Here is a 224,819-nt window from a genome sequence, read left to right as displayed (position 1 = left end):
GGGTGACGCCCATCTCCTCGACATGGCGATCGCTCAGGGAGGGGATCACGGGAGTCGTTGCGATCGCTTGGTTTTGACTGCGCCACGCTTCAAAATCCTCTGGGGTATGCACGATCACCTGCGTGCGCATGGCACCGTGGTAGCCACCACAGAGTTCAGCACAGACGACGGGGTATGTCCCGACCTTGGTAGCCTTAAAGCGCAGTTCAGTGGGCACACCCGGAATCGCATCCTGCTTCAAGCGAAACTGCGGCACCCAAAAGGAATGGATCACATCCCGTGCGGAGAGGTTCAATTGGACATCCTTGCCCACTGGGATATGCAATTCGCCGGAGACAATGCCACTGTCGGGGTAGGTGAAAATCCATGCATACTGCATACCCGCCACATCCACCACTACGTCTGGGGCTTTGCCTTGAACATCGGGGCTGGCACCAATGCCAATTTCAGGGGTTGGCGCTGCTGCTAAAAGGGTAGTTGCATCGCTGGTGGTTTTTGAGGGGGCTTCGGCAACAACCGCCACTGCTGGTTTAGGGGTGTGCATGGAGTGCAGAGCATGATCCCCCGGATTCAGTCCCCCCATGCGCTGGAAAATATCCACGCTGTAGATACCAAGGAAAATCACAATCAGGGCAGGAATGGCCGTCCAGAAGGCCTCTAGGGGTAAGTTGCCCTCTATGGGTAGGCCATCCCCTTCCTCACCGGCACGGCGGCGATAGCGAATCACAAAGAGGATGATCGCACCCTGTACCACCAAAAAGAGAGCGGTACCAATTGTGAGCATAATGTCAAAGAAGTTATCCACCAAGGGAGCCTGCTCAGAGGCCTGTTCCGGCAGGAGGCCATGGTGATGACCAACCCAGAAGCTAATCAGGGTAACAACAATGCCAGCGGTGAGTGTCCAAATTGAAGCGGGTATTTGTTCCATGGTGCCAAAGCGTCCAGAAAATCCCACCCTGATCCTAGGCAGATTCCCCAAGGATGTGGGTTAAAAGAACCTAAAGATTTATGTTGATTTATTCACTATCCTTAAAGCAGCTTGGGGACAGAATCATCTGTTTTTGCGTCCTAGGTTAGAGATAGCCCACCGAAACTGAAGGCTGTGCTGGAGGAAAATAGATGCTGAGTGTGTTGCCTTGGGTTGGCCTCTCATTAGCCACTCTTCAGTACTCGACCCATAGAGTGGATCAAACGCAGGTATATATGGTGGCTGCGCCGATGGCGGATTATCGGGTGGTCATGACAGAACCTGCCCCCAATGGCCAAGATACCTATTTAGAAACGACAGCGGCTTTTGCGCGGCGGACGGGAGCTGTGGCAGCGATGAATACGAATTTCTTCCGCTGGTTAAATGCGAATTCCCTGCGTTCCTTTCAGGACTATCAGAAATGGGTTATGGGGGAATTAAAGCCTGAGGGTATTGACTATGGGGCACTACGGCAGACCTGCTTAAGCGGTCGAGGCACGATTCCAGCGGGGGTTCTCGGAGCCTACATCGTGAATGGTCAGGTGGTGCGTCCCTATGAGGGGGGCTATTTAGCGATTGTGCATTTCCCGGCTCAAGGGGGGATGGAGTTTTACCGAGGCAGCTTACCTGCGCAGCCGTTTCATGTGGTGAGTGGCTCGCAGCAGCTTTTAGAGGGCGGCAGGAAGCTACCTGTGGATGACAGCGATCGCACTTCTCCTAAGGCGATTCTCGGCAGACGGGGCAATGAATATATTTTCGTCGTCAGCGATGGGCGGGGCAATGGTGGTTCGCCGGGGCTCTCCTTTCCACAGCTTCAGGCGTTTTTACTGGAGCAGGGCGTCACTGATGCAACGGCGGTGGATGGTGGCGAATCGACGACGTTGGTGGTGCAGGGACAAGTAAAAAATCATCCCCGCGATCGCTATTGCGAACTGGCGCGTTGGCTACCCGCTCCCACCCTCACGTTTATTCCTCCTAGAGAAGAGGCTCGCGAAGCGGCGATGGCCATGGGGCGATCGCTCAGACCGGTCGGGGCAAATATCGGCTTAGTCCCACGAGAGCAATCCCGAGGCGTCCTTTCCTTTGCGTTTTGGGAACGCCTTCAGCAGCGGCTACTGACGCGACTCCGAGCTTGGCGACACTGGGTCTAATAGCAGCGAAGCCAGATTTTGTTAAAATCCTAGTGTTCACTTTGACCTGCAAGCAACAGCCATGATTCATTCTGCGTACCCTCTACTGTTGACCATTACCCCTTCTCTTAAAGGTTTCTTTATTGGGCTATTGTCCGGCGCGGTGGTGCTGGGTTTAACCTTCGCTGCTTTGATCACCATTAGTCAAATTGATAAAGTGCAGCGTTCTTCATAGGCAGCCAAGCAGCTGGTGGGCTTTGCAATCATCGCTAAAATAGAGTCATGGCCATAGCGCTGTGACTCTGTGTTTTATTTTGCCCTTTCAATCAACCGGTTAAATGACGTATCTTTCCTTTTCCCCCCTCCTTGGTCAAATTGTTAATGTCGGGCTTGGGCCTGCTGGTATTTTGGGCATTGGCCTAGCGGTTGCGGGGGCGCTCCTCTATTTTCTGCGCTCGATTCAGCCAGAGTTAGCGCGAGATCACGATATTTTCTTCGCCGCAGTGGCTCTTCTGTGCGGTGGGATTCTCTTTTTCCAAGGGTGGCGCCTCGATCCAATTCTGCTGTTTGGCCAGTTTCTACTAACAGGCACCGCTGCCTTTTTTGCCTACGAGAGTATTCGGCTACGACGGGTGGCCACCGAGCAGGCGCGGCGAAATACCCCGATTGTGGATGAAGAGCGACCCGTGAGCCGTAGCTACACCTATCGAGCGGAGCTGGAGGAACTCGAGCCCTACGAGGATGAAGAGGAAGAGGAGGAGGATTACCCACCCCTGCGGCGAATTCGGGGCAGTCGTGAGGTGTCGCGATCGCGCTATGAAGACGAGGATGTAGAGGATGCCCCCCCGGTCGGACGTTTACCCTCACGCCGCAGTAGCCCACCCCCTAGCCGCCCCAGTGTTCGGCGTCCCCCTTCAAGGCGTCCGCGACCGACCCCACCACCGGCAGATGAGATTGTCGATGAACCCTATCGTCCACCAACACCGACAACCCGCCGGCCAACCCGCCGACCGCCGCCGCCGATTACGGAAACTGCGGAAGTGAGCGATCGCCCTGTGCGACGGCGACCCCCCCGCCCCCGTCCGGAAGGCACAACGGATGGCAGTGAATATGTGCCCTATCAACCCTTGGATCGTCCTCCCACTGACGAGCAAGATAACTCCGCCAATTTTGATGAATAGACCTTAATGGCAAACGAGTCGCAAAGGCAGTGAATGATGCGTCGCTCTTTTTTGGTTTCAGTTCTTGGCTTGGCAGTGATCTGTGGGGGGATACAGGAGCAGACTTGGGCGGCTCCCCTCGCGCAAGCCACTCCGGCTGCTCTGCCAGAATCGTTGCAATCCCTCCTTAACGGGTTGGATACAGCAGCCAGTCAAAAGAATCTAGAGGCAGTGCTAGCCTTTTATGACCCTGAGTTCAAAACAGGGGACGGCCTCACCCTTGAAATCTTGCGCAAACAACTGCCGACGTTTTGGCAACCCTACCGTGACATCCGCTACCGCACGACGGTGAACCGTTGGCAACAGCAGGGAAATGAGTGGATTCTAGAGATTAGTACAACCATTGAGGGAACCGGCGGCACGAGCGATCGCCCGCAAAACATTCGTGGCAACCTGCAAGCCACCCAAGTCATCCGCAACGGCAAAATCATCCGCCAAGACATTACCAGCGAAAAAACTACGATCACGATTGGTGCGACACCGCCTACGGTGCAATTCTCCCTCCCCCAAGCCGTGCGTGCGGGTGAAGAGTTTAGCCTTGATGCGATTGTGCAAGAACCCATTGGCAATGCCATTCTCCTTGGCGCCGCCAGCGATCAGCCCATCAACGCCCAAACCTACGCCAATCCTAGCCCCGTCAAATTGGAACTCCTCTCTGCGGGCGGGATTTTTAAGGTGGGACGTGCGCCTCAAGAAGCCGGTAATCGCTGGGTCTCTGTGGCCTTAATTCGCGATACGGGCATGGTTCTGATTACACAGCGACTGCGAGTGGAAAAACCATGAGTGAGTCTGAGTCAACCCCCGTAGAGGAACCTGCTGAAAGCCCTGCGGTAACTCTTGAGGTGGAGCAAAGCACACCCATTGTCAGCGGCCTTGCTTTAGAACACTGTGGAGGGCGCTACCGACTCACGTTGCCGGCCGATTTAGACTGGATTGACCTGTGGCCGCAGTTGCAACTTTACCTTGTCGGTCAAGAACACCTCTGGTCAGAGACCTTACCCGTAGATTGTGCCTGCGGACAGCGGCTTTTAGATCAGTCACAGCTTCAACAGTTGGCCGAGGCTCTCAGCGAGCATCAGTTGCGACTGGACAAGATTATTACCGAACGCCGCCAGACGGCGATCGCTGCCGCTACCCTTGGCTACAGTGTCCAGCAGGGGGAACTGCCACCCTTAATTGCAAAAGAGACTGAGGGGGACTCAGACCCCATGGCCAACCCCCTTTACTTGAAAACAACCCTGCGATCAGGCATGGAAATTCACCATGACGCCACTGTGGTGATTGTTGGCGATGTCAATGCAGGAGCCAGTATCATTGCTGCCGGCGATATTATCGTCTGGGGGCGATTACGCGGTATCGCCCACGCCGGTGCCAAGGGCAATCGGGGGGCACGGATTATGACCCTTGAAATGGCAGCCACACAGTTACGGATTGCTGATCTGTTGGCACGTACCCCAGAGCCGCCAAACCCGCCTTATCCAGAGGTGGCCTACGCCACAGACCAAGGGATTCAGATTGCCCCCGCCGATACTTGGGGGCGAGCCTTCGCCGTATCCGAGGCACCTTGAGATAATCTATTCTAGTAAGCCAATTCCTAGGGAGTTCAATGGGGCGCACGATTGTCATTACCTCGGGCAAAGGGGGCGTGGGGAAAACAACCGCCAGTGCCAATATTGGTGTGGCTTTGGCCAAATTGGGGCGATCGGTGGTGCTCATTGACGCCGACTTTGGCTTGCGTAACCTTGACCTACTACTCGGCTTGGAAAATCGCGTGGTTTACACCGCCATTGATGTGCTGACTGGGCAGTGTCGCTTGGATCAAGCCCTTGTGCGCGATAAACGCCTGAATAGGCTGGTGTTGCTGCCCGCAGCCCAAAGCCGCAATAAGGATGCCATTACCCCAGAACAGATGCGACAGTTGGCCTCAGCCCTGAGCAAGCACTATGATTACGTGCTCATTGATTGTCCAGCGGGGATCGAGGCGGGATTTCGCAATGCCATTGCCCCTGCGCAGGAAGCCTTGGTGGTGACCACGCCAGAAATTGCCGCTGTACGGGATGCCGATCGCGTGATTGGCCTGCTGGAGGCCTACCGCATTCGCAATAGCCATCTCATTTTGAATCGCTTACGCCCAGCAATGGTGGCTGCCAACGATATGATGTCCGTCGAAGATGTCCAAGAAATTCTCTCGATTCCCCTGATTGGCATTGTCCCCGAGGATGAGAAGGTGATTGTTTCCACCAACAAAGGGGAACCCTTGGTCTTGGCAGAGTCGCTGTCCCTAGCGGGGCAGGCCTTTATGAATATTGCCCGTCGCTTGGAGGGGGAAAAGGTTGAGTTTCTTGATTTAGAGGCGGCAAGCGGTGGACTCTTTGGTCGCATTCGACGCTTGTTTGGGGCAAAGGGATGATCAGTGAACTTTTAGAGCGGCTGTTTACCCGTACTCCCCCCAGTCGCACCACTGCCAAGGAGCGTTTAAAGTTAGTTCTTGCCCACGATCGCACGGCCCTGACACCGCAAATTTTGGACAATCTGCGGCGCGATATTTTAGAGGTGGTCTCCCGCTATGTGGAGCTAGAAACGGAGGGGCTAGCGGTTTCCCTAGAGTCGGATCAGCGGACAACGGCTTTGATTGCCAATTTACCGATTAAACGGCTGAAACTGTCTCCAGAGGATGTTCCGCCCCCCGAAAATTCGCCAGCAGAGGACGAGGCAGAAGAAAATTGAGTACCGTTGCAGTTGGCATAGCAGCGATCGCCAGCGCCGCGATCCTGGCACAGGCACCTTGGGCGGCTGTTTTAATCGCCCGTTTAGGATCAGGTTGGCGACGACCGACTCCCTTAACCCCCCAGCCCTCCCGCCCAGAGAACTTAGCCAAAGTCTCAATTGTTGTCCCCACCCTCAATGAGGCACAGCGGTTGCAACCCTGTTTAGAGGGCTTAATGCGTCAAGGCTATGAGGTGCGGGAAATTCTGATTGTTGATAGTCATTCCCAAGATGGCACGGCTGAAATCGTGCACGCGGCACAACACCGCGATCCGCGTCTGCGACTGGAGTTTGATCCCCCCTTACCGCCGGGGTGGGTGGGGCGGCCTTGGGCTTTACATACGGGCTTTTGTCGTGCCCATCCCGATAGTGAGTGGATTTTGGGCATTGATGCGGATACCCAACCGCAACCCGGCCTTGTAGCTAGTCTTTTGGCGACAGCAGAGCAGGAGCAACTGGATCTGATTTCTCTCTCGCCTCGCTTTATCCTCAAGACCGGCGGTGAATGGTGGCTGCAACCGGCGTTGCTCTTGACGCTGATCTACCGCTTTGGCGCAGCGCGCGCTGTGGAAACTCAGCCGGAGCGGATTCTGGCCAATGGTCAGTGCCTACTCATTCGGCGATCGCGCCTCGAGGCAATGGGCGGCTACCAAGTTGCCGCTTCCTCCTTTTGTGATGATGTAACGTTAGTGCGGGCGGCAGCAGCTAGGGGAGCACGGGTGGCCTTTCGCGATGGCTCCAAGGTGCTCAAGGTGCGGATGTATGAGGGCATGGCGGAGACATGGCGAGAATGGGGGCGATCGCTGGATCTCAAGGATGCCACCCCCGCCGCCCAGCTCTGGGGCGATGCCTATTTCCTCTGGGCAGTACAGGGATTACCGTTGCCCCTGTTGATTTTGGGCTTGATGGCACTGGCAATGACTACTCCCAGCCTTCCTTTAGAGATGGCGACACTGCTCAATGGCTTGCTGGTGCTGATCCGCTGCGGCATGACACTGGCGATCGCCCCTGTCTATGATTGGCAGACGGGTCAAGGGCACTGGCTCTTTTGGCTGTCTCCCCTTGCGGATCCCCTCGCCGCCCTGCGAATTACCCTCTCCTCTTGGCAACGCCCTAAGCAGTGGCGAGGACGCATTTATCCTGCCAAGACTCACAATTTTGAAAGTGATAGCAAAAGAAATAATCAGTAATATTCAATAATATTTATTGAAGAATTTTTATGGAGAATACCATATTAAATTTGATTAAGTACAAGATTTTTGTGCTATAATGATTGGTAAGGAATCGGATCTTGCTGTTATCAAGGAAGAATGTTAGAATCTAAACTAGATATTAAAAGAGATATTAAAGTTCTTCAAAAGCGTTACGAAGAATTAGTCAATCTAGCTAAAGAATGGAATATACATGATTTTAATTCTTGTCATGAAACTATATGCAGTAGCTTTTCAAAGATAAAAGATCACCTAGAAGAACTAGAAAACAATGTAAAGCAGAAAGAAGAATTATTTATAAGCCCAGAGTATGCAGCTATTATAGAAAGACTGTTCGGAGAACATAATATTGGATTTTTGGGTCGCTTCCCTGTATACGAAATTTTTCCCTACAGACTAATCTTTAATATAAAAAAGAAGCAGGCAAAAATCGTAGGCGATAAAATACGAGAGAAAAACTACAACTTAAATCCAGAAAGCATAGTACGATGGGTTAGTGAAAAATACAATGCCATTTGGTCAAGGCGATTCGATGAAGATGAAATTTGTCAAGAACTACTTACCGCTTATCAATACATCGTTGGGTTTAATAATGATCAGAAAGTAAGATGGGGTAGAAACATTTTAATCAGAGAGATTTATAATCTATGGACAATCAAGTCAATAGCAAAAGAGAAATATACTGAATCAATGTTTTTGGTCGACCTATCAAAGCTTTTGAGAAAAAATAGCATAGAATATAAGGATTATATTTTTATATTTTCTTCTCATAGAGATTCAAAAAATAATTATAGATTTCAATCACCAAATAATACTAGGTCTTTTGGTATCTTAGCAATTCACAAGAAGTCAGAATATAGAGCATAACTAGATTGATTATTTGGAGTTTTGGCAAGGTGAATATTAATCGCAATGATATTGAATTACTAAGTAATGGACAACCACCTGAATCTGAAGAGTTGCTTCAAAAAATGACCGTTGGTCGAGAAATATGGCTTGATTTTTTTAAGAAATATCAACTTGATTATTTTATTGCAAATGGTGGCAGTAAAGTCAAAATTTTAGTTGGGGATAAAGGAACAGGGAAAACCCATTTGATTCGTTCGATTATGCTTGATGCAAAGTCATCTGGCTATGTAACTGTTTATTTATCTGCTAAGAACTTCCGGCCAAACAACTTAGTTGACTTCTATCAATCAATACTTAAAAAAATTGACTTGGAGCTTGTTGTAAGAGGAATTTGCTGCACAGTTTCTCAGGAATTTTCTATTGATGATCAATATGATGGTTCAGAAGTGTTCATTCCTAGGATTAGAGATCAATATCCCAATACGCAAATTGCAACTAGTGAAATCAAAAAAGCAATTTCCAAAATAATTAAAAAATATGATTTTACCCCATCATTTCAGTCATTTGTTTATCAAGTTGTATACAATAGGATGATTGCTAATCAGCAGGATGCTATAGAAAAAGCAAAGAAGTGGCTTTCTGCAACCAATGACATTACTAAAGAAGAAAAAAAAGAATTTAAGTCCTTACTTCTTTTTGAAGAAATTAGAAAGTTTAATGCTCGAGACTGGATTAACTCTCTTGTTCAACTAATAAGACTTGCAGGTAATAAAGGTTTAGTTATTAGTGTGGATGATCTTGAAGTTCTAACTGAGAAAAATCCTGAAACTCACAGATATAGTTATACTAAAAATGCTATTTCGGATGTTTATGAAATTATTCGACAGCTTATTGATGATACTGAAGTATTAGAATATTGCTTATTCATTTTTGCTGGCAACTCTGATCTTGTTACAAATCATGAGCGTGGTTTTCGTTCTTATGATGCTCTTTGGATACGTTTACAAAATGGATTCAAGGAATGCGATAGATTTAATCCTTTTTCTGATTTGCTTGACATTAATAAACATCTAAAGGAATTACAAAGCAAGTATCTTCCTGAGATTAATCAAAAAACTTATAGCCTCTTACAACAAGCTTCATTAAGGGATGATCAACTTGATTTTCCTAGCAACTATCTAAAGAACTTTTCTCAACTTCAACAAGTGGTAATAGAGGCAGTAGTAAAGGCAGTAAAGGATCAAAAAAAGCGTGAATTATGAATAAAAATTGATTTATGGAGATACAGGATTTTGAGTGATATATGGTTACTAATTTAGATAAAAACACGGCAATTGCTATTATTGAGTCTCTTCGTGCTGGTATTCCTACCAGAGTCTCAATACGTGAACTTCCTGATTTAAGACCTGATCTAACAACAAAAATTATTCGAGATTTAGAACAGCTGGCTGTAGGTAATAAACAAAAGGGTAGATTTATATGGGGTGGCTACGGTCAAGGAAAAACCCACGAATTAACCAATATTGAATATAAAGCTCTGGAGATGGGTTTTGCCGTTAGTAGAGTTACTCTTAGTCGTGAATTATCTGGTCAGCATATGTTGCGTTTGTATGCAAAGCTGGCCTCATCTATCAGAACTCCAGATTCTAAACTGTTTGGTATTCAGCATAAGTTGAATACTAAAAGAGCAGATGATTTAAATGATATTTATATTCATGCCCAAAATAGATACACCCATGAATTACCACTGATTGTTCTTGAAAATTATTTTTACGCTAATGAAGAAGAAAGTGAGTTGCTGTATGGTGATTTGATTGGATGCCGATTACCAATATCTGAGATTAAAAGAGTTCATAAAAAAAGAGGCCAAGATTTTCCAAAATTACCTGTTTTTAAAATTGCAAATCATAGTCGTGCTTACTGTGAGCTAATGTCCGATGTATTAACTTGGTGTGGTTATAAAGGTTGGGTTATCCTAATTGACGAAGTTGAGCTTATTGCACGTTTAGGTAAGGTGGCTAGGTTGAATGCTTACAGAAATTTAAATTGGCTTTTAAACTGGTCAAATGACAATTTATTCCCTATCTACTGCGTTTGTGCAGCAGCCGATCCCCTCCAAACTCGTTGGATCAACACTGAGTTAAAGAAAGAGACTTCATCTCAAATTAAAGTCTTTGATAAGACTTTAATACCTAATTTAGCAAGAGAAAAGTTTGATGAGACTGATGAAAGAAAAATGATTAACTTTTTTGAGCAGGCATTAGATGAAAATCAATGTCCTAAGCTCCTTCCAGTAGAATCAAGACAGCTAGAGCAAATAATGCACTTCTTGGTCAATATTCATGCTTCATGCTATGAATGGATCCCTAAATTAGATATCCCTAGTTTTATTGAATCTCTAGGTTACGTCTCATTGAGAATCTATATTCGTGCTTTGCTTGAATCACTAGATATTGACTTTTTATACAATTTTGATTTCAAACCCAAACTTGATGATCTGGTTGATGGCTTGGATGTTAATCTAGAAGATAATGAGTTTTTCAGTGAGGATTCATAGTTAGTCGTGATTCCCTTGCATATTCTTTTACATGAATAGCTGATTTCTTCTTTGCGCGTGACGAATCTACTCTTAACTACTGCCCAAGAGGCACTTGCCCCAACGTTTAACGAAATTGATGGCCGCGTTAAGGAAAATTTGGATCGGGTTCTAGGGGCGTTTCGGCAGCAGCGGCTGGGGGTGCATCACTTCAGTAGCATGACGGGCTATGGTCATGGCGACCTAGGGCGTGAGGTGCTGGATCGCGTTTTTGCGCAGGTGATGGGGGCTGAGGCGGCCTTGGTGCGGGTGCAATTTGTTTCTGGTACCCACGCGATCGCCACGGCGCTATTTGGTGTGCTCCGCCCTGGGGATGAACTGATTTCCCTTGCGGGTGCCCCCTACGACACCCTAGAAGAGGTGATTGGCCTGCGGGGTCGCGGCCAAGGTTCCCTCAAGGACTTTGGGATTCACTATCGCCAGATTCCCCTCCTGAGTACGGGCGAACCGGATTGGGGGGCGATCGCCACCTGTGTCCAACCTCAAACCCGCATGGTGCTCATTCAACGCTCCTGTGGCTATACATGGCGGCCGAGCCTCAGCCTTGAGGACATTGGCAAAATGATCCAACTGATCAAGGGGCAAAATCCCAATGTGGTTTGTTTTGTGGATAATTGCTACGGCGAATTTGTCGAGACCCAAGAACCGCCCCATGTTGGCGCCGATTTGATTGCGGGTTCTCTGATTAAAAATCCCGGCGGCACGATCGCCACCGCGGGGGGCTACTTAGCAGGACGCGCTGATCTCATTGAGCAAGCCAGTTATCGCCTCACGGCACCGGGGATTGGCCACGAAGGGGGTGCCACATTTGATCAACATCGTCTGCTCTTTCAAGGGCTGTTCTTAGCACCGCAAATGGTCGGCGAAGCCCTCAAGTGCGCCCATCTCTTGGCCTATGTCTTTGACCAATTGGGTTATCCCGTCAACCCCGCCCCCCTTGCCCCCCGCCGCGATGTCATTCAAGCGATCCAATTGGGCAGTCCTGAAAAGCTGATTGCCTTTTGCCGTACGTTGCAACGTTACTCCCCGGTGGGTTCCTATCTTGATCCTGTACCTGCGCCCATGCCCGGCTATGCCGATGATCTAGTGATGGCTGGGGGCACGTTTATTGACGGCAGCACGTCGGAACTGTCTGCCGATGGCCCTTTGCGTCCACCCTATATTGTCTTTTGTCAGGGGGGAACCCACTGGACCCATATGGCCTTGATTTTAGAGGCTCTCCTAGAGGATCAGGCTTTTTGAGGCCAGCCGTAGGCTTGGGCAACCGCTTCCCATTGGCACAAAATGCTCTGCTCAAAGGCGTCCTGCCACGTGGGGCACGTTGCTTGGGTGATCTGGTGTGCCTGTGTTCCCATCCGCTGGCGATAGTGGGCATCATCTAACAGCGGGGTAATGGCGGCTGCCCAATCTTGGGGGTCGCGACTGTAAACCACCACCCCATCCTCCCCTGAGGTTTGGACATATTTGCGCCCGCCATCAAACCCAGAAATGACAACGGGTAATCCTGCCGCTCGTGCTTCCACCACCACATTGGGCCCTGTTTCCGACTCTGAGGGAAAGACGAATAGATCACTGCTGGCATAAATTGCCCCTAATTTTTCCTGGGGTACCTTGCCTGTGAGGGTGACGCGATCGCCCAAAAGGTCTTTGACAAGGGTAGCCTGTGCCCCTTCGCCAACAATCAACACATGGAATGCCTTTCCTTGATTGGTTAACACTTGAGCTGCCTGCGCTAACAGGAGCACATTTTTACTGGCATCTACCCGACCGACAAAAAGCGCGATCGGCACCTCTGGCAGGTGATACTCCTCCCGTAGCCATTGGGGATTGCGAAATCGCGGATGAAAGCGATCGCGATCGATGCCCCGCTGAAACCACGCCACCCGCTCAGGGGGCAAAAACGTGAGCAGCCAATCGGCATCCTGCTGCCGCGAGACCAAGACGCGATCGCTAGCACGCATAAAGCCCGCTAATTTACGTTCGGCTCGGTAACCAAACCACTGATCCACTTGTAATTTCTCCAGCCATAGCCACCGCCAAAATTCTCGCCCCCAACTGCGGCCACTCATGCGCCAAATAATTTCCCGCGAATAGGTGCGGGTCAATAAGGGCAAATCCGTGTGAATCGAACTGAGGAGAGGACGATGGTACTGGCGACAAAAGCGGCGCACCGTTTGAGCAAAGCTAAAAGTATCCGTAATGTGAAACACCTGATGTTGGGGTAAATAACGGCGCAATCCCCAATGCAAGGGAGCTACATCGGTCACGCCTGCCCCTTGGCGCATAATTTCCAGTGAGTGCGTGCTGAACTGGGGCGGTAGCAATTGGTAGCGAACATTGGCTGCTACCTCTAGGGTTTGCTGTTTGGCACCAAGGAAGTAAATGGTCAGGTCAACGCGGTCTGGGTAGTGGCTGGCAGCTGCCGCAAAACGTTCCCAACATTTGACGTGTCCCCCGGCATTGGGTTGCCATTCTAGGCAAATAAAGACAGCAACAGATAGTGGTTGTGGCAATCCAGACTCCTCAAGGTTGCGTTTTGCTAAAGATTAACTGAATATCGCATTTAGAGTCATTCACAGTGAGCAATAATGGGCTACCGTAATCGCGCGATCGCCATTCTCTTAGCCTTGGCCGGCATCTTTCTCCCCGGACTCCATAAGTTTTATTTGCGCCAACCCCTGTGGGGTGGCGTTTACCTCATGCTGGGGCTACTCTTTTCGACGGTGCCCTACGGTTCTCTGGGTAGCATTGCTCGCATTGCCTGTGTGATTGAGGCCGTGTGGTATTTGTTTCAGGGAGCCGATGCCTTTGATGTCACCTTCAATCCTGAGATTAGTGCCGTCGTTCCGAAGCTCCCTGCGTCTCGTCTTGAGGAAGCGAATTAATACCGCCAGTAGCGACGACCCTGCCAAAAAATCCCCACGGCTGTGCCAATCAGGAACACCTCTGTGAGTGGAAAAAATAGGGGGCGCAGTCCCAAGGTACCGCTAAAAAAGCTCAAGAACACACTGGCCATTAGGACACACAGAAATAACGCCCAGAGGGTGCCGCTATAGATCGGCGCTGGGTTAAACCACACCTCCAAAGAGATCACTGCCACCATTCCAAGGCCAATGCTCAGACCAAGGCGGACTAACAGACCCAAAGGAGGCTGAAGTAGGATGATCAACGCCTCGCCGACAGATGCGACGGCACCGGCAATATAGTAAAGCCCCGTATCAAACAGCGCTGCAAGCAGGGCAACAAGAAGACCTGTGGGCACCAGCGATCGCCAAGGCAGTGCCTTAAACTGTTGCCAAGGATCGGACACAAGCAAGACTCACAATAAGTATGTGGGTAGAACCTAGGGCATAGGTAAATCGCCGAGGCTCATTTCCAGTTCCATGCGCTGTTCTATCTGGCGCAGAAAATACCCCGTCATCATGGCTGAGGCCAATAACCCCGCAAGGTTGTCGCGATCGGTGGCAATTTGGACATTAAAATCCTCGGAGGGAAGGCCGCCCACGAGACCTTGGACATTCTGGCTGATAATTTGGCGAATTTCTGGACTGACGGAACGGGCAATACGGGTCAAAACTTCTGGCGATTGGCTTTGCAGGTACTTCAGGAGCAGATTGGGCTGCCCATCATCCGTAGAAGACTGGTAGAAATTAGCGTTTCCGGGATCAAAAACCATAGGCAGTGCTCGTTAGTTATGTTAACTATATGTTACCAAACCAAAATGCGCTACTAGAGCGAAGACTCCCGTGCTACCTGCTCTACCTGTAGAATAGACCTCAGCACTCGGTGAGACTGAATACACAAGGATTCTTGCATGACCGCCCTCGATCAGCTTCAGCCTGCCAACCCCCGGGAAGTCAATATCTTTGCCCCCTATATGCGTGCTGAGAAACGTCCGCTGCTGCCCTTGGGCATCGCCCTCTACCGTTTGGGGAAGTTGGAGGGACAACGGGGGATTGAAGGCGGTAACAATGTTGATTTTATTGCCACATGGACAATCGCCAATTTGCCGGCGGATTTATCCCGTTGTACGGTGACCTTTGATAATTCGCCTGATCTCCAGTACGAAATGTCCATCACCACGTTTGAACTGGTGGATCATCTCATTGATGTAATTATTAACTATAAAAAACATCGTATTGCCGATTTTTCAAAAGCGTTTTATCGTAAGCTGTTACGGCTTGACTAAGGATAGCGTGTTCAGGGTTGGGGTTGTGGGAGGAGTAACTAAACGGTGGCGAAGCATTTATTAATTGGTTCCATTGTGCCCTATAGCGGTAAGTCGGCAACGGTTTTAGGCTTGGCCAAGCTCTGTCGCGATCGCCATCTGCGCATTGCCTATGGTAAGCCCTTGGGCACCTACCAACCCGCTACCGAGAGTGAAGACACTGAAGCCGATGTCAGTTTTTTACAGCAAACCCTCAACCTAGAGAATGTGCGACCCACATTGCTCACGCTGACGCCAGAAGTGATCAAGGCACGGCTGATGGGCACAGATCAGCAGGATTATCGCCAAGCCCTAGCAGCCTATCACACTATCAATAGTGAAGACTTGGTGCTTCTCGAAGGGCCAGCCACATTAGCCGAGGGGCGGCTGTTTGATTTGGGGTTAGCTCAGATGGCAGCGGTGTTGGATGCACCCATTTTACTGGTGGTGCGCTACGAGTCCCCCTTGGTGGTGGAATCGCTCCTCCTCGCCAAGTCGGAATTGGGCGATCGCCTATTGGGGGTGATCATCAACGATATTCCCCAACCCGAGGCCCAACCCTTGCCTGCCATTCGCCACTATCTGGAGACCCATCAGATCCCCGTTTTTGGGATGTTGCCCCGCAGTCAGCTGCTGCGCAGTGTCAGTGTCAGGGAATTGGTACGCCAGTTAAATGCGGAAGTGTTGTGCCGCCCGGATCGCTTGGATTTGCTGGTAGAAGAACTCACCATTGGGGCAATGAACGTCAGTGCTGCCTTGAAGTATTTCCGTAAAGCAAACAATATGGCGGTGATTACCGGGGGCGATCGCACCGATATTCAATGGGCGGCCTTGGAGACCTCCACCCACTGTCTGATCCTCACGGGGCATTTGCCGCCTTCCCCTGCGATTCTTGCCCGTGCCGAAGAGTTGGAAATTCCCATTCTCTCGGTGGACTTAGACACCCTAACAGCCGTGGAAATTGTGGATCGTGCCTTTGGTCAGGTGCGCCTCCATGAAATCGCTAAAGTCAAATGCGTCGAACAAATGATGCAGGAGCATGTGGAGGGCGATCGCCTGTTAGCACAACTGGGACTCTTGACCGTTGAGGCCTAGCGCTGGAAGGTTAAGGCAAAAATCAGGACTTGGGTCGGCGTCTTGCCATCAAAGTTGTTGTCGCCAATGATGTAGAGCGATCGCGCCCCATCGGCCAAGGGGGGACCCAAGCTCATCCCCTCCAAATTGGTCAAGGGAATCCCCAGCGTCTTGAAATCCAAAATCAGCCGTTTCTGCACAGGGCGGAGAGTGCGCAGATCAACCGGTAACGTGGCCATGCCAAGGGTATCTGTCGCCCCTGCCAAGGATACTTCAAAGAGCTTGATGCCATGCCCTGCTCCCGGACTATAGGTGCGCTCCAAGCTCAGAAAATGGCCACCATTGTCAAGGGCAAGTAGCTCCACGAGGCCATTAAACACGGCCTCTGAGGGTTCCAAGGGATAGAGATGCTCCGCCACCAACACAGGGGCAACATCCCCCCGCAGGTAATGGAGCAGGCGGCAGTAAATGGGGATATTGGGGCGGACATCTTGGGCAAGGGCCGATTCAACGCCGACAAACAGGCGATCGCCCGCCGGCGAAAGCGTCAGTGCCTCAAAACCGAGATTATTGCGAATGCCCTGCTGACCATTGGCGAGATAGTACTTGGGCATAGGGAGAGCTGCAATGGTTCGTCCATTCGCGCGCTCAAACTCTTTGATCCAAGGGGGGCTAGCCGTGGCCGTTACCCCTTCACTGCTAATTACAAGGTGCCCCTCAGGCGTCAGCGCAATCCCCTCAGTGTCGGCAGTGTTGGGCGGATACACCTCACCATTAGGCTGCTGGAGAAAGGTTACGTCCTTGGGGGTAATGGTTTCGGGAGTGATTTCGAGGGTGTAAAACCGAGGTTGCTGGCGATCGTCACTAATGGCATAGAACTGCTGTTGACGCGGATCGTAGATCAAACCCGACAGCCCCCCCACCTCGGTATTCTGCCACTGGCTGCCAACGGCTAATTGCACTTCGCCACGAAATTCCACCCCGACATTCAGAAACAGGCGCTCCTCTGCTCGCACTTGAGGCAGGGCACATCCCCACAGGAAGCCAAGGAGCAGAATTGCCGTTAGCAGGTGTCGCCAGGGCATGGGTGTGTCTTAGCGGTTGCGGTTTGTGCCTTGACCGCCCCCCTGTTGATTTGGGCGCTGGGGAGACGCGGGTTGATTCGCTTGATTGGGTCGCTGGGCATTATTGCCACCGCTCTGTTGCACGGCAAACTGAATCGCCTCAGGGGTTTGTACCAGTTGAATTTGACCCGCCACAGGATCGTTGGTGCTCAACATGGTTGCCACCAAATTATCCAGCATGACGACGCGAATCCCGGTATCCTTGGCCAGTTCAGGACGCTGCTGGCGGGCTTGATCCACTTCCCGTTGGAGTTGGGTTTTATCAAAGTAAAAGGGAATAAACCGCTGGGTGCGGGTCTGGCCGTTTTCGCGCATTTGGGCTTCAATGGCAATGGGGTTGCCTGTTTTGCTATCTGCTAGGAAAAAGAGGGGGGTACCGCCCATGAACGGCCTACCATCCTTGGTGAGAATTTTGCCATCGCGTTCCACTAGATCGCCACTTTGTTTGAGCAGATTCACCGCTGCTTCCAGTTGTGGTCTGGAGGGGATAATGTCCACACCAATGGCAGGATTTTTTTGGCTTTCGAGGGCAATTTTCACCGCCCCACTGAGAGCGGCTGCCGAGACCCGCGCCACGCGACCCACATCCGGTTGCTGGGTTTTAATGGTGTTCAGGGCAGTTTGGGCATCCTGCTGATTGACAAAGAAGGTAAAAACTTGAATTTTCTTGCTTTGATCTTGGGGATTGGGCATCTCAAAGGTCAGCGGTTCCCCCTTATCATTGGTGATCATAAAAATGGGCACATTGTTGAGGATGCGCAACACTTGTTCTTCGGGCAAGGCAGTGGCAATGTCATAGCGGCTGATGGCGGGTGCTAGCCATAGGCTACTCACTAACCCTGCCAAAACACCCAAGTGTGCCAATCTTTTCATACAGTCTCCTAATTCATGCTTGATTGCAGTCGGTTAACTCTCCCAATCCCATTCTTCACGTGTGGAGAGAGGGGCGATCGCCCTGTAGTACCTAACTCACACCAAAACTTATGCACGTAACAAGTGAGTATTTTTACATATGAAGTACTCCCTTTGCTTTCCCACCCTAAGCCAATTTGACGCAAGGGACAAGGGGCAAGTTTCTAAAGTCGATGGGGAACTAGCGTTCAGTATCTAGGGAGCCTATACTGGTGCTGCTTTGGAACCAGCCCTTGCGCCAGAAAAAGAAAAATAAACTGCCCGCCACGGTAAGCATGACCGCCCAGCAGGCTGGATAGCCCCAATACCACTCCAGTTCAGGCATATTCCAAGGGGAGGTATCGGGATCAAAGTTCATGCCATAGATACCGACAATAAAGGTCAGCGGTATGAAAATGGTCGAAATGATCGTCAGAATTTTCATAATTTCGTTCATTTTATTGCCAACGGAAGAAAGATACACATCCATCAAACTGGCCGCCAGTTCACGGTAGGTTTCCACCATATCTAGCACTTGAATGGCATGGTCATAGCAATCTCGTAGGTAGATGCGCACTTCCTCGGAGAGAAGGGGGCTGGGATCGCGAATCATGGCATTGATGGCATCCCGTTGTGGCCAAATGGCACGGCGCAGCGCCAGTAATTCGCGGCGCACTTGGTGGACTTCTTCGAGAATGGCGCGACTAGGACGGGTAACTACGGCATCTTCTAATTCCTCAATGCGCTCGCCGTAGTCTTCTAGAACCGGGTAAAAGCCATCAATAATGGCATCCAAAAGGGCATAGGCTAAATAATCGGGGCCATAGCGACGAATGATGCCGCGACTGGTGCGAATCCGCTGCCGAACCATGTCAAAACAATCCCGTTCGGGTTCTTCTTGTACTGTGAGCAAGAAATGCGGCCCCAAGACAAAGCTCACTTGTTCAGTATAAAAGCCGTGTTCATTTTCCTTGGGGGTGACCATGCGGGTAATCAGCACAAGGTAATCGTCATGATCCTCAACTTTGGGGCGCTGGGGGACATTGACAATATCTTCAAGGACAATGGGGTGCAGGTGAAAAACTTGGCCAAGTCGCCGCATCACGTCTTCATCGCCAATCCCTTGAACATCTATCCAACTGACGGAGGGACTGCTGAGGTAGGGGCCACATTCTTCCGGCGTTTCTAAAACGCGACGGCTGGCCTGATCCGGCTGATAGTCAATGAGAATAATTGTCGGCGGTGGCGCATCGGCCTCAATACTGAGGGTACCGGGCATGGCGCCGGGTTCATCAAAGAAGTAATCTTCGAGATAGTTATCTTCTTCCTCGGCGGGGGGTGTGGGGTCTGGCGGGGCAGCACTACGGAAAAAGTGAAAGGGTTTTCTGGCCATAAAAGGGGAAATCGACAGAGTGCAAACGGGCTAACTAGAAACCTAGGGCAAATGGGGCGGCAACGTCCCAAAATCGCCTGAAAAGTTAAGATTTTTAAGTGTAGTGGCATTCACGGTGGGAGCGGTGTGGTGAATTCTCAAGTTTCGAGAACCTCAGTGCCAACTTGGGTGGCCATTGCCCAACTGTTGCGGTGGCATAAGCCTGCGGGTCGTTTGATTCTCCTCATTCCGGCGCTGTGGTCCTTAACTTTGGCGAGTGAGGGCTTGCCGTCGTTGCAGTTGCTGCTGATTATCACGGTGGGGGCGATCGCCACCAGTGCGGCGGGCTGCATTGTCAATGACTGCTGGGACCGCAATATTGACCCCCATGTGCAGCGGACTCAAAACCGCCCCCTAGCCAGTCGCCGCCTTTCCCTCAGTGTGGCCTTGGGCTTGATGGTGATTGCCTTCCTCTGTGCTTGGGGATTGACGTTTTACCTCACTCCCTTGGGGTATTGGCTGGCGGTGGCCGCAGTGCCGGTGATTCTGCTCTATCCCTTGGCGAAGCGAGTCTTTCCCATTCCGCAACTCGTTTTGGCAGTGGCTTGGGGGTTTGCTGTCCTCATTCCTTGGGCAGCGGTACAGGGACGCTTAACCTTGACCACCGCGTGGTTGTGGGTGGCAGTGGTGATGTGGACATTGGCCTTTGATACGGTGTATGCCATGCCCGATCGCCCCGACGATCGCCGACTGGGGGTAAATTCCAGTGCCTTATTTTTCGGTGCCTATGCGCCCTTGGCGATCGCGCTATTTTATGGGCTGACGGTGGTGTTCCTGATCATTGTTGGCTGGAGTGCGGGACTCACTTGGCGATTTTGGCTGGCCTTGGCCGTGACCACCTACTTTTGGCTGCGGCAATCTCTACAAATTTATACCCACGAACGCCGTGACACCCAAACCACAACGCTCCCCATTCAGACCTATGGTCGTTACTTCAATGAAAATGTCTGGTTGGGCTTTTTGCTCTGGGTGGGGATGTGGTGCCCTAGGCCTTAGTCAAGAGCTTGGGGGAAACCTGCCACGGCACAATGGCCAGAATATCCACTTGGGCACAATATTTGAGATCGGCTTCATTGCCAAGGTTGAGCAGGCGCTGCCCGTGGCTGGAATGGTGAAAGAGGGTCAATAGATCATCTTGGTAGTAGCGGTACAAAGCAGTGGCAGCAATAGTTTCGTCATTACCCGCAAGGGCTTCGAGGGGGGCATCCTGCTGACCCCAGAGGTGATGAATCAGCGCGCCAGCACAGACGGTATCTTCGAGGGAATAGCTACCTTCCCAGCCCGAACCAACAATCCAGATGGTTTCCGGTTGATGTTTTTGGACAAACTCGGCAACGGCAGCACGGTTGACAAGGGCGGCGGCAAGAACGAGGGGACTGGCTTGAATTCGCTCAAGGGAACGGGTGCCATTGGTGGTGCTCATAAAGAGGCGACATCCTTTTACCCGCTCTGGCAAGCATTCAGCAGGAGAGTTGCCCATGTCAAAGCCAGCAACTTTTTTCCCACCCCGTTCACCAACGCGAATCCGCTTGGCTGCCGGCCACTGCTGACTCACTTGTTCTAGCTCTGCTAGATCACTAAAGACTTGAACGGCTTCTGCCCCAGCCGCAAGAGCAGTGGCGATCGTAGTGGTTGCCCGCAGGACATCAACAGCAATGGCACAGTCGGGTTGCCAGTCGGCTGGTACACGCTCTGGTGTGTGGTAGGTATAGATTTTCATAAATGGAAGGGGAGCTTGGCTACGATGATCCTTGATACATAAAGTATGTCACCATTGGGATCACTGTAGCGGCGATTAGCAGGGCAACGACGATAATTGTGGCGGAGCGATCGTCGGTTTCCTCTTTGCTCTTGTAGGTTTTCTCGACAACCACTTCGCGTACTACGGGCGGGCCTGGATCCGGTTCGCCTTTGAGGACTTTCGCAAGGCGATCGACGGTGTCAAGGACTGATTGATTGTAGTTGCCATCCCGTAGGGGCACCCGCATCGTTTCTTGGACAATACTTTCGGCAGTTTCAGGATTCAAGCGTTCGGCCACGGCCTCGCCATAGTGAATCGCTGTGCCATTGGTAACGGTATCGAGGGCAATGATCACCTGATTGGCTTGGGACTCAGGATCGGGAAACCACTGGTTAAAGAGGTCATCCACAAAGCTCTGGGGGGTTTCACCATAGTCGAGGCGGTGCAGTGTAACTACATGAACATTGATGCCCGCTGCCTCGGAGAGGTCTTGGAGCGATCGCCCGACACTGCCTTGGGTGACGGCACTAAGCACATTACCTTCATCAACGACCCCGGCCGCTGTTTCCGGCAAAGGGATATCGATCGCGCTGGTTGCCCAGACGGGGGTGACCCACAACGTACTAGCGAGTAGTGCCAGCAAAAGATAGCGAATGCCGTTTTTCCAAGCCACTTGCCAATGCATCTGTGCTTAATCCTGTATCTCTCAATGCAATTTTCTCAGATGTTGCTTGCAAAAATAAATTTTCTTCTAACAAATCTTAAAACGATGGCCAGAAAATTGCTTTACCAAGGAGCGCCCACGAGTGTAAAGCCTGCCCAAAAATAAGGTGCTTGGAATCTTGAATATCTCAGAAGGTGTAATTGAGCCTTTTGCAGAGCAGCAACTTTACTAGCAGTGTGGTGCAGATGGCTATAGAAGTGTTCCATGAGTTCTAGGGTACCCGCATCACTCACTTGCCAGAGGCTAGCGACGGCACTTTTGGCACCCGATTGAAGGGCAAGACCCGCAAAGCCTAACTCCGCGCGATCGTCTCCCAGAGCGGTTTGACAGGCACTCAAAACCAGCAGTTCGAGAGGGGGTTGCTCTAGATTAAGTTGGGGGAGGTTTTGCAGCGTGACTGTTTCACTGCCCCACAGTTGAATAAAGGACTCTTGGGCTTGACCGGGGCGAAACAAGGCATGGGTAGCCAGATGAACGATGCCATCAGATCAGCTTGCGACACTGCTGGCACAGTCAGCAACAGTGGCTCTCCCTGTAGAGAGGTAACTAAGAGCTTAATCTCGTTGGCCGTTGGTACCAAGTGCAAAAGAGCTGTGCGCCGACCCGTACGCTTGGACATTTGCCTGAGAATGCGCTGAATGGCAGAGGGATTGAGTCGCCGACTAGTAAATTGATTTTGAAAATAAACTTCATATTCCCGTTGCCAAGTGGCCTCGCGACCTGTGAGAAATTCCCCTGCACCAGCGGGTAAGGCACTTTGAGCAATGGACTGAAGAGACAGCACCAACACCAGAGCAATACAGATTCGGAGGAGGTGTCGGTGCATCTTTAGTGTTCCAAGAAAGTGTTGTCGCTCTAGCCAAGCTATATCTTAGCCAATGCACCATTCAAGTGTTTTTTTCAGAGGAGAGACAGTGACTGCCAATGCAGAATTCAACACTGGACGATAGACATTGAGCCAGCGAGTAATGGTGGACTCGTTGCGATGGAGCAACTAGGCAATTTGTGGACGGCTTTTGGATGGATAGTCCCCTCGTTTAAGACCTATAAGCTTAATGTTACAAAGAGCTGGCAAAAATCATTTTTCATTGGCATAGCTATAGGCTCGATGCCACGCTTTTGCCTGACTAGGGCGGGTGATCCGCATCCAGTGACGACTCAGGGGAGGCGAGATGAGAGTGTGCAGAAGCAGCCACAGGGTTTGTAATTCACTGGGGGCTTTTTGCCATTGCCAACGGTTGGGTTCACAAAAAAGTAAGGTGACCAATTGGCGGTATTGAGCCAAGGTCAGGGGGTCAAAGTAAATCTCTAGGGTCGTTGGATTGGGCATATCAACAACTTGGCCGCTGAGGTCAATGCCTGCCTCCAAAAGCCGACAGGTGAGGGGTACACCCATTGCGGAGGGGGGGAGGGGTTGATGCAGATGCACGATCGCCCCCCCTTCAGAAAGGCGAATTGTCGTGCCCCACAGGGCAGTGGTTTGATCCCAAGCGAGATGGAGTTCAACGGTTTGCTGGACATTGAGCCAATCATAGGGATCGGGGCGGGGGCGTTCGATGAGGCTGTAGAGGGCAAGGGCGAGAATTACCAGATTGTAGAGGTTCCAGACCCAAGCCAATAGTAGCCCCTTGGTGTGTAATGCCTGCCAATTTAATACAGCAGCCGCCACAGAGAGAAGAAAAAGCACGAGGAGCGGTGTCGCTAGGTGCCACTGAAAATGGTAGCGATCGCGATAACTCCCCTTGGGAGTCACCCAAAAGCCGCGACCAAAGGGACGCAACAACGTGTCAATCACTGTCAATGTCAACGGCACACATTGAAGAACCGCATAAATATCAGATACCAAGGCAGAGCGACTTTGACCATTGAGCCAGCGGAATGTACTCAACAGCAGCCAGTAGTAGGGCACAAAATAGTAGAGCCACTGCCGCAGGGTGGTTTCAAGGGGGACGACACCCCAAAAGGCGGCAATCAAGGGCAACAGCAGCAACAGCAAACGCATGGGACTGTGAAACCATTGCGTGATCCCCTCTAGGTGGGCAAGGCGCTGAAGCCCAGTGAGATTGGGTACCCGCAGTGGACTTGCCACAATGAATAATCCTTGGAGGGTGCCCCGTGCCCAGCGTTGACGTTGACGAATATGCGCCGTCATGTCCTCTGCACACAAGCCCGCACTGAGACTTTCATTCAGGTAAATCAACCGATGACCTGCTGCCGCCAATTGAATTCCTGTGTAGTAGTCCTCGCTGAGGGATTCAGTAACAAAGCCGCCAATGGCATCGAGGGCCGATCGCCGCACCACAAAGGAACTGCCGTAGCACAGCGCTGTTTCAATGCCATCCCGCAGGACTTGATAATGACGGGAGAAGATTTCCACCTCTTGGGGTAGGTGATCCTCGAGGCCAAGGTTACGGGCAATGGGATCGGGATTGTAAAAGCTCTGGTAGGTTTGGACAAGGCCAATATCAGCGGTCTGGAAAAAGCCCACAGTGCGGGTGAGAAAATTTCGAGTGGGAACAAAGTCAGCATCAAAGACCGCAATCAGTTCACCCTTGGTCTGCGTAAGGGCATGGTTCAGGTTGCCCGCTTTGGCATGGCGATTGTCTGGACGGCTGAGGTACTCACAGCCCAGTTCACAGGCCAATTCCCGTAGGGCAGGGCGACGGGTATCGTCAAGAACATAGATACGTTTGTGGGGATAGTCGAGGGCTTGGCAGCCAACAATCGTGCGTCGCAAAATCGTCAGGGGTTCATTGTAGGTCGGAATAAAAATATCCACCCAAGGCTGATAGTGGCCACTTTTGACCGCAAGGGCAGCAGCATCGGCTTCAGGGCGACGGTTTTTAATGTGCAAGAGGAGGTAGAGTTGCAGGCCATAGCCCGCCATCATAAAACCTTCAATCGCCAGTAGGAGTAGGCTAAAGGTGGCCTCTAGGGGAGTGCGTAGATTGAGGGTAGCCAGCGATCGCCACAGCAGATAATGCAGCATCACGGCCATTAAACTGCCAACGACAATGACCCGCGCCCACTGCTGCTGCACTTTCCCCCAGCGCAAAACAATACTGCTGAGAAGCACCATCAAGCACAATGGCCAAAAAATCCACGGCTTGTCCAAGTGTTCAATGGCGAGCCAAGCAGGGACAGGGGGCATCGCTGGAGCCTCAAGCAACTGAATAGTAATGTAACGAAATGTAAACCAACCATTGGACAGGGACAATATTTCCAAGGTTCCCCGCAGTAGCGATCGATCGCCCCCAGCCGTATGTCAGGATCAAAATCACCAAATGCTGATCTAATGCTGATCTAATACTATGACCGATGCCCAAGAGGGGACAAAGCTACCCCCCTTTATTTTTCACAACCAATTCCAAGGCTGGATGGAAGTCTATGCGCCCGTTCAACGCTACGAGACCTATTTGAACAATCACCAAGAATGGTTTCACCGCTGCGCCCATCCCATGAAAACAGAACCTGTGGGCAAGCATGGCTACATTCTCACCATTGGCCGCTATGGTTCCCATGGCTATGAAGTGGAACCCAAAATTGGACTGCACCTACTGCCCCAAGAGCAGGGGGTCTATCGCATTGAAACAATTCCTGTGCCCGAACAGCCGTTTTTGAACTATGAGGTGAATTTTCAAGCGGCCATGGCCTTGGTACCGATGCGAGCCACCCCTGAGACGGATAGCGACCTGTTGGCGCTGAATGTCATTGATTACACGCGGGTCAATTGGGAATTGGATTTGCGGGTGGAAATGTACTTTCCTCGGTTTATCTACCGTTTGCCCCATGGCCTGATTCAAGGGACAGGCAATCGCGTCTTGGCTCAAATTGTCCGCCAAGTGTCCTACCGCCTCACGGCAAAGGTGCAGGATGATTTCCACAAAACCATTGGCCTCGATTTGGGCAAACGCTGGCGCCGCAAACGGTTCCATGCTGAGCGGGTGCGCACCCTTACCCCTGCGCCAGTGCCTGATACGCCTGACGAGCCTGAGCCACCTGCTGCTTGAGGCCTGCTACATCCGTGCTGAGTTGACTGCCCATACCAATGGCGATCGCCCCCGCTTTCCAGAGGGGTACCACATCCCCCCAACCAATACCGCCACAGGGAATCAGGGGAATCTCAGCCAACAAGGGTCGCAAGGCGCGTAGATAGCTCGCCCCCCCCACCGCCATCACTGGAAAAACCTTCACTGCCGTTGCCCCGGCTTGCCAAGCGTGGAGAATTTCCGTTGGTGTCAATGCCCCCAAAATCAGAGGACAATTGGCCGCCTTTGCGAGGGGCACCACCTCTATCGCTGTATGGGGGGTCACTAAAAATTGTGCGCCAGCAGCGATCGCTCCTTTAACCATTTCTGGGTTTTGCAGGCTCGCAGCGCCAATGGTGCAGTGGGGAGCGTCTTGACGGAGTTGTTGCAAGACGCCAGCAGCATCGGGGGTTGTCCAAGTCACCTCTAGGCAGGTGAAGCCCGCTTGAATATACACTTGAGCGTGGGCGATCGCTGCAGTAGGATGAGCAGCACGCACCACTGCAATCAAGGGCAGGCCTTGCAGAAACGCTAACTGCTGCGGCTTGGGCATAGCGTCATAACCATTGAGCAGGGGGGTGGGAGGGCAGTGATAAGATGAAAATTTCCCCTACCCCTAAACTACGGTATATTGGCAATACCCTTGCGGAGTTTTTGATGGGCGATAGCATCAAAGTCCTGAGTGAAAATCGCCAAGCGCGCTTCCAATACGAAATTCTGGAAACCTATGAATGTGGTCTCGTGTTGCTCGGCACTGAGGTCAAGTCCATTCGCGCTGGCAAGGTGAATTTACGGGATGGCTTTGCCCGCATCCGCAATGGTGAAGTTTGGTTGATGAATGTGCACATTTCGCCCCATGAGAGCACTAACCAATCCTACAACCATGACCCCCTGCGCGATCGCAAGCTCCTTCTCCACAAGCAGGAAATCCGTAAGCTAGTGGGCAAGGTGGAACAAAAAGGACTCACCCTTGTGCCCCTGAAGCTTTACCTGAAAAATGGGCGGGTCAAGGTTTCCCTAGGGCTGGCGCGTGGTAAGAAGCTCCACGACAAACGCCAAGACCTCAAGCAGCGCCAAGATAAACGGGAGATGGAGCGGGCAATGAAGCAGCGGTAAACCTAGCTTTGGGGAGTGGGTATGGGATCAATGTTGGTTTCCGTGCCGATGGGCGTTGCAGGGGCAGGGATACTCCCGGTTGCTGCTTCCCAAGAGTCATTGGTGAAATACACATGACCCAGCACTTGCCCCTCATAGGTGCGCCGCGTTAGCCGCCAAGTGGGTTCCAGATGAAACTTGAGAAATTGCCCTTCCTGCATACCGTGGGTGCGGCCAATGACCATACGTGGGCCACCGCGATTGCTGCTGCCAACAAGGAGTAACTCGCCATCCCCCTGTTCAATGCGCAGACCATACTGCAACCCTAAATCCTGTTGCGCCACCCGAATCGAGTAGCCATTGCTATCCGTAGCCCGCCCACAAATGCCCGTAAAGTCAAACGTCGTCAACAGTGGGTCAATCACCACGGGGTTGCTGCCCGACTCACTCCAGCAGGGACGAGTATCCTTAATTTGCTCCACCACTAAGAGGCGATAGCCACCGCGGGCAAGGGGCACAGCCATCACCACATAGCGGCTTTGATCCACTTCCGTTTGTGTAAACATATTGGCTTGGGCAGGTCGAGGGGCAATTGTTCCCAAACAGGCCACCGTCAGTAAGCTCAGGCCAAATTTTTGCCAGTATTTCATAGGGACACTCCTCAGCAGAACTTCGAGGTTTTGACAGTTAAATGGATTCTACTGTTCCTCTACGATCCACGCCGATCAACTATCGAAAATCTAGGAATTATTTTTCAGCCACCGTTAGGCATCAATGGTGAGCGGTCAAATCGAGGCCAATCACTTGGGTATGTTGACCCCGCGCTTGGGTGACGCCAATCGTGCGCTGAGCCGCTTCAATCATTGGTCGCCGCAGACTGACAACAATAAACTGTGCCTCTTGGCTCTGCTGCTGAATCATTTTGGCAAGGCGCTCAACATTGGCACCATCGAGAAACATATCCACCTCATCAAAGGCATAGAAGGGGGAAGGGCGATAGCGTTGTAGGGCAAAGATAAAACTGAGGGCCGTGAGGGATTTTTCTCCCCCCGACATTGAGGCCAAGCGTTGTACGGGTTTCCCCTTGGGATGTGCCACCAGATTCAGACCCCCGGCAAAGGGATCCTCAGGACTTTCCAGTTGCAGATAGCCATCACCCTCGGAGAGGGTGGCAAAAATGGTTTGGAAGTTGGCATTGACGGCATCAAAAGCTTCACGGAAGGACTGCTGACGCAGGGTGGTGAAGTTCTCAATCCGCAGTAGGATCTCCGTGCGCTCCGCTTCTAGAACGGCGAGCTTCTCCTGTAGCTCATTAAGCCGCCCTTGTGTTTCCTCAAATTCCTGAATCGCCAACATATTGACGGGTTCCATGGCACGCAGCTGTTTTTCGAGGGCTTGGCACTGCTGTTGAATGTCGCTGAGGGAGAGATTGGCGGGCACTTCCGGCCATGGCTGGGGTAAAGGGGGTGCCTCGATGGTGCTGAATTCCTGAAGTTGGGCTTGCAGCGTGGTGAGGGTGTCGCTGGCTTTTTGGTATTGCCATTCCAGTTGTTGGTAGTCCTTTTGCTGCTGTCGTAGTTGGTAGTCTTGGCGATCGCGATCGCCCTTGAGGTGGCCAAGGCGGGCGTCCAATTCCCTCAAGGCAGTTTGCGTGCTTTGAGTTTGCGTCGCTAAGTCCCCAAGCATCTGATCGAGGGCTTGCTGCTGACAAAGCGTCTCCTGTTGGGCTTGGTGCAGTCGCTGAATTTCCTGTTCTGTTTGTTTTAGGTCTCGTGCTAGTTGCTCGAGTTGACGGTGGCGATCGCCCAAGGCTTGATCCACCGCTTGCAGGGCGGCCACATGGTCGGCGTGAATTTTTTCCTGTGCCTGAAGCTGTTCCTGAAGCTGCTGCCACTGCTGATGGCTGGGATTGGCTTCAAGGGCATTGAGGGCAAGGCGTTCGGCGGCGAGTTCTGCTTCGAGTTCAGGAAGACGAGCCTCTAGGTGCGCGAGTTCAGTCTCTGCGGCGGTTAACTCTTGGCTAAGGTGCTGCTGTTGGCGCGCTAAGTCTGCTTGCTGGCGGTTGAGGTGCTGCTGTTGCTGCTGAAGTTGCTCCCATTGCCGCTGGCGATCGCGATGGCTTTGGCGGGCGTCACTCAGGGCTTGGCTCAGCTCATTCACTCTCCCCTGTTTTTGCGTGCGCTCTTGAATGAGGCGATCTAACAGGCGTTCCAGTTCCCCAAGGCGATCGCGCACCTGTTGGACTTCTGCCGATTCTTGGGGGGTGGCCCCCTGACCAAAACGGAGGGTATTTGTCCGACTATAGCTACCCCCGGTCATTGCCCCTGAGGGTTCTAGCAAGTCTCCCTCTAGGGTGACCATCCGATATTGCCCTAGGTAGGGTCGCGCCGCCTCAAGGCTCTCAAAGACCAGGGTACTGCCAAACACGTAGGCAAAAATGGGGGCATATTGCGGCTCAAAGGTCACAAGATTCAAGGCATAGTCAATACAGCCTGCCAAGGAGATAAGGGGTAGGGTCTTGGGACGTGCCATCTTGTTCAGGGGCAAAAATGTCGCTCTACCAGCCCGTTCCCGCTTCAGGATGGCGATCGCTGCTGCCGCCACACTGTCATCCGCCACAACGATATTGCCTAGGCGTGCCCCGGCCGCAATTTCCAAGGCCAGTTGATAGCGGGGTTCCACTTGACCGAGCTGTGCCACCAGCCCAAACACGCCGGGGAGATCAGCACTTAAAATGAGCCGCGCCGCAAAACTCCCTTGGCTTTCCTGAACCGCCTGTTGCCGTGCTTCCAGTTGATCCAGTTCTCGCTGCTTTTGGCGCTGTTCTCGCTCAAGGCGTTGATAGGTTTCTTCTGTTAAGCTCAATTGTTGCTGAGCTGTGGCCAGTTGTTGGGCGAGGTTTTGTAGTTGCTGCTCCTCTTGTTGGACTGCTGCTGCAGCTTTTGTGAGCGCGTCTTGCAATTCCAATTGTTGAGCTTCTAAACTGGTGGCCGCTTGGTGCAATTCCCCCTGCCGTTGCCGCAATTGTTGCGATCGCTCCTGAAGGCGAGAGAGTTCACTGCGACTCGGTTCCAGTTCGTGGATCAGGGCATCAATCCGCTGCCGTCGCCGACTGTGCTCCTGAAACCAAGCTTGGGCTGCCGTATTCAACTCCTGAGCTTGCTGCCGTAGGGCGTCGAGGGTGGCTTGGCTGGTGGCAACCGCTGTCACTAAGGGGGGGCGATCGCCCTGTTGCTGTTCTAACTCTTGAGTAAGTTGCTGTTGCTGCAACCGTTGACTGTGGTACTGGGCTTGCCGTTGCTGGAGTTGTTCTGCCAACTGTGCCTGCTGCTGTTGGTAGGCTGTTTGCTGGCGTTGACACTGCCGCTGTTGGGCGTGGAGAGCCGCCAACGCTGCTTGCAGGCGGAGGTACGTTTCTTCGCCGAGGGCTTTCACCTGTTGATTGAGTTGTTCTAGCGTAACCGTTGCCGCTGCCATCTCCCGTGCCTTTTGTTGCAGTTGCTCTTGGCGTTGGGCTTGTTCTTTTTGTAGCGTCTGAATCTGTGTTTGTAGTTGCACCTTTTGCGCTTCCTGGGCTTGCCATTGGCGCACCAACAGCCATTGCTCTCGCTCTTGCAGTTCTAGCCGTAGGGCTTGATATTTTTCCGCTTGCAGGCGATCCCGTTGCAGGCGATCGCGCTGTTGAATCAATTCCTGCTCAACAATGCGAAAGCGTTCTTCGCGCTCCTTGACTGTATCTAATTTTTCGCGAGCTTGGGCAATCTTGCGGTCAAAATCCGCCACCCCCGCCAATTCGTCAATAATTTCCCGCCGTGCCTTGGCATTCATAGAAATGATACTGGTGACGTCCCCCTGCAAGACCACGTTATACCCTTGGGGATAAATACAAAATGCCTGCAACTGGTCGTGCAGTTCATTCAGCGTGCAGGGTTGATCATTCACCGCGTAGGTCGAGGTATAGGTGCCCTGCTTGGTTACCCGCAGTCGCCGCGTCACGCGCCATTCCGTTTCAGCATCTAGTGCAAAGGTCACCGTGACTCGCGTTTCGACCACACTATGGCCACGCCGCGTTTGGCTATGGTTCACCAAATCTGGCAATCGTTCTGCCCGCATCCCCTTAGACCCCGCAAGGCCAAGGGCAAACAGCAACGCATCCAAGAGGTTCGACTTCCCTGAGCCATTGGGGCCTGAAATGACCGTAAACCCCGGCAGCAGCGGAATCACGGTTGTGCCGCCAAAGGACTTAAAATTCGTGAGTTCTAACTGCTTGATATACACAGCCAAGGAGCGTGCCTAACCGTTTCATTATGCCCAAAGATGCTTCCCTTGTTTGCCACGGAAAATCAAGCTAAAATCAAATAACTCATAGTCGTTTCGAGTTTGTTTTAGCCATGACACCGCCACGGATTGAAAACGTTGTCATTATTGGTTCTGGCCCTGCGGGCTACACAGCAGCCATCTATGCCGCTCGCGCCAACCTCAAGCCCTTTATGTTTGAAGGCTATCAAATTGGGGGGCTGCCGGGGGGACAACTCATGACCACCACCGAAGTGGAAAACTTTCCCGGCTTTCCGGAAGGCATTCAAGGGCCGCAACTGATGGCACGGATGAAGGCGCAAGCAGAGCGCTGGGGCACAGAAATGGTCACTGAAGATGTGATTCAGGTGGATTTTAGTCAACGCCCCTTTCTCATTAGCTCAGCAGAGCGGCAGGTCTATGCCCACAGCGTCATTATCTGTACGGGTGCCACGGCCAAACGACTCCATCTCCCCGGCGAAGAGCAGTATTGGACTAAGGGGGTCTCCGCCTGTGCCATTTGTGATGGGGCAACGCCGATTTTCAAGGATGTCGAGTTGGCGGTGATTGGCGGCGGTGATAGTGCAGCGGAGGAAGCAGTCTATCTCACTAAATATGGCTCCCACGTCCATCTTCTTGTGCGTAGTGACAAAATGCGCGCTAGTAAGGCGATGCAGGATCGCGTGTTTGCCAATCCTAAAATTACGGTTCACTGGCAAACTGAAGCACGGGAAATCCTTGGCGATGGCAATTTAATGACGGGTCTGCGGATTATCAATAAAGCCACAGGGGAAGAATCCGTCCTGCCGGTGCGCGGCCTATTCTACGCCATTGGTCATACCCCCAACACCCAACTCTTCAAAGATTTTCTGGAATTGGATAGTGTGGGCTATATCGTCACCCACCACGGGACACAAACGAATGTGGCAGGGGTCTTTGCCGCAGGGGATGTTCAAGACCATGAATACCGCCAAGCAGTAACAGCGGCAGGCAGTGGCTGTATGGCCGCCCTTGATGCCGAACGCTGGCTCTCGGCGCGGGGGCTAATTCAGGAGTTCCACCAAACGGAAACCGAGACCAAACCCGCAGAAACGGCGAAGCCTACGACATCTCCAGAACAGGCGTTTGATCCCAATGCCATTAAGCATCGGGGTAGCTATGCCTTGCGCAAGCTTTTCCACGAGAGCGATCGCCTGCTGCTGGTGAAATATGTCTCGCCCACCTGTGGCCCGTGCCACACCCTCAAGCCGATTTTGGATCGCCTAGTCGAGGAGTTCGATGGCAGGGTGCAGCTGATTGAAATTGACATTACTGAAGATAGCGCGATCGCCGAGCAAGCAGGGGTTACCAGTACACCCACGATTCAACTCTTCAAAAACAAAGAACTCCTAGAAGTGATCGTGGGGATGAAACCCAAGAGTCAGTACCGCGAGACCATCCAACGCTACCTTGCTTAGGCTCTAGCTAGTCAGGGGCATGATCAGCGGGATCGGACTGCTGACCGTTGCAGGTCTGGCGGCGGGCTTTGTCAATGCCATTGCCGGTGGGGGAACACTGATTAGTTTTCCTGCCTTGGTGGCGATCGGCTTGCCGCCAGTGGTTGCCAATCTCACCAGCACGGTGGCTTTGGTACCCGGTTACTTGGGAGCGACAGTGGCGCAACGGCAGGAGCTAAAGGGTCAGCAACGGCGCCTTGGTTGGCTCTTTCCCAGTGCGGTGGCCGGGGGCATCACAGGGGCGATGTTACTCTTGCACACCAACGAGGCACTCTTTAATGCCTTGATTCCCTATTTGCTGCTTTTGGCCGCTGTCCTCTTGGGGGTTCAGGAGCAGGTGCGGGCTTGGTTGCTGCAGCGGATCAGTACGCCAGCCGTATCTGAAGTGGGAGCCATTCCTCTTGTGTTTCTAGCGGCGGTCTATGGCGGCTATTTTGGCGCGGGGGTGAGTGTGATTCTACTCGCCGTGCTGGGCATTGTTCTCGGGGAAAGCTTGACGCGCCTCAATGGCTTGAAGCACATTTTGGCCTTTGGAATCAATGTTGCCGCTGCCGCGTTTTTTGTTGTATCGGGGGAGGTGGTGTGGCCCGTTGCCTTGGGGATGGCGATCGCTGCCATTGTTGGCGGACTTTTGGGGGGTAAATTTGCCCGTGCGGTTAACCCGCTGCTGTTACGCCGTACAGTGGTTCTTTTGGCCGTCGTACTGGCACTCATTTACTGGCAGCGACAGCGATAAATGCCCCCACTCGCGATGGCAACTTCCATGAGATTTGCCCAACAAAGCCCGTGACGAGGATTGAACTCGTGACCTCACCCTTACCAAGGGTGTGCTCTACCACTGAGCTACACGGGCAAAAATTCCCAGAGCTTTATCATAGCCCATTGGGGGAGCAATTGCACAGCGGGGCGGTGGGTTTTTCTTAAAAATTGCGACGGGAGAAAATCCAAGTGGCGATCGCCAGCAGTGCTACCGTATAAATCACGCCATAGAAGGCATTGGCCACGAGTTCTGGTACAGAGGGCAGCATGCCATAGACCGCTGTATTCTTAAAATCCAAGCGGGATAAATCGGGAAAGATCAGATAGAGAAACTGCATCAGTTGCCGTACGGCATCACTCTCCATCTTTTGGCTGAGGATCACCAAGTTTTGACTAAAGTGCCCCATAAAGTACAGTGCCACCGTTAACAGCGTGGCAATCAGGGAACTGGTGAAACTGCCAAAGAGCAAAGCGGCTGCCGTCAAGAGGGCGAGTTGCAGCGCAATGTAGAAAGAGGTCACCATCAAAGGTCCTGCGGGATAGGCAAACTGATTCAAGCTCATCAGAATAAACAGAATCAGCGTCATCAGTGCTACCAGTACCAGCAGAACCGCCGATAGACCCAAATGTTTGCCAATAATAAATTCCGCGCGACTGATGGGTTTCGCCAACATCACTAAGATCGTGCGCTTTTCTATCTCTTTATTGAGCAGACCACCCCCGACAAAGGCCGCAATCAGCAAGCCAAAGAGGGAAATTCCTGCCATCCCCACATCAAGGCTAATTTTGTCTTGGGTGCCTGCTGACACCTGTCCCAAAATCACAACCGCCAAGGCGAGGCCAATGGCAAAAACAGCAGTGACGTAAAGAACCCGCTCCCGCAGGGTTTCATTGAAAACATTACGGCTAATTGTCCAGAGGCGACTCACCGTTAACGGCAACATGTCTGGTACCCCTTGAATTTACTCTCCTCTCAAAGAATACCCAATTTTGCTTTTTCGATAGCCTCGGCGTTCATAGGGAGAGCCGCTTGCCGTTTCACGGAGCAGTGGTATCTACGGCGGGGGCAGAGAGGTCAACGTCTTCATAAAACTGTTCAATAGGCACTTTGAGGTCAATGCTCCTCAACTCAACGCGATCGCCCGCGCGGTAGCAGCGCAGCAACCAATCCCCCACTTCATTTTTCTGGTAAATGTCGATCGCCATTTCCTCTGAGCTAGCGAGCACATAATCCACGAGGTTGGGGTTACGACGGTAGAGATCAAACTTTTTGCCGCGATCGTAGGCTTCGGTGGCGGGTGAGAGCACTTCCACAATGAGACAGGGATAAGTGATGAAAAAGGGACTCTGGCGATCGCGATCGTCACAGGTGACACTCAGATCGGGATAGGTAAAATTCGATGTCTCAAAAATATTCACGCGACAATCAGAAGTATAGGTTTTGCAGCCTTTACCCCGTAAGTGGGATTTAATAATTAACAAAAAGTTACCAGCAATATCGCTGTGGTTTCTTGTACCACCCGCCATCGCATACACGTAACCATCAATCAACTCATGCTTTTCTAACTGCTGCTCTTCCCACGCGAAGTATTCTTCTGGTGTGAAATAGCGATCGCCCGTCTCCTTGGCAGTCACCATTCTCTGTATTTCTCGTGAAAACCTCACTTCTTTAGGATAGCTCGCCCTTTCCCTGACATCGCAAAGCCAACGTGCCACAATAGGCGGTGGGGACGCAGTTAGGAGATTGAACGTAGTCCTTTTTGGAGAGGGTGCGACGTGTCCCTAAGTTCAAGTGTTGATTCTCACGCCCCTGAGGTAGCCATCCTGCGGGTGAGCGGCTTGCGTTGTGCTGGCTGCGTGCGATCGCTGGAAAATCAGTTAAAAGAGCAGCCGGGCGTAGATGCTGCGGCAGTCAATCTGGTCACGGGAACCGCCGTTGTCACCTATTCCCCCGCTGAGACGACCCCCAGCGCCATTGTCGAGAGCCTGAACCAAGGTCGCTTTCAAGCCACCCTCGCAGAAGCCAATGCCCTTTTGGAACTGCCCACGGCCTCTGAGGAAACCTCTTTGCCAAGGTTGGCGATCGCCCTTGTGCTCCTTGTTCTCTCCAGTGTCGGCCACGGGATTGATCTGCTGCCGGGGCACTGGCCCATGTTAGAGGCAATGATCTGGCATTGGGGGCTAGCAACCATTGCCCTTGTCCTACCGGGGTGGGAAATTCTGCGGGAAGGAATGATGGGCCTGTTCCAACGTCGCCCGAATATGAATACGCTGGTGGCTCTTGGCGCCTTGGGGGCTTACCTCACGAGTACGGTGGCGTGGCTCTGGCCGGCCTTGGGCTGGGCGTGTTTCTTTGATGAACCGGTGATGATCCTTGGCTTTATTTTGCTGGGGCGATCGCTGGAGCAACGGGTACGTCAACAGGCACAACGGGACTTGCGATCCCTCCTTGCGCTTCAGCCACAACAGGCGCTATGGCAACCCAGTTTGACCGCTAGCGATCGCTGGCCCATTCCCGTCAGTCGTATCCAAGTCGGGGACTGGCTGTGGGTAGATGCTGGAGAACCCTTTCCTGCCGATGGCACGATTGTGACCGGGGAAACCCTGGTGGATGAATCCATGCTCACAGGGGAATCTCTACCGGTGGCCAAGGGGGTGGGGGCATCCGTTCTGGCGGGCAGTCGCAATGTTGGTGCTGCCGTTACCCTACGGGTGGAACGCTGTGGTCGTGCCTCATTTTTGGGGCAGATTCTAGACCTCGTGGTGCAGGCACAAAATCGCAAAGCACCGGTGCAGCAAATGGCGGATGGGGTGGCCGGCTATTTTGGCTATGGGGTGCTAGCCTTGGCGGCAGCAACGGCTCTCTTTTGGAGCGCGATCGCCCCCCATTTCTTCCCAGAAATGACCAATAGCACACCCCTATTGCCCTTAAAGCTAGCCTTGAGTGTTCTGGTGATTGCCTGTCCCTGTGCCCTTGGCCTTGCCACCCCGATCGCGCTGCTTGTGGGCACCAGTCACGCGGCTGCCAAAGGCTTAATTATTCGAGGTGGTGATGTTCTTGAGCGCAGTCAGCAGTTGGACACAATTGTGTTTGATAAGACGGGCACACTGACGACCGGTGAACTGGCAGTGGCCGAGATCAACCTCTATGGCGATCACTCCTCTCAAGAGGTGCTGTATCTGCTAGCCAGTTTAGAGCGCGAGAGTCGCCATCCCCTTGCAGTGGCGATTCAGAAGGCGTGGGCTGCGACCGGCCAGACAACAGAGCTAGCAACGGTGACAGAGGTGGAAACTGCCCTCGGACTGGGGATCAGCGGTTGGATTGAGGGGCATTACTATCAGGCGGGTCGCCTCAGTTGGCTGCGTGATCAGGGGGTTGACTGCCCCTCCCTAGAAGTGGAAACCCATGTGGCCTTGGCCTGCGATCGCCAGTTGATTGCCGTTGTGACCTTTCGCGATCGCCTGCGCCCAGAGGCAGTGAGCACCGTTCAAGCCCTGCAAGCCCAAGGCTATGCGATCCATGTGCTGACGGGAGACACGGCCAAAGCCGCACAGCAACTCCTAGAACCACTAGGCTTACCCACAACCCATCTTCACACAGACCTCCAACCGCAACAAAAGCTGGCTCTTATTGAAGGTTGGCAAGCCCAAGGCAAAACCGTTGCCATGGTCGGGGATGGCATGAATGATGCGCCAGCTCTAACGGCAGCTCAGGTGGGGATTAGCCTTGGTACGGGTACAGAGGTGGCCATTGAAGCAGCGGATATTATCCTCACCCGCAATCATCTAGAGGATGTGCTCGCTGTGCTAAGCCTTAGCCGCACCACCTTCCGCAAAATTCAGCAGAATCTTCTTTGGGCAGTGGCCTACAATATCGTCGGTTTACCCCTTGCAGCCGGTGTTGGATTACCCCTATGGGGTCTTAGTCTCACCCCCGGAATTGCTGCCGCTTGTATGGCTGTGAGTTCGATTGCCGTTGTCCTGAATTCCCTAAGCCTCAGTCGAGCAAACTAGCTCGCGAATCTGTTGGGCATTGGCGCGGGTCAGCCGTTTCTTGTGGGGCAGGACAACCACCGCGGGTCCCCGTTTGCATTCCCCCATACAGCCCGTCGCCTTCAGGGCAATGGGGAGCTGTTGTGCCTCTAGTTCTTGCCAGAGTTCCTTGGCACCCCGCCGACAGCAGGAGGATTTTTGACAAATGAGCACCTTACAGGGCTGAGAACGCTTTGCCGCTGCGGGTTGAGCCGTTGCTAAAAATTCTAAATGACTGGCCTTGTATTGCTTGACCCAGCCATCGTACTTATCGCTGATCATTCCCTCTAACCGCAGGCGATCGCCCACCTTGGGGGGTTGCGCTAACTCACGGCGCAGAGACTTTTCTAGCTTAACCCAGACCGTTCCTGTGGCGGTTTTTAGAATCACGACTTTGGGTCGCCCCTTCTTATAAAAGACCGCTTCGACAGTGCCCTCAAGGGAAAATGTCGGCAAATCAATAACACCCAGACCCATGAACGTCAAACCTTGTTAGAAATTTTTCTCAACAAATTGAGTCTAGCATACAAGGGACGGTCTTGGGGGCATCCCAGATCGTTGTGAGATTCACCTGTGGAAAAATAATCTTAGCTGGAGAGAATCCGCTCCCACTCTGCCAGTAGGTTATCAATACTAGCGTCCGTCGGGTTACTCTCAAGGTGGGTGCCCACTTCCTCAACGCTATTGGGAAAGAGTTCTTCGAGAGTGGGTTGAACGGTGGGGGGTTCCTCTGAAGCGAGATCGGGCATTAAGTAAATTTGGCGAATATCCGGCGGCAGATACTCCGCGATGCGTACTAGCCCCTCTTCTAAATGCTGGTTGAGTTCCTCAAGGCTGTAGGTTTCCCCTTGAACTTCTAAATAGGCGCGCACGCGCTCAAGGTTCCAGTGAAAGGTTTGGGTGGTCACTAGCACGAGACGGCTCAGGGGACTCAAGTAGGCAAGGCTGGCTTCTAAGTAGCACCAAAGGGGCGGTGGCGCATCCTGCAGGACATAGGTAATGTGCTCAATGCCGGGGAGTTCCTCTTGAATCAGGGTAGCGGTGCGGTTGATAATCCAATTGCGCAGGGAGCGAGCTTCCTCATCGCCAATTTTCACCCCTTCAGGAGTAAATTCCAAACGGTCAAGGCTAAAAAATAGCCCATGCCACACCTTAGCAAACAGATAGTCCACTTGTACGGGCGATCGCCCGTGGTGTTGCAGCACACTATAGACAAGGGCGGCATAGCGACAATACAGGGCAACAAAGTAGCAGCCGCGATCGCGCTCCTCCTGAAAGGCTTTGATCAGTGCTTCATCAGACCAAGTGAGTAGCGGCTGAATTAAAGGATGTTGCCGCTCCGCCATCATCGGAAAGGAAAGTGCCTTGACCATCTCACTGCCACTGAACTAGACGAACTGTCCTACGCCTTGGCCAATTGGCCTATGCAGAATTCATTCTTTCTTCAGCCTTGGGTGCGATCGCGAAACAGGGGCAGGTAATCGCGGCTCTCTGTCCCCAGCCAGCGATCCCAAAAGGTGAAATAGAGGCCATAGTTACAGCGAAACTGACTATGGTGCAAACTGTGGTGGGTGGCGCCAATCAACCACTGTCCCAACCAATGCTCGGCAAAGCCACAGGGATAAATCTCTAAATTCAGGTGGTTGATCACACTGGAGACCGTCATCAGGCTGAGCTGAATCACGATCGCGTAGGGGTGCAGCGGCACAAGCACAATAATCAGCGGCAGGAAAATGGCCTGTAGAAGCGCTTCCCACGGGTGAAATGAAAAGGCCGTCCAAGGCGAGGCCACAATGCTATGGTGATGCACCCGATGGACACGGCGATAAATTTTCGGTTGGTGCATCCAGCGATGGAGCCAATAGTAATAGGTCTCGTGAAGCAGCAGCACAAGGCCAATGCTCAAGGGAAAGTAAATGTAGTCCCAAAGGGAATTTAACTCTAGATAAACCGCTGTCCAGCCCCGCTGCCACATCACTGCGGCGATCGCCCCCGCCAACGCAAAAATAGCCGCTGTCACCAACGACCAGCCAAACTCCTGCCAAAACTGTCCCCGCTGGTAGGGGCGCAAATTGACCCGCCGTTTCCTCAGGGGCGTCCAGCGAGCCACCACATATACAAGCGAAAAAAAGCCGGCCACCAGAACGAGGCGGCTGACCACCATCAAAAACATGACCCCAACCATAATGCCAAAGAGGCGGGGGTCACTGAGGTTGTAGGGAATCATGCAAAAAAGTGCTAAATGCGTCCCCTAGACCCAGCCCAACCAGTGGAGCAAGCCCTCTCCTGTCCAATATTCCCATAACAAAAGAGCCACAAGACCAACCATAGCAGCACGACCATTGATCCGCTCAGCAAAAGTATTAAAGCCGTACTTGGGGGTTTCCAGTTTTGGGGTGCGGCTTGGCTCCGTGGGAGTGGCCATGGATTACTCCTGTTCGTCTTCGTTTTCTTCTTCAGCTTCAGGGAAGTAGAAGCCTTGGGCGCGCTCGGTCAAAATAGACTTGCCAATGGAAAGGGCACGTTGCGCTTGAAGGGCAGCTTGGCGCTTCCAGACCGCACGACGCATACTGCGCTTGGACTTCGAGGTTTTCTTCTTGGGGCAGGCCATGATGATCCCTAGGACTAACTTTCGCAATCTACTAGTGTATCCCAAACGCTTCCCTAGGGCAACCACCGCTCCCCCCTATGGAGGGCAATGTTCCTCTTTTTGACCAAAAAACTATCACAGAGGGACACCACCCTTGTAATATCAGTAAGGGAATACTGAACCACCCCATCAGGGGATGTCCACTTCTACGAGCAAAGGGAATCGTCAGCTATGAGCAGTAAGCCAGACCGTGTGGTTCTCATCGGCGTTGCTGGAGACTCCGGCTGTGGTAAATCAACGTTTTTGCGCCGACTGGCCGATCTGTTTGGCGAAGAGTTTATGACTGTGATTTGCTTGGATGACTATCACAGTCTGGATCGCAAGCAGCGGAAAGAAACGGGGATTACGGCTCTTGATCCCCGTGCCAACAACTTTGATCTGATGTATGAGCAGATCAAGGCTCTCAAAAATGGCGAATCAATCATGAAACCCATCTACAACCACGAAACGGGGACGATTGACCCGCCAGAGAGGGTTGATCCTAACCACGTGATTGTGATTGAAGGGCTGCATCCCCTTTACGATGAACGGGTGCGATCGCTGATTGACTTTAGTGTCTATCTCGACATCAGCGACGATGTAAAAATTGCTTGGAAGATCAAGCGCGACATGGCCGAGCGGGGTCACAGCTACGAAGACGTGATTGCCTCCATCAATGCCCGTCGACCCGACTTCATGGCCTATATCGATCCCCAAAAGCAGTACGCTGACGTGGTCTTGCAAATTCTGCCGACCCAGTTGGTCAAAGAGGAAAAAGTCGGCAATATCCTGCGGGTACGGATGCTGCAACGGGAAGGCATCCCCGGCTTTGAGCCAGTCTATCTTTTTGATGAAGGCTCCACGATTACTTGGATTCCCTGCGGTCGTAAGCTCACCTGCTCTTATCCGGGCATCCGCCTCAGCTACGGGCCTGATGAATACTATGGTCACCCCGTTTCGGTGTTAGAAGTGGACGGTCGCTTTGAAAAACTCGATGAACTGATCTACATCGAAAGCCACCTGAGCAACACCTCCACCAAGCACTATGGTGAAATGACGGAACTGCTGCTGAAGCACCGTGACTATCCGGGTTCCGATAATGGTTCGGGTCTGTTCCAAGTGCTGACGGGGCTGAAAATGCGGGCGACCTATGAGCGCTTGACCTCGCGGGATGTGGCCACTGTCACCAACCGCTAATTTGGCCTGCCACATTGAGGGCACTGATGCAACCGCACCATCGATCGCTATGGTCATCGTTTTTGGTCTTTATCCTCTGCTGGTTGGTTCTCACCTGTGGCCAGCCAGCCTTCGCTGCCGATAGCGATGACCTGATCTTTGTCCCCCGCCAAGCCCAGAGTGTCCTCAGGCTCAATCAACGTCCCAGTAGCGATCCGTTGCGTTTTTTGTGGGAGCGTTTTGGGGTATCCCAACTGGCTGATTGGGGCTGGTCGTGGTCTGAGGTCAGTACTTGGGTGGGAGAGGGGGTGACGGTTGCCCAGTTCCCCTGTCCTGAAGTGTGTCCATCCCCGCGGCAGTTGTGGATTCTGCCCCTGAAGCGGCCAGATGCAGCAACGGCTTTCTTAGAGACCTACTGGCAAAGCCATCCTTTTGAGGCGCAAGTCTATCAAAATATCCCCCTCCAAGTGGGTAAGGACTTGGTGACGGCACGACTGGGCGATCGCCTGCTCCTTGCTGCCGATGTGGAGACCATGATCGCTAGCTTGGGGTCAGCGGTGACTGGGGATGGCAATCTGGCGGGTTTGAGCTTTTATCAAGCGGCGCGATCTCAATTAGACGCTCAACCTACGGCCCTCTACTATGCCAACCTGCAATCCCTAAGTCGTGAGGATCGTGAACTGGCACCCACCTACGATCGCCTGCTGTTGGCCGTGAAGGCGCAAAACAACGAGCTGCATCTGGAAACGCTGCTGCACCGCACCAGTGATCCGACACTAGCTGCTGATCCCCTTGACCTTGAGTTCCGCCGTGCCCAAGAACCGCTGCCGACGGTGGTGGTTGCGGGTTCCCACTTGCCAGAGGGCTATAGCCAACTCACCAAGGCTTTGGCAGACTACCGCTTTGGCAGAACGCCCCAAGGGGATGAGATTGCCAGCCAACTGCTGCGGGATTTGACAGGAGAGATACCCTTGGACGTGACGAGGCAAATTTTTCCCTTGGCCAGCGATCGCTTTAGCCTTGCCCTTTGGCACCAAGGCGATGAACAGTGGCAATGGTGGTGGCAGACGCGCAATACCCCAGAGGCGGCAACTGTGCTGCAACAATTGGATGATCTTGCCCGCGCCAATGGCTATGAGGTGAATCGCTTGGTCTTGAATAAAGAACCCGTCACTGCTTGGGTGAAATTAATTCTTGACCCGCAGACCAGTGAAGGCTTGGTCTCTGATGTGGCCGCGGCCTATGAGCAACGGGGCGATCGCCTGATCTTGGCCTCCTCCCTATCGGTACTGTTCCCTAGCCAGCATAAAAAGGTGTCTTGGCTGCCGGAGAACCTCCTGCGACAGCGGCAAGGGATTCGTGGGTTGGTCTATGCCCGTTGGCCAGAGCTATTTGCTCCCTTGAGCCAGCGTTGGCCGCTACTTCAGTATCTCAATGGCATCAGTGCCGGCTGGCTGGAACGTCTGCAAAGCATGACTTTGGTGAATTATGGCGTGCGCGATCGCTTGCAACACCTAGAACTGATTCTCAGCAGCAAAAAAGATTAGAACTGTTAACAAATCCTTAATACGCCTGTTATCAATTGTTGTACTGCCCTGGCTCAGGATTGGGTAAAGTAGGGAGTATTATGTTTGCAGACTGGGGTAAATATGACATCAGTCCTCGATGCGACCACTCGCGATCGCTTGATTGAAAGTGAAAGTTTAGCAGCCCGCACCCTACAGGCACGTTTGCGACTGGTGGAAGAGGTCTTGGTAGATGTCTTGGCGGCAGAATCCGGTCAAGAATTGGTTGATCTATTGCGGCGCTTGGGTGCTCTCTCTTCGCCAGAAGGCCATGCGCTCCATGCCCCAGAAGGGGAACTGCTCAAGGTCATTGAATCCCTCGAACTCAATCAAGCGATCAGAGCAGCGCGTGCTTTTAACCTCTACTTTCAAATTATCAACATTGTCGAGCAGCACTACGAGCAACAATACAATCGCGAACGAGCTGCCCAAGAGGGACTGTGCCGCCGCAGTGTCATGAGTGAACCGATTTCCGGTGTCAGTGGTGAAGGCTTTCCCTTGCCCCATCATGCTGCCAATGCAACGGACGTGCGCAGTGGACCGAGTGAACGCCTAGAGCATAGTCTCTACGAAGCCATTCCCGCCACTCAGCAGTATGGTTCCTTTGCTTGGCTTTTTCCGCGGCTGCATACACTGAATGTACCGCCGCGCCATATTCAAAAGCTGCTGGATCAACTGGACATTAAGCTGGTCTTCACCGCTCACCCGACAGAGATTGTGCGGCAAACGATTCGTGATAAGCAGCGGCGGGTTGCCCGCTTACTCGAGCAACTGGATGTGCTAGAGGGAGCCTCTCCCCACCTGACGGATTGGGATGCCCAAACCCTGCGGGCACAACTGATGGAGGAAATTCGCCTCTGGTGGCGCACCGATGAGCTGCACCAATTTAAGCCCGAAGTGCTCGACGAGGTGGAATACACCCTGCACTACTTTAAGGAGGTGATTTTTGCTGTTATTCCCAAGCTCTATCGCCGCCTTGGGCAAGCCCTACAGGAAACCTTTCCCCAGCTACAGCCACCCCGCTGCAGCTTCTGTCGCTTTGGCTCTTGGGTGGGGGGCGATCGCGATGGCAATCCCTACGTCAAACCAGAAGTAACGTGGCAAACCGCCTGCTATCAGCGCAACCTAGTTCTTGAGGAATATATTAAGTCCGTTGAGCGGTTGATCAATCTGCTGAGTTTGTCCCTGCACTGGTGTGATGTGCTGCCGGATTTACTGGATTCCCTTGAGCAGGATCAACGGCAACTCCCTAGCGTCTATGACCAGTATGCCGTGCGCTATCGGCAGGAACCCTACCGTCTGAAACTCACCTATGTGCTCAAACGGCTGCAAAATACCCGCGATCGCAACCGAGCGCTGCAAACCTACTGTATTCGCCGCCATGAGGCCGAAGATCTCAACAGCGGTCAATTTTATCGCCATGGTCAAGATTTTTTAGCGGAGCTGCTGCTAATTCAGCGCAACCTCAAGGAAACGGGACTGGCCTGCCGCGAACTGGATGATTTGATTTGCCAAGTCGAGGTTTTTGGCTTTAATTTGGCAGCCTTGGATATTCGCCAAGAAAGCACCTGTCACGCTGAGGCGCTTAATGAAATTACCGCCTATTTGGGCATTCTCCCCTGTCCCTATACGGAATTGTCGGAAACGGAGCGCACTCGCTGGCTCCTCAGTGAACTCTCAACCCGTCGCCCCTTGATTCCGGGGGAACTCCCCTTTAGCGATCGCACCAATGAAATCATTGAAACGTTCCGCATGGTGCGGCAACTTCAGCAAGAGTTTGGCACGGATTTGTGCAATACCTACATCATCAGCATGAGCCACGAGGTCAGCGATCTGTTGGAGGTGCTCCTCTTTGCCAAGGAGGCGGGGCTATTCGACCCAGCCACCGGGACAAGTACCCTTCAGGCCATTCCCTTGTTTGAAACCGTTGAGGATCTCAAGCACGCCCCAGCGGTGTTGACGGAATTATTTTCTCTCCCCTTTTGCCACAGCTATCTAGGCAGTCATAGCACTCCCTTTTTACAGGAAGTGATGCTGGGGTATTCCGACAGCAACAAAGATTCGGGCTTCCTCAGCAGCAACTGGGAAATTTATAAAGCACAGCAACGGCTACAAAAAATTGCTGAAAACTTTGGCTTCCAACTGCGGATTTTCCACGGCCGGGGTGGCTCTGTGGGACGGGGGGGTGGGCCTGCCTACGCAGCCATTTTGGCACAGCCAGAGCAAACGATCAAAGGACGAATCAAGATTACGGAGCAGGGCGAGGTGCTGGCTTCTAAATACTCGTTGCCGGAATTGGCGCTCTTTAACCTCGAAACAGTGGCGACAGCGGTGATCCAAGCGAGTTTGCTGCGCAGTAGTATTGATGAAATTGAGCCTTGGCACGAGATTATGGAGGAGTTGGCCACGCGATCGCGCCAATGCTATCGCCATCTCATCTATGAGCAGCCAGAATTCATTGAATTCTTTAACGAAGTTACTCCGATTCAAGAAATTAGCCAACTGCAAATTAGCTCCCGACCCACGCGGCGGGGAGGTAAGAAAACCCTTGAGAGTTTGCGGGCAATTCCTTGGGTCTTTAGTTGGACGCAAACCCGTTTCCTGCTGCCGGCTTGGTATGGTGTGGGCACTGCCCTGAAGGAATTCCTTGAGGAAAAACCCGCTGAGCATCTCTCCCTGTTGCGCTACTTCTACTACAAATGGCCCTTTTTCCGCATGGTGATCTCCAAAGTTGAGATGACCCTTGCCAAAGTGGATCTAGAGATTGCCCGCTACTATGTCCAAGAACTCAGCCAACCCCAAAACCGTGAAGCCTTTTTCCGCCTCTACGATCAGATTGCTCAGGAACATCGCCTGACCACGGAACTGGTGCTCACGATTACTGGCCATCAGCGGCTACTCGATGGCGATCCCGCCCTGCAGCGATCGGTGCAACTGCGCAATCGCACCATTGTTCCCTTGGGGTTCCTGCAAGTATCTCTCCTGAAACGGCTACGCCAGCACAACAGCCAAACCACCTCTGGGGCGATTCTCCGCTCCCGCTATGGCCGGGGTGAGTTGCTGCGGGGCGCTCTCTTGACGATCAATGGTGTGGCGGCAGGTATGCGCAATACGGGCTAAACAATCATGAACCCGACGACTCGCACATTAACACCATCCCCGCTGCACTTCCGCATTGAGGACTATCACCGTTTAGCTGAACTCGGCTTTTTGGGCGAGGATGATCCCATCGAATTAGTGCGGGGGGAACTGATTAAGATGGCGGCTAAGGGGACAGCCCACGAAACCTGTATCACCCGACTCCTGCGGGTCTTAATGCCAATGGTGGGTGAGCGGGCAACCCTACGCTGTCAATCGCCGATTGTAATTGCAGATCACAGTGAACCTGAGCCAGACATTACCCTTGTTGACAATCGGGAGGATGATTACGCCACGGCGCATCCGACAGCAGCGGCAGTGCAATTGCTAATTGAGGTGGCGGACTCTTCCCTAGAGTACGATCGCACTGTGAAATTGATGCTCTATGCCGAGGCAGGGATTCCCCACTACTGGCTTTTTAACTTGGTGGATCGCACTCTCGAAGCCTATAGTGAACCAGCGCAAATTACACCGACAACCTTTGGGTATTTGAATCGGCGAATTGTGCCCGCGACGGGAGCGATCGCCCTGCCGATCACTGAACAACGGCTCCCCTTGAGTCGTATCTTCCCCTAGACTTCTGCAAAAACCGTTAATAGTGGCTGTTTTGGGAAAGACCCTTGATATAATCGCAACGATTCTCTTATTGACGACGCTATGAGCCACTGGCAACAGATTACGGGTGGTGTGACTGCCGCCAAAGGCTATCGAGCTGCGGGCATTGCGGCAGGACTGAAGGCTTCGGGGGCACTGGATTTGGCCTTGATTGTTTCCGATGTGCCGGCGATCGCCGCTGGGGTATTTACGACGAACCACATGTGTGCGGCACCTGTCACCTACTGTCGTCAGCGGTTACAAACGAAGGGAACAGCGCAGGCGATTTTGTGTAATTCCGGTCAGGCCAATGCGGCTACGGGAGAACAGGGCTGGCAGGCGGTTTTCGCCCAAGCAGATATGGTGGCAACGGCCTTGGGGGTAAGTCCAGAGATGGTGCTCGTGGCTTCGACGGGGGTCATTGGTCAACCCATTCCTCTTGAGAAAATGCGCCAAGCTCTACCAACACTGACAGCGAACTTGAGTGATGCAGGTGGAGATGCCGCGGCGCGGGCAATTATGACCACAGACTTGGTGCCCAAGCAAATTGCCCTCGAAGCCGAGTGGGAGGGGCAGCCCATTCGCATTGGTGGCATGGCCAAGGGGTCAGGGATGATTCACCCGAATCTGGCGACGATGCTGGCCTTTATTACCTGTGATGCTGCTGTGTCGCCCCCTCTGTGGCAGGAGATGCTGCAACGTGCCTGCGATCGCTCCTTCAATCAAATTACCGTTGATGGCGATACCAGCACCAATGACAGTGTGATTGCTTTGGCCAATGGACAATCGCGCACCCCTGCGATTACGGCGCCGGGCGCAGCAGCCAGCCGCCTTGAGGAAATGTTAACGGCGGTCTGTGTCCATTTAGCCAAGGCGATCGCCCGTGATGGCGAGGGGGCGACCTGTCTCATTGAAGTTCAGGTGAGTGGTGCTAGTGATGATGCCGCTGCCCGTCAAGTGGCCAGAACCATTGCGGGTTCAATGCTCGTCAAATCAGCCATCTATGGACGGGATCCCAACTGGGGACGCATTGCCGCCGCTGCTGGCCGCGCTGGGGTGCCCTTTGATGCCAGTAATCTGGCCATTTCCCTTGGGGGGATTGCCATGATGCGCCAAGGTCAACCCTTACCCTTCGATCGCGCCGCTGCCAATGCCTACTTAGTCAATCAAGCCGCCGCTAGTAGCGATCCCAGTGGCCAGCAGTCCCTCGAACAGCCGGTGGTGATTGAAGTCAGTATTGGTCATGGCAGTGGTCGAGGTGTCGCTTGGGGCTGTGACCTCAGCTATGATTACGTTAAAATTAATGCCGAGTACACCACCTAGTCCTACAGCTGGGCAACGAACACAGGGGTGTCCCCACGCCGCCGGCCTTAATGAAGATTTTAATTGTTGAAGACGATCAAACCATCGCCAACTTAATTGCCGAATCCCTAGCCCATCAGCGCTACACCCCTGAAGTGGTACATGATGCCGAATCAGCTCTTGAGTATTTAGAGGCCACTGCCTTTGACCTACTGATTTTAGATCTGGGCTTACCGCGCATGGACGGCCTAAGACTATGCCAAATCCTTCGCCAGAGAGCCTACCAGCTGCCTATTTTGATCCTAACGGCTCGAGATACCAGTACTGACAAAGTCATGGGTCTTGATGCCGGCGCCGATGACTACCTAGTCAAGCCCTTTGATCTGGCTGAACTGTTGGCCAGGGTACGTGCCCTACTGAGGCGTCAGTCGTTACCATTTTCCTCTGTTCTTAGGTGGGGCGCCCTCACCCTGTATCTAGACAAAGCCAAAGTCACCTATAACAACCAAGAGCTCCAGCTGACCCCCAAAGAGTATGCCATTTTGGAGGTGTTGTTGCGTAACGGCAGTCGCATCCTTAGCCGCTCAGCAATTATCGATCATGCGTGGTCATTGGAGGAAGTGCCAGGGGAAGAAGCCGTTAAAGTACACTTAAAGAGACTGCGGCACAAACTGAACGCAGGCGGGGCTCCTCCTAATTTTATTGAAACTGTCTATGGTTTTGGCTATCGGCTTAATCCCAACTTTGAATCGCCGAGTTAGCAATCTGCGGCATCGCCTATTTTTTATATACTTTTTGGTGATTACTGGAATTTTATCTATCTCTTCATTCTCAATTTACTCTCTGATTGTTTATCACCGCTACAATCAACTCGACGATCATCTAAAAGAAGTAGGCACCCAGTCTGCAAATATCTTGGAAATCCTGCAGCACGAGTATGAAGAGTTAAAGAAAGAACCAAAATATAAAGGGTATGTTCCTAAAAATGTTTCAGGAGACTTGCAACCAATTACAGTTTCTCAATTAATGGGCAAGTATTATTTTGAGTCTGTCTATGAAGTCATGACAAACTTCCCCAGTCATTTTTCTCAGAGTGTTCAATGGTATGACAAGGATAGGAAATTAATTGTTTATGAAGGCAGAAGGATGGACAAAGTGAGTATACCGAATCATCTTTCTGACGCTGGAACAATTGTCAAAGAAGATCAATATCGCTATTTCTTTCTGCCGGTATATGCCAGAGCAAACAAAATGGAGCCTCATCGCCAAGCCATTGGCTATGTCTGTGTCATAGAATCAACCGCTGAGTTAGATCGGGAGCTAGAATACTTAAAATCTATCTTTCTATTGAATATCCTCGGCATTAGTATGATTACCCTTTTGGCAGCATTTTGGTTAACTAATCAAAGTCTTCAACCGATTCTCATTTCACTCAATCAATTAAAACAATTCACTGCAGATGCCTCCCATCAATTGCGACATCCCCTAACGGCAATTCAATCTTCGATTTCCTTGCTAGAGCAATACTCCAAGAATCTTGAACCATCCCAATCAAATAAATTCAAAGTAATTTTATCCGCCTGTTACCAGATGAATACCTTGATCAATCAGCTATTGTTCCTAGCGCGTATGGATCATCATAAACTTGATCAGAGTCAATGGGTCAATGTTGACTTGGATGAGCTATTGGAGTCACTCGTTGAGCTACAGTACGATCGCGCTAAGAAGAAACAGATTCATCTGACCTATCACTGTGATACCAATGCCTATGTCTATGGCAATCCTGAACAAATTTATGAGATTTTTAGCAATCTTTTGGATAATGCGCTTCACTATACCCCTAGCCATGGGGCTGTAACCATTAACCTCAAAAAAAGGGGGGCGTTTGCGATTGTTGAGGTTCAGGATACTGGCATCGGTATTCCTCCCGAAGACATCTGCCAAGTGTTTAATCGCTTTTGGCGTTCTCAGGAGGCACAGTTGTACCATGCCCAAGGCTCAGGGTTAGGTTTAGCAGTGGTGAAGGCGCTGGTTGAGCACTATGGGGGCACGGTAGACGTCCAGAGTCAGCGGCATCAGGGAACCACCTTTACAGTCAAGCTCCTCGCCCGCTCCTAAGTACAGCAACCTTCCCTAGATTGTTACTTTTCTTGAGCACAATCATAGAGTAAAAGCCCATTGAACAAGGAGCAACCTATGAATAGTTACGGTTCAAAAGCCCTCTGCCTATTTGTCTCCCTAGGATTGGCAAGCACAATGGCGAGTTGCAGCAATCTCAGTGCCGGTAATGAAGAGGGAGGGGTGTCCTATGAGTTTCCAGCGCCGGCTGCCAGCGCTTCTGCTGTCGCTGCTACGAAAAACCGAACCATTGGCTCCAGCATTTACCTGATGGCCGAAGGAGGTGAATGGGGCGAAGGCGAGGAAGGTGGAGAGGGTCGTTATCGACGCCGACGCTGGTGGTCCTATTCCCATTCGTAAAGTTAGAGCAGGAAGTCCGAATTCCGAGGTGAGGAATCTACAACCTTCAGGCCGGGGAGGATGTCAACCTTGTTTTTCCTCCCCCCAAGTTGTTGTCTTTATGGGTCAGTCCCTAGGAAAGCAAGCCAATGCTACTGCAAGTCCATCAAGTCTTAACCTCTGAAGAACTGCATCGCCTAAATGCCATCCTTGAGTCAGGGGTCTTTGTAGATGGCAAATTGACTGCCGGGCTCTATGCAAGAACGGTTAAAGACAATCAACAATTGGCGCAAGACAGTGAGGCGTATGCGCTGGCTTCAGAAATCGTGCTTGCAGCCTTAACAAGAAATCATCTCTTCCAAGCCTATGTACAACCTAAGGTCATCCGTCCCATCCTTTTTAGCCGCTACGAACCTGGCATGGTCTATGGCAGCCATATGGATAATGCCCTAATGGGTAGCGGTGAGCAGTTGAGTCGCTCTGATGTGTCCCTCACCCTCTTTCTGAGTGATCCTTGTACCTATGAAGGGGGAGCCTTGGTTCTCGATACCAGTTTGGGCGAACAGTCCTTTAGGTTGCCTGCGGGCTCAATGATTGCGTATCCAGCCATCTTTTTGCATCGAGTGGAACCGCTGAGTCAGGGTGTTCGCCTTGTAGCAGTCACATGGGTGCAAAGTTTAATTCGCGATCCCTTGGAACGAGAACTGCTGTTTGAACTGGATACTGTTCGCCGCAGCATTTTTGAAAAACAGGGGAAAACCATTGAGTTTGACCTGCTCTGCAAGGTGCACGCCAATTTACTGCGCAAATGGGCAGATGTTTAAGCCAAGGTATTCCTTTCAGGAATCTACTGAGTTGAATGGAGACGGGCGAGAATGAAAATACGTCAACTGCATCGTCAAGTCGCGATCGCGCTGTGGCTGCCCTTGGGGTTAACGATGTGTACCGGATTGGCCTATCGGTTGGGTCGCAGTTGGTTAGGACTATCCAAAGACTTTGGCAAATTGATGATGACAATCCATACGGGCGCCTTTTTGGGGGAGTCCTTCAGTTTGCTCTATGTGCTCTGCTTGGGGTTAGGGGTGGTCGTACTGACCGTCAGTGGTTTTAGGTTAATCAATTCCAGACGGCTCAAGCAGTACCGCAGGCTAGCTCAGCCAAGCAGCACCCTGAGACTCATCCATCAGTATGGAGCTACTGTTGTCTTGCTGCCGCTTTTGGTGAGTGCCATCACAGGAGTTGCTTACCACTTGAGTCAACAGTGGCTGCATTTGCCAAAACAGCAGCTGGCTGTCTTACTCCAGATCCATGAAGGAGCCTATTTGGGTGTCGCCTTCAAGCCTCTCTACATCTTGGCGCTCAGTGGCGTCTTGCTCCTGATGTTTTTAACGGGTTGGAAAATGCGCGGTCAGCGCTTCGGGTGATCTCGCCAGCAGCACCGCCTAGATGGTGGGGATCGCTTACTCAGATTCCTAAGAACCTTCTGCCCTTGGTTGGCCTCTTGACCATAGCTGCTTCAGGACAAGGGAGCTTTGATTGCCAACTGCGACGACTCCATTGAGGGCACAATCGGTGCTGAACAGAGGCTCGAAATTTTTGGACGATCAACAGCGAGTCTTCTAAAACAGGTTTCCAGTTGAAATAAATTTGCAATAATAAATAGGGGAGCACGACAGTGTTCACAGGCTCCCCAATCCTGCCGATCGCCCCAGAACCTCCAAGGAGAACGCCGGCAAACAATTCTTACGGGGATGTTATCGATGGCAACAATTGGCTTATTTTATGGAACCCAAACTGGCAACACCCAGATGATTGCAGAGAAAATCCAGTCCGCCTTTGCCAATGCTGCGGTGGTAGAACTGCATGATATAGCATCAGCAAGTCCCTCTGACTTTGAGGCCTATGATCGTCTGATTATCGGCTGTCCAACGTGGAATGTGGGCGAACTTCAAGCCGACTGGGAGGGCTTTTACGAGGAGCTAGACAGCATTGATTTCACTGGCAAACAAGTGGCCTACTTTGGCGCAGGAGATCAAGTGGGCTACGCTGACAACTTTGGCGATGCCATTGGTATTCTTGAGGCAAAAATCAGTGAACGGGGTGGTGAGACGGTAGGATACTGGTCGACGGCGGGGTATGAATTCAATGCCTCCCAAGCGCTGCGGGGAGATCGGTTTGTGGGTCTACTCATTGATGAAGACAACCAGTCCGATCTTACGGATCAACGCGTTCAGCAGTGGGTCGCACAACTCAAGCAAGAGTTTGGTCTCTAGACGGTTTTGGGGCAACTCAGTGAATGCGGGGTTGCCTCTCTTTTGAATTTTGATAATAGTAATCATTCCGTTTTTGGGTATGGGAATGATGTCCGTCCCCCTCTATACACCTATTGATCCAGCCACAACTGTGGCGAAAGCCTACCCAGCTTCTGAACTAGGCCGCAACGCATCCCTCGTGCTGCGGGAGCGTGTTTGGCTGATTCAAACAGGGATTATTGAGATCAACCTCGTCGACAGCGACGGCAACCTCTGTTTTATTGGGTTAGGGACGGCGGGAATGGCCGTTTGTGGCTCCCCTGATCTTTGCTATGAAATACAGGCGCTAAGCCCAAGTCGCCTCCTCTCATTTACGGCCGCTGAGGTACACGCATCTGCACACTTACCACGCCTCATTTGCGAGGGGCAACAGTATCGGCAGTACTACAGTGATCTGTTACTGAAGGCCGGTCATTATCCCACTGCTGTGCAGCGATTGTATGAAGTTTTAGTGGTTTTGGGGCAAATGATTGGGGTCAGCACCCCCGCGGGTGTTCGCCTCCCTGTGCGGCTCACCCATGCCCAACTGTCCCGCTACACAGGCATTACTCGGGTGACCGTAACCCGCTTACTCCACCAACTGCGTCAGCAACAGCGGCTCCGCTGGGGGCGCGATCGCCACCTGATTCTTCTTGGCCAAGATTCATGCTGCCCAAAGAACAGGGGTTAGTGTAGCTTAGCCAAGAGCGCTTCTTCAATTTCCTGCCGCAGGGGGTCTGGCTCAATGTCCACCAGTTGCTCAAGGGCAAAGGCCTTCACCAGTAAATCGCGCGCTTGGTGCTCATCAAGGCCACGACTGCGCAGATAGAACAGATCCTCGCTAGCCAGTTGACTGACAGTGGCACCGTGGGAGCACTTGACGTTATCAGCCACAATTTCTAGTTGGGGCTTGGTATCCACGCGGGCTTTGTCGGAGAGCAGCAGCGTGCGATTGAGTTGGCTAGCATCCGTGAGCTGCGCCACTTGGGGCACAACAACGCGACCATTAAAAATACCGTGGGCGCGATCGCCAAGAATGCACTTGTGAATCTGTTCACTGCCGCTATGGGGAGCATTAAAGAACACTGCCGAGTGGGTGTCCATAATTTGGCTATCCATGGCGATCGCCAGTCCCTTCAGGATTGTCTGGCTGCCACTGCCTTGGATCTGCACCTGCCAATTGTGGCAGCTCAAGCATCCCCCCAAATCAACGGCGTGCCCCTCGTAGTCACTGTCTTGGGCTTGGCACACCGCTGTACAGCCAATGTGAATCGCCGTTGGTGATTGGTGTTGAATCCGCACATGGCGCAGGCGGGCACTGGCTCCTAGGGAGAGTTCCGTGACACTGTTGGTGAACTGTTGATCGCCCGTGAGGGACAAAAAGCGTTCAATTAGGGTAGCTTGACCGTGGGCAGCCACTTCAACCGAGAGGCGCGGTGAAACAACGCTCTGCTGCTGCCGACTACTGACACAGAACACCTCCACAGGTTCAGGGAGAGTCCCCGATAGACGCAGACAAACCCGATCCGCAAGCATGGCGGTATTGAGATCACTAAAGACCTCTGGGGGCGCGATCGCTGGCAGGGAAGGGGGCAATAGCTCAACCCCAGCGGCATTCACACGGGAGAGTTCTCCGCAAAAATAGCCATCAATCAGAACAATTTGGGCAACGGTTGGAAAGCTGCGCTCGCACAGCAGATGCCGCACTTCGGCAACAATTTCTGGATTGAGGGGGGCAATGGGGGCTTGGAAGGATCGCGTCCGTAAAGCCGATAAATCCGTAAAGCGCCAATCCTCATCGCGGGGGGTGGGCAAGGTTTGCTCATGGAGGCGATCGCGGGCCGCTTGCCGCAGGGATTCTAACCCAGCATGGCGCGGGGGCGGTGCGCAGTTCAATAGATCATTGAGTTCATTCGTGCGACTGGCCTTGGGCAGATCCGCTTGATCGGAATTGGCGTTGACTGTAATGGTCATGATACAGCCCCCTCCTCTTCGCGAACCCAGTCATAACCGCGCGCTTCCAGTTCTAGGGCCAGTTCCTTCGACCCTGTGAGGATAATCCGACCCCCCTCCATCACATGGACATAATCCGGCACGATGTAGTCCAGCAGCCGTTGATAGTGGGTAATCAGGAGAATGCAGTTATCGGGACGAGTCAGTTGGTTGACCCCATTGGCAACAATGCGCAGGGCATCAATATCAAGCCCAGAGTCGGTTTCATCAAGAATGGCAAGGGTTGGCTCCAAGAGCGCCATTTGCAGAATTTCGTTGCGCTTTTTCTCACCGCCGGAGAAACCCTCATTCACCCCGCGATTGAGGAAGCCTTCATCCAACTTCACCAGTTCAATTTTCTGTCGCACGAGATCATCAAAGTCAAAGGCATCCAGTTCCTCGAGACCTTGATGCTTGCGCTTGGCGTTGTAGGCCACCCGCAAAAAGTCGAGATTGCTCACCCCCGGAATTTCAAGGGGGTATTGAAACGCCAAAAAGACGCCTTCGCGAGCACGTTCCTCTGGGGGCAAGTCCAAGAGATTTTTGCCTTTGTAGAGCACTTCGCCACCAGTTACGGTGTAGTCGGGATGACCCGCGAGAATTTTGGAGAAGGTGCTTTTGCCGGAGCCATTGGGACCCATGATGGCGTGAATTTCCCCAGCGCGAATCGTCAAGTTCAGGCCTTTGAGAATGGGGGTGTCCTCCACACTGGCCGTGAGATCACGCACCTCTAAAATGACTTCGCTGTCGGGACGAATCACGCCTTACCTCCCTTGCATCGTTCATAATTTTTTAATGTAGCGCAGCAGGCTGGCGATCGCGATTGAGTTTCTTGGCAGAGGAGTATTGACGACAACAGTACACCGGCACCGCTGTCAAACCATGCCCACAGGAGAAAATCAACCACCTTTTATGACACTCTCAACAACCACCATTCCCGAACTGGAACGCCTCCATCAGCAGGCCAGCCGCTGGCAATGCCTCGCACCGCGAGAGCGCATGGGCTATCTTCAAGCCATGAAGACCCTTGCCCGTCGCCATGCTCCAGAATGGGTGACCTTGGCCTGTCAAATCAAAGGTATTGACCCCCAGGGGGTTTGGGCAGGGGAAGAATGGACAACAGGCCCTTTGGGCTTAATTCTCAAGCTCGATCACTATCTCCATGCCCTGCGTCACGAGGCAACTCCTCCAGTGCCGCGCTGTCGAACTGCCCCCAGTGGTCAGGCGATCGCTGACATTCTGCCGCGCAATTGGCAAGAGCGTTTACTTTGGTTTGGGGTGAAAGCCGAAGTTTGGCTCCAACCCGATCAACCCCCAAGTCAGGGCAGTGCTTACCGTAACCCACCGCCGCCGGGGGTCGCTGTGGTGCTGGGGGCGGGCAATATCACATCATTGTGCTTGGCGGATGCCCTCTATCAACTGGTGGCGGCCAATCGAGTGGCACTACTGAAGATGAATCCCCTCTTGGCGCCTTTGACGGAGTGTTTTCGCAAGATTTGTGCGCCCTTAATTGAGGCGGGTTTCCTTGAGATTGTGGAAGGAGATGCCGCCCTAGGGGAAGCCCTCTGCCATCATCCATTGACGCAGCACATTCATATTACTGGGTCCCACCACACCTACAATCGTCTAGTTTGGGGGGAAACCGCTGCAGAACAGGCCATCCGCAAAGCCCGCCAACAACGGAAGCTAACCAAACCCGTGACAGCAGAATTGGGAAATGTCACTCCCCTGTTGATCGTTCCCGGCGAATGGACAGCAGCAGAACTGACCTACCAAGCCCGCCAAGTGGCCGGTGCCCTTGTCCATAACGCCAGCTTTAACTGCATTGGGGCGCAAATCCTCGTCACGGCTGCGGGATGGTCCCAGCGAGAGGCATTCCTCAACACCCTGAAGGCACAACTGCAAGCGATTCCCCCTCGCCCTGCCTATTATCCGGGGGCGATCGCCCGCTATGAGTCGTTTCTGGCGGATTATCCCCAAGCCACAGTGCTGAGTCCCGCTGTCGAAGGCACGATTCCCTGGACCCTGATTGAAGGCCTCACCCCCACGGCCAATCCCCGCATTTTCCAAGAGGAGGTCTTCTGTGGTCTGTTGGCAGAGGTGCAATTGCCCGTTAGCGATGCCGCCGCCTACCTCACCACTGCCGTGCCCTTTGTCAATGAGCGGCTCTGGGGTACCCTCGGCTGTAGTCTAATCGTTGATCCGCGTACTGAGGCCAGCTATGCAGACGTGCTGGAACAGGCGATCGCCCAATTGCGCTATGGTTCTATTGCCATCAATGCATGGGTTTCCTTGGCCTATGGGTTGGGCTGTACCCCTTGGGGAGCCTTTCCTGGACATACACCAGCGGCCATTGGTTCTGGGGTGGGCGTGGTTCACAATAGCTTCCTGTTTGACTATCCCGAAAAAGCCGTGGTTCGTGTTCCCTTCCAGTTACCGGTCACGCCCCCTTGGTTCTATGGCCATCGCAGCCTACCCCAACTGGCGCAGGCGGTCATGGACATTTACGCTGGCGGCAATCCCTTGGGTTGGCTGTCCCTCTTGATGGCGGCGATGCGGGGCTAGGCTCATAGCCGAACGGTGACGGTTTTCCCCCCTTGAGGCAGTGTCAACTCCTGTGTGCGGGTTTGGCCTTGGGCTGTCACTGTTAAGCGATAGCGACCAAGATAGCCGCGTCCTTGCCATTGGCCTTGGGCATTGGTTTGACCCGTCACCCTTGTCCACCAGTCCTCAAAAAGGAGTTTGCGGTAGGCGATCGCCGCTGGCTTGGCGGAAAAGTCTTGGCGATAGAGTCCGGCTTGGGGACGCCAATGGTTCCCCGCCCAAAAGCCCCAAAGCAAAATTTCCTTGACTGCGGGGTGGGCAAAACCAATGCGGTAAATTTGGCGCAGGGTCTGGGCCTGCTGTTGTTCGTCCGCCAAACTCACACTCACTTCCGTAATTTTCAAGGGCAGATTGAACTGGGCGAGGGTATCGAGGGCACGCTGCATTTTGGCCTCATCCAAGGGATATTCCAGATGGGCTTGAATACCGATCCCGCCAAGGGGAACCCCTTGCGCCAAGAGACGACGAATCTGCTCAACATAGTCATTCAGGCGATCGCCCTCAATGATGCCGTAGTCGTTGACATAGAGAATCGCATCGGGATTGCCCTCACGGCACCATGCAAACATCTCTTTGACAATGCCCTCACCCAAGCGACTGCGGAAAAAATTGCCATGGAGCATCTCATTGTTGACATCAAATTCGTTGATCCGACCGCGATAGTGGCGACACACGGCAATGGCATGGTTTTTCACCGCTGCGCGCAATTGCTCTGGTGGCAGTGTTTTCAGCCATGGGGGATTAAACTGCTCTACTTCCCAAAAAAGGGTATGCCCCCGCATTGGCCAGCCTTGGGCCTGCACCCAGCTGAAAATGGTGTCAGCCATGGTAAAGTCCAGCTTGCCCTGCTCTGGCTCCAATTGATACCACTTGAGGGCATTTTCATGAACCGCCGCATTGAAGTTTGCCTGAGCCGTTTGTTTGTACCAAGGCGCAGCCGCGGGTGGGGAGGGGCGAAACATCTCGGTGTCAAGGGCAATGCCAAAGGGAAAGGCATGGCTTTGCTGCAGCAGTTGGATGCGGGCATGGGGAATCGGACGGCCTTGGCCATTCTCAACAACGACGGTGAGGGGCGCCTGTCGCAATTGATCAATTTGCTGGCTGAGGGCATCAGTGGCCACAGAAGAGGCAGAGGTACCACAGGCAACCACCAAAAGAGCAGCTAGGCAACTCAACCAGAGAAAACGGCGCCAGTTCAGCATGAATCAACCCTTAGATCACTAGAGCTTCAGACGGATTGTCGCTATCCCAAGCTCCCTAATGGGTCACTTGAATCCCCTGTTGACGCAGTTGTTCGACAAAAAACTCTTCGAGGGTGGGGCGCGCAAGGCGCAGTTGGAGGATGTTGCCGCCCATCTCTTCCACGAGGGTGAGGAAGCGTTGGAGGGGAATTTTGATCACGCCTTGCCAGCGATCGCCCTGAATTTCTAAGGAATAGAGCCATTCCTGAAGGCCGTCCACATGACCGCCTTTGCCCACCACGTGATAAGCTTCGCTACTGCCAAGGAGTTCATCCACACCGCCTGCGCAAATCAATTGCCCTTGCGCCAAAATACCAATGCGATCGCAAATGGCCTCGACATCCGCCAGCACATGGCTATTAAAGAAGATCGTCTTGCCCTGCTGTTTTAAAGAAAGAATGATCTCGCGAATTTGGTAGCGGCCAAGGGGGTCGAGACCCGACATGGGTTCGTCCAAAAAGACCACTTCGGGATCGTTAATCAGGGCTTGCGCCAATCCTACCCGCTGCACCATCCCCTTCGAGTAGCGGCGCATTTGCTTTTTGCGGGCGTCCTTGAGGTTGAGGCCCACCATTTCCAACAGCAGAGGAATGCGTTCCTTGCGGGTGGCAGCACTGAGGCCAAAGAGTCCCGCCGTAAACTCTAGAAACTCCCAAGCGGTTAAATAGTCGTAAAAGTAGGGATTTTCCGGCAGGTAACCAATCCGCTGTCGCACAGCGCGATCGCCCAAGGGATGTCCCAGCAGCGTACCCTGCCCTGCACTGGGTTGCACTAGCCCCAAGAGAATCTTCAGCAGGGTGGTTTTACCGGCACCATTGGGTCCCAGCAGGCCAAAGGTTTCCCCTTGGTGCACTTGCAGCGAGACAGACTTGAGGGGCGTGAGCACCGCCCGCAGCCAAAATCCGCTACGGTAGGACTTTTGTAAGTTCTCAACCGCCACCACAGGGGGGCGATCGCCCGCAGCGTCAGCCAGCATATCGGAGATTCACCTCAGGAAGAACGAGGGCGATGGAAATGCAAACCCACCAAAGCATCATAGAGAAAGGGCAAGAAATTCCCTGGTTCCAATATACCAAGGGTTTGTTTGCAGCCGTGGGCATCGAGAAGCGGTTTAACGGCGTAGTAGGCCGGCTGCACTTTGTACCAAGGAATATTCGGCCAGAGGTGATGGATGAGGTGATAGTTTTGGCCAAAAATGAGAATGTTCAGGAGGCGACTGGGATAGACCCGCGCATTGTGCCAGCGATCGCGCTCGGTATGGGGACGATGGGGAAAATAGTCAAAAAATAGCCCCAACATCAGACCCACCACCCCAGCGGGCAAAAACCAATAGTTGAGCACGTAGTCTAAATAGCCATTAAGCGCCGCAAAGGTGACAATGCCCACCAGCGTCAAGCGACTAAGAAACCACTCTAGGAGTTCGTACTTCCGCCAAAGCTGCCGCTTAAAAAAGAAAACCTCGTGGTAGAAAAAGCGGGGCGCGATTAGCCACAGGGGACCCCCTTTGGAAACATAATGGTCGGGATCGTTTTCGGGATCATTGACATGGGCATGGTGCTGCATGTGCACCCGCGTAAAGACAGGGAAAACAAAGCCCAACATCAGGGCACTGCCATGACCCATAATTGCATTCATGATGCGGTTACTGTGGGCAACATTGTGGGAGGCATCGTGGATTACTGTGCCCATGAGGTGCAAGGCCAGCATATTGGCCACAAATGAGACCCAGCCCGGCCAGTGACCCTGAAAGTAGCCCCAAGTGGATAGAATGGCGATCGCAAATGCGGCAAAAAACATCACTAAAGTGGGATTAAAGCCCACTGGTGGACCTAAAAATTCCTTGGGAACCGTGGCCGGGATCGCTGCCTCCGTGATCATCCGCGCGGTCGCTCCTCACATTGTTGCAAAATGTTACCTTCATACTATGTAGGCTAATCAGCGGTACAAAATCAAGTCGCACGATCCCAAAAGTGGGTCACCGCCCTTTGCTCAAGGATGGCCCTAGAACCGTTGCTCTAGTGGAGCCACAATGCTACAAACGCTGCGGATTCAGAACTTTGCCCTCGTTGCGGAGCTAGAGGTGACCTTTCAGCGGGGGTTGAATGTCCTCACGGGGGAAACGGGGGCAGGCAAGTCGATTCTCCTCGATGCCATTGATGCTCTCCTTGGGGGGAAGCTCTCGGCGCGGCAATTGCGATCGGGGACAGAGCAGGGCTGTATCGAAGCTATTTTCACCCTGACCCCCCCAGTGAGAGACTGGCTGGCCACCCTAGAAATTGATGCTGAAGGGGATGAGGTGATCTGTAGCCGCGAGTTTAGTCTCAAGGGGGAAACCTTTCGCAGTCGCAGCCGGGTCAATGGTGTGCTAGTGAATCGCCAGCAACTTCAGGAATTGCGGCGGCACCTTGTGCGCCTGACAGCTCAAGGACAGGCAGTGCAACTGGCCAGCGCTTCTCAACAGCGGGATTGGCTCGATCGCTATGGGGGCGAGGCCTTAATGAGCCAGCGGCAGCGGGTGGCAGACGCCTACCGAGTATGGCAACAACGGCAACGGGAATTGCAGAATTTTGCCGCTCAGGAACAGCAACGGCTCCAGCGACTCGACTTACTGCACTTTCAACTGCAAGAACTGCTGCCGGCTGCCCTAGACGACCCTGAAGAACTGACCCAATTGCAACAGGATTACCAACGCCTCAGCCATGTGCAGGAACTGCAAAGCCAAAGCCAACAGGCCTATCACCTCCTCTACGAAGGGGAACCCAGTGTGGTGACGTTGCTGGCGCAAGCCCAAGGGGCACTGCAATCCATTGCCGACTGGGATCCAGCGCTTCAGCCGATGAGCGAATTGTTAGAGGGGGCGATCGCCCACACCGAAGAAGCCGCCCGCCAACTGCGCAGTTATGCTGATCGCCTCGATGCGGATCCAGCTACGCTCGATGCCCTAGGTCAGCGCATTCACCAATTACAACGCTTGTGTCGCAAGTATGGCCCTGATTTGGCCAGTGTTATTGCCTATCGCGATCGCATCCAAGCAGAATTAGCAGCCCTGAGTCAACAATCCATCAGCCAAGAGCGCCTAGCGGCAGAAGTTGCCCAACTGCGGCAGGCCCTTGAACAAGCCAGTGCTGAACTTCACGAATTACGACTAAGGGCGGCAGAACGCCTCGAACAAGACCTCCTTACCCACCTTTGCCCCCTTGGACTTCCCCAAGCCCGTTTTACTGTGCAGTTGACGACCACAGAAGCCAGTAGTAGCGGCAGTGATGAGATTACCTTTCTCTGGAGCGCCAACCCCGGTCAACCCCTGCAACCCCTTGGGGAGGTGGCCTCTGGCGGTGAAATGAGCCGATTTTTACTGGCGTTGGAGACCTGCTTGACGACACAGCAAACACCGAAAACGCTAATTTTTGATGAAATTGATGTCGGGGTCTCTGGCCGCGTCGCGGGGGCGATCGCCGAGAGTTTAAGCCGATTGGGGCAAACCCATCAGGTGTTGTGCGTTACCCATCAATCCTTGATTGCGGCAGCGGCTGATCATCACTATTTGGTGCAAAAGGACATTGATCCCAGTACCGCCACAACGGTAATTCGTGTGCAATACTTAACCAGTGAGGCACGTGTCCAAGCCCTTGCGGATTTAGCGGGGGGCGATCGCTCGGCAATGGCACTGTCATTTGCCAGTGGCCTATTGGCACAGCAACAACGCCCCTTTCCGCCTAACGCCAAAGGAATTAGCATGAAAACCTAACCATTTGATGTCCATATCCTTACAGTAAAATAAGTTTGATAGCAACATTACCGTTTGGCCGTTCTCAATGCAGCGTTCTTCCTATCCTGCGGGCGGGGATGAGTTAATGACCATTGATCAAGTGCAGCAAACTCTCCGCCGCTCCCGTGCGTCTATTTATCGTTATGTCAACACCAATCATGAAACCATGAATCCCCCCTTTGATCCCCAACGCCTCAATCCAGAGCATCGCAAAAGCCGTCGTGAACCGCTGCTGTTTCACCCCAATGAAGTGGCTCGTTTTGCCCGTGACGTGATGGGCATTACCACCCTCCAAGTGGAATTAAAAACCACGCCCCCCAATCCGACAGATGATCTCCTCAAGGAAATTCTCGGGGAATTAAAGCACATTCGCGAGGTTCTAGAGCGGGTGGAGAAGTTACTAGGAAGCTAGGCAGGTATAATACGTCTGTTTCATTTGCGCATTGACCACACATGGGTTTGCAAGCACCACGGGGAACTCGCGATATTTTGCCCGCTGAGCGGGTCTATTGGCAGTATTTAGAAACCATTGCTCGCCAGATTTTAGATCGCGCTGCCTACCGCGAAATTTGCACTCCCATTTTTGAGCAAACCCCTCTGTTTGAGCGGGGCATTGGCGAAGCCACCGATATTGTCAGTAAGGAAATGTACACCTTTAGCGATCGCGCTCAACGGTCGCTGACGCTGCGGCCAGAGGGCACGGCGGGGGTGGTGCGCGCCTATATTGAACATGGTTTGCACAGCCAAGGGGGCGTCCAACGCCTGTGGTACCTAGGGCCCATGTTTCGCTACGAGCGGCCACAGTCCGGTCGCTATCGCCAGTTTCACCAGTTGGGGGTGGAAGTTTTAGGCAGTGCCGATCCCCGTGCCGATGCCGAAGTCATTGCTGTGGCTTTAGATATTTTGCAGGCCTTGGGACTGAAGGAGTTAACCCTGATGCTCAACTCCGTGGGCGATCGCGAGGATCGCAGTGCCTATCGCCAGGCCTTGGTGGATTACCTCACCCCCTACAAAGCAGAGTTAGACCCCGATTCCCAAGAGCGTCTGCACCGCAACCCCCTGCGCATTCTCGATAGCAAAGACCCTCACACCCAAGCGATTGTGAAGGAAGCGCCGCGGCTGTTGGACTATCTCAGTCCGCGATCGCGCGACCATTTTGAGCAGGTGCAATCCCTCTTGCAGGATCTGGGTATCCGCTACCAGATAAATCCTGCCCTTGTGCGCGGCCTCGACTACTATACCCATACCGCCTTTGAATTTCAGGATTTGCGTTTGGGCAACGAGGGAACCGTCTGTGGAGGGGGGCGCTACGATCACCTTGTCGAGGAATTAGGGGGACCTGCCACCCCCGCCATTGGTTGGGCGATGGGACTGGAACGGTTGATTTTACTCCTGCGCGATCGCCCGTTGCCGCCGCGTGATCAACCCTACCTTTATATGGTGACCCGTGGCAAAGCTGCCGAACGCCAAGGCCTGATTTTGGCACAGCAATTGCGGCATCAAGGCTATACCGTAGAAATGGATCTCAGCGGCAGTGCCTTTGGTAAACAGGTGAAACGCGCCGATCGCGTCGGTGCCACCGTTTGTTTGGTGATTGGCGAGAGCGAAGCGGCCGATGGCACAGTACAGCTGAAGTGGCTGGCCTCTGGGGAACAGGTCTTGGTACCGCAACAGGAACTGTTGAGCGAAACTTGGCGATCGCGCCTTTCTGCCCCATCATGATGGCCTATTTTCTCATTAGCCACGGCAGTCCTGCCCCTGAGCCACAGGCGGCAATGGCCTTTTTGTGTCAGCAACTCACCCGCCTAGGAATGGTGGGCTGGGGCACCCTTGAGGAAGAACCACTACCTAACAAGATTCAGGAATTCAGTGGCCAAGCGCAACGTCAAGGCGCTCAGCGGGTAGTCATCCTACCCCTGTTTTTACTACCGGGCAACCATGTGGTGGTGGATCTGCCACAGGCGATCGCGAGTACTGACTCGCCTTTACCTTTAGAACTATTGACCTTCTTAGGGGGGCAACCCCTGTTTCAAGCGTGGTTACGGCAGGCGATCGCCGATGCAGCCGCCGATATTCTCCTTGGCCACGGCAGTCGTCGGCCTGAAGTTCACCCTTGGTTTGAGGAACTGTGTCAGACCTGTGGTGTGCGTCCAGCGCTGCTGACCGAAGTGGGAAGTTTAGACCATGCCCTTGAGACGCGGATGGCTCAGGGGTATACCAGTAGCAAAATTTATGGCTACTTTCTCTTTGGCGGTAAAACCGTTGATCAGGTTCACAGCCAACTGGCGACATTGCAAGTCAGGTATCCCCACCACGCTGTTTCCTTGGTGCCAGCCATTCAACCCACCTCCGCCTTGATCAACGTTCTTCAAGACATTCTTCAGGCAGTGCCGCTAGTGGAGCCTGTCGCATGAGTCAAGTCTTTCTCTGTGGCTACTACGGCTATGGCAATGCCGGGGATGAAGCCCTCTTGGCAACGCTCCTCGAACAGTTGCCGCCCCACGTTTCACCGGTTGTCCTCAGCGGCAATCCTACAGCCACAGCAGCCCGCTATGGCGTTGCTACCTGCGATCGCCGCCAGTGGCCAAAGGTGCTGCGCACCCTACAACAGAGCCAAGCCTTCATTTGGGGTGGTGGGAGCCTCATTCAGGATGTCACCAGTTGGCGCAGCCCCCTCTATTACCTTGGTTTGATGACCCTTGCACAGCGCTTTGGCTGTCGCACTATTGCTTGGGCACAGGGGATTGGCCCTCTGCGATCGCCTTTCTATCGTTGGTGGACACGGGCCCTTCTGCGGCGTTGTCTTGCAGTCACGGTGCGCGATTCTGGGTCAGCGGCTCTCTTGCGGCAGTGGGGCATTCCCCATCAACAGGGTGCCGATCCCGTGTGGCTGATGTCAGCCCGTCCTGTGCTACCTCCCAAGGACAAGGCGCCCATTGCTGTGTGTTTACGTCCCCATCGACACCTCACGGGCGATCGCTGGCAGCTTCTGAAAATGGCCTTGCGGCAGTGGCAGGCAGAGACGGGGGTACCGCTTTTGCTGTTGCCCTTTCAGCCCCAACAGGATTTGCCCTTGGCTGAGGATCTCTATGGGGCATTAGTCCCTGAGCAGACGCAACTCGTGTCCTGTGAGGATCCCCGCGAGATGAAGGGACTGTTGGCGACAACGGCGGGGGCGATCGCCATGCGCCTCCATGCCCTGATCATGGCGGCTAGTGTGGGTTGTCGCTGTTTTGCCCTCAGTTATGATCCCAAGGTGAGTTACCTCATGGCCGATACGGGTATGGCGGGGGTTGAACTAGCAGCATTGCCCCCTGACCCCACTGCCTTGATCCACCAATGGCAACACACCTTCACAGCCCCCGTGCCCGACTATCAACCCTACCTGCAATCGGCTGCGGTTCACAAGGCAGTACTGAATCTCCTCTAGGCCAGCCCTTCAGCAAGGATAGGATAAGATCAACTCGATGCGTCGTTTTATTGCGGCAACCCCATGAGCGAATTCCACCGCCGCTATCCCACCGGCAGCATTGTCAGTGATTTATTGCAAATCCATGACGGCCTCTTTATTGTCAAAACCACCCTCCTTGTGGGCGACACGATTCTAGCCACGGGGATGGCTGCTGCCCCCACCCTAGAACAGGCGGAAGATAGTGCTCGCCAGCGTGCCCTGCAACTTCTCGGTATTCACCTCCCTGTGCAAACGGAGGCGGAACTGATTCCCCGCACCCCCGCAGTCCTCGAGGCAGCTCCTTGGTCAGAGGCCAGCAATACTGATCTGCTCTTGGAACCCACCACTCCTGCCAATTCCCGCCGCAGTAAGCCAGCGGTCAAACCGGCTAGCGAGAAGCCCCCCCCTAAGCGCGAACCCGTGGATTTAGCGGATGAAATTGCCCAAACTACCGTGGAAATGAAACGCTTGGGATGGACAGAAGCCCAAGGGCGGGCTTGTTTGCTGCAACGCTATGGCAAGCGATCGCGCCAGCAACTGAGCGATGAAGAACTGTTGGATTTTCTCCACTTTTTGCAGCGTCAACCCAGTGCCGGAGAGCCATCGTTTTAGACCTTCAAACTCGGCAATCAAATGCAAGAAAAATTTATACTCTAGCGAAAACTTAAAGAAAAGCTATAGATTTTCACGCCAGCCCTGATCCCCCCCTTAGCTTCTTTACCATGAAGAAGTTGTTGCTGTCGAGGAAAAATCCGTGCTGGGGCCCTTTCATGTCTCACCCTTGACCCTAGGCAGTGATCCCAGTGTCCGTCGCCAGTGGATTTTTCGCCTCGTGCTGCTGATGACGGTCTTTACCCTCTTTTTGATGGCGGTGGGCAGTGCCACACGGGTGATGGATGCCGGTTTAGCCTGTCCCGATTGGCCGTTGTGCTTTGGCACCCTAGTACCGCAAATGGATTTGCAGATCTTCCTAGAGTGGTTTCACCGCCTGCTGGCCACCAGTTTAGGGCTGATGGCGATCGCCTTTGTAGGATTGAGTGTGGCTTGGCGGCAAGCTCTGCCCCCTTGGGTGCCCTCTGCTGCTGCGGCGGCACTGTGCCTTGTGATTGTGCAGGGGATTCTCGGTGGCCTGACGGTGACTGAGTTGCTGCGCTTTGAAATTGTTACCGCTCACCTGGGCACAGGACTGCTCTTCTTTTGCCTTTTGGCAGCCATCACCGTTGGTTTAGCTCCCTTTCGGGGTACGGGGAGCGCCCGTTGGTTGCGGATTGCCGCAGTGATTGCCGCGCTATGTGTCTATGGCCAAAGTTTGTTAGGGGGCTTGGTGTCTTCGCAGTGGGCAGTGCATCAGTGCCTCTATGGCGATCGCCTGTGTGTAGTCCTCAATAGCCATCTGATCGGTGTTGTCCCAGCCACCCTGAGCGTTTTAGGGGTGGTGATGGTGGCGTGGCGTAGCCCAGCTTTGGCTCCCCTCTTGCGGCAACTGAGTTTCTCGCTTCTGCCGGTGGTGGCTCTGCAAGTGGCCTTGGGCTGGAGCACCCTACAACTAAAGCTACAGGTGCCGGCACTCACCGTTGCCCATCAAATGGTTGGCGCCACCCTTTTGGGGGTGTTGGTTGCCATTTCCACATTGGCATGGCGCGATCGCCAAGCTGGTTCCCTGAAGCATGAATTTTGAACGATCTTGAGGCTCGCATGACATTCCTAGCCAGACTTTCCTCCTCAACGGGGGATCTCTCGACAAAATTAGTGGACTATGTCCAACTCACCAAACCGCGCTTAATTCTGCTCTTTTTGATTACAACTGCAGCAGCAATGGAAGTAGCAAGCCAAGGTCGGGTGGCTCCCCAATTGCTCCTGATAACCCTTGTCAGTGGTGCCTGTGCAGCGGCGGCAGCGAATACGATCAACTGTCTCTATGACCGCGATATTGATGCCATTATGGAGCGGACGCGCCATCGCCCTTTGCCAGCGGGTCGGGTGGCTCCTTGGGAAGCGGTGTTTCTAGCAGTGCTCTTGGCAACAACGGCCTTTAGCCTCTTGGCGGTCTTTGCCAATCTCCTGAGTGCCTGCCTTGCTATGGCCGGAATTGCGGTGTATGTGGGAGTCTATACCCACTGGCTGAAGCGGTCTTCGCCGCAAAATATCGTGATTGGCGGTGCGGCTGGGGCGATTCCCCCCTTGGTGGGTTGGGCAGCGGTGACGGGAGAACTGAGTTGGGCAGCTTGGGTGCTGTTTGCCATTATCTTTATCTGGACGCCGCCCCATTTTTGGCCGTTGGCGATGCTGATTCAAGAGGACTATGCCCGTGTGCGGGTGCCGATGCTGCCGGTGGTTAACGGCGATCGCGTCACGGCACGGCAGATTTTTCTCTACACCTTGGCACTGGTGCCCACCAGTCTGCTGTTAATCTACCCCTGTGGTGTCGTGGGCTGGGGCTATGGTGTGGTGGCGATCGCCCTTGGTAGTTGGTTTATTTACCGCGCGTGGCAGTTGACCCAAGCCCCAGAGGACAAAGAACAGGCACGCAGCCTCTTTAAGTTCTCGATTCTCTATATGATGCTGCTGTGTGCTGCCATGGTCGGCGATCGCATTCTCTTGCCCCAGTTGCCAGAAAGCCTCGATGCCCTTGCTTGCCTCTTGAGTTAGGCGTGTCCCAACTGTTGCAACCACTCAATGAGGATCGGGTTCACCAGCTCCGGGCGATCGTCATGGGGGCAGTGGCCAGTATTGGGCAGTCGCTCAATGCGAATCGGCAAGCGATCTTGATGGGCTGCAAAGTGCTGAGTCCCCGACACCGGCGTCCAAGGATCCACCTCACCCCAGAGCACCAGAATCGGCACTTGAATTTCTGGCAGCAAATCCACAATTTTCGGTCCCGGCGGTGCTGAAATCACACGGGCAAACACTTCCTTGGCGCCGGCATCCATGGCGGGTCGATGCAGTAGTTCCACCAATTCATCGGTAATGGCGTCGGGATTGGCATAGACTTGGGTCAGGGTTTTGCGGATGCGCTCCGGCTGCCGAATCTGGTTAAAGATCAAATGACCAATGCCGGGAGAGGCAACCAAGGTGCGAAAGATGGCCGTAAAGAGGCTTTGCATCCAATTCAGTTCATTGGGACGGTGGTTGAGTCCCCCGGCACAGTTGAGAACACTCACCGCACGGCAGGTGTGGCCATAGCGAGCCGCCATCATCAGACACAGCAGACCACCAATGGAATTCCCTACCCAAACCACGGGTTCCCCAATGTGGGCTTGCCAAAAGTCCGCCAGTAGCTCGGTCCACAGATCCAAACTGTAGGTTAAATCCGGCTTTGCCGAAGCACCAAAACCCAGTAAATCAAGGGCATAAACACGGTAACCTGCGGCGGTGAGGGCAGGGATATTTTTGCGCCAGTGACCAATAGAGGCACCAAAACCATGAACCAACACCACTGGGGCACCACTGCCATTGACGCTGTAGCGAATGTGATGGCCACGCCAAGTCCAATCTGCGGTGGGAAAAGCTGCGGTGGCTGAAAGCGTAGAGGTCATTCTGCCCATTCCCGAAATGTATTACTTTTAGAATAGCGATCTTTAAGTTTCGTAACAATTTTATTTTATGGCAACCGCACTGATTACGGGGGCAACGGGGGGATTAGGGCAGGCCTTTGCCCAAGCCTTGGCCGATCGCCAGCACGCTTTGATTCTCACTGGTCGCCACCTCGACACCCTAGAAAAGCTAAAGACGCAGCTCAGCACCCAAGTACCGGTTGTAGGTATTCCCCAAGACCTTAGCGAACCCAATGCGGCGCTCCGCCTCTATGAACAGATTCAATCCCTAGGACTAACGGTGGATGTATTAGTCAATAATGCTGGTTTTGGCGATTATGGGGCCTTTGACGAGCGCGATCGCCAGCAATTGACAGCCATGCTCCAAGTGAACATCACAGCGCTAGTAGAACTCACCCATCTCGTGCTCCAAGAAATGCGCCCCCGTCGTCAAGGCACGATTATCAACGTTAGCTCCATTGCTGCCTTTCAGCCCCTGCCCTATCTCGCCGTCTATGCCGCCAGCAAAGCCTTTGTTCGCCACTTCAGCGAAGCCCTGTGGGCAGAAGTTAAACCCTTGGGTATTCGGGTACTTGCCGTCTGTCCCGGACCCACTGCCACCAACTTCTTTGAGCGTGCCGATATGACCCGCAACTCGGCTCTCATTGCCCGGCAGGACACTCCCGAACAGGTGGTTGCCGAAACCCTTGCGGCGTTGCAAACCGATGTGGCCACGGTCATTCCCGGTCAGCCCGCCAATCGCTTCCTTGCCCTTGCTGGTCGGTTGGTGCCCCGCCAGTGGTTGGTGCAGCAGTTAGAACCCCGCTTCCGTCCCGCCGCTCAATAGGAGCAAGCCCAAAAAGGAGCCACTGTTCCAGATGCTGTGGAGAATCATGGCTGCACCGATATTTTGCGATCGCCAGTAGATGTAGCTGAGCACGGTTCCCAAAACTGTCAAGGGCAATAGATCGGCTAAATTCAGGTGGGCAATGGCAAAGAGGAGTCCCGTCACCCCCATGGCAGTGCCGAGGGGCAAATAGGATTGCACCGAACGAAAGAAGAATCCCCGAAAGAGAATCTCCTCAAAGAAGGGCGCCATCACTGCCACCATGACATAGAGTAGGGCAAAGGTGGTGTAATCGCGGCTTTGTAAAATAATTTCCAGTAAAGGATTGCCGCCCCCTTGATTTTTCAGCAGGGCTTGACTAATCAGCGAACTGACCACGACTAAGGGCAGTGCCGCCAAATAACCGCCGACCCCCCAACGCAAGGCACCCCCTAACCCCCCTTGCCAACATAACCAATCCGCAGGGCGCTTACCAAAGGGACGCAGAAAGTACCACAGCCAGCCCAAGCCAGCAACCATCATCATCCCGTAGCTCACTAAGGCATACAGCGTTTGAGCCATCGCAGAGCGCAGCGGCAGTCCCATGCCAATCAGGGAGCGCACCAAGGGCATGAGCACCAAGCTAATGGCAAAAAAGAGAGTAAACCAGATTACCATGCCTTCCCAGAGGGTTTCCCAGCCCCATGTCACGGGGGTCAGGGGTGGCAGAGTGTTCCCGTGCTGGCGGCGGCGCAGGTGTTGATAGATCCAGACAATCCAAAGAACAATCCCAATCAAACTTCCTAGCAGAGGAGTTGTGCCAATCAGGGCAAGGCGATAGAAGGCTGCTTGGGCGCGCTGCTGTTCTGCACGGGTCAAGGTCATCAGGGCGTCGGATCGCTGTTGCAGTTCATAGAGGCGTTCGAGGGCGCGATCGCGAAACCAGCCTTGGAGTGTATTTTTAATCAATGGTTCGGCATCTGGCAGCAATTGTGGGGGATCGGTCCACAATCCCATCAGCACTTCTGCGGTACTGCGGGTTGTCCCTTGAGCCTCATTAATGAGGAGTTGCCATGTGTTGAGGGCGCGATCGCGCTGGCCGGCATCGGCATAGAGCAGTCCCAATTGAAGACGCAGCGGTTGGTTTTGTGGTGTGGGTGTGGCCAGTACCTCTTCATAGGCTTTGATTGCGCTTTCCACATTCCCCACAAGGCGATCGCGGGTTGTGGCATCTCCCAGACCCTGCCATTCTCGGGCTTGTAGTGACAAATTGGTCTGAAATAGGTTAATTTGCCCTTGGGCTTGGGGTTCTAAATAACTGCCCAGCAACGACACCGTCATGAGGGCAGCGACCACGACACTGAGGGCTGCAAGCACCAACCGCTTTAGAGACATAGGGCAAAGCTGACAAGGGACTCCCCAAAACCTTAGCGGAAAGCGACCCAAGGGATCAATTCAGTGCTTGCTTCAATGTCCCGATCTCGATTAAATGGAGACTTGTTGCGTGAACATGATTCTATGGGTATTGATCTGAGCCGTATTCCTGCCCAACCCAAGCCGGGTGTTGTCAATGTGCTGGTGGAAATTGCGGGGGGCAGTCGGAATAAATATGAGTTTGACAAGGAAATGAACGTCTTTGCCCTCGATCGCGTGCTCTATTCGGCGGTGACCTATCCCTATGATTATGGGTTCATTCCCAATACACTGGCGGATGATGGCGATCCCCTCGATGGTCTAGTGATTATGGATGAGCCGACGTTTCCGGGATGTGTGATTCCTGCCCGTCCCATTGGCATGCTGGAGATGATTGACAGTGGCGATCGCGACGAGAAAATTCTCTGTGTGCCTGTTGATGATCCTCGCTATGCTGAGGTGACGTCCCTCAAGGACATTGCGCCCCACCGCCTCGAAGAAATCGCTGAGTTCTTCCGTACCTACAAGAATCTGCAAAAGAAAGTGACTGAAATTCTTGGCTGGCAGGATGTGGATGCGGTGCAGCCCCTTGTTGAAAAATGCATCAAGGCCTATAAAGGCTAGTGCCTAAGCAGCACACGCTCTAAAAAGAGGCGGGTTCGCTCCTGTTGCGGACGACGAAACAGTTCTTGGGGCGATCCTTCCTCAATAATTTGGCCATCGGCAAGAAAGACAACGCGGCAAGAGACTTCACGGGCAAAAAAACCGTTATGCTGACTAAACAGATTCTCCGCATCGCCTATTGGTTAGGCTAGGGTTATCAATATAAGAAGTGCTTCTCCTTGCTCCCCATGATACGGTGGGAGAACACAATTCTATGATCGATCGCTAAACTTGAGAGTGCCGAAAAACCCATCCCGCAGCATCTGCTATGTCCACCCTTGTCATCGTTGAATCCCCGACAAAAGCCCGTACCATTCGCAAATTTCTGCCCCCGGACTATCGCGTTGAAGCCTCGATGGGTCATGTTCGTGATCTGCCCCGCAGCGCTGCTGATGTGCCCCCTGAACTCAAGGGGGAGGAGTGGGCAACCCTAGGGGTGAATGTCGCTGCTGGCTTTGAACCCCTCTACATTGTGCCTAAGGACAAGCAAAAAGTTGTCAAAGACCTGAAAACCGCACTGAAAACTGCTGACGAACTCCTGCTTGCGACCGATGAAGACCGCGAAGGGGAAAGTATTAGTTGGCACTTGCTGCAACTGTTGGAGCCAAAGGTGCCCGTGCGGCGCATGGTCTTCCATGAAATTACGGAAGAGGCCATCCAAGAAGCGCTGCGCAATTGCCGCGATGTCAATCAACAACTGGTGCGTGCCCAAGAAACCCGGCGTATCCTCGATCGCCTGGTGGGCTATACCCTGTCGCCCCTGCTGTGGCGGAAAATTGCTCCCCATCTGTCGGCGGGGCGGGTGCAGTCGGTGGCAGTGCGTCTATTGGTGCAACGGGAGCGGGAACGGCTGGCCTTCCGCAAGGGGCAATTTTGGGATCTCAAGGCCACGCTGGATCAACGGGGAACCCTCTTTCCAGCCCGTTTGGTGAGTGTCGGCGGTCAACGCTTGGCCACGGGCAATGATTTTGATCCTGCTACAGGACAGGTGCGCAACCCTGAGGCGGTCTTGCTTTTGGATGAGGCGGCGGCCAATGCCCTGCGCGATCGCCTGCTGACGGAAACATGGACGGTCACTGAACAGGAGGAGCGCCAACAAACCCGCAAACCGGCTCCCCCCTTTACCACCTCGACGCTGCAACAGGAAGCCAACCGCAAACTGCACCTCTCGGCGCGGGATACGATGCGCATTGCCCAAAAGCTCTATGAAGAGGGCTATATCACCTATATGCGCACGGACTCGGTGCATCTGTCGGAACAGGCGATCGCTGCCGCTCGCAGTTGTGTGGAAGCCATGTATGGCAAAGCCTTTTTGTCGCCCCAGCCGCGCCAATACACCACCAAAACCAAGGGCGCCCAAGAAGCCCACGAAGCGATTCGCCCTGCGGGTAGTCAGTTTCGCACCCCCCAAGAAACTGGCCTTAAGGATCGGGAACTGGAACTCTACGACCTGATCTGGAAGCGCACAGTGGCCTCACAAATGGCCGATGCCCGCGTCACCCTGCTAACGGTCTCGATTACGGCAGGGGATGCCCTCTTCCGTGCCCACGGTAAACGCATTGATTTTCCCGGCTTTTTCCGTGCCTATGTGGAAGGGTCGGATGATCCCGATGCCGCCCTTGAAAGCCAAGAGGTGATGCTGCCCCTGATGCAGGTGGGGGATATTCTCCGCTGCCAAGCCCTTGAAAGTGTCGGTCACGAAACCCAGCCGCCGCCACGCTACACCGAAGCCAGCCTGGTCAAAGCCCTCGAGCAAGCCGGCATTGGGCGTCCCAGCACCTACGCCACGATCATCAGCACGATCCAAGACCGCGAGTATGCCATTCGGCGGGGCAATGCCCTTGAACCCACCTTTACTGCCTTTGCGGTTACGGCACTGCTGGAGAAATACTTCCCCGACTTAGTGGACATTAACTTCACGGCGCGGATGGAGCAAACCCTTGATGATATTTCCACGGGGGAGGTGCAGTGGCAGCCCTACCTTGAATCCTTCTACTTGGGTGAAAATGGCCTTGAGCAGCAGGTCAAAGAGCGGGAGCGCACAATTGAGTCCACAGAAGCCCGGGCGATCGCCCTGCCAGAACTGAATGCCGAAGTGGTGGTGGGTCGCTTTGGTCCTTTTGTCGTCTATCAAAATGGCAATGGCAGCGAACCCATTAAAGCCTCCTTGCCCCAAGATGCCACTCCCGGTAGCCTCACCCGCGAACAAGTGGAGCAATTAATTCGCCAAAAACTAGAGGGTCCCGACAAGCTGGGCGTGCATCCTGAAACCGGGGAACCGATCTTCTTACTCACGGGACGCTTTGGCCCCTATGTACAGTTGGGGGAAGCCACAGCGGCCAATCCAAAACCCAAACGAGCTTCTCTACCCAAGGGGGTCAGTCCCGACGAAGTTACCCTAGACTTGGCGATTACGCTGTTGTCGCTGCCCCGCACATTGGGAGTTCATCCCGAAACGGGCAAGCTGATTCAGGCCAATCAAGGTCGCTTTGGCCCCTACATTGTCCATGACCCCGACGGTGAGAAGGACTATCGTTCCCTCAAGGGGGAGGATGATGTCTATACGATTACCCTAGAGCGTGCCCTAGAGCTACTGGCAACCCCAAAATCCAGTCGTGGCCGTGCCAAGAAGCAGGTGCTCGCGGTGTTGGGGACTCACCCAGAGGATGGCGAGCCAGTGCAAGTCTTTGATGGTCCCTATGGTCTTTATGTCAACCACGGTAAGGTGAATGCCTCACTACCGGAGGGGGTGAGTCCAGAGACCATGACCCTTGAGCAAGCCCTGCCCCTCTTGGCGGAGAAAGCACCGAAGAAAACCCGCCGCAGCGCAACAGCCACTGCCCCGAAACCAAAATCAACCACCAAAAAGACCAGTACAAAGACGGCCACCAAGACCGCAAAAACCAGCCGCCGTAAGTCAACGGAAACCTAGGTGAATTCCCCCTTTACTGCTGAAACCCTCCTTTTTGAGCGATCCCGCCCGCGGCCAGAGGCACTGCGGGTCATCTACGGCTTTCCCAATACCTACAGCGTTGGCATTACCAGCTTAGGGTATCAACTAGTGTGGGCACAACTGGCCAGCCGTCCTGATGTGGCCGTGAGTCGCCTCTTTACCGATGTGCAGGAGCCACTGCCTCGGGATCCGCAGTTGGTGGGCTTTTCCTTCTCGTGGGAGTTGGACTACGCCAATCTATTGGCCCTCTTGGAGCAGTTGGGCATTCCCATTTGGCAGCGCGATCGCCACGATCGCCATCCTTTGGTCTTTGGCGGTGGTTCAGTGCTGACGGCCAATCCCGAACCCTTTGCCGACTTTTTCGATGTGATTTTACTGGGGGATGCCGAACCCCTCCTTGAGCCGTTTTTGACGACCATGGCACAGGTGCGCGCTGCCCCGCGATCGCAACAGTTGGAAGCCCTTGCCCAAGTGCCCGGCCTCTATGTCCCCAGTCTTTATGCCGTCAGTTATGCCAGTGCCACAGGCCCGATTCAAGGAATTGAACCCCGAAAGCCCACGGTACCCGCCACAGTGACCAAACAAGTCCATCGCGGCAATACCCTTGCTGCCTCAACGGTGGTCACCCCCCTCGCCGCTTGGGAAAAGATTTACATGGTGGAGGTGGTGCGTAGTTGTCCAGAGCTATGTCGCTTTTGTTTGGCCAGTTATTTGACCTTGCCCTTTCGCACGCCCAGTCTCGAAACACTGATTCCTGCCATTGAGCGGGGGCTAGCGGTCACCGATCGCCTAGGGCTTTTGGGTGCCTCAATTACCCAGCATCCCGAATTTCCCGCCTTGATTGAGCATCTAGGCCAACCACAATTTGACCATGTGCGGGTGAGTTTAGCGTCTGTGCGCACAAATACGGTCACTGAATCCCTTGCCCAACTCTTGAGTCAACGGGGCAGTCAATCCCTGACGATCGCCATCGAAACGGGGTCTGAGCGGCTGCGCCAAGTGATCAACAAAAAGCTTGAGACTGAGGAGATTCTTGCCGCTGCCAGCCATGCCCAAGCCGGCGGCCTCAAGGGGCTAAAGTTTTATGGCATGGTGGGACTGCCCACAGAAACCGATGCCGATGTTGCAGCTACGGTGGATCTCTTTCGCCAATTGAAAAAAACAGCGCCGCGCCTGCGACTCACCCTTGGCTGTAGTACCTTTGTGCCCAAGGCCCATACTCCTTTTCAGTGGTGGGGCGTGCAACCCGTGGCCGAAAAACGCCTGAAGTTCCTGAAAAAAGAATTGGCCAAATTGGGGATTGAGTTTCGTCCTGAATCCTATAATGACTCGCTGATTCAAGCTTTAATTTCGCGGGGCGATCGCCGGCTTGCTCCCCTGCTTGAGCAGGTACGCCACTACGGCACTTCCTTGGGCAGTTATCGGCGGGCATTTAAGGAACTGCAAGGCCAGTTGCCCGACTTTGAAGCCTACGTCACTGCCCATTGGCCAGAGGAGACGATCTTACCGTGGCAGCATCTCCAGAGTGGCCTGCCCACTCAAACCTTGCAAAATCATCTGCAGCGCGCGATCGCCTAGGCCGGTCTGCGCTGATACCCCTCTTTAGTGACTTTAGGCGGATGAAAAGACACGTTGTTGGTTCCACTGATGCACAAGTGGGCAAATATAGTTATTCCAATAAAGAATAAGACATTATCCAGCACAACAATTGCCAATCACCTCATCAATCGAACTGTTTGACCCTGCATACATCCGCGATCGCTTCAACGCACTGAAGTCGTGCTTAATCACATTCAAATCAGGAGAGTATTTCGGTAAAAATAACACCTCGTGACCCGCCGCTTTCACCACTGCCTGAATCGCCCCTTTTGGATGAATTGGTGCATTATCCATCATCAACAACGAAGGTCTCTTTAATGCCGGCAAACAGTACTGACTCAGCCAGCTCACAAACCCTACCGCATTCAAATATCCTGAAAACAGGATTGGGGCGATGAAGTCTTTCTGGTGTCTATACCGTCCTGCGACTCAACTCTCTCTTTTCTGACGCTTCCCCGCTCGCTCTCCATCAATTCGTTGGCCTTGCGCTGACCACCCATACTCACACTCCACTCGAGAGTCAAACCCCCTCTCATCGATAGACACCAGCGTTTCCTTGCCGTGGCTCTCTACCCATGTGTTCCTAGATTCCGATACTGAAAGCCCCCGACTTTAGTCGGTGGGAAGTTTACTATAGCCAAGCTGCCAAGAGTGTGACCACGCCCAAGCCCGTGAGGGCAAGCCAGATGAAGGCATTCGGTAAAGGCGTAGCAGGGGGCGGTGGTTCTTGGGGTTTTGGGGTGGCAGCCGATGGCTTTTTCGGGGAACGGCTGTAGGGGGACGTGTAGGCGCGATCGCCCACATGGGATAGGTCGGGAATTTCGCTGTACCATTCCGGACGGCGTTTGAGTTGGGGAGCCTCCAAAATCGCCAGCAAGCGACGACTTTCCTGCCGCGTGTGATGATCTGGGTGTCGTTGGAGTTGACGGCAGAGGCTGACGGCAGCCCCTTGATCGCCAGCAGCACTATAGGCCGTGACTAACCAGAGGCTAATTTCCCCCGATCGCACCGCATTTCCCTCCGCCAGCGCCGCCGCCTGTCCTAAAAGAGCAATCGATTGTTGGTAGTTTCCCCGCTCGAAGGCCTGTTGCCCTTGCTGAAAGAGGGCAGCGACTGCATCCGTCATGGCCTATGAGCTGACCCCCACGTCTTCGACCACAATAAGCCCCTTTTTGAGCAGCGCTTGCAGGTCAGCATTGTGGGTTTTGCAGTTGCGCCAGCGCCGCTCATCGACATTTTCATTGCGACCGGGCTGCAGGGTCACAGGTCCAAAGAAACTATCAAAGGTCATGGGCTGTTCGAGGTAGCTAATCACAGTCAGCATGCCAGCAGAGGTTCGACAAACTCACTATTTTCAGGATAAGGCTAGAGTGGATCTGCTGCCGAGTTGAGTTGAGTATGGTTCGTACACGGTTGAGTCTCGTTGGGATGGCGATCGCCCTTGTGGCACTGACGGGCTGTCCATTGCGTTTGCCCGATCGCAACTCCCCCACCCCTAATACGGAGGCGTCTCTGCCTCCCCTTGCCCCCACGGAGCGACCCAATGCGGGGGAGAATTTCATTGCCAAGGTGGTTGCTGAGGCAGGGCCAGCGGTGGTGAGCATTGATACCCTACGACTGCCCCGCAGTCAAGAGGATAGTTTTCTCAATCCTTTTCCAATACCAGATGTGCCGCTGCGCCAAGGTCAAGGCTCTGGGTTTATATTTACCCCCGATGGCAAGATTATGACCAATGCCCATGTGGTGGAAGGCGCCAGTGCCGTGCGAGTCACGCTCCCCGATGGTCGCCAATATGACGGCAAGGTGGTGGGTGCTGATTCCCTGACGGATGTGGCTGTTATTCAAATTGATGCCGAAAATTTACCCACCGTACAGCTGGGGAATTCGGATACCCTTGTCCCGGGCGAGTGGGCGATCGCCATCGGTAACCCCTTGGGGCTAAGTAACACCGTAACCGCCGGCATTATTAGTGCAACGGGGCGTGCCAGTAATGAAATTGGCGCTGCCGATAAGCGGGTGAACTTCATTCAAACGGATGCGGCGATTAATCCGGGCAATTCCGGGGGCCCCCTTCTGAATGCTGCTGGTCAAGTGGTGGGCGTCAATACGGCGGTGATTTCCCAAGCGCAGGGTCTGGGCTTTGCCATTCCCATCAATACGGCCTATCGCATTGCTGAACAGATTATTACTACGGGGCGCGCCCAGCACCTCTATCTGGGGATTCGCATGGTGCAATTGACGCCAGAAGTGGCTGCCCAAATCCGTCAAGATCAGCCCAACTGGACACTGAATCAAACCCAAGGGACGCTAATCGTTGGTATTGCCCCCAATTCGCCGGCGGCTAAAGCGGGTCTGCAAGTGGGAGATTGGATTGCCAAAATTAACGATCTCAATCAACCCACCCCGCAACAGGTGCAAAGCGTGGTTGAGCAAACAAAGCTAGGGCAGACCATTACCTTAGAGATTCAACGGGGCGATCGCCGGCAAACCGTGAGCCTGCAACCGGAGCCAATGCCACCAGAATTGTATCCCTCTTCGCAGCCAGAATAAGTTAGCGTCGAGGCTCCGACAGTACTGCTTCCCCCGTGAACCACCGACCGCAGTCACTGAGGCGCCCATTAAAGATGCGGCAGGTGCGATAGAAGTTGTTCTGCAACAGCACCGTTTCCCCTGTGAACCAACAGCCACAATAACTGAGGCGTCCATTAAAGATGCGGCAGGTGCGATAGAAGTTGTTCTGCAACAGCACCGTTTCCCCTGTGAACCAACGGCCACAATAGCTAAGGCGTCCGTTAAAAATGCGGCAAACCCGATAAACATCACTGCGGGGCGTTTGGCTGAGCCATGTCGGCACCCCTTGAGCCTGTTCCAGCCCGATGAGAAGGGCGGCAAGAATCTGAGCAACCATCAGAAAATCCCCAATTATGGGACGAGTACCACCTTACCCTGCACCAAGCGTTGGCTGAGATAGCGATGGGCATCCGCCGCTGCACCGAGGGGAAAGGTTTTATCGACAACAACCTCTAGTTCGCCGCGATCCACGAGGGTGGCCACCTGCTCAAGGATTTTTCCCTGATGGGCAAGGGCATCACTCAACCCCATGAGTTGCGGCGTCAGCATCAGTGTGAGTTGGATCAAGAGGTTGCGTTGGCGGGCAATTTTCCACGGCGTATCGGCGGCGGGTTCCAAGAGGGTGGCGAGGGTGCCATAGGGACGCACCGCTTTGAAGGTGTCGCTAAAGGTGGTACCACCAACGGTATCAAGGGCAAAATCAACTCCTTTGCCCTCTGTCCAGTCCAAGACTGCCTGTACCCAATCACTGGTGGTGTAGTTAATGGCAAGGGTGGCTCCGAGACGTTCAGCAAAACGGGCTTTGGCTGCGGAACTAATCGTTGTGGCAACTGTTGCCCCCGATCGCCGCGCCAGTTGAATAGCGAGATGCCCCACCCCGCCCGCCCCGGCATGGATGAGAACGGTTTTTGCGGTGGAGAGGACATTCAAAGGTGGGACTGCCCCGCGATCGCCCAAGGCTTCCCAAGCCGTAATCACTGCTAGGGGCAAGGCAGCGGCCTGAGTAAAGGAAAGGGTTTTGGGCTTGTGGGCAACGGCAACTTCAGGAACAACGGTGTATTCGGCATAGCAGCCGCCGCGATCGCCCAAGCCCCCATAGCAAAAATAAACTTCATCCCCTACGCGAAACCGCTGCACCGCTGCACCCACAGCCACGACCACCCCTGCGCCATCACAGCCGAGAATGGCGGGCCGGCGATCGGGAAAAAATGTTCCCCGCTGTCGCAGCTTTGTATCAATGGGGTTCACACTGGCCGCCCGCAGTTGAATTTTCACCTCATTGGCAGCTTGAATCTGCGGCTCAGGCATCTCCCGCAGCGCTAAAACATCGGGGTCACCAAATTCTGTGATGGCAACGGCTTTCATTGTTGCTGCGTTTCCGTTGACTCCGCTGGGTGCACGACTTAACACCAATTTTGACACACTGCCCGCCCTAAAGGTCAGGGATGCTTGTTACTGGTTCCGCGACCTTGCTTGCCACCTCAGGTTCAGGCACTGATCTCCCCCCCTGAAGCCCCCTTTTAGGAGGAAGTGTTTCCATTAATTCGGCTGGGAAAGAATCCCAGCACAAACTGGCCACTCGTTTGCGCGCGAAGCAAGCGGTGTTTCCATTAATTCGGCTGGGAAAGAATCCCAGCACCGACGAGAAGAACTTGCTTTAGAACGTCGCCAGGTTTCCATTAATTCGGCTGGGAAAGAATCCCAGCACGAGAAATGGACTGTGTTAACGAAGCCCCAACGGGAGGTTTCCATTAATTCGGCTGGGAAAGAATCCCAGCACCTCATCCTACGCTGGAAATCTGCTATCGAGACAAAGTGTTTCCATTAATTCGGCTGGGAAAGAATCCCAGCACAATCTTCCATTAGAGATGGAGATCTACTATAGGGGGTTTCCATTAATTCGGCTGGGAAAGAATCCCAGCACGTAGGGGTAATGCGGTACCTAGGGATTGCAGCAGGCGTTTCCATTAATTCGGCTGGGAAAGAATCCCAGCACCTGCCTTACCACTTGGCTATGTCGCCTTGGTTTGTGTTTCCATTAATTCGGCTGGGAAAGAATCCCAGCACTTATACCGTTATAAAGGAGGGGATTCTCTATATCAGTTTCCATTAATTCGGCTGGGAAAGAATCCCAGCACCCCGAAAAAGACGTCCCGCTGAAACCCCCTAGTCGGGTTTCCATTAATTCGGCTGGGAAAGAATCCCAGCACTCAAGTAGAGGGTTATAACCAATTTGCGCGTAATGTTGTTTCCATTAATTCGGCTGGGAAAGAATCCCAGCACTCCAGTATTGCTGAAAAAACTTAAGGAAGATCCCAGTTTCCATTAATTCGGCTGGGAAAGAATCCCAGCACGTTTAACTTTGTTAGTCTGCCAGTTCACACAGCGCGTTTCCATTAATTCGGCTGGGAAAGAATCCCAGCACCAAGGAGTGTTAGGAACATTTAATACAATGAGTTTCCATTAATTCGGCTGGGAAAGAATCCCAGCACAAAAGACCAGCACGGCCAACTTCACGGAAGTAAAGTTTCCATTAATTCGGCTGGGAAAGAATCCCAGCACTTCCACACTCACGTCCTGAGCATGACGTTCACGTCCTGAGGTTTCCATTAATTCGGCTGGGAAAGAATCCCAGCACCATTTTCCGACTGCGCGGCTGCATTTTCCGACTGCGCGGCTGGTTTCCATTAATTCGGCTGGGAAAGAATCCCAGCACACGCGAAATCCTCTGGATCGATTTTCCCGTCGATGAGGTTTCCATTAATTCGGCTGGGAAAGAATCCCAGCACTGTTTCAAAAGTATTAAATATGCTGGGTCTGGATGGTTTCCATTAATTCGGCTGGGAAAGAATCCCAGCACTTAAGTAATTATGGGGCAGCTGTTAATACTGTAGTTTCCATTAATTCGGCTGGGAAAGAATCCCAGCACTTACTTTTGCAGGATCCCATTTTGGGGTACTGCGAGTTTCCATTAATTCGGCTGGGAAAGAATCCCAGCACCACCACTTTTCTTTTTACCTTGCAACACTTTTTTGTTTCCATTAATTCGGCTGGGAAAGAATCCCAGCACTAAGAGAATTACCAATGCCTTTGCGACGACAGGTTGGTTTCCATTAATTCGGCTGGGAAAGAATCCCAGCACCTAACCGCCGCCGAATCACTGTACGAGATTCCTCACAGTTTCCATTAATTCGGCTGGGAAAGAATCCCAGCACGGCAAAAGGCCAAGGCAAAAGACCAAGGCAAAAGGCGTTTCCATTAATTCGGCTGGGAAAGAATCCCAGCACGGCACCCTCCTAGAAGGTGCTCTACGACTACTATAGCACAGGTCATTTTCAAGCACCTAGACGGGATCATTTTTTTGTTTTTGTAAAATTTTTAGATCCGCAGGGTCACAGGACGTGAAAGTCACTCTGGAACTGAATTTCGGGAAAATTCAAGCACCTCCAAATCTGTTAGAAATTGCTCAAAGCGTTGTGGAGACTGGGTTTGAGAAAATTGCCGAGCCAAGAGGATATTTTTGTCCAGAGGTGCTTGATCAAGCCCTCAAGGATCTCAATTCACAACAGCAATCTTTTGCCTTCAGGAGCAAAATTAGGGACACAGCGCGAAACCTCTATACTGAGGATGTTGAACCTCTGGCGATGTCCTTTGCACCATGAGCTTGCTCCACGTTGCTGATGTCTATGCTGGCTATATTCCCGATGTGGATATTCTACGGGGCGTTAATTTTCGTCTCGAAGCCGGCGAGCTAGTGGCGGTCATTGGCCCCAATGGAGCGGGAAAATCAACCTTGGCAAAAACGATCGCTGGGTTACTGACGCCCCGCCTCGGCACAATTACCCTCGCTGGCGAAGATATTACCTACTTGCGTCCCAACCAAATTGTCAAAAAGGGAATTGGCTACGTGCCGCAAATTGCCAATGTCTTTCGTACCCTGACGGTTGAAGAAAATCTGGAGATGGGTGCCTTTACGAAAAGCGGCAACCTCAAGGCCCTCAAAGAGCGGGTCTATGACACCTTTCCCCGCTTGGCTGAGCGCCGACAGCAACGGGCAGGCACACTTTCCGGGGGAGAACGGCAAATGCTGGCCATGGGACGCGCCATGATGCTAGACCCGCAAATTATGGTCTTGGATGAACCCTCCGCGGCTCTCTCCCCAGCTCTTGTCAATGATGTCTTTGCCAAAATCAAGGAAATTAATGCCCAAGGCACCGCTATTATTCTGGTGGAGCAAAATGCCCGGAAAGCCCTTGCCATGAGCGATCGCGGGTATGTCTTAGAAATGGGCAAAGATCGCTATGAGGGATTGGGCAGCGAACTACTCAATGACCCTAAAGTGGGGGAACTCTACCTCGGAATTGTGCGGGCAGAGCCTTAGGGCACATCCTCTACGCCATAAGTTTCCGTGTCCAAACCGCAATACTACCTCGGAATTGTGCGGGCAGAGCCTTAGGGCACAGGGCTAAAAATTGCTGTTTCAAGAGCAATCAGGCTTTTTTCCAAATCATCATTGACAATTTGAACATCAAATTCTGGGGCCGCAGCAATTTCGGTTTCCGCTTGAGCTAAACGGCGGGCAATGGCCTCCTCACTATCTTGGCCACGGCTACGCAGACGATGTTCAAGTTCTGCTAAAGATGGCGGCAGAATAAAAATGTGACGCGCTTGAGGATAGGATTGGCGAACTTGGCGTGCCCCTTGCAGTTCAATTTCAAGGATGACGGTTTTTCCTTGGGCAATGAGTTGCAGCAACGGATCGCGTGGGGTGCCGTAGTAGTGGCCAGCAAACTCTGCCCATTCCAAGAGTTGCCCAGCAGCAATCATTCCCTTAAATTCTTCTACAGAGACAAAATAGTAATCCACCCCTTCAACCTCCGTGGGGCGTGGCGGACGGGTCGTTGCCGAAACCGAAAGTGCCAGTTCGGGATGTCGCTGTCGCAGTTGCCGTAGAAGCGTCCCTTTGCCGACCCCACTAGGGCCAGTAATCACAATGAGTTGTCCGGGCTGGGGGGTTGCACTGGTCATAACTGCACGGGGGGGAAACTTTTTGATCCTACTCTGTTTGCTCAGAGTTTTATCATTAAGGCAGCGTGGTTGAGGAATGGCCGTGAAGATTCATTTGCCCAGTGAGAGTGAAAATGCTCGCATTGAAATGCTGCCGCTGATTGATGTGGTCTTTTGTATCCTCACGTTCTTTATTTTGGCGGCGGTGAGTCTGACGCGGCAGCAGGCGATTACCTTGAATCTGCCCCAAGCCAGCACCAGTCAAGCGCAGTCGCAAAAGATGTTGGTGGTGAGCATTGATCCGGCGGGGCAACTTTTTGTGGATAAAGACCCCGTCAACCGCAGTGAACTCTATGAACGCTTGGCCACCTACTTGAAAACGAATCCCCAAGGAATGGTGATTTTGCGGGCATCACAGGTGGTGAGCTACAACGAAGTCATCCAAGTCTTGGATCTCCTGCGATCGCTCGGGGGCAATCGTGTGGCCTTGGCCACGCAACCCGTCGAACAACCGGTGCTGAGGACGGAGACCCGCCCTAACCCTCTCCCCTCGCCACCAGCCAACGATCAACCCACGCCTTCGAATCCATAGGCAGTTACGGTGGAACCCATTTCCAGTATTCCTGTTGCCCCGGACGGCTTTCGCTCTGGCTTTGTCGCCTTAGTGGGTCGCCCCAATGTAGGCAAGTCCACCCTCTTTAACCATCTGCTGGGGCAAAAGGTCGCCATTACCTCTCCCGTAGCGCAAACCACCCGCAACCGCTTACGGGGCATCCTGACCACGGCAACGGCGCAATTGATCTTTGTGGATACCCCCGGCATCCATAAGCCTCACCATCGCCTTGGGGAAGTGCTGGTGCATAATGCCAAGGGCGTTCTCAATCGGGTGGATGCGATTGTCTTTGTGGTGGATGCGGCAAGTGCCCCCGGTGGGGGCGATCGCTACGTAGCAGAATTACTGGCTAAAGTAAAATCCCCTGTGCTTTTGGCCATCAATAAAATTGACCTCTTGCCGGCAGGGGAGCGTCCACAGCGGCAACAGGACTATCAAACCCTTGGCCCTTGGCCAGCCTATCCCTGCTCGGCGCTCACGGGAGAGGGAGTTGGTGTATTGCAATCGGCGATTGAAGCGCAGTTGCCCCTTGGCCCCTATTACTATCCGCCAGAGATGGTCACCGATCAGCCGGAGCGCTTCATCATGGCGGAATTGATCCGTGAGCAAATTTTGCATCACACCCGCGAGGAAGTCCCCCATTCGGTGGCCGTGACGATTGAACAGGTGCAGCAAGATCGCAACCTGACTCGTGTCCACGCCGTGATTTATGTGGAGCGTCCAACCCAAAAGGCGATTATTATCGGCCAAGGGGGTCAGTTGCTCAAACAAATGGGCACCGCTGCCCGCCAAGAAATTCAAACTCTCATTGGTGGCAAGATTTACTTAGAACTGTTTGTCAAGGTACGCCCCCGCTGGCGACAGGATCGGTTGCGCTTGGCGGAGCTGGGCTATCGCATTGAGAAGGATTAAGCCGATGGAGACAGCATTGCGAGTGGGTGTGGCAGGGCCTGTGGGGTCAGGTAAAACCACCCTTGTGGATGCCCTTTGTAAAGCTTTGGGCGATCGCGATCGCCTAGCGGTTGTGACTAATGATATTTACACCCAAGAGGATGCCCAGTTTTTGGTGCGTTCCCAAGCCCTTCCCCCCGAGCGAATTCTCAGTGTTGAAACGGGGGGATGTCCCCACACCGCTTGGCTACGACCTTTAGCCCAGAGCTGGTGGATTTAACGATTTACGCGATTGATGTGGCTGCTGGCGATAAAATTCCCCGTAAAGGCGGGCCGGGGATTACCAAGTCGGATTTATTGGTGATTAATAAAATTGATCTTGCCCGCTATGTAGGGGCTGATTTAGAGGTAATGAAACGGGACACCCTGAAAATGCGGGGCGATCGCCCCTATGTGATGACGAACTTGAAAACTGGCCTTGGGCTAGATCAGGTGATTGCCTTTCTCGCATCCCATTTAGCAGCCTAAACAGAATGGTACGGAAGTTGACCCAACGCACAAAAAATCACTGATCACCATCACTGGCAAGGCAACAATTTGCCCCTTAGAATCGTCCTATCGGTGTCGTCAGGTAGGAAGTATGATGAGCTACGCATGGGTGAGGGGTGCGACGCTCGGAGCAACGGGGTTAGTGGCAATGGCTTTACCCGCAGTGGGTCAAGTCCAACCCCTGAGTGGTGAGCAAATTAACGAGATTGCCCGCAACATCACAGTCTTGATTGTGGGGAAAGATGCCCACGGTTCTGGTGCCATTATTTCCCGCTCCGGTTCGACCTACTATGTGCTTACGGCAAAGCACGTTGTCAATCGTCAGGATAATTACCGCGTGATTCCCATTGATCAGCAGGCCTACGCCGTTGATTTCAATAAGATTAAATTTTTGCCGAATACAGATTTAGCTATTGTGGAATTCACAAGCGAGAAAAAAGACTATCAGGTGGCTACGCTGACAAACTCTGACTTTGCCAAGGAAGGGTCGCAGGTCTTTATCTCGGGGTGGCCGCAGCCGGGGGGCAGTGGTCAGTTAGTGCGGCAGTTTACCGATGGCCGTATCTCCGGCTTTTTGATTGAACCCATCGATGGCTATAAAATGATCTACACCAATGTTACCCGTCGCGGCATGAGTGGTGGCCCTGTTTTGGATAGTGCAGGGCGTGTGGTCGGGGTTCATGGTCTCGGTGATACAGAAGACCCCCGCTCCCTTGAGCGCCAAGGCTTGAGTCCAGAGGCGGCAGCGAGCATTGCCAGCTTGATTAAGCCGGGGTTTAATTACGCGATTCCGATTAACACCTTTCTGACGGGTGCGCCAGCGGCGGGTGTATTTCTCTCTCTGCAAGTAGATAATCAGGCGATCGCCAGTGGCACTGCGCCTGTGGTTGTGACCGCACCGAGTCAACCCGATAGTCGCGATCGCATTGAGAACATCAATTCAATTTTGAATACCGTCAATACGGGTGTCAGCGTCATTCGCAACATCTTTTTTGGTTTTTAGAAAGAATTCCAATGACCTGTTGAACTGAGTCCCGGTTCATTGCCTGTTCAATTGCGAGGATTGAGTGATATGGCTATTCAATTTGGGATCCGCCCCCTTGCCGTTCCCCTGAGTTTGGCAGTGGTCATGATTGGGGCGATCGCCCATGCCTCTTGGGCAAGTTATCGTCCACCCGCTAATATTGGCCGCCCCGGTAACCGTGAGGGAGCTGCAACGCGGATTGCCCGTCCCATGCTACTGCGGGAAAGTACTGGTGGCATCGAAAGCTGTCTAACTGAGCCAAAACAAACTGTGGTTGCCCTCGTGCCCAAGGATAACAATGGCCTTAGCAGCACCCCCACCCCTACCCTCTATAGCTTCATTCCCGCCAACAAGGGGGCAACCCTAACCCTGACGCTGCGGGATCCCCAAGGCACAGAAGTCTATCGCCAAGAGCGTCTTGCCCCCACAGAAGCGGGTATTATTGGCTGGCCTGTGGAGAATGTTGCCCTCAAAAATGGTGTGGATTACCAGTGGCAACTCACCCTCACCTGTACCAATGGCACCACAGCCGTCAAAACCGTCAGTTGGTTTCGACCGATGCCCTTATCGCCAAGCCAACAGCAGCGAATCGTGCAAGCTAAAGATGTGGCGGATGCCTTTGCCATGGCGGGCTACTGGTACGACACCCTCAATCAACTGGCCAAACAACGCCTAGCGCAGCCGGGGAATGCCCAACTTCAGCAAAAATGGCAAGCCCTGTTGCAGTCTGCCGCTGTCCAGTTGGCCAATGTGGCGAATCAACCCCTCATCCCCTTACCACCCCAGCCCTAACTCTCTAGGGAAAGGTCTGCCAGCCACTGGTAAAGGTCAGGAATATTGGCGTTGGGTTGCAGCAGATCTTCTTTGATGTGCATCAGCACCTTGGCCAAGGGTTCGGCGCGATCGCGATACTCAGCAACACTGGCCAGCAGATCCGTAAATACCTGTTCTTCAATCTGGGCGCGGGGGGGTGGTTCAGCCGTCGCATCACGGTAGGTTTGATAGGCCACAGGGGTTGCGGCAAACCCCAATCGAAAAATGAACGCATTGGCTGCCTCCTGCAATTCCCCTTGGAGCGATCGCACAGACAAATCGCCGCGCTCAAACCCCACTTCGCCTTTTAGGGTGACTTCAACAATCGCCTCTGCCATGTCTGAGCGATGCCGCTGCACCAACTGCTGGAGTTGGCTCTCCACATGGCTCACGGTGTCACTGGGGGTGAGGGTGAGGGTGTAGCGATGGATGGGACGCTGCCAATAGTCGCGCTTCAGTTCCGCTTGGGGTGGCCCCTGATCGAGGGTAACCAAGAGAACCCCCCGCGGATTTTGCTGCTGATTTTCCTGAATCGAATTGGCCTCAACGGAGCCAGGATTAAAGATCCAATCCTCAACGGCGTAGTGGCGATGAATATGCCCCAAGGCCAAGTAATCAACACCGGCTCGGCGCAACGGCAAAAGATCGTTGTAGCGCAATGCCCCTTGGTAGCGGGAGACTTGCCCCTCAAGGCCGTGGTGAAAGAGCAAAATCGTCGCACCAGCAGCGGGCGGTAGTGCCTGAATTTGACTGGCCAGCTGTTGGATGGCACGGGGGGCACTGGCACCATACCACTGGGAACCAATGACGCGCACGCCACAGGGGAGATCCATATAGCCACCCCGCGCTGCCTCGGCGTCCCACGGCTGTAATTGGCCACTTTCGTCAGGTTCTAGGAGATAGAGATAGTCTTTTTCACAGAGGTAGCGGAGCCAATTGGACTTGACACCGTAGGGGCAGTTATCGTGGTTACCCTCGATCGCCAGCACGGGAATCCCCGCCGATCGCACCTTGTCGAGGACGTATTCCGCTTGATTGAGAATGCCGGGGGTAATCAGCCGCTCCTCAAACAGATCACCGGCAATCAGGACAAAATCCACCTGTGCCTCGATGGCGTAGGTTTGCAGGGCACTGTCAAAGGCGGTGAAAAAATCAAACGTGCGATTGGGATTCTCTTGACGGTACTTATTAAAGCCAAGGTGAACATCGGCAACATGGAGAAAACGTACCATTTCGCACTGTCTCCTAGGGGCGATCGCTAGGGATTTGGGCAAGGCGTGCTGCCCAATTGGGATAGGCCTCGGCGGTTTGATCTGTGGCCACCACTTCTACGGTGCGATAGCAGGCCACGGGCAAATTCAGTAAGCTGACCAGAAACGCCGCTAAATCTTCGCGACTCAGAGAACCCGTCAGGCGATCGCCCTGATCAAGGCGCAGCTCTTTGCCACCGGGCTGATCCGTCAAACCACAGGGACGGACAATGGTGTAGGGGAGGCCACTTTGGCGCAGCATATTTTCTGCCGCCAGTTTCCAGGTGAGGATGCCCCCCAATTGGTCGTTGTATTGAACCGCTAGGGGCTGCCCCTTCAGGTCAAGATCGGGTTGTTGCGGACGGGTCACCCCCGCAGAACTCACCTGAATCATGCGGGGCAAGGGCAACCCTCCATAGGCTTGAATCGACTCAATCTCAAGGCTGAGGGTGCCGGGGCGGAAGTGGGGGTTGAGGGCACCGTCATACTCAAATTTGCTGAGCATCAGTTGCAGCGAGTAAATTTGCCCCACATTCAGAGGCGGCGCATTGGTGGCGGTGCGGGCCCGAAACACCGGAATAAAGTGGCTAAAGGGCAATTCAACCGTGATCCACTGATCGGCCACCGTATCAAAGGACATGGCATAGCCGACGCCATCCCAAGCGGGGTCACTGCGTAGGAAAAATTTATAGCGCTGCCCATCGCCGCGAACCCGGAGTTGAATGCCCGTGTAGCCTTGGAGATTGAGGGCTGGGGTGAGGTTGCGGGTGCGAATCGAGACAAACCCCCCAGAATTTTCCGTAGAAACCAGCCCCGTGAAGAGGGCACTGTGATCCTTGAGGTAAAACTGGCTGGCACTGACGCCGCCCATGACCACATCATCGAGGGCACCCCAAACTTCCTTCAGGGGGGGTGTGGGATAGCGATAGTCAAAGAGGGGATAGGTGTTGGGTTGACTTTGAAAATAGGGTTGGGCACGTTCCAACAAATGCCGCATGCCCTCAAATTCAACCGCCTCTGGACTCGCACCGACAATTTCAAGGCCGGGGGGTGGCGCGTTGGGATTGGGCTGTACCTTTGCCCCAACACAGTTGATCACCGCCCGACTGCCCTGCAAGAGATCGGCAGGCAAGGGTTGAGTCACGTCGGCAACAACAATGTCTAAAAAAGGGTCTGAGGGAAGTACACTCTCCGCCTTGGCGCGATCGCGCACCCCTGCCCGCACCGCATAGCCTTGACTCAAGAGGGTTTTCACCACCGCTTGACCGGTTCGACCCGTTGCCCCCATCACCACAACAAGACCACTGCCCCGATAGGCGGGCGGCTTAAAGAGATCCGGTAAAAGGGGTGACAGCACAGGGCGCAGAGGTTCTAGGGTTCCCACAAAGGGAAGGGCTTGAAAAAAGCGCAGTGTATCGAGAAAGCGACCAAGTTCCCAGTTATTTGCCATAGAGGGGCACCACGCTTGACCAATGGGGAAGTTTCTCCCCTGCCCTTAGTGTATCGTGCCACTGTTGGGCTGCCCATGTGAGCAAAGCGCGGCCATAGTCGGTGGGGTTAGGGGGACTCAGGCATTTGTAGGGGTGAGGCCAAGTGGCCAAAAGCGTTTCTGCTTCGTGGTCTGCCAGCAGGCGATCGCCCCAAAGAGAGTTGAGACTCCCCCCCTGATAACGGTAAATGCCAAGGTATTGATGCCCCTGTTGGGCACGACGCGACACCACCCCATCCTGTTCTATGAGTTCATCACGATAGTGCCACGCCATTGTGCCAAGGCTAGACAGACCCAAAAGGGGAACTTCCAGTTGCTGGGCTAGGATGCGGGCAGTCACGACCCCCAAGCGCGTTCCCGTAAAGCTGCCCGGGCCACAGCCAATAGCGATCGCCCCTAGTTCACCCCAAGTGTAGCGACCCATCAGTTCCCCAAGGCAAGGGTGAAGTTGGCTGGCCAGTTCTCGACCCAAGGGCCATGTTTTCATCTCCAGCAGTTGATCTGCCCCCAAGTCATAGAGGCCTGCCACTAGGGTGGCATCGCTGGTATCAAAACCAAGACAAAGCAGCTTAGCTCACTCCGACGGCGATCGCCACCAAGCCAGCCACTAAGAGCAATCCGCCCGCAACCAACAGGGCTGCCCGTACTTTTTGCTGCGGTGTCCAAGGCTGTGCTTGATAGACCTTAGGCTCAATGGCAAAGTTGTTGAGGCGACCGCCCTCATCGGTGGTATAGCGCATCGAAACAAACCTCAATTCAGCGTTACAGTGCAGCTATTCTAACAAGCGAACTTTACGAGTCTTGAGAATCCTTAACAATTTCTTGCAATTGACCGTGGCGATAGACCCGCAACCAGCGACCGCGCCAGTAGATGCGATTGCCAAAACAGCCCCCCAGCCAAATCAGGAAGCTCATCACATCCCGCAGGGGCAATAGCCAGAGCCACAACAGCAGCCGAGGGGTACCCATCAACACCATGCTCATGATCGCCTGCAACCAGCGAAGGCCCTGAACCCCCAGAAAGACGCTGAGAGTCCATGGGGTTGGAAATAGTCCCCACAGCAGGGCACTATAGACGGTGCCAAACATAAACACCATGCCAAAATACTGATTGCCGCGATTGGCACGAATGCTGCGACACCAGCGCAGTTCCCGTTGCACCGCCTTCAAAAAGGACTCATCAGCGCAGTCATTGTCAAGAATATAGGACGATAACTCCACGCGATACCCAGCACGCCACGCTGCATACCCCAGTTGGTAGTCCTCACCAATGCGATTGAGTGCAATCTCAAAACCACCAATTTTTTCTAGGACTTCCCGCCGCAGCAGCACGGTTGGCCCAATGGCAAAGCGCAGCCCCCGATCAAGGAAGCGGGCAACAAGCACACTGGGGATAAAGTCAAGGCATCGCCCCATGGCCAGAAACGCAGCTCCTAAGCGGCGCGGATGGTGATCAATGTAACCACAGGTAACGACCCCCACTTGGGGATCCGCCAAGGGTTGCACCAAAGTGGCTAAGTAATGGGGTCTAACGCGCACATCACTATCGGTTTCAACAATTACCCCATAGCGCGCATGGGTAAACAATTGGGCGACATTGCTGGCCTTACGGTTCAGCCCGCAAATCCGCTGACAAAGATACCAGCGAGCCCGGTGGGGATAGGTCTGGCAAATGGCCTTTAACACCGGTATGGCTGGATCACTGGGGTCTTGAACCCCAAAGAGGACTTCGTAGAGGGGGTAATCTTGCTCGCACAGTGAAGACCAGTTTTGCCAAGCCCTTGCTTCTAAGCCGCAGACAGGAACCAAGATCGAGACCGCCGGCAAGGACTCTAGGCGAGTCGTCCGCTGGGGGGTGAAAAATTGATAGGTGAGGGCAGCGGCAACAATGTAGAACAGGCTTCCCGTGAGGCTCAGCAGGCTCAGGAGAATGAGGGCAACCATCATGGTGCTGTCGCAATCGTCCCCGTCAAGGGGGAACTGGCACTGGCATAGGCTTTGACGGGAATCCGACCCGCTAAGTAGGCAAGACGACCCGCCGTGGTTGCCAGTGCCATGGCTTTGGCCATTGCCGGCGCATTGCCCGCTTGGGCGATCGCGGTATTAATCAAGAGTGCATCTGCCCCTAACTCCATCGCGGCGGCCGCCTCACTGGGCGTGCCAATGCCCGCATCAACCACAACGGGAACACTGGCTTGATCAATAATGATTTGAATATTGGCGGCATTACGCAGACCTTGCCCCGACCCAATGGGGGAGGCCAACGGCATCACAGTAACACAGCCCACTTCCTCAAGGCGTTTGGCCAGCAGGGGATCTGCATTGATGTAGGGAAGAACCGCAAATCCTTCTTTGACCAGTTGTTCTGCGGCAGCAAGCGTGCCAAAGGGATCGGGCAGCAAGTATTTCGGGTCGGGAATCACCTCTAGCTTGACAAAGTTGTTGTCCTCTTGACCCAAGAGCTTGGCCATTTCGCGGCCTAAACGGGCAACGCGAATCGCCTCTTCAGCGGTTTGACAGCCAGCGGTGTTGGGCAGCAGCCAGATTTTACGCCAGTCAAGGGCATCCACAAGTCCTTCGTGACCGGGGGCATTGGTTTGAACGCGACGTACGGCTACTGTAACAATTTCGCAGCCACTCGCGGCAACACTGGCCTGGAGATCCGCAATGGAACGATACTTGCCCGTACCGGTCATCAGGCGTGAACGAAACTGCCGCCCAGCGATTGTTAGCGGGGCATCTTCAATTAGCAGCTCAGGAGGAGGCGCAGTCACCATGATGCACTTGTGAAGTGAACAGCACTAGAGTTTGCCTTTCTACCATATCAGGGTTACGCTCTTCACTGCTGCGACCTTGGAAAACTTGTGGCATCATAGAGGCACCATAACCTTGGGAGTGCAACAGTTGGTGCATGGCACATATTGGCAACAATGCCGCCATTCAGGCTGCCGATCGCCTGCTACGTCAATATGGGTTTGATTTGGATGGCTCCTCAGTTGAGGTCATCCTAGATCGCTGGTTGCGCCATTTTCCTCCCCGCTGGATTCGTCTTGCCCTCATTGAAGCCCTCTATCTGGGGCGCTATAAAGCCATTTCCGTAGAGCAAATTTTAGAGCTATGGCAACGGCGTGAGCAACCGATTTATCACTTCAACAGTGAGTTTGAAGCCATTATCTGCCAGTCATTGCCCATTAGTGTGCCGGAACCTACTCCCTCTCGCCTTTCAGAGACACCTACCAATACAAAAATTAGTGAATTTCACCCTGATTTAGCGTCTGACCCATTTGTTACCAAGTTAACTAGTATTGTGCAGCAGTGGCAGTCCCAAGACTTCCTCGTGGAGCAGGGCGATCGCTCCTCCTAGGCCATTGCAGGTTATACTCTTTTGGGTAAGATTTGGCACCTCCACCTATGGCTGTTTTTGAAGGCACCTATCACGTTCTGGGAACGCCTCGCTTTGGGATTGTGATTTCCCGCTTCAATGACTTGGTTACCACCAAGCTGCTAGAGGGCTGCCAAGATTGTCTGCGCCGCCATGGTGTTGATCCCAATCCCCATGGTTCTCAGGTGGACTACGCCTGGGTACCCGGTAGCTTTGAAATTCCCCTAGTGGCAGCTCAACTGGCGGCCAGTCGTCGCTATGCTGCCATTATTTGTCTCGGGGCAGTCATCCGTGGCCAAACCCCCCACTTTGACTATGTGGCTGCTGAAGTCACCAAAGGCATTGCCACGGCCTCTATGCAAACGGGTGTGCCCATTATCTACGGCATTCTCACTACCGACACGATGCAACAGGCCCTTGAGCGCGCTGGCATTAAAAGCAATAAAGGTTGGGAATATGCCCTCAATGCCCTCGAAATGGCAAACCTGATGCAAACCCTGCCCAGCAGCATCAATCCACCCACAGCCAAACTCAGCCCCAGTACCCCCGTTCTCGCTGATGGGTAATCCAAATGGTGAAGCAGAAATTGCTTCCTAGGGCTACCAAGGGCTGCCAATCATCGTAAATCCTGCCCAAAAATAGGGATGGGAAAGTTGACGCCCACCCCCAGTTTGAACTTCTTGGGGCAAAGGAATTGAAAGCCCTCCCCGCACCCCAGCACTGCGCAGGTGATTCTCTTCAATCACAACCTGCTGATGGATCAGGGCAAGCTGCGCCTGTCGCAAGGCCTCTGCTTTAATCGGAGCAGTTCTCAACTGTCCATAAAATGCCGTCATCAAAGCCAGTGTCCCTTCATCACTGACATACCAAAGGCTAGCAACCGAACTCTTTACACCCGCTTGGAGTGACAGTCCAGCAAACCCAAGTTCTGCATTGGTATCTCCTACCGCTGTACGACAGGCACTCAGCGTCATTAGCTCTGTGGGTGGCCGGAATAAGTGCAACTGCCGCACTTGAGCCATTGAAAGCTGGCTATCCCAAAACTGAATATAGGAATTTTGTGGCTTACCCGCATTAAATTCACCATGGGTCGCTAAGTGTAGGATAGGGTAGAGACTGCGCCGCCGCTGGGTTTGCAAGTTTGAGACCGTAAAAGCTTCATTGAGGAATACTTGCCCTCGTCCTACCAGTTGCGTAATGGTTTGCAGCTCGATGGGAACCGCTGGCAAAGGACTTTGCTTTGTGAACTGAGAGGCACCCATTGCCAGTACAGAAGCATTTTGCAACGGCTGGTAGCGGGTATCCACCAAGTTGATACTGGGAATGAGACCCAGATTATAGCGTTCCACTAGAAACTGACCATTACGACGACCGATTGGACTATCGCTGACCGTCGAGGAAATAAGATTTGACCCCGTGTGCAGAGCAGCGATCGGCACACTCCGCAACCCCTGATCAAGGGCAAAAACCAGTGTATTAATGCCTCGATTTTGCAATTCAGCATCAATGCCGCCCATGATCCATTGGTAGAGCTGCTGCGCAAAGGGTAGATAGGATTCACTATTGGTTTTCGTTGGGTCTCGCACCTCACGATTAAAAGCAGCAATGACACGGCGCACTGCTTCTTGGGGCACTCGAAGGGGTTGGTAAATGGGTTCCCCTTCCGGTGTGATGATGAGAATATCCAACTGTTCAGGTCGCCAAAAGACATAGCTCAGGGCAGGTTTTTGACCTGTTTCTTCAGCCATACGCCCCAATAATTCCTTGATTTGCTCAATGTCAAGGAACTGTAGTCCCTCTTGACTAGGAGTGCTGAAAAATTCATCAAAGTACTCACTAAACTCAAAGGAATAAAGCTGCTGAAGCAGTTTGATCGCACTGTTGTAGTCTCCCTGATCAAAAGCCGTACTGATTTGCTGACGAATGATCTCAACTCCGGGGAAGTAAATGACTTGAGCGGTATTCTGGGGCAGTTGAGTGCCTTGTATCTCCTCTCCCAATAAAATCCGACCCAGATTCTCTTGAGTTTGGGGTTCTGGAGGTGTTGGTGGTGTGGACGGCTCCGTGGGTGGAGTTGGCGGTGCTTGAGAAACCCGATAGAGAAACCCAGAACCAGAAAATAGGGCAAGCTCAGGATAGGTGGTGTTGAATTGCTCTGAACCTGTGAGGCCGCCGTTGATATTGAGATTCGGGTCAGTCGAATAAACTAGCCAGCGACCATTGGGGGTACTAAAGACACTAGAGCCATAGTTGTTAATAAAGTTATTTTCGGCAGCAAGGACAATCGCATCCCCAGTCCCAACGGCAGAAATTGGCGCATTGAGAACAATATCGCCTGTTAGTGTTTGTAGGAAAATGTTGCGCCCTGTAATGCCTGTTGGGTTAACACTGCCAACGGTAAGGGTACTGTTATTGACAAATTGCAAATCACTCGCACTGTTCAGCTCAGCAGCTAGGATCCCCACTTGGTTATTGGGGTTGGTTAGGATTGCACTGCCATTTTGTAAAGTTAAACCCAAGTTGCCTGCTCGAATCGGTGCACTTTGCGTTAGGTTCCCACTGTTTAAGCTGAGGATTAGGGTATTGCCGTTGGTATTGATGCCAGTGGTGAGGCCATTGACACCATTGTTGAAACTAACGATACCTAGGGCACCTTGATTACTCAAGTTCACATTTCCACTGACATTGCCTGAGAGTGTTTGAAACCTATTGTTGACATTGTTGAGGGTGAAAGTCCCCTGTCCAAGAAGTTGCAGCGTTCCCGCAGAAATGACATGGCTGCCCTGAGTAACGCCGCCACCGCTATTGAGTGTGAGATTGCGACCATTGAGATTCGTCGTGCCAGAGCCATTGAACTGAATACCTAGGGAACTTACGCCGGGGGTTTGCAGCGCAAGATTGTAGTTGAGGCTGAAGGGACGAACATCAATGAGACCAGTACCATTAGGGTGACCAATGGTCACCAAAGAAAATCCACCCGTGATTTGGTTGAGGAGAGACTGATCAATGATTAAGTTACCCGTTGCACCATCGCCAATGCCGACGGGAGTATGCGCATCAATCGGTTGAAAGACAAGGCGGCCTGCCCCGGCACTATGGATATCTAGAAGATCACCCAAGACTTCAATCCCCCCCTGAGCTGCTAATGTGAGCATGCCATCTTGAACAGCTAATGTCAGGGGGGCGTCAGAGACTTCCATGACCAGACCAGGATTGCCGTCAGTGGCGCGACCTTCGATGAGAATCTTCCCATTTCCAGCCGTTCTGACCTCAGCAGAGTACTCTGTGTCAGTTGCTGCCTTAAAGCCAAGACCAGCACCGAATTTACCCCCTGTACCTCTCAGGATAATGTCACCACTTTGACTGGTAATACTTGTGAAGCGACTCAGAATACCTCCTTGGTTGAAGGCAAAGCCCGTACCACCAGTACCCGTCAGGGTAATATTTCCAGTCGTGGTTCGAATTCCTGACTCTTCAAGATGGATGCCAACGTTGGAAACTCCTTCGGAGACGTTGCCCCCAGTACCCGTTAAGGTCAGATTGCCAGCTTCGGCGCTGATGGAGGAGTTTTGAATCGAGATACCATCCACAGGGCTATAAACACTAGAACTACCTGTCCCTAGAATGGTGATCTCTCCAGACCCTGAGGTGAGGATTGAACTCCCACCGATCAGCACCCCTTCTTGGCCATTAGTTGTTGCACCGCTGCCATGAATCCTAATATGGCCGCCACCTGCATTGAGAGTAGAGTTTCCGATATTAACCCCAGCAGTGCTGACACCGATCGCTGGACTGGTGAAGGGATTAGAGCCACCCCCCAAAATAATATTGCCACCATTGGTAATGAGTGTAACTGAGTCTAATCTAATTGCTCCTGCACCACTGTTATCGGCATCGGCATGGAGAATGATATTCAGTCGGCCTTCTTCTGAGCGAATGTCATCGGCAACAAGAATGTTATTTGCAGCTTGCAAGGTTAGGGAGGCATCGCCGCCGCCTATTTTGGTAATCGAGGCAAGTACAGAAATATCCCCTGCTTGGGTTCCAGTATCACCAGTTGTGATGATGACGCTAGTGCCGAGATTCAGGGCAGCTTCAATGGCAGTATTCACAACAAAAGCATCATCAGTGGTGGGGGTAAAGACATCAGGATTGCTCCCAGAGAAACTCCCGCCACTCGTAGGGGAGTTAGAAATGGTGACATTTCGTGGATCAAGGAGCCATGTACCGGGCTGACCCTTGACTGCACTGGCATCTACTGTTCCCCGAACGCTGAGTAATTCTCGCCCAGAGGTTTCCACAAAGCCGCCATTACCGCTAAGTTGCCCGCCGCGTGCGCTGATCGTGCCGGCAAATTGCGTGCTGTTGTCTGCCCATGCAATGACAGTGCCACCATTGCCTTGATTGAAGGCATCCGCTGCAATCACACTGCCGCTGTTGATAAAGAGATTCTGGGCATTGAAACTGCTATGCAAGCGGTTAGTGCCAGTGGTGCCCCCTAGGTAATCGCCCCCCAAGAGAATCGTGCCACCCCCGAGTTGACCAGAGGCGGTTAAGTTGGCATTGATGAGGGCGATATTTTGACCAGTGATCGTGATTTGGCCACCCATACCGATGGGATTGGCGACGGAAAGGCTGCCACTGATGACGGCGGTGTTCGTTGTGGTGGGAATTTTGTTGGGGTCATGGACAAGGCGAATCGTGCCGTCGGGATTTTGAATGACGCTGTTGACAGGTTGTGAACCATTGCCAGTGAGTAAGCTGGGTAAGTCCACGGCAGCGATCGCTCCCCCAGTCGGTAGTCGCTCTTGAGGAATCTCAAGACTGAGCAGCATTCCCTCTTGGGAGACGCGCACCATTCCTGTTTCAGGTACAGCCGCAATGTGGATATTTCCTGCGGGGGCTGCGAGTGTACCCGTATTGATCACTTGGTGCGCCATTAGGCTGAGGGTTTGACCACGACCCACCCTCAGCTCACCTTCATTGATGATGAGGCCTTTACTCAGAAATTCAAAACCTGTGGGCTGACCATTGAGGGATTGATAAAGATTCTGGCCATTGACATCAAAGATCCCTCCCTCAAACAGCACCCGTTGAGCGGTAGAAGCATGGAAGGCAGCGGGGAGATTCAAACGGGCATTGGGGCCAAAGACAATTCCCGCAGGGTTGAGCAGATAAAGGTTACTGTTGCCACCCGTAATTTGAATCAAGCCATTGATGTAACTGGCGTTGCCACCATTGACGCCCGCGAGAATGTTGCGAATTTGCGGATTAGAGAGAAAGTTGGCAACTTGGCCGTTACCGACATTGAAGTTGTGGAAGAGGTGAAAGAGATTCTGACCATTCCCCGATAGGCGGCCACCACCAATATCAATCTGTTGACCATTTTGGATGACGGTGGTTCCAGTGCCATTGGTGGCTGGGGTAATTTGGCTGTAAACGTTGCCACTCAACAGTCCCCAAAAGACTAAGGTGATGGAAAATAGGTACTGTTGGAGAGTTTTCACGATCCCAGCCTCCAGATGATTTATCGAGTCCTGCCGCTGGCGACTCTTGTGGGGGAGTGCAGAGGCTGTGGTGGAAATTGGCTATAGCCATTATAGATATGGCAGTAAAATTTCCAAAATGCTACGCTTTCTTAATTTCTCAATCCCCGACGATCGTAAAATGAGCTTATCTTCCTAGGAGTAATAACGTTGGCACAGGGATTACGGGTTGGCATTTTAGGAGCGACAGGTGCCGTTGGCACGGAAATTTTGGCCATTTTGGCGGAACGCTCGTTTCCAGTGGCAGAGTTACGTCTGTTGGCTTCGCCCCGCTCCGCTGGTCAAACCCTCTCCTTTGGGGAAACAGTGCTGCCTGTGCAGGCGGTGAGTGAGGAGACCCTCAAGGGACTGGATTTGATTTTGGCTTCGGCGGGGGCAAGTGTGTCACGGCAGTGGCTACCAATTGCGGTTCAGGAAGGAGCGATCGCCATTGATAATTCCAGTGCCTATCGCATGGATCCCAACGTCCCCTTAGTGGTGCCCGAAGTCAACCCTGAAGATCTAAAAACCCACCAAGGCATCATTGCCAATCCCAACTGCACAACGATTTTGATGACGGTTGCGCTATGGCCCTTGCATCAGGTGCGACCGATTCGGCGAATTGTAGCGGCCACCTATCAGTCTGCCAGTGGGGCGGGGGCAAAGGCCATGCAAGAACTCAAGGATCAAGCCCTCGATATTCTCAAGGGGCAACCACCACGCACAGAGGCCTTTCCCTATCCCTTGGCCTTTAACCTCTTTCCCCACAATTCTCCCCTCAATGAGCAGGGCTACTGCCAAGAGGAGATGAAGATGGTCAATGAGACCCGCAAAATTTTCCATGCCCCAGAGTTGCGGCTAACGGCGACCTGTGTGCGCGTCCCTGTGCTGCGTGCCCATTCGGAAGCGTTGAATGTTGAGTTCTTTGAGCCTTTTCCGCTGCAAGAGGCGCGCGATCGCCTGCAACAGGCCGCAGGCGTCCAGTTTGTTGAAGATTGGCAGCGCAATTATTTCCCCATGCCCCTAGAGGCCACAGGTAAAGACCCAGTGCTAGTGGGGCGGCTGCGCCAAGATATTTCTCAACCCAATGCCCTTGAACTGTGGCTGTGTGGCGATCAAATTCGCAAGGGGGCAGCCTTGAATGCGGTGCAAATTGCTGAATCTCTGATTGCCCAAGGACTCCTCTAAGCCCAAAGAGCTTACCACGGTTGACTGAGTACATTGAGAATGTCCTGCCGTGCCAATACCCGCGCACAGTTGCGCCACTGATCGGGATCGTCGCTGACATGGCGTTCATAGCGCAATTCAAAAGCATTGCGGGCTTCTTGGCGTAGGTGGAGGTACTTGTCCATGAGGTCTTCGAGTTCCTCGATGTTGTCAATCCATTCGTCCTCAAGGGTGTCGGGCAGACTACCAAAGATGTCGTAGCGATCTTTCATGCGGCGCGAGAGGGCTTCATAGATTTTTTCATCAAGGGTGTGGTGATAGACCAAGTTGAGCATTTCTACGGTGGGGCGGCGTTGGCCAAAGCGTTTGATCCGACCTAAACGTTGCTCTAGACGGGAGGGGTTCCAAGGGAGATCAACGTTAATCAGGGTGCCAAGGGTCTGAAGGTTCAACCCTTCACAGGCAGCATCAGTGGCAATGACGAGGCGGATGCGGTCGTGCTTGACGCCGTCTTTGATGGCTTCGCGATCGACACTTGTGAATTGTCCCCCTTGCCAAAGACCACTTTTGCCGACACCAGCATACACAGCAATGAGTTCTGTGGGTAGAGCTTGGGTCAGGGCAGTGGCCACGGCGGTCACGGTATCGTAAAACTGACTGAAAATAATGCAACCGTACTCTAGCCAAGGTTGGGCGTCAGTGAGGGGCTGGGTGAGGAAGGCCAAGACAGCAGCATGTTTGGGATCTCGGGCTTCGGGACGCTCTAGCTCGGCAATCACCTGTTCGAGGGCTTGCTGTTCGGCAGGGGTAGGGTCACTGAGGATAGAAGTGGCGGGGGCAAGTTCGCTGTCCTCATCAAGGGATTGATGGTTGAGGATTTTGGTAGCGGTGATCCGTCCAGCCGCGAAGCTAGAGCAAAGGCGTTGCAGGAGAATAGTTTTGAGAAAGCCAGCGGCACGGGTACGTTGACCAAGAGCATGACTAAATTCTTCAGCGGCTGCGTAGGCACGCTCAAAGGTATAGTTGGCCATGAGGCCTACACCCATAAAGGGAACGTCACCATAGGTGCCTAAGGGGGCATCGGGTTGGGGGTGGACAATGACACCCACTCGCTCTAGGAGGCCTTTTTCTTCGAGAGTACGGCGGCGACGTACAACGGTATGGCGAACGATGGGATTGTGGTGGTAGAGGAATTCAGATGCTGCGGGTAGCTCAACTTCTAAGCGTGTCTGGATAAAACAAGGAAGGCTGGCAAATCCTGTGCTGACGCGGTATTCTTTGTCATCCAACCCTAGCTGAAGTCGGATGGCGGAAAAGATGGGGTGCTCTTTGGCGGGGGGAAGGGGGTTTTGCAGCCACTCCCACATTTCGCGGGCAGTCGGGGGAAATTGTTCGCCTTTGACAATGGGGAGGGTGTTTTCCCATATTTGCCAGCGGGAGTAGGTTCCCAAAACAAAGCCTGCTCCTTGGTTGAGGATGCCGAGGAGATCCCAGAGTTCATAGACTTGGGTCTGAATGGGGGTGGCAGTACCCAGTAGAACGTGTCGGCTGCGTTGGGCGATTTGCTGCATGAAGTCCAGCAGGTGGTTGGGTTGGCCTGCTTTTTGACCGATACCCCTCCGCCGCCGTGCCCGATGGGCTTCATCGAGGATGACCGTGCCATAGCGGCGACTCAGCAAAACCTCACATTCGGGGGATTGCTGAATGATTAAGCCTGTAGAGACAATGGCGATTTGTACGGGACAGCGGGCAATGTCTTCAACGCCACGGGTGCGGATGATGTGACCTTGGGCATCCTGCCAGTATTTGCCTTGGGACATCCAAACGACGCTGGGAATGGCGAGTTTGTCGAGGAGTTCGGTTTGCCATTGCAGGGTGAGGGGGGCAGGACAGAGGATGAGGACAGGGCCATCCCCCAATAGATTGGCCACAAGGGCAGCGGTGGCGAGGGAGAGGGTTTTGCCCACCCCCACTTCATCGGCGAGGAGGAGGCGGACTTGATCATAGGTTTCACGGTGCTCAAGGAAGAGGGCGACAAAGTCCCGTTGCCACGGTTGGAGGGTTTCACCACGGCGGTAGAGGGGGCTTTCAGCAAGGCTGGCAGCAGGGAGGTCGGGGGGAGCAAGGTCAATCAGTTTGACTTCTTGGCGATCGCCAATGCGGTGAATCTGCTCAATAATCACTTCAGGTAGGGGAATGCCCATCTCCCAGAGGGCAGCAAATTCCGCTTCGACCCAAGCTACACCTTCGGGGGTGGGGTCTTCCCAGAGGAGTTCATAGTTGGTGCTAAAGGCTCGTTTGGACTCATTCACGGAGCCAAGAAAGCAGGTCTTGTGGCCTGTGGTTGATTCAATGACCCCTGCTTTGCCGTGGAGAAAAAGCTGCTGCGCGGGCACGACCCGAATCTGGAGGTTGCCTTGGCGGAGCAATTCATAGAGGCGGCGGTATTGGGGACGATAGAGAGCGGCTTCGAGGGCGGGATCCGCTTCTTGCCAGCGATCGAGAAGAGCCGCTTCACGGGCACGGCGGGAGACTTGCCAATCTTGGGGGTCAAGGTCACTGTTGCAAACCACTTGGATGGTGGGAATGGTACTGAGGGATTCGCCCACCAGTTCTAGGATGGAGCTACGGAAATAGCCCGCAATGCGACGGTAGGCCACTGCCCCCTGCAAGCGATCCTCAAGAAAGGTGCGATCGAGGGGTTGGAGACGCGAGGAAAAGCGATGCAAAGCAGTCATAGACTCCAACTTTTCGCTTTAGAACTGGTCAGGCCATTGTCGTGCGCTATGCATAAAAGCAAGTAGTTGAATTTGATTGTTTTGAATTCGATAAGGAATGATAAAAGGCGTTTGAGGAATCACAAGCTCCCGTGTACCTTTAACACGCCCAACACGCCCTATTTCAGGGAATTGACGTAGGGTTTCTAGTGCCTTCTCAACGCGCTGGATCAGTTCAGGGGCGGCTGTTGGATTGCTTTCCACAATGAACTCATAAGCTGCATTCAGGTCAGCGATCGCCAGCTTTGTCCACAGAATTTGCATTTTTATTGGGGTTGATGCCAGCGATTAAAAGCAGTAGCCACTTCCTCTGGTGTTGCAAAACGTTCGGAGTCGGCTTGATGGATGCCTTCAAGAATATGCTTGACTTGCCAAAGGTGCATTTCCAGATAGAGTTTCACTGCTTCATCAAAGACTTCAGCGCGATCGCGCCCTAGTTCAGCGGCTAAGGTGTCTAAAGCACGTCGTGTTTCTGAATCTAGCTCAAGGGTAATAGTTTCTTTAGGCATGGTTAGTTCACCCAGCGATGGCAGCAAGGAGGGTTCTTCATATCCTAATTTAATCGTTGATGCAAGAGGGCTTCGGCAAGAATGCGGGCGGCACTGGCTTCGGCGGCACGGTGGTAGCGCAGGTGGTGTTCGATGTATTGGCAGACTTCGATAACTTGCTCCCGTTGACGATAAAAATCGGGCAGGTTATGGCTCAAGTGCTGAATCACCACATCTACGTCCTCATCCTGTTGCAGTTCCATGAGGGCATAGAGGATGCCGCGCACAAGGGTTCCCCCAAATTCACTGCCGCTGTCCATGAGGCTGCTGCCCAGTTCGATGGCACTTTTGAGGCGGACGTGGTTGGCGCGTTTGTCGGCCATCAGGGGATAGAAATCGCGGACTTTGAAGGCTTTGGCAAAGTTTTGATAGTTGTCTAGGGTTTTCAGGCCCCGCAGTTCAAGATCCAGCATTTTTAGATAAAACCGCTCTGTTGGCTGGAGTTCCTTCCAGAGGTCGCGGCTTAGCCCTGAGGGCACAAGGTGCTGGTTGGCAATATCCACGGCAAAGGCAATCAGTTCATCCACAAAGGTGGTTTCGCCCTTAATGCGAGGTCGTAGGGCTTCGTTGGTCATGTCGCGCCCATCAATACGGTCATATTGGGTCAAGACCCGCAGGGCAGCTGCATAGCCCGCCATCTGCAAATCAGCATCTTCAAAGACATTTTCATCGCGATACCATCCCCGCGCCTGCTGATTTAGCCCCGTCAGCAAATTCACCTGCTGCTCCACTTCCTCTTGCAGGTCCCATGCCAAATCATCGCGGGTGGTACTGAGATGGCCTTGGCGTTTGCGACACACGAGCAGAACGGTCCCCTTGACATAACTACCGCTGCGCAACCCACTATCGGTTTCAGTGACCACATACCATGCTGCTGTCACCTGCAACCCCGCTGCCCAAACAATGTTGGCCATGTCTGCCCAGATTGCCCCCGACTGATGGGTAAACATGATCACTTGCAGGCCATTGTCCGCCATACACTCGGTCATGCGGCGGTAGGACTCGACCATATTACGGCGGAACTCTTCCCCTTCCCCTTTGATGGCAAGCGCACGGCGACTGTCCCAAAGCCAATCGGCAAACTCTGGCGGTGGATTTTTGCGCAACCAAGCAATAAAAAACTCAGTAATTTCTTCGTACTTCACCGCATCACCATAGGGCGGATCTGTAATGTAAATATCATTGGAAGTATTGGTTGCTTTTGCTTCGTGACAGGCCAAAGATAAGTTGATGAAGTTAGGCAAAGGCGACTCGGAGTATTGTTGTGTAATTAGACCTTTCAGACCTACAAAACCCCTTGTGCCGTAGTTGTATAGGGTATTCAGAGCTTGATTATCGAAGGTTTGGACATTATTACCAGCACCTCGGGTCTTTCGGCCTAGCCAGCGGCAAAGACGGCTGTTGTAGTTAATTGCTTGGCACACACCCAATGCTGTATATGCACTAGTATTCTCTCTGAGTAATGCACCCAAGAATAGCTGCCTTGCTGTGAATAGATGATGCCAGTATGTCCAGCCACGTCTCCGAATTGGCTCATCAGTCTTATCCCCAGACTCAATTGCCATATCGGGTATCCAGCCTTTTTCTTGCCACTCATGCAAATGCTGAGCAACACAATCTTCAATAATCTTCTCTCGATTCAAGTCCTCTTCAGTAACAGGCCTAAACTCAAACTCTTCACCCTTACCTGATTCTTTAGGCCTACACCACAAAACTGCATAAAGCCTTTCTTGAAAAATATCATTCTCAGCAGGCATGAAGTCTTCTAGTTGCCACTGCCGCAGTTTATTGCCACTTGTTCGATCAGACTTGCGATAATCTCCTCTTAAAGTCGATATTTTTGTGCGATATTCTTTACCATTGACTACGTGAAACAAATATGGATTAGAGCCACGCCCATCTGATCTTACAGTCCCACGCTCCGCAGCTTTCAGTTCGCTATCACTAACGTTTGAATAAATATCAATATCATAACGTTTATTTACATAATCAGGTATTAGCCTAACGACTGTTTTGTAGTCTTCACTCAAAATAAATGAAGGCATTAAGGGTACGAGCCAGCCTGTTTGTGGACAAACAACCTCTACGCAATAGATATAGTTACGAGCACGCCAACCATTGCCATCCTCTTCAATGCCCAGTTGATCAATTTCTGCTTGGACTTTGGCCACTAGTTCCTGTTGATCTTGCTCCAGTTGTGCCCGCTCTTCGGGAGTGCCACCGACGATGTGAAATGCGCCCCACGTCAGCAAACAGGCAATGGGATTCAGGTCACTGGCATAGACATCACAGCCAAGGCGAGCCGCTTCAAAGGGGATTTGCCCCGAACCGCAAAAGGTATCTGCCACACGGGGGCGATGACCAAAGCGCAGAATACCCAACTGTTCAATGAGTTCAGGAAAGGAATGGGCATGGGTTCCCAAGTGGGTATTGACCCGCTGCCAAATGTGATCGTGGACATCGGCCACTTCTTCGGGGCGGTAGAGATTTTCAATGCGCTGCCGATAGGGCACTTTGGGCAAGAGTTCAGCTTCGAGGTGACGACGATCCCAGAGGGGGACATCATCGCGCCAAGCTAATTTCACATTGGCATAGAGGGGGGTTGACCAATCCACAGGGGCAGAGCGCAGGAGCAACTGAGGCGGTGAAATATCGAAAAAATCCTGTAGGCGAGCAAGGGTGACTTTGGCAGCAATTTCTTTGGGGGTGGGTTTCTTTTTGGTGCGGGCAGCTAGGGAGGCATCATCCATGCCCATCAGTAGTTCAAAAATTTCCAAATCGCGCTGCGGGTCATCCGTGGCGGGCAAGAGACACCCCAAAATGCAGGCCTTGGCAAGAATCAGGGGTTTGCGACCTTTCCAAAAATTCCCCAGTCCTGTAAGGGTTTGTCCTGATGATGCAATACGCTCTTTATAGACTTCGGCAGAAAGTTTCTGGACAGGTAAAAGACGTTCAATGAGGGCGGGGCGATGTGCCCAAGCGCAGGGGGAGAGGGTGGGTGGGGATTCGGTAGTTGGGGGGCGATCGGGCATTGTGGCTTTGATTGCTGTGAATTTAGTCTAGTCCTCAGAATGCTCCTGTAGCCAAGCATTCACCGCCTCAAGGGAGGTAATATCAAGCAGCATGCCTGCCAAAGCAGTAATTTTCTCAGGGGAGAGATTTCTAATTTTTTCTTCCATCACCGCAGGAAGATCGCCAAAGCGCCGCTTTAGGAGCTGCAATACTATCAAACTTTCTCCCTCCTTTATCTCTTCCTGACGACCTTGTTGCAGCCCTTGTTGTAGCCCTTCCTCTAAGCCCTGTTGCCTACCAAGTATCTCCCCTTCTGTCTTTGCTGTGCTGTAAATCTCGTCATATAGCTCACGATAGAAGCGTGTTTGCTTCAGTTCATCCTTCGTGAATCCCAACATCTGCTCCACCTTTGCCCCTCCCATGTTCAGCACAGACAATGTTGTTATGATAGATCAAAGTCTCTAAGCGTCCTATGGAATCTGTTCGTAAGGTCTGTGTTCTCCAACCCAATGCTCTCAGTATTCGCGTTAGCGATCAAGTTGAGAAGTTAGAAGAGCTAATCATTGCTGAGGGGGATGGTGTTGCCTTCTTTGAGCGTACCTATATCACTGAGGGGATGCGCTCCTTGATTGAGGAAGGGTTGAAACGATTGGCGGGCTGCTCTGCGCAAGCGGTTTTTCATCTCAAGCAGGCCATGGGGGGTGGCAAAACCCATTTGCTGGTGGGCTTTGGTCTCTTGGCGAAGCACCTGAGCTTGCGACAACAGATTGTTCCAGAATTGAGCGATCGCTATCCTTTTGAGAGTGCGGCGATCGCTGCCTTTAATGGCCGCAATGATCCGCCTCGCTTTTTCTGGGGGGAGATTGCCACACAACTGAGTCAACCAGAGAGTTTTCAACAGTTTTGGCAGCAAGGCCCCCTTGCTCCAGCCGAAGAAGATTGGTTGGCATTGTTTGATCAACCTCAGCCAATTTTGATTCTGTTGGATGAATTGCCTCCCTACTTCCAAAACTTGGCAAGTCGCCCTGCGGGGACGGTAACCGTTGCTGATATTGCCACCCGTGCCTTTGCCAACCTCCTCACTGCTGCCAGTAAAAAAAGCAATGTCTGTGTCGTTGTCTCTGACTTGGCTGCCGCCTATGAAACAGGGAGCCGCCTAATTAACCGTGCCCTAGAGGATGCCCGTTCAGAATTGGGGCGTCAAGAACGGGTGATTACCCCTGTGGATCTTTCCACCGATGAAGTCTATGACATCCTGAAAAAACGCCTCTTTGCCCAGTTGCCACCCCCTGAAACGATCCGTGCCATTGCCAATGCCTACGCCGCCAAACTCACAGAAGCAGCGAAAGCAAAAACGATTCAACGGGATGCAGTTGACCTAGCCAATGAAATTTATAACACCTATCCCTTCCATCCCCGCTTGAAAAATCTCATTGCTCTTTTCAAAGAAAACGAGAACTTTAAGCAAACCCGTGGCCTACTTGAACTCACTTCCCTGTTGTTGCGATCGGTGTGGGAGCGAGCCACCGATGATGTGTATCTTCTCGGTGCCCAACACTTTGACCTCTCAATTCCCGATGTGCGCGACAAACTCACTGAAATTTCCCAGATGCGGGATGTGATTAGCCGCGATATTTGGGATGCCGAAGGTAGTGCCCATGCCCAAATCATTGATCAAACGATCCAACATCGAGCTGCCACTGAGATTGCTACCCTCCTGTTGACTGCTAGTTGTTCAACCGCCGTCAATGCCGTCAAGGGATTAACCCCCGATGAAATTGTTGCACACCTGCTGACGCCGACGACCCATGCCTCTGAGATTACCGCTGCCTTTAATAAGCTAAAGAATACCGCTTGGTATCTGCACCACACTGCTGAAGGTCGCTACTACTTCGATCGCCAAGAAAATCTCACCAAGCTGCTCAAAAGTTTGGCCACCGAAGCCCCTGAGAATAAAATTGACGAGCGCATTCGCAGTAAATTGCGGCAAATGTTTGAACCGAAGCGCAAAACTGCCTACACCGATGTACTCCCTCTGCCGCGTCCGGATGAAGTCGTTGAAAAATTGCGGCGCGATCGCGTGCTCCTGATTCTCGAACCCAATCATCCCATTCCTTCAGCGCAACTGACAGAGTTATTTGTCAACTTGACCCAGAAAAATCATCTCCTCGTACTGACGGGTGAAAAAAGCCACATGGCTAGTTTGACTGAGGCCGCCCGCTATGACTATGCCGCCCAAGAAGCCGATAAACGCATCCCCAAGGGTCATCCCCAACGGGAGGAGCTAGAAAACAAACAAGCGGAGTATGCCCATCAATTTACAACAACCGTCGAAAGTCTCTTTGATAAAGTGGTGTTTCCCATTCAACGGCTAGGGCGACAACCACAGTTGGTCTCAAAACCCTTGATTACACGGGATCCCAACCAGCCCTTTGACGGCGAATTACAAATTGAGCAGACCCTCAGCCGTGACCCGATCAAGCTCTATCTCGATGTTGAAAAAGACTACAATGCCCTAGTGGAAAAGGCAGAATTGCTCCTCTGGCCTGAAAATCAAGATGATACGCGCTGGTCAGATGTGGGCGATCGCTATGCCGAACAGCCCGGAATGCCTTGGCTGCCCCCAAGGGGACTCGATCAACTGCGCACCTTTGCCTGTCAACGGGGTCGCTGGGAAGACCTCGGTAATGGCTACTTGACCAAGAAACCCAGACCCAAGCGCACTAGTGTTCAAGTCATTCCAGAATCAGACCCCGATGAAAAGGGCACCGTCCGCCTACGGGTCACGCCCATCAATGTGGGTGCCAACGCCATGATTTTCTATGCCGAAGAGAGCGACACTGTCTCAGAGTTGAGTCCCCGCCTCCAAGAAACCAGCCTGACCACCAATGCCCTCAAGGTCACCTTCTTGGTTAAAGACCCCACGGGTAAGAGTGAAACAGGGGATGCCTACACTTGGCGGAATCAACTGACCATCCGTAATCAATTAATCGTTCGCGATGGCCAGCGCTTCGTTGAGTTATTTGTCGCTCCCCGAGGTGAACTGCGCTACACCCTCGATGGTTCTGAACCCCGCAATGGCATGGTTTATACTCAACCGATTCAGATTGGTGAGGGAGAGGTGCTGCTGCAAGTTTTCGCCACTGCCGAGGATCTAGCAACCAAAGCCAAGTTTACCTTTCCTGCGGTTCACAACTCCCACCCCGCCACACCCAGCATCGTTACCGATCAACCCGCGCAGTGGAAACCCCGCAAAGGGGCATTGATCAGCTCACGGCAAAAGATTTTCCAAGGCTTGGAGGTGGCCGATCGCGCCCAAACAAAGTTTCGCGGCGTTGTTCTCAACTTGGGTCAAGGAAAAGCAATCATGTCATTGACTATTGGTTCTGATTTGGCAGTGGAGGCTATCTTTCTCAAGCAACTACTGAGTCAGATGATGACGCTCCTTCCCCCCGATGCCCCTTTGACCTTGACCTTTCAGGAAGCCAATCTAACAACCGCCCATGATTTGCAGAAATTGGCCGAAGAGCTAGGGTTGAATGTCTCCCACGACGACGTGTATCAGTAGCATCCCCGATGAGTAAGCCAGCGAGCAATTTTGGCGCTCCCATTTCTCTGGAGGGAGATCACTTTCGCGTCGAAATTCCCAGTCAACGCAGCCAAGCGATCGCCATCGTTGAAGTTTACGGCACTCTTCCCCCCGAAGAGGAACCCCGCATTTTCATAGAACGACGGGTTTGGGTGGCTATTGCTGATGTAGCGCAAAAGGAATTTAATGCCCGCCTGCGAGCGGCAAAACTGCGTCAAGGACGGTGGCACCCAGGCATGAATTACCTCGATCGCCTCCTCGGACGAGAACTCTGCGTTTTAGCTTGGGCAGCGGAACAGGCGAGTGACACTCAAATTTCCACCATCTGCCGCAAATGGCTGGCTCTACGTCCTGAAGAACGCTGGTGGCTCTTTCTCAAAACGGTGGCGGAAGCGGGTTTCCCCGAAGATCGCGATCGCGGTTGGCGGCGTGCTCTGTATTTTGCCCTCTCCGATGCTCCGCCAACAACCCCCCGTTCACGCCGTCCTGTAGAACCACAGTTTACCGAGTTGCCGCTTTTTAGCCTGCCCCCACGGGAATAGGGACAGGTTGGTATTCATCAAGTCACTGGAAACAGTGCACCCTCCAAATAGGCTTCAAAGTGCTCCTGAAAATACAGCCAAGAGGTCATATCAGCACCCTCGCGGTATTCAGTGGGGGCTTCACGGTATTGGGGCAGTCGCTCTAATTGGTCTTGTAGGAGGGAGGGCAAGTCTTCGACGGTCAGGGCTTTGCAGCCAGTCGCACTGTAGATGAGATAACCGGGGCGATCGCCCATCTTCATCCAAGGCAACCAAGGCCCAATCCGACTCCAACACAAATGGACATCGGCAATCGTCTCCGTATCTTGTTGTAAATCGGCGGTGGCCACCGTTAGCTTAAAGAGTTCTGCCGCTTGGTAGATCGGCTGGGGGCTGTAGGCCTGAAACCGTTCCTCACCCGCAAGGGGATTGTCATAGTAGGGAAATAGATCAAACTGAAACGTAGTGGTTCGCTCACTGACTTGGGCAGGCACCTCACGGCGAAATAGCCCCTGCACGGGATCATTAGCAACGGGAATCACGGGAACCACGTCCTCTGTCCAAGGATTGTGCCAGCGATCGCACAGGGATTGCTTTTCTGGATCCAGATAAAACGTCAATTCACGGGAGAGAAAATACCACCCGCCCTCGGGATGGGGCAAACAGCGAGCGGCACTCATGCCAACAATGTTGAAGAGGTGACGGCGACGCTCTTGGGGAACAAAACTATACACCGCTCCCTGCCACGCCATAAACGTGGTCTTGCCCGTCAAATCTGCCCGTACCCGCACCCAATCGCGAGCACTCAACCATTTTTGAACAAATTCAGCGGCGGGCATGGCTACTCCACAGGAATATGGGCAGCCTGCAATTGCACATCCTGATTCGGATAGCTGGCAAGGCGCAGGGTCAAGGTTTTTGCATTGTCAAGGAGGCTTTTGGGAATCAAAATTGTGCCTTTGACCAGATCACTACCGGGGGGTAATTCCGTGGGTAGGCCTTCGGTGAGGGCACTCAAAAGGGTACCTTTATCATTTTTGATTTCAAGAAAGGTGTAGATAAACTGCACCCCTTGGCTACTGTCGTTTTTCAAGCTGACGTGCAGGGCTAAATCTTGGCCAATGGTATCCACATGGCTAATTTCTAGGCGCACCCCCTTATCCTCAGCAACGATGGGCAGTGTCCGACTCGTCGCCGGTTCCGCTGCTGGGGGGTCATTGGCAGTGGTGGGGGCAGGCACAATCTCGCGATCGCTGGCACCTTCAGTCATTTCGGCAATGCGGGCTTTGGTTTGGGCAATGATCTGTGCCTCGTCAAGAATGGGCGATCGCTCCCCTTGGGTTTGATCATTGGCATTCACGGCACTGCCCAGAATCGGATTCACGACGGGCTGGGATACACCGCGCAATGACTCTCGCCCTAGGTGGTAGCCAATAAAAGCCGTGACTAGGGTAATGGCAGCTGTGGTACTGATCAGCACAAGGGAGGTGAGAACTCCGGGTTGAAGGGCACGTAGCATCGTTCTACTCCACTGAGGATGGTTTCATTGACGAAGAGACAGGGGGCAAGGGGGGTGGATTATTGGGCAACGCGACCGTCTCCTCCACATCCTCGGCATTGAGGCGCGATCGCACACTCACCAAGAACGTTTTAATCACTACCGCGATCGGAACCGCAATGAGAACCCCGACTAACCCCGAAGCCCTAGCCCCAGTCAGGATCGCCAAGAAAACCCAGACTGGATTTAAGCCCGTAAAGCTACCGATGATCCGAGGGGCAACCACATTCTCCAAAAACTGCTGATAGAGAAACGCAAATCCCGCTACCTTGAGGGACAACCACACATCCTGAAGGGCGACGAGCAAACTAATTGAAATAATCCCCACCGTACCGCCAAAGGGCACCAAGGCCATCACGCCAATAATGACACCAAAGAGCAGTCCATAGGGCACCTTGAGGAAAATGAAAATCGTCGTCAAGCCAATCCCCATGCACAGCCCCAGCACCAACTGACCAATGAAATAACTCTCAAAACTGCGGCGTATCGTTTCTGAAACCGTGGGGCGGAGCGTATCTGGCAACCAACTGAGGAGGCCATCCCACAATTCATCCCCATGCTGCAGCAAATAAAACGTGAGCACAACGGTCAAAATCAGATTAATGAGCACATCCACCGCACTGCTGAGGGTGCCCAAGATTAAATTCAAAGCCTCACGGGCCAAGCTTTGGAGTTGATCCTTGAGTTTTTCCAAGAGTTGGTTGGCAAGGGCATCCACATCCACCGTTACCGGCAGGTTGAGGGAGTCCACCCACTGGCCAAATTCCAAGAGTCGCCGTTGGCTGGAGTTAAACCATTCGGGCAAGCGGGCAATGAGCTGTTGTGCCTGATTAAAGACATTGGGTACCACCACCAAGCCAATAATGGCAATCAGTACCAAGGCCAGCAGAAAGACGAAAATGGCTGAGGGGCCTCGCGGATTTCCCTGCTCCTCCATCCAGCGCACCGGATAGTTCAGCAAAAAGGCAAACAGGGAAGCCAGCACCAGAACCGCCACCAGCGGCCCAAAAAACTTGAGAATGGTCGCAAAGGCCCAGAAATTCAGCGTCAGGATAGGCCCTGCCACGCCAATAATCAGAAACCGACTGGCAATGGAGAGGCGATTCCACCAGTGACCCGAGGCCGCAGATTGGCTCATAGCTCTAAGCACAGTTGACGAAAGTGATCACCACGTTCTTCAAAATTCTGGTACTGGTCAAAGCTGGCACAGGCAGGGGAAAAGAGAACGGTTTTGATCGGGTACTGGGTCACCAGTTCAGCAGCCGCCGCCACCGCCCGATCCAGTGTCTCCATGATCTCATAATTTGTAAAGCCCGTGGCTTCTAAGCGCTGCGCAAACTGCGGTGCTGCTTCACCAATTAAGAGCACCCAAGCGGCTTTCTCCTGAATCAGCTTGAGCCAAGCGCGATCGTCCCCCTTTTTGGCCTGTCCACCGGCAATGAGAATCACTGGCCCTGTCACAGAACGCAGCCCAATTTCGGCGGCGTCATAATTGGTGGCCTTACTGTCGTTGATCCACTCCACCTGTCGCCATTGGCGAATCCGCTCTAGACGATGGGGCACACCGGCAAACCCTGCCACCGCTTTGGCAATTGTTTCGGCAGGAATACCGGCTAAATGAGCCGTTGCCACGGCTAGAAGAAAGTTTTGCTGATTGTGTTGACCCGGCATTTGCAGGACATGGGTGGGCAGCAGGGGTTGATCTTGAAACCACACTTGATCCTTAGCAATATAGATGCCCTGTTCAATCCCCTTGGGTAGGGCTGCCGCCCCTTGGGTACTGATCCACCAAGCTTGCGGCCAACGATTCACCATGTGCTGACGCAGGTAGGGATCATCCCCATTGAGGATCGCCTGTTTCGCACCATTCATGAGGTGAGCTTTGGTTTCGACATAAACGTCGAGGGTGCCGTGGCGTTCCAAGTGATCTGGTGTGAGGGTTGTCCAAAGGGCAAATTGGGGTTGCAGGGGGGGGCTAGACTCTAATTGATAGCTACTGATCTCAGCAATCACCCAATCAAGGGCGCTAGCGGTCAAAGCCACTTCGCAAATACTATTGCCGATATTGCCACAGGCGGGAGCATTGTACCCCGCTGCTTGAAAAATGGCGGCAGTGAGTGCGGTGGTGGTTGTTTTGCCATTGGTGCCCGTAATACATACCCACGGCAGATGGGCGAGGGTCTGCCAAGCAATTTCCACTTCCCCCCGAACGGGGATGCCCGCTTGGCGAGCGGCAATCAGAGCAGGAGACTGCCAAGGGACACCGGGACTAATGACAATTTCCGCTGGGACACGCAGACCCACACTGGCGAGGGTTTGTAAATCAAAGTCGTAGTTGAGTTGAACAGCAATGCCTTCGGCTTCTAGGAGTTGCTGCTGCGATTGTAGGGCAGGGGTTTGACGACTATCACTCACCTCCACTTGCCAGCCTTGACGTTTCAGTAAACGGGCAGCGGCAATGCCAGAGCGACCAAGACCAATCACATGAACAGTTGGCATAGTTAAGTGGGGTGAATCCAATCCAGCAGGTACAGACTCGGGGCAGCGGTCACTAAGGTGGTATCCTCAAGGCCAATGAGGCCGATCGCTCCCGCTAAATGTTGCGTCTTAGACTCTATTATTGTCACACCGGGTAGAGAACAATGCCTAGCTTACGCACAATTTGGCTCTGCGGTCTGCTGTTGACGACTAGTGTCGGGTTCTTGTCTTTTGAAGGCAAGCCCGCGATCGCCCGCCGTCGCGAAGCGCCCAAAGTGGTGCGCGTCACCGATGTCCAATTGCAGAGCGAGAATATTGCGGGTGTCTGGTACCACCGCCTCACGGGGCGCGTGCGCAATGAAACCGCGACACCAGCGCGCAATGTCCAGATCTACTACGAGATTTATGACCCGACGAGCAAGCGACTACTGGAAGCGGGATCCACCCAGTTGCGCAATCGCGTGATTAATAGCGAAGGAGAGGCGGAGTTTCTGGCAACTCCCAATGCGGGGGGGCGGGTGAAAATCACGCTCGTGGAATGGCTGAGTGGCGATCGTGAGTACCGTTCGTTTCAGCAAATGCAGGAATTTTCCCAATAGCGCCTACTGGGGCGTCTCACTGGAGGTGGGAGATTGAGCTGTTGTTTCCTGCACACCAAAGGCCAGTACCCAGCCTTCAAGATTGTTGGCGGTGCGAATCTTCAGCCATTCCCCATCCTCACTGCGCTCTAGGATCGTCACCACTTCATCAAAGGCCACACCCCCCAGAGCATTTGCCTCGCGACTGGGGCGATCGCGCAACCGTAAACCATCGCCATAGATCACCCGCCCTTCAGAGTTTGGCTGCGGTGAGGGGGTCGGGGTTGGTTCAGGAGGGGGTGAGGGGGAATTCGGTGACGACTCTGGTGGCGTAGGCGGTGGCGAATTTTGTGCTTCGACCTCGGGGCGGGGGGGTGGCCAGAGCAAGTTAAAGACGAGGGGTGTAATGATAGCAGCGGCCACAAGGGTAATCAGACCTAAACCCAAAAAGGTTCCTAGGAGCCATTGCAGCACACGCACCACTGGTTTCATGATCTAACGCCCTGTGGGGGGAGACAGGATTCGTGAGGCAAACCGTGCCCGCCCGGAGGCCGCCCATTCTTGTAATTGGTGCACTTGCTCACGGGCGGTGCGTGCCAAGGGGATAATCTCACTGGCCGCGTGCAGCAGATCTTCGGTGGTAAAGTCGCGGTCTTGGCTAAAGGCAAGGTGCATTGCCTCAATGATACACTGCTCAATTTCAGCCCCAGAAAAGTCAATGGTTTCGTAGGCCAACCGCTCTAAATCATAGTTTTGCAGGCGATCGCGCCGCACACGACTGAGGTGCACTTCAAAAATCGCTCGCCGCTCATCCACATTGGGTAGTCCGACAAAAAAGATTTCATCAAAGCGACCCTTACGCAGCAGTTCCGGGGGCAAGACCTGCACATTGTTGGCAGTGGCCACAACAAAAACAGCAGAGGTTTTCTCCGCTAGCCAAGTGATAATCGTGCCAAAAACACGGCTACTGGTACCGCCATCCCCTCGGCCATCAATGCCCGCAAAGGCTTTATCCATCTCATCAATCCAGAGGACGCAGGGGGCTAGGGCTTCAGCAATTTGAATCATCTCGCGGGTACGTGCTTCGGATTCCCCCACGAGGCCGCCAAAGAGTCGCCCCACATCCAATCGCAACAGCGGCAAGTGCCATTGGTGGGCGATCGCCTTTGCCACTAGGGATTTACCGGTGCCCTGAATTCCCACTAGCAGCACCCCCCGCGGATAGGGCAGCCCATAGCGCCGTGCCCGCTCGGAAAAAGCACCGCCGCGCCGCAGCAACCACTCCTTGAGGTTATCAAGACCACCAATGTCGGCAATGGTTTCTTGGGTGGGGTAAAATTCGAGAATTTGGGTTTGCCGCAGGATCTGCCGCTTTTCCTCCAAGACCAGATCCACATGGCTGCCGTCCAGCGCACCGTGGAGGGCAATGATCCGACCAATGACGCGGCGAATCCGCTCTAGGGTCAAGCCCTGACAGGCGCGGATCAACTCATCGAGAATGGGTTCTGCGGGAATGTTGCCGAGGCTTTGACAGAGCTTCACCAGTTCAAGGCGAATTTCCTCCCGTTGGGGCAAAGGGAACTCCACAACGGTAATCACATCCCGCAGTTCCGGGGGCAACTGCACCGTCGGAGCCAGTAGGATCAGGTTTTTGGGCTGGGACTTGAGCTGCCGCGCCAAGTTGCGCAGTTTGCGGGAGACGGCCACGTCCTCAATAAAGCGGTGAAAATCCCGCAGCAGAATCATGGCCGCTGCCGGTCGCGGCAGTCTTTCGACGAATTCAAGGGCACTGAGGGGATTGCGCTTGGCGACCCCCAGATCATTGGGATTGCCCTGATACCCCTCCACAAAATCCCAAATGTAGATGGGGCGCTGATTCAGGCGATCGCTAATTGTGTGCAGTGTTGCCTCAAGGCGTTCTTCCTCTGTTGTGGCCACATACAACAGGGGATAGCGTGCCCGCAGCAACAGTTCAAGGTCAGACTGAGCACTCACGGCGATGGTTCCGAACGCTCCAGAACCGATTGTAGTTGCGCAAGCATTGCCCAGCGGTGATCAATGGGGGGGTCCGCAGGGACAGGGGGGTGAATACCGCCACAATTGGGGTCACAGTATTGGGGGTAGGGCAGGGCAAGGCAGAGTTGCTGGTAGAGCCAATCCGCAAGATCAATGCGACCGTTAGCGGGCAAGGTTTCCACCAGATCATCGTCGGGCTGACTGGCTGGGGTTTCCGCTAGCCAAATCAGTTCCGTAGTGGTACACACCAAGCGATGGTTATAGTACTGCAAACAGCGATCGCAAGAGAGGGTGACAATTGTCTGCACACTGGCGCTGACTTCTAAGTAGGTGTGGCGGTGACTGGCAGTCACCATTCCTTGCACGGGAGTCAACGTTGCCAAGTCTGGAAAATCGGTATCCACCCGCCACTCATAGGTCTGGGCGGGCAGCCGCAGTAGATCGGGAATACTTAGCCAGTGGGCATCGCTCACACTAAGTTCCTTGGCTCATTTCATAGAGTTCTTTGAGGAAGTGAAAACATTGCTCAGCCGTCATTGAGGTGGGCTGAAAGGTTGCTGCTGGTGAGTATTTTAACCGCAGGTACCGAATTTTATCACTGTCCATCTCGCCCAACTGCACCAGACGCATTGACCAATTGATGAAGGTGCGCTCTGCGATCGCTTTGAATTCAATAATCTCAGCGCTGTGGTGGCGGGGATCCTTGAGGATGCGGGCGTAGGTTTCACTCACTTTCTGGCGATCGCCCTCTAAGGTTTGCAGAAACATGCCGTTGCCGTAGCACAGTATTCCCGTAATGCCATCGCGGAGATTGTTCACCTCTGACTTGGCCATAATATCCCGCAGGTCTGGGTAGGACAGGCCATCTGTGGCACAACTGAGATAAAGCAAGCGATGTAATCTCATGGGTCTCCGGTTCTCGATCGCACACAACCGATTTCAATATCCCATGAAAGGGACCCTTGCTAAAGACGACTCCCGTGATCTTTACTTTAAGTTTCGCGAACGCCTCTGACCACTGCGCTAGTGCCAGCGCTTGATTTGACAAATCCGGCAAAAGTAACCTTAGCTCCGTGACGTTCAAACATAGCAGCAACATCTTTTATTCTTTGGGGATTGTCATACTCCGGCGAGAACATATCAAAGGTGTCTAAAATTGCCCATTCACGGCGTTTTTGCTGATCCACAGTACTAGGAATTGTTCGTAGATCAACAATTGGTAAAAATCGAGTCAGTACGCCTAGTTTAACTTTCACTAAAAAATCAAATAACGTAATTAAACCATCAATATTCTTCTCAATTAAATTCAACAGAGCTTGGTGTGACATCTTTTTTGTCAAGGGTCTTAAAAGATATTTTGCGTGTATTTTTGTCCAAAAACCTTTAATCGGATAGAAATCAACCACAATCTCAGCACCGATTTTTGCGTATTTAATCAGATTTTTTACAGATTCTTCAAAGTCAGGTGTATGTTGTAGAACCCCAAAACAAAACACCTTATCAAAAGAGGCTTCAGGCAAAGGGATGTCATAGATGCTCGCTTGAAATAGGTGTAATCTTCCGCCAGCAATATCAGAATTATTTTGCCAATTTGCCTCAACCGCCTCTGAATAATCAAAACTCCAAAGATAAGCAGACGTTTTTTCTAGGATAACCCGTGTAAATCTACCTGCACCAGAACCGGCTTCTAAAATACTTTTGCCAGCAAGCTCCTCAGGCTGCCAGTTTGTTGTTGCAAAGAATCGAGTTTCAGATTGTTTTTGATCTGTATCATCTATTTGTGTTTTTGAGAACTTATTCCATTGCAGACCAAAACTTTGGGTGTAGTTTTGGCTTGAATCTACAAATCTAGGAATCTGATTAACAATTGGATAAACAGAACCCGTCTCACTATAGTACGCAGTATGATCCTTTCTAAGTGGTGCTTTCGTCTTGGGATCAACGTAATGAATGGAGATAGTCATTGATTAACTCCTCAGAAAGATGTTTTTTAGGGGATTGATATAAAATTCCCCGGTGTGAAATAGGCTGTACAGCCGCAAACCATAGTAGCCAAGATAAATCACCCCTAGCCACCACCAGTTTTGAATGCGTTCATTGATGTAGCGAAAGGGGGTGTGCTGCAATCGCCGGCCAGTTTTCAGCTCTAGGCCTATAAAAACCGCCATCACCGTAAATGCGAGAAAGAGCACAGGGCCAAAGAGATGCATTCTCAGGGCATCTTCAACATTGCCGCGAGCGATCGCCATAAAGGAACGGGTCAGACCGCAGCCTGGACAGGGAATACCCGTTGTTGCTCGAAAAAGACAAAGTAAAAAAGGCGGCGTCCCCGTATGGTTAAAGAGTGCCGCTCCCACTAAAGGTGCTGTGGTCAGTCCCAAAAAGCCCCAGCGGCTCAAGCGTTCCTGCCTTGATAAAACGGCATCAGAGAAGCGCAGCATCCGGTTCCTCGGCATTCACCAACAGTCGCTGCTCCCATTCTGCCGCAAACGCCACAAATCGCTCCTCTAAAATGGCTTGGCGTGCTGCTTGGGTGAACCGAATCAGTTCCGTCACATTATGAATCGAGAGTAAGGTGTAGGCCAGTAGCTCCTTGGCACGCACTAAATGACTTAGGTAGGCTCGGCTAAAGGTGGTGCAGGTATAGCAGGGACAGGTGGGATCCAAGGGTTCATAATCGCGGCGAAAGCGAGCATTTTTTAGGTTCCAGCGCTGCCCTTGGACAATGGCACAGCCGTGGCGAGCCAAGCGGGTGGGAATCACACAGTCAAAGAGATCGACCCCGGCAGCGATCGCCCGCAACATTTCTAAGTGAGTTCCCACCCCCATCAAATAACGTGGCTTATGGGCAGGCAAGAGGGGAGCCGTCACCGCCACAATTTCATGCATGGCACTGTTGGGTTCCCCCACACTCACGCCACCAATGGCATAGCCCGCCAAGTCATAGGGCAGCATCGCCGCAGCACATTCTCGCCGCAGATCGGCATACACTCCCCCTTGCACAATGGCAAAGAGGGCTTGATCGGATCGTTGCTTTGCAGCAATGCAGCGCTCTAGCCAATGCAGGGTGCGTTGCGTCGCTTGGATCACTGCCTGCCGGCTTGCAGGATAGGGGGGGCACTCATCAAAGGCCATGATCACATCTGCCCCCAAGGCCTCTTGAATGGCGATCGCCCGCTCGGGTGACAGTTCAATGATTTGACCATCGTGGGGTGAACGAAACACCACCCCCTGATCGGAAATTTGCCGCATTTCGCTGAGGCTAAAGACCTGAAACCCCCCCGAATCCGTGAGAATTGGCCCTGACCAGCCCATAAAACGGTGCAGCCCCCCCGCTGCGGCCACAATGTCTTCCCCCGGTTGCAGGTGCAAATGGTAGGTGTTGGCCAAAACCATTTGAGCGCCCGCCGCCTTGAGGTGTTCTGGGGTGAGGGTTTTCACATTCGCTAAAGTACCCACGGGCATAAAACGCGGCGTTGCCACTGCGCCATGGGGGGTGTGAAACAGGCCTGCCCGCGCTTGGGTATGGGCACAGTCCTGCTGGCAGACAAATTCAAACACGCTGCTGGATCCACAAGAAGGCGTAAAAAATGTTACCAAATGCCTAGACAAACCCACAATCGCTGATCTATGATTAAAACTTGTGACCAAAAACGGATACTGAGTGGGCGCGATCGCCTCAACCCCCTTAAGTCCTTGGTTCCACTGATCCAGGGGTGGCAGCGTGTTCGCAACTTGCAATCATAGCCTTGCCATCTTTACCTGCGCCTGTCCTTGATCAACGATGGATGCGCCTTGAGCGTCATCGTCTTGACCGTGTAACTGCTGGGTCAATCCACCATTCCTAACTGTAGGAATCTGCCGAGGTGTAGCCTACGGGCTGCCTCTCGCTGTTTTGTTGTGATTCGTATTTTTAAGGAACGCGATCGTGACAGTTGGTATTTTAGGGACAAAGTTGGGCATGACCCAAATCTTTGACGAGGCGGGTCGATCTGTCCCCATTACGGTGGTACAAGCGGGGCCGTGTCCGATCACACAAATCAAAACCCCCCAAACCGACGGCTACACGGCCATTCAAGTGGCCTACGGCGAAGTGCGGCAGAAAAACCTGAGTCGCCCCGAGCGCGGCCACCTCAACAAATCGCAAACGCCCCCCATGCGTCATCTGCGGGAATTTCGCCTCGAAGATGCCTCTGCCTATCAATTGGGTCAGGCCATCACCGTTGATATTTTTAGTCCGGGGCAGCTTGTGGATGTCCACGGCACCAGCATTGGCCGAGGCTTTGCGGGCTATCAAAAACGCCACAATTTTAAGCGCGGTCCAATGGCGCATGGCTCGAAAAACCACCGTCTGCCCGGTTCCACTGGGGCAGGAACCACCCCGGGTCGGGTTTTCCCCGGCAAGCGGATGGCCGGTCGCATGGGCAATACGGCAGTCACCATTCGCAAATTGCAGGTGGTGCGCGTTGATCCTGAGCGCAACTTAATCCTGATCAAAGGGGCACTACCGGGTAAACCGGGGGCACTGGTGAGCATTACCCCCGCCAAGGTTGTCGGTCGCAAATAAGGGCTGGAGAGTAGTTATGGTTGCATGTGTGGTTAAAGACTGGCAGGGTGCCGACAGTGGTGAAGCCACCCTTGATCTAACGACGGCAAAACCTGAAACCGCCAGTCATATTGTTCATCGTGCCCTTGTGCGGCAGTTAGCCAATGCTCGGCAGGGAACCGTTTCCACCAAAACCCGTGCCGAAGTGCGCGGCGGCGGTCGCAAACCTTGGCGGCAAAAAGGAACAGGGCGTGCCCGTGCTGGTTCGATTCGTTCTCCCCTCTGGCGGGGGGGCGGTGTGATCTTTGGTCCTAAGCCCCGCGACTACAGCCAAAAAATGAATCGTAAGGAGCGGCGGCTTGCCCTGCGCACAGCCCTGATGAGCCGCGTTGAAGACTTGATTGTGGTTCAAGACTTTGCCGATCACTTGCCCCGTCCCAAAACCAAGGAACTGGTGACGGCGCTGCAACGCTGGGGCATTGAGCCAGAGCAAAAGGTGCTGCTACTGGTGGAAGACATTGCCGAAATGGTGGCACTCTCGGCGCGAAATGTGCCCACCCTGAAACTCCTGCGTGCCGATCAATTGAATGTTTTTGATTTACTCTATGCCGATCGCATTGTTGCCACCACTGGCGCGATCGCCAAAATTCAGGAGGTGTACGGTGACTAAAGTCCAACCCCGCGCCCTTGCGGATCTCATCAAGCGCCCCATCATCACAGAGAAGGCCACGATTTTATTGGAAAACAATCAATACAGCTTCGATGTGGACCGGCGCGCCACCAAACCGCAAATCAAGGCTGCGATTGAAGAACTCTTTAACGTCAAAGTTACAGCAGTGAATACCTATCATCTGCCCCCTAAAGAGCGCCGTGTGGGTCGGTTTGTTGGTCATCGTCCTCGCTACAAGCGGGCGATCGTCACCCTTGCCCCCGACAGCAAGATCGTTCTCTTCCCCGAAGTTTAACGGAGTAGATCATGGGCATTCGCGTTTACCGACCCTACACCCCCGGCGTTCGCCAAAAAACTGTTTCTGACTTTGCTGAAATTACCACCGACAAGCCCGAAAAGTCGCTGACCCGTGGCTTCAAGCGCGACAAAGGCCGCAACAATCGCGGTGTCATTACCAGTCGGCGGCGGGGGGGTGGCCACAAGCGTCGCTATCGTATTGTGGATTTTCGCCGCAGTAGCAAGCTCAATGTCCCCGCCAAAGTGGCAACTGTGGAGTACGATCCCAACCGCAATGCCCGCATTGCTCTGCTCCACTATCGCGATGGCGAGAAACGCTACATCATCCATCCTCGAGATTTGACCCCCGGCACCGAGGTTATTGCCAGTCCCGATGCCCCTATTGAAGTGGGTAACTCCCTTCCTCTGGGCAAAATTCCCTTGGGTACCAGTGTGCACAATGTGGAAATTATCCCCGGTCGCGGTGCGCAAATGGTGCGAGCTGCTGGTGCGATGGCACAAGTAGTGGCCAAAGAAGGGGATATGGTCACCCTCAAGCTTCCCTCGGGTGAAGTGCGGCTCTTCCGCAAGGAGTGCTATGCCACCATTGGCCAAGTGGGGAATGTTGAAGCCAACAACATCAGCTTAGGGAAAGCGGGTCGCAATCGCTGGAAAGGTCGTCGTCCGAAGGTGCGCGGTTCGGTGATGAACCCGGTGGATCACCCCCACGGTGGGGGTGAAGGACGCGCCCCCATTGGTCGTCCTGGGCCTGTCACGCCTTGGGGTAAACCCACCCTTGGCTACAAAACTCGCAAGAAGAAAAAACTCAGCGATGCTCTCATCGTGCGGCGTCGTAAGAAGTCTTCCAAGCGGGGTCGCGGTGGTCGTCAGTCTTAGGTTTTTGCGGAGAAGTTAGGTTATGGGACGTTCATTAAAAAAAGGCCCCTTTGTGGCGGATCATCTCTTACGCAAGATTGAAGCCCTCAATGAGCGCAATGCCAAGGAAGTGATCAAAACGTGGTCGCGTGCCTCAACGATTGTGCCAGAAATGATTGGCCACACGATCGCCGTCCATAACGGCAAGCAGCACGTGCCCGTGTACATCACTGAGCAGATGGTGGGTCACAAACTGGGGGAATTTGCCCCCACCCGCAACTTCCGCAGTCATGTTAAGGGCGATAAAAAAGCCCGCCATTGATTCTCTTGTTCGCGTCTGGGATAGCCGTCTATGGTTTCTACCTCTTCTCCTACTGCCCGTGCCTGCGCCAAGTATGTCCGCATGTCACCCCACAAGGTGCGGCGGGTACTGGATCAACTGCGGGGTCGCACCTACCGCGATGCCCTGATTATGCTGCGCTTTATGCCCTATCGTGCCTGTGAGCCGATTACAAAGGTCTTGCGATCGGCGGCAGCCAATGCCACCCACAATTTAGGCTTGGATCCCGCCACCTTGGTAATTAGTCAAGCCTATGCCGATCAAGGGCCTTGCCTGAAGCGATTTCGCCCTCGCGCCCAGGGCCGCGCTTACCAAATTCGCAAGCCCACCTGCCACATCACGATTGCTGTGGCGCCCCAAAACACTGCTGACGAATCGTAGAAGGATACCATCGTGGGACAGAAGATTCATCCAATTGGCTTTCGCCTCGGCATTACACAAGAACATCGCTCCCGCTGGTACGCCGATAGCGATCGCTATCCTGAGCTATTACAGGAGGATCACCGCATCCGCACGTTTATTAACAAGCAACTGGCCAACGCTGGCATTGCGGAAGTGCGCATTGAGCGCAAAGCGGATCAAGTGGAGTTGCAAATTCGCACCGCTCGTCCCGGCGTCGTCGTTGGTAAAGGCGGCCAAGGGATTGAGGAACTGCGCAAGCAACTGCGGCAGATGCTCCCTAGCAACCGCACGATCAAAGTGAACGTGGTGGAAGTCAACCGTGTCGATGCTGAGGCCAGCCTCTTGGCGGAATACATCACCCAGCAACTAGAGCGACGGGTGGCCTTCCGACGCGCCGTGCGCCAAGCCATTCAGCGGGCACAGCGAGCAGGCATTGAGGGGATCAAAGTCCAAGTGGCGGGTCGCCTGAATGGGGCGGAAATTGCCCGTACCGAGTGGACACGGGAGGGTCGCGTTCCTCTGCATACCCTACGGGCAGACATTGACTATGCCTACCGCACCGCCCGCACAATCTACGGCATTTTGGGCGTGAAAGTGTGGATCTTCAAAGGTGAGGTACTGCCGGGACAAACCGAAGCCGTAACACGGGAACCCAGTCGCCGCAGTCCCCAACGCCGCCTACCCCAATTTGAAAATCGCTCTAACTAACAGGGAAGCCAGCGATGTTAAGTCCAAAGCGTACAAAATTTCGCAAACAGCAGCGGGGTCGCATGACGGGGGTTGCCAGTCGCGGTAACTCTATCCACTTTGGCGACTATGCCCTTCAAGCCCTTGAACCCGCTTGGATCACCTCACGGCAAATTGAGGCTGGCCGTCGTGCCATGACCCGCTATATCCGCCGCGGTGGCAAAATCTGGATTCGCATTTTCCCCGATAAGCCCGTGACAATGCGGCCTGCCGAAACGCGGATGGGGTCAGGGAAAGGCTCACCGGAATACTGGGTGGCAGTGGTCAAACCCGGTCGCATTATGTATGAAATTGCCGGTGTGCCGGAGGCGGTTGCCCGCGAAGCCATGCGCCTTGCTGCCTACAAAATGCCGATCAAGACCCGTTTTCTGGTGCGCAATCAAGAAGAGGAACAACAGGAGGGTTAAGAATGGCACTGACAAAAATGAAAGACCTGCGGGAACTGAGTGATCAAGAGGTGAGCGATCGCATTGCCGCCATTAAAAAAGAACTCTTTGATCTCCGCTTCAAAAAAGCCACCCGCCAAGAGGTCAAGCCCCATCAATTTAAGCATCTGCGCCACGAGTTGGCACAGCTTTTAACCCTTGAGAATGAACGTCGCCGCAGTGGAGGCCAAGACTAATGGCAGTTAAAGAACGTGTTGGCGTCGTCGTCAGCGACAAAATGCAAAAAACCGTCGTCGTTGCCGTCGAAAACCGCGCCCCCCACCCCAAGTACGGCAAAATTGTCGTCAAAACCCGCCGCTACAAAGCCCATGATGAAAATAACGAAGCCAAAGTGGGCGATCGCGTGCGCATTCGGGAAACCCGTCCCCTGAGTCGCACCAAGCGTTGGGTCATTGCCGAGATTCTCAGTCCTCGCACTGCCTAAGGAGAGCCAGCCATGATTCAACAGGAAACCTATCTCAACGTTGCCGACAATAGCGGCGCCAAAAAGCTCCTCTGCATCCGTGTGCTCGGCGGCGGTAACCGTCGCTACGGCAGTGTCGGCGATGTGATCATTGCCACCGTCAAAGATGCCACCCCCAATATGGCCGTGAAAAAATCCGATGTGGTTCGCGCTGTCATTGTGCGCACCCGCAAAACCATCCGCCGTGAAAGTGGCATGAGCATTCGCTTTGATGACAATGCCGCTGTCTTGATCAACCAAGAGGGTAACCCTCGCGGTACCCGTGTCTTTGGTCCTGTGGCTCGTGAACTGCGGGATAAAAACTTTACGAAAATTGTTTCATTGGCACCGGAGGTACTCTAATGGCGGCCAAGAAAGCAAACAAAAAGCCAGTGCGCTATCGCATGCACGTGAAAAAAGGGGACACGGTTCAAGTCATCGCTGGCAGCGACAAAGCTAAAGTCGGCGAAGTCCTTGCGGTCTTCCCCAAAACCAGTCAGGTGATTGTCAAAGGGGTGAACCTGAAAACCAAACATGTGAAGCCCCGCCAAGAGGGAGAATCCGGCCAAATCATCACCAAGGAGGCTCCCATCTACAGTTGTAAAGTGATGCTCTACTCCACCAAGCACAACGTGGCCAGCCGCATCTGTTACACCTACACCGAAGATGGCCGTAAGGTGCGGATGCTCAAGAAAACTGGCGAAATCATTGATTAGGTCTAACCCGTTTTCCCTCTCTGACCCAGCCCAGAGAATGCCCCTAGGAGAAGCCCCATGTCCCAACGCCTCAAAGATCACTACAACAAAACCGTTGTGCCGCAGCTCATGCAGCAGTTTCAGTACAAAAACATTCACCAAGTCCCCAAGATTGTCAAAATAACCGTCAACCGCGGTCTGGGGGAAGCGGCGCAAAATGCCAAAGCCCTTGAAGCCACCATTGCCGAAATTGCCACGATTACGGGACAAAAGCCCGTGGTCACCCGCGCCAAGAAGGCGATCGCTGGCTTCAAAATTCGCAAAGGCATGCCCGTTGGTGTGGCCGTGACGCTGCGATCCGATCGCATGTATGCCTTTTTGGATCGCTTGATTAACTTGGCACTGCCACGGATCCGTGACTTTCGCGGTGTCAACCCCAAAAGCTTTGATGGCCGAGGCAACTACACCCTAGGTTTGCGCGAGCAACTGATTTTCCCCGAAGTCAACTACGACGACATTGATCAAATTCGCGGCATGGATGTCTCAATCATCACCACTGCCAATACTGATGAAGAAGGACGCGCCCTGCTCAAAGCAATGGGCATGCCGTTCCGTGAGAACTAACGCCGGAGGCAGATTTTTAAGGAGCAACTATGGCAGTAAATGACACGATTGGCGATATGCTAACTCGCATCCGCAACGCAAACCTTGCGCGTCATCAAACCACCACCATTCCGGCCACGCGCATGACCCGCAGTATTGCGCAGGTGCTGAAAGCGGAAGGGTTTATTCGCGATTTTGAAGAGCAAGGGGACGGCATCAAACGGCATCTTGTGGTTTCCCTAAAATATCGCGGTAAGCAGCGCCAGCCGATTATTACTGCGCTCAAGCGGGTGAGCAAACCCGGTCTGCGCGTCTATGCCAATTCCCGTGAGTTGCCCCGGGTGCTCGGTGGCATCGGCATTGCCATCATCTCCACCTCTAGCGGCATCATGACTGATCGCGAGGCACGGAAGCAGGGCATTGGCGGCGAAGTACTCTGTTACGTTTGGTAAGCTCGGAGGAAGTCCCACATGTCTCGTATTGGCAAGCGTCCCATCCCCCTGCCAAAGAATGTTACCCTCACCCTAGACGGGCAGCAGGTCACGGTCAAAGGCCCCAAGGGTCAACTGAGTCGGGTTTTGCCGCCCGAGGTGAATGTTGCCCAAGAGGGCGAAAATATTGTTGTCAAACGCCGCGATGATTCTCGACCTGCTAAAGAACGCCACGGCCTCTGCCGCACGCTATTGGCCAACATGGTGGAAGGCGTCTCCCAAGGGTTTACGAAAAAGCTGGAGATTCAAGGGGTCGGTTACCGCGCCCAACTCCAAGGCAAAACCCTTGTCCTCAGTATGGGCTACAGCCACCCCGTTGAGATTGTGCCACCTGAGGGCATTACCCTAGAAATTGAGGACAACCAAGGTAAAAAAGTGCAGCAGGGTACGATTGTCCTTGTCAGTGGCATTGATAAAGAACTAGTCGGCAACACCTCTGCCCGTATTCGCGCTGTACGTCCCCCTGAACCCTACAAAGGCAAGGGCATTCGCTATATGGGTGAATTTGTGCGTCGTAAAGTTGGTAAGACAGGGAAGAAATAGATGAAACAAACTCGTACTGCGGCTCGCCAAAGTCGGCATCAGCGCATTCGCCGCAAAGTCAAAGGTACCAGCGATCGCCCCCGCCTCGCTGTCTTTCGTTCTCATCAGCATATCTATGCCCAGGTGATTGATGACACCCGGCACCATACCCTTGTGGCCGCTTCCAGTGTTGAGCCAGAACTGCGGCAAAAGCTGGGGGATGGCAGCACCTGTGCCGCCTCTATTGAAGTGGGGCGACTAATTGCAGAGCGTGCCAAAGCCGCTGGCATTGAGCGCGTTGTCTTTGATCGCGGTGGCAATCTCTACCATGGTCGTGTCAAGGCCTTGGCGGATGCCGCCCGTGAAGCTGGACTAGACTTTTAGAGGATGACCCGATGGCAAATCGTCGTAAAAACCCCCGCAAAGTTGAAAAAGAAACCGACTGGCAAGAGCGGGTCGTCCAGATCCGCCGCGTCTCCAAAGTAGTCAAAGGCGGTAAGAAACTGAGCTTCCGCGCCATTGTGGTTGTTGGCAACGAGCGTGGCCAAGTGGGTGTGGGCGTCGGTAAGGCTGCCGATGTCATTGGTGCAGTGCGCAAAGGTGTGGCCGATGGCAAAAAGCACCTGATTGATGTCCCGATCACCAAGTCCAACTCTATTCCCCACCCCACTTTTGGCGAAGGCGGTGCTGCCCGCGTCATGATTCGCCCCGCTGCACCGGGAACCGGGGTAATTGCTGGTGGCTCTGTGCGCACCGTTCTAGAACTAGCAGGGGTACGCAACGTGCTGGCCAAACAACTAGGCTCCAGCAACCCCCTCAACAATGCCCGCGCCGCCCTCGAAGCCCTTGCGGCCTTGCGCACCTTCCAAGAAGTTGCCGAGGAGCGGGAAATCCCCATTGAAAACCTCTATAGCAAATAGGTAGGAGTTGTCCATGCGGTTTCAAGATCTGCACCCCCAAGCGGGATCGCGACGACGCAAACGGCGGATTGGTCGGGGCATTGCCGCAGGTCAAGGGGCAAGTGGTGGCTTTGGGATGCGCGGGCAAAAATCCCGTTCTGGTCGCCCTACCCGTCCCGGCTTTGAAGGCGGTCAAAACCCCCTCTACCGTCGTCTCCCCAAACTCAAGCACTTTCCCCTCGTCAACCGGAAGGTTTACACTACGATCAACGTGGGTCGTCTCAATACCCTACCCGCCAATAGTGTAGTGACGGTTGAGTCTCTCCTTGAGACTGGCATTCTCACCACCGCCAAATATCCCCTCAAAGTGCTGGGGGATGGTGAGCTAAACGTCAAGCTAGAGGTTCATGCCGCTGCCTTTAGTGGCAGTGCCCGCAGCAAGATTGAAGCTGCTGGTGGGGTATGTGTGGAGACCTCCGTTGCTGCCGACAGTGAATAGAGGAACCCCAATATGATTGTGAATCGCGGCAAGGCACCCACTGCCCAAGAAACCTTTATGCAGATGGCTCAAGCGGCTGGTCTGCGGGGTCGACTCCTGATCACCATTGGGCTATTGATCTTGGTACGGCTGGGGATTTATCTACCCATTCCGGGGATCGATCGCGCCGTTTTTGCCCAGAGCGTCCAAGATAATGCCGTGATTCGCTTCCTCGACATCTTTTCAGGCGGTGGCCTCTCTGCCCTTGGGATTTTTGCCCTCGGCATTCTGCCCTATATTAACGCCTCCATCATCATGCAATTGCTGACTGCTGCTCTCCCCTCCTTGGAGCGGCTGCAAAAGGATGAGGGAGAAGCCGGCCGCCGCAAAATTTCCCAAATTACTCGCTACGTGGCTGTGGGCTGGGCAGTTCTGCAAAGTTTTGGCATTGCCATTTTTGTCAGTTCCATTCCCGGTGCGGCTTTGCATCCGGGGGCGTGGTTTGTTGCTGAAATTGTCCTTGGCCTGACCGCTGGCTCAATGGTGGTGATGTGGATTTCGGAATTGATTACTGAGCGGGGCGTGGGTAATGGAGCCTCACTCTTGATCTTTTTGAGCATTGTTGCCTACTTGCCTGCCTCAGTGGGTCAGACGATCGCCCTCGCCGAAAGTGGGGGCAATATTGGCGGCATCGTTATTTTGGTGGCCGTCTTTTTGGCCATGATTGTCGGCATTGTCTTTGTGCAAGAGGGGACTCGCCGCATCCCCATTGTTTCGGCACGTCGCCAAGTGGGGCGCAAACTCTACCGCGAGCAAACCAGTTACCTGCCCCTGCGCTTAAACCAAGGGGGGGTGATGCCAATTATCTTTGCCTCAGCGGTACTCATTCTGCCTTCCACCTTGGCGCAGTTTACCCGCAACGAACTCGTGGCACGACTGGCCAGCTATGTTTCCCCCGCAGGTCCTACCCCATGGGCATATGTGATTTTCTACTTGCTCTTGATTCTCTTCTTTAGCTACTTTTACGCTTCTTTGATTGTCAACCCTGTGGATATGTCCCAAAACCTGAAAAAGATGGGCGCTAGTATTCCGGGAATTCGACCGGGGAAAGCCACCTCTGATTACCTAGAGCGGGTTCTCAACCGCCTGACATTCCTAGGGGCGATCTTTTTGGGTCTGGTGGCGATTATTCCCACGGCAGTCGAAAGTGCAACCAAAGTAACAACATTTCAAGGGCTGGGGGCGACCTCCCTGTTGATCTTGGTGGGGGTGGCCATTGACACCTCAAAACAGATTCAAACCTATGTGATTTCACAACGTTATGAGGGGATGGTGAAGCAGTAATGCGCTTAATTTTGTTTGGCGGCCCTGGTTCGGGCAAAGGGACACAGGCAGCAATTCTGACCACACTTTTGGGGATTCCCCATATTTCTACAGGGGATATTCTGCGGGCAGAGCGAGCTGCGGGCACCCCCCTCGGTCAACAGGCTCAAAGCTACATGGATCGCGGTGAACTGGTACCGGATCAGGTGATTGTGGATATGGTGGCCAATCGCTTGCAACAGCCAGATACGGCTGCGGGTTGGCTTTTGGACGGTTTTCCCCGCAATGTGGTACAAGCAGCAGTCTTTGAGGAGATGCTCAAAAGCATTCACCAAGACTATGATTACTTGCTCTTCTTAGATGTGCCTGCTGCGATTCTCCAGGAACGCGCCCTCAAGCGTGCTCAGCAAGCGGCCAATGGTCAGCAGCGCTCCGATGATACCCCTGAAACCATCCTCAAGCGGGTACAGGTCTATGAGCGGGAAACCCTACCGATGATTCAACAGTACATGAGTCATCCCAAGTTTGTGCACATTGATGGAACACGTACGATCGAAGAGGTAACTGCTGCCATTCAAGCACGTATTGGGGAGGTGAACCGTGTCTAAACAGGATGCTATTGAAATTGAAGGGACAGTGACCGAGTCATTGCCCAACGCCATGTTTCGGGTGGATCTGGACAATGGCTTTAATGTCCTTGCCCATATTTCCGGTAAGATTCGCCGCAACTACATCAAAATTTTGCCGGGCGATCGCGTGAAGGTGGAATTGACCCCCTATGACCTGACCAAAGGGCGGATTACCTATCGCCTGCGCAAAAAGTAGTTTGATCTTTGTTGGCCACTCTGCTAAGATATAAAATTTGCGACTACATGAGCAACTGATATGAAAGTAAGAGCATCGGTACGGCGTATTTGTGAAAAATGCCGCGTCATTCGGCGACGTGGTCGGGTCATGGTGATCTGCACCAATCCGAAACACAAGCAGCGCCAAGGGTAACCCACTGTTGTTGCACACATAGGAACTAGATTCATGGCTCGTATTGCTGGTGTTGATTTACCCCGCGACAAACGCATTGAAATTGCCCTCACCTACATCTATGGCATCGGCTTGACCCGCTCCAAGGAAATTTTGGCAAAAACGGGTGTTAACCCAGATACCCGCACTCGCGATTTGACGGATGCCGATATTGCGGCACTGCGGGCTGCGATTGACGAGTACCAAGTGGAAGGGGATCTGCGCCGTCTCGAGGCCATGAATATCAAGCGGCTCATGGACATTGGCTGCTACCGCGGGCGGCGGCATCGCCTTGGATTGCCGGTTCGTGGTCAGCGCACCCGTACCAATGCGCGCACCCGTCGTGGTGGTCGTCGCACTGTGGCGGGTAAGAAAAAACCCGCTGCTAAGAAATAAGTTTTTCCGCTCCTACTACCTGATTCACGGTTTGGATAGATTATGGCACCCTCTGCAAAACGCTCTGGCCCTCGTAAGCAAAAGCGCAATGTCCCCAGTGGCGTTGCCCACATTCAGTCCACATTTAATAACACGATTGTCTCAATTACCGACCCCAATGGTGAGGTGATTGCTTGGGCCTCCGCTGGCTCCAGTGGTTTCAAAGGTGCCAAAAAAGGCACACCCTTTGCAGCTCAAACTGCTGCTGATAATGCAGCTCGCCGTGCCATTGATCAGGGAATGCGGCAAATTGAGGTCATGGTGAGTGGTCCCGGTTCTGGTCGCGAGACAGCGATTCGGGCGTTGCAAGCCGCAGGTCTAGAAATTACCCTCATTCGGGATGTGACCCCCATTCCCCACAATGGTTGCCGTCCCCCCAAACGGCGGCGGGTTTAGGTTCGTTTGGGTCACTTGGGAGCACAGTTATGGCATATCAAATTGAATGTTTGGAAACACGGGTTGAGGAGGATCAAGGGCAGTACGGCCAATTTGCGCTGTACCCCCTCGCCCCCGGTCAAGGGATTACGGTGGGGAATGCCCTGCGGCGGGTTCTTCTTGCCAACTTACCCGGTAGTGCCGTGACAGCGGTGCGCATTGCCGGTGTGAATCATGAGTTTTCAACAATTCCCGGTGTGCGCGAAGATGTCATGGACATTTTGCTGCAAATGAAGCAGTTGGTGATTCGCAGCCACACCTCAGAACCCCAAATGGGTCGCCTTTTTGCCCAAGCCCCTGAGAATGAGCCATTGACGGTTACTGCTGGCATGGTGCAACTTGGCTCTGAAGTGGAAGTGGTCAACCCCAACCACTATATTGCCACGCTGATGCCGGGGGCAACCTTGGAGATGGAATTCAAGATTGAACAGGATCGTGGCTATCGCTCGGTGGAGCGGGTACGGGACGATCGCCTTGCCTTGGACTATCTGCAATTGGATGCGGTCTTTATGCCCGTGCGGCGGGTCAACTATACCGTTGATTCGGTGCGCAGTGCGGGTGCAGAGGGCGATCGCCAGCTCCAAGACTATCTAAAACTGGAAATCTGGACGAATGGCAGCTTGACCCCCCAAGATGCCCTCAATCAGGCGGCAACGATTCTCGTGGATCTCTTTAGCCCCTTGAAGGAAGTGCCCCTGCACACCTCTGAGGCCACCACCACCGATGAGCATGACGAAACGGGACAAATTCCCATTGAGCAACTCAATTTGTCGGTGCGTGCCTACAACTGTCTCAAGCGTGCCCAAGTCAATACGGTCGCTGACCTCCTTGAGTATTCCCAAGAAGAGCTACTGGAGATCAAAAACTTCGGTCAAAAGTCTGCCGAGGAAGTGATCGAAGCACTGCAAAAACACTTGGGCATTACACTACCGCCCCAAAAAGCTGCCCGTAACTAGAGAGATTGAATGAGGTTTGTCTATGCGTCACCAACGTCGGGTTCCCCAGCTAGGACTGCCAGCCGATCAACGAAAAGCACTGCTGCGGGCACTGACCACTGAATTGATTCGCCATGGCCGCATTACCACCACCAAAGCGCGGGCAAAGGCGGTACGCGCAGAGGCGGAGCGGATGATCACCTTGGCAAAGGATGGCTCCTTGGCGGCACGGCGGCGTGCCCTTGGCTATCTCTACGATAAGCAACTGGTGCATGCTCTGTTTGCCCAAGCTCCAGAGCGCTATGGCGATCGCAAGGGTGGCTATACCCGCATTATCCGCAGTGTGCGGCGGCGGGGTGATAATGCCGAATTGGCGGTCATTGAACTGGTGTAGCAGGCAATGATGACGGCGATCGCACCTCCTCAGAGCGGCCAACGCTTGGCACTGCTTATTCAGTACCAGGGCACCCATTTCCACGGCTGGCAACGGCAGGTGGGACAGCGCACAGTACAGGAGGTGATTGAGCAGGCGATCGCCAGTGTTGTCAATCATCCCGTCTCTGTTGTCGCAGCCGGTCGCACCGATACAGGGGTTCATGCTGCTGGTCAAGTGGCTCACGTCACGGTCAACTCGCCCATTCCCGTTCATCGTTGGCCGGGGATTCTCAATGCTCGCTTGCCCGCCGATGTGGTGATTCGTGCGGCGGCGGTGGTGCCCGATCACTGGCATGCCCGTTTCTCGGCGCTGTGGCGTCGCTATCGCTATACCCTCTATACCGATCCCTGCCCCAATATCTTTTTGCGCCCTTGGACATGGCACTACTACTATGCCCCCTTAGATGTGGAAAAAATGGCAGCCGTGCTTCAGCCATTGTTGGGGCGGCATCACCTCAGTGCCTTTCACCGTTCGGGCTCGAATCGTGCCCATTCTTGGGTGGAGGTGCAGGCGGTGAGCTGCCAGCGGCGCGGTGCCCTTGTGGAAATTGAGGTGCAAGCTTCGGGGTTTCTCTACGGCATGATGCGCCTGTTGGTGGGACTCTTGGTACAGGTGGGGCAAGGCCAGCGATCGCCCGCCAGTTTTACGGAAATTTGGCAGCAGGAGCAACGCCACCTCGTCAAGTATGCTGCCCCCCCTGTAGGCCTTTGTCTATTGGGGGTGGGTTATCCTGAATCGCCTTTCCCCCTTGCCCTGTGCACCGAGGCGATGCCCCAGTTTCAGTTAGCCTCCATTAGCCCTGAATTGTCCATTGCATAGAATCATGGAGTTTGTGATGACCAGTACCGTAAAGACACCACTGCCCGCCGTGGATGACCTTGCTCCCCAGTGGTATGTCATTGATGCCGCTGATCAACGCTTGGGTCGGCTAGCCGCAGAAATTGCCCGTATTCTCAGGGGTAAAAACAAAGCCATTTACACCCCCCACATGGACACGGGTGACTTTGTGATTGTCATCAATGCCGAGAAAGTCACCGTCACCGGCAGAAAACGCTCCCAAAAACTCTACCGTCGTCACTCGGGACGCCCCGGCGGCATGAAAATTGAAACCTTTGATCAACTGCAAGCCCGCATTCCCGAGCGGATTATTGAGCATGCTGTCAAAGGGATGCTGCCGAAAAATTCCCTTGGCCGTAAACTCTTTACCAAGCTGAAAGTTTATGCTGGGCCAGAGCATCCCCACCAAGCGCAAAAACCCCAGCCTTTGACCATTAACACGATTCCGGGAGCCTAACATGCAGATTGCTGATCAGTCTAAGCGGGTAGTTTATTTGGGAACCGGTCGCCGTAAGTCGGCGGTGGCACGGGTGCGCCTGATCCCCGGTAGCGGTCAACTGTTGATCAATGGCCGCAATGGGGCTGACTACCTGCAAAACAACCCCACCTATCTCAACTTGGTGAAAGCCCCCCTTGAAACCCTTGGCCTTGAAAGTAGCTATGATATTTATGTCAATGCCACGGGGGGTGGTTTGACGGGGCAAGCAGATGCCATTCGTTTAGGGATTGCCCGCGCCCTGTGTCAACTGGACATCGAAAACCGCAAGCCGCTGAAAACGGAAGGCTATCTCACCCGCGATCCCCGTGCCAAGGAGCGGCGTAAATACGGTCTGCGCAAAGCCCGCAAAGCCCCCCAATACTCAAAACGTTAGGATTTTCGTCTTTTACTTCTCGTTTGTGGTGAGACGCCTATGCCAAAACCGAACATTCATCCCCAGTGGTATCCCGAAGCCAAAGTCTATTGTGACGGTGAAGTAGTGATGACCGTGGGTTCCACGAAACCCGAACTGCACGTGGATATCTGGTCAGGCAACCATCCCTTCTTCACGGGTACTCAGAAAATCGTTGACGCTGAAGGGCGGGTGGAACGCTTCCGCCGGAAATACAGCGGTGCCAAACCCCAGCAAACTGCTAAAGGGAAAAAAGCTGCCGCTAAACCTGCACCCAAAACCAACAAAAAGGGCTAATCGCTCTTCATGTCCCCCTTTTTTCAGCCGGCTGAGTGGCTGCCCCATCGCGCCTGTTGGTTAGCTTTCCCCAGTCACAAGGATTTGTGGGGAGAACTATTACCGCAGGTGCGTTTAGAATTTACTGCCCTGTGTCGCGCGATCGCTGACCCCGATCCCGTAACAGGTCAGTGCCGCGGGGAGCAACTGAAGATTCTGGTGCTAGATGAGGTGGGAGAAGCCACTGCTCGTTCTTATCTCGGGGATCTGAATCCACAGTTTTATCAGCTCCCCTTTGGTGACATTTGGCTGCGGGATACCGCTCCTGTGGGCTTAATCAATGAGGCAGGGGAGCGCCGACTCCTCTGTTTGCCCTTTAATGGTTGGGGCAAGAAGTATCAACTTCCCGGCGATAGTGACTTGGCTGTGCGCCTTGCTCTAGCCATCGGCCTCCCCTATGGGGCGATGCCGTTATTCTTGGAGGGGGGGGCGATCGAAGTGGATGGCGAAGGAACCTGCCTCACCACCCGCCAGTGCCTCCTCAACCCCAACCGCAATCCCTATTTAGACAGCGCAGAAGTGGAAGCCCGCCTCAAGCCCGCCCTTGGCGTGAGCAAAATCCTCTGGATTGAATCGGGACTGGCCAACGATCACACCGATGGTCACATCGATACGCTGGTGCGTTTTGTGGCTCCGGCAACCGTGGTTTGTATGCTGCCCGACAGCCCTGAGGATCCGAACTACGATGTCCTGCTGACGATTTATGAGCAGTTGCAAACGCTAACGGATGCCAAGGGGCGCTCCCTAGAGGTGATCCCAGTGCCTTCGCCGGGGCGGGTGACGAGTCGCAAGGGGGAGATTTTGCCCGCTAGCTACGTCAATTTTTATATTGCCAATACCACCGTTGTCGTCCCCACCTATGGTGTCGAAGCGGATGCCAAAGCGGTTGAGGCGATCGCCAAGCTCTTTCCCAGTCGCAAAACTGTTGGCCTTCCCGCACGGACGATTTTAGAAGGGGGAGGCGCCTTCCATTGCATTACTCAGCAGGAACTATGAGAACACTGACCGTTGCTGCCATTCAAGCTCAACTGACCGATGATGTTGAGACCAATATTCTGCACCTCAGTGATCTAGTGCGGCAGGCGCATCAGCAGGGGGCACAGGTCATTGTCCTGCCAGAGCTATTTGAAGGTCACTATTTTTGTAAGGAAGAGCGGGAGAGTCACTTTCAGCGGGCACACCCCGTGAAAAACCACCCAACAATTGCTCACTTTGAGGCCTTGGCGCGGGAACTGGCGGTGGTGATTCCAGTGTCCTTTTTTGAAAAGGCGGGCACCGTCTATTACAACAGTGTGGCCATGATTGATGCGGGGGGTGTCAACCTCGGTGTCTATCGCAAAAGTCATATTCCCGATGGCCCCGGCTATGAGGAAAAGTTTTACTTCCGCCCCGGCAATACAGGCTTTCGAGTCTGGCGTACCCGCTACGGCAAAATCGGTGTCGGCATCTGCTGGGATCAGTGGTTTCCAGAGGCTGCACGGGTGATGACCCTGATGGGAGCAGAAGTGCTCGTGTATCCCACTGCCATTGGTAGTGAACCCCACGATCCCAGCTTGGACACCAAAGACCCGTGGCAGCGGGTGATGGTTGGTCATGCAGTGGCAAATGTGATTCCAGTGGTGGCAGCCAACCGTGTGGGTGATGAGGGGGGGCAACTATTCTATGGCAGTTCATTTATTGCTAATCCAAGGGGAGATCTGGTGGCCGAGGCTGATCGCACCCAAGAAGCAGTGCTTGTCCATAAATTTGATTTAGAGGAAATTGAGCACCTACGGGCGGCCTATGGCTTCTTTCGCGATCGCCGACCCGGCCTCTACAAAGCCCTGTTGACTGCGGATGGTGTTAGTTAATTGCCGTGGCTTGGCTGGAGATGAAAGTGTAGGTGCTGATGAGCCTGTAGCCGATGGCAATGATCATGCTCGCTGTCGTGCTCATGGGGATGAGTGTGCCAAAAACCAGCGGGGAGATGCCGCAGGTGCCACGGTTGGGTCAACACCACAAAAGCGATGAAAAGCACCATGCTACTGAGGCCAGTATAGAAAAAATGTTGGGCTGGAAACTGACTGCCGAACCATCCCGCTAGGGGATAGGCCAAGACCCACCAAAGATGACTCCAAGCAAACTGAGCGCCATAAACCCGACCCTGCAAGTCCACGGCCACTCTCTCAGCAATTACCGTCTGCATAGGCACATTGACGAGGGTTTTACCGATACCCGCGATCGCCCACAACAGAGCGAGGGTAGGGACATTGGCACTATAGGCAGCCAGCAACGGCAGCACCGTCAGTATCCCCCCTAGGGCCATCACCACCACTGCACTCATCCTGCGACAGGAAGAACCCCAAATCACCGCAGCCAAAGTAGCACCCACACCAAATGCCGCCATAATTGAGCCGTAGGCCTGACTTCCTGCCTGTAGCGTGCCCTGAACATAGCCGACGGTATTCACCAAAATTTCCGCGCCAGCGATCGCCGCCACCAATTGCAGTAGTAATCCATAGCGAATTGCTGCATCCCACCAAAGGCACTGACTACCAACACTTAGCTCCTCAAGAAATCCGCTACGGGGGGGGACTGATCCTGCTCTAGGTACGATCAAAGCAGTGGGCAGCCCAGCAATCAACACCGCTGCAACCAAAAAGGTCAAAGCATCCAAAAAGAACACTGAACGGGTACTGCATAACGCCGCAACACTACCTGCGAGGGCTGGGCCTAAAACACTCAGGAGTTGGTACGTGGCATTCGAGAGGGCGATCGCCGGTGGGCACTCTTCAGCCGTCGTAATCAGGGGTAATGTGGCCGTGTAGGTTGGGGTAAAAAGGGCGTGAAAGCCACTCAGCAAAGCCACCACGAGATACAGTTGCCAGCCGTCAGTAACAAACGGCAAGAAGGATACCAAAACCATCCGCACAAGATGGGTAGTCACCATCAATCCCTTGCGATCCAATCGATCTGCTAAGACACCAGCAATAGGAGCCAATAGCACAAAAATGGTGACCCGCAGAGTTAAGGCAGTTGAGAGCCACAGTCCTGAATTCTCTCCTGCTAACTCAAAAGCAAGGAGTGCTAAGCCGAGCCATGTGAACGCATCCCCAATCAGATTGATCGTTTGCGCCGTATAGAGACCGGCAAAGGCTCGATTCCGTAGGCACTGCAACAGGGGAGGAAGTTGAAAGGTCATGGTGGCCACCTCAGAACCCACACGTTTACTATATCCCCCCTAGGGGGATGTCTGCCAAGGGAAATCACGGATGAACTATGATTGGCGTAGGTTGTTCTTAAATACCTGTGAGTGGTGCAGCTACATCTCAGTATCCTGCTCGCGATCGCCAGCGGCCTAGCTCTACCGACAGTTACTTTTGCAAACTGCACCATTAACAGCGTGACTGGCCTAAACTTTGGCGCCTACTGGCAATGCCGGTCGTTTTACCCCTCGACAAATGACCTCTGGCAGGGGGCGCCTTGACTACAACCTTTACATTGATGCCGCTCGCACCCAAATCTGGGGGGATGGTACCCGTGGGAGCAGTTTGCGTACCTTAGTGCCTGTGAATCATGCCCCTACAACCCTTGAAATTTTTGGTCGCATCCCCACCCGGCAGTTTGTGCCTGCGGGCATCTACAGCGATACGATTGTAGTGACACTGGAATACTAAGAAACCGTAAAGCGATTGGTTTCCTCGCGAATTTGTTCAAAGGAAATCTCCTGAGCTGTACCCGCAAAGGGATGATCCGGAGTTAAAAAGAGAAGGCAGTGACACTCCCGCCGTTCGCGCATGGGCACACAGGGGCAGTTCCAGTAGGCCGCTTCTACCTCTGCTTCTTTGTCTTCATAGTGGCGGCAGGGACACAGGGGAGAGCCATAGTCGTCTTTATGCTTGGCCAATCCTTCCAGAACAACCGCCGTTGTCCCCAAATCTGAGCAAAAGTAGGTTCCTGTGCGCTTAGCATAGGTTTCCGCAAACTTGCGCATGGCTTCAAGATTTTTGTCGGAGGCCTGTTGCGGTTTATAGGTGCTACTCATGGCAAAATTTGCGACACGAAACTTCTTTCAGTTTAGCGGAAGGCGATCGCTGGATTGGCGTTGACTGGATTAAAAGATCCAGGGTGCTGGAGTTGAACCAGCCTATGGCGAATTATGAGTTCGCTGCCTCATCCGCTCGGCCAACCCTGGGAAAATGCCTATCACTTTTCAATATAGTCCCACTTGGCGCTTTCTACCGCCAGATGGTCTGAATGGCCATTGAGTGCGGGGTTCCTTGCTAGGCTAAAGGAGAAGGGGTTTCAAGAAGACTGGGGATGAAGCCAATTTACTTAGATGGACTGGCAACCACACCGGTGGATCCCCAAGTACTGGCAGCCATGTTGCCCTATTTTAGCGATCGCCCCGGCAATGCCAGTAATCGTGCCCATGCCTATGGTTGGGAGGCCGCCGCCGCCATTGATCTTGCCCGTGAAACGATTGCCGCAGCCATCCATGCCCATCCCGAAGAAATCATTTTCACCAGTGGTGCCACTGAAGCAGACAACTTGGCAATCAAGGGGGTGGCTGAAGCCTACTACAGTCGCGGTCGCCATATCATTACCGTGCAGACAGAACACAATGCAGTGCTCGCTCCCTGTCGCTATTTGGAGTCCCTTGGCTTTCGGGTGACCTATCTAGGGGTGAATGAGAAAGGGTTCATTGATCTGGCTGAGTTAGAGCAAGCCTTTACCCATGAGACCATCTTGGTATCCGTGATGGCTGCCAATAATGAAATTGGGGTGCTCCAACCCTTGGCCGAGATTGGTCGCCGCTGTCGCGATCGCGGGGTACTCTTCCACACCGATGCCGCTCAAGCCTTGGGCAAAATTCCCTTGGATGTTCAGGCGCTTCAGGTGGATCTCATGTCCCTGACTGCCCATAAACTCTACGGACCAAAGGGCATTGGTGCCCTCTATGTGCGGCGCGATCGCCCCCGCGTCCAACTTGCGCCTCAACTTCATGGTGGCAGTCAAGAACAGGGCTGGCGATCCGGAACCTTGGCCACCCCCCTCATTGTCGGCTTTGGGGTAGCAGTACGACTCGCTCAGGAACGTCAAGCCACGGATATTCCCCATCTGCGGCACCTGAAAGAACGGCTGTGGCAGGGCTTAGCCTCCCTTGGAGACATTTATCTCAATGGTGATTGGCAACAGAGTTTACCCAACTGTCTCAATGTCAGTATTGGTGGGGTTGAGGGCAATGCCCTCCTACAGTCGATTTATCCCCATGTTGCCCTCTCAACGGGGGCAGCCTGTAGTAGCGACAAACCAACACCGTCTCACGTTCTGCTTGCCTTGGGGCGATCGCCCACCCTTGCTCATGCTTCGCTGCGATTTGGTTTATTACGTACCACCACAGAGACCGAGATTGATTTAGCGCTTCAGCAGATTCACCACAGCATTCAACAACTACGCCACCAGAGTTGACGCTCATCCCGGTAACGCTATGCCTAACGGCAGGCTTAGGCCAACGCGTATAGCAGGAGATTCCCCGTTCACAGAGTCTTGACTAGATGACCCGAAAGTCATCCCCGCCAGAACCTCTCCAGGGGCATTTTCAAGACGGTGCGCCCCACCGCCTATCAATCGATTCCGCAGCGGCAATATCCCTAGGCATTGAACAGCCACAGGGGCACTCATGCCAACGGATTGATAGCGTTTTGCGGACTGCTTCGCCACAGTTGGGACACTCTTGAGAGGTGCCCGCTGCTTTCTCCTTGACAACCACCTTGCCACGCTTGCAGGCCACCCAAGGCAACACCGAGTTCAGGAATGGCCCATGACCCGCATCCAGCATGTGCTTGCCCAGCGTCCCACGACTGAGGCCAATCAGATTCAAATCCTCCACCACAATCACATCAGCCCCGTCGCAAAGTTGGTGGGCAACCTTGAAGTGACAGTCCCTGCGGGTGCGGGCAATCTGTTCATGCAGCTTCGCCACCTTGCGTTGAATCTTCTTCCAGTTGGCTGACCCAATCTGTTTCCGCTTCAGTCTGCGTTGCAGCAATTGAAGCTTGCGTTGCATCTCTACGAAAAACCTAGGCCGTGCTAGTTGAAGTCCGTCCGAGGTGGAGAGAAAGTATTCCAAGCCAACATCGAGGCTAACCACCCGCTTCAAGACTTGCTGATGCTTGGGCGTTAACCGACGCTAAATCAGGGTTGAACTGCTTTGCTTGGGTGAATCGTTGACACTGCACGTTGAAGCTGGGGTAGGGGGCATCCGCTGGGATGATGTACTCGCTAGGCACAGAGCAGGCATTGACTGGACATTTGCGCGAAGCAATCCAGTCTTTGCGCTCCCTCAGCGCATCATTTCAAACTTGGCGACACACGTCTAGATCGTAGTCGATCTGCTTGGCCTGCTGCTGGGTTAGTTTTAGCCTGTACTCGTACGTCAGGGTGAGCATGAGTGGACTATAGCTATTAGTCGCGCCCGATGTTCGGTGCCAGCTCAATATGTCCAGCAACAAGCTGAGATTGAGTGACTGCTCCCTGCAGTCGCCCGCCACCTCACCACCACCTAACCGCTTTGCGGTATAGACGGAGTACTACGGCGAATTTTGGTAGATTGCTAAAAAATGCAGGAGCCTCTTTGCCCCTGCACTGGAATCGTTAATTTTAACTCTTCGTCAATCGTCTAGCGCTATGGGCGCAGTTTCCCGAGCATGCTCATAATGCCATCTTGTTTCTTGAGCATTTGGTTGAGCTTGCGCAAATCAAGGTTGATGGTTTCAGCAGGATAGTTTTTCAAAAACGACATCATGCTCAACCCTTCCGGAGAAGCAGCGGCAGTGAGCATGGCACCACGGAGAGCCACTTCACCGGCTTTATCGCGGCGAATCGTGACCTGAGAAAATTGTTTGAGTAAATCTTTGCCAATGGGACTACTCAAAATTTTATTGGTTTGCACAACATTAAAGGGCAGCCGCATACCCAAGAATTCAAGGAGCTTGGCTTGGTCATCTTTGGAAACCATCCGCATCAATGCTCGCAATTCTCCCGTAGCTTCTTGAGTGGACACAAATTCCTCTAGCTCCGACATCGGGAAGGAGCGCTGAAAAGGACCATAGGTGAGGGAGACAAAGTTAGCTGCTTTGGCAGGGGTGGTGAAAAGGGCACCCACGGGTAGTGCCAGTGCCAGTAACCAAGGCGAAAGACGCTTCAGCATAGGGGATCGACTCCAAAATCACTTCAGTACAAACGTCGGATTGCACCGCTAGCAGTATAGCAGCGAAAATAGAGCTTGCTGGCTCTCCTTAACTTATCCCTAACGTTTAGTAGGCTTAGACGTAAATTGATGAGCGTTTGGCAGCAGGGCGCCACCATTGAGCTAACAATTGACTCCTTGAACCACACGGGGGAGGGGGTAGGACGCTGGCAGGATCGGGTGGTTTTTGTGGCGGATACGGTTCCGGGCGATCGCCTGCGGGTGCGACTGACCCATGTCAAGCGACAATATGCCCACGGCAAGGTCTTGGAGGTGGTGCAACCCTCAGAGCAGCGGGTGCGGCCAAGCTGTATTGTGGCGGATAAATGTGGCGGCTGTCAGTGGCAGCGGGTGGCCTATGGGGCGCAATTGGCGGCCAAAGAACAACTGGTGAAGGACGCGATCGCTCGCATTGCTCATCTGAAACCGCAAATTTTCCTACCGATTTTGGCTGCCTCTAACCCCTTTGGCTATCGCAATAAAGTGACGTACCCCCTCGGTCGCCGCCATGGTACCGTGGTTGCGGGCTATTACCAAAAAGGCTCCCATCACCTAGTAAACCTGAATCAATGTCCCGTGCAAGATCCGCGCTTCAATCCGCTCTTGGCTGCCCTGAAGCAAGCGTTACAACCTTGGCCGATATACAACGAGCAGACCCATGAACCGGGGTTGCGCCACTTGGGCTTGCGCATTGGTCAGCGTACCGGGGAGCAGCTCATTACCCTCGTGCTTGCGGGGGCATTACCCGCTGGCTTGCAGGCAGAGGCAGAAGGTTGGTTACAGCAGTTTCAAGGGGTGGTGGGGGTCTGTGTCAACTTCAATCATCAAGTGGGAAATCGCATCTTTGGTGACGAGACCCAGGTATTGGCGGGGCGATCGTACCTTTGGGAAGAGATGGCAGGGGTGAGGTTTCAGATTGCTTCGACCACCTTTTTTCAAGTCAACACGGCGCAAGCGGAGCAACTGGTTAGCACCCTGCGAGAGTGGATTGCCCCAACAGGTCACGAACGACTGGTCGATCTCTACTGTGGAGTCGGGACACTGAGCCTACCCCTTGCCGGCGCTGTCGCTGAAGTGATTGGTGTGGAAGTGCATCCTGCTTCGGTACAACAGGCGATCGCCAACGCCCAACACAATGGTATTAACAATGCTCGTTTTTTCTGTGCCAGAGCAGAAGAGTGGCTACCCCAGTCCGATCAGGCCGTGGATGTGCTAATTCTTGATCCACCGCGCAAAGGGTGCGATCGCCCCGTTCTTGAGGCGATTCTCCGCCACCGTCCGCCGCGCATTCTCTATGTCAGTTGTCACCCTGCCACCTTGGCACGGGATTTGGCTCACCTCTGCGCTACCGGTGCCTATCAACTAACCAAAATTCAGCCCCTCGATATGTTTCCGCAAACAGCCCATGTAGAAACGGTTGCTTTACTGACTACTTCCTAGGGCAGGATTCTCCCCAGTGGGTTGGATTGGCTCTACGCGAAACATTTTGGCAAACATCTTGCTAACGTAGGCTTGGCCATAGACCACGCTGGTCTTAGGTGTTGGCGAAGTGCTTGTCTCTGGTGGCGCGGCGGTTGGACTTTCCTGATGGCTAGAGGGAGAGGCTGTAGACTCCTGCTGCTCTGGCGTGGAATTCTCTGCAGTATCGGCAGTTGTTGATGGCTCTTGCCAAGGATCCTCAGAGGAAACGGCACTCTCTTGGGGGGGACTCGTTTCTGTGGGGGGCTGCCAACGGCGACTACTATCACCAAGAAGCGAACCAGCGGCCACCACAGCACCAGCCGGAATCGTTGTTTGCATCACGGTGGTACTGGCGCCAATACAGGCATGGGGTTCAACGGTCACTGCCCCAATCAGCAGCACGCCCGCGCCAATGTTGACCCCTTCGCCAATTTCAATGGTGCCGCCGTGGGCATGAATGACGCTGCCCATACCAATACAGACACCTGCGGCAATGCGAATTGAAGCCCCTGCTTCTGCCCAAAGCAACACCCCGGGTGCCAAAACGGCTTGGGGATCCACCACCACATCACCAACAATGCGAACCGCAGGTGAAGGGGGCAGGGCTAAAGGCGGCAGGGGCATTGGGGCACCTCACAGGGAGGGCTACTTAGCAGCCTGTTGGAGCAGGATTTCGGCCACCCGCTGCTTACCGGCAGGATTAATGCCAATCAGCCGCACGTACTCGCCACTGTATTCTTGGAGGCAAGCCTGAATCGCAGCAAGGGCTTCATTGAGATTTTTGGCCTCAATGCGGGGGCCACTTTGCCAAGAGTTGGTGCGGTAGCGACGGGCATCCACGTGTTCTAGGCCGAGGGTATAGCCCTGTTGTAGCAGTTGCCGTACTTGTTCAACCACCTCTTGACTGAGACTGTGGCTGCTAGTGCTCCCTTGACTAGAGGCGGTTGGGCGCGGTGCGAACCCTTGACCACGGGTGCTACTGCCATTGCTGGCGGTTTTACCATTGGGGCGGTGAATAATCGTTTCCAGTACCCGCTGTTTGGCTTGGGGATTGACACCTACGAGGCGGACATAGTCCCGCTGGTGCTCGGCAAGGAAGGCACTGAGGTCATTGAGCTGCTGCGCTGAGGTAATTTTGATGCCGCTTTGCCAAGAACTGGTACGGAAGCGACGCTGGTCGGCATACTCGGTGGTGACTTGGCAGCCCTGGCGCAACAGGTCTTGAATTTGGTTCAGGAGATCGGCGCTGAGAACGGTTTCATTGCTGGCCGAACTGACGGAGACAGGGCTAGTAGCCGCTGGGGTTGCTGCTTTTGTGGCGATCGCCACCGCGCCATCGGGTCGCTGAATAATTTGCTCAAGGACGCGCCGCTTTTGCTTTTGATCAATACCAATCAAGCGCACATATTCCCCTGCATGTTCTTGGAGGCAGGCCTCAAGGGCAGCGAGCACTTCCCGTTCCTGCTTTGCTTGAATCGGAGCACAACTGGTCCAAGAACTGGTGCGATAGCGGCGAGCATCAGCGTGCTCTGTGCCAATTTGATAGCCCTGCTGAAGTAACTGCCGCACCTGAGCCACAACGGAGGCATCCAAGGAACCCACTGGGGCCGCACTCACGGTTGCGCTGGGACGATAGGGACTGGTACTGGCCACAGGTGCTTGACCGGGGCGTTGAATAATTTCCTCAAAAACGCGACGCTTGGCTTTGGGATCAACGCCGATCAGGCGTACATACTCACCCTCGTGTTCCTTGAGGAGTTGGGCGATCGCCGCCATCACTTGAGACTCCTGCCGTCCCGTCAACGTCGGGCAACTCTGCCAAGAGCTCGTACGATACCGCCGCGCATCGGCATATTCCAAGCTGATTTGGTATCCCTGCTGCAACAATTGGCGGACATGAGTCCCATAATCTGCGGTCATAGTGTTCTTTTCCCCGGTGAGCGTTTCAACGTGTAGGATGGGTGGGTCTTCTTGACGCTGGAGTTCATTCCGAATCGGGGCAATACAGGCAATATTCTCAGCACAGTGGTACCCCGATAGCAGTGCTTCATTGATGCCAACCACGTGCTGGGCAAAGTGAATATCCGACTCTTCCACGTTCGGCAGGCGATCGGCTTGCTGCTGCGTCGTGATCACCATTCCTGAAGGCACATATTTTCCCGGTGGAATCTCCACATCCTGAATGAGGACATGCATCATCACCACACAGCCTGCGCCAATCCGAGCATTAAAGACCGTCGAACGAAAGCCAATGAAACAGCCATCGCCAATGTAGGCAGGGCCGTGGATCAGCGCCATGTGGGTAATTGAGGCATTATCACCAATCCAGACAGAATACTCTTGGCCATCATCGCCAATCACCCGTCCCTGCTGGAGGCCGTGGATGACAACGCCATCTTGGATGTTGGTGCGGGAGCCAATGTGGAAGGGTGTTCCTTCATCGGCACGAATGGACGTGCCGGGTGCGATGTGAACATAATCTTTGATGCGGACATCGCCGATGAGGTTACTAAAGGAGTGGACGTAAGCCGTGGGGGCAATCTCTGGCTCCGCTAAATCCCTAGACCACGGCGTCGGAGGTGCCGCATAGCTTTGAACCGCCATAGGGAGAAGTCTCCAATGCTAATACTGGGTACGTTTGCTGTAGAGCAAATAATTATCCCGACTTACGGTGTCAATAATGGCGACAACGGCTGCGTCAATGGGTTTGTCGGTGCCATTGATAATACAGCGGGCGGCACTGCCTCGGCTTACCAATACCCACTCATCCTGTCCTGCACCCACCGTATCTGCAGCCACTTCGTAGTCGGGTAAAAATTCGCCGTCCTCACCCAAATATTGCAAGACGAGAAACTTGACTCCCGTTAAGGTGTCTTCTTTTTGAGTACTGGTAACGGTGCCGCACACTCGCGCGATTTTCACTATGGGCGACCCATCGGACGAATACCACTAACGCTTTCGCGGAATTGTTCCACCGCTTCGGTGTAGCGAATGGGCAGGACGTATTCGAGGTTTTCGTGGGGACGTGCAATGATGTGGGTGGAGAGCACTTGACCCCCATTCACACGCTTCACGTTTTCGACCCCCGCCGCCACCGAAGCCTGCACTTCAGAGACATCACCACGGACAATCACGGTGACCCGACCACTGCCGATTTTCTCGTAGCCCACAAGGGTAACGCGAGCGGCTTTCACCATTGCGTCTGCGGCTTCCACCACTGCGGGGAAACCAAGGGTTTCAATCATACCGACGGCAATTGCCATTGTAATAACTCCTAAACGTCAGACAAGTTAAGAACTAGAGGATCGATAAGCGATGCAACTGAAAACTCCACCCAACTGCCAAACCCCTTAGTTTCGGAATTGCTCCACTGCCTCGGTATAGCGAATGGGCAATACGTACTCAAGGTTTTCGTGGGGACGAGCAATGATGTGCGTAGACAGTACCTCGCCGCCATTGACACGTTTGGCAGAATCGACCCCGGCAGCCACTGAGGCTTGCACCTCGGAGACATCACCCCGCACAATCACGGTGACCCGACCACTCCCAATTTTCTCGTAGCCCACAAGGGTGACCCGAGCGGCTTTTACCATTGCGTCTGCTGCTTCGACGACGGCGGGGAATCCGCGCGTTTCAATCATTCCCACAGCAATTGGCATGAGTAAGCTCTCCTAATTAGAATAAGGGTAAGCAGTACAAAAGCTAGAGTTGCAATCAGAGCGATCGCTACAGAAAATAATGACGGGATAGCCGATTGTTATCGTAACGTTAATCACCGTCCTCATTATTTCTAAAACAAGCATAGGGTCAGGGGTTTCTTTTGACAATATAATGATTGATAATATTTTCTAGTTTCTCGTATTATCAAACCTAATTTTAAGCCCTTGACCCCTATTTCAGCTCAAGGCAGGTGAGTATGAATCAGTTAATCCATAGAATTTTATCTAAAACTGGTTACCTTCTCATAGATTGATTGCTCGATTAAGAGGGTTCTGCCGCTGTTTGGGCAGACTGCATAAGGTATTTCAATGTTGCCCTGTATTTTGCTAGATTAAAATCTATTGTTCTATCAAACAGCAATTAACTTTTCTCGATCAATATTCTGTAAAACGCTGATTTGACCGATGCGCTGAAACTCTTTGCTACTTTTATCGGCGAGGTGCAGTACCCAAGGCAGTCGAGAAGAGCAAAATCCGCTAGCAGGATGCAATTGAGTCAAATGATAGGTCTGTAAAGCCAGTAGTTCTAAAGGGGTCTTGCCATGGGTGTGCACAACGCGCAACGGTCTAGCACTGCCTCCATATTTTTTCTTGCTTGCCTCCTCGCTACTTTGTAAAATAAATGAGTTCGTTTCCTCGAACAAGACAACAGTACCCACTGCAGCGTCCTGATAGGTTACTTTGCTATCAGTTGAACAAATCTCACGTCCCATTCTGCCTGAGCCACTTTTACGGACACTGAGAATATCGACAGCAATATCTTTTTTATTTAGTTCTTCAATTGTCTGCTCAAATTCCCCTTTTTGAATAAGGCCATCACGCATCAGTAGTATCTTTTTAGGGTAGGAATGACAATTGTCTTGGAATTTAAGCACTAGCTTAGACACAACTTGCCAAATTGCTTGGCCAGAGATAGTTTCTCCCCGTTGCACATGTGGTAACTCCCAACCCAAGCTTTGACCATTGGCTAAAACTGCAAAAGCAGAAGTGCCATAGTACAGTCTTCCATTTGTACCTGTGTCAAAACCGATAACCAAGTCAGCAGCTTCAGGATGATCTAATGGTTTTAGATAGACAGGCTGCCACTTGGCTTTACACAACAGCCCTAGGCAAACATTGAGAGATTTATAATTATTTACATTAACTGGCACTATAAACTGAGTTGCTATACCTGCTTTTAATGCTTGATTTCGCAATTTCTGTTTTTCTTCATTGGGTGACCAAGGCATCACCACTAAGACAGTTTTAATTTCTTGAGCAGCCCATTGCTGCCAGAATCTTTGTTGAGCCAGATAACCTTCCGGGTATTCGCTTTTGGTAAAATAGGAGTCTATTTGTATCTGGGTGCCACTATTTTTCGCTATTTCCAGTAAGCATTTGCGTACTTCTTCTGGATATTCAGTTTTATCATCAGAAAGATTAAGGCAACCAAATTTCTTTTCACCAATTTTTGCACAGCCAAAGGAGCTAATTTTAGCTGTTTTGTCAATTTCTTTATTATTGCGAGCTAATAGTTTTGCGCGAGGCATGACAAACCCGTTAACTTTGATCGGCTCTGGTTGACAACTAAGATTATAGATGTGTTTGAAAATGAGTTCGGCTGTTTTTTGGGATTCCGACAAACGCAGGTTAATGTTTTTCCTAATGCAGTCAAACACACCTTGAATTTCACTTTTTTCTCTGCCTTGTTCAGCAATTTGTGCTAAAATTTCCACTGTGAGAACTGGTGATAGTCTTTGAGATAGATGATATACTGGCTTAGCTTTATAGTCACTAGTTTTTCTAACAATTACAATACGTGATTCATTTATTTCTTCTTCAGATGCACCCTTTCGACGGTGGTAATCCGCTAAACTGATTCCGAGTTCTTTTATTTCTACGTCATTTGGACTTTTATTCGAAAAATCTTCAAGAATCCAAACTTTTTTATCTTCGTAAGTATTTCTGACGTACTTGATCTGAATATCGGGGTATTCGTTGAGCCACCATTCAAGTGTAAATGGAGTATAAAAGCGATGATGAATATCAATTTCCAAGTATAATTTTCCATCTGGCTCAATTCTAACGTTGATTGCTCTACCTCTATGTACTTCCCAGCCATCCCCCCTTTTTTCTACCCCTTCTTCAGCAGGAATCCACCAAATCAATCCGACTTCGTAATCTTTTTCAATTCTGGTTTTGTTAAATTTTTCTTTTAATTTGCACTCTAGGATTTTGCGTTCAAAGGATTCCAGTGCCTGCCTTTCGTGATCATTTTGACAACTCAGCTCTCTACATCCTATTTGCTGTAACTGCCAACCCTGAGTTTGCATCTTACTAGTATCAATAGGCTGCCTTGTAATAATGCGGTTCCCTAGTCGAACAGCAGTTACACCTAGTTTGTAGCAAACGCTGGAAAGGGCTTTTTGCTCGCTACCTTCCTCTGGCACTTGAGTAAATTGGCATTGGTATTCATAAAATCTGAGATCCTGTTGAGTCAGATTTTTCACAAAAAAACGATTGAGTATAACTTCAACTTCTGGAAATTGGGCGAACATGATTTACAGGGAATGTAAATGTGGATGATTATAGCAAGTCTTGTTACAAATTTAAGCAGCCGAGATACAATTGTCATAAATGGTAGGTGTGGAGGATCTGGGGTGCTGCGGCTACCAATGCAACCCATTTGGCAAAGGGTTTCCCAGTGGCCGGTGTGGGAGCCAACACGGCTGGCGATCGCCAGTTCAATTCTGCTGCACGCTGTGATTCTTTCCTTTGTGCGGGTGCCCGAACCCACACCGCCAGAGTTGGCCAGTGATCAACTGGTGCCCTTGGTCAGCCTTTCTCCGGAACTCGAAGCGGATTTACCTTCGATTGAACCGCTCTTGCCCACGGAACTGCCGCCCCTTGCCACGACCGCACCACCGCCTCTACCGTTTACAGGCATTGAGCCACCCCCCCTTTCCTTTGCCCCCTTGGCACCCCTGCCCCCCTTGCCGCCGCTGACGGAACTGCCGCCCCTACCCAATCCAGTACCGCTGCAACCTTTGCCGCCGCTATGGCAATTGCCCCCGCCCGCCCGCCCCTTACCCGTTATCCCGACAACCCCGAATGAAGAGGTGGCCGTTGCGCCGGAACTCGTCTCACCGACGCCTACGCCTGAACCCACCCCTGAAGAACCCCTAGCAACCACAGAAGGCGAAGCGGCAGCAGCGTTATCGCGGTGGTTTAATCAAACGCGATTGACCCTCAATACGACGAATCTACAAGTGAATTTAGCCCAGCGGATCACGGACTTTTATCCCCAAGAGGCCTGTGGCGATCGCCTGCAGGGGGAAACAACCATTGCGGTGGTGGTCACTCCCCAAGGGCAATTGCTGCCTGCCAATGCCGCCCCCGAAACGGGTTTGCTCACCCGCAATCCCCAGATTATTCGCAGCAGTGGTTCTGCACTCCTTGATCAAGCCGCCCTAGAACGGGTACGTCAGCAATCCTTTGAGGCCACAGGGCAGTACCAAGCCCTAGCGCTCACCTTTGCTTTTGAGTATCGCCCCGAAGTGTGCCGAGGTCAGCAACCTGCTGCCACCCCAAGACCACAGCCTGCCATGCCAGCACCGGCAACGCTACCACCAACACCAAAACCAGAGGCTAGACCATCCCCTGCGAGTGAAGCCTCACCAGCACCCACCCCCACTGAAGAAGCACCACCGCCCGTATCCCCAGAACCTAGCGAGACAAACTCGTCGTCTGAAGCGCCGGCTGCGAGTCCGCCAGCAACATCTCCCGAATAAAGCGGGCGATCGCCCGTTGCAGGAGGCCGTTGACAATACGCTGACCCATTTGCTGTACCTCTGGGCGCACAATAATCCGCAGAATTGCCGGCATCACCTTGCCCCAGTCAAAGCCGGGGGTATCCTGCAAAATGCTGAAAATGCGGCGCAAATGCTCTAGGGCATTGGCTTCACTGACGATATTAGAACTTGCCGTTGCCGGTACGGGACGGGTGACGAGGGGTAAGAGTTGCACCAAGTTCCATTGCCCTATGGTTGTCCGTGCCCACGTGTCAAGGCTCTTGACAATTTCATCCGCTAGGCGATCGCGATACTCCGCTCCCCGTTCCGAAAAGAGAAAATCTAAAGCCTGCTCCAGCACCACATTAAAGTCATAGTCACGGCTCTCGCGGGCATTGCGCAGCAGATTTTCTAGGCGCGTCCAGCGAAATTGACCATCCTTGAGGAGCAGGTTCGTGAGACTTGTGCGCAGCTCTGGGGCAGGATCCGTGAGCAGTCGTTTGGCAATGTAAGGATAGGCGGCACTGAGTACCTTAAAGTTGGGGTCAACGCCCATGGCAATCCCTTCCATGGTCAGGAGCGATCGCACGATCAAGGCATAATAGGCAGGCACCTGAAAGGGATACTCGTACATCACCTCTGACAGGCGATCGAAAATGCGTTGGATATTTAGTTCCGAGACACTCGCCCCCAAGGCATCCTCAAAGACCAAGGCCAGCGCCGGAATAATTGGTTCCAGATCTGTATCGGGGGTTAGGAACCCTAAATGAACATAGTCGTAGGCAAGGCTTTCGTACTCACGGTTAACAATGTGGACAATGGCATTCAGCAAGCCATAGCGCTGCTCTGGGGCAATCTCACTCATCATGCCAAAGTCGAGATAGGCCAATTTGCCGCTAGGCATGGCCAGCAGATTCCCTGGATGGGGATCAGCATGGAAAAACCCATGTTCGAGCAACTGCCGCAGGGAGCACTGCACCCCCACATACACCATGTAGCGCGGATCAATCCCCAAGGCTTGAATTTGCTGCGGTTGGTTGAGTTTGACCCCCGTCACCCACTCCATGGTGAGCACCCGCCGCCGCGTATAATTCCAGTAAATCTTGGGAATATAGACATCGGTGAGGTGGCCATAGAGACGGGCAAAGCGTTCGGCATTCCGTCCCTCTTGGGTATAATCCATTTCCTCAAAGAGGCGACCAGCAAATTCATCGAGAATGGCCACTAAATCACTGCGAATCTCCTTGATCAGGCGTTTTGCCCAATAGGCCACCCCCCGCAGAATGTAAATGTCCAAGGTGATACTTTCTGCCAAGCCGGGACGCTGGACTTTGACGGCCACCTCTTCGCCACTGTGGAGTTTGCCCCGGTACACCTGTCCCAAGGAGGCAGCCGCAATGGGATGATCACTCAGTTCAGCAAAAAGCTCACTGGGGGGGGCGCCCAGTTCCTCCTCAATAAACTGAAAGGCCACTTCATTGGGGAAGGGTGGCAACTGATCTTGGAGTTTTGTTAATTCTTCCAAATAGACCGCTGGCAAGAGATCCGGACGAGTGGAGAGGGCTTGCCCCACTTTGATATAGGCTGGTCCAAGGCGGGTGAGGGTTTCCCGCAGGGCGATCGCTCGCTGGTGTTGATTTTGTTTACTTTGGCCTGTGACCCTGTCCCACCAACGGTTAAAGAGCAGCCAAAACACTGGCCAGAGAATCCGCAACCAGCGACTGAAGACCAGTAAAGGTCGCTGCCGGTAGTAGGCACCAATGGCCACGGGATCATAGGGTTGAAAGGTCTCCGGATCATTGGGAAGGGTTTCAGCCGCGATCGCAATCTCTTGGGGCGCGGAATCACTGGGGACAATTGCCGTATTCATGGGCAGTCGCGCAAACTCTTAAAGTATTTTAACAATCAGTTCATCATCAGGGAGGGCGGAAAATGCGGCTAGTGATTTTGGGGGCAACGGGGCAGGTGGGCTGGCAATTGGTGCAGCAGGCTCCCCAAGGGGTAGAAGTCATTCCCATTGCTCGCCAAGGCACTGCCGTAACACTGGACTTGGAAGATTTAGAGGCCATTCCCAACCTAGTAAAAACCCTTTGCCCCGATGTGGTCATCAATGCGGCGGCCTATACTGCCGTGGATCAGGCGGAACAGGAACCGGAACGGGCACAACGGATTAATGGCACAGCTGTGGGTCTTTTGGCAGAAACGATGGCCTCTTTGGGAGGGCTGTTGATTCACTACTCGACGGATTATGTGTTTGCTGGTACGCAGTCGCGACCCTATCGCGAAACCGATGCCACTGCCCCCCTCAATGCCTATGGCTATAGTAAGTGGCTAGGAGAGCAGGCGATCGCCACCCATCACCCCGCCCACCTGATCTTGCGCACCAGTTGGGTGTATGACCTGCGGGGCAAGAACTTTTTGCGCACCATGGTTCGCCTTGCTCAAACCCGTCCTGTGGTTCGGGTCGTTGCCGATCAAATCGGTACGCCCACGGCTGCCCCCTTCATTGCCCAAGTCACCTATCAACTGCTGGAACGCTGGCAGGCGGATCCCTCCTTGAGCGGTCTCTATCACCTGACGCCCCGCGGCAGTACCAGTTGGTATGGCTTTGCGGTAAAAATTTTTGATCACCTGCGTGCCAAGGGCTATGCAACTGCCACCCTAGAGGCGATTCCCAGCAGTGAGTATCCGACACCGACCAAGCGACCCGCCTTTTCCACCCTCAACTGCGAGAAGTTGGAGGCGGTTTTGGGGACTCCCCTCCCCCCTTGGGAAGCGGTTCTTCAGCCCCTTTTAGACCAACTAGATCCGCAATCCGTGCTTTAGGGGGTTGTCGCAACGGTTGTTTTCATTTGGCTGAACCAGTCGATGAGTTGCGCCAGTTGTTTCTCCACCGGTTGCGTCCCTAGACCCCGCACGGTAATTTTGCCCTGACTATAGACAAACCGATTTTGGAGATAGGTGGGCAGTTGCTCTAGGAGCAGTTTCCATGCTGGCTCCGCCATCGGGGTTTCAAGGATGACGTGCTGCTTCCCTTCGGGACGAATGCGACTAATGCCACACTGCCGTGCCAGTTGTTTGAGTTCCACAACCCGCAGCAGTTGCTGAACTGATTTGGGCAATGCCCCATAGCGATCGCTCCACTCTGCCGCCAATTGCATCAAGTCTTCTTTTGTCGTTGCAGCGGACACCGCACGGTAGGCGGCCATCTTTTGTTCCAAATCGGGCATATAGTCGGCGGGAATAAAGGCAGTGACATTGAGATCCACTTGGGTATCGTCAACGGTGGGAATCTCTTGGCCACGAATTTCAGCGATCGCCTCCTCGAGCAGTTCCACATACAAATCAAAGCCAACACTGTCCAGTTGACCGTGCTGCTCCGCCCCTAGGAGATTGCCCACACCGCGAATTTCCATGTCTCGCATTGCCAGTTGGTAGCCCGATCCCAGTTGGGTAAACTCCTGAATTGCCCGCAGTCGTTGGCGTGCCGCTTCAGTCAGCACCTCTTGGCGGGGGTAAAATAACCACGCATGGGCTTGAATGCCCGCTCGGCCAACCCGACCCCGCAGTTGATAAAGTTGTGCCAAGCCAAACCGCTGCGCATCCTCCACCAAAATCGTATTGACGCGGGGAATATCCAAGCCGGACTCAATGATGGTCGTACACACCAGAATATTGGCTTCACCATTGCTAAAGCCAAGCATCGTGGATTCCAGTTCTCCTTCTGCCATCTGACCGTGGGCAATGAGAATACGAGCACTGGGCACCATCCCTTGCAGCTTTGCCGCTACCTCCTCAATTCCCTCAACCCGCGGCACGACATAGAAGACTTGACCGCCTCGATCCAGTTCTTGGCGAATCGCACTGCGCACCGTTTCTGGGTCATAGGGGGCAAGGTGGGTTTGAATCGGGCGCCGCGAGGGGGGTGGTGTGGTGATCAGGCTCATCTCCCGAACCCCCGACAGGGCCATATAGAGGGTGCGGGGAATTGGCGTTGCACTGAGGGTGAGCACATCCACTTGGATTTTGAGGGCTTTGATTTTCTCCTTTTGGTTGACGCCAAAGCGTTGTTCCTCATCCACCACCAGTAGCCCCAAGTCCCGAAATTTAACGGTTTTGCTCAGGAGTTGATGGGTGCCCACGACAACATCCATTTCGCCCGTTTTCAGCTTTTGCAGGATCTCTTGCCGCTCACTCTCGGTGCGGAAACGGTTGAGCAGCCCCACTTGAATCGGATAGGGGGCAAAGCGTTCCTTGAGGGTGTGGTAATGCTGCTGCGTTAGGATTGTCGTCGGGGCAAGAACGGCCACCTGTTTGCCTGCCATCACGGCTTTGAAAATAGCACGAATGGCCACTTCGGTTTTGCCAAAGCCAACATCACCGCAGACCAGCCGATCCATGGGGCGATCGCTCTCCATATCGGCCTTGACCTCTTGGATGGCCTTGAGTTGATCCGGGGTGGGCTGATAGGGAAACGAGTCCTCCATTTCCTGCTGCCACGGTGTATCTGGAGGGAAGGCAAAGCCCTGTTGTTGGGCACGTTGGGCATAGAGTTGCAGCAGATCCACCGCTACTTTTTTAATGGCCTTGCGCACCCGGGCTTTGGTACGTTCCCAAGTGTTGCCCGTTAACTTATTGAGTTGGGGAACGCCATCGCTCTGTTTGCGGTAGCGGGAGAGGCTGTTGAGTTGATCGGCAGCAACGCGGAGAATGCCATCGGCATATTGCAGGGCGAGATACTCGCGGGTTTCGTTGTTAATCGTTAGCGTTTCTAGGCGCAGGAACTGACCAATGCCGTGTTGGCGATGGACGACGTAGTCCCCTGGCTGAAGCTTGTTGAGATCCACCTGTTTGGCAGCAGCGCGGCGGCGTTTGCGCACATAGCCAAGGTTGACTAGGTTGTGCTGGCCAAAGAACTCGCGATCGCTCACCAGCACCGTGCGGAACGTAGGCAAAATAAAGCCACTAATTTCCGCTAGACCACTGGCCTTCAAGGCAATGGGCAGTCGCTGCTGTTGCAGCTTATCAATGGCCGGAAAGTCCTTGGGATTGGGCACAAACTGGGCGGGGCAATCATGCTCCTGCAACAGGGCTACAGAGCGACTCGGCTGCGCAGAGACCAACCACACGGTGTACCCCTTGTCCCGTTCCTCCCGCAGGGTTGCCGCCAAGCGACCAAATTGGTGGGGAATGGCTGGAACCGCCCGTGCTGATAAATTGAGACCGAGTCCCTCACTGGCCAGTTCGTAGAGGTGCACCCGTTGAAACCGCTCGAGGGCTTGGGCACTGGCTGACCACGGACGATGAATGGGGGGGGGTGGCGTTTCAAGGCTTTGCCAGTAGGCTTGACTGTGCTCATACCAGCGATCGCCATGGGCAGCACAGAGGGGCGGCTCATCCACGGCAATGAGGGTTTGGGCAGGCAAATAATCCAAGAGCGAAGCCGGTTGCGGAAAAGCCACCCCCAGATAGCGCCGCAATCCCTCTTGATCCTCTGAAATGAGATGGGCGTGATCTGCTGCCCGCAGGGCTTGGGCAATCAGGGGAGTAAAACTAATGGGCGTCAGGGTTACCTGCGCAAGGGCATCAAGGCGATCGCCCTCGGTGTGTAGGGAGCGTTGACTGGCCGGATCAAACTCGCGAATGGACTCAATCTCATCGCCAAACCACTGCAAGCGCACCGGTAGCTCCGCCGAGACGGGGAAAATATCCACAATGTCGCCGCGCCGACTCCACTGGCCTTCCGTTTCCACGAGAGAAACCCGCTCATAACCAAGGGCTGCCAAGGCGGTGGCCACTTCCCCTAGGGAGTGCTCTTGACCCACCTCTAAAGTTAGACAGGCGGCACGAAACTGCTCTGGTGGGGGTAAATGGGGTTGCAGTGCCCGTTCCGTGGTGACAATTGCAATATTGGGGCGATCGCTCTCGACTAGAACTTGCAGTTGCCCCCAGACCATCTCCGCTTCCAAGTCAAAGGGGTCATAGGGAGAGGCCTCCGATGTCGGGTAAAAGAGCACCGCCTCCCAACCCATGAGTTCCAATTGCGCCGCCCAGCGTCCCCCCTCCTCTAAGGTGGAAGTAATCACACACAGCGATTGCTGACTCTGCTGCGCCAATGTGGTGGCCACAAAGCCCTTGACAAGGCGGGGCATCCCCGTGAGGATCAGTTCCCGTTGGTGTTGTAATTTGCTGAGCAGTTCAGCCGTCAGCGGCAGCTTACCCCAACTGCGGGGAATTGCCATTAAGGACATAGACGAGTGTCAGTGCAGGTGATCAAGACTTCAGAATTGAATTGCGACCCCTTGGGGCAGCGCTAACGCATTATAATTCTTACGCTCTCCTATCATTGTAAAAAGCAGGACAAGGATTCAGAAAACTCTAGCTAAAGCGCTTTTCGACAATTAGGGGGTAAAGAAGGGGGGATGCTCCTGTTTGGTAGCCGCTTTGGCTGTTTTCAGTGTGTGCCATCCCTGTAAAAAGAGCTACATCACTGCTGAAGAGAGGGTGGAACCCCGTGGGCACTTCCTTCATAATTGTGAAAGAGTAGGAATTGCAGAGATTGAATGACGCGATCGCCCGATATTGAGAGTCCGGCTCCAGAATCCTCAGCGATTGTTGACAGCACCCTTGAGGCAAGCGACCCCATTGACCCTGAGGATGAACTGCCCAATGAAGTGGAAATGTCCCTCTGGGATCACCTTGAGGAGTTGCGACAGCGGCTCTTTGTTGTCCTCGGCACTGTTGCTGTCACCATTGTTCTTTGCTTTACCCAAGTCCGCTGGATCATTCAGTTCCTTGAAAAACCAGCCCATGGTGCGAAATTCCTGCAACTAAGTCCGGGGGAGTACTTTTTTGTCTCCTGTAAAGCGGCGGCCTACAGTGGCATCCTCCTAGCGACGCCGATGATTCTCTACCAAGCCATCCGTTTTATCCTGCCGGGATTGACACGACGTGAGCAACGCTTGCTGGCACCGGTGGTTTTTGGTTCATCCATTCTCTTTATTGCCGGTTTGGCCTTTGCCTATACCCTCTTGGCACCCGCAGCCCTTGGCTTTTTCATTAACTATGGGGCAGATGTGGTTGAGCAACTGTGGTCGATCGATCGCTATGTGGATTTTATTTTGCTATTGCTCCTTGCCACCGGCCTCGCCTTCCAAGTCCCGATTCTCCAGTTGGTACTCATTGCCCTCAGCATTGTTTCCATCCCGCAAATGCTCAGCCAATGGCGCTACGTGGTGATTATTGCCGTAGCCGTGGCAGCGGTTTTGACCCCCTCCATTGATCCGATTACTCAAGGACTGTTGGCGGGTGCTCTGCTTGCCCTCTACTTTACGGGGATTGGCTTGGCCAAGCTGATGGGGGTGGGGCGTTCTGAGGCTTAAACTTGCAATACCCTCAAAAAAGACTCAATCAGAAAAGATGATTTTGGCGATAAAAATCAATTATCGCGATCGCCCCTCGAACTTATCAAGGCTCTCAATAGAGATGATATGCTGATGTTGCCAAATTAGTGCATCCCTTCGCGATCGCAAGAATGGCATTACTTTAACAAATTTTTGTGTTTAGGAGCGGTCTTCATGCCCATTGCCCTTGGGATGGTAGAAGTACTGGGTCATCCCCCTGCCTTAGCCGTTGCCGATGTCATGGTGAAAGCGGCGCGTGTTACCCTTGTGGGCTATGAAGTGGTCAGTGGTGCTCGCCTGACGATTATTGTGCGCGGCGACGTTTCTGAAGTGCAAATTGCGGTTGCAGCGGGTGTGGAAGCCGCCAAGAAAATTCCAGCTCAAAGTCCTAAGGAAAAAACGCTCTATCTGTCGTCAACGGTGATCCCGCGCCCCCACGAGAATTTAGAGGCCGTTTTCCCGAAAATGCGGTTCCAATATGGCGATGGCTGGGAGCGTTTTCTCGTTTAGCAGCCTTGGGAAAAGTTTTCTAAAGCTTCTCTAATGAGCAAAGCTCCACCGCCCAGATAATTGCCTCAGAAGGGAGCACCCCCCAATCAACTATCTCAACAGTGAAGCCTCAAAATCGCTAGGAAACAGTTTTAGAGGGGTACCTAGGCTAGACCAGTGTTGACCCCCGGCTTACCCGTAAACAGTTCCACTTTCACAATTTTGCCACCCATTTTTTGGATGCGTTGTTGCTCGCGGAACCAGTTTTCGTAGGGCACCAGTTTTGTGAAATAGGTGTTTTGCAGTTCGCGCTGGGTGCGAATACGGGTTTGACTCGGCACACAGGCGGTAATTTTGAAGATGCGCATGGGATGGGACTCCAAATCTGTGTAGGGTGATTACACGTCTGGGAGCTAAAGGCCAGACTCAGACTGTTTAAGCACAATTGCCATGACAGGCTGACACTCTAACCCCTAACTCCCAGACAGATGTGCGACTGGAGAGCTGTACTTAGCTTAAGCCAGAGCAGATGTAGTCAAAGTAGATGCCCATTTCTTTGCCGGCATCGGCACCCACCAAGCTGGCGGTGACTTCTTTCATAGCTTGGATGGCTTGCACAGTGGCAGCGATGGGCACGCCCAAGGAGTTGTAGGTTTCTTTCAACCCATTGAGCACCCGCTCATCGAGGATGGAAGGATCCCCAGCCAGCATGGCATAGGTGGCATAGCGCAGGTAGTAGTCGAGGTCGCGGATACAGGCCGCATAGCGACGGGTGGTGTACATGTTGCCACCGGGACGGGTGATGTCAGAGTAGAGCAGAGATTTGGCCACTGCTTCTTTGACGATATTGGCGGCATTGGCGCTGATCACGGTCGCAGCCCGCACCCGCAGTTCGCCAGTTGCGAAGTAAGCTTTCAGCTTCTCCATGGCGGCGGTGTCGAGGTATTTGCCTTGTACGTCAGAGGCGTTGATGACAGCGGTAATCGCGTCTTGCATAGTTCTTTTTCCTCAAAAACTGATTTGGATGATGGATCAATGAAGGATGCTGAGGCGACCTACTGCATGGCGCCAATCACGAAGTCAAAGTAAGAACCGGCTTCAGCGGCATCTTCTGCAGACAGCAGCGAGGAAGCAACGTTCTTCATGGCGCGGATCCCTTCGGCCACGGCAGGAATGGGGGTGCCGAGGGAGTTGTACATTTCACGCACACCCACCAAACCAATTTCTTCGATGGGGGTGACATCACCCGCAACAATACCGTAGGTCACAAGCCGCAGGTAGTAGTCGAGGTCACGCAGGCAGGTGGCGGTCATTTCTTCACCGTAGGCATTGCCACCGGGGGAGACCACATCAGGCCGTTTTTGGAAGAGTTGATCGCCCGCTTGCTTGACAATCCGCTCGCGGTTTTCGGTCAGGGTTTGGGCAATGCGCAGACGGCGCTCGCCGGTGCTGACAAAGCTTTTAATGCGATCCAGTTCACCGGGGCTGAGGTAACGGGCCTCGGCATCTGCATTCACGATCGATTTCGTGACGACGCTCATTGAGTTCCTCCAAAGTTGGAATTGTAAAACAAGGGTCTTGATAATGTGGCATTTGCCATTGGAATGTTACGATTCACCGCACTCCTGTAGGAGAGATAGGTACGGCGATGAACCCGACGGGCTGACGTAACCTTCCGCAAACATTCTCAGGCATAGGGGGGACATCTCCCACATCATCGCAATCCTTTTTAACATTCTTAACATTTTTTCAAAAATCTGCTAAGGGCAGCTATTCCAGCCATTCGATAATGCGGGTGCCAAGGTTGAGGGGAATATTCACCGCTTTGCCGAGGCGGGGTTTCTCACGGGTGGTCTCAATAAAGGTGCAAACTTGCTGGGCACAGCCCCAGTCATTGAGGTGCTGGGCGATGGCTCCAAGGTGGGCGGCATAATCTTCAGGCGTATCGGGATAGGAGGCCTGCTCGAGGTAACGCCACATCACTTGCAAAAAGATGCGATCGCCCACGCGGCGAAACTGAAGGTCAAAGGAGCGCCCCCATTTGCGCAGGAGCAAGGCATGGAGTTCATCACCAGTGAGGGGCGTCAGCATTGGCAAGAATTTCAGCCCTTGCGGCTAGGACGGCTCGGACAGTGTGATAATAGTTAACAAACGTAATTATTTTACGGCTGTTCGTTTCGATTCCTTAGTAAATAAGCGTAAACCATGGCTCAAGTTTCTGGAATGTCTGATGTGCCCGATATGGGGCGGCGACAGTTTATGAACCTGCTGACGTTTGGTACCATTACCGGTACAGCGTTGGGCGCTCTGTACCCTGTCGTCAAGTATTTCATTCCGCCCTCCAGTGGCGGCACGGGTGGTGGTGTGGTTGCCAAGGATGCATTAGGCAACGATATTAAGGTTTCCGACTACCTGACGAAGCACCTGCCGGGCGATCGCTCCCTTGCCCAAGGGATTAAAGGGGATCCCACCTACGTGATTGTTACTGAGGATCACCAAATTGCCAATTACGGCTTGAATGCCGTCTGCACTCACCTTGGCTGCGTGGTGCCTTGGAATGTCAGTGAAAACAAGTTCATTTGCCCCTGCCACGGCTCTCAATACGACAACACAGGTAAAGTGGTGCGTGGCCCTGCTCCCCTCTCCTTGGCACTGGTGAATGCCACGGTTACCGAAGATGACAAACTGGTGTTTACCCCTTGGACGGAAACCGATTTCCGCACGGGCAAAGAACCTTGGTGGACGTAAAAAGAAATTAGGGAGTGGTATGAAACGCTTTTTCAAATCGTTGACGCTGGCGATCGCCCTTGCCGCCAGTGTGCTTCTTTGGTCACCGCAAGCACAGGCCTATCCATTTTATGCGCAGCAGGGCTATGACAGTCCTCGCGAAGCGACCGGGCGAATTGTCTGTGCCAACTGTCACCTCGCCGCCAAACCCACCCAAGTGGAAGTGCCCCAAGCCGTCACCCCCGATTCCGTTTTTGAAGCCGTGGTGAAAATTCCCTACGACACCCGTGTGCAACAGGTGTTGGGGGATGGCTCTAAGGGCGGTCTGAATGTCGGTGCAGTTCTCATGCTGCCCGAGGGTTTCAAAATTGCTCCTCCCGATCGCATTCCCGAGGAGTTACAAGCCAAAACCAGCGGCATTTACTACCAGCCCTACAGTGAGGACAAGCAAAACATTATTCTGGTGGGGCCCTTACCGGGTGAGCAGTATCAGGAAATTGTTTTCCCCGTCCTCGCCCCCAACCCTGCCACGGATAAATCGATCCACTTCGGTAAATACTCCGTTCACGCTGGGGGCAACCGCGGTCGCGGCCAAGTCTATCCCAATGGTGAAAAGAGCAACAATAACGTCTTTACTGCACCGATCGCGGGCACGATTACCAGTATTACCGCTAACCCCGATGGCAGTACTGCGGTGGTGATCACCCCCGAGAGTGGTGAAGCAGTGACAGAGACCATTCCCGCTGGCCCTGACCTCATTGTCAGTGAAGGCCAAACGGTGGCAGCGGGTGAAGCCCTCACCAACAATCCCAATGTGGGTGGTTTTGGGCAAAAGGATACGGAAATTGTCCTGCAGGATCCCAACCGCATTAAGTGGCTGTTGGTCTTCTTTGCCGCCATCACCCTCTCGCAGATTCTGCTGGTTCTGAAGAAGAAACAGGTCGAGAAAGTGCAAGCCGCCGAGATGAGTCTCTAAAGGAGTCCTATCACCCACGGTAGTGCAATCCCTTCATGACACGATTGTGGCGATCGCCACGGCTATTGTGCCCCAGCAAGGGAGTATTGGCATTGTCCGTCTCTCAGGCGCCAAAGCAGTCGCGATCGCTCAGTCTTTATTTGAAGCCCCCGGCAAGCAGCCTTGGGAATCCCATCGTATTCTCTATGGCTATGTCCGCGACCCCCAAACTGGGGAACGGGTCGATGAAGCGCTCCTGCTGTTAATGCTGGCGCCCCGCTCCTACACCCGCGAAGATGTGGTGGAATTTCACTGTCATGGTGGCCTCATCCCTGTCCAGCGCGTGCTGCAACTGTGTGTCGCCGCCGGAGCACGCCTCGCCGAGCCGGGGGAATTTACGCTGCGCGCCTTCCTCAACGGTCGCCTTGATCTCACCCAAGCCGAAAGTGTGGCCGAACTGGTGGCCGCCCAATCGACAACGGCAGCCCAAATAGCGCTAGCGGGTCTCACGGGCAAACTGGCCCGTCCCCTCAAGCAGATTCGTCAGACCTGTTTATCCCTCTTGGCGGAAATTGAAGCGCGACTCGATTTTACGGACGAGCTACCCCCCCTTGACCCCGCAGCCATTGCTGAGGACATTCGCCAGCTGCAACACCAAGTGGCAGCGTTTTTGGCCACAGCAGAACGGGGAGCACTGATCCGCACGGGGCTAAAAGTGGCCATTGTGGGTCGCCCCAATGTCGGTAAGTCGAGTCTGCTCAATGCTTGGAGCCGTAGCGATCGCGCCATTGTGACAGATTTACCCGGCACCACCCGCGATATTGTCGAGTCCCAATTGGTTGTCGGTGGCATTCCAATCCAAGTACTTGATACCGCAGGCATTCGCGAGACCGATAACCTTGTCGAACAAATTGGCGTCCAGCGATCGCGCCAAGCCGCAGCCAGTGCTGATCTCATCCTCCTTGTCATTGATGCCAGTCAAGGGTGGACAGCCGCCGATCAGGAGATTTACGACCAACTCGAGCTGCAGCAGCGGCGGCAGCAAGCGCCTCAGTCCGTCTTGGTGGTTTTGAATAAAGCTGATCTCCTCAGCGAAACCGTAGAGGTTCAAGATATTCCATTGCCCATTGCCCCCATTCCCACTGTGCTGCTCTCGGCTCTCAGTCAAAGGGGAATTGAGTCTCTCGAGGACGCCATTTTAGACCTTGTCCAAGGCCAAGGGGTTACCGCCGCTAACCTAGAGTTTGCCATCAACCAACGTCAAGCCGCGCTCTTGGAGCAGGTTCACCAATCCCTGAATCATGTGCTTGCGGCCATTGATGCCCAACTCCCCCTCGATTTTTGGACAATTGACCTGCATGCTGCCGCTCGTGCCCTTGGTACCCTAACCGGGGAAGAGGTGACTGAGTCTGTGCTAGAACAAATCTTTAGCCGTTTTTGCATTGGAAAATAGCCCATGCTTTGGAATACCAGCTACCGGCCGTTACTTGCTTATATCCTTCCCTATCGGCGACGGTTGCTGGTCGCTTTTTTGTGTACCCTCGGCTACGTCTCGACCATGCCGGCGATCGCCTACCTCATTGGCCAAGCGGCGAAGCTCATCGGGGCAGGGGATTTGATAGGCCTGATTCAATGGTGTGCCGCCTCCTCGCTGCTGTTTGTCGGTCGTAGTTTTTGCCAATTTGGCCAAGATGTCCTAATGTCCGATATTTCCCTACGGATTGTCTATGACATTCGGGTGCGGCTGTACCGTCATCTGCATCGTTTGGGGGTGGACTATTTTGAAAAGGCAGCGACCGGCGATCTCACCTACCGCCTCACTGAGGATGTGGATCGCATTGGCGTCATGGTCAATAGCAGTTTTCATCGCCTCATCCCCTCAACTTTAACCACAGTTGCCGTCATTGGTTATATGTTCTACCTCAACTGGCAACTGACATTGGGGACGATGATCATTGCGCCACTGATGACGTTTCTCATCGCTTGGTTTGGCAATCGGTTGTTGCGACAGTCGCGCCTGAGTCAAGCCCGCATTGCGGATTTGGCCTCCCACCTCACGGAGATTTTTTCGGGGATTCGTCTGATTAAGGCGTTTGCGGCTGAGGACTATGCTGTAGAGCAGTTTGAACAGCAGGCTGATATGAACCGTCGTGCTCGCTACCGTGCAGAACGCATTAAGTCAATGCAATACCCGGTGGTGGGGTTTCTTGAGGCTCTGAGCATTATGCTGCTGTTTATCTTGGGGGCGTGGCAAATCAATGCCGGTCATCTCACAGGGCCGCAGTTCCTCAGCTTTGTTGCCGCAGTAGCGCTACTGATGGAACCCATTAATATGATTTCTGCTGATTACAATGAACTCAAGATGGCACAGGCGTCGGTGGAGCGTAGCTTTGGCCTGTTGGCTCTCGAACCCACGATCAAGGAAATGAGCCATGCGCAGCCCCTACCCCCCATTTCTGGCAAAGTGCAATACCTAGATGTGTGCTTTGGCTATGATCTAGAGCGTCCCGTGCTCAAGGACTTTAATCTCTTGGCGGAGCCGGGCGAGGTGATTGCCCTTGTGGGACATTCAGGAGCAGGTAAATCCACCATTGTTAACCTGTTGCCCCGGTTTTATGACCCCCAAGCGGGAAAAGTCTTGATTGATGGCATTGACATTAAAACTGTGACCCTGAAAAGCCTGCGGCGGCAAATTGGCATTGTTCCTCAGGAAACGATTCTTTTCTCAGGCAGTATTGCCCAAAATATTGCTTTTGGTTACTCTGAACCGGATTGGCAGCGACTGATTGAGGCCGCCAAAATCGCCAATGCCCATGACTTTATTACTCAGTTTCCCGATGGCTATCAGACATGGGTCGGGGAAAGGGGGATTAATCTCTCTGGGGGTCAACGCCAACGACTGGCGATCGCTCGTGCAGTTTATGCCGATCCGCGTATCTTGATCTTGGATGAGGCCACCTCTGCTTTGGACTCTGAATCGGAAGCCTTGGTGCAAAGTGCTCTCGAAAAGGCAATGAAGGGGCGCACCGTCTTTATTATTGCCCACCGTTTGGCCACGGTTCGTCGCGCCGATCGCATTCTTGTCTTAGAGCAGGGGCGGATCATTGAAAGTGGCAGCCATCAAGAACTACTTGCCCAGTCTGCCCGCTACGCCCAGTTCTACGCCCAGCAGTATTTCCAAGACGCGGAATGACCCCTTGTCTGATGGGCTGGCCGTTTGGATTCTATCTTCTGAATTTGGGATGAGATGTTTCCTCGACGGCAGGATGTGAAAATAGACGTTGAATTGTTCAGAGCAGCGAGGACAGCTCATGGGTAGCATTATTTCTGTGCATTCTTTTCGTGGTGGCACAGGCAAGTCAAATACAACAGCAAATCTGGGCTGTACCTTGGCAACCTTGGGCTATCGGGTGGCGATCGTGGACACGGATATTCAATCCCCCGGTATCCATGTGCTCTTTGGCCTTGAGTCGGAAGATACGGAACATGCCCTGAATGACTACCTGTGGGGACGCTGTGAAATTACTGATGTGGCGCGGGATGTCAGCCATCTGATTACGGCTCACGGCCAGCAAGCCAAAGGAGCAATCTATCTCATTCCCTCTAGCCTCAAAACCAGTGAAATTACCCGTGTGCTGCGGGAAGGCTACGATGTCGGCTTGCTCAATGATGGTTTTCAGCAGTTGCTCCAAGGGCTGAATCTCGACTTTTTGCTCATTGATACCCACCCAGGGCTGAATGAGGAAACGCTGCTCTCGATTACAGTCTCCGATGCCTTGGTGCTGATTCTGCGACCCGATCGCCAAGACTTTCAAGGAACAGCGGTCACGGTTGATGTGGCGCGGCAGCTGGATGTGCCCAAAATGGTGATGGTGGTGAACAAAGTCCCCAGCGCCTTTAATAAGGACTCCCTCAAGCAGCAGGTGGAAACGACCTATGGTGTGCCCGTTGCGGGTATCTTGCCTGTTTGTGAAGAAATGTTTCAACTGGGGAGCAGCGATATTTTCTGTTTACGCTACCCTGAGCATCCCTACAGTCTCGTTGTCAGGAGTGTTGTGCAGCATCTGTTGGATTAGGGTAGCCTAGGAGTAAGGAGACTGACTGAATTTTGATCCTTTTGATCCTTCTCGAGTGCCACTGCCAGTCACTGCCATTGAGGAACATTGCCAATGATAGACAGTCAAAATGCTAGCAGTGCTTGCGGTGGGGGTCTCAATCCAGCAGATTTGTTGGTTTTGCCCGATCGCCAGCGATCGCTCTTGACACTGATGATGCGCCAGCCAACGCCCTTCACCGTGCCAGAATTGGCTGAGCAGTTGCAGTGGTCTGCGGAAGAGGTCAGTGCCACCCTCGCAGAGGTTCGCCAACTCGGCTATGTGACAGTTGACAACGACACCTACCAAGTCAAACTCGGACGGCGGACTCCGCGCGTGCAACCCAAGCGTCAATCTCCCCGAATTGCGGCGGTTTGGGACAAGCTGGGTTAAGTCTGAGCCACTTCCTCAGTTAAACCTCTAATTATATGAGGCAACTCGTGTGGTACGCTTAATTACGCTAAGTTTCGCAGAGGAAAGTCAGGACGAGTGCGCCCAAAAGTTCTTGCTGGCAACTGGAAAATGCACAAAACTCAACAGGAGGCGGTGGCCTTCCTACAGGAGTTCTTAGGGAAATTGGTGGACACCCCCAGCGATCGCGAGGTGGTGCTCTGTGTTCCCTACACCTGTTTAAGTGTATTGTCCAAGAGTCTGCACGGAACGCGGGTGAAGCTGGGTGCCCAAAATGTCCACTGGGCGGATCAAGGGGCGTTTACAGGGGAAATTTCGCCACCGATGCTGGTGGAGTTGGGCGTGCGCTACGTGATTGTTGGCCACAGTGAGCGGCGGCAGTATTTTGGGGAAACCGATACTACGGTCAACCAACGGCTCAAGGCTGCCCAACACTATGGCCTGACCCCCATTCTCTGTGTCGGTGAAACAAAAGCCCAACGGGATGCTGGGGAAACTGAAAACCACATCCTTCAGCAGTTGACCCTGGACTTGGTGGATGTGGATCAGAGCAATTTGGTGATTGCCTACGAACCCATTTGGGCGATCGGTACGGGCGATACCTGTGAAGAAGCGGAAGCCAACCGTGTCATTGGCCTGATTCGCAGCAAGTTACAGAATCCCGATGTCCCCATTCAGTACGGTGGCTCGGTCAATGCCAACAACATTGATGCGATCATGGCGCAGCCAGAAATTGATGGGGTGCTAGTGGGTGGCGCTAGTTTGCAGCCGGAGAGTTTTGGGCGTATCGTTAATTACAAGCTCCTTTGAACATGACTTTGAGTTCGGCGCCAGTGCCCTAGATCACATCTGATCCAAGAGCTCGCGCACTGCCCTCTGCGCAGAAAAACTTAAAGATATCAACATACAGCCCTTTCCCAAGCATGGCATGCACTACGACTCCAGAGCGCAATGCTGTGTATGTAGCCAAGAAAAGGGTCGGAGCGAGCGACTTATTACAACTGTTATCGTTTGCTGGGCGATTTCTTCATTTTCTTTTAGGATCGAAGTAAGGCTGAGCGATGCCCAAAGGAGGCCGACGATGCGCCAACAACTCTTCAGTGCTTTGACAGTTTTAGCTGCTTTTGTTGGTCTCAGCAGTGCTGCTGTGGCACAGCCCATGGCGATCGCCACCCTCACACCTCCTGAACTGCAAGAACTGCAACGCCTCGTGCCCCGCAGTGCCGAGGACTACTACAACGTGGGATTAATGCACCAAGGTACGGGTGATCTGGCCGCTGCCATTCATGCCTTTAGCCAAGCAATCAGACTCAACCCCAGTGCTGACTACTACTTTGCGCGCGGCCTAGCCTACTATGACCAAGGGGATATGCAGCGGGCGATCGCGGACTTTAGCACTGCGCTGCGCAACGATCCCCAGTTTATTGCCGCCTACTACAACCGCGGCATGGCCTATCTGGCTCTGCAAAACTACACAGCGGCGATTGCCGACTTTGATGCTGCCCTAGCACGGGATCCGCAATTTGTTGCTGCCTACTATAGTCGGGGCATGGCTCACTTCGATAGTGGCAATGTGGAATTGGCGCAACGGGACTATGAGCGTGCTCGCGCTCTCAACCCAGCGATGACAGCCCAGTACTACGATCGCGCCCCCCGTCCCCTCACTGGCGGTCCCTAGTGCCTGAAGCCACCGATTGCGGCGATAATAGGGGAATAATGTGCATGATGAGGATGAGCGATCGCGCCTATGCCCAGAACCCCTTCTGAATTTGCGGTGCATTTATTTCTGGATGGCGGTCACCGTGAGGAGGTGCGCTTCCCCACCATTCAAGACTTCCAGAAGTGGTACAGCAACGAGTTAGTGGCCAAAGCAGATTCCAACGACTTTATTTCCGTTCCCATTAAAAACATTCAAGGGGAATACATGGTGGTGCGCCCCTCAAAGGTATTTGCAATTCGGGTAGAACCCGTGTTTGCCTCTAGTGTGGATCGGTTTGCCTAACGTCTATGGCGGGTTTATTCGCAGGATGGGTTCAGGGGGTCGTGATCCTCGCAACAAGCGCGATCGCCACAGCACCAACGGTTGCTCCCTTAACGCGCCAAAGCCAACTGCCCCCAAGGGTTGCCCTAGATACGGCCCTCTGGCAATCCCCCAGGGAACGAGCACGACTGCTGCAAGCCATTGATCATAGTTTGCGTTACCTGCGCAGCGATAAAGCGCGCCGCGACTACGCCGCCTACACTGCTCCCGGTCAACCCGGCGCCGCCCTTGGCCCCAATCTCCATCAGCGAGTGATCCGCTCCCTCGAACGCTTTCGCCATCTGGTACAAACCCGTCGCTCTGCGGCAGAACTGCAAGCATCTGTCAAGCGAGAATTTGTCTTTTATCAATCCATTGGCACCGATGGCCAAGGGCGAGTGGATTTCACGGGCTATTATGCACCGACGTATCGTGCCAGCTTAGTGCCCACCGCAGAATACCGCTATCCCCTATTTCGTCGCCCCCCCAATTTTGAGCAGTGGCGAGAGCCGCACCCAACCCGCTTGGAACTGGAAGGGGCGGATGGTCAGCAGTGGCGTAATGGGCCTTTGCGGGGTCTGGAACTGGTCTATTTGCGCGATCGCCTAGAGGCCTTTCTGGTTCACGTCCAAGGGTCGGCTGAGCTGCAACTGCCCGATGGTCGCCGCTTTACGGTGGGCTATGCCGGTAAGACTAATCACCCCTACACGAGTATTGGCCAAGAACTCATTCGCGATGGCAAAATTCCCCGTGAGGAACTGACGCTACCGCGCCTCATGGCTTACTTTGAGGCCAACCCCGCTGAGTTAGATCGCTATTTACCTCGCAATGCCAGCTTTGTCTTTTTTGAACATACCCAAGGGCGCCCCCCCACGGGCAGTCTCTCAACGCCGGTGATTCCAGAGCGTTCGATCGCCACTGATAAGTCCCTGATGCCTCCGGGTGCCTTGGCGGTGATCAACACGAAAATTCCCCTCAAAGCCCAAGGCCAATGGCAGCAAACCCCCGTCAGCCGTTTTGTTTTGGATCAGGATACGGGGAGTGCCATTCGCGGGCCGGGTCGTGTCGATATTTTCATGGGCACGGGGGAGGTGGCCAAAGCGCGGGCGGGTCTGATCAATACACCGGGGCAGTTGTACTATTTGCTCCTGCGGGAATAGCTAGGGCTGCAGCGCTACTTTAATCACTTGGCGCGCCTTCATTGCTTGCAAGACGTTTTCAATCTCCGTGAGGGGGGCTTGGCCACTAATCAGTTTCTCGAAAGGCAATGTGCCGCTGGCAATCAGTTGCAAGGCTTGGCGGACAAATGTGGGTGTGTTGTGAAAGACCCCCTTGAGGGTGAGTTCTTCGTAGTGCAGGCGTTCGGTATCAACGCGGATCGAAGTTTCGCGGGGGCAGCCACCAAAGAGGTTAATGGTGGCACCGGGGCGACCACAGGCGATCGCCGTTTCCCAGACTTCAGGTACGCCAGTGGCTTCAATGACAATATCGGCACCCCGTCCTTGGGTCCAGTCTTTAACCACAGCAGGAATATCGCTGCACTGGTGATGATTTACTATCTGCTCTGCCCCAAAGGTGCGGGCGATCGCCAGCCGCTGATCGGAACCGCCAAAGGCGAGAACCCGTGCTCCCTGCTGTGCCAGAACCCCCATAAACATCAGGCCAATGGCACCATCCCCCAGCACCACAATTTGCGGTGGACTTGGCCACGTTTCAACCATTGCGGGGTCAAAGCCAGAGCGAGCCACACCGTGGAGGACACAGGCGAGGGGTTCGGTGAGGGCAGCTAAGGCAAAGGAGAGGGACGCCGGAATAGGCAGCAGATTCTGGCGGACGATGCTGGCGGGAATTTTTAGATACTCGGCAAACGTGCCATTGTTAAACTCCAGATGGGGACAGAGAGAAAAGGCTTGGCGTTGGCAGTAAAAACACTGGCCACAGGGGGCAGAATTATTCGCTACCACGCGATCGCCCACCTGCCAGCCGGTCACCCCAGCCCCAAGGGCAACAATTTCCCCGGCCGCTTCATGGCCAAAGAGAATCGGTGGCGTTAGCATCCGTGCATGACCGCCGCGCCGCCATACCTTCAAATCGGTACCACAGGTAGTGGCAGCCTGAACACGAATCACCACTTCTCCGGGACCGGGCGTGGGATCGGCGACGGTTTCAATGCGGACATCTTCTTTGCCGTAGAGTACTGCTGCTTTCATTGCACTTCCCCCATCAAGCCAACCATTGCAGGAGGCCACAGAGCAGTCCCAAGAGGGCAACCACCCCATAAAACGTACTCACCACCCGCAGTTCTGACCAGCCCCCCAATTCAAAGTGATGGTGTAGAGGGGCCATCCGCAGCAGCCGTTTGCCCACGCCATCGGAACCTTTGGTTGCTTTGTAGTAGAGCACTTGGGCAATGACTGAGAGAGACTCCACAAAGAAAAGACCACTGACAATCAACAGTTCCCAGAGGTGATGACTGGCCAAGCCAATGCCCGCAAGGAGTGCCCCAAGGGCTAGGGAACCCGTATCCCCCATAAACACCCGTGCCGGATGGTGATTGTGCCAGAGAAAGCCGAGGCAGGCACCACTCATGACCACTGCCAGAATTTGCAAATCGGGATGGGCGGTCAGAATCATGCCTAAAGCGAGGAGGGCGATCGCCGCCGTGCCTGCGGCAAGACCATCGAGACCATCGGTGAGATTGAGGGCATTCCCTTCCGCCATCGGCACAAAAATCGCCAAGGGGATAAAGGCGATCCCTAAAGGCCAAACCCACCCCCAAGGCGCGGTCACCACCGTTGCCGTTGGATCACTCCCCACCAGCCAAGCACAAAAAAGAGCCGCCCCAATGCCCTCAAGGAGGAGCCGCAGCCGCGCCGATAACCCTTTGTTGGATTTGCGCCGCAGAACTTGCCAGTCATCCCACCAGCCAATGGCGGCATACCAGAGAACAAGGAGGGCGATCGCCCCCACCGTTGCGGATACTTTCCCCTGCGCAACTCCAGTCCACAGGAGGGCTAGACCTAACCCCGTCGGCACAAAAAAGATTCCCCCCATTGTCGGTGTGCCCGATTTTTGCAGGTGAGATTGCGGGCCATCTTCGCGAATAATCTGCCCAGTTTTCAACCGCCGCAACAGGGGCACCACCGCCATCCCTAGCCCTACAACGATGGCAAAGCTCACCAACCAAGGCAGTGTCAAGGTTTTCAACGGCTGTTGCCAGTGGTTTGCTCCGGTATCGTAGGCAATGCTAGCCATGAGCAGGCCAATAGCGAGAAGGCCAAAAAGTCGCTGTCCTGTCAGCCAACGGGGTTCAATGGCAGCCGTGGTTTTGGTGGAGGGCATGGGGATAGCTCTAGCACATCACTCCGATAATAGGGGGATTGGTGCCCTACTCCTCAAGCCCTAGGTCATCTTCTTCGTCGTAATCGCCCAAGGAGTCACCAACAAATTCCTCAATTTCACCCATATCATCGAGGGTGCTATCCACGATCGGGTCTGTCTCATTGGCATCACGGGCAATTAATCGACCCGTTTGCTGTAACCATTCCAAAATGGAGCGATCGGAACGACCCGCAGCGGTTAAGTTCTTTTGGGAAATGGGTTCTTCGTACAAAGAGGGGTTGTATAGGGTCATAGGGCTAAGGTGAACGGTGTTGTAGTAGTCCAATCCTCTACTTTAACGTTTGCCCCTAGGAATGTAAATCTGCGTTTTGTGGCGATCGCCCAAAGTGGCACATTCTCTGGAACCTGCCTAGACTGGAGGAGTCACTAAAGAATGGGCATGAAACTTTGATACACGAAGGATAGAAACAATGTCTTTACTCAAAAAATCATCCATCTCTTTGACGGTTTTAAGTGCGGTGTCCCTCGGCGGGGGGGCGATCGCTGCTCCCTACCCCCCAGAAGTGGTTTCCCGATTTACCAGTGAATGTACGACTGCCCTGCAACAACAGGTGCCGCAAATGGCGCAATACGGCAATGCCTACTGTACCTGTGTGATCAATGAACTGCAATCCTCGCTCACCTTGGCAGAATTTCAGGCGATCGGTGAAGATGTACAGACCAATGTCAATCCCGAAGTGCGCCAGATGCTCACCAACACGGCACAAACCTGCCTGCAACGAGTCACCCAGTAGTGCAGGGGGGAGAAATCCCCCCAATATGTTCCTAGACTGCGCTTAGAAATTGAGCGGCAGCGGCTTGCAGATCGGCGACTTTATCGAGTTTTTCCCAAGGTAGGTCGAGGTCATGACGCCCAAAGTGACCGTAGGCAGCCACATCTTGGTAGAAGCGACCACCGCGCTCCTGGGGCAAGTGGCGCAGACCAAAGGTTTGGATAATGGCAGCGGGGCGCAGATCAAAGTGAGTTGTAATTAACTCCAGCAGTTGCTCTGGGGCAAGTTTACCCGTGCCAAAGGTATCCACAAACAGGCTCATGGGGCGAGCCACACCAATGGCATAGCTAATCTGTAACTCGCATTTGTCGGCTAGGCCTGCGGCCACAATGTTTTTGGCAATGTAACGAGCCATGTAGGCAGCACTGCGATCGACCTTGGTGGGGTCTTTCCCGGAAAAAGCACCGCCCCCGTGACGGGCATAACCACCGTAGGTATCCACCACCAGTTTGCGTCCTGTGAGTCCCGAATCCCCCTGAGGACCACCAATGACAAATTTGCCCGTGGGGTTGACGAGAAAGCGGGTCTTGTCATCGGGTTTAATTGCCAGATCCGCAAAGACAGGGTTGACGACGGCTTCCCATAGATCGGCTTTAATCTTTTCTTGAACGGCGGCTTCGTCGCTGATGTCACCAATGGTGGCCGTGTGTTGGGTGGAAATCAGGATGGTATCAATGCCCACCGGCTGGCCATCTTCGTAGATGACAGTGACTTGAGTTTTGCCATCGGGACGCAGATAAGGAAGTTGACCCGTTTTGCGGACAGCAGCCAAGCGACGCGCCATGCGGTGAGCCAAGCTAATGGGCAGCGGCATATACTCAGGGGTTTCATTGCAGGCATAGCCAAACATAATGCCCTGATCACCGGCGCCAACGCGATCTAATTCGGCATCACTGAGACGTTCCCGTGCTTCTTGAGCCGTGTCCACCCCTCGGGCAATATCGGGGGATTGCTCATCAAGGGCAACGATAACGGCACAGCTATTGGCGGCAAAGCCATTTTCAGCATCGGTGTAGCCAATTTCACGGATTTTCTGCCGTGCTAGGTTGACGTAGTTGACCTGTGCTTTGGTGGTAATTTCCCCAGTAATCAGCACCAGACCCGTATTCACGACGACCTCAGCGGCAACGCGACTTTGGGGGTCTTGGGTGAGCAGCGCATCCAGAATGGCATCGGCAATTTGGTCGCAAATCTTATCGGGGTGGCCTTCGGTGACGGACTCCGAACTAAATAAGTAACGCAAGATAGCACTCCTATGGCATGGGTTGTTGAAAGAACTGCAAGAAATTGGTTTATGGTAACACGGACTTTTGACTAAAAAACAAGGATTGGTTTCTAAATCCTAGGATTATACCTGAGCAGTAGGACACACGAGTGATTGTGATGATTGGCTAGACTAGGGGCAGATTTTAGGCGTTTCAAGTTGTATGTCTGCTTTACGCTATGCCTATTATCCCGGTTGTGTGGCTCAAGGGGCCTGTCGGGAATTAGACCTCTCAACGCGGGCGATCGCCCCCCTGTTGAATATCGAGCTGGTGGAACTGAAGGAAGCCAGTTGTTGTGGCTCAGGCACGTTTAAGGAGAATTCGTGGCTGCTAGAAGATACCGTCAATGCCCGCAACATTGCCCTTGCCGAACAGTTGGCTTTGCCCCTGTTGACCCATTGCAGCACCTGTCAGGGGGTGATTGGCCATGTGGATGAACGCCTCAAGACCTTTCAGCGCGATCGCCCGGCGTACGTGGCAGAAATTAACCAAGTGTTGACGCAACAGGGCTGCGCTCCTTACCAAGGCACCACAGAAGTGAAGCATTTGCTCTGGGCGATTGTCGGCGATGTGGGCATTGACGAGTTGCGCGATCGCGTCCGTCGTCCCCTCAAGGGACTGCGCTGTGCGGCCTTTTATGGCTGCTATCTGCTGCGTGCCCAAGAGAGGCTGCCCTTTGATCACCCAATTCACCCCACCTCAATGGAACAGGTGTTTGAGGCAGTTGGGGCTACCCCCATCGAGTATGAGGGACGTACCCAGTGCTGTGGTTGGCCCATTTCCAGCTATGCGACGGCGGCCAGTTTTGCCATGGCGGCACAACGACTCCAGAGCGCGATCGCCCATGGCGCGGATTGCATTGTCACCCCCTGTCCCCTCTGTCATTTGAATCTGGATGCTCGCCAACCAGAAATTGCCCAGCAGGTGGGAGTTACCCTCAATTTGCCGATTCTCCATCTGCCGCAACTGGTGGGTCTAGCCCTTGGCCTGCGTCCTGAGGAACTGGGTTTGAGAAAACACGTGGTTTCAATGCAACCGGTGTTGGCAAAACTGGGGCTTTAGCTGATTGCCAAGAGGCCTGATTCAGTGCAGATAGCTTGCAGTGGCTGATCCCACGGGTCACGGGGCAATTCTGCTAGAAGGGCTGACTCAAAGACAATTCCCCAGCGACACACGTGCTGCCAATCGGGGTGGGCAAAGAGGCGATCAAAAAAACCGGCGCCATAGCCGAGACGGTAGCCTTGGCGATCGCAGGCAACGGCAGGCACTAGGCAGAGATCAACACACGCTGGATCAATCGGGGGCGCTTCGGGGGGCGGTTGCCAAAGGCCATAGCGTCCTTGCTGGAGAGTGTCTTGGTTGCCATTAAAACAATGCCACCGCAAATCCTGACCCACGACACGGGGCAAGCCCCACTGTTTCGGGAGTGACCAGAGGAAGCGCAAGTCGGGTTCGCGGCGATGGGGCACATAGGTCAACACTGTGGTTGCCTGTTGAAACTGGGGATGATCAAGCAAGTGCTGACAAATGCGCTGACTGCGATCTTGCCACTCGCGATCGCTCAGGTGCTGCCGCCATTCAAGATAGTGTTGTCGCAGTTTGACTTTATCGCTCATTGATTTTCTGGGCACCAAAGCCACAAGTTAAGATAGAGGCCAAAGTGAGTGTTTAGCCTGAGGAACGATGCAACTGTCCCCCCAAGAATAAAGACAAGCTCCTGATTTTTACCGCCGCTCTTGTGGCCGAACGTCGTAAAGCACGGGGTCTCAAGCTCAATTATCCCGAAGCAGTGGCCTATATTTCTGCTGCCATTTTGGAAGCGGCGCGGGAGGGGCGCACAGTTGCTGATTTGATGAACTATGGCACAACGCTGCTCAGCCGTGACGATGTCATGGAGGGGGTGCCGGAAATGCCCACAGAAGTACAAGTCGAAGCAACATTTCCCGATGGCACGAAGCGGGTGACCGTGCATACCCCCATTCGCTGAAGCCTCAAAAAGCCCTAGGATAGCGCCAACCGCTGATTAGCAGCACATCTCCAAGGAAAACGGGGAGAATTTTTATGGCCATTCAAATCCCGATAAAAATAGTCGGATATATTTGACAGGGCGATCGCCCCCTGCTAGGATGGTCAACAACTTGTCTGAGGCAGTCTGACACCCATGACCGCAACCCTTAGCTCCACCACCGCAACCGCCTACTTTACCCACCTCAAATGCAAAGAGTGTGGCGCCGAGTACGAACCCCAAGCCATTCATGTCTGCGAATACTGTTTTGGCCCCCTAGAGGTGAAGTACGATCTGAGCCAATTGGCGGCAGCCGTAACGCGCAGCACGATTGAGGCGGGGCCAAAGTCCATTTGGCGTTACCGTCCCTTTTTGCCTGTGACATCGCCCAACCCCATTGATGTGGGCACAGGGATGACTCCCCTCCTCAAAGCCCAGCGGCTGGCTCGGCGACTCGGACTCAAGCATCTGTACATCAAAAACGATGCCGTGAATATGCCCACCTTGAGCTTCAAGGATCGGGTGGTATCGGTGGCGTTGACGCGGGCGCGGGAATTGGGTTTTACGACCGTCTCCTGTGCCAGTACCGGCAATTTGGCGAATTCAACGGCGGCGATCGCGGCTCATGCAGGGCTAGATTGCTGTGTCTTTATTCCAGCAGATTTGGAAGCGGGTAAGGTCTTGGGGACGCTCATCTATGGGCCAACGGTAATGGCCGTTGAGGGCAACTACGACCAAGTGAATCGCCTGTGCTCGGAAGTGGCGAATACCCACGGGTGGGGGTTTGTCAATATCAATTTGCGCCCCTACTATTCGGAAGGGTCAAAGACGCTCGGTTATGAGGTGATTGAACAGTTGGGCTGGCAGCTTCCTGACCACATTGTGGCTCCCTTGGCTTCTGGCTCTCTGTTCACGAAAATTTACAAGGGCTTCCGCGAATTTGTGGAAGTGGGTCTGGTGGCGGATAAACCCGTGCGCTGTAGTGGTGCCCAAGCGGTGGGCTGCTCCCCCATTGCCCAAGCCTATGCCGAGGGGCGGGATTTTGTGGCACCCGTGAAGCCCAACACCATTGCTAAGTCCATTGCCATTGGTAACCCCGCCGATGGGGTCTATGCCCTAGAGATTGCCCGCAAAACCAATGGGGCGATCGCTGCGGCCACCGATGAAGAAATTGTGGCAGGCATTAAGCTGCTGGCGGAAACGGAAGGTATTTTCACGGAAACCGCTGGCGGTACCACAATTGCCGTTCTTAAAAAATTGGTGGAATCGGGCAAAATTGACCCCGAAGAGGTGACGGTGGTCTATATCACCGGCAACGGCCTGAAAACCCAAGAGGCAGTGCAAAACGACATTGGTCAACCCCTGACGATCCAACCCAAGTTGGCTAGCTTTGAGCGTGCCTTGGAGCGATCGCGCACCCTCGAACGGTTGGATTGGCAACCGGTATTGGTCTAGTCGGTTTTTCCGACGCTGTGTTGAAATTTATGGATGGTTTGTAGAGGTCTATGGCTGTTACTGTTTTGATTCCGACGCCCTTGCAAAAGCTCACCCGCGATCAAGCAACGGTGGAGTGTCAAGCCCAATCGATCGCTGAGCTTCTGGAAAAGCTAGAGCAGGACTGCCCCGGCATTAAAGGGCGCCTCTGCGATGAAAGTGGCCAACTGCGGCGATTTGTCAATTTCTACGTCAACAATGAGGATATTCGCTTCCTCAATGGCATTGAAACGCCCCTCAAGGATGGCGACGAAGTCAGCATCATTCCCGCGATCGCTGGCGGCTAAGCAAGAGGAATTTGCTCCTGTTGAGATGATTGAACCCTGATTTTAGCCCTGGGGGAAGGGAGAGACCCAAAAGCGATTGGAGTTCCTCTTCGGTGTAGATTTGCGCCGTCAGGGGCTGATTTTTAAGCCATGCTGCAAGCCGCTGATAGAGGACGCGATCGCCGCCAAGGTATCCACCACTTCTGGGGAAGAGATTTGTTAGGATCAGGGCACTGTTTGCCGCTGCTGTCCGATGGTTCAGTCTTGGTTACAGCCCATTGCCAATTCCCCGATGCTAGCTCCCGCCAAAGATGTTGAGGATTCCCTGCTGCTGCGCCTAGGGGTCTTGGGCATGGTGATTGTTGGCCTGGTGGCAACTGATGTGGCGGCGGATACTGCCAATAGTCTCTGGGCAGTTCCCCTCTCCATTGCGGGCTTTAGTTGGAGTTGGTGGGCACGGCGGCAAAGAAATGTGGTGGCAAAGCTGGCGATCGCCGTTGGGATGTTGACGGCATTAGCGGTCTTTTTGGCGCGGTTGGCAGCACTGAACCAGGATTCACGGATTTTGCTGACGGAACTCTTGATTCAACTGCAAGTGCTCCATAGCTTTGACCTGCCCCGCCGCAAAGATTTGGGCTACTCAATGGTCATTGCCCTGATTTTAATTAGTGTGGCGGCCACCCTCAGTCAAACCATGACCTTTGGGCTGTTTCTTGTGATCTTTCTGGCGATCGCCCTACCCGTACTCGTCCTTGACTACCGCTCGCGCCTTGGCCTACTCTCCACCACCCTGAAATCCCTGCGCTTGCCTTGGCGGCAATGGGTCGGCCTCTTTGCCCTGATTCTTGGCTTGGGGATGGTGGTCTTTGTGCTGCTGCCGCGCTTCCCCGGCTATCAAATTCGCACCTTGCCTGTCAGTGCTGAAATTCAAGTGGCAGGGGAGTTTGACCAAACCCGGGTGATCAATCCGGGCTATGTCAGTGGCCGTGGTGGTGGTGGTGTTGGCGAGGAACTGGCCAATCAAACCTTTGACCCGAACTTTTACTATGGCTTTGGCTCTGAGATTGATCAGACCTTTGGCGGGAGCATGACGCCTAGGGAGTTAATGCGGGTGCGATCGCAAGCCCCCGGCTTTTGGCGCGTCCTTGCCTTTGATGAATATACGGGGCGGGGTTGGCGCATTAGTCGCAACGATAAGGCAGAAGTGCTGCGGCGTTCCCCTTGGAGTTTTCGCTATCTGCTGCCACAACAACTCTCCCAAATGCCGACGCGGGAAGTGATTCAGACCTATACCATTGTTTCTGAGTTTAGTAACCTAATTCCCCATCTCTACGAACCCCGCGAACTCTATTTTCCCACCCGTGAAATTGCCCGTGACCCCGAGGGTGGCCTGCGGGCGCCGGTGCCCTTGCCCGAGGGGCTGACCTATTCTGTGATTTCCCAAGTGCCCGTGCGCGATCGCTCCCTGTTGCGCAGAGCGCCAAAATTAAATCACACCGTAGGCTATCAGTCCTACCTTGAAGTCCCCCCTGACCTGAAACCACGGCTGCAAGCGCTGGCCAAAGACCTCCTTGCCAAGGCCGATCGCTCGATTCCCGAACCCTACGAGCAAGCTCTCTACCTCACCCAAGCCCTCAAGCAGTCCTACCGCCTCAAAACCGATATTCCTCCCTTGAGCCCAGATCAAGACTTGGTGGCCGCCTTTCTGTTTGAGTGGCGCGGCGGCTATCCCGATCACTTTTCCACGGCGTTGACGCTGCTACTGCGCAGTATTGGCATTCCCACGCGCTTGGTCACCGGTTTAGGAACGGGGGAATTTAACCCCTTCACGGGCTTGTATGTGGTTCGCAATACCGATGCCTATGCCCTGACGGAAGCCTACTTCCCCAATTTGGGCTGGTTTCTCTTTGATCCAATTCCGGGGCACGATCTCTATCCAGCCACTCTAGAAGTGGATCAGACCTTTAGCGTTCTGCAGCAGTTTTGGCAGTGGGTCACGGGATGGTTGCCGACCCCGGTGACGGGATTTTTTGGCATGATTTTTGCTACCCTCGAAACTGCTTTGCAAAAATTCTTTGATCTGTTTAGCCAAGGGCTGGGGGGGATTGTCCAAGGGATTTTGATTCTCTTTGGTGGCGTCATTGTGGTCTGGGGTTTGTGGTACGCTCTCCAGACGTGGCGATATCGTCAACGCCTGCAAAAACTGCCGCCGATCGCCCGCCTCTATGTACAAATGCTCGATGGTCTCGCCCAGCAGGGATTACCGAAGCGACCCAATCAAACTCCGTGGGAATACGCGCGATCGCTGCAAACCGCTGGCCGTCTTGATGCCGTCAGTCAGCGAGCCATTGAAACCCTGACGCAGGCCTATGTGGCTTGGCGCTATGGTGGTGATCAGCCCCCCTTGCCACCCCTGAAACGCGCCCTGAATCAACTGCGACAACAACGCTGGCGATCGCTGCAACGTACAGTAGCGGATCTGCATCTGCGCCGTCGTTAATCCTTGTCCTTGGGGCTGTCATCGGCGAGGGCATCGTCGCTCACTAGTTCGGTCACCAGCACCTTATCCACGCGGTTGCCATCCATATCCACCACTTCAAAGCGCAGGCCATCGGTTTCAATGTAATCTCCCGACTGGGGAATACGCCCAAATAGCGTAATAATTAGCCCGCCAAGGGTGTGGTAGTTGGCCGTGTCCTCCTCAGGTAAACTTTCCCGCCGCAGCAATTCCTTGAGTTCATAGGTGGAGAGCAACCCATCCAATAGCCACGAGCCATCCTCCCGCTGAATAATTTGCGGTTCCTCGCCCTCCTCGTGACGCAGGGTGCCAATAATCGCCTCCGTGAGATCATTGAGCGTCACCAGTCCTTCGATGCCCCCGTATTCATCGGTAATCAGGGCAATGTGTTGACTCGACTGGCGAAAGAGTTCAAGCACCTCGAGAGCAGGTAGGCCTTCGGGGACAAAGAGCGCTGGTTGCAAAAGCTGGCGTAGGTCAATGCTTTGCTGGGTGAGACGAGCGGCCAAAAAGTCCTTGGCTGAAATAATTCCCAAGCAGTGATCAATGGTCTCTTCGGCCACGGGAAACCGCGAATGGGAACTGGCCAGAATTTCTGTTTCTATTTCTTCAAGCGAGGATTCAATATCCAGCCACACAATATCGGTGCGGGGGGTCATGATCGACTGAATCGGGCGATCGCCCAAGTTAAAAATCCGCGCCACCATGTCCTGCTCCGCCACCTCAAAGAGACCCGCCTGTGCCCCCTGTTCAATCAGGACTTTGATTTCATCCTCTGTAACCGTTTGGTCAGCAATGGTGGTAATGCCCAATACTTGCAGGATGGTGTCTGTGGAGACGCTGAGTAAATGCACAATCGGAGCCGCTAATTTCGTCAGCCATGTCATGGGTTTGGCAATGTTGCAGGCGATCGCCTCAGGGTACGTCATGGCAATGCGCTTGGGCACCAGTTCGCCAATCACCAAGGAAAGGTATGTAATCCCCGTCACCACAAGGGCAATACTCAAAGGCTGACTATACTGCCCCAACCATGGCACGGGACTGAGGGCAGCCTGTAACCGCTGGGCAAGGGTGGCACCGCCCACGGCACCACTGAGAATCCCAATCAGGGTAATCCCAATTTGTACAGCCGAGAGAAAATTATTCGGGGAGTTGGCAAGTTTTAGGGCTGCCTTCGCCTTGCGTTGACCCCGTTTTGCCAGTTGCTCAAGACGAACCTTGCGTGCAGAGACCACTGCGATTTCAGCACCAGCAAAAATGCCATTGGCGATGATGAGCAGCAGCACAAGTAAAATTTCTAAGGCAGCAGCAGACATTGCAGCTATTCTTCTAGGGGGAACCCCAGATATACAGTCTGAGTCGGCATCGTCGGTCGTCAGGCTTATTCAAGAGACTGCTCCTTTACTGCCGATATTGTTTCTATCATGCTGAATAAATCGCCCCTCTGCCAGTGATGTCGACCTGTTGAGGGGATGTGATTGGGTCATTAAGTAGTTTTGGCTGTTTCGAGGGGGTTCCATCCTTAGGGAAAAGGGCTGTATAGCAGTCAGGATACTGGAATCTGGGAGACTCTACAAGGGGGCGGAATCTTAGAATAGACGTGATGTTTCCCTCGCCAACCAATGCACGAGCGACTTCAACGCTTCCTTACCCTAGGGGCGATCGCGATTCTGGTGCTGTTAATTGTGGCTTTCCTCTGGAGCGAAGAGGCACTTCAGTCGCCGAGCCGCGCTTGGGAGACCCTCAGTAATGCAGTGATTACCTTGGTGGGGGAGTATCCCGATCGCCCGCGCACCCTGCTAGGGCAAGTCCTGCAGCTGCTGCTACTACTCTTTGGCACCTTTGCCTTTGGTGCCCTGATTGGCAAATTTTCCGCCTACTTTGTCACCCAAGCTCTTAGCCAAACCCTACCCATGAAACCCTTTAGCAACCACATCATTATTTGCAACTGGAATGCCAAGGCGCCCCTTGTGCTCCGCCAACTGATTGCCGCCAACGCCTACCATCCCCGTGACATTGTGCTTTTATGTGCTGAACCGATTGCACTGGATCCTGAATTCCAAGGGCGCCCGGATGTCTTTGTAGTGCAAGGGGATCCTACCCACCATGGCACCCTAGAGCGCCTCAATGCCCCCCAAGCCAAAGCCATTATTCTGCTTGCGGATGCCGACATGGAAGCTCCCGATGAAAAAAATGCCCTCATTGCCCTTGCGGTAAAGCATCTAGAGAAAACTCCTGGCCAAGAGCAGGATATTCATGTGGTGGCCGAATTGGTGAATAGCGATCGCCAGCGCCACCTCAAGGAAGCGGGGGTGGATGAAGTGATTTTGAGTCAGGACTATAGTTCTGGGATTCTGGCTCAAAGTGCCCTCTTTCGCCAAATGTCCGAGGTCTATCGGCAACTCCTGACCTATTCTGATCACACCAATGAGTTTTACTTCATTGAGCCAGGGCACTATCCCACTACCCTCTGTGGCCTCTCCTTTGCTGCCCTCAGTGCTTGGATGAGTGAGTACAGTAGTCGCCATCCAGAGAACCCGCTGCTCCTGATCGGGATTCGCCGCCAAAATCAGCAGGTGTTGCTCAACCCTCGTCCCTTAGACTTTCAGAGCCTTGACCCCACTGACACGCTGATTGTCATGGCCTATCGCCCCATCTATGACTTGCGGGGATAAACCCGTCCTTTCCAAGCCCCCCCCCGGCCTTGCCAGTGGCGCCGCGCCGAATCCAGTGTCATCAGCGTATAGAGGAAGGCAATCAGCGGCAGTGTCAGCGCCCAAGCCCTATTGAGGCCATAGAAACGCACCGTTGGCCCGTAGGCGATCGCCATGCTCCCCCAAGTGAGTCCCGCCATGACGGCTAAGGGTAGCGACTGACCGATCAGACCGATAGCAAGGGCAAGGGGCGCCCACAAATACACCAGTGTCATGCCAATCACGGTTCCCACCAGCAAGAGCGGTGAATAGGACAACTGCGTATAGGCAGTGCGAGCCACCATCTGCCAAATACTGCTGAGGGTATTGTAGGCTCGCAAACTCACTGTTGTCGGTGTTAATCCCAGCCAAATGCGGTAGCCTGCGCGCTTTACCGCTGCTGCCAAGGAACAATCATCAATTAGGGCATCGCGAATACAGGCAATGCCCCCTATCTTGTCTAGGGCCAGAGGATCAATCAAAATACACCCCCCCGCTGCAGCCGCCGTTGATCGCTGTGGATCGTTGACCCAGCGGAAGGGATAGAGCTTGGCAAAGAAAAAGACAAAGGCGGGAATCAGCAATTTTTCCCAAATACTTTGGCAGCGCAGTTTCACCATCAGCGAGACAAGGGCACAGTTTTGCTGACGGGCGTGGGCGACCAATTGGCGCAAATTTTGGCGATCGTGGGCAATATCGGCATCTGTGAGCAGCAAGTAATCGGGATCAAACGCTCGGGCGGCCTCAATGCCTTGGGACAGCGCCCAGAGCTTACCTGACCAGCCGGGGGGGAGCGGTGTGCCTTCAATCACCGTTAGGCGATCGCCCTTGCCCAGTTCCAAAGCCGTTTGGCGAGCAATGTCCCCTGTGCCATCGTTACTTTGATCGTCCACCAAGATCAGATGTAGGGTTCCAGCATAGTCCTGTTCGAGGAGCGATCGCACACTGGTGCCAATCACCGCCGCCTCATTGCGAGCTGGAATGACAACCACCACCCTTGGCCAAGCCCTGAGGTCTCCCCCCTGTAGCCGCTGATCCGGGCGCCAAAACTGTCCCCAAAACAGCAGCAAAACCAGCCAGATCACAAGGGAAAGGGCCGTTACACTCAACAGGATGAGAGTTAACACAAGGGGCATCGTCATCACAGTTCGCTATCGAGGACTTCTTCAGCCATAGGATTGAGGTGCTGATGCTGCTGTCGGCGCGATCGGCGGCGATATTTTTTCGGATCCAAGAGGGGTTCAAGGCGCTGCTGCCCTTGGCGGTCACTCTTGGCCTTCACTGGGGGTGCCTTCCCTAAGGATGGCTCTGAACTGGCCATTGTTTCTAGCTCATGCAAATACTCAATGTAGAGGAGGTAGCGCTCCCAATCACCGCGTACACAGCAGCCCGGTTCCTGATCGTGGCGACAGTTATCAAAGAGACACCGATCCTTGCTCAGCCGTTGGCGAATCTCCGGAAAAGCCGCCGCCAATTGCTGGGGGTCTTGGGGCAGTTCCGGCTGATTAAAGCCCGGTGTATCGGCAATCCAGCCCCCCGCTGGCAGGGGAAAGAGTTCCACATGGCGAGTGGTGTGCCGCCCCCGGTGCCAGTGATCCGAGACCGCACCGACGCGAATATCTTCCCGAGGTGTCAGATGGCGGATCAAGCTACTTTTGCCTACCCCCGACGGGCCACAGACAACTGTAATCTTATCGGCGAGGTGGGGATGCAGATGTTGCCAGTCGCTTCCTTGGGTGAGACTGAGGACATGGCAGTGATAGCCCCATTGATGCAGGCGATCGCGCCACTGCTGTTGCTCTTGCGCAGAAACTAAATCCGCTTTGGTGAAAAGCACCTGAATTTCGACATTCAATCCCTCGGCGGTCAAGAGAAAGCGGCTAATTTGATGGACATCAGCAGGAGGGTCAGCCAAGGCAAAAAGGAGCAACACTTGATCGACATTGGCGATCGCTGGGCGTGACAATTGATTGCGGCGGGGCAAAATCTCAGCGATCGCTCCGCGGTGTCCTTGCCAGTCGGGATGGCTCACCACTACCCAATCCCCCACACACACCTGTTGCCCCATCTTCTTGAGGCGGGCGCGGCGTACACACAGTAACTCCTCAATACCATTGGTGGCTTCCCGCAGGCGGACACGGTAGTAATTGGCCTGAACAGCCCGCACCAAGCCCACCAGATCACTCATGCCGGACGCTGCACCTGAAGGGCAAAATAGTCCTGCCGTGGCTCAATCCCAAGGACATCGTAGCCCGCCATGCGCAAACTATCGGGCACCTGCTCAATGGGTTCTCCTGCATCCAACCACACCTCAAGGGGCTGCTGGGGGGGCAACTGTTGCAGTCGCAGTTTTGTGCGCACAAAGTTCAAAGGACAGGGCGTTCCCCGTAGATCCAATGTTTCCATGGCAGGGCAAGTAACCAACTGCAACTATCTTCCCAAAAAGGCGACCACCTTGGCGAATACCTGTTCTCGCTCGACATCAAGGGGGAGCAAGTGATCCGACTCCTTGAACCAGTGCAATTCCTTTTCGGGGCTGCCTAGGTGTTCATAAATCCTCTGCGCCCCTTGGGGGTCAACGACCGTGTCAGCAAGGCTTTGCAGAATCAGTGTTGGCGTTGTGATCAGCGGCAGTTCCCGCTCCACTTGGGCAATCAGCTCAAGGGCACTGCGCACCGCTTGCAGGTTGAAACTTTTGAAAAAGCAGGCGGCTTCTGCTGCTTGGCGTAGGGGGCGATCGCGGATTGGTAGGCTGCGCCGAGGCACAAAGGGAATCCACTGGCCAACGGACTGCACAAGCCTCTCTGGAGCGACGGGGCAAAACCAAGGCCGATAGATGCGCAAAAAGGGGGCAAGGAGTACAAGAGAATCAACGGCATACTCATAGGCAAGATGAAGGGCTAGCGTTCCCCCAGTGGAAAAGCCCACCACGGCAACCGTGCGATGGCTGTCTCGTAAGGTCTTAAAGGCTGTCACTACTGCCTCATACCACTGCGGCCATGTCGAGGCGGGCATTTGGGCACTGGGGCGATCGTGCCCCGGATAGAGGATGCCCTGAACCGTCCAGCCTGCTTTGTAGAGAACCTCTCCCAAAAGTTGCAGTTCATAAACCCCACCCCCCAAGCCATGGAGTAACAAGCAGGCGCGATCGCCCGCAGCATGGCTATAGAAAAAGGGAAGATTAACGAGATTCACCAATGTACGCAAACACCACACGCTAGCACCATAAAAAATCTACCCCGATCGCCAGAGCAACCGAGGTAGAGGACGCGACGTTCATCTAGGCGGCAGTTCGCCTAAAGAGCCTAAAGATGAGCCTAAAAGCGTTCATGGAAGGTGCGGTTAATCACATCCAACTGTTGTTCGCGGGTGAGTTTGATAAAGTTCACCGCATAGCCCGACACCCGGATGGTGAGTTGGGGGTACAGTTCAGGGTGATCCATGGCATCCAACAACATTTCGCGGTTAAGCACGTTGACGTTGATGTGGAAGCCTTGGTCGTGGATGTAGCCATCCAGCAGATTCACCAAGTTGCTGATTTGATCCTCCCGTGTCTTGCCAAGGGCACTGGGCACGATGGAGAACGTGTTGGAGATGCCATCTTGGGCATGGACATAGGGCAACTTGGCCACGGATGCCAGTGAGGCGATCGCCCCTTTCGTATCGCGACCGTGCATGGGGTTGGCGCCCGGCGCAAAGGGTTCACCGGCTTTGCGGCCATCGGGAGTATTGCCGGTTTTCTTGCCATAGACGACGTTGGAGGTAATCGTCAGGATTGACTGCGTAGGCACGGCATTGCGGTAGGTTTTGTGTTTGCGGATTTCATTCATGAAGGTTTCCACGACCCACACCGCGAGACTATCCACGCGATCGTCGTTGTTGCCGTACATCGGAAAATCACCCTTAATCTCGTAGTCCACCGCCAACCCTTCGGCATTGCGGATCACTTTCACCTCGGCGTACTTAATGGCCGAGAGGGCATCCGCCACCACCGATAGACCCGCCACACCACAGGCCATGGTGCGAAAGACATCGCGATCGTGGAGCGCCATCTCCAGCCGCTCGTAGCAGTACTTATCGTGCATGTAGTGGATGACGTTGAGGGTATTGACATACACCTTCGCCAACCAAGCCATCATCTGTTCAAAGCGCGGCAGCACTTCTTCCCACTTCAGGGTGTCGCCTGTAATCGGCGCAAACATCGGTGCCACTTGCTGGCCAGAGACTTCATCCCGACCGCCATTGATTGCGTAGAGGAGGGCTTTGGCTAAATTCACCCGTGCCCCAAAGAATTGCATTTGTTTGCCGACCCGCATCGCTGAGACACAGCAGGCGATCGCGTAGTCATCGCCCCAGTAGGGACGCATCAAGTCATCGTTTTCGTATTGGATCGAACTGGTGTCAATGGAAACTTGGGCGCAGAAGCGTTTGAAGGCCTCTGGCAAGTTTTCCGACCACAGCACCGTCAAGTTGGGTTCGGGGGCAGGCCCAAGGGTATAGAGCGTATTCAGAATACGGAAGCTGGTTTTCGTCACCAATGGGCGACCATCAAGACCCATGCCACCAATCGATTCCGTGACCCATGTGGGATCGCCAGAGAAGAGTTCATTGTATTCCGGCGTCCGCAGGAAGCGCACCATCCGCAGTTTCATCACAAAGTGGTCAATCCATTCTTGGATCTCAGCTTCTGTGGCTGTGCCGTGGCGCAAATCCCGTTCAAAGTAAATGTCGAGGAAGGTGGAGACCCGCCCAAGGGACATGGCGGCGCCGTTTTGTTCTTTGACAGCCGCAAGGTAGCCAAAATAGAGCCACTGAATCGCCTCTTTGCCATTGGCCGCTGGCCGCGAAATATCAAAGCCATAGCTGGCGGCCATTTCCTTGAGTTCATTGAGGGCTTTGATTTGCTCTGAGAGTTCTTCCCGTAGGCGGATGGTTTCTTCGTCCATGACATCCACTTCTAGGGAAGCCTGCTGTGCCTGTTTGTCGGCAATCAAGCGATCTACCCCATAGAGAGCTACGCGGCGATAGTCACCAATAATCCGACCGCGGCCATAGGCATCCGGCAGTCCCGTAATGATCCCCGATTTACGACAGCGGCGCATTTCGGGTGTGTAGGCATCAAAGACGCCATCGTTATGGGTTTTGCGATATTTGGTGAAGATTTCCTTCGTGTGCGGCTCCAATTCGTAGCCGTAGGCCTTGAGGGAGGTTTCAACAACGCGAATGCCACCAAAGGGCATAATCGCCCGTTTCAGGGGCTGATCGGTTTGCAGGCCAACGATTTGCTCCAACTCGCGATCAATGTAGCCCGGTGCGTGGGCTGTAATCGAAGAGGGGACACTGGTATCGGCATCGAGCACCCCTTTTTCGCGCTCTAGTGCCATCAGGTCGCGCACTTTTGCCCATAGTTGTTGGGTGCGATCGCTAGCGCCTGTGAGGAAGGAGGCATCCCCAGCGTAGGGGGTATAGTTGCGTTGAATAAAGTCGCGCACATCAATGCGATCGACCCAATCACCACCCGTAAATTCTCGCCATGCCGCTTCGGGCAATTCTGTGTAGCGTGTACAGTTCATAATCAATGTTCCTCATCAAGTGTGCAGCAATTTCTCGCGATCGCCCTTCACCGATAGCGATCGCCCCTTCAAACCAGCAAGAACCTGCTAACTGCAAATGCTAGAAAATACGCAAGAGATTAAGCGATTGCGATCAAACGAGAAATGCAAGTGAACTTTTTGTAGGCCAAGCCTCATCACTCTTTTTTGGCCTGCTCACACCTACACTTTCATTATAACCCGTGGGTTCTAGGGACTTTTTTTACGAAATTTTTGCGGAATTGTTGCGCAACACAAATCTTTTTTTCATTTGTTTAGGTATTTAGGCCGCGATCGCCTCGGTGTCTGAACTTACCTGCAAGCGCTCAATTGCTGCATCCAGCAGGGCTAAACCAGCCTCTAGGGTTTCAATGCGACACAATTCACTGCGCAGTTCTGCGGCATCAGCAAAGCCCTTGGCGTACCACGTCAAATGTTTACGGGCTTGGCGAATCCCCCGTTCCCCCTTGTATTCCCAGAGGGCAATGAGATGATCCCGCGCACAGTGCAGACGTTCAACCACCGTTGGCGCAGGCCGCAATTCCCCGGTTTTCAAAAAGTGATCAATTTCCCCCACCAAGAAGGGATAACCCATCGTTCCTCGCGAGCACATCACCCCATCCGCCCCAGTTTGCTCTAGGCAGCGCACCGCCGCTTCCACCGAGAAAATATCGCCATTGGCAATCACGGGAATACTGACGCGCTCCTTCACCCGCGCAATCCACTCCCAGCGAGCTGGGCCATTAAAGCCTTGGGCACGGGTTCGCCCATGAACTGTGATCATGGCAGCGCCAGCATCTTCCATCGCCTTGGCAAAGTCAAGGATATTAATCTCCTGATCGCTCCAACCAATGCGGGTTTTGACCGTAACCGGCACAGGCACCGCCTTGGAGACCGTCCGCACAATTGTTGCTGCCGTTTGCACATCCCGCAGCAGCGAAGAACCACCGCCATTCTTCGTAATTTTATTCACGGGGCAGCCCATATTGATATCTACCGTATCCGCCCCTTCAGCTACCGCCTTTATCGCTGCTTCCGCTAGAAAATCAGGGCGGCAGTCAAAAAGCTGAATACTAATGGGGTGCTCATTGGCATCCACTTCCATGATCCGGGGCAATGTTTTCAGATAGTGCAACCCCGAAGCACTGACCATCTCCGTGTACATCATTGAGTCGGGGGCATAACGGCGCACCAATCGCCGAAACACCAAATCAGTTACCCCGGCCAACGGGGACTGCAAGACCCGACTATTGACCGTAACAGAGCCAATCTGCAATGGCGTTGCCAAACGGGCTTTTAGCTCTGGAGACAGGGTTAACATAACTCCCACGAAAGCTCAATGCTGCTGCGGTGTTTGCTCTTGATAGGCTGAGTAGACTGCCCGCACATTATACCAGTTCAAAAAGATACGAGCCACTTCCAAGGCATCTTGAGGGCGACCGATATTAATCAGCCATTGCAACAGGGGCGCCAGTGTTTTTTCATTGAGAATGCCGCCGAGGGATAGGATGGCCCAAAGGAAATAGTGAAAGGGCGTCATTTGAATCATGAGCTTCACTTCCCAAATGGGATGCTTTTTATAGAACAAGACCCCCATTCGTCCCCTTTCAATCTCTTTCTGAATCAGGGTGGGCACTTGACTGAGGGAAAAGGGGGGATGCCAGTGGTAGCCAACGGCTGCGGGGCACTTCAGCAATCGCAAACCCAATTTCTTGAGGCGCACCCCTAGTTCTAAATCTTCCCAGCCATAGAGTTGAAACTGGGTATCAAAGAGGCCTGCTTTTTCCAACCAATGGCGGGCGATCGCCACATTTCCCGTTGCAAAATAGGCGGCTGAAAAATCAACAATTTTATAGGGTTCTGAGGTTGGCTCTTCAAAATTACAGGTATTAATCACACGACCATAGGAAAAAGCAGGAACCTGAGCAATATCCTCAATGCCAAGACGTTCTTTTTCTTGAGTTAAGCGCTTCCCATGGGCTTCTAAAAACGTTTCCGTCACCACCAAGTCACTATCAATAAAGATAATCCAGTCACCCTTGGCCACCTGCAGACCTAAGTTACGAGCCGCTGCCGGACCCAGATGTTCCTGTTGAAACCAGCGGACACAGGGAAACGCTTCACGATGTGCCTCAAGCCACTCAATGGTGTTGTCTGTTGAGCCATCGTCAACAATAATGACCTCATAGCCCTCAATGCCTAAGTCTGGATTCCACGTTTGATGGGCGATCGCGCGAACACACTTTTCTAGAATGGGCAAGCGATTATAGGTAGGAATTACGACACTAAAAAACATGATCACTCCAGAAATGTGGTCTTGAACTACTCAACTAGCTTGTTCTATCTAAAACCCAACTATGGAGACGGTGGGAACAAAGGCGTGGGAATGCATGGTGGAGAATTTTTTCTGCTTCTGTTCCTTTATAACATTGCTTTAACTGCCGCAGGAGTTGGAATGTTTTCCACAAGTCTTTCTCTGCTTCTTGAGCCTCAGTTGCTGAAATTCCTAGCTTGGCACTCAGTAGTTGTTGCCAGTGGCGCGAACGAATCCGTTGACTATTTTGAGCTTGCTGCCGACGATAAAGGCTGGAGGTTTGTTTGCGATGCACTCGGTACTGCAGAAGCACCTCTGGCACATTCCCCATCTTGAACCCTGCCGCCCATGCCCGCTGCCAGAGATCATAATCTTCCACCAGTGACCACTCAAAGGAGTACCTCAGTTCTTTGAAAACACTGGAGTGACCCATTACAGATGGATGGGCAAAAGGTACACCAAATAACAATTCAATTTCGCAACCTTCATGGGAAGGAGGATAGTGCCAAGAACCAATCGCTGCCCCAATGAGCTGAACAGATGAGCCACAAAGATGTAGTTTATTTTTTTCTAGAAATTCAAGTTGACTTTCTAACCTGTTAGGTAAAGTCAAATCATCTGCATCCATTCTAGCGATATACTGACCCTTAGCAAGTTCAATTGCTTGATTCAGTGTATAAATCAAACCTTGATTATCCCGACGAATTAAATGAATACGAGCATCAAGTTTTGCATAATTTGATAAAATTTCAAAGGAATTATCTGAAGAACCATCATCAATAACAATGAGTTCAAAATCATTAAAGGATTGATTAAGAATAGAATTTATAGCTAATTCAATATATTGGTCAGAATTAAAAACTGGTAAAATAACTGAAATAGTCGGACTATTGTGTATATTCATCATTAACAATAACTAAATCATCTCAAATTCTAATCCAAGTCTTTGGAATTAAATCCGAATCATCCTTATCAGATGTGGCGAACCATTTTTGAGGAGCAATTACAATTTTTTCAGGGCTATTATTTAGCCAAGCTCCCCACCAACTAAACGTACTGTTGGCAATAATATGATGACGACATAGACTCATGAGGCGCATATCATTGTAGCTCTCTTGAGCAGTATTATTTTCTACATAAAAAATTGGATAAGAAGTTTTCAAGTTTGATTTTGCCCATTCAGCTTCGTCTGAAAAAACAAAGAATACAGGATCATCTATAAGTGACGTGATATATTCAATGGCTCGATAGTAATAGTCAAGCTGACAGACGCCGTGAACTTTATGGGTCATAGGATTTGAAACATAATCTCCACGACGAATATGGAGACTAATTGAATGACACTGGGTAATTTTATCTGCCCATTGAGCATTTATTTCTGACAAGGGTTGCCTAAACTTGAAATCTTCCCGTAGAACGTCAGCAATTTCGCTAAAGTATTTTTCTGATTGCCAGTAACCCTGAAGGTAGGCAGTACTGGGGATAGAGTGAATTTGTTCCCAATAGTGATAGTGAGGTTCAAGAATTAGTCGTCCCTTACATAGTGCTGAAAGTTGCAGGTTGGCGATCGCTCTCCTGATTTTTGGTACCCCCCACCACCCCAAAACAGACTTCAAATCCTCAAGAGAAGCAATCGGAGCCTCACAGCAAAATACACGATGTAGCTCAAACCCTTGATGAAGCTGGTAACTTGCAAAATCGGAAATATCTAAACGCAAGGGCACTCCCCTAGTCATAGACAAAGCCCTTCCTACAGCATACTGGAACATCTGATTGCCAAGGCCACCGATAAGATTGACAAAGATCATCATTCCGAGTGTTTATGACTAGCGTTGACTTGATCCAAAATGCCGTGAACAATGGTCTGCACAAAGTGAGCAATAGAAAACCGCTGTGCTTGGGGAGAGTGCAGAAAATTCCAAATCGCTTGCTGGTAGCCTTTATAGATCTCTTCTGGCATCGTCTTGAGAAAGTTGTATAAAGAGTCGTAGGAAGAAAACTCTCTACGGTCAATAAAACAAGCCTTAGGAATGTAGTCGGTAATGTCTGGTGCCCCCCAGTAGATCGGCACGTTCCCGGCGCAAAAGGCATCAAAAATTTTCTCTGTGATGTAACCACGAAAAATCGCGTTCTCATAGACAATCGAGAAGCGGGACTGTCGTAATACTTCACTCTTTGTGGGCACAATGCCCCGCCAAGACGGAAATGGGGGCAATGGTCTGTGAATCCACCTTTTTTCTAAGGCGTGAATGATATCTCCTACCACGGGCTGTTGGGCTGAATGATTCCAACCGTGACCATAAAGGGCAAAGTCCTGTGGTGCATGACGTTCAAACCAGCGAATAGCTCTGACCCGCTCGCGGTAGAGATCTTGAGAGGGAGCCCACCAAGCCAAAGCCTTATTACTGTTGATTAAAACAACCAACTGAGGACGTTGCCCATAGCCATCTACACCACCTGTTATCTTGAACGGGTGAGGCAGTTGAATTTGCTGAGCCTGCTTGATAGCTAGATCAGGGTTCCAAGTAAACACACTTTGATAGCGACGCAATAAGAACCGCTGCCCATTGGCTGGATAGATCAAGGGATGTTCAGCGAGAATTACAAACTTTGGAGACTTAGAGCGGGGAGCTTGAACATTAAGATGGAGTTCAAAATCGGGGTCATGACAGCATTCATCAAGGCCAACAAGTTCAACGCCTTGAGCACGAAACCCCTCCCGCAGGGCAACCCAAGGCTGTGTTAGCCCGTCTGGAGATCCATTCGGATCAAAAAATACGGCTGTGGGAATATCAGGATAGACAAAAAGACCAGTTAATCTTTGCTTTGTCATTGCATGATTTTCTAGGTTAAAACTCAAATGCTCTTTAAGCGCCAGCTTTCCCAAACAAATTCATAATTCCACATTTCAATATGAGTTCTTGTTAGCTGAGAGCGTAAATTCTGACGCTTTTCCTCTGCGTTCTCAACAAAATTATGAAACTGAATCTGAAGATATTTTATCTTTTCTATTAAATCAGAATTGATGAGCTTTTTCACTAAATTATACTCTCCTCCTTCAATGTTAATTTTCATCAAATCTACTTTTTCGATACCAAGCTCCTTGAAAACAGTAGCACAGTTTCGTAGTTGGGCTATTTCCTCTGATGTTTTTGAATTTCTTTTATAAAAACTTGACGAGTCCTCAGCTATGTGAATTTGAGAAATTTCATCGGCGTCAGACAGTCCATAATTCAGGGCAATAATCTTTGCATTACCAGTAAACCGTTTCTTACAAATATGATAGAAGACTGAAACCGGTTCAAAAACAAATACTCGACAATTGAATTTCTCATGAATGAGAGCAGTAAAGTCTCCTTTATATCCCCCCACATCTAGGACAATGCTCTCTGCATCAAGTGGATAATCAAGCCGCAAGGTACTATCGCCTTTATCTCGAAACCAGCGACGAACCTCTCTTTGAAATGAGTTTTGAATTAGCAATGAGTCAAGCCAGTCTAAAACTTTGTTCATACCTGAAAAAATTGATAAATGTCAATAAATCAAACGAGGTAAATCCCTAGGTCACTAACAGCCCGCTTACAACGCTTACGAAGCGATAAAAACGGCTACCATTGCCACCAAAGCCCCCACCGTTGTGTTGATGCCGTTAACGATTTCATTGCTCAGCCAAGTGTAGCGTTCCTGAAGGGTGGCTCCCACGAGACTCTCCACAAGGTTGGCTAGGAAAGCAGCAAGGATACAAATGGGGAGGGCGATCGCCCCCATCAAGCCCACACTCCAGCCTAGCACAGCAATCACAGTGGCACCAATTAGACCGGCCAGTGTTCCCTCTAAACTCACCGCTCCCTCTGTCCCTCGGGGCACTGGTTGTAATGTGGTGATGAGAAAGGTGCGCTGACCATAGGCTTTGCCCACTTCACTAGCACAGGTATCTGAGAGCTTGGTGCTAAAACTGGCCACAAACCCCACCAAAAATAACTCCCGCCATTGGGGTAGCAGGAGAGCAAGGAGTGCACAGAGGGTGCCTGTAAAGGCTGATCCCCAGACATTCTCTGGCCCGCGCACCCCGGCGCGTTTTTCAGCAATGCCTGCGGCCTCTTTTTCGGCCATGCCAATGCGGGTGACGGCTGAACCGACAAGGAAATAGACCATGACAATCAGATAGCCCTGCCAGCCTAAGGTGCCCCAAATCAGCACGCCGAGGAGCCACGCATGGAAGAGACCTGCTAGGGTGAGTAATTTTTGCCGTGTAAGGAGGGCGATCGCCCCAAGGACGGTATTGAGCAAAATACCTATCCACCAAGGGTTCAGCAAAAGGATGCCATCCACGAGAACCGCACTCCGACTGTACTGGCAGCACCTTATCATACTTTTCAGGCATAGAGGACAAATGATGATCACTTGGCTATTGGAGCCACTGCAACATGCATTTATGGTTAAGGCGCTGGGGGTAAGCACCCTTGTGGGTTGTGTGTGTGCGGTATTGTCCTGTTTTTTAACCCTAAAGGGCTGGGCCTTGATGGGGGATGCGGTGTCCCATGCGGTCTTGCCCGGTGTGGTCTTGGCCTACTGGCTGGGGCTGCCCTTTGCTTTGGGGGCTTTTGTCTTTGGTCTGATGGCCGTGACCCTCATTGGCTTTATTCAACAGCAGACACGGGTGAAGGAGGATACAGTCATTGGCTTGGTGTTTACGGGCTTTTTTGCCTTGGGGTTAGTGCTGCTCTCGAAGACCGCCAGTAGTGTTGACCTGATGCATATTCTCTTTGGGAATGTCTTGGGGATTAGCGATCGCGACCTCTGGCAAACAGTGATTGTGAGCCTCATGACACTGATCACGATCGCCCTACTGCATCGGGATTTGATTCTCTTTTGCTTTGACCCGACCCATGCCCGCACCATTGGCTTAAATACAACCCTGCTCTACTATCTCCTGCTGGCGCTGCTGTCCCTCACCACCGTGGCTGCCCTGCAAACCGTGGGCATTATTCTCGTCGTGGCGATGCTAATTACACCGGGGGCAACGGCCTATTTGCTGAGCGATCGCTTTGGCATCATGGTACTCATTGCCTTGGCGGTGGGTGGCCTTGGCAGTTTATTGGGAACCTACCTCAGTTACTATCTCGATGCGTCAACAGGTGGCTGTATTGTTGTCCTGCAAACAGTGATTTTTTTGCTGGCGATGATTTTTGCCCCCAAGCACGGTCTGTTGGCCAAAGCCCGCTCTCCCCTGAGTTAGGTTTAAGGATTATTTTGTGGGGTGTTGCCGATGCCTTTGCTAGAGTTCATGATATAGTTGCCCCATATTTATCATGGGTGAAGACAGTCGCGTTATGGAGTCAGATCAACAGTGGCCTACGGAACCTGTTCCCTCTGAAGTCCCCGCCTCCTTTGTTTCGGGAGAGGTAGGCATTGCATCTGGCGACAATGGCCATGGCGCACCAACCGATGTGTTAAGGAGTTATGACAGCTTGGTGGAAACTTCAGCAGCGCGCATCAAAGTGATTGGTGTCGGTGGCGGCGGTGGCAACGCAGTCAACCGCATGATTGCCAGTAATGTGGCGGGTGTTGAATTTTGGTGCGTCAATACTGATGCGCAAGCGATCGCCCAATCCCAGGCCCACCGCTGCCTGCAAATTGGCCAGAAACTCACCCGTGGTCTCGGCGCCGGTGGCAACCCCGCCATTGGTCAAAAAGCGGCTGAAGAATCCCGCGAAGACCTTGCTGCGGCACTCAAGGATGCCGATTTGATTTTCATTACCTGCGGCATGGGAGGTGGTACCGGCACTGGCGCTGCCCCAATTGTGGCTGAAGTGGCTAAGGAACAGGGCGCCCTAACTGTTGCAGTCGTCACCCGTCCCTTTACCTTTGAGGGTCGTCGTCGAGCGAGCCAAGCGGATGAAGGAATCGAAGCCCTGCAAAGTCGTGTTGACACCCTCATCGTGATTCCCAATGACAAGATTCTCTCAGTGATTTCGGAGCAAACATCGGTTCAGGATGCGTTTCGAGTGGCCGATGATGTCCTGCGCCAAGGGGTTCAAGGGATTTCCGACATTATTAACCTGCCGGGGCTGATTAACGTTGATTTCGCCGATATTCGTTCGGTGATGGCTGATGCCGGTTCTGCCATGATGGGTATTGGTATTGCCTCTGGCAAGTCACGAGCTACGGAAGCTGCCGTCAGTGCAATTTCTTCGCCCCTACTGGAGGGGTCGATTGAGGGTGCCAAGGGCGTTGTCTTCAATATTACGGGGGGCACAGATCTCACCCTCCATGAGGTCAATGCCGCTGCCGAGGTGATCTACAATGTGGCCGATGCTAACGCCAATATCATTTTCGGTGCGGTGATTGATCCCCAAATGCAAGGGGAAGTTCAAGTCACCGTTATTGCCACTGGCTTTAGTGGTGAACCCATTAGCCGCACCCGTGCCACAACCAAAACGACACCCCTAACGAACCGCCCCCTAACGACGGCATCGCCTCCCCCGGAAGCCCCCGCAACACAACCAGAGGTTGAAGCCAAGCCGAAGTTAGACATTCCTGAGTTTCTCCAGCGACGGCGACCGAATCCTTAGGTATTATAAGGTGCCTATTTCTCACAGGGGATGGCAGGCCGTCTCAAAGACCTAATTCGCGGGCGATCGCTAGTAACCCCTCGCGGTAGGAAGGATAGCGGAGCTGAACGCCTAAAACCCGCTTGATTTTGTCATTGCGGACTCGGCGGGATTCGCGCCAAAAGGACTGAGCCATTGGACTCAGATTGGCTGCCTCTAACGGGATGGCTGGTGGGGCTGGGCGACCCAAAAGACGATAGGCCTCGAGTAGAACAGGGAGCGACTCTGAGGGTTGATCATCACTGAGGTTATAGATTTCCTGCGGCGTGGGTTGTGCCAGCGATCGCTCAAGGGTTTGGACAATATCGACCACATGAATACGGCAGAAGTAGTGCCCCGGTTTATCAATGAGTTGCACATCACCCTTGAGAATACGAGCAATGGGATTGCGTCCTTCTCCGGGGCCATAGATGCCGGGGAGTCGAAAGATATGGGTGGGCAGATTGGAGTTGAGAAAGGTTTGCTCAATGCTGACGCGGTGTTGTGAACGCAAATTTTGGGGATTGACGGGTGTGGTTTCATCTACCCAGCCCCCTTGGCGATCGCCATAGACCCCCGTTGTCGAAAGGTAGCCAAACCAGTGCAGATTCAGTTTCTCTAACTGCGGCAACAGTGCCAGCGCAACCGCATCCTCCCCTTGGCGATCGGGAGGAATACTATTGAGGATGTGGGTTACCCCCTCAAGGGCGGCTGGTGCTAAGGGAACTGGCTCCCCCTGCTGCTCCCATGTAAAGGGAAAACAAGGAACAGTGCTGAGTTCTGGCGGCGGCTCTCCCCGACGGTTGGTAATGACCACATCAATGCCTTGGGCTTGGAGCGATCGCGCCAACCACGTTCCCGTATAACCGCAACCGAGAATGAGAACCCGCATTGCGCTCTATTCTTGGGAAGAGGCTGCTGGTGCTTCTACCAAACGCACCTTCGTAGCCAAACCCAGCAATTGCAACAAGCGAATGGTGAGCCACGTCAGATCCAGTTCCCACCACTGCAACCCATGGCGTGCCGAATATTGATAAGCATGGTGATTGTTATGCCAACCCTCGCCAAAGGTTAACAGGGCGACCCACCAGCAATTCGTTGAGTGATCCGTGGTTTCAAACGTGCGATAGCCAAAGGCATGGGTGGCACTATTCACCAGCCAAGTGGTGTGATAGACCGTTACAAGACGCACAAAAATTCCCCAAACCACAAATGGCCAACCGCCCCAGAGGTAAAGAACAATGGCCAAGACCACCTGAATTGGTAGAAAGTACTTGTCAAAAAACTGATACACCGGATCATCCGCAATATCTTTGGTGAAACGGGGAATCTCTGCCTCCGCTGGCACCTCACGAAACATCCATTCAATATGGCTCCACCAAAAGCCCTTACGGGAATCGTGGTGATCATTGGGTTGATCGGAGTACAGATGGTGATGGCGGTGCAGCCCAACCCACCAAATCGGCCCCCCTTGCATTGAGAGTGTGCCGCAAAAGACCAAGAAATACTCTAACCACTTGGGCACTTGGAAGCTGCGATGGGTAACGAGGCGGTGCCAACCAAGGGTAATACCAATGCCAGCAGTCAACCAGTGAAGTACAAGCGCCAGCAGGACTGCCTTCCAACTAAACATGCCGGGTAAAAACGCAAGAAGAGCACCGAGGTGCACAAAAATAATAAAGGTCGCCGTAGGCCAGGCAATGGGGGGTTTGGCAACGGTGGCTTGGGTCATGAACACATCCGTAAAACAACTGATTCGGCTGCTGTTCTCTCTAGGCTGAGCTTGAACAACACCCATCAGACTTTAGTATAACGAGCTACGGTTGAGTATCTTTACTTAGAGCGTTTTTCCCAAGACCAATGATTCGGCAATCCCCCCTATAAATTCCCTCTGGTGGGGGAAGTCTCTGGGGAGAGTGTCCCCGAAAATACCAGGCATCATACCAAATAGCAGGCTGATTATTTCACTTTCTGTGGTTTTGTAACGAAATGTTGCATTTTCTCAGATTAATCCCTAGGATAGAGGGTAAGGTGTGGTAGTTATAGGAATCATGAAAACGCCACGTTGGACACGACTCATTGACTTCCTACAGCGGGAGATGGCACTGTCCACCGCTGCCATTGACTTCGGCCTCAAGCACTGCGATGAGCAGGTGAATCTGTTGCCCGTTGTTCTCTGGCAGTATGGCTTGGTGAGCCTTGAGCAGCTTGACCGCATCTTTGACTGGCTAGAAACCAGTCACTCCTAGTGGCGCTCTCAGAATTCCTTTATTTAGGCTTAATGAATCACGGTGTCCTTAGCAACAAAGTCATAGCTCTGGGAAATCCCTAATTGCTGAGGCAGAGAAATGGGACTTTGCCAGCCCACGGGTTGAATTGACAACAGGGGTGAGGGACTCTTGAACGTTCCCCAGAGATGAACCTTCTTACCGAGTAGCTCGGGCGGAACGGTAATTTTGTAACTGCAACCATGACTACCAGCAGGGGACAAAGTAGCGGTGGCACCCCCCACTGGAAAGCCGCCGGGAGGATGCAGTGTGGCATTAATCACAATCTCATTGCAGGAGATAGAAGGAGATTTATTGATCTTGCCGATAATCGTAGGGCGCACCCGTACATTACTTGGGGGTTGCAATTGCACGGTCTGGGTGGCAGCTAGAGGTACAGCACGGCTCACCGCGGGGCTGAGGGCAACGGCGAGGCAGGCGAGGAGTAAACCTTTTTGATTCAGCATTTGGGTGTCCTTTGTGTGAATGGAGAGAACAGTTTTGTCTAGCCCCTATGGGGTGAATACTCTTATCCTAGGGGGGCTGACTAAGAACATCCGTGGCGTTTCTCACCCGCAACCGATGATGCTCATCACCAAGGGCGGTGACCGTCGAACATGTTTAGCCTGCACTCCCCCATCCTCGCGTCACAGGTGGGGGTTAAGGCGCGGTAATGTAGCGAAGCGGAGTTGCCAATAGACCAATGAAGAAGAAAAAACGTTGAAGTTTCGGGCGGGTAGCCTCCTTCAGCGGCGATGATAGGCGTAACACGATTGTTTGAGAACAGCGATGTACACCGAGCAAATTAACCACATCAAATCCTACACGGCAAAGCTAACGGCAGCGATGCCCGATGCCATGAAGGCCTTTTATAGCTTGAGTCGGGCCTCGTCAACCCCCGGTGCTCTTGATACCAAAACCAAAGAGTTGATTGCCCTAGCTATTGGGGTTGCCAAACACTGTGACGGCTGCATTGCCTTCCACACCCGTGCTGCTTTGCATGCAGGCGCAACCCCTGAAGAAATCATGGAAACCCTCATGGTGACTGTAGCCATGGATGGCGGCCCTGCCTTGATGTATGCCACCCATGTGATGGAGGCGCTAGAGGAGTTTACCCAAGCGCAGACCCATTAGGACATTCCCCTCAGACTGCTGTCGTTTCAAGGGGCAATGGCTCCTCGGGTTCACTGACTTCAAGGAAAATTTCTTTGGCCGGTTCGTCGTAGCTAAAGAGTTCGGCGTAGCGTCCCCAGTCAATGGCGGTATTGAGCTGGCGATCGGCCTCCTGCGGCGTAAAGTGCCGCTCTAAAATATCCAGCACCAAACTTTCGGGAATGCGGTGGTTTTGCTTGGCCATTAGGAAAGTGTGGATTTGCTGCACAAGGCGAATATGCTTGAGGAGTTGTTGGCGAATAATCAGCTTGCGCTGGTCAATGTCCCCCTGAATAAAGGCATTGCCAATCGGGGTCACGCTGATGTCTCCCTCCTTGAGTTCCACCAGTTCCATCATCTGGGCGGCTTCGACAATGGGCAGAATATCATCTAGCTCCAGTTGCAGCTCTTGGGCAATGCGGTAGAGGTCTTCTTTGCGGTGTTCTAAGAGTTCCAATAGACCGGCGATCGAGCCAATGCGCACATGGGGGAGCAGCGGATAACGCGGTTCTTGACTCGTGGGCAGGGTAGCTGGCTTGGGTTCCAGTTGCTCCAATTCATCCACATGGGGATTGGTGAGAATTTTATAGATGCGATCCACGGTGGCTTGAAACTCAGGGTTCTTGCGATCGCGATAGTGGGGCAATGTCACTGGAAAGTCAGCGCGGACGCGACCGGGGTTGCTCCCCAAAACAATAATGCGATCGGCGAGAATGACCGCCTCTTCAATGTGGTGGGTGACAATCAAAATACTCTGGGTAGGAATTTTATGCTCTAGCCACAGATCGAGAAGTTCAAAGCGCAGGTTCTCTGCTGTCAGCACATCCAAGGCGGAAAATGGCTCATCCATACACAGGAGTTCCGGCTCCACCGCCAAAGCACGGGCAAATCCCACCCGCTGCCGCATTCCCCCCGACAGTTCCTTGGGGTAGGCGTTTTCAAAGCCATCCAAGCCAATAATGTCAATCATCCGCAGTGCCTTGCGGCGGCGCGATCGCGGGCCTTCTCCTAGAGCCTTTAGCCCCAATTCCACATTTTCTAAAACCGTTAGCCACGGATAGAGCGCCGAACTTTGAAAGACAATCGCAGCCCCCGGATTCAGGCCCTGCATTGGCTGCTCGCGGTACAAGACCTGCCCAGACGTAGGCGCAACCAAACCCGTAATAATGCGCATCAGGGTTGACTTACCGGATCCCGATGGCCCTAGGAGGGCAACAATTTCCCCCGTGCGCAATTCAAGGTTAATATTTTCCATAATGCTAATGACCTGACCGTTGGGCTGACGGTAGGCCTTACCCACATCCAGTAAGCGGACGAGCGATTCCCCTTTGGTTTTGGCGTGCATGGTCCTGCATCCTGTGGCATTTCCACCGTTAACCTACCATGAGGATTCAGGTCTTGGAAAACCTAGGGGACAAAAATTGCTACTAGGGTTGGCGATCGCCCCTCATTTGCGGAATTTCTGATAACCCCCCTTGAGATTTTTATTGTAAACTGATCAGCGGTTTCTTCACAAAAGGTAACAATTCCGCTATGGGACTCTTTGATGGCCTTTTCCGTCGGGGCAAGCAAGCTGACGCCCAACCCAGCAAAGACTTTTTTCTCGATCCCGATGCAGCCAAGACCTACGGCAACATTGAGTACATGCGTACCGCCAAGGTCGTGAAAAAAACGTTCCCTGCAACCGGCGGTGCCAAAGAAGAGGTAGAAGTGGTGGAGTTGGTCTCCGCCATCGAAAGGGTAAATCCAGAGGCAGAAAACAAAGGTAAACCCGAACCCAGTGTCAGTGATGTGGTAACGCCCCCAGTGGAAGAACAGGAACGCCGTCGCAGTGATCCCAGCTTAGACCGCTTTCGCTCCATGGCCAAAGATCTACGCCGTGGCTAAAGCCTAAAAACTTGTGGGGGTTGGCACTTGCGCATCCCAAGGCTGCCCCCTAGGATCAATACAGCCCTTTTTGCAAAGTCTCTCACTCGCCAAGGAACGCTATCGGATGAACACCCTTTGGAGCAGTGCCGCGATCGCCTATCTGCACTACCTCAGCTTTATGGTGGCTTTTGCTGCCCTTGTGGTGGAGCACCTCACCCTGCGCAAGGATATAGACCTTAAACAGGCTTGGCGATTAGTGATTACGGATGCCCTCTATGGCATTGCTGCGGTGACTGTTCTTGTCACGGGCATTTTGCGGGTTCTCTATTTTGGCAAAGGCACTGAATATTATTTGGCCAACCCCATCTTTCACCTCAAGGTGGGCTTATTTATTTTGGTGGGGCTATTGTCGCTGTATCCAACGATCTCTTTTCTACTGTGGATTAAACCGCTGCGGGAAGAGAAGGCTCCCACCCTCGAGTTACCAACGGTGCAGCGTTTGACTTGGGTGATTCGGGCTGAACTGGCCTTTCTCAGTGCCATTCCCTTTTTAGCAGCGATGATGGCGCGGGGGATTGGTTTGGATTGGATTCAACGGGGATAAGCAGGGGTCATCTTCAGTAGGGGAGCGATCGCCCCTATGATAGATCTTGCTGCCACGGATAAAACGGATGAGTCATCCCACGATTGAATCCATTCTTCAGGAAAACCGCCTTTTTTATCCCCCCGCTGATTTTGTGGCCAAGGCGCGGATCAATTCCCTTGAGGCCTACAATGCCCTCTACGAAAAGGCCAAAGCCGATCCCGCTGCCTTTTGGGGCGAATTGGCACAACAGGAATTAGAGTGGTTTCAACCTTGGGATCAGGTGCTGGATTGGCAGCCCCCCAATGCCAAGTGGTTTGTCAATGGCAAAATCAACATCACCTACAACTGCTTGGATCGCCACCTCAAGACTTGGCGCAAGAATAAAGCAGCCTTGATCTGGGAAGGAGAACCTGGCGATAGCCGCACCCTCACCTATGCCCAACTGCACCGCGAAGTCTGCCAATTTGCCAATGTCCTCAAGCAACTGGGGGTGAAAAAGGGCGATCGCGTCGGTATCTATATGCCGATGATTCCAGAGGCAGCCATTGCCATGTTGGCCTGTGCGCGGATCGGCGCCCCCCACTCAGTGGTCTTTGGGGGGTTTAGTGCCGAAGCTTTGCGCGATCGCCTCATTGATGCCCAAGCCAAGCTGGTGGTTACGGCTGACGGTGGCTGGCGCAAAGATGCCATTGTGCCCCTCAAGGATCAAGTGGATAAAGCCCTAGCCAATCAGGCAGTTCCCAGCGTTGAACATGTCTTGGTGGTGCAGCGCACGCAGCAGCCAGTGACCATGGTGCCCGGTCGCGATCACTGGTGGCATGATCTGCAAAAGGGGGTCAGCGCTGACTGTCCTGCCGAACCCATGGACAGCGAAGATTTACTCTTTATTCTCTACACCTCTGGCTCCACCGGCAAACCCAAAGGCGTTGTCCACACCACAGCGGGTTACAACCTCTACACCCACATCACCACTCAATGGGTCTTTGACCTCCAAGATACCGATGTCTATTGGTGTACCGCTGATGTTGGCTGGATTACGGGTCACAGCTACATTGTCTATGGGCCGCTGTCCAATGGGGCAACCACCCTCATGTATGAAGGGGCACCCCGCGCCTCCAATCCCGGTTGCTTCTGGGATGTGATTGAGAAGTATGGGGTGACTATTTTCTACACAGCTCCCACGGCTATTCGTGCCTTCATTAAAATGGGCGAACACTTGCCCCGCGCACGGAACCTCTCTTCTTTGCGCCTCTTGGGAACCGTGGGTGAACCGATTAACCCCGAAGCATGGATGTGGTACTACCGGGTCATTGGCGGTGAACGCTGCCCCATTGTCGATACATGGTGGCAGACAGAAACTGGGGGGCACATGATTACACCGCTACCGGGGGCAATTCCCATGAAACCCGGTTCTGCCACCAAGCCCTTTCCGGGGATTCTTGCCGATGTGGTGGATCGGGAAGGCAACCCCGTGGGGGTCAATGAGGGTGGGTATCTGGTCATTCGTCACCCTTGGCCAGGAATGATGCGAACCGTGTACGGAGATCCCGATCGCTTCCGCCGCACCTATTGGGAACACATTCCCCCTCGCGATGGCCAATACGTTTACTTTGCTGGCGATGGTGCCCGCAAGGATGAAGATGGCTACTTTTGGGTGATGGGACGGGTTGACGATGTGATCAATGTCTCCGGTCACCGCTTGGGCACGATGGAAATTGAATCGGCATTGGTCTCTCACCCTGCTGTTGCTGAAGCAGCCGTTGTTGGTAAACCCGACGAGGTCAAGGGAGAAGAGATTGTTGCCTTTGTGATTCTTGACGGGTCGGCTACCCCCAGCGATGCCCTCCAACAGGAATTAAAGCAGCACGTTGTCAATGAAATTGGTGCCTTGGCACGGCCGGCGGAGATTCGCTTTACCGATGCCCTGCCCAAAACGCGATCGGGCAAAATCATGCGGCGGCTCCTGCGTTCCCTTGCAGCTGGCCAAGAGGTATCTGGGGATACTTCAACATTGGAAGATCGGTCAGTGCTGGATAAGTTGCGCCAGGGGGCTTGAGAGTCTCCCCTATCAATGAGTCTATAATTGATAGGCTATGGCAAGTGGCATCCGCACAAAAACACTCGTTCTTTTAACAACGGCGGCCATTTTGGGTGGCGGTCTCTATCTCTTTGAGAAACAGTTACCGACTCCCAATAGCAATGATACAGCGGCCAAAAAACCTCTTTTTGGCTTTCAAGAAGGGGATGTGGTGGCCTTGAAAATTATTGCCCCTGATTACAGCCTCAACCTGAAAAAGTTGGCTACAGGTGACTGGGTGATTGATCGGGCAAAGCAAACCCCCGCAGAAGAGGGCACGGTTGTCTTTTTATTAAACTTATTGGCCACGGGTCAGCGCGATCGCTCTCTCGATGTACCTACTGAACGTGCCGGGGATTATGGCCTTGCTCCCCCCATGGCCACTGTGGATATCACCCTTAAAGATGGCCAGCAGCACCGTTTACACTTGGGAGACACCACCTTTGACGGCCTCAAGCTCTACGCGGAAATTGACCCGCCAGCGGAACCGCGCGAAAAAATGACGGTGACCCTCGTGCCCCTTGATCTTAAAAATGCCCTCCAGCGCCCCCTACAGGAATGGGAGCGTCAGCAAGCAGCAAACTAGAACGCTGTGACTTCTGGCACGACTCCCCAAAAGCTCGTCAGAATATAAAAGCGTAGTGAACTATCGAGTGAACATCAGCCATGGGATTCTTCGGATTCAAAAAGTTGACAATGCCTAGCCCCAGTGCCGCTCTACCCGGCCGAGCAGAACCCATGCCCGTGCCAGAGGCTCATCTTGTGAATGGTCATCCCCTCACCCCTCCCTATCCCGAAGGCATGGAGTTAGCCATGTTTGGTATGGGCTGTTTTTGGGGGGCTGAGCGCAAGTTTTGGCAGGTGCCGGGGGTCTATGTCACCGCTGTGGGCTATGCTGGCGGCTATACCCCCAATCCCACCTATGAAGAGGTGTGTACGGGCATGACAGGTCACAACGAGGTGGTGCGCGTGGTCTTTGACCCCCAGAAGGTGACCTATGAGGAATTGCTCAAGGTCTTTTGGGAAAACCATGACCCCACCCAAGGTATGCGCCAAGGCAACGATGTGGGGACGCAGTATCGCTCCGGTATTTACTACTATTCCCCTGAGCAAAAAGCCCTTGCCGAGGCCAGTCGCGATCGCTACCAAGCAGCCCTAAAAGCCGCCGGTTATGGCACGATCACCACTGAAATTCTACCAGCGCCCGAATTTTACTTTGCCGAACCCTACCACCAGCAATATCTCCATCGCAATGTCAATGGCTACTGCGGCCTTGGGGGCACAAAGGTGCCCTACGAACTGATGAGCGCTACCCCTAGCGCCTAGTGGAGATTGAGGCGATAGGGCATACGGGGACGGTAAGCATCGCTAAAGTTGGTCTGACTGACAGTGGCATTGTTTAACCGTGCCCACTGCATATTGGCTTGCTCAAAAGTGGCACCGTTGAGATTGGCGCGGCGAAAATCCCCATAGCGGACATCGGCTCCCGTTAAGTTGCTGTTGTTGAAATTGGCACGGCGGGCACGACTATGGCGCAAAATCGCACGGCTCAGGTTAGCACCACTGAGATTGGCCTGTTCTAGGTTAGTTCGTTCTAAATAAGCGGCGGTGAGGTTGGCATTACTCAGATTTGCCCCGACCAAATTGGCCACCATGAGGTTAGTATCCTGGAGGTTGGCGCCCTGAAGATTGGCGCCGCGCAAATTTGCCCCTGCTAAGTTATAGCCCCGTAAATCGACATTCCGCAGATCACAGCCGGGACAAGCATTGGTTTGCACCAGTTGCTGCATGGGGGAGGGCATGGCAAAAGCAGCACCGCTGGTAAGCGCTGCACTAATCATTGCTGTTGCGATGAATGCTTGCTGGTTCACATCCACATCCTCCTGCCACGCTAGAGAGACTTTAGCACAAGTCCTAGGAATTTAGCCGTTGGCGGCGGGAGCGCTGATGTCGTTGTTGCCAATCCTTAGCACTGCGAACGGCCAACCACAACAGGAGTAAGGCAATTAACCCGCCCTGCTTGGGTGCCCTGAGGGCAAATAAAATTAGCAGCATACACAGGATATCCTGCCCGACAATCACCCAGCGGGGTAACTTCCCCAGCCGATAAAACCAACCCACCTGCACCAATTGCAACACAAAGGCAAAAAGACCACTCAGGGTACCAATGAGCCACTGAGGTGTCTCTGTTGCTGTTGCCACGGTCATGCCAAGGAGGGCACCCACAAGGGGGCTAAAGCACAGTTGTACAAGGATAATCAGGCGGTAGCCCCAGACATTGCGGGACAGGAAGATCTCCAGAAACGACCAAGCGGCTAACACACCAACCACGCCATAGGGGGAAAAATGGCGCAGTAAAGGCACCTGTGACCACAGTTGTTCCCCCTGCAATAGACCAATCAACAGGAGGGGCAGTGCCAGTCGTAGCCCGCCGGCCGCTGCTGCTGAAAGAATCGCTAGAACTTCTAGCATGATGGCTCTATGGGTTTCAAAATATTGGGGAGGGTTTCCCACAGGCGATCGCACACCGTTTCTGGGGTATCCTCAGCCGTAATCGCCAGTTCTAAATCCGCCTGCGCATAGAGGTATTGACGCGCTTGCAGCAGTTCACTCAAGCGTTCCTCAAGGGGCTGATCCTGCAATAGGGGACGTTCCTGATCTTGGCGCAGGCGCTGACAGAGCACCGCAAGGGGGACATGAAGCCAGACCACAATGCCATGGCGCAAATAACTCCAGTTCATCGGGTTGAGGACAATGCCGCCACCGGTGGCCACAACCAAATGATGGTAACTAGAGACTTGTGCTAAGACCTGTTGTTCCAACTCCCGAAAAGCAGCCTCCCCCTCTTGGGCAAAAATTTCGCGAATGGGTCGTTGGCGAAACTCTGTAATCACCGCATCTGTATCCACAAACCTGTAGCCCAAGCGTTGCGCCAAGATGCGACCTGTGGTGGTTTTACCGGCACCCATCATGCCCACCAGATAGATATTGACTCCTCCAAGGCGTTCTTGCAGTTCCATAGATAACCATTTCTCGACACCGCCAAATCAGCACTTTAACCTAAATATGGAGGTCTTCTCACCATTTCGATGTCCCAGCCCAATCCCTACGTGACACTACAGGTGGCAGTAACGGCTACCCAAGCCGAGATTAAGGCCGCTTATCGCCGCTTAGTCAAGCAGTATCACCCCGACTACCATCCTAGCGATCGCTCCAGCCATGAGCGGATGGCCGCCATTAACGCCGCCTATGAAATCTTGGGGGATGAGCAGTGTCGGCAGGCCTATGATGCCCAGCACCGTGTCCAGCAAACAACCGCTCAGCCTGATGTGCAGCGTTCCCAAGCTGCCGATCGCGAGCTAGAGCAATGGCTGACCCTCACCTACAACCCCGTGAGTCGGATTATTGAGGCGGTCTTGCGATCGCTCCCCCGCCAGATTGATGCCCTTGCAGCTGATCCCTTTGATGATGACCTCATGGATCATTTCCTTACCTACTTGCAGGACTGTCGTCGCGCCCTCACCCGCGCCCGCTATACGTTCCAAGCCCAACCCAACCCCGCTGCTGTGGCCAAGGTGGCAGCCCACCTCTATTACTGTTTGAATCAACTGGTGGATGGTCTCGATGAGCTAGAGCAATTTAGCCACAGTTACGACGATCGCTATTTGCACACTGGGCAGGAACTCTTTCGCATTGCCCATCGCCTCTTCGCAGAGTGTCGGCTTGTCCGCTAAACTAGAGAGAATCAGCATCCCAGCATGGCAGCAAGATTCAATCCCAGTTATGAAACATACCCTATCGGTTTTAGTGGAAGATGAGGCGGGTGTGCTCACTCGCATTGCCGGTTTATTTGCGCGGCGTGGCTTTAACATTGAGAGCTTAGCGGTAGGCCCTGCGGAGCAAATTGGCATCTCCCGCATTACGATGGTGGTGCCCGGCGACGATGCCATCATTGAGCAATTGACCAAGCAACTCTACAAGCTGATCAATGTCCTCAAGGTGCAGGATATTACCACGATTCCCTGTGTGGAACGGGAACTGATGCTCCTGAAGGTGAATGCCACCGCCAGCACCCGCTCTGAAATCTTGGAACTGGTACAAATCTTCCGTGCCAAGGTGGTGGATGTGTCCGATGATTCCCTGACCATTGAAGTCTCCGGTGACCCCGGCAAGATGGTGGCCATTGTCCAAATGCTGAATAAATTTGGGATTCGCGAAATTGCCCGCACCGGTAAAATTGCCCTTGTGCGTGAGTCGGGGGTGAATACGGAATACCTGAAGTCCTTGGAGGCACGGGTCTAATTGGCGGGGAAGTATCGCTGGTTATTACTTGCACTAGGGGCGATCGCCCTCAGTAGCTGTACCGCAACGGAGTCTCCCTCAGTAAGCAACAATGCATTACCCCTTGGGGTTGCCCTCGCTCAAACCGGTAATGCCGCTCTCTACGGCCAAGAGGCTCTACAGGGGGTGCAAGTCGCCGGGGAGTTTTTCAACCAAGCCGGCCAGATCAAGGGGCAGACCCTACGGCTGGTGATTCAGGATACCGGCAGTGATGAAGCGGGGGCAGTGAATGTTTTTCAAACCTTAATCAATCGCGATCGCGTGATTGGCATTGTTGGCCCCACCCTCTCGCAGCAGGCTTTTAGTGCCGATCCTATTGCCGAGCAGGCTGGTGTCCCCGTGGTGGCTCCTTCCAATACCGCCCGTGGCATTCCCGAAATCGGTGCCTTCATTAGTCGCGTCTCCGCAGGGGTGGATGTGGTGGCGCCCACGGCAATTCAAGCAGCCCTTGAGATTAATCCCAACATTCGCCGAGTGGCAGTCTTTTTTGCCCAAGACGATGCCTTTAGTCGCTCAGAAACCGAGATTTTTCAAAAGGCCATTCGCGAGAACCCCAAGCTTGAACTGGTGACTGTCCAGCAGACCCAAACCACGGATACCAATTTCCAAGCCCAAATCAATGCCACCCTCAATCTCAAACCTGATTTAATTGTTATCTCCGGCTTAGCAGCCGACGGCGGCAATTTGATTCGCCAACTACGGGAATTGGGCTACCAAGGCCTAATTTTGGGCGGGAATGGCGTCAACACAGTCAACCTCTTCCCCGTTTGTCGTCGCCTCTGTAATGGCGTTCTGGTGGCTCAGGCCTATAATCCTGAAAACCCCGATCCCATGAATGTCAAGTTTCGCGACGCCTTTGCAGCCAAATATCGTCAAGCCCCCTCTCAATTCAGTGCTCAAGCCTTTACGGCAGTTCAAGTCTTTGCGGACTCCTTGGCACGACTGTCCCAAGAAAAGAACTTGTCGGAATTGCCCCTTGCCGATTTGCGTCAGGCCTTGAATCAAGAGATTCTCAAGGGAGTCTATGAAACCCCCCTTGGGGAAATTCGCTTTACCCCTGAAGGCGAAGTGCTGCAACGCTTCTTTTACGTTGGCCAGATTGAGATGAGTGACGATGGCCAGAGTGGGAAGTTTAGTTTAGTGAAAAAAGTTGAACGCCAACCCTAACGGACTGCTAATTCGGCAGCTTCACGAGGTTTCTTACTGCGCCAAAGGAGACGAATGGGGGTGCCTCGAAATCCCAGTTGTTGGCGAATTTGCCCTTCAATGTAGCGGCGATAGTTGTCCTTGAAGAGTTTGGCATCATTGACAAAAATCGCAAATGTTGGCGGCTGAGTGGCCACTTGGGTGGCGTAGTAGATTTTTCCTTGGCGACCTTGACGAGTGGCGGGGGGCGTGTGCCAGCGCAGAGCTTCTTGAATCACTTCATTGACTACGGCTGTACTGACGCGGCGACGATGTTGTTCAACCGCTGCATCTACTGCTGCAAAAATTTTGTCGAGGCGTTGACCCGTATGGGCACTGACAAAGAGGGCATCTGCCCACTCCAGAAAATTCAATCGCTGATACAGGCGATCGCGATAGGTATTGATCGTATAGGTATCCTTTTCGGGAACGGCATCCCACTTGTTCACAATTAGGACACAGGCACGCCCCTGATCGGCAATATGCCCCGCCAAGCGCTGATCCTGTTCCGTAATTTCTTCGAGAGCATCCAACACCAACAGCACGACATCGGAGCGGTGAATCGCCTTAAAGGCGCGATGCACACTAAACATCTCAGGCCCGTAGGCCACATGACTCCGCTTACGAATGCCGGCGGTATCAATGAAGCGGTACTGGGTGCCATTGTGTTCAATCACGGTATCAATGGCGTCACGGGTGGTACCTGAAATCGGACTGACAATGGCGCGATCGCTCCCAATCAAGGCATTGAGCAAACTGGATTTCCCCACATTGGGACGCCCAGCAATGGCCACCTGAATTTCCGGCGCCTCGGGGAGTGTTGCCGCTGCGGGTAAGTAGGTCATCAACTGATCCAGCAATTCCCCCGTACCGCTGCCATGAATACTGGAAATGGGGTAGGGTTCCCCTAGACCCAGCGCCCAAAATTCTGCCGCCTGCGCCTGACCCATTTGAGGAGATTCGCATTTATTGACCGCCACCAAAACGGGGACAGGATGCTGCCGCAACCAAGCCGCAATCTCATAGTCTAGGGCAGTGGGTCCTGCTTGGCCATCTACCACTAAAATTGCAGCTGTTGCCTCCTGCAGAGCCAGTTCCGCCTGTTGGCGAATCAGGGGGAGAAACTCACTGTCATCGTCAAAGACGAGTCCGCCAGTATCCACCACCAAGAACTCCCGATCGCGCCAAAAGGCTGGGCGGTAGGTGCGATCGCGGGTTACACCGGGCTGATCGTGGACAATGGCATCCCGTTCCCCGGCCAAGCGATTGACAAAGGTGGACTTGCCCACATTGGGGCGTCCTACAACGGCAACAACAGGCAAAGCCATAGGCGTGTTGTTCGTAGAATCAGGCTTGAGTTTACCCCTCAACCTAGGTCTCAAATTGACTGCCGCGCTTGTACTGCTGGTAGGCAGCAAAGAACAACCCCGCCAATGTGACTGGAATTAGCCCCAGCACAATGCCGCACAGTAAAGGTTCAATCATGGTCTTACACCCCTTTTAACCATCAACTCCATTCCTCACGATACACTAATGAATGGGCGCTGTATCGGCATCTCCCTGTTGATCAGGAAAAATCATCCTCACCGCCAGCGAGAACGTCCATGTTTCGCTTTCCTCTTTTCTCTTTTATTAAGTTATTTTTGCCCACAACAGCAGTCATTGCCGCTCTGTTAACACCCCTGTATTTTAGTCAACGCTACGCCCTTCTGAAGGACTTACAACTGCAGGAGGAGTATAAACTAGAGCGCAGCCGGTTGCTCCTAAGAATGATCTTAGATGACGCGGTTGAAGAGTTGAGAGCTTTGATGGCACTGCAGGTGTTGCCTCATTTAATGGAGGCTTCTGCTGGGGAAGAGGCTCACGAAAAGGCAAAGGCAGGACTGGCAGCATGGCAACACCTCAAAAAACACTATGATCAATTTTATTTTCTTGATCCAGAGGGCAGGGTGCGTTTTCAGTGGCATGCCACACCCAAAGCAACGGATGCCGCTGCGACCAAGACAATTGACCGTTACTGGCCTATCCTACAGCGATTGACCCCCAACCAGATTTTTGTTTCCCCCTTGGATTTAATAGAGGGCACCGGTTTCAGCTTGGCTCAACCTGTTTTGTATATTGGGGTACCCCTGTACCAAAAAGCAGCACCAAGGGGGGTTTTGCTGGTTCGTTACCGCGCCAGCCACCTTCTCAATCAGTTGATCAACAATTGCAATCTAGGGAACAGCAGCTGCCTCCTAGCAAATGACCAAGGCTATTGGTTCATTGCAGAAAATCATCACCAGGAATGGGGATTCTATTATCCTGAGCGACAGCAGTTTACGATCCGCAATCAATATCCGCTGCTGTGGCAACAAATGCAACGACGGCCTCGAGGCAGCCTATTCAGCCCCCAGGGGCTATTTATCTATCAAGCCTTTTTTCCCCTAAAGGCCAACTACCTTTCTGCCGATCGAGCAACCAATTCAGCTCGTGACTGGAGCAGCACCCGTTGGTGGTTGGTTTCGCGGCTCTCTGACACCCAGTTGGCGCAATACAACCGCCGCCTACATCAGGAGTTCCTTGTCCTCTTTGCTGCCCTATCCGTTTTGGTGGGTGGTGCTATCCTGATCATTGCCCGCGATCGCCAGCGCAAAGAGCAATTGCGAGAACTCCTAAAGTCAAGTGAAGCGCGCTTTCGTAGTGTCAGCAAAATGGCGCCGGTGGGCATTTTTACCCTAGATGCCGAGGGACGACCCACCTTTTTGAATCAGGCACTTCTAGACCTGTTGGGCGTCAACAGTCTGGAGGAAGCCGAACAACAGTGGATAGAACGCCTGCACCCTGAAGATCGCGATCGCGTCTTGAAGGCATGGGTCGCCTGCCAGCGAAAGAGGCTACCCCTCAACGAGCGCTTCCGGGTGGTTCAAGAAGACGGCAGCAGTCGCTGGATTAGGGCGCGGATTATTCCTCTGCAGCAAAGCCGTGGCAAAGATCGCTTTGTCGGCACTTGGGAAGACATCTCCCAAATGATCCAGCAGCAGGAATTCCTAGAGCAAGCGCGCAGGGCTGCTGAGGAAGCCAGCCGGGCCAAGAGTGAGTTTTTAGCCACCATGAGCCATGAAATTCGCACCCCAATGAATGCCATCATTGGCCTGACTGGATTACTGCTGGATACCCCCCTCAATCCCCAACAGCGGGAATTTGTCAACACCATTCGCCTCAGTGGTGACGCTCTACTCGCCATCATCAATGATATTCTCGATTTCTCTAAGATTGAGTCGGGCAAGCTACAGTTAGAGAGCTATCCCTTCAACCTGTGTGACTGTGTCGAAGAAGTCCTCGACCTTTTGGCCAGTCGAGCCAGCGATCGCCAGGTGGAACTAGCTGCCCATATTGAGCCAGGGATTCCCTATGAGGTCATTGGTGATATGGGGCGACTGCGGCAGGTCTTGGTGAATCTCATGGGCAATGCCATCAAATTTACCCAAGGTGGCAATGTGACCCTCTACCTTAAGGGCATGCCTGCACCAATGAGCCAGTATGAGTTTATGCCCTCCTATTACTCCTACTGGTTTGCCATTCAGGATACGGGCATCGGCATTTCGCCAAGGGGCATGGCTCGCCTCTTTCAGCCTTTTATGCAAGTGGATGCCTCAACCACTCGCCACTACGGCGGCACAGGTTTGGGCCTTGTCATTTGTCAACGCCTTGTGGAGCATATGGGGGGGCAAATTTGGGTAGAAAGTAAAACGGCCACAGATCCTTTGGCCATTGGCGGCACACCCCCAGCCAACTATGACTCGATCCCAATTGAAGAAAGTGGCTCTATTTTTTACTTTACTGTCAAATTTCTCGTCAATCCGCGGGCCATTTCCAAAGAGAGCAGGGGGGTCGGCCATCTTGAAAATCGGCGCGTGCTCATTGTGGATGACAATGCTACTAACCGGCAAATTCTCGCCCTACAAACCAAAAACTGGAAAATGCACCCCCTTGTGGCTGAGAGTGGCCCCAAGGCCCTTGTGCTGCTTCAACAACAAGCCCTGCCGGATGTGGCCATTTTAGATCTGCAAATGCCGGAGATGGATGGCATTTCCCTTGCTCGTAAAATTCGCGCCACCTACACGCAATTGCCCTTGGTTCTGCTAACCTCCCTAGGCAATACACTGCCAGAGTCGGAAACTGCTTTATTCTCTGCCCTGATCAGCAAGCCGGTCAAACAGTCCACCCTGTACAATGTCCTTAACCATTTATTTGACAAAAAGCCGACAACGGTATCGCCTAAGCCAGCGGCTGCCCTATCCTTTGAAGACTTAAAAGCCGGTCTGCCGCCGCTGCGGATTCTCATTGCCGAGGATAACAAAGTCAATCAAATGGTGGCACTGCGCATCTTAGAAAAATTGGGCTATCGCGGTGATATTGCTGCCAATGGTTTGGAGGTGCTGGATGCGGTGCAACGGCAGCCCTATGATGTGATTTTGATGGATATGCAGATGCCGGAGATGGATGGGATAACGGCTACCCGTGAGGTGATTAATCTGTTTCAACAGCTGAACCAACCCCGTCCGCGAATTATTGCCATGACCGCCAATGCCATGGAGAGCGATCGCCAGCTTTGCTTAGATGCAGGTATGGATGACTATGTGAGCAAGCCCATTAACCTTGAAGACTTGGTGCGTGCCCTCCGTCAGTGCCATCCCCTCCAGACCCCAACAACTTAACATTTAGCGATAGACTAAAGGAGATAGATTAACTGGTTCTTGATTCCAGCTAGGAATAAATAATTATCTATGGTTACCCCTGAACAACTAACCACCTTAATTCAATCCAGCTTGCCCGATGCCTTTGTTCAAGTGCAAGATTTGACCGGGGGTGGCGATCATTACGAAGCTGTAGTGGTCTCTGCTGCCTTTGAGGGTAAGCGACTGGTGCAGCAGCACCAATTGGTCTATAGCAGCCTTAAGGATCTCATGGCTAGCAATGAACTCCACGCCCTTGCCCTCAAGACCTATACCCCCCAGCAATGGGCACAACGCCAGTGATTTAGAATGCAATCTATTGCTGTTCTTTTGTAACTTGTGAACTCAAGAGGGAAAGCCAACGATGACACCCGAACTCCACGCCAAAATTGATCACCTCGTCAAAAGCAACAAAATCATTGTCTTTATGAAGGGCAGCAAGCTCATGCCCCAATGCGGGTTTTCCAACAATGCGGTGCAAATTTTGAATGCCCTCGGTGTTCCCTATGAAACGGTGGATGTCCTTGAGGATTTTGAGATTCGCCAAGGGATTAAGGAGTATTCCAACTGGCCAACGATTCCCCAAGTGTTTATCAATGGTGAGTTTATTGGTGGCTCGGACATTCTCATTGAGCTATACCAAAGTGGTGAATTGCAACAGCTGGTTGAGGTGGCCTTAGCTTCCTAGTTTTTTCTCACCTTCACTGACGCCCAAAATAAATCCCCCATTGCTGGGGGAGCTTCATCATCTGTTCAACAACCTTGACCGTTTGGCCGAGAAAGTGGCGGATTAGCCAAGGTTTACTTTGACGACGCGGTTTTTCTCTTCTTCCGCTTTCGGCAGGGTCAGGTGCAGGATGCCATCTTTGTATTCGGCTTTGACATCGGTGTTTTGAATCCGCACTGGCAGAGGAATGACCCGTTGGAATTTACCGTAGCGGAATTCGGTGCGTTTGATACCATTGCTTTCGCTTTGGCTTTCAGATTTGCGTTCACCACTGACAGAGACGGCATCCGCCGTCACTTGAATGTCGAGGTCTTTGGCCTCCATGCCGGGCAGTTCAATTTTTAGAAGCAAAGCATCAGGCGTTTCTTCGAGTTCGGCTGCCGGCAAGAAGCTGAGATCGCTGCGACGTTCGGTCAAGGGAATCAATTCATCAAATAGACGGTTCATTTGGCGTTGTAGCGCATCGATTTCGCGGAACGGTTCCCAACGAACGAGTGCCATACGCTGATCCTCCTGTATTTCTTAAGGTTTTAGATTGCCCACGGGATGATTTACAGAGAGAACAGCACCAACAATTAACTTTGTTTTTGTTTCCCTTGGTATTGCTTGGGCTTATTCCCTCTACCTACCTTCACTATAGAGGATGCAAGTCTTGATCCAAGTGGGGTTTAACGATCTCTCCAAGTTCCTTTTCCCGAACCTGTATTATCCTGATAGGGAAATTAAGGAAACATTAAACCTTGTTAGCCAAAAGGTTATCAACAGGGATTTCTTGCAGAATGGCTTGGGCGTTGGCGATCGCCAGTGTCCCCCGCAGAAAACCAATATTTGCCCCCGGACAGAGATAACTCAGGGACTTCTGCCGACAAAAGGCTTTTAATGTCTCAACACTGCGCAGTTGCCGCGGCCAGTGGAAGGTGGTCGCCGTTTTCATCGGTGCCAGTTCTCCCGTCGGCGTAGGGAGTAGGTGACGACCGCTAAAGAGAACACCCCCTTGGCCAGACCAATAGACACAGGCGCTGCCGGGGGAGTGACCGGGTGTCCAGAGGATTTCGAGGGTTTCACTAATCGCTAGATGGTGGTTAAACGGAGTTACGGTCACTTGGGGTAGAAGATAGGCTTCTTGACCATGGATGATTACTTCACAGTTAAAGGTGCGCTGCAGTTCACGAACGCGGGCGATCGCCCCTCGATGGGTAAGGATGAGGCGCTGAACGCCACCCTGCTCCCTGAGCCAATTTTGGCTGCTCTCTGTCCAAGGGGGGGAATCAATAAGGGTATTGCCATCATTTTCTACAATGAGATAAGCAGTGCCTCCCAGCGTCTCGCGGTTTGGTGGAAACCCGTAAACCATGGGCAATACAAGGCGGGGCGGTTTCTGTTGTTGAGCCACAGGGATCGAAATCATGACATGGATTTCCCTTATTGTATTGGGTTTGATCTTGGTCTTTATTGTCCGCCAGAGTGCTGCCCGTGTCAGTCAAACCCCTTGGTGGCTCCTATGGCTAGTGCTGATGTTGCCAGCATTTTTTATTGGGGGTTGGATGCTGCTTTTAGGGAATACCCCTGTGCCGTCGGGATGGTTGATCCTTGTTTTTGTCACCAGTTCGGTGCTCTATCTTGTGCTTTTGCGCCGAGGCCAGCCCTCCTTACCAGCGGCACCACCCACACCCCCACCGCCCACACCGACGGAAAATGGCAAGCTCCTCAATCAGGATGAAGAAACGCAATTGCAGAGCTGTTTCCCTTGGGGCATGTACTATCTGCAACAAATTGAGTATCGTCCGCAGGCGGTGATCTGCCGGGGGCAAATGCGCGGGGATGCGAACCAAGTCTATGAAACCGTGGAGCGCAATATTGCCCAACGCTTTGGCGATCGCTTTCTGGTCATGTTTCAAATGGGTTTGAGTAATAAGCCCTTTTTTGCTTTGATTCCCCGCGATCGCTTGCCCCAGCCCCAACAGCTTTTTCGTCCCGGCCTCAGCCTTGGACTATTGGCTTTAACGTTTCTGACGACAACGGTTGCTGGCTTGGCACTCGTGGCGCCTGAGCTGACGGCGGCGGAACTGCGACTCAATCCCAGTTTGCTCTGGCAGGGGTTGCCCTACAGTGTCAGTCTGCTGTTGATTTTGGGCATCCATGAACTGGGACACTTTGCCACTGCGTGGTATTACCGCGTCAAAGCAACGCTGCCCTACTTTATTCCTCTACCCTTTGCCATGGGCACACTGGGGGCCTTTATCCAGATGCGATCGCCCGTTCCCCATCGCCGTGCCCTCTTTGACATCAGTATGGCGGGTCCCCTTGCGGGATTGCTCGTGACCCTACCGATTCTAATTTGGGGACTACAGCAGTCCGAGGTGGTACAACTGCCCGCCAATGCTTCCGAGCAGCCCCTCAATCCCCAAGTGTTTAGTCCCCGCATTTCGATTCTCTTTGCCCTGATTGCCAAAGCCATTTTTGGCGCTGCCCTCAAGAGTGATAGTGCGCTACACCTCCATCCGATGGCAGTGGCGGGAGTGCTGGGCTTGGTGGTGACGGCTTTGAACTTGATGCCGGTGGGTCAATTGGATGGGGGGCACATTGTCCATGCGATGTATGGTCATCGGGCGGGGGCAGTCATTGGCCAAGTCAGCCGTTTACTGGTGCTGATTCTCTCCTTTATTCAACCGTGGCTCTTTGTCTGGGCTTTGATCCTGTTCTTTATGCCCGCCTTTGATGAACCTGCCCTCAATGATGTCAGTGAATTGGATAACTGGCGCGATGCCCTTGGCTTGATGGCACTGGTGTTGCTATTGCTCATTATTTTGCCGGTGCCGGCACCCCTGGGGGATTTGCTACTGCCGACACACCCAATGCCATAGGGGATGGCGTTGCCCCTGTTGACGAATGCGCAGGACTTGTTTTTCTAGGCGTTGCTGCCACTTGGGGGATCTGCCCCAGAAAATGTTGCGGGTCTGCCAGTAGAGAACGCTCAGGGTCATGCCAATGCACAGCGCCAAACCGATCGCCGGCAGCCGATTGAAGAGAATGCCATAACGCAACGCTGCCCACGTAAAATGCTCGCGCATCAGGCTAATTTCATAACGGAAGCCCCAGAGACTCAATGTGCCAACCGTCAGCCAAAGAAAGAGCACCACACTCCAGCGCATGAGAACGGTAAAGCGATGCAGGCGATCCACCTGCTGCCGAAATTCTGACTCAAGGCCTTGGGGCATTCGCGATCGCTCGTTAGCAGACATGTCTCTTCTCTATCGTATCTTTTTGCAGCTTTTTCATCATCTAATGTTGGTTTGAGAGGATCATTGGGCAGGGATTGCAAAGCCTCAATTTTATCTTTGTGGCACACTGTTGAGAAACAATGCCAGTGACAAGGAGCCTCCAATGCCAAGCGTGAGTTTACTGCGGGCAACATCCTATGACCTTGACCGTCTCAGTGCGTCCCTTGAGGAACTCCTAGCGCCCTTGGGGGGAATGGCGGCGATCGTCAAACCGGGCGATCGCGTGCTGCTCAAGCCGAACTTACTCACCGGCGCACGACCAAAACACGAATGCGTCACTCGCCCAGAACTGGTCTATTGCGTTGCCAAAATGGTGCAGGCGGTGGGGGGACAACCCTTCCTAGGGGATGGACCTGCCTTTGGCTCGGCATTGGGGGTCGCCCGCAACAATGGCTATTTGCCCTTTATTCAGGAATTGAATTTACCGGTCATTGAATTCCATGGCGATCGCTATGCTACAGACAATCCTGAATTTGCCCACCTGCGCCTGAGCAAAGAAGCGATGGCCGCCGATGTCGTCATTAACCTACCCAAGGTGAAATCCCATGTGCAACTCACCCTCACCCTTGGGGTCAAGAATCTCTTTGGCTGTGTCCCCGGCAAAATGAAGGCATGGTGGCATATGGAAGCGGGTAAGGATGCTGATCGCTTTGGCCGCATGCTCGTCGAAACTGCACGGGCGATCGCCCCCGACCTCACGATTGTGGATGGCATTATTGGCCATGAAGGCAATGGCCCCAGTGGGGGAACGCCGCGCCCCCTGAATATTTTGGGTGCCAGTCGTGATGTCTTTGCCCTCGATCGCGCCCTCGTGGCTATCCTGAATGTAGATCCTGAGCGCATTCCTACCCAACGTGCCGCCACCGCCCTTGGCTACAACTATGAGCTGAGTGAGATGACATTTCCCTTGGCACAGCCCCACGAATTAGCTGTTCGAGACTGGCAACTACCCCAGCAGATGATGCCCATTGACTTTGGTGCGCCGCGTGTCCTCAAGTCCACCTTCAAACACCTCTATATTCGCTGGATCAAGGAACCCCTAACCGCCTATAGCCAAAAGGTCTAAGTTCTCAGCGGGGACGCCCTTTGATAAGCTAGGAAAATGCTGTTGGGGAGAACCGTCCTTGAGCTTTGACTACGATCTCGTCATTATCGGTGCGGGTGTGGGGGGTCATGGGGCTGCCCTGCATGCCGTCAGCGTCGGTCTGAAAACGGCCATTGTCGAAGCCGCAGAAATGGGGGGCACCTGCGTCAATCGCGGCTGTATTCCCTCAAAAGCACTCCTTGCGGCAGCCGGACGGGTACGAGAACTGCGTCAAGCCAGTCATTGGCAAGCCTTGGGGATTCAACTGGGGCAGGTGAATGTGGATCGCGCGGGTGTGGCTGCCCATGCCGCCAATTTGGTACAAAAAATCCGCAGTGATCTGACAAACAGCCTCAAGCGCCTTGGCGTAGACACCCTTATTGGTCGGGGCAAAGTAGCGGGGTGTCAGAAAGTCAGCATTACCACCCCCACGGGTGAGAAAACGGTTACGGCCAAGGACATCATTATTGCCACCGGCTCAGTCCCTTGGGTTCCCCCCGGCATTGAAGTGGATGGCAAGACCGTTTATACCAGTGATGATGCCATTAAGCTGGATTGGTTGCCGCAGTGGGTAGCCATCATTGGCAGTGGCTATATTGGCCTAGAGTTTGCCGATATTTACACCGCCTTGGGTTGCGAAGTGACCATGATTGAGGCACTGGATCAACTCATGCCCACCTTTGATCCAGATATTGCCAAACAGGCACAGCGGGTCTTGATTGCCCCTCGCGACATTGAAACCTACAGCGGTACCCTAGCCAAGCGGGTGATTCCCGGTAGTCCAGTGGTCATTGAATTGGCGGATGCCAAAACCAAAGAAGTGGTGGATGTCCTAGAGGTGGATGCCTGCCTTGTGGCCACCGGTCGCATTCCCGCCACTCAAGATATTGGCCTAGAGAGTGTGGGCGTCAACACCGATAAGCGTGGCTTTATCCCCGTCAATGAGTATTTGGCAGTAACGAAAAAAGGGAAACCCGTTCCCCACCTGTGGGCGATCGGTGACGCCACGGGGAAGATGATGCTTGCCCATGCCGCTTCAGCGCAGGGGATTGCTGTTGTTGAAACCATT

At 53.2% G+C, this 224,819-nt stretch carries 236 protein-coding genes, 2 tRNA genes, 3 pseudogenes and 1 CRISPR repeat array (2 of these 242 running past the window's edge); of the genes and pseudogenes, 134 read left to right on the top strand and 107 right to left on the bottom strand.

The features are described 5' to 3' along the window. A protein-coding gene (locus RHJ02_RS06845; protein ID WP_315863717.1) for a cytochrome c oxidase subunit II crosses the window boundary here: on the bottom strand, window positions 1-928 show its 5' portion. It extends 59 nt beyond the left edge of the window; only the first 928 of its 987 coding nucleotides appear in the window; it begins with the start codon at window positions 926-928; its stop codon lies beyond the left edge, outside the window. 275 nt (window positions 929-1,203) lie between these two features. On the opposite strand from RHJ02_RS06845, the gene RHJ02_RS06840 reads away from it, so the two are divergent. The 12 genes from RHJ02_RS06840 to RHJ02_RS06785 all read left to right on the top strand — a co-directional run bounded on the left by RHJ02_RS06840 (window position 1,204) and on the right by RHJ02_RS06785 (window position 11,981). Further along, window positions 1,204-2,118: a phosphodiester glycosidase family protein gene (locus RHJ02_RS06840; protein ID WP_310742799.1), complete on the top strand. Its 915-nt coding sequence runs from the start codon at window positions 1,204-1,206 to the stop codon at window positions 2,116-2,118. A 61-nt stretch (window positions 2,119-2,179) separates the two neighbouring features. After that, window positions 2,180-2,332, top strand: a complete 153-nt coding sequence (locus RHJ02_RS06835) for a photosystem II reaction center X protein (RefSeq protein WP_149818106.1) — start codon at window positions 2,180-2,182, stop codon at window positions 2,330-2,332. Between the two features lie 103 nt (window positions 2,333-2,435). Continuing rightward, window positions 2,436-3,278 carry a Ycf66 family protein gene (locus RHJ02_RS06830; RefSeq protein ID WP_302677870.1) on the top strand — a complete coding sequence of 281 codons (843 nt, stop codon included), beginning with the start codon at window positions 2,436-2,438 and terminating at the stop codon, window positions 3,276-3,278. A gap of 33 nt (window positions 3,279-3,311) precedes the next feature. Continuing rightward, window positions 3,312-4,100: a nuclear transport factor 2 family protein gene (locus tag RHJ02_RS06825; RefSeq protein WP_302676387.1), complete on the top strand. Its 789-nt coding sequence runs from the start codon at window positions 3,312-3,314 to the stop codon at window positions 4,098-4,100. Further along, window positions 4,097-4,885 (top strand): septum site-determining protein MinC, encoded by a 789-nt coding sequence (gene minC / locus RHJ02_RS06820; RefSeq protein ID WP_206199513.1) that lies wholly within the window; start codon window positions 4,097-4,099, stop codon window positions 4,883-4,885. The genes RHJ02_RS06825 and minC overlap by 4 nt, the downstream gene beginning before the upstream one ends. 38 nt (window positions 4,886-4,923) lie before the next feature. Then, window positions 4,924-5,727 carry a septum site-determining protein MinD gene (gene minD / locus RHJ02_RS06815; protein WP_206199512.1) on the top strand — a complete coding sequence of 268 codons (804 nt, stop codon included), beginning with the start codon at window positions 4,924-4,926 and terminating at the stop codon, window positions 5,725-5,727. Continuing rightward, window positions 5,724-6,044, top strand: coding sequence for a cell division topological specificity factor MinE (minE, locus tag RHJ02_RS06810; RefSeq protein WP_206199511.1), 321 nt, complete (start codon window positions 5,724-5,726; stop codon window positions 6,042-6,044). Before minD ends, minE begins: the two co-directional genes overlap by 4 nt. Further along, window positions 6,041-7,273 carry a 2'-O-glycosyltransferase CruG gene (cruG, locus tag RHJ02_RS06805; protein WP_310800064.1) on the top strand — a complete coding sequence of 411 codons (1,233 nt, stop codon included), beginning with the start codon at window positions 6,041-6,043 and terminating at the stop codon, window positions 7,271-7,273. The genes minE and cruG overlap by 4 nt, the downstream gene beginning before the upstream one ends. Before the next feature lie 120 nt (window positions 7,274-7,393). Next, complete coding sequence (locus RHJ02_RS06800) at window positions 7,394-8,161, top strand: hypothetical protein (protein ID WP_310800063.1); 768 nt, start codon at window positions 7,394-7,396, stop codon at window positions 8,159-8,161. Window positions 8,162-8,190: 29 nt separating this feature from the next. Beyond that, window positions 8,191-9,405 (top strand): BREX system ATP-binding domain-containing protein, encoded by a 1,215-nt coding sequence (locus tag RHJ02_RS06795; protein ID WP_310800062.1) that lies wholly within the window; start codon window positions 8,191-8,193, stop codon window positions 9,403-9,405. Window positions 9,406-9,446: 41 nt separating this feature from the next. Further along, complete coding sequence (locus tag RHJ02_RS06790; protein ID WP_310800061.1) at window positions 9,447-10,700, top strand: BREX system ATP-binding domain-containing protein; 1,254 nt, start codon at window positions 9,447-9,449, stop codon at window positions 10,698-10,700. Window positions 10,701-10,757: 57 nt separating this feature from the next. Then, window positions 10,758-11,981, top strand: a complete 1,224-nt coding sequence (locus tag RHJ02_RS06785; protein WP_310800060.1) for a methionine gamma-lyase family protein — start codon at window positions 10,758-10,760, stop codon at window positions 11,979-11,981. On the opposite strand, the gene RHJ02_RS06780 is transcribed toward RHJ02_RS06785, so the two are convergent. Next, a complete protein-coding gene (locus tag RHJ02_RS06780) occupies window positions 11,969-13,252 on the bottom strand; it encodes a glycosyltransferase (RefSeq protein ID WP_310800059.1) in 1,284 nt (427 codons plus the stop codon). The genes RHJ02_RS06785 and RHJ02_RS06780 overlap by 13 nt on opposite strands. Window positions 13,253-13,327: 75 nt before the next feature. On the opposite strand from RHJ02_RS06780, the gene RHJ02_RS06775 reads away from it, so the two are divergent. Then, window positions 13,328-13,624 (top strand): hypothetical protein, encoded by a 297-nt coding sequence (locus tag RHJ02_RS06775; RefSeq protein WP_310438333.1) that lies wholly within the window; start codon window positions 13,328-13,330, stop codon window positions 13,622-13,624. Here RHJ02_RS06775 and RHJ02_RS06770 read toward each other — a convergent pair. Continuing rightward, on the bottom strand, window positions 13,621-14,049 hold the full coding sequence (locus tag RHJ02_RS06770) for a hypothetical protein (RefSeq protein ID WP_206199508.1): 429 nt from the start codon (window positions 14,047-14,049) through the stop codon (window positions 13,621-13,623). The two genes, RHJ02_RS06775 and RHJ02_RS06770, sit on opposite strands and share 4 nt — an antisense overlap. A 33-nt stretch (window positions 14,050-14,082) precedes the next feature. Then, window positions 14,083-14,415 (bottom strand): DUF760 domain-containing protein, encoded by a 333-nt coding sequence (locus RHJ02_RS06765; protein ID WP_206199507.1) that lies wholly within the window; start codon window positions 14,413-14,415, stop codon window positions 14,083-14,085. 138 nt (window positions 14,416-14,553) lie between these two features. On the opposite strand from RHJ02_RS06765, the gene ebsA reads away from it, so the two are divergent. After that, the gene (gene ebsA, locus RHJ02_RS06760; RefSeq protein ID WP_206199506.1) at window positions 14,554-14,928 is read left to right on the top strand and encodes a type IV pilus biogenesis protein EbsA; all 375 of its coding nucleotides are present in this window, start codon (window positions 14,554-14,556) and stop codon (window positions 14,926-14,928) included. Window positions 14,929-14,973: 45 nt separating this feature from the next. After that, the gene (locus tag RHJ02_RS06755) at window positions 14,974-16,041 is read left to right on the top strand and encodes a phosphotransacetylase family protein (RefSeq protein WP_310438334.1); all 1,068 of its coding nucleotides are present in this window, start codon (window positions 14,974-14,976) and stop codon (window positions 16,039-16,041) included. Here the strand turns inward: RHJ02_RS06755 and RHJ02_RS06750 are convergent. From RHJ02_RS06750 to corA, 3 genes are all read right to left on the bottom strand, one after another. Continuing rightward, window positions 16,038-17,105 carry an esterase-like activity of phytase family protein gene (locus tag RHJ02_RS06750; protein ID WP_310742796.1) on the bottom strand — a complete coding sequence of 356 codons (1,068 nt, stop codon included), beginning with the start codon at window positions 17,103-17,105 and terminating at the stop codon, window positions 16,038-16,040. The two genes, RHJ02_RS06755 and RHJ02_RS06750, sit on opposite strands and share 4 nt — an antisense overlap. Before the next feature lie 9 nt (window positions 17,106-17,114). Beyond that, window positions 17,115-18,017: a Tic22 family protein gene (locus tag RHJ02_RS06745; protein WP_206199503.1), complete on the bottom strand. Its 903-nt coding sequence runs from the start codon at window positions 18,015-18,017 to the stop codon at window positions 17,115-17,117. Window positions 18,018-18,237: 220 nt separating this feature from the next. Beyond that, a complete protein-coding gene (gene corA / locus RHJ02_RS06740; protein ID WP_206199502.1) occupies window positions 18,238-19,428 on the bottom strand; it encodes a magnesium/cobalt transporter CorA in 1,191 nt (396 codons plus the stop codon). A 156-nt stretch (window positions 19,429-19,584) separates the two neighbouring features. On the opposite strand from corA, the gene RHJ02_RS06735 reads away from it, so the two are divergent. Then, window positions 19,585-20,463, top strand: a complete 879-nt coding sequence (locus RHJ02_RS06735; RefSeq protein ID WP_310800058.1) for a 4-hydroxybenzoate solanesyltransferase — start codon at window positions 19,585-19,587, stop codon at window positions 20,461-20,463. Here RHJ02_RS06735 and RHJ02_RS06730 read toward each other — a convergent pair. The 4 genes from RHJ02_RS06730 to RHJ02_RS06715 form a co-directional block, all read right to left on the bottom strand. Further along, complete coding sequence (locus RHJ02_RS06730; RefSeq protein ID WP_149818073.1) at window positions 20,453-21,187, bottom strand: 2-phosphosulfolactate phosphatase family protein; 735 nt, start codon at window positions 21,185-21,187, stop codon at window positions 20,453-20,455. The two genes, RHJ02_RS06735 and RHJ02_RS06730, sit on opposite strands and share 11 nt — an antisense overlap. Window positions 21,188-21,206: 19 nt before the next feature. Next, window positions 21,207-21,893 (bottom strand): photosystem II repair protein Psb32, encoded by a 687-nt coding sequence (gene psb32 / locus RHJ02_RS06725; RefSeq protein ID WP_310744382.1) that lies wholly within the window; start codon window positions 21,891-21,893, stop codon window positions 21,207-21,209. A 101-nt stretch (window positions 21,894-21,994) separates the two neighbouring features. Beyond that, the gene (locus RHJ02_RS06720) at window positions 21,995-22,387 is read right to left on the bottom strand and encodes a CHAT domain-containing protein (RefSeq protein WP_255521427.1); all 393 of its coding nucleotides are present in this window, start codon (window positions 22,385-22,387) and stop codon (window positions 21,995-21,997) included. Between the two features lie 623 nt (window positions 22,388-23,010). Beyond that, window positions 23,011-25,083: a glycosyltransferase gene (locus RHJ02_RS06715; protein WP_310800057.1), complete on the bottom strand. Its 2,073-nt coding sequence runs from the start codon at window positions 25,081-25,083 to the stop codon at window positions 23,011-23,013. A 160-nt stretch (window positions 25,084-25,243) separates the two neighbouring features. On the opposite strand from RHJ02_RS06715, the gene RHJ02_RS06710 reads away from it, so the two are divergent. Continuing rightward, entirely contained in the window at window positions 25,244-25,942 is a 699-nt protein-coding gene (locus tag RHJ02_RS06710; protein ID WP_206199499.1) for a DUF1997 domain-containing protein, read from the top strand. On the opposite strand, the gene RHJ02_RS06705 is transcribed toward RHJ02_RS06710, so the two are convergent. Then, window positions 25,887-26,513, bottom strand: coding sequence for a bifunctional 4-hydroxy-2-oxoglutarate aldolase/2-dehydro-3-deoxy-phosphogluconate aldolase (locus RHJ02_RS06705; RefSeq protein ID WP_310800056.1), 627 nt, complete (start codon window positions 26,511-26,513; stop codon window positions 25,887-25,889). The genes RHJ02_RS06710 and RHJ02_RS06705 overlap by 56 nt on opposite strands. Before the next feature lie 104 nt (window positions 26,514-26,617). Between RHJ02_RS06705 and smpB the strand changes: the two genes are divergently transcribed. Further along, on the top strand, window positions 26,618-27,076 hold the full coding sequence (smpB, locus tag RHJ02_RS06700; RefSeq protein ID WP_302677807.1) for an SsrA-binding protein SmpB: 459 nt from the start codon (window positions 26,618-26,620) through the stop codon (window positions 27,074-27,076). Window positions 27,077-27,078: 2 nt separating this feature from the next. Here smpB and RHJ02_RS06695 read toward each other — a convergent pair whose 3' ends face one another. Both RHJ02_RS06695 and smc read right to left on the bottom strand, forming a co-directional pair. Next, window positions 27,079-27,705, bottom strand: coding sequence for a DUF3747 domain-containing protein (locus RHJ02_RS06695; protein WP_206199496.1), 627 nt, complete (start codon window positions 27,703-27,705; stop codon window positions 27,079-27,081). Between the two features lie 121 nt (window positions 27,706-27,826). Further along, the gene (gene smc / locus RHJ02_RS06690; protein ID WP_310744969.1) at window positions 27,827-31,333 is read right to left on the bottom strand and encodes a chromosome segregation protein SMC; all 3,507 of its coding nucleotides are present in this window, start codon (window positions 31,331-31,333) and stop codon (window positions 27,827-27,829) included. Window positions 31,334-31,446: 113 nt separating this feature from the next. Between smc and trxB the strand changes: the two genes are divergently transcribed. Together trxB and RHJ02_RS06680 are read left to right on the top strand one after the other, a co-directional pair. Further along, a complete protein-coding gene (trxB, locus tag RHJ02_RS06685; RefSeq protein ID WP_310742793.1) occupies window positions 31,447-32,808 on the top strand; it encodes a thioredoxin-disulfide reductase in 1,362 nt (453 codons plus the stop codon). A gap of 19 nt (window positions 32,809-32,827) precedes the next feature. After that, window positions 32,828-33,583, top strand: a complete 756-nt coding sequence (locus RHJ02_RS06680) for a sulfite exporter TauE/SafE family protein (protein ID WP_310800055.1) — start codon at window positions 32,828-32,830, stop codon at window positions 33,581-33,583. 45 nt (window positions 33,584-33,628) lie between these two features. On the opposite strand, the gene RHJ02_RS06675 is transcribed toward RHJ02_RS06680, so the two are convergent. From RHJ02_RS06675 to RHJ02_RS06665, 3 genes are all read right to left on the bottom strand, one after another. After that, window positions 33,629-33,700 (bottom strand) — tRNA-Thr (locus tag RHJ02_RS06675). A 67-nt stretch (window positions 33,701-33,767) separates the two neighbouring features. After that, the gene (locus RHJ02_RS06670) at window positions 33,768-34,550 is read right to left on the bottom strand and encodes an ABC transporter permease (protein ID WP_206199492.1); all 783 of its coding nucleotides are present in this window, start codon (window positions 34,548-34,550) and stop codon (window positions 33,768-33,770) included. 94 nt (window positions 34,551-34,644) lie between these two features. Beyond that, on the bottom strand, window positions 34,645-35,244 hold the full coding sequence (locus RHJ02_RS06665; protein WP_310800054.1) for a Uma2 family endonuclease: 600 nt from the start codon (window positions 35,242-35,244) through the stop codon (window positions 34,645-34,647). Window positions 35,245-35,382: 138 nt separating this feature from the next. Here RHJ02_RS06665 and RHJ02_RS06660 point away from each other — a divergent pair, with 138 nt between their 5' ends. After that, complete coding sequence (locus tag RHJ02_RS06660) at window positions 35,383-37,620, top strand: heavy metal translocating P-type ATPase (RefSeq protein ID WP_310800053.1); 2,238 nt, start codon at window positions 35,383-35,385, stop codon at window positions 37,618-37,620. Here RHJ02_RS06660 and RHJ02_RS06655 read toward each other — a convergent pair. The 5 genes from RHJ02_RS06655 to RHJ02_RS06635 form a co-directional block, all read right to left on the bottom strand. Further along, window positions 37,597-38,115: a (2Fe-2S) ferredoxin domain-containing protein gene (locus tag RHJ02_RS06655; protein ID WP_206199490.1), complete on the bottom strand. Its 519-nt coding sequence runs from the start codon at window positions 38,113-38,115 to the stop codon at window positions 37,597-37,599. The two genes, RHJ02_RS06660 and RHJ02_RS06655, sit on opposite strands and share 24 nt — an antisense overlap. 110 nt (window positions 38,116-38,225) lie before the next feature. Then, window positions 38,226-39,011 (bottom strand): hypothetical protein, encoded by a 786-nt coding sequence (locus tag RHJ02_RS06650; protein WP_206199489.1) that lies wholly within the window; start codon window positions 39,009-39,011, stop codon window positions 38,226-38,228. A 71-nt stretch (window positions 39,012-39,082) separates the two neighbouring features. Beyond that, a complete protein-coding gene (crtG, locus tag RHJ02_RS06645) occupies window positions 39,083-39,865 on the bottom strand; it encodes a 2,2'-beta-hydroxylase CrtG (RefSeq protein ID WP_206199488.1) in 783 nt (260 codons plus the stop codon). A 24-nt stretch (window positions 39,866-39,889) separates the two neighbouring features. Next, a complete protein-coding gene (locus tag RHJ02_RS06640) occupies window positions 39,890-40,063 on the bottom strand; it encodes a hypothetical protein (RefSeq protein WP_149818048.1) in 174 nt (57 codons plus the stop codon). A 3-nt stretch (window positions 40,064-40,066) separates the two neighbouring features. After that, the gene (locus RHJ02_RS06635; RefSeq protein WP_024124949.1) at window positions 40,067-40,249 is read right to left on the bottom strand and encodes a 50S ribosomal protein L32; all 183 of its coding nucleotides are present in this window, start codon (window positions 40,247-40,249) and stop codon (window positions 40,067-40,069) included. Window positions 40,250-40,459: 210 nt separating this feature from the next. Between RHJ02_RS06635 and RHJ02_RS06630 the strand changes: the two genes are divergently transcribed. The 12 genes from RHJ02_RS06630 to RHJ02_RS06575 all read left to right on the top strand — a co-directional run bounded on the left by RHJ02_RS06630 (window position 40,460) and on the right by RHJ02_RS06575 (window position 53,481). After that, the gene (locus RHJ02_RS06630; protein ID WP_149818046.1) at window positions 40,460-41,464 is read left to right on the top strand and encodes a phosphoribulokinase; all 1,005 of its coding nucleotides are present in this window, start codon (window positions 40,460-40,462) and stop codon (window positions 41,462-41,464) included. A gap of 26 nt (window positions 41,465-41,490) precedes the next feature. Beyond that, window positions 41,491-42,990, top strand: a complete 1,500-nt coding sequence (locus RHJ02_RS06625; protein WP_310744379.1) for a DUF3352 domain-containing protein — start codon at window positions 41,491-41,493, stop codon at window positions 42,988-42,990. Window positions 42,991-43,092: 102 nt separating this feature from the next. After that, window positions 43,093-46,128 carry a phosphoenolpyruvate carboxylase gene (gene ppc, locus RHJ02_RS06620; protein WP_310800052.1) on the top strand — a complete coding sequence of 1,012 codons (3,036 nt, stop codon included), beginning with the start codon at window positions 43,093-43,095 and terminating at the stop codon, window positions 46,126-46,128. A gap of 6 nt (window positions 46,129-46,134) precedes the next feature. After that, window positions 46,135-46,722: a Uma2 family endonuclease gene (locus RHJ02_RS06615; protein ID WP_206199485.1), complete on the top strand. Its 588-nt coding sequence runs from the start codon at window positions 46,135-46,137 to the stop codon at window positions 46,720-46,722. Between the two features lie 81 nt (window positions 46,723-46,803). After that, complete coding sequence (gene argJ, locus RHJ02_RS06610) at window positions 46,804-48,063, top strand: bifunctional glutamate N-acetyltransferase/amino-acid acetyltransferase ArgJ (RefSeq protein ID WP_206199484.1); 1,260 nt, start codon at window positions 46,804-46,806, stop codon at window positions 48,061-48,063. A gap of 50 nt (window positions 48,064-48,113) precedes the next feature. Beyond that, a complete protein-coding gene (locus tag RHJ02_RS06605) occupies window positions 48,114-48,803 on the top strand; it encodes a response regulator transcription factor (protein ID WP_149818035.1) in 690 nt (229 codons plus the stop codon). Then, window positions 48,757-50,160, top strand: coding sequence for a HAMP domain-containing sensor histidine kinase (locus RHJ02_RS06600; protein WP_310822076.1), 1,404 nt, complete (start codon window positions 48,757-48,759; stop codon window positions 50,158-50,160). Before RHJ02_RS06605 ends, RHJ02_RS06600 begins: the two co-directional genes overlap by 47 nt. Window positions 50,161-50,298: 138 nt before the next feature. Beyond that, window positions 50,299-50,520 carry a hypothetical protein gene (locus tag RHJ02_RS06595; protein ID WP_206199482.1) on the top strand — a complete coding sequence of 74 codons (222 nt, stop codon included), beginning with the start codon at window positions 50,299-50,301 and terminating at the stop codon, window positions 50,518-50,520. Window positions 50,521-50,648: 128 nt separating this feature from the next. Then, window positions 50,649-51,323, top strand: coding sequence for a Fe2+-dependent dioxygenase (locus tag RHJ02_RS06590; protein WP_302676419.1), 675 nt, complete (start codon window positions 50,649-50,651; stop codon window positions 51,321-51,323). 51 nt (window positions 51,324-51,374) lie between these two features. Beyond that, window positions 51,375-51,923: a PepSY domain-containing protein gene (locus RHJ02_RS06585; RefSeq protein ID WP_310800051.1), complete on the top strand. Its 549-nt coding sequence runs from the start codon at window positions 51,375-51,377 to the stop codon at window positions 51,921-51,923. Window positions 51,924-52,259: 336 nt separating this feature from the next. Next, window positions 52,260-52,772: a flavodoxin FldA gene (gene fldA / locus RHJ02_RS06580; RefSeq protein WP_206199479.1), complete on the top strand. Its 513-nt coding sequence runs from the start codon at window positions 52,260-52,262 to the stop codon at window positions 52,770-52,772. Window positions 52,773-52,857: 85 nt separating this feature from the next. After that, on the top strand, window positions 52,858-53,481 hold the full coding sequence (locus RHJ02_RS06575; protein WP_310800050.1) for a Crp/Fnr family transcriptional regulator: 624 nt from the start codon (window positions 52,858-52,860) through the stop codon (window positions 53,479-53,481). On the opposite strand, the gene sufD is transcribed toward RHJ02_RS06575, so the two are convergent. Together sufD and sufC are read right to left on the bottom strand one after the other, a co-directional pair. Further along, the gene (gene sufD / locus RHJ02_RS06570; RefSeq protein ID WP_310800049.1) at window positions 53,478-54,764 is read right to left on the bottom strand and encodes a Fe-S cluster assembly protein SufD; all 1,287 of its coding nucleotides are present in this window, start codon (window positions 54,762-54,764) and stop codon (window positions 53,478-53,480) included. The genes RHJ02_RS06575 and sufD overlap by 4 nt on opposite strands. After that, complete coding sequence (gene sufC, locus RHJ02_RS06565) at window positions 54,761-55,543, bottom strand: Fe-S cluster assembly ATPase SufC (RefSeq protein ID WP_310800048.1); 783 nt, start codon at window positions 55,541-55,543, stop codon at window positions 54,761-54,763. Before sufC ends, sufD begins: the two co-directional genes overlap by 4 nt. Before the next feature lie 151 nt (window positions 55,544-55,694). On the opposite strand from sufC, the gene RHJ02_RS06560 reads away from it, so the two are divergent. Beyond that, the gene (locus RHJ02_RS06560) at window positions 55,695-57,347 is read left to right on the top strand and encodes an aldehyde dehydrogenase family protein (protein WP_310800047.1); all 1,653 of its coding nucleotides are present in this window, start codon (window positions 55,695-55,697) and stop codon (window positions 57,345-57,347) included. A 2-nt stretch (window positions 57,348-57,349) separates the two neighbouring features. Here the strand turns inward: RHJ02_RS06560 and RHJ02_RS06555 are convergent, their stop codons facing one another. Genes RHJ02_RS06555 through crtR form a run of 3 tightly spaced genes read right to left on the bottom strand, consistent with a single transcriptional unit; the run spans window position 57,350 to window position 60,502 of the window. Continuing rightward, complete coding sequence (locus RHJ02_RS06555) at window positions 57,350-58,588, bottom strand: endo-1,4-beta-xylanase (RefSeq protein ID WP_310800046.1); 1,239 nt, start codon at window positions 58,586-58,588, stop codon at window positions 57,350-57,352. Window positions 58,589-58,643: 55 nt separating this feature from the next. Continuing rightward, entirely contained in the window at window positions 58,644-59,603 is a 960-nt protein-coding gene (locus RHJ02_RS06550) for an ABC transporter ATP-binding protein (RefSeq protein ID WP_286649848.1), read from the bottom strand. A 14-nt stretch (window positions 59,604-59,617) separates the two neighbouring features. Next, window positions 59,618-60,502 carry a beta-carotene hydroxylase gene (gene crtR, locus RHJ02_RS06545; protein ID WP_399364977.1) on the bottom strand — a complete coding sequence of 295 codons (885 nt, stop codon included), beginning with the start codon at window positions 60,500-60,502 and terminating at the stop codon, window positions 59,618-59,620. A 154-nt stretch (window positions 60,503-60,656) separates the two neighbouring features. On the opposite strand from crtR, the gene recN reads away from it, so the two are divergent. From recN to RHJ02_RS06505, 8 genes are all read left to right on the top strand, one after another. After that, window positions 60,657-62,375, top strand: a complete 1,719-nt coding sequence (gene recN / locus RHJ02_RS06540) for a DNA repair protein RecN (protein ID WP_310742786.1) — start codon at window positions 60,657-60,659, stop codon at window positions 62,373-62,375. A 67-nt stretch (window positions 62,376-62,442) separates the two neighbouring features. Further along, entirely contained in the window at window positions 62,443-62,808 is a 366-nt protein-coding gene (locus tag RHJ02_RS06535) for a resolvase (RefSeq protein WP_206199471.1), read from the top strand. Between the two features lie 41 nt (window positions 62,809-62,849). After that, window positions 62,850-64,118 carry a histidine--tRNA ligase gene (gene hisS, locus RHJ02_RS06530; protein ID WP_310800045.1) on the top strand — a complete coding sequence of 423 codons (1,269 nt, stop codon included), beginning with the start codon at window positions 62,850-62,852 and terminating at the stop codon, window positions 64,116-64,118. Continuing rightward, window positions 64,088-64,810 carry a CbiX/SirB N-terminal domain-containing protein gene (locus RHJ02_RS06525; protein ID WP_310822074.1) on the top strand — a complete coding sequence of 241 codons (723 nt, stop codon included), beginning with the start codon at window positions 64,088-64,090 and terminating at the stop codon, window positions 64,808-64,810. The genes hisS and RHJ02_RS06525 overlap by 31 nt, the downstream gene beginning before the upstream one ends. Beyond that, a complete protein-coding gene (csaB, locus tag RHJ02_RS06520; RefSeq protein WP_302677841.1) occupies window positions 64,807-65,826 on the top strand; it encodes a polysaccharide pyruvyl transferase CsaB in 1,020 nt (339 codons plus the stop codon). The genes RHJ02_RS06525 and csaB overlap by 4 nt, the downstream gene beginning before the upstream one ends. Window positions 65,827-65,889: 63 nt before the next feature. Continuing rightward, entirely contained in the window at window positions 65,890-66,459 is a 570-nt protein-coding gene (locus RHJ02_RS06515; RefSeq protein WP_206199467.1) for a hypothetical protein, read from the top strand. A gap of 145 nt (window positions 66,460-66,604) precedes the next feature. After that, the gene (locus RHJ02_RS06510) at window positions 66,605-67,525 is read left to right on the top strand and encodes a COX15/CtaA family protein (RefSeq protein ID WP_315863716.1); all 921 of its coding nucleotides are present in this window, start codon (window positions 66,605-66,607) and stop codon (window positions 67,523-67,525) included. Between the two features lie 17 nt (window positions 67,526-67,542). Next, a complete protein-coding gene (locus RHJ02_RS06505) occupies window positions 67,543-68,496 on the top strand; it encodes a heme o synthase (protein ID WP_302677839.1) in 954 nt (317 codons plus the stop codon). Here RHJ02_RS06505 and RHJ02_RS06500 read toward each other — a convergent pair. Then, window positions 68,493-69,383, bottom strand: a complete 891-nt coding sequence (locus RHJ02_RS06500) for an alpha/beta fold hydrolase (RefSeq protein WP_206199465.1) — start codon at window positions 69,381-69,383, stop codon at window positions 68,493-68,495. The two genes, RHJ02_RS06505 and RHJ02_RS06500, sit on opposite strands and share 4 nt — an antisense overlap. A 67-nt stretch (window positions 69,384-69,450) precedes the next feature. Here RHJ02_RS06500 and RHJ02_RS06495 point away from each other — a divergent pair, with 67 nt between their 5' ends. Further along, window positions 69,451-70,227 (top strand): SDR family oxidoreductase, encoded by a 777-nt coding sequence (locus RHJ02_RS06495; RefSeq protein WP_302676432.1) that lies wholly within the window; start codon window positions 69,451-69,453, stop codon window positions 70,225-70,227. Here RHJ02_RS06495 and RHJ02_RS06490 read toward each other — a convergent pair. Further along, the gene (locus RHJ02_RS06490) at window positions 70,195-71,601 is read right to left on the bottom strand and encodes a type II CAAX prenyl endopeptidase Rce1 family protein (RefSeq protein WP_310742783.1); all 1,407 of its coding nucleotides are present in this window, start codon (window positions 71,599-71,601) and stop codon (window positions 70,195-70,197) included. The genes RHJ02_RS06495 and RHJ02_RS06490 overlap by 33 nt on opposite strands. A 129-nt stretch (window positions 71,602-71,730) precedes the next feature. Here RHJ02_RS06490 and RHJ02_RS06485 point away from each other — a divergent pair, with 129 nt between their 5' ends. Next, the gene (locus RHJ02_RS06485) at window positions 71,731-72,243 is read left to right on the top strand and encodes an inorganic diphosphatase (RefSeq protein WP_149821614.1); all 513 of its coding nucleotides are present in this window, start codon (window positions 71,731-71,733) and stop codon (window positions 72,241-72,243) included. Here the strand turns inward: RHJ02_RS06485 and RHJ02_RS13060 are convergent. Beyond that, window positions 72,240-72,392: pseudogene (locus RHJ02_RS13060) on the bottom strand (amino acid ABC transporter ATP-binding protein); the annotation flags it as partial. The gene RHJ02_RS06485 and the pseudogene RHJ02_RS13060 sit on opposite strands and share 4 nt — an antisense overlap. Window positions 72,393-72,550: 158 nt before the next feature. On the opposite strand from RHJ02_RS13060, the gene topA reads away from it, so the two are divergent. Together topA and RHJ02_RS06475 are read left to right on the top strand one after the other, a co-directional pair. Then, window positions 72,551-75,214, top strand: coding sequence for a type I DNA topoisomerase (gene topA / locus RHJ02_RS06480; RefSeq protein ID WP_310800042.1), 2,664 nt, complete (start codon window positions 72,551-72,553; stop codon window positions 75,212-75,214). Continuing rightward, window positions 75,215-76,813: a radical SAM protein gene (locus RHJ02_RS06475; RefSeq protein ID WP_310800041.1), complete on the top strand. Its 1,599-nt coding sequence runs from the start codon at window positions 75,215-75,217 to the stop codon at window positions 76,811-76,813. Window positions 76,814-76,927: 114 nt separating this feature from the next. On the opposite strand, the gene RHJ02_RS06470 is transcribed toward RHJ02_RS06475, so the two are convergent. The 3 genes from RHJ02_RS06470 to RHJ02_RS06460 all read right to left on the bottom strand — a co-directional run bounded on the left by RHJ02_RS06470 (window position 76,928) and on the right by RHJ02_RS06460 (window position 78,158). Then, window positions 76,928-77,203, bottom strand: coding sequence for a transposase (locus RHJ02_RS06470; protein ID WP_304941097.1), 276 nt, complete (start codon window positions 77,201-77,203; stop codon window positions 76,928-76,930). Between the two features lie 262 nt (window positions 77,204-77,465). Next, window positions 77,466-77,960 carry a hypothetical protein gene (locus RHJ02_RS06465; RefSeq protein WP_206201544.1) on the bottom strand — a complete coding sequence of 165 codons (495 nt, stop codon included), beginning with the start codon at window positions 77,958-77,960 and terminating at the stop codon, window positions 77,466-77,468. A gap of 3 nt (window positions 77,961-77,963) precedes the next feature. Continuing rightward, window positions 77,964-78,158 carry a hypothetical protein gene (locus RHJ02_RS06460; protein ID WP_149817974.1) on the bottom strand — a complete coding sequence of 65 codons (195 nt, stop codon included), beginning with the start codon at window positions 78,156-78,158 and terminating at the stop codon, window positions 77,964-77,966. A gap of 74 nt (window positions 78,159-78,232) precedes the next feature. Here RHJ02_RS06460 and RHJ02_RS06455 point away from each other — a divergent pair, with 74 nt between their 5' ends. Beyond that, window positions 78,233-79,384, top strand: coding sequence for a trypsin-like peptidase domain-containing protein (locus tag RHJ02_RS06455; protein WP_310800040.1), 1,152 nt, complete (start codon window positions 78,233-78,235; stop codon window positions 79,382-79,384). A 1-nt stretch (window position 79,385) separates the two neighbouring features. Here the strand turns inward: RHJ02_RS06455 and RHJ02_RS06450 are convergent, their stop codons facing one another. Both RHJ02_RS06450 and RHJ02_RS06445 read right to left on the bottom strand, forming a co-directional pair. Continuing rightward, window positions 79,386-79,742, bottom strand: a complete 357-nt coding sequence (locus RHJ02_RS06450) for a hypothetical protein (RefSeq protein WP_206201543.1) — start codon at window positions 79,740-79,742, stop codon at window positions 79,386-79,388. Window positions 79,743-79,756: 14 nt separating this feature from the next. Continuing rightward, a complete protein-coding gene (locus RHJ02_RS06445) occupies window positions 79,757-80,770 on the bottom strand; it encodes a zinc-dependent alcohol dehydrogenase family protein (protein WP_310800039.1) in 1,014 nt (337 codons plus the stop codon). Between the two features lie 167 nt (window positions 80,771-80,937). Next, window positions 80,938-82,692: a CRISPR direct-repeat array (repeat unit 36 nt; unit sequence GTTTCCATTAATTCGGCTGGGAAAGAATCCCAGCAC). Between the two features lie 114 nt (window positions 82,693-82,806). Between RHJ02_RS06445 and RHJ02_RS06440 the strand changes: the two genes are divergently transcribed. Both RHJ02_RS06440 and RHJ02_RS06435 read left to right on the top strand, forming a co-directional pair. Further along, on the top strand, window positions 82,807-83,067 hold the full coding sequence (locus tag RHJ02_RS06440; RefSeq protein ID WP_310800038.1) for a hypothetical protein: 261 nt from the start codon (window positions 82,807-82,809) through the stop codon (window positions 83,065-83,067). Next, window positions 83,064-83,786 (top strand): ABC transporter ATP-binding protein, encoded by a 723-nt coding sequence (locus RHJ02_RS06435; protein ID WP_206201540.1) that lies wholly within the window; start codon window positions 83,064-83,066, stop codon window positions 83,784-83,786. The genes RHJ02_RS06440 and RHJ02_RS06435 overlap by 4 nt, the downstream gene beginning before the upstream one ends. Window positions 83,787-83,857: 71 nt before the next feature. Here the strand turns inward: RHJ02_RS06435 and gmk are convergent, their stop codons facing one another. After that, on the bottom strand, window positions 83,858-84,433 hold the full coding sequence (gene gmk, locus RHJ02_RS06430) for a guanylate kinase (protein WP_149817966.1): 576 nt from the start codon (window positions 84,431-84,433) through the stop codon (window positions 83,858-83,860). A gap of 76 nt (window positions 84,434-84,509) precedes the next feature. Here gmk and RHJ02_RS06425 point away from each other — a divergent pair, with 76 nt between their 5' ends. The 5 genes and pseudogenes from RHJ02_RS06425 to RHJ02_RS06405 all read left to right on the top strand — a co-directional run bounded on the left by RHJ02_RS06425 (window position 84,510) and on the right by RHJ02_RS06405 (window position 88,281). Next, window positions 84,510-85,004, top strand: coding sequence for a biopolymer transporter ExbD (locus tag RHJ02_RS06425; RefSeq protein WP_286626496.1), 495 nt, complete (start codon window positions 84,510-84,512; stop codon window positions 85,002-85,004). Window positions 85,005-85,013: 9 nt separating this feature from the next. Further along, complete coding sequence (gene era / locus RHJ02_RS06420) at window positions 85,014-85,937, top strand: GTPase Era (protein WP_206201538.1); 924 nt, start codon at window positions 85,014-85,016, stop codon at window positions 85,935-85,937. A 4-nt stretch (window positions 85,938-85,941) separates the two neighbouring features. Beyond that, window positions 85,942-86,444 (top strand): annotated as a pseudogene (locus RHJ02_RS06415) (GTP-binding protein). Window positions 86,445-86,556: 112 nt separating this feature from the next. Beyond that, window positions 86,557-87,468: a serine protease gene (locus tag RHJ02_RS06410; RefSeq protein WP_310742777.1), complete on the top strand. Its 912-nt coding sequence runs from the start codon at window positions 86,557-86,559 to the stop codon at window positions 87,466-87,468. 69 nt (window positions 87,469-87,537) lie between these two features. Next, complete coding sequence (locus RHJ02_RS06405; RefSeq protein WP_310743535.1) at window positions 87,538-88,281, top strand: DUF928 domain-containing protein; 744 nt, start codon at window positions 87,538-87,540, stop codon at window positions 88,279-88,281. On the opposite strand, the gene RHJ02_RS06400 is transcribed toward RHJ02_RS06405, so the two are convergent. From RHJ02_RS06400 to RHJ02_RS06375, 6 genes are read right to left on the bottom strand one after another with little or no spacing between them, the layout of a single operon-like run. Further along, window positions 88,278-89,534, bottom strand: coding sequence for a DNA repair exonuclease (locus RHJ02_RS06400; RefSeq protein ID WP_206201536.1), 1,257 nt, complete (start codon window positions 89,532-89,534; stop codon window positions 88,278-88,280). The genes RHJ02_RS06405 and RHJ02_RS06400 overlap by 4 nt on opposite strands. Window positions 89,535-89,547: 13 nt before the next feature. Further along, window positions 89,548-91,002, bottom strand: coding sequence for a CIA30 family protein (locus RHJ02_RS06395; protein WP_310800570.1), 1,455 nt, complete (start codon window positions 91,000-91,002; stop codon window positions 89,548-89,550). Next, window positions 90,992-91,570 (bottom strand): tRNA (adenosine(37)-N6)-threonylcarbamoyltransferase complex dimerization subunit type 1 TsaB, encoded by a 579-nt coding sequence (gene tsaB, locus RHJ02_RS06390; protein WP_206201534.1) that lies wholly within the window; start codon window positions 91,568-91,570, stop codon window positions 90,992-90,994. The genes RHJ02_RS06395 and tsaB overlap by 11 nt, the downstream gene beginning before the upstream one ends. A 40-nt stretch (window positions 91,571-91,610) precedes the next feature. After that, window positions 91,611-91,781: a photosystem II assembly protein Psb34 gene (gene psb34, locus RHJ02_RS06385; protein ID WP_206201533.1), complete on the bottom strand. Its 171-nt coding sequence runs from the start codon at window positions 91,779-91,781 to the stop codon at window positions 91,611-91,613. Window positions 91,782-91,833: 52 nt separating this feature from the next. Then, complete coding sequence (locus tag RHJ02_RS06380; RefSeq protein WP_310800569.1) at window positions 91,834-92,988, bottom strand: glycosyltransferase; 1,155 nt, start codon at window positions 92,986-92,988, stop codon at window positions 91,834-91,836. Beyond that, complete coding sequence (locus tag RHJ02_RS06375; protein WP_206201531.1) at window positions 92,985-93,818, bottom strand: thiazole synthase; 834 nt, start codon at window positions 93,816-93,818, stop codon at window positions 92,985-92,987. The genes RHJ02_RS06380 and RHJ02_RS06375 overlap by 4 nt, the downstream gene beginning before the upstream one ends. Before the next feature lie 134 nt (window positions 93,819-93,952). Between RHJ02_RS06375 and RHJ02_RS06370 the strand changes: the two genes are divergently transcribed. Continuing rightward, a complete protein-coding gene (locus RHJ02_RS06370; RefSeq protein ID WP_206201530.1) occupies window positions 93,953-94,405 on the top strand; it encodes a hypothetical protein in 453 nt (150 codons plus the stop codon). Between the two features lie 47 nt (window positions 94,406-94,452). Then, a complete protein-coding gene (ribH, locus tag RHJ02_RS06365) occupies window positions 94,453-94,989 on the top strand; it encodes a 6,7-dimethyl-8-ribityllumazine synthase (RefSeq protein ID WP_206201529.1) in 537 nt (178 codons plus the stop codon). Window positions 94,990-95,022: 33 nt separating this feature from the next. Here ribH and RHJ02_RS06360 read toward each other — a convergent pair whose 3' ends face one another. Continuing rightward, window positions 95,023-99,930 (bottom strand): CHAT domain-containing protein, encoded by a 4,908-nt coding sequence (locus RHJ02_RS06360; protein ID WP_310800568.1) that lies wholly within the window; start codon window positions 99,928-99,930, stop codon window positions 95,023-95,025. Window positions 99,931-100,119: 189 nt separating this feature from the next. On the opposite strand from RHJ02_RS06360, the gene RHJ02_RS06355 reads away from it, so the two are divergent. After that, complete coding sequence (locus tag RHJ02_RS06355) at window positions 100,120-101,136, top strand: aspartate-semialdehyde dehydrogenase (protein ID WP_302679119.1); 1,017 nt, start codon at window positions 100,120-100,122, stop codon at window positions 101,134-101,136. Between the two features lie 11 nt (window positions 101,137-101,147). On the opposite strand, the gene RHJ02_RS06350 is transcribed toward RHJ02_RS06355, so the two are convergent. The 5 genes from RHJ02_RS06350 to RHJ02_RS06330 are packed head-to-tail and all read right to left on the bottom strand — an operon-like array spanning window position 101,148 to window position 107,850. Beyond that, window positions 101,148-103,853 (bottom strand): phospholipase D-like domain-containing anti-phage protein, encoded by a 2,706-nt coding sequence (locus RHJ02_RS06350; protein WP_310800567.1) that lies wholly within the window; start codon window positions 103,851-103,853, stop codon window positions 101,148-101,150. Between the two features lie 18 nt (window positions 103,854-103,871). Continuing rightward, a complete protein-coding gene (locus RHJ02_RS06345; protein WP_302679117.1) occupies window positions 103,872-104,156 on the bottom strand; it encodes a type II toxin-antitoxin system RelE/ParE family toxin in 285 nt (94 codons plus the stop codon). Window positions 104,157-104,158: 2 nt separating this feature from the next. Further along, on the bottom strand, window positions 104,159-104,401 hold the full coding sequence (locus tag RHJ02_RS06340; RefSeq protein ID WP_302679116.1) for a CopG family ribbon-helix-helix protein: 243 nt from the start codon (window positions 104,399-104,401) through the stop codon (window positions 104,159-104,161). A 44-nt stretch (window positions 104,402-104,445) separates the two neighbouring features. Beyond that, window positions 104,446-107,472, bottom strand: a complete 3,027-nt coding sequence (locus RHJ02_RS06335) for an anti-phage-associated DUF1156 domain-containing protein (protein WP_310800565.1) — start codon at window positions 107,470-107,472, stop codon at window positions 104,446-104,448. A gap of 27 nt (window positions 107,473-107,499) precedes the next feature. Next, window positions 107,500-107,850, bottom strand: coding sequence for a DUF4351 domain-containing protein (locus RHJ02_RS06330; RefSeq protein ID WP_302679153.1), 351 nt, complete (start codon window positions 107,848-107,850; stop codon window positions 107,500-107,502). Window positions 107,851-107,924: 74 nt separating this feature from the next. On the opposite strand from RHJ02_RS06330, the gene RHJ02_RS06325 reads away from it, so the two are divergent. Together RHJ02_RS06325 and RHJ02_RS06320 are read left to right on the top strand one after the other, a co-directional pair. Continuing rightward, the gene (locus tag RHJ02_RS06325) at window positions 107,925-111,020 is read left to right on the top strand and encodes an anti-phage-associated DUF499 domain-containing protein (RefSeq protein ID WP_302679114.1); all 3,096 of its coding nucleotides are present in this window, start codon (window positions 107,925-107,927) and stop codon (window positions 111,018-111,020) included. Window positions 111,021-111,028: 8 nt separating this feature from the next. After that, window positions 111,029-111,583, top strand: a complete 555-nt coding sequence (locus tag RHJ02_RS06320; RefSeq protein WP_310800564.1) for an anti-phage-associated DUF3780 domain-containing protein — start codon at window positions 111,029-111,031, stop codon at window positions 111,581-111,583. 17 nt (window positions 111,584-111,600) lie between these two features. On the opposite strand, the gene RHJ02_RS06315 is transcribed toward RHJ02_RS06320, so the two are convergent. The 5 genes from RHJ02_RS06315 to RHJ02_RS06295 are packed head-to-tail and all read right to left on the bottom strand — an operon-like array spanning window position 111,601 to window position 115,747. Continuing rightward, on the bottom strand, window positions 111,601-112,401 hold the full coding sequence (locus RHJ02_RS06315) for a DUF1838 domain-containing protein (RefSeq protein WP_206201525.1): 801 nt from the start codon (window positions 112,399-112,401) through the stop codon (window positions 111,601-111,603). 2 nt (window positions 112,402-112,403) lie between these two features. After that, window positions 112,404-113,081 (bottom strand): hypothetical protein, encoded by a 678-nt coding sequence (locus RHJ02_RS06310; protein WP_206201524.1) that lies wholly within the window; start codon window positions 113,079-113,081, stop codon window positions 112,404-112,406. A 4-nt stretch (window positions 113,082-113,085) separates the two neighbouring features. Further along, complete coding sequence (locus RHJ02_RS06305; protein ID WP_310800563.1) at window positions 113,086-114,258, bottom strand: AI-2E family transporter; 1,173 nt, start codon at window positions 114,256-114,258, stop codon at window positions 113,086-113,088. Beyond that, window positions 114,255-115,619 carry a UDP-N-acetylmuramoyl-L-alanine--D-glutamate ligase gene (gene murD / locus RHJ02_RS06300; protein ID WP_310453456.1) on the bottom strand — a complete coding sequence of 455 codons (1,365 nt, stop codon included), beginning with the start codon at window positions 115,617-115,619 and terminating at the stop codon, window positions 114,255-114,257. Before murD ends, RHJ02_RS06305 begins: the two co-directional genes overlap by 4 nt. 2 nt (window positions 115,620-115,621) lie before the next feature. Beyond that, window positions 115,622-115,747, bottom strand: coding sequence for a hypothetical protein (locus tag RHJ02_RS06295; RefSeq protein ID WP_302676450.1), 126 nt, complete (start codon window positions 115,745-115,747; stop codon window positions 115,622-115,624). Window positions 115,748-115,762: 15 nt separating this feature from the next. On the opposite strand from RHJ02_RS06295, the gene RHJ02_RS06290 reads away from it, so the two are divergent. After that, entirely contained in the window at window positions 115,763-116,197 is a 435-nt protein-coding gene (locus RHJ02_RS06290; protein ID WP_310438370.1) for a hypothetical protein, read from the top strand. 3 nt (window positions 116,198-116,200) lie between these two features. Here RHJ02_RS06290 and RHJ02_RS06285 read toward each other — a convergent pair whose 3' ends face one another. From RHJ02_RS06285 to tgt, 7 genes are all read right to left on the bottom strand, one after another. Then, the gene (locus RHJ02_RS06285) at window positions 116,201-116,668 is read right to left on the bottom strand and encodes an SH3 domain-containing protein (protein WP_206201520.1); all 468 of its coding nucleotides are present in this window, start codon (window positions 116,666-116,668) and stop codon (window positions 116,201-116,203) included. A 3-nt stretch (window positions 116,669-116,671) separates the two neighbouring features. Continuing rightward, window positions 116,672-118,171, bottom strand: coding sequence for an AAA family ATPase (locus RHJ02_RS06280; protein ID WP_206201519.1), 1,500 nt, complete (start codon window positions 118,169-118,171; stop codon window positions 116,672-116,674). After that, on the bottom strand, window positions 118,168-118,665 hold the full coding sequence (locus tag RHJ02_RS06275) for a DUF177 domain-containing protein (RefSeq protein WP_302679111.1): 498 nt from the start codon (window positions 118,663-118,665) through the stop codon (window positions 118,168-118,170). The genes RHJ02_RS06280 and RHJ02_RS06275 overlap by 4 nt, the downstream gene beginning before the upstream one ends. A gap of 1 nt (window position 118,666) precedes the next feature. Then, window positions 118,667-119,098, bottom strand: coding sequence for a BLUF domain-containing protein (locus RHJ02_RS06270; protein WP_206201518.1), 432 nt, complete (start codon window positions 119,096-119,098; stop codon window positions 118,667-118,669). A gap of 86 nt (window positions 119,099-119,184) precedes the next feature. Next, window positions 119,185-120,156, bottom strand: a complete 972-nt coding sequence (locus RHJ02_RS06265) for a bifunctional 2-polyprenyl-6-hydroxyphenol methylase/3-demethylubiquinol 3-O-methyltransferase UbiG (RefSeq protein WP_149817921.1) — start codon at window positions 120,154-120,156, stop codon at window positions 119,185-119,187. A gap of 3 nt (window positions 120,157-120,159) precedes the next feature. Beyond that, complete coding sequence (locus tag RHJ02_RS06260; protein WP_206201517.1) at window positions 120,160-120,633, bottom strand: DUF2752 domain-containing protein; 474 nt, start codon at window positions 120,631-120,633, stop codon at window positions 120,160-120,162. Then, a complete protein-coding gene (gene tgt, locus RHJ02_RS06255; protein WP_206201516.1) occupies window positions 120,617-121,753 on the bottom strand; it encodes a tRNA guanosine(34) transglycosylase Tgt in 1,137 nt (378 codons plus the stop codon). Before tgt ends, RHJ02_RS06260 begins: the two co-directional genes overlap by 17 nt. Before the next feature lie 367 nt (window positions 121,754-122,120). Between tgt and rplC the strand changes: the two genes are divergently transcribed. The 32 genes from rplC to aguB are packed head-to-tail and all read left to right on the top strand — an operon-like array spanning window position 122,121 to window position 139,119. Beyond that, a complete protein-coding gene (gene rplC, locus RHJ02_RS06250; protein ID WP_206201515.1) occupies window positions 122,121-122,759 on the top strand; it encodes a 50S ribosomal protein L3 in 639 nt (212 codons plus the stop codon). A 16-nt stretch (window positions 122,760-122,775) separates the two neighbouring features. Continuing rightward, the gene (gene rplD / locus RHJ02_RS06245; protein WP_302676457.1) at window positions 122,776-123,408 is read left to right on the top strand and encodes a 50S ribosomal protein L4; all 633 of its coding nucleotides are present in this window, start codon (window positions 122,776-122,778) and stop codon (window positions 123,406-123,408) included. Further along, a complete protein-coding gene (locus tag RHJ02_RS06240) occupies window positions 123,401-123,703 on the top strand; it encodes a 50S ribosomal protein L23 (RefSeq protein WP_206201513.1) in 303 nt (100 codons plus the stop codon). Before rplD ends, RHJ02_RS06240 begins: the two co-directional genes overlap by 8 nt. 11 nt (window positions 123,704-123,714) lie before the next feature. Continuing rightward, window positions 123,715-124,581, top strand: a complete 867-nt coding sequence (rplB, locus tag RHJ02_RS06235) for a 50S ribosomal protein L2 (RefSeq protein WP_302676458.1) — start codon at window positions 123,715-123,717, stop codon at window positions 124,579-124,581. Window positions 124,582-124,603: 22 nt separating this feature from the next. Then, on the top strand, window positions 124,604-124,882 hold the full coding sequence (gene rpsS / locus RHJ02_RS06230; protein WP_011055940.1) for a 30S ribosomal protein S19: 279 nt from the start codon (window positions 124,604-124,606) through the stop codon (window positions 124,880-124,882). A 30-nt stretch (window positions 124,883-124,912) separates the two neighbouring features. Then, complete coding sequence (gene rplV, locus RHJ02_RS06225; protein WP_011055941.1) at window positions 124,913-125,281, top strand: 50S ribosomal protein L22; 369 nt, start codon at window positions 124,913-124,915, stop codon at window positions 125,279-125,281. A 12-nt stretch (window positions 125,282-125,293) separates the two neighbouring features. Further along, window positions 125,294-126,010 carry a 30S ribosomal protein S3 gene (gene rpsC / locus RHJ02_RS06220; RefSeq protein WP_149817906.1) on the top strand — a complete coding sequence of 239 codons (717 nt, stop codon included), beginning with the start codon at window positions 125,294-125,296 and terminating at the stop codon, window positions 126,008-126,010. 14 nt (window positions 126,011-126,024) lie between these two features. Continuing rightward, on the top strand, window positions 126,025-126,456 hold the full coding sequence (rplP, locus tag RHJ02_RS06215; RefSeq protein WP_149817904.1) for a 50S ribosomal protein L16: 432 nt from the start codon (window positions 126,025-126,027) through the stop codon (window positions 126,454-126,456). A 2-nt stretch (window positions 126,457-126,458) separates the two neighbouring features. Next, on the top strand, window positions 126,459-126,671 hold the full coding sequence (rpmC, locus tag RHJ02_RS06210) for a 50S ribosomal protein L29 (RefSeq protein ID WP_206201511.1): 213 nt from the start codon (window positions 126,459-126,461) through the stop codon (window positions 126,669-126,671). After that, entirely contained in the window at window positions 126,671-126,919 is a 249-nt protein-coding gene (gene rpsQ / locus RHJ02_RS06205) for a 30S ribosomal protein S17 (RefSeq protein WP_011055945.1), read from the top strand. Before rpmC ends, rpsQ begins: the two co-directional genes overlap by 1 nt. 12 nt (window positions 126,920-126,931) lie before the next feature. Then, complete coding sequence (gene rplN, locus RHJ02_RS06200) at window positions 126,932-127,300, top strand: 50S ribosomal protein L14 (RefSeq protein ID WP_149817900.1); 369 nt, start codon at window positions 126,932-126,934, stop codon at window positions 127,298-127,300. Further along, window positions 127,300-127,653, top strand: a complete 354-nt coding sequence (rplX, locus tag RHJ02_RS06195) for a 50S ribosomal protein L24 (protein WP_225901675.1) — start codon at window positions 127,300-127,302, stop codon at window positions 127,651-127,653. Before rplN ends, rplX begins: the two co-directional genes overlap by 1 nt. 57 nt (window positions 127,654-127,710) lie before the next feature. Then, window positions 127,711-128,256, top strand: coding sequence for a 50S ribosomal protein L5 (gene rplE / locus RHJ02_RS06190; RefSeq protein ID WP_206201510.1), 546 nt, complete (start codon window positions 127,711-127,713; stop codon window positions 128,254-128,256). 29 nt (window positions 128,257-128,285) lie between these two features. Next, window positions 128,286-128,687 (top strand): 30S ribosomal protein S8, encoded by a 402-nt coding sequence (gene rpsH / locus RHJ02_RS06185; protein WP_149817898.1) that lies wholly within the window; start codon window positions 128,286-128,288, stop codon window positions 128,685-128,687. 18 nt (window positions 128,688-128,705) lie between these two features. After that, the gene (gene rplF / locus RHJ02_RS06180; RefSeq protein ID WP_206201509.1) at window positions 128,706-129,269 is read left to right on the top strand and encodes a 50S ribosomal protein L6; all 564 of its coding nucleotides are present in this window, start codon (window positions 128,706-128,708) and stop codon (window positions 129,267-129,269) included. Next, window positions 129,270-129,632: a 50S ribosomal protein L18 gene (gene rplR / locus RHJ02_RS06175; protein ID WP_206201508.1), complete on the top strand. Its 363-nt coding sequence runs from the start codon at window positions 129,270-129,272 to the stop codon at window positions 129,630-129,632. Window positions 129,633-129,643: 11 nt separating this feature from the next. Continuing rightward, complete coding sequence (gene rpsE, locus RHJ02_RS06170; protein WP_011055952.1) at window positions 129,644-130,168, top strand: 30S ribosomal protein S5; 525 nt, start codon at window positions 129,644-129,646, stop codon at window positions 130,166-130,168. 13 nt (window positions 130,169-130,181) lie between these two features. Continuing rightward, window positions 130,182-130,646 carry a 50S ribosomal protein L15 gene (gene rplO, locus RHJ02_RS06165; RefSeq protein ID WP_206201507.1) on the top strand — a complete coding sequence of 155 codons (465 nt, stop codon included), beginning with the start codon at window positions 130,182-130,184 and terminating at the stop codon, window positions 130,644-130,646. 12 nt (window positions 130,647-130,658) lie between these two features. Then, window positions 130,659-131,969: a preprotein translocase subunit SecY gene (gene secY / locus RHJ02_RS06160; protein WP_206201506.1), complete on the top strand. Its 1,311-nt coding sequence runs from the start codon at window positions 130,659-130,661 to the stop codon at window positions 131,967-131,969. Further along, on the top strand, window positions 131,969-132,556 hold the full coding sequence (locus RHJ02_RS06155) for an adenylate kinase (RefSeq protein ID WP_206201505.1): 588 nt from the start codon (window positions 131,969-131,971) through the stop codon (window positions 132,554-132,556). The genes secY and RHJ02_RS06155 overlap by 1 nt, the downstream gene beginning before the upstream one ends. Then, the gene (gene infA / locus RHJ02_RS06150) at window positions 132,549-132,773 is read left to right on the top strand and encodes a translation initiation factor IF-1 (protein WP_011055956.1); all 225 of its coding nucleotides are present in this window, start codon (window positions 132,549-132,551) and stop codon (window positions 132,771-132,773) included. The genes RHJ02_RS06155 and infA overlap by 8 nt, the downstream gene beginning before the upstream one ends. A 60-nt stretch (window positions 132,774-132,833) precedes the next feature. Beyond that, window positions 132,834-132,947: a 50S ribosomal protein L36 gene (gene rpmJ, locus RHJ02_RS06145; protein WP_011055957.1), complete on the top strand. Its 114-nt coding sequence runs from the start codon at window positions 132,834-132,836 to the stop codon at window positions 132,945-132,947. 33 nt (window positions 132,948-132,980) lie between these two features. Beyond that, the gene (rpsM, locus tag RHJ02_RS06140) at window positions 132,981-133,361 is read left to right on the top strand and encodes a 30S ribosomal protein S13 (RefSeq protein WP_024125578.1); all 381 of its coding nucleotides are present in this window, start codon (window positions 132,981-132,983) and stop codon (window positions 133,359-133,361) included. Between the two features lie 42 nt (window positions 133,362-133,403). Continuing rightward, window positions 133,404-133,796 carry a 30S ribosomal protein S11 gene (gene rpsK / locus RHJ02_RS06135; RefSeq protein WP_011055959.1) on the top strand — a complete coding sequence of 131 codons (393 nt, stop codon included), beginning with the start codon at window positions 133,404-133,406 and terminating at the stop codon, window positions 133,794-133,796. A 29-nt stretch (window positions 133,797-133,825) separates the two neighbouring features. Then, window positions 133,826-134,791 carry a DNA-directed RNA polymerase subunit alpha gene (locus tag RHJ02_RS06130; protein WP_206201504.1) on the top strand — a complete coding sequence of 322 codons (966 nt, stop codon included), beginning with the start codon at window positions 133,826-133,828 and terminating at the stop codon, window positions 134,789-134,791. A gap of 22 nt (window positions 134,792-134,813) precedes the next feature. Then, entirely contained in the window at window positions 134,814-135,164 is a 351-nt protein-coding gene (gene rplQ, locus RHJ02_RS06125) for a 50S ribosomal protein L17 (protein WP_206201503.1), read from the top strand. Window positions 135,165-135,170: 6 nt separating this feature from the next. Then, window positions 135,171-136,025 carry a tRNA pseudouridine(38-40) synthase TruA gene (gene truA / locus RHJ02_RS06120; protein WP_206201502.1) on the top strand — a complete coding sequence of 285 codons (855 nt, stop codon included), beginning with the start codon at window positions 135,171-135,173 and terminating at the stop codon, window positions 136,023-136,025. Window positions 136,026-136,041: 16 nt separating this feature from the next. After that, window positions 136,042-136,500 carry a 50S ribosomal protein L13 gene (rplM, locus tag RHJ02_RS06115; RefSeq protein ID WP_024125583.1) on the top strand — a complete coding sequence of 153 codons (459 nt, stop codon included), beginning with the start codon at window positions 136,042-136,044 and terminating at the stop codon, window positions 136,498-136,500. 1 nt (window position 136,501) lies between these two features. Further along, window positions 136,502-136,915 carry a 30S ribosomal protein S9 gene (gene rpsI / locus RHJ02_RS06110; RefSeq protein WP_149817876.1) on the top strand — a complete coding sequence of 138 codons (414 nt, stop codon included), beginning with the start codon at window positions 136,502-136,504 and terminating at the stop codon, window positions 136,913-136,915. Window positions 136,916-136,954: 39 nt separating this feature from the next. Further along, window positions 136,955-137,230, top strand: a complete 276-nt coding sequence (gene rpmE, locus RHJ02_RS06105; RefSeq protein ID WP_149817874.1) for a 50S ribosomal protein L31 — start codon at window positions 136,955-136,957, stop codon at window positions 137,228-137,230. Between the two features lie 9 nt (window positions 137,231-137,239). Then, a complete protein-coding gene (locus tag RHJ02_RS06100) occupies window positions 137,240-138,265 on the top strand; it encodes an agmatine deiminase family protein (protein ID WP_310800562.1) in 1,026 nt (341 codons plus the stop codon). Then, complete coding sequence (aguB, locus tag RHJ02_RS06095; RefSeq protein ID WP_310800561.1) at window positions 138,262-139,119, top strand: N-carbamoylputrescine amidase; 858 nt, start codon at window positions 138,262-138,264, stop codon at window positions 139,117-139,119. Before RHJ02_RS06100 ends, aguB begins: the two co-directional genes overlap by 4 nt. On the opposite strand, the gene RHJ02_RS06090 is transcribed toward aguB, so the two are convergent. Next, window positions 139,116-140,450: an MFS transporter gene (locus tag RHJ02_RS06090; RefSeq protein WP_310800560.1), complete on the bottom strand. Its 1,335-nt coding sequence runs from the start codon at window positions 140,448-140,450 to the stop codon at window positions 139,116-139,118. The two genes, aguB and RHJ02_RS06090, sit on opposite strands and share 4 nt — an antisense overlap. 217 nt (window positions 140,451-140,667) lie before the next feature. Here RHJ02_RS06090 and RHJ02_RS06085 point away from each other — a divergent pair, with 217 nt between their 5' ends. Further along, window positions 140,668-140,925 (top strand): spore coat U domain-containing protein, encoded by a 258-nt coding sequence (locus tag RHJ02_RS06085; protein WP_206201497.1) that lies wholly within the window; start codon window positions 140,668-140,670, stop codon window positions 140,923-140,925. Here the strand turns inward: RHJ02_RS06085 and RHJ02_RS06080 are convergent. Both RHJ02_RS06080 and RHJ02_RS06075 read right to left on the bottom strand, forming a co-directional pair. Further along, on the bottom strand, window positions 140,922-141,293 hold the full coding sequence (locus RHJ02_RS06080; RefSeq protein WP_206201496.1) for a ferredoxin-thioredoxin reductase catalytic domain-containing protein: 372 nt from the start codon (window positions 141,291-141,293) through the stop codon (window positions 140,922-140,924). The two genes, RHJ02_RS06085 and RHJ02_RS06080, sit on opposite strands and share 4 nt — an antisense overlap. 77 nt (window positions 141,294-141,370) lie before the next feature. Continuing rightward, window positions 141,371-141,443: transfer RNA gene (locus tag RHJ02_RS06075), tRNA-Ile, on the bottom strand. 125 nt (window positions 141,444-141,568) lie between these two features. Between RHJ02_RS06075 and RHJ02_RS06070 the strand changes: the two genes are divergently transcribed. Further along, window positions 141,569-142,720 (top strand): cysteine desulfurase family protein, encoded by a 1,152-nt coding sequence (locus tag RHJ02_RS06070; protein ID WP_206201495.1) that lies wholly within the window; start codon window positions 141,569-141,571, stop codon window positions 142,718-142,720. A gap of 130 nt (window positions 142,721-142,850) precedes the next feature. Here RHJ02_RS06070 and RHJ02_RS06065 read toward each other — a convergent pair whose 3' ends face one another. After that, a complete protein-coding gene (locus RHJ02_RS06065; protein ID WP_225901703.1) occupies window positions 142,851-143,402 on the bottom strand; it encodes an RNA-guided endonuclease TnpB family protein in 552 nt (183 codons plus the stop codon). Between the two features lie 534 nt (window positions 143,403-143,936). Continuing rightward, window positions 143,937-144,461 carry an alpha/beta hydrolase gene (locus RHJ02_RS06060; RefSeq protein ID WP_206201492.1) on the bottom strand — a complete coding sequence of 175 codons (525 nt, stop codon included), beginning with the start codon at window positions 144,459-144,461 and terminating at the stop codon, window positions 143,937-143,939. Window positions 144,462-144,590: 129 nt separating this feature from the next. On the opposite strand from RHJ02_RS06060, the gene rlmD reads away from it, so the two are divergent. Further along, window positions 144,591-145,940, top strand: coding sequence for a 23S rRNA (uracil(1939)-C(5))-methyltransferase RlmD (gene rlmD, locus RHJ02_RS06055; protein WP_310744235.1), 1,350 nt, complete (start codon window positions 144,591-144,593; stop codon window positions 145,938-145,940). Here rlmD and RHJ02_RS06050 read toward each other — a convergent pair. The 6 genes from RHJ02_RS06050 to RHJ02_RS06025 form a co-directional block, all read right to left on the bottom strand. Next, window positions 145,923-146,585: a hypothetical protein gene (locus tag RHJ02_RS06050; protein WP_310800559.1), complete on the bottom strand. Its 663-nt coding sequence runs from the start codon at window positions 146,583-146,585 to the stop codon at window positions 145,923-145,925. The genes rlmD and RHJ02_RS06050 overlap by 18 nt on opposite strands. Window positions 146,586-146,606: 21 nt before the next feature. Further along, a complete protein-coding gene (locus RHJ02_RS06045; RefSeq protein WP_206201489.1) occupies window positions 146,607-148,565 on the bottom strand; it encodes a ribulose bisphosphate carboxylase small subunit in 1,959 nt (652 codons plus the stop codon). 18 nt (window positions 148,566-148,583) lie between these two features. Beyond that, window positions 148,584-148,883 carry a EutN/CcmL family microcompartment protein gene (locus RHJ02_RS06040; protein WP_149817455.1) on the bottom strand — a complete coding sequence of 100 codons (300 nt, stop codon included), beginning with the start codon at window positions 148,881-148,883 and terminating at the stop codon, window positions 148,584-148,586. Then, complete coding sequence (locus tag RHJ02_RS06035) at window positions 148,883-149,224, bottom strand: carbon dioxide-concentrating mechanism protein CcmK (protein WP_011056790.1); 342 nt, start codon at window positions 149,222-149,224, stop codon at window positions 148,883-148,885. Before RHJ02_RS06035 ends, RHJ02_RS06040 begins: the two co-directional genes overlap by 1 nt. Window positions 149,225-149,311: 87 nt before the next feature. Then, complete coding sequence (locus tag RHJ02_RS06030; RefSeq protein WP_011056791.1) at window positions 149,312-149,620, bottom strand: carbon dioxide-concentrating mechanism protein CcmK; 309 nt, start codon at window positions 149,618-149,620, stop codon at window positions 149,312-149,314. Window positions 149,621-150,030: 410 nt separating this feature from the next. Further along, window positions 150,031-152,217, bottom strand: a complete 2,187-nt coding sequence (locus RHJ02_RS06025; protein ID WP_310743521.1) for an argonaute PAZ domain-containing protein — start codon at window positions 152,215-152,217, stop codon at window positions 150,031-150,033. 102 nt (window positions 152,218-152,319) lie between these two features. Here RHJ02_RS06025 and RHJ02_RS06020 point away from each other — a divergent pair, with 102 nt between their 5' ends. Continuing rightward, on the top strand, window positions 152,320-153,450 hold the full coding sequence (locus RHJ02_RS06020; protein WP_310743520.1) for a hypothetical protein: 1,131 nt from the start codon (window positions 152,320-152,322) through the stop codon (window positions 153,448-153,450). Here the strand turns inward: RHJ02_RS06020 and RHJ02_RS06015 are convergent. Continuing rightward, complete coding sequence (locus RHJ02_RS06015) at window positions 153,386-155,320, bottom strand: AarF/ABC1/UbiB kinase family protein (protein ID WP_310800558.1); 1,935 nt, start codon at window positions 155,318-155,320, stop codon at window positions 153,386-153,388. The two genes, RHJ02_RS06020 and RHJ02_RS06015, sit on opposite strands and share 65 nt — an antisense overlap. A gap of 62 nt (window positions 155,321-155,382) precedes the next feature. On the opposite strand from RHJ02_RS06015, the gene rfbD reads away from it, so the two are divergent. Further along, on the top strand, window positions 155,383-156,276 hold the full coding sequence (gene rfbD, locus RHJ02_RS06010) for a dTDP-4-dehydrorhamnose reductase (protein ID WP_206201485.1): 894 nt from the start codon (window positions 155,383-155,385) through the stop codon (window positions 156,274-156,276). Here the strand turns inward: rfbD and mfd are convergent. Beyond that, on the bottom strand, window positions 156,273-159,701 hold the full coding sequence (gene mfd, locus RHJ02_RS06005; RefSeq protein ID WP_310800557.1) for a transcription-repair coupling factor: 3,429 nt from the start codon (window positions 159,699-159,701) through the stop codon (window positions 156,273-156,275). The two genes, rfbD and mfd, sit on opposite strands and share 4 nt — an antisense overlap. Before the next feature lie 312 nt (window positions 159,702-160,013). Here mfd and tatC point away from each other — a divergent pair, with 312 nt between their 5' ends. Next, entirely contained in the window at window positions 160,014-160,832 is an 819-nt protein-coding gene (gene tatC, locus RHJ02_RS06000) for a twin-arginine translocase subunit TatC (RefSeq protein WP_310800556.1), read from the top strand. Window positions 160,833-161,027: 195 nt separating this feature from the next. Then, window positions 161,028-161,363 carry a carbon dioxide-concentrating mechanism protein CcmK gene (locus RHJ02_RS05995; RefSeq protein ID WP_024125880.1) on the top strand — a complete coding sequence of 112 codons (336 nt, stop codon included), beginning with the start codon at window positions 161,028-161,030 and terminating at the stop codon, window positions 161,361-161,363. Between the two features lie 143 nt (window positions 161,364-161,506). Here the strand turns inward: RHJ02_RS05995 and RHJ02_RS05990 are convergent, their stop codons facing one another. The 4 genes from RHJ02_RS05990 to RHJ02_RS05975 all read right to left on the bottom strand — a co-directional run bounded on the left by RHJ02_RS05990 (window position 161,507) and on the right by RHJ02_RS05975 (window position 163,433). After that, a complete protein-coding gene (locus tag RHJ02_RS05990) occupies window positions 161,507-161,710 on the bottom strand; it encodes a phycobilisome linker polypeptide (RefSeq protein ID WP_206201483.1) in 204 nt (67 codons plus the stop codon). A gap of 142 nt (window positions 161,711-161,852) precedes the next feature. Continuing rightward, window positions 161,853-162,338, bottom strand: a complete 486-nt coding sequence (apcB, locus tag RHJ02_RS05985) for an allophycocyanin subunit beta (protein ID WP_149817471.1) — start codon at window positions 162,336-162,338, stop codon at window positions 161,853-161,855. Window positions 162,339-162,397: 59 nt separating this feature from the next. Continuing rightward, a complete protein-coding gene (gene apcA, locus RHJ02_RS05980; protein ID WP_149817474.1) occupies window positions 162,398-162,883 on the bottom strand; it encodes an allophycocyanin subunit alpha in 486 nt (161 codons plus the stop codon). A gap of 229 nt (window positions 162,884-163,112) precedes the next feature. Beyond that, window positions 163,113-163,433, bottom strand: coding sequence for a DUF3067 family protein (locus RHJ02_RS05975; RefSeq protein ID WP_149817476.1), 321 nt, complete (start codon window positions 163,431-163,433; stop codon window positions 163,113-163,115). Window positions 163,434-163,547: 114 nt separating this feature from the next. Here RHJ02_RS05975 and petC point away from each other — a divergent pair, with 114 nt between their 5' ends. From petC to RHJ02_RS05925, 10 genes are all read left to right on the top strand, one after another. Then, complete coding sequence (gene petC, locus RHJ02_RS05970; protein WP_310438386.1) at window positions 163,548-164,090, top strand: cytochrome b6-f complex iron-sulfur subunit; 543 nt, start codon at window positions 163,548-163,550, stop codon at window positions 164,088-164,090. A gap of 19 nt (window positions 164,091-164,109) precedes the next feature. Further along, complete coding sequence (gene petA / locus RHJ02_RS05965) at window positions 164,110-165,045, top strand: cytochrome f (protein WP_149817480.1); 936 nt, start codon at window positions 164,110-164,112, stop codon at window positions 165,043-165,045. A gap of 22 nt (window positions 165,046-165,067) precedes the next feature. Continuing rightward, the gene (gene mnmE, locus RHJ02_RS05960; protein ID WP_310800555.1) at window positions 165,068-166,477 is read left to right on the top strand and encodes a tRNA uridine-5-carboxymethylaminomethyl(34) synthesis GTPase MnmE; all 1,410 of its coding nucleotides are present in this window, start codon (window positions 165,068-165,070) and stop codon (window positions 166,475-166,477) included. 3 nt (window positions 166,478-166,480) lie between these two features. Next, window positions 166,481-168,217, top strand: a complete 1,737-nt coding sequence (locus RHJ02_RS05955) for an ABC transporter ATP-binding protein (protein WP_302679094.1) — start codon at window positions 166,481-166,483, stop codon at window positions 168,215-168,217. A 118-nt stretch (window positions 168,218-168,335) separates the two neighbouring features. Continuing rightward, window positions 168,336-169,100, top strand: coding sequence for a MinD/ParA family protein (locus RHJ02_RS05950; protein ID WP_149817487.1), 765 nt, complete (start codon window positions 168,336-168,338; stop codon window positions 169,098-169,100). A 93-nt stretch (window positions 169,101-169,193) separates the two neighbouring features. Continuing rightward, window positions 169,194-169,511 carry a hypothetical protein gene (locus RHJ02_RS05945; protein ID WP_310744229.1) on the top strand — a complete coding sequence of 106 codons (318 nt, stop codon included), beginning with the start codon at window positions 169,194-169,196 and terminating at the stop codon, window positions 169,509-169,511. Between the two features lie 96 nt (window positions 169,512-169,607). After that, entirely contained in the window at window positions 169,608-170,339 is a 732-nt protein-coding gene (gene tpiA, locus RHJ02_RS05940; protein WP_206201478.1) for a triose-phosphate isomerase, read from the top strand. A gap of 271 nt (window positions 170,340-170,610) precedes the next feature. Beyond that, window positions 170,611-171,207: a tetratricopeptide repeat protein gene (locus RHJ02_RS05935; protein ID WP_302676478.1), complete on the top strand. Its 597-nt coding sequence runs from the start codon at window positions 170,611-170,613 to the stop codon at window positions 171,205-171,207. 69 nt (window positions 171,208-171,276) lie between these two features. Next, on the top strand, window positions 171,277-171,531 hold the full coding sequence (locus RHJ02_RS05930; protein WP_149817491.1) for a hypothetical protein: 255 nt from the start codon (window positions 171,277-171,279) through the stop codon (window positions 171,529-171,531). A gap of 5 nt (window positions 171,532-171,536) precedes the next feature. After that, window positions 171,537-172,709 carry an MltA domain-containing protein gene (locus RHJ02_RS05925; protein WP_310800554.1) on the top strand — a complete coding sequence of 391 codons (1,173 nt, stop codon included), beginning with the start codon at window positions 171,537-171,539 and terminating at the stop codon, window positions 172,707-172,709. On the opposite strand, the gene RHJ02_RS05920 is transcribed toward RHJ02_RS05925, so the two are convergent. From RHJ02_RS05920 to RHJ02_RS05910, 3 genes are read right to left on the bottom strand one after another with little or no spacing between them, the layout of a single operon-like run. After that, complete coding sequence (locus RHJ02_RS05920; RefSeq protein WP_310744228.1) at window positions 172,710-173,759, bottom strand: alcohol dehydrogenase catalytic domain-containing protein; 1,050 nt, start codon at window positions 173,757-173,759, stop codon at window positions 172,710-172,712. A gap of 13 nt (window positions 173,760-173,772) precedes the next feature. Continuing rightward, window positions 173,773-174,891 (bottom strand): phospho-N-acetylmuramoyl-pentapeptide-transferase, encoded by a 1,119-nt coding sequence (mraY, locus tag RHJ02_RS05915; RefSeq protein WP_310800553.1) that lies wholly within the window; start codon window positions 174,889-174,891, stop codon window positions 173,773-173,775. A gap of 46 nt (window positions 174,892-174,937) precedes the next feature. After that, complete coding sequence (locus RHJ02_RS05910) at window positions 174,938-175,183, bottom strand: DUF3134 domain-containing protein (protein WP_149817500.1); 246 nt, start codon at window positions 175,181-175,183, stop codon at window positions 174,938-174,940. Between the two features lie 178 nt (window positions 175,184-175,361). On the opposite strand from RHJ02_RS05910, the gene RHJ02_RS05905 reads away from it, so the two are divergent. After that, window positions 175,362-175,685, top strand: coding sequence for a hypothetical protein (locus RHJ02_RS05905; protein ID WP_206201473.1), 324 nt, complete (start codon window positions 175,362-175,364; stop codon window positions 175,683-175,685). A gap of 31 nt (window positions 175,686-175,716) precedes the next feature. Here RHJ02_RS05905 and metK read toward each other — a convergent pair whose 3' ends face one another. Then, window positions 175,717-176,967: a methionine adenosyltransferase gene (gene metK, locus RHJ02_RS05900; protein WP_206201472.1), complete on the bottom strand. Its 1,251-nt coding sequence runs from the start codon at window positions 176,965-176,967 to the stop codon at window positions 175,717-175,719. A gap of 184 nt (window positions 176,968-177,151) precedes the next feature. Here metK and RHJ02_RS05895 point away from each other — a divergent pair, with 184 nt between their 5' ends. After that, window positions 177,152-178,051 carry a CoB--CoM heterodisulfide reductase iron-sulfur subunit B family protein gene (locus tag RHJ02_RS05895; RefSeq protein ID WP_310743514.1) on the top strand — a complete coding sequence of 300 codons (900 nt, stop codon included), beginning with the start codon at window positions 177,152-177,154 and terminating at the stop codon, window positions 178,049-178,051. On the opposite strand, the gene RHJ02_RS05890 is transcribed toward RHJ02_RS05895, so the two are convergent. Further along, window positions 178,048-178,605, bottom strand: a complete 558-nt coding sequence (locus RHJ02_RS05890; RefSeq protein ID WP_206201470.1) for a 5-formyltetrahydrofolate cyclo-ligase — start codon at window positions 178,603-178,605, stop codon at window positions 178,048-178,050. The two genes, RHJ02_RS05895 and RHJ02_RS05890, sit on opposite strands and share 4 nt — an antisense overlap. 67 nt (window positions 178,606-178,672) lie before the next feature. Between RHJ02_RS05890 and ureA the strand changes: the two are divergent. The 4 genes and pseudogenes from ureA (at window position 178,673) to RHJ02_RS05870 (ending at window position 183,254) form a co-directional block, all read left to right on the top strand. Further along, window positions 178,673-178,976, top strand: a pseudogene (gene ureA / locus RHJ02_RS05885) (urease subunit gamma). A 174-nt stretch (window positions 178,977-179,150) separates the two neighbouring features. Continuing rightward, the gene (gene thrC / locus RHJ02_RS05880) at window positions 179,151-180,449 is read left to right on the top strand and encodes a threonine synthase (protein ID WP_206201469.1); all 1,299 of its coding nucleotides are present in this window, start codon (window positions 179,151-179,153) and stop codon (window positions 180,447-180,449) included. Between the two features lie 50 nt (window positions 180,450-180,499). Beyond that, entirely contained in the window at window positions 180,500-180,775 is a 276-nt protein-coding gene (locus RHJ02_RS05875; protein WP_149817514.1) for a MoaD/ThiS family protein, read from the top strand. 232 nt (window positions 180,776-181,007) lie between these two features. Then, the gene (locus RHJ02_RS05870; protein WP_310800552.1) at window positions 181,008-183,254 is read left to right on the top strand and encodes a DUF3488 and DUF4129 domain-containing transglutaminase family protein; all 2,247 of its coding nucleotides are present in this window, start codon (window positions 181,008-181,010) and stop codon (window positions 183,252-183,254) included. On the opposite strand, the gene RHJ02_RS05865 is transcribed toward RHJ02_RS05870, so the two are convergent. After that, window positions 183,251-184,588 (bottom strand): hemolysin family protein, encoded by a 1,338-nt coding sequence (locus tag RHJ02_RS05865; RefSeq protein ID WP_310800551.1) that lies wholly within the window; start codon window positions 184,586-184,588, stop codon window positions 183,251-183,253. The two genes, RHJ02_RS05870 and RHJ02_RS05865, sit on opposite strands and share 4 nt — an antisense overlap. Window positions 184,589-184,894: 306 nt before the next feature. Here RHJ02_RS05865 and RHJ02_RS05860 point away from each other — a divergent pair, with 306 nt between their 5' ends. Then, window positions 184,895-185,947, top strand: coding sequence for a TrkA-related ion transporter (locus tag RHJ02_RS05860; protein WP_206201466.1), 1,053 nt, complete (start codon window positions 184,895-184,897; stop codon window positions 185,945-185,947). On the opposite strand, the gene RHJ02_RS05855 is transcribed toward RHJ02_RS05860, so the two are convergent. The 12 genes from RHJ02_RS05855 to RHJ02_RS05800 form a co-directional block, all read right to left on the bottom strand. Beyond that, window positions 185,929-187,107 (bottom strand): glycosyltransferase, encoded by a 1,179-nt coding sequence (locus RHJ02_RS05855; RefSeq protein WP_225901672.1) that lies wholly within the window; start codon window positions 187,105-187,107, stop codon window positions 185,929-185,931. The genes RHJ02_RS05860 and RHJ02_RS05855 overlap by 19 nt on opposite strands. Next, window positions 187,107-188,153, bottom strand: coding sequence for a small ribosomal subunit biogenesis GTPase RsgA (gene rsgA / locus RHJ02_RS05850; RefSeq protein WP_206201465.1), 1,047 nt, complete (start codon window positions 188,151-188,153; stop codon window positions 187,107-187,109). Before rsgA ends, RHJ02_RS05855 begins: the two co-directional genes overlap by 1 nt. Beyond that, on the bottom strand, window positions 188,150-188,371 hold the full coding sequence (locus RHJ02_RS05845; protein WP_149817527.1) for a sulfurtransferase TusA family protein: 222 nt from the start codon (window positions 188,369-188,371) through the stop codon (window positions 188,150-188,152). The genes rsgA and RHJ02_RS05845 overlap by 4 nt, the downstream gene beginning before the upstream one ends. Window positions 188,372-188,395: 24 nt before the next feature. Next, window positions 188,396-189,181 (bottom strand): carboxylesterase, encoded by a 786-nt coding sequence (locus RHJ02_RS05840; protein WP_255521518.1) that lies wholly within the window; start codon window positions 189,179-189,181, stop codon window positions 188,396-188,398. 101 nt (window positions 189,182-189,282) lie between these two features. Continuing rightward, on the bottom strand, window positions 189,283-191,538 hold the full coding sequence (gene pflB, locus RHJ02_RS05835) for a formate C-acetyltransferase (RefSeq protein ID WP_310800550.1): 2,256 nt from the start codon (window positions 191,536-191,538) through the stop codon (window positions 189,283-189,285). Between the two features lie 301 nt (window positions 191,539-191,839). Beyond that, on the bottom strand, window positions 191,840-192,877 hold the full coding sequence (gene dusB / locus RHJ02_RS05830) for a tRNA dihydrouridine synthase DusB (protein WP_206201463.1): 1,038 nt from the start codon (window positions 192,875-192,877) through the stop codon (window positions 191,840-191,842). Between the two features lie 15 nt (window positions 192,878-192,892). After that, window positions 192,893-193,852: a glycosyltransferase family 2 protein gene (locus RHJ02_RS05825; RefSeq protein ID WP_310800549.1), complete on the bottom strand. Its 960-nt coding sequence runs from the start codon at window positions 193,850-193,852 to the stop codon at window positions 192,893-192,895. Between the two features lie 34 nt (window positions 193,853-193,886). Next, window positions 193,887-194,777, bottom strand: a complete 891-nt coding sequence (locus RHJ02_RS05820) for a glycosyltransferase (RefSeq protein WP_310438392.1) — start codon at window positions 194,775-194,777, stop codon at window positions 193,887-193,889. A gap of 19 nt (window positions 194,778-194,796) precedes the next feature. Then, window positions 194,797-195,681: an alpha-1,2-fucosyltransferase gene (locus RHJ02_RS05815; protein ID WP_310744941.1), complete on the bottom strand. Its 885-nt coding sequence runs from the start codon at window positions 195,679-195,681 to the stop codon at window positions 194,797-194,799. Further along, window positions 195,678-196,757: a glycosyltransferase family 10 domain-containing protein gene (locus RHJ02_RS05810; protein WP_206201460.1), complete on the bottom strand. Its 1,080-nt coding sequence runs from the start codon at window positions 196,755-196,757 to the stop codon at window positions 195,678-195,680. Before RHJ02_RS05810 ends, RHJ02_RS05815 begins: the two co-directional genes overlap by 4 nt. Then, complete coding sequence (locus RHJ02_RS05805) at window positions 196,727-197,383, bottom strand: FkbM family methyltransferase (RefSeq protein ID WP_310743505.1); 657 nt, start codon at window positions 197,381-197,383, stop codon at window positions 196,727-196,729. Before RHJ02_RS05805 ends, RHJ02_RS05810 begins: the two co-directional genes overlap by 31 nt. Window positions 197,384-197,458: 75 nt before the next feature. Further along, entirely contained in the window at window positions 197,459-198,241 is a 783-nt protein-coding gene (locus tag RHJ02_RS05800; RefSeq protein ID WP_315863708.1) for a TIGR00297 family protein, read from the bottom strand. 22 nt (window positions 198,242-198,263) lie between these two features. Here RHJ02_RS05800 and RHJ02_RS05795 point away from each other — a divergent pair, with 22 nt between their 5' ends. Both RHJ02_RS05795 and ftsZ read left to right on the top strand, forming a co-directional pair. Then, window positions 198,264-199,109, top strand: a complete 846-nt coding sequence (locus RHJ02_RS05795; protein ID WP_304941103.1) for a metal ABC transporter permease — start codon at window positions 198,264-198,266, stop codon at window positions 199,107-199,109. Between the two features lie 73 nt (window positions 199,110-199,182). Next, on the top strand, window positions 199,183-200,445 hold the full coding sequence (gene ftsZ, locus RHJ02_RS05790) for a cell division protein FtsZ (RefSeq protein WP_302679082.1): 1,263 nt from the start codon (window positions 199,183-199,185) through the stop codon (window positions 200,443-200,445). Between the two features lie 43 nt (window positions 200,446-200,488). Here ftsZ and RHJ02_RS05785 read toward each other — a convergent pair whose 3' ends face one another. Both RHJ02_RS05785 and RHJ02_RS05780 read right to left on the bottom strand, forming a co-directional pair. Further along, window positions 200,489-201,355 carry an SDR family oxidoreductase gene (locus RHJ02_RS05785; protein WP_149817549.1) on the bottom strand — a complete coding sequence of 289 codons (867 nt, stop codon included), beginning with the start codon at window positions 201,353-201,355 and terminating at the stop codon, window positions 200,489-200,491. 6 nt (window positions 201,356-201,361) lie between these two features. Continuing rightward, entirely contained in the window at window positions 201,362-202,195 is an 834-nt protein-coding gene (locus RHJ02_RS05780; RefSeq protein WP_302677812.1) for a fatty acid desaturase, read from the bottom strand. Between the two features lie 319 nt (window positions 202,196-202,514). Here RHJ02_RS05780 and RHJ02_RS05775 point away from each other — a divergent pair, with 319 nt between their 5' ends. Then, the gene (locus RHJ02_RS05775; protein ID WP_206201456.1) at window positions 202,515-202,712 is read left to right on the top strand and encodes a DUF2949 domain-containing protein; all 198 of its coding nucleotides are present in this window, start codon (window positions 202,515-202,517) and stop codon (window positions 202,710-202,712) included. Between the two features lie 29 nt (window positions 202,713-202,741). On the opposite strand, the gene RHJ02_RS05770 is transcribed toward RHJ02_RS05775, so the two are convergent. Next, window positions 202,742-203,197 carry a hypothetical protein gene (locus tag RHJ02_RS05770; RefSeq protein WP_206201455.1) on the bottom strand — a complete coding sequence of 152 codons (456 nt, stop codon included), beginning with the start codon at window positions 203,195-203,197 and terminating at the stop codon, window positions 202,742-202,744. Between the two features lie 322 nt (window positions 203,198-203,519). Between RHJ02_RS05770 and RHJ02_RS05765 the strand changes: the two genes are divergently transcribed. Continuing rightward, a complete protein-coding gene (locus tag RHJ02_RS05765; RefSeq protein ID WP_149817557.1) occupies window positions 203,520-203,864 on the top strand; it encodes a carboxymuconolactone decarboxylase family protein in 345 nt (114 codons plus the stop codon). Between the two features lie 10 nt (window positions 203,865-203,874). Here RHJ02_RS05765 and RHJ02_RS05760 read toward each other — a convergent pair whose 3' ends face one another. Then, on the bottom strand, window positions 203,875-205,227 hold the full coding sequence (locus RHJ02_RS05760) for an AAA-associated domain-containing protein (RefSeq protein WP_149817559.1): 1,353 nt from the start codon (window positions 205,225-205,227) through the stop codon (window positions 203,875-203,877). 188 nt (window positions 205,228-205,415) lie between these two features. On the opposite strand from RHJ02_RS05760, the gene RHJ02_RS05755 reads away from it, so the two are divergent. The 5 genes from RHJ02_RS05755 (at window position 205,416) to msrA (ending at window position 209,740) form a co-directional block, all read left to right on the top strand. Continuing rightward, entirely contained in the window at window positions 205,416-205,769 is a 354-nt protein-coding gene (locus tag RHJ02_RS05755) for a hypothetical protein (RefSeq protein WP_302676502.1), read from the top strand. Window positions 205,770-205,875: 106 nt separating this feature from the next. Further along, window positions 205,876-206,355: a DUF2214 family protein gene (locus RHJ02_RS05750; protein ID WP_310438400.1), complete on the top strand. Its 480-nt coding sequence runs from the start codon at window positions 205,876-205,878 to the stop codon at window positions 206,353-206,355. A gap of 67 nt (window positions 206,356-206,422) precedes the next feature. Continuing rightward, window positions 206,423-208,393, top strand: coding sequence for an acetate--CoA ligase (acs, locus tag RHJ02_RS05745; protein ID WP_310438401.1), 1,971 nt, complete (start codon window positions 206,423-206,425; stop codon window positions 208,391-208,393). Window positions 208,394-208,430: 37 nt separating this feature from the next. Next, entirely contained in the window at window positions 208,431-209,000 is a 570-nt protein-coding gene (locus tag RHJ02_RS05740) for a DUF4340 domain-containing protein (protein WP_206201451.1), read from the top strand. An 80-nt stretch (window positions 209,001-209,080) separates the two neighbouring features. Beyond that, window positions 209,081-209,740: a peptide-methionine (S)-S-oxide reductase MsrA gene (gene msrA, locus RHJ02_RS05735; RefSeq protein ID WP_149817567.1), complete on the top strand. Its 660-nt coding sequence runs from the start codon at window positions 209,081-209,083 to the stop codon at window positions 209,738-209,740. On the opposite strand, the gene RHJ02_RS05730 is transcribed toward msrA, so the two are convergent. From RHJ02_RS05730 to RHJ02_RS05720, 3 genes are all read right to left on the bottom strand, one after another. Next, complete coding sequence (locus RHJ02_RS05730) at window positions 209,737-210,255, bottom strand: pentapeptide repeat-containing protein (RefSeq protein WP_206201450.1); 519 nt, start codon at window positions 210,253-210,255, stop codon at window positions 209,737-209,739. The genes msrA and RHJ02_RS05730 overlap by 4 nt on opposite strands. 73 nt (window positions 210,256-210,328) lie before the next feature. Then, window positions 210,329-210,886 (bottom strand): DUF4126 domain-containing protein, encoded by a 558-nt coding sequence (locus RHJ02_RS05725; RefSeq protein WP_149817571.1) that lies wholly within the window; start codon window positions 210,884-210,886, stop codon window positions 210,329-210,331. Then, entirely contained in the window at window positions 210,880-211,434 is a 555-nt protein-coding gene (locus RHJ02_RS05720) for a shikimate kinase (protein WP_302679075.1), read from the bottom strand. The genes RHJ02_RS05725 and RHJ02_RS05720 overlap by 7 nt, the downstream gene beginning before the upstream one ends. Before the next feature lie 69 nt (window positions 211,435-211,503). Between RHJ02_RS05720 and RHJ02_RS05715 the strand changes: the two genes are divergently transcribed. From RHJ02_RS05715 to RHJ02_RS05705, 3 genes are read left to right on the top strand one after another with little or no spacing between them, the layout of a single operon-like run. Next, window positions 211,504-212,148: a DnaJ domain-containing protein gene (locus tag RHJ02_RS05715; protein WP_310438403.1), complete on the top strand. Its 645-nt coding sequence runs from the start codon at window positions 211,504-211,506 to the stop codon at window positions 212,146-212,148. A 49-nt stretch (window positions 212,149-212,197) separates the two neighbouring features. Next, a complete protein-coding gene (gene ilvN / locus RHJ02_RS05710; protein WP_149817577.1) occupies window positions 212,198-212,716 on the top strand; it encodes an acetolactate synthase small subunit in 519 nt (172 codons plus the stop codon). Beyond that, complete coding sequence (locus RHJ02_RS05705) at window positions 212,717-213,922, top strand: ABC transporter substrate-binding protein (RefSeq protein ID WP_206201447.1); 1,206 nt, start codon at window positions 212,717-212,719, stop codon at window positions 213,920-213,922. Here RHJ02_RS05705 and der read toward each other — a convergent pair. Then, window positions 213,919-215,268, bottom strand: a complete 1,350-nt coding sequence (gene der, locus RHJ02_RS05700) for a ribosome biogenesis GTPase Der (protein ID WP_206201446.1) — start codon at window positions 215,266-215,268, stop codon at window positions 213,919-213,921. The genes RHJ02_RS05705 and der overlap by 4 nt on opposite strands. Window positions 215,269-215,311: 43 nt before the next feature. Then, window positions 215,312-215,425 (bottom strand): cytochrome b6-f complex subunit V, encoded by a 114-nt coding sequence (petG, locus tag RHJ02_RS05695; protein WP_149817584.1) that lies wholly within the window; start codon window positions 215,423-215,425, stop codon window positions 215,312-215,314. 119 nt (window positions 215,426-215,544) lie between these two features. On the opposite strand from petG, the gene RHJ02_RS05690 reads away from it, so the two are divergent. The 3 genes from RHJ02_RS05690 (at window position 215,545) to grxD (ending at window position 219,346) form a co-directional block, all read left to right on the top strand. After that, window positions 215,545-218,640 (top strand): response regulator, encoded by a 3,096-nt coding sequence (locus RHJ02_RS05690; RefSeq protein WP_310800547.1) that lies wholly within the window; start codon window positions 215,545-215,547, stop codon window positions 218,638-218,640. A gap of 69 nt (window positions 218,641-218,709) precedes the next feature. Next, window positions 218,710-218,961, top strand: coding sequence for a BolA family protein (locus RHJ02_RS05685; protein WP_149817589.1), 252 nt, complete (start codon window positions 218,710-218,712; stop codon window positions 218,959-218,961). 61 nt (window positions 218,962-219,022) lie between these two features. Continuing rightward, window positions 219,023-219,346 carry a Grx4 family monothiol glutaredoxin gene (gene grxD / locus RHJ02_RS05680; protein WP_181496364.1) on the top strand — a complete coding sequence of 108 codons (324 nt, stop codon included), beginning with the start codon at window positions 219,023-219,025 and terminating at the stop codon, window positions 219,344-219,346. 102 nt (window positions 219,347-219,448) lie between these two features. On the opposite strand, the gene RHJ02_RS05675 is transcribed toward grxD, so the two are convergent. Beyond that, window positions 219,449-219,886 carry an Hsp20/alpha crystallin family protein gene (locus RHJ02_RS05675; RefSeq protein WP_206201444.1) on the bottom strand — a complete coding sequence of 146 codons (438 nt, stop codon included), beginning with the start codon at window positions 219,884-219,886 and terminating at the stop codon, window positions 219,449-219,451. 232 nt (window positions 219,887-220,118) lie between these two features. Then, complete coding sequence (locus tag RHJ02_RS05670; RefSeq protein WP_206201443.1) at window positions 220,119-220,793, bottom strand: MBL fold metallo-hydrolase; 675 nt, start codon at window positions 220,791-220,793, stop codon at window positions 220,119-220,121. On the opposite strand from RHJ02_RS05670, the gene RHJ02_RS05665 reads away from it, so the two are divergent. Next, a complete protein-coding gene (locus tag RHJ02_RS05665) occupies window positions 220,792-222,249 on the top strand; it encodes a site-2 protease family protein (protein ID WP_310800546.1) in 1,458 nt (485 codons plus the stop codon). The genes RHJ02_RS05670 and RHJ02_RS05665 overlap by 2 nt on opposite strands. Here the strand turns inward: RHJ02_RS05665 and RHJ02_RS05660 are convergent. After that, window positions 222,223-222,627 (bottom strand): hypothetical protein, encoded by a 405-nt coding sequence (locus tag RHJ02_RS05660; protein ID WP_149817595.1) that lies wholly within the window; start codon window positions 222,625-222,627, stop codon window positions 222,223-222,225. The two genes, RHJ02_RS05665 and RHJ02_RS05660, sit on opposite strands and share 27 nt — an antisense overlap. A gap of 142 nt (window positions 222,628-222,769) precedes the next feature. Here RHJ02_RS05660 and RHJ02_RS05655 point away from each other — a divergent pair, with 142 nt between their 5' ends. Then, window positions 222,770-223,732 carry a DUF362 domain-containing protein gene (locus tag RHJ02_RS05655; RefSeq protein ID WP_206201441.1) on the top strand — a complete coding sequence of 321 codons (963 nt, stop codon included), beginning with the start codon at window positions 222,770-222,772 and terminating at the stop codon, window positions 223,730-223,732. Window positions 223,733-223,790: 58 nt separating this feature from the next. Continuing rightward, on the top strand, window positions 223,791-224,819 hold the 5' portion of the coding sequence (lpdA, locus tag RHJ02_RS05650) for a dihydrolipoyl dehydrogenase (protein ID WP_302676517.1). 408 nt of this gene lie beyond the right edge of the window; 1,029 of the gene's 1,437 nt are visible here — the first part of the coding sequence; its start codon is at window positions 223,791-223,793; its stop codon lies beyond the right edge, outside the window.

The sequence above is a fragment of the Thermosynechococcus sp. TG215 genome (assembly GCF_031583455.1).
Classification (GTDB): domain Bacteria; phylum Cyanobacteriota; class Cyanobacteriia; order Thermosynechococcales; family Thermosynechococcaceae; genus Thermosynechococcus.
Note: the sequence above shows the minus strand (reverse complement) of the source record. Positions and strands in the feature narration are given on the sequence as shown.

Coding starts and splice junctions, on each gene's coding strand:
- RHJ02_RS05975 (WP_149817476.1), bottom strand. CDS start 163,433: ATGCTGACGCCCCTCACTGGTGATGAACTCCATGCCTTGCTCCTGCGC.
- RHJ02_RS06375 (WP_206201531.1), bottom strand. CDS start 93,818: ATGGTGACTGCGCCTCCTCCTGAGCTGCTAATTGAAGATGCCCCGCTA.
- RHJ02_RS05770 (WP_206201455.1), bottom strand. CDS start 203,197: ATGCTGAATCAAAAAGGTTTACTCCTCGCCTGCCTCGCCGTTGCCCTC.
- RHJ02_RS06325 (WP_302679114.1), top strand. CDS start 107,925: ATGGAATCTGTTCGTAAGGTCTGTGTTCTCCAACCCAATGCTCTCAGT.
- RHJ02_RS05655 (WP_206201441.1), top strand. CDS start 222,770: ATGCCAAGCGTGAGTTTACTGCGGGCAACATCCTATGACCTTGACCGT.
- RHJ02_RS06615 (WP_206199485.1), top strand. CDS start 46,135: ATGAACCCGACGACTCGCACATTAACACCATCCCCGCTGCACTTCCGC.
- RHJ02_RS06435 (WP_206201540.1), top strand. CDS start 83,064: ATGAGCTTGCTCCACGTTGCTGATGTCTATGCTGGCTATATTCCCGAT.
- RHJ02_RS05780 (WP_302677812.1), bottom strand. CDS start 202,195: ATGACCCAAGCCACCGTTGCCAAACCCCCCATTGCCTGGCCTACGGCG.
- rplO (WP_206201507.1), top strand. CDS start 130,182: ATGCGGTTTCAAGATCTGCACCCCCAAGCGGGATCGCGACGACGCAAA.
- RHJ02_RS06405 (WP_310743535.1), top strand. CDS start 87,538: ATGGCTATTCAATTTGGGATCCGCCCCCTTGCCGTTCCCCTGAGTTTG.
- RHJ02_RS06715 (WP_310800057.1), bottom strand. CDS start 25,083: ATGCCCCCTGTCCCTGCTTGGCTCGCCATTGAACACTTGGACAAGCCG.
- RHJ02_RS06585 (WP_310800051.1), top strand. CDS start 51,375: ATGAAAATACGTCAACTGCATCGTCAAGTCGCGATCGCGCTGTGGCTG.
- grxD (WP_181496364.1), top strand. CDS start 219,023: ATGACACCCGAACTCCACGCCAAAATTGATCACCTCGTCAAAAGCAAC.
- RHJ02_RS06630 (WP_149818046.1), top strand. CDS start 40,460: ATGAGCAGTAAGCCAGACCGTGTGGTTCTCATCGGCGTTGCTGGAGAC.
- psb32 (WP_310744382.1), bottom strand. CDS start 21,893: ATGCATTGGCAAGTGGCTTGGAAAAACGGCATTCGCTATCTTTTGCTG.
- RHJ02_RS06590 (WP_302676419.1), top strand. CDS start 50,649: ATGCTACTGCAAGTCCATCAAGTCTTAACCTCTGAAGAACTGCATCGC.
- RHJ02_RS05990 (WP_206201483.1), bottom strand. CDS start 161,710: ATGCGCATCTTCAAAATTACCGCCTGTGTGCCGAGTCAAACCCGTATT.
- recN (WP_310742786.1), top strand. CDS start 60,657: ATGCTACAAACGCTGCGGATTCAGAACTTTGCCCTCGTTGCGGAGCTA.
- RHJ02_RS06800 (WP_310800063.1), top strand. CDS start 7,394: ATGTTAGAATCTAAACTAGATATTAAAAGAGATATTAAAGTTCTTCAA.
- RHJ02_RS05670 (WP_206201443.1), bottom strand. CDS start 220,793: ATGATTTCGATCCCTGTGGCTCAACAACAGAAACCGCCCCGCCTTGTA.
- RHJ02_RS06340 (WP_302679116.1), bottom strand. CDS start 104,401: ATGCCTAAAGAAACTATTACCCTTGAGCTAGATTCAGAAACACGACGT.
- rplE (WP_206201510.1), top strand. CDS start 127,711: ATGTCCCAACGCCTCAAAGATCACTACAACAAAACCGTTGTGCCGCAG.
- RHJ02_RS05865 (WP_310800551.1), bottom strand. CDS start 184,588: ATGTCTGCTGCTGCCTTAGAAATTTTACTTGTGCTGCTGCTCATCATC.
- RHJ02_RS06050 (WP_310800559.1), bottom strand. CDS start 146,585: ATGCCCCTGCCGCCTTTAGCCCTGCCCCCTTCACCTGCGGTTCGCATT.
- rpmJ (WP_011055957.1), top strand. CDS start 132,834: ATGAAAGTAAGAGCATCGGTACGGCGTATTTGTGAAAAATGCCGCGTC.
- RHJ02_RS06560 (WP_310800047.1), top strand. CDS start 55,695: ATGACACTCTCAACAACCACCATTCCCGAACTGGAACGCCTCCATCAG.
- RHJ02_RS05825 (WP_310800549.1), bottom strand. CDS start 193,852: ATGTTTTTTAGTGTCGTAATTCCTACCTATAATCGCTTGCCCATTCTA.
- fldA (WP_206199479.1), top strand. CDS start 52,260: ATGGCAACAATTGGCTTATTTTATGGAACCCAAACTGGCAACACCCAG.
- RHJ02_RS05785 (WP_149817549.1), bottom strand. CDS start 201,355: ATGCGGGTTCTCATTCTCGGTTGCGGTTATACGGGAACGTGGTTGGCG.
- RHJ02_RS05920 (WP_310744228.1), bottom strand. CDS start 173,759: ATGAAAGCAGCAGTACTCTACGGCAAAGAAGATGTCCGCATTGAAACC.
- acs (WP_310438401.1), top strand. CDS start 206,423: ATGAGTCATCCCACGATTGAATCCATTCTTCAGGAAAACCGCCTTTTT.
- RHJ02_RS06490 (WP_310742783.1), bottom strand. CDS start 71,601: ATGTCTCTAAAGCGGTTGGTGCTTGCAGCCCTCAGTGTCGTGGTCGCT.
- RHJ02_RS06680 (WP_310800055.1), top strand. CDS start 32,828: ATGATCAGCGGGATCGGACTGCTGACCGTTGCAGGTCTGGCGGCGGGC.
- RHJ02_RS06495 (WP_302676432.1), top strand. CDS start 69,451: ATGGCAACCGCACTGATTACGGGGGCAACGGGGGGATTAGGGCAGGCC.
- RHJ02_RS06260 (WP_206201517.1), bottom strand. CDS start 120,633: ATGCTGCGCTTCTCTGATGCCGTTTTATCAAGGCAGGAACGCTTGAGC.
- RHJ02_RS06710 (WP_206199499.1), top strand. CDS start 25,244: ATGACCGATGCCCAAGAGGGGACAAAGCTACCCCCCTTTATTTTTCAC.
- RHJ02_RS06790 (WP_310800061.1), top strand. CDS start 9,447: ATGGTTACTAATTTAGATAAAAACACGGCAATTGCTATTATTGAGTCT.
- RHJ02_RS06380 (WP_310800569.1), bottom strand. CDS start 92,988: ATGATGGTTGCCCTCATTCTCCTGAGCCTGCTGAGCCTCACGGGAAGC.
- rlmD (WP_310744235.1), top strand. CDS start 144,591: ATGAGCGTTTGGCAGCAGGGCGCCACCATTGAGCTAACAATTGACTCC.
- RHJ02_RS05730 (WP_206201450.1), bottom strand. CDS start 210,255: ATGATTAGTGCAGCGCTTACCAGCGGTGCTGCTTTTGCCATGCCCTCC.
- rplR (WP_206201508.1), top strand. CDS start 129,270: ATGAAACAAACTCGTACTGCGGCTCGCCAAAGTCGGCATCAGCGCATT.
- rpmC (WP_206201511.1), top strand. CDS start 126,459: ATGGCACTGACAAAAATGAAAGACCTGCGGGAACTGAGTGATCAAGAG.
- psb34 (WP_206201533.1), bottom strand. CDS start 91,781: ATGCGCTATACCACCGATGAGGGCGGTCGCCTCAACAACTTTGCCATT.
- crtG (WP_206199488.1), bottom strand. CDS start 39,865: ATGATTCCCTACAACCTCAGTGACCCCCGCCTCTTTGGCATTATGGTT.
- RHJ02_RS06130 (WP_206201504.1), top strand. CDS start 133,826: ATGGCATATCAAATTGAATGTTTGGAAACACGGGTTGAGGAGGATCAA.
- RHJ02_RS06600 (WP_310822076.1), top strand. CDS start 48,757: ATGGTTTTGGCTATCGGCTTAATCCCAACTTTGAATCGCCGAGTTAGC.
- RHJ02_RS06045 (WP_206201489.1), bottom strand. CDS start 148,565: ATGGCGGTTCAAAGCTATGCGGCACCTCCGACGCCGTGGTCTAGGGAT.
- thrC (WP_206201469.1), top strand. CDS start 179,151: ATGACCGCAACCCTTAGCTCCACCACCGCAACCGCCTACTTTACCCAC.
- rpmE (WP_149817874.1), top strand. CDS start 136,955: ATGCCAAAACCGAACATTCATCCCCAGTGGTATCCCGAAGCCAAAGTC.
- RHJ02_RS06840 (WP_310742799.1), top strand. CDS start 1,204: ATGGTGGCTGCGCCGATGGCGGATTATCGGGTGGTCATGACAGAACCT.
- RHJ02_RS06080 (WP_206201496.1), bottom strand. CDS start 141,293: ATGAGTAGCACCTATAAACCGCAACAGGCCTCCGACAAAAATCTTGAA.
- sufD (WP_310800049.1), bottom strand. CDS start 54,764: ATGACCATTACAGTCAACGCCAATTCCGATCAAGCGGATCTGCCCAAG.
- RHJ02_RS05750 (WP_310438400.1), top strand. CDS start 205,876: ATGAACACCCTTTGGAGCAGTGCCGCGATCGCCTATCTGCACTACCTC.
- RHJ02_RS06515 (WP_206199467.1), top strand. CDS start 65,890: ATGAGCGAATTCCACCGCCGCTATCCCACCGGCAGCATTGTCAGTGAT.
- RHJ02_RS05935 (WP_302676478.1), top strand. CDS start 170,611: ATGCGCCAACAACTCTTCAGTGCTTTGACAGTTTTAGCTGCTTTTGTT.
- smpB (WP_302677807.1), top strand. CDS start 26,618: ATGGGCGATAGCATCAAAGTCCTGAGTGAAAATCGCCAAGCGCGCTTC.
- ebsA (WP_206199506.1), top strand. CDS start 14,554: ATGACCGCCCTCGATCAGCTTCAGCCTGCCAACCCCCGGGAAGTCAAT.
- rplQ (WP_206201503.1), top strand. CDS start 134,814: ATGCGTCACCAACGTCGGGTTCCCCAGCTAGGACTGCCAGCCGATCAA.
- RHJ02_RS06060 (WP_206201492.1), bottom strand. CDS start 144,461: ATGCTGAAGCGTCTTTCGCCTTGGTTACTGGCACTGGCACTACCCGTG.
- gmk (WP_149817966.1), bottom strand. CDS start 84,433: ATGACCAGTGCAACCCCCCAGCCCGGACAACTCATTGTGATTACTGGC.
- RHJ02_RS05760 (WP_149817559.1), bottom strand. CDS start 205,227: ATGCACGCCAAAACCAAAGGGGAATCGCTCGTCCGCTTACTGGATGTG.
- RHJ02_RS05665 (WP_310800546.1), top strand. CDS start 220,792: ATGACATGGATTTCCCTTATTGTATTGGGTTTGATCTTGGTCTTTATT.
- RHJ02_RS06305 (WP_310800563.1), bottom strand. CDS start 114,258: ATGAGCCAATCTGCGGCCTCGGGTCACTGGTGGAATCGCCTCTCCATT.
- RHJ02_RS06825 (WP_302676387.1), top strand. CDS start 3,312: ATGATGCGTCGCTCTTTTTTGGTTTCAGTTCTTGGCTTGGCAGTGATC.
- ppc (WP_310800052.1), top strand. CDS start 43,093: ATGACATCAGTCCTCGATGCGACCACTCGCGATCGCTTGATTGAAAGT.
- trxB (WP_310742793.1), top strand. CDS start 31,447: ATGACACCGCCACGGATTGAAAACGTTGTCATTATTGGTTCTGGCCCT.
- RHJ02_RS06410 (WP_310742777.1), top strand. CDS start 86,557: ATGATGAGCTACGCATGGGTGAGGGGTGCGACGCTCGGAGCAACGGGG.
- RHJ02_RS06575 (WP_310800050.1), top strand. CDS start 52,858: ATGATGTCCGTCCCCCTCTATACACCTATTGATCCAGCCACAACTGTG.
- topA (WP_310800042.1), top strand. CDS start 72,551: ATGTCCACCCTTGTCATCGTTGAATCCCCGACAAAAGCCCGTACCATT.
- RHJ02_RS05795 (WP_304941103.1), top strand. CDS start 198,264: ATGATGATCACTTGGCTATTGGAGCCACTGCAACATGCATTTATGGTT.
- mraY (WP_310800553.1), bottom strand. CDS start 174,891: ATGCCCTCCACCAAAACCACGGCTGCCATTGAACCCCGTTGGCTGACA.
- rpsK (WP_011055959.1), top strand. CDS start 133,404: ATGGCACCCTCTGCAAAACGCTCTGGCCCTCGTAAGCAAAAGCGCAAT.
- truA (WP_206201502.1), top strand. CDS start 135,171: ATGATGACGGCGATCGCACCTCCTCAGAGCGGCCAACGCTTGGCACTG.
- RHJ02_RS06370 (WP_206201530.1), top strand. CDS start 93,953: ATGGCACATATTGGCAACAATGCCGCCATTCAGGCTGCCGATCGCCTG.
- RHJ02_RS06090 (WP_310800560.1), bottom strand. CDS start 140,450: ATGACCTTTCAACTTCCTCCCCTGTTGCAGTGCCTACGGAATCGAGCC.
- tatC (WP_310800556.1), top strand. CDS start 160,014: ATGACGCGATCGCCCGATATTGAGAGTCCGGCTCCAGAATCCTCAGCG.
- RHJ02_RS06465 (WP_206201544.1), bottom strand. CDS start 77,960: ATGACGGATGCAGTCGCTGCCCTCTTTCAGCAAGGGCAACAGGCCTTC.
- RHJ02_RS05905 (WP_206201473.1), top strand. CDS start 175,362: ATGTCTTTACTCAAAAAATCATCCATCTCTTTGACGGTTTTAAGTGCG.
- RHJ02_RS06330 (WP_302679153.1), bottom strand. CDS start 107,850: ATGTTGGGATTCACGAAGGATGAACTGAAGCAAACACGCTTCTATCGT.
- RHJ02_RS05910 (WP_149817500.1), bottom strand. CDS start 175,183: ATGACCCTATACAACCCCTCTTTGTACGAAGAACCCATTTCCCAAAAG.
- RHJ02_RS05845 (WP_149817527.1), bottom strand. CDS start 188,371: ATGGAAACATTGGATCTACGGGGAACGCCCTGTCCTTTGAACTTTGTG.
- minC (WP_206199513.1), top strand. CDS start 4,097: ATGAGTGAGTCTGAGTCAACCCCCGTAGAGGAACCTGCTGAAAGCCCT.
- petC (WP_310438386.1), top strand. CDS start 163,548: ATGGCTCAAGTTTCTGGAATGTCTGATGTGCCCGATATGGGGCGGCGA.
- argJ (WP_206199484.1), top strand. CDS start 46,804: ATGAGCCACTGGCAACAGATTACGGGTGGTGTGACTGCCGCCAAAGGC.
- RHJ02_RS06595 (WP_206199482.1), top strand. CDS start 50,299: ATGGCGAGTTGCAGCAATCTCAGTGCCGGTAATGAAGAGGGAGGGGTG.
- secY (WP_206201506.1), top strand. CDS start 130,659: ATGATTGTGAATCGCGGCAAGGCACCCACTGCCCAAGAAACCTTTATG.
- RHJ02_RS05660 (WP_149817595.1), bottom strand. CDS start 222,627: ATGTCTGCTAACGAGCGATCGCGAATGCCCCAAGGCCTTGAGTCAGAA.
- RHJ02_RS06460 (WP_149817974.1), bottom strand. CDS start 78,158: ATGCTGACTGTGATTAGCTACCTCGAACAGCCCATGACCTTTGATAGT.
- RHJ02_RS06835 (WP_149818106.1), top strand. CDS start 2,180: ATGATTCATTCTGCGTACCCTCTACTGTTGACCATTACCCCTTCTCTT.
- RHJ02_RS06425 (WP_286626496.1), top strand. CDS start 84,510: ATGGCCGTGAAGATTCATTTGCCCAGTGAGAGTGAAAATGCTCGCATT.
- RHJ02_RS05945 (WP_310744229.1), top strand. CDS start 169,194: ATGATAGACAGTCAAAATGCTAGCAGTGCTTGCGGTGGGGGTCTCAAT.
- rpsQ (WP_011055945.1), top strand. CDS start 126,671: ATGGCAGTTAAAGAACGTGTTGGCGTCGTCGTCAGCGACAAAATGCAA.
- apcB (WP_149817471.1), bottom strand. CDS start 162,338: ATGCAAGACGCGATTACCGCTGTCATCAACGCCTCTGACGTACAAGGC.
- RHJ02_RS05805 (WP_310743505.1), bottom strand. CDS start 197,383: ATGAACAAAGTTTTAGACTGGCTTGACTCATTGCTAATTCAAAACTCA.
- murD (WP_310453456.1), bottom strand. CDS start 115,619: ATGCCAACTGTTCATGTGATTGGTCTTGGTCGCTCTGGCATTGCCGCT.
- RHJ02_RS06605 (WP_149818035.1), top strand. CDS start 48,114: ATGAAGATTTTAATTGTTGAAGACGATCAAACCATCGCCAACTTAATT.
- ilvN (WP_149817577.1), top strand. CDS start 212,198: ATGAAACATACCCTATCGGTTTTAGTGGAAGATGAGGCGGGTGTGCTC.
- RHJ02_RS06320 (WP_310800564.1), top strand. CDS start 111,029: ATGAGTAAGCCAGCGAGCAATTTTGGCGCTCCCATTTCTCTGGAGGGA.
- dusB (WP_206201463.1), bottom strand. CDS start 192,877: ATGTTAACCCTGTCTCCAGAGCTAAAAGCCCGTTTGGCAACGCCATTG.
- RHJ02_RS06265 (WP_149817921.1), bottom strand. CDS start 120,156: ATGACTATCTCCATTCATTACGTTGATCCCAAGACGAAAGCACCACTT.
- RHJ02_RS05675 (WP_206201444.1), bottom strand. CDS start 219,886: ATGGCACTCGTTCGTTGGGAACCGTTCCGCGAAATCGATGCGCTACAA.
- RHJ02_RS06155 (WP_206201505.1), top strand. CDS start 131,969: ATGCGCTTAATTTTGTTTGGCGGCCCTGGTTCGGGCAAAGGGACACAG.
- RHJ02_RS05715 (WP_310438403.1), top strand. CDS start 211,504: ATGTCCCAGCCCAATCCCTACGTGACACTACAGGTGGCAGTAACGGCT.
- RHJ02_RS05950 (WP_149817487.1), top strand. CDS start 168,336: ATGGGTAGCATTATTTCTGTGCATTCTTTTCGTGGTGGCACAGGCAAG.
- RHJ02_RS06765 (WP_206199507.1), bottom strand. CDS start 14,415: ATGGTTTTTGATCCCGGAAACGCTAATTTCTACCAGTCTTCTACGGAT.
- RHJ02_RS06505 (WP_302677839.1), top strand. CDS start 67,543: ATGACATTCCTAGCCAGACTTTCCTCCTCAACGGGGGATCTCTCGACA.
- RHJ02_RS06345 (WP_302679117.1), bottom strand. CDS start 104,156: ATGCAAATTCTGTGGACAAAGCTGGCGATCGCTGACCTGAATGCAGCT.
- rplX (WP_225901675.1), top strand. CDS start 127,300: ATGGCGGCCAAGAAAGCAAACAAAAAGCCAGTGCGCTATCGCATGCAC.
- RHJ02_RS06445 (WP_310800039.1), bottom strand. CDS start 80,770: ATGAAAGCCGTTGCCATCACAGAATTTGGTGACCCCGATGTTTTAGCG.
- RHJ02_RS05925 (WP_310800554.1), top strand. CDS start 171,537: ATGGCGGGTTTATTCGCAGGATGGGTTCAGGGGGTCGTGATCCTCGCA.
- RHJ02_RS06655 (WP_206199490.1), bottom strand. CDS start 38,115: ATGGGTCTGGGTGTTATTGATTTGCCGACATTTTCCCTTGAGGGCACT.
- RHJ02_RS05740 (WP_206201451.1), top strand. CDS start 208,431: ATGGCAAGTGGCATCCGCACAAAAACACTCGTTCTTTTAACAACGGCG.
- hisS (WP_310800045.1), top strand. CDS start 62,850: ATGGGTTTGCAAGCACCACGGGGAACTCGCGATATTTTGCCCGCTGAG.
- RHJ02_RS06395 (WP_310800570.1), bottom strand. CDS start 91,002: ATGGCAAATAACTGGGAACTTGGTCGCTTTCTCGATACACTGCGCTTT.
- RHJ02_RS05725 (WP_149817571.1), bottom strand. CDS start 210,886: ATGCTAGAAGTTCTAGCGATTCTTTCAGCAGCAGCGGCCGGCGGGCTA.
- rpsH (WP_149817898.1), top strand. CDS start 128,286: ATGGCAGTAAATGACACGATTGGCGATATGCTAACTCGCATCCGCAAC.
- rplM (WP_024125583.1), top strand. CDS start 136,042: ATGACCAGTACCGTAAAGACACCACTGCCCGCCGTGGATGACCTTGCT.
- RHJ02_RS06650 (WP_206199489.1), bottom strand. CDS start 39,011: ATGGTCAAGGCACTTTCCTTTCCGATGATGGCGGAGCGGCAACATCCT.
- RHJ02_RS05815 (WP_310744941.1), bottom strand. CDS start 195,681: ATGATGATCTTTGTCAATCTTATCGGTGGCCTTGGCAATCAGATGTTC.
- RHJ02_RS06455 (WP_310800040.1), top strand. CDS start 78,233: ATGGTTCGTACACGGTTGAGTCTCGTTGGGATGGCGATCGCCCTTGTG.
- RHJ02_RS05775 (WP_206201456.1), top strand. CDS start 202,515: ATGAAAACGCCACGTTGGACACGACTCATTGACTTCCTACAGCGGGAG.
- rsgA (WP_206201465.1), bottom strand. CDS start 188,153: ATGAGTGATCTGGTGGGCTTGGTGCGGGCTGTTCAGGCCAATTACTAC.
- RHJ02_RS06705 (WP_310800056.1), bottom strand. CDS start 26,513: ATGCCCAAGCCGCAGCAGTTAGCGTTTCTGCAAGGCCTGCCCTTGATT.
- RHJ02_RS05870 (WP_310800552.1), top strand. CDS start 181,008: ATGGTTCAGTCTTGGTTACAGCCCATTGCCAATTCCCCGATGCTAGCT.
- RHJ02_RS05890 (WP_206201470.1), bottom strand. CDS start 178,605: ATGAGCGATAAAGTCAAACTGCGACAACACTATCTTGAATGGCGGCAG.
- corA (WP_206199502.1), bottom strand. CDS start 19,428: ATGGCCAGAAAACCCTTTCACTTTTTCCGTAGTGCTGCCCCGCCAGAC.
- der (WP_206201446.1), bottom strand. CDS start 215,268: ATGGCTTTGCCTGTTGTTGCCGTTGTAGGACGCCCCAATGTGGGCAAG.
- rfbD (WP_206201485.1), top strand. CDS start 155,383: ATGCGGCTAGTGATTTTGGGGGCAACGGGGCAGGTGGGCTGGCAATTG.
- RHJ02_RS06550 (WP_286649848.1), bottom strand. CDS start 59,603: ATGCTGGCTGACGCTGCGGGCGATCGCCCCCCTGTGGTGGCGGTTGAG.
- rplN (WP_149817900.1), top strand. CDS start 126,932: ATGATTCAACAGGAAACCTATCTCAACGTTGCCGACAATAGCGGCGCC.
- RHJ02_RS05755 (WP_302676502.1), top strand. CDS start 205,416: ATGGGACTCTTTGATGGCCTTTTCCGTCGGGGCAAGCAAGCTGACGCC.
- RHJ02_RS06070 (WP_206201495.1), top strand. CDS start 141,569: ATGAAGCCAATTTACTTAGATGGACTGGCAACCACACCGGTGGATCCC.
- minD (WP_206199512.1), top strand. CDS start 4,924: ATGGGGCGCACGATTGTCATTACCTCGGGCAAAGGGGGCGTGGGGAAA.
- apcA (WP_149817474.1), bottom strand. CDS start 162,883: ATGAGCGTCGTCACGAAATCGATCGTGAATGCAGATGCCGAGGCCCGT.
- RHJ02_RS05855 (WP_225901672.1), bottom strand. CDS start 187,107: ATGACGATGCCCCTTGTGTTAACTCTCATCCTGTTGAGTGTAACGGCC.
- RHJ02_RS06270 (WP_206201518.1), bottom strand. CDS start 119,098: ATGAGATTACATCGCTTGCTTTATCTCAGTTGTGCCACAGATGGCCTG.
- RHJ02_RS06555 (WP_310800046.1), bottom strand. CDS start 58,588: ATGCTGAACTGGCGCCGTTTTCTCTGGTTGAGTTGCCTAGCTGCTCTT.
- rpsM (WP_024125578.1), top strand. CDS start 132,981: ATGGCTCGTATTGCTGGTGTTGATTTACCCCGCGACAAACGCATTGAA.
- RHJ02_RS06830 (WP_302677870.1), top strand. CDS start 2,436: ATGACGTATCTTTCCTTTTCCCCCCTCCTTGGTCAAATTGTTAATGTC.
- RHJ02_RS06400 (WP_206201536.1), bottom strand. CDS start 89,534: ATGGTACGTTTTCTCCATGTTGCCGATGTTCACCTTGGCTTTAATAAG.
- RHJ02_RS05930 (WP_149817491.1), top strand. CDS start 171,277: ATGCCCAGAACCCCTTCTGAATTTGCGGTGCATTTATTTCTGGATGGC.
- RHJ02_RS06030 (WP_011056791.1), bottom strand. CDS start 149,620: ATGCCAATTGCTGTGGGAATGATTGAAACGCGCGGATTCCCCGCCGTC.
- RHJ02_RS06025 (WP_310743521.1), bottom strand. CDS start 152,217: ATGTTCGCCCAATTTCCAGAAGTTGAAGTTATACTCAATCGTTTTTTT.
- RHJ02_RS05820 (WP_310438392.1), bottom strand. CDS start 194,777: ATGATGAATATACACAATAGTCCGACTATTTCAGTTATTTTACCAGTT.
- msrA (WP_149817567.1), top strand. CDS start 209,081: ATGGGATTCTTCGGATTCAAAAAGTTGACAATGCCTAGCCCCAGTGCC.
- rplV (WP_011055941.1), top strand. CDS start 124,913: ATGGTTTCTACCTCTTCTCCTACTGCCCGTGCCTGCGCCAAGTATGTC.
- RHJ02_RS05860 (WP_206201466.1), top strand. CDS start 184,895: ATGCACGAGCGACTTCAACGCTTCCTTACCCTAGGGGCGATCGCGATT.
- RHJ02_RS06775 (WP_310438333.1), top strand. CDS start 13,328: ATGGGCTACCGTAATCGCGCGATCGCCATTCTCTTAGCCTTGGCCGGC.
- RHJ02_RS06730 (WP_149818073.1), bottom strand. CDS start 21,187: ATGAAAATCTATACCTACCACACACCAGAGCGTGTACCAGCCGACTGG.
- RHJ02_RS06290 (WP_310438370.1), top strand. CDS start 115,763: ATGCCTAGCTTACGCACAATTTGGCTCTGCGGTCTGCTGTTGACGACT.
- RHJ02_RS05690 (WP_310800547.1), top strand. CDS start 215,545: ATGTTTCGCTTTCCTCTTTTCTCTTTTATTAAGTTATTTTTGCCCACA.
- rplB (WP_302676458.1), top strand. CDS start 123,715: ATGGGCATTCGCGTTTACCGACCCTACACCCCCGGCGTTCGCCAAAAA.
- RHJ02_RS05955 (WP_302679094.1), top strand. CDS start 166,481: ATGCTTTGGAATACCAGCTACCGGCCGTTACTTGCTTATATCCTTCCC.
- RHJ02_RS06750 (WP_310742796.1), bottom strand. CDS start 17,105: ATGCCCTGGCGACACCTGCTAACGGCAATTCTGCTCCTTGGCTTCCTG.
- RHJ02_RS06315 (WP_206201525.1), bottom strand. CDS start 112,401: ATGCCCGCCGCTGAATTTGTTCAAAAATGGTTGAGTGCTCGCGATTGG.
- ribH (WP_206201529.1), top strand. CDS start 94,453: ATGGCTGTTTTTGAAGGCACCTATCACGTTCTGGGAACGCCTCGCTTT.
- RHJ02_RS05720 (WP_302679075.1), bottom strand. CDS start 211,434: ATGGAACTGCAAGAACGCCTTGGAGGAGTCAATATCTATCTGGTGGGC.
- RHJ02_RS06015 (WP_310800558.1), bottom strand. CDS start 155,320: ATGAATACGGCAATTGTCCCCAGTGATTCCGCGCCCCAAGAGATTGCG.
- RHJ02_RS06335 (WP_310800565.1), bottom strand. CDS start 107,472: ATGCCCGATCGCCCCCCAACTACCGAATCCCCACCCACCCTCTCCCCC.
- csaB (WP_302677841.1), top strand. CDS start 64,807: ATGAGTCAAGTCTTTCTCTGTGGCTACTACGGCTATGGCAATGCCGGG.
- RHJ02_RS06640 (WP_149818048.1), bottom strand. CDS start 40,063: ATGGCCACTCCCACGGAGCCAAGCCGCACCCCAAAACTGGAAACCCCC.
- ftsZ (WP_302679082.1), top strand. CDS start 199,183: ATGGGTGAAGACAGTCGCGTTATGGAGTCAGATCAACAGTGGCCTACG.
- pflB (WP_310800550.1), bottom strand. CDS start 191,538: ATGAACTGTACACGCTACACAGAATTGCCCGAAGCGGCATGGCGAGAA.
- RHJ02_RS06625 (WP_310744379.1), top strand. CDS start 41,491: ATGCAACCGCACCATCGATCGCTATGGTCATCGTTTTTGGTCTTTATC.
- RHJ02_RS05875 (WP_149817514.1), top strand. CDS start 180,500: ATGGCTGTTACTGTTTTGATTCCGACGCCCTTGCAAAAGCTCACCCGC.
- RHJ02_RS06670 (WP_206199492.1), bottom strand. CDS start 34,550: ATGTTGCCGTTAACGGTGAGTCGCCTCTGGACAATTAGCCGTAATGTT.
- RHJ02_RS06100 (WP_310800562.1), top strand. CDS start 137,240: ATGTCCCCCTTTTTTCAGCCGGCTGAGTGGCTGCCCCATCGCGCCTGT.
- rpsE (WP_011055952.1), top strand. CDS start 129,644: ATGGCAAATCGTCGTAAAAACCCCCGCAAAGTTGAAAAAGAAACCGAC.
- RHJ02_RS06310 (WP_206201524.1), bottom strand. CDS start 113,081: ATGCTACGTGCCCTTCAACCCGGAGTTCTCACCTCCCTTGTGCTGATC.
- RHJ02_RS05800 (WP_315863708.1), bottom strand. CDS start 198,241: ATGATAAGGTGCTGCCAGTACAGTCGGAGTGCGGTTCTCGTGGATGGC.
- RHJ02_RS06285 (WP_206201520.1), bottom strand. CDS start 116,668: ATGAAACCAGTGGTGCGTGTGCTGCAATGGCTCCTAGGAACCTTTTTG.
- rplD (WP_302676457.1), top strand. CDS start 122,776: ATGGTTGCATGTGTGGTTAAAGACTGGCAGGGTGCCGACAGTGGTGAA.
- RHJ02_RS06635 (WP_024124949.1), bottom strand. CDS start 40,249: ATGGCCTGCCCCAAGAAGAAAACCTCGAAGTCCAAGCGCAGTATGCGT.
- RHJ02_RS05895 (WP_310743514.1), top strand. CDS start 177,152: ATGTCTGCTTTACGCTATGCCTATTATCCCGGTTGTGTGGCTCAAGGG.
- RHJ02_RS06035 (WP_011056790.1), bottom strand. CDS start 149,224: ATGGCAATTGCCGTCGGTATGATTGAAACCCTTGGTTTCCCCGCAGTG.
- RHJ02_RS06745 (WP_206199503.1), bottom strand. CDS start 18,017: ATGAAAAGATTGGCACACTTGGGTGTTTTGGCAGGGTTAGTGAGTAGC.
- petG (WP_149817584.1), bottom strand. CDS start 215,425: ATGATTGAACCTTTACTGTGCGGCATTGTGCTGGGGCTAATTCCAGTC.
- RHJ02_RS05765 (WP_149817557.1), top strand. CDS start 203,520: ATGTACACCGAGCAAATTAACCACATCAAATCCTACACGGCAAAGCTA.
- RHJ02_RS06450 (WP_206201543.1), bottom strand. CDS start 79,742: ATGGTTGCTCAGATTCTTGCCGCCCTTCTCATCGGGCTGGAACAGGCT.
- RHJ02_RS06535 (WP_206199471.1), top strand. CDS start 62,443: ATGCAGCGTTCTTCCTATCCTGCGGGCGGGGATGAGTTAATGACCATT.
- rplP (WP_149817904.1), top strand. CDS start 126,025: ATGTTAAGTCCAAAGCGTACAAAATTTCGCAAACAGCAGCGGGGTCGC.
- RHJ02_RS06350 (WP_310800567.1), bottom strand. CDS start 103,853: ATGACTGCTTTGCATCGCTTTTCCTCGCGTCTCCAACCCCTCGATCGC.
- RHJ02_RS05995 (WP_024125880.1), top strand. CDS start 161,028: ATGCCCATTGCCCTTGGGATGGTAGAAGTACTGGGTCATCCCCCTGCC.
- RHJ02_RS06665 (WP_310800054.1), bottom strand. CDS start 35,244: ATGGTGACTGCCAAGGAGACGGGCGATCGCTATTTCACACCAGAAGAA.
- aguB (WP_310800561.1), top strand. CDS start 138,262: ATGAGAACACTGACCGTTGCTGCCATTCAAGCTCAACTGACCGATGAT.
- petA (WP_149817480.1), top strand. CDS start 164,110: ATGAAACGCTTTTTCAAATCGTTGACGCTGGCGATCGCCCTTGCCGCC.
- rpsI (WP_149817876.1), top strand. CDS start 136,502: ATGCAGATTGCTGATCAGTCTAAGCGGGTAGTTTATTTGGGAACCGGT.
- RHJ02_RS06695 (WP_206199496.1), bottom strand. CDS start 27,705: ATGAAATACTGGCAAAAATTTGGCCTGAGCTTACTGACGGTGGCCTGT.
- mfd (WP_310800557.1), bottom strand. CDS start 159,701: ATGTCCTTAATGGCAATTCCCCGCAGTTGGGGTAAGCTGCCGCTGACG.
- minE (WP_206199511.1), top strand. CDS start 5,724: ATGATCAGTGAACTTTTAGAGCGGCTGTTTACCCGTACTCCCCCCAGT.
- rpsS (WP_011055940.1), top strand. CDS start 124,604: ATGGGACGTTCATTAAAAAAAGGCCCCTTTGTGGCGGATCATCTCTTA.
- RHJ02_RS06500 (WP_206199465.1), bottom strand. CDS start 69,383: ATGACCTCTACGCTTTCAGCCACCGCAGCTTTTCCCACCGCAGATTGG.
- RHJ02_RS05685 (WP_149817589.1), top strand. CDS start 218,710: ATGGTTACCCCTGAACAACTAACCACCTTAATTCAATCCAGCTTGCCC.
- rplF (WP_206201509.1), top strand. CDS start 128,706: ATGTCTCGTATTGGCAAGCGTCCCATCCCCCTGCCAAAGAATGTTACC.